This window comes from Luteibacter jiangsuensis, from assembly GCF_030812295.1.
GTDB lineage: Bacteria > Pseudomonadota > Gammaproteobacteria > Xanthomonadales > Rhodanobacteraceae > Luteibacter > Luteibacter jiangsuensis_A.
The window spans coordinates 57,672-283,839 of sequence record NZ_JAUSSK010000004.1 but is presented as its reverse complement, the minus strand read 5'-3'; the positions used below and the strand labels follow the sequence as shown (position 1 = coordinate 283,839).

The 226,168-nt window shown below is 65.8% G+C and carries 204 protein-coding genes, 2 tRNA genes, 1 other RNA gene and 1 riboswitch (1 of these 208 running past the window's edge); of the genes, 122 read left to right on the top strand and 85 right to left on the bottom strand.

Translation table 11 applies throughout. From position 1 onward, the window contains the following. The first annotated feature begins 33 nt into the window (after positions 1-33). The 3 genes from J2T07_RS15120 to J2T07_RS15110 all read left to right on the top strand — a co-directional run bounded on the left by J2T07_RS15120 (position 34) and on the right by J2T07_RS15110 (position 3,267). Complete coding sequence (locus J2T07_RS15120; RefSeq protein WP_306850939.1) at positions 34-1,581, top strand: xylose ABC transporter ATP-binding protein; 1,548 nt, start codon at positions 34-36, stop codon at positions 1,579-1,581. A 39-nt stretch (positions 1,582-1,620) separates the two neighbouring features. Beyond that, positions 1,621-2,766, top strand: a complete 1,146-nt coding sequence (locus tag J2T07_RS15115; RefSeq protein WP_306850938.1) for a sugar ABC transporter permease — start codon at positions 1,621-1,623, stop codon at positions 2,764-2,766. 126 nt (positions 2,767-2,892) lie between these two features. Beyond that, complete coding sequence (locus J2T07_RS15110) at positions 2,893-3,267, top strand: TIGR03067 domain-containing protein (RefSeq protein WP_306850937.1); 375 nt, start codon at positions 2,893-2,895, stop codon at positions 3,265-3,267. Between the two features lie 224 nt (positions 3,268-3,491). On the opposite strand, the gene metK is transcribed toward J2T07_RS15110, so the two are convergent. The 3 genes from metK to J2T07_RS15095 all read right to left on the bottom strand — a co-directional run bounded on the left by metK (position 3,492) and on the right by J2T07_RS15095 (position 8,628). Beyond that, positions 3,492-4,712 carry a methionine adenosyltransferase gene (gene metK / locus J2T07_RS15105; RefSeq protein WP_306850936.1) on the bottom strand — a complete coding sequence of 407 codons (1,221 nt, stop codon included), beginning with the start codon at positions 4,710-4,712 and terminating at the stop codon, positions 3,492-3,494. Positions 4,713-4,860: 148 nt separating this feature from the next. After that, positions 4,861-7,152, bottom strand: a complete 2,292-nt coding sequence (gene metE / locus J2T07_RS15100) for a 5-methyltetrahydropteroyltriglutamate--homocysteine S-methyltransferase (protein ID WP_306850935.1) — start codon at positions 7,150-7,152, stop codon at positions 4,861-4,863. 193 nt (positions 7,153-7,345) lie between these two features. Next, positions 7,346-7,561, bottom strand: a riboswitch (cobalamin riboswitch). A gap of 86 nt (positions 7,562-7,647) precedes the next feature. Continuing rightward, positions 7,648-8,628 (bottom strand): aldo/keto reductase, encoded by a 981-nt coding sequence (locus tag J2T07_RS15095; protein ID WP_306850934.1) that lies wholly within the window; start codon positions 8,626-8,628, stop codon positions 7,648-7,650. Positions 8,629-9,224: 596 nt separating this feature from the next. Here J2T07_RS15095 and fusA point away from each other — a divergent pair. From fusA to J2T07_RS15075, 4 genes are all read left to right on the top strand, one after another. Continuing rightward, positions 9,225-11,297, top strand: a complete 2,073-nt coding sequence (gene fusA, locus J2T07_RS15090; protein WP_306850933.1) for an elongation factor G — start codon at positions 9,225-9,227, stop codon at positions 11,295-11,297. Positions 11,298-11,369: 72 nt separating this feature from the next. Beyond that, positions 11,370-12,560, top strand: a complete 1,191-nt coding sequence (locus J2T07_RS15085; protein WP_306850932.1) for a molybdopterin molybdotransferase MoeA — start codon at positions 11,370-11,372, stop codon at positions 12,558-12,560. Continuing rightward, on the top strand, positions 12,530-13,090 hold the full coding sequence (gene mobA / locus J2T07_RS15080; protein WP_306850931.1) for a molybdenum cofactor guanylyltransferase: 561 nt from the start codon (positions 12,530-12,532) through the stop codon (positions 13,088-13,090). Before J2T07_RS15085 ends, mobA begins: the two co-directional genes overlap by 31 nt. Further along, the gene (locus J2T07_RS15075) at positions 13,087-13,425 is read left to right on the top strand and encodes a hypothetical protein (protein WP_306850930.1); all 339 of its coding nucleotides are present in this window, start codon (positions 13,087-13,089) and stop codon (positions 13,423-13,425) included. Before mobA ends, J2T07_RS15075 begins: the two co-directional genes overlap by 4 nt. 2 nt (positions 13,426-13,427) lie before the next feature. Here the strand turns inward: J2T07_RS15075 and fdhD are convergent, their stop codons facing one another. After that, positions 13,428-14,318: a formate dehydrogenase accessory sulfurtransferase FdhD gene (gene fdhD / locus J2T07_RS15070; protein WP_306850929.1), complete on the bottom strand. Its 891-nt coding sequence runs from the start codon at positions 14,316-14,318 to the stop codon at positions 13,428-13,430. Beyond that, positions 14,308-16,644: an FdhF/YdeP family oxidoreductase gene (locus tag J2T07_RS15065; RefSeq protein WP_306850928.1), complete on the bottom strand. Its 2,337-nt coding sequence runs from the start codon at positions 16,642-16,644 to the stop codon at positions 14,308-14,310. Before J2T07_RS15065 ends, fdhD begins: the two co-directional genes overlap by 11 nt. A gap of 216 nt (positions 16,645-16,860) precedes the next feature. On the opposite strand from J2T07_RS15065, the gene J2T07_RS15060 reads away from it, so the two are divergent. The 7 genes from J2T07_RS15060 to J2T07_RS15030 all read left to right on the top strand — a co-directional run bounded on the left by J2T07_RS15060 (position 16,861) and on the right by J2T07_RS15030 (position 24,044). Further along, on the top strand, positions 16,861-18,222 hold the full coding sequence (locus tag J2T07_RS15060; protein WP_306850927.1) for a carbohydrate porin: 1,362 nt from the start codon (positions 16,861-16,863) through the stop codon (positions 18,220-18,222). A gap of 64 nt (positions 18,223-18,286) precedes the next feature. Continuing rightward, positions 18,287-19,195: a LysR substrate-binding domain-containing protein gene (locus J2T07_RS15055; protein ID WP_306850926.1), complete on the top strand. Its 909-nt coding sequence runs from the start codon at positions 18,287-18,289 to the stop codon at positions 19,193-19,195. A 141-nt stretch (positions 19,196-19,336) separates the two neighbouring features. Then, positions 19,337-20,419, top strand: coding sequence for a 4-oxalomesaconate tautomerase (locus J2T07_RS15050; RefSeq protein ID WP_306850925.1), 1,083 nt, complete (start codon positions 19,337-19,339; stop codon positions 20,417-20,419). Between the two features lie 23 nt (positions 20,420-20,442). Next, a complete protein-coding gene (locus J2T07_RS15045; protein ID WP_306850924.1) occupies positions 20,443-21,165 on the top strand; it encodes a PIG-L deacetylase family protein in 723 nt (240 codons plus the stop codon). Then, entirely contained in the window at positions 21,162-21,854 is a 693-nt protein-coding gene (locus tag J2T07_RS15040; RefSeq protein WP_306850923.1) for a 4-carboxy-4-hydroxy-2-oxoadipate aldolase/oxaloacetate decarboxylase, read from the top strand. The genes J2T07_RS15045 and J2T07_RS15040 overlap by 4 nt, the downstream gene beginning before the upstream one ends. 4 nt (positions 21,855-21,858) lie before the next feature. Next, on the top strand, positions 21,859-22,728 hold the full coding sequence (locus J2T07_RS15035; protein WP_306850922.1) for an amidohydrolase family protein: 870 nt from the start codon (positions 21,859-21,861) through the stop codon (positions 22,726-22,728). A 23-nt stretch (positions 22,729-22,751) separates the two neighbouring features. Further along, positions 22,752-24,044, top strand: coding sequence for a dicarboxylate/amino acid:cation symporter (locus J2T07_RS15030; RefSeq protein ID WP_306850921.1), 1,293 nt, complete (start codon positions 22,752-22,754; stop codon positions 24,042-24,044). A 120-nt stretch (positions 24,045-24,164) separates the two neighbouring features. Here J2T07_RS15030 and dusB read toward each other — a convergent pair whose 3' ends face one another. Then, positions 24,165-25,151 (bottom strand): tRNA dihydrouridine synthase DusB, encoded by a 987-nt coding sequence (gene dusB, locus J2T07_RS15025; RefSeq protein WP_306850920.1) that lies wholly within the window; start codon positions 25,149-25,151, stop codon positions 24,165-24,167. Between the two features lie 23 nt (positions 25,152-25,174). Beyond that, complete coding sequence (locus J2T07_RS15020) at positions 25,175-26,227, bottom strand: permease (protein WP_306850919.1); 1,053 nt, start codon at positions 26,225-26,227, stop codon at positions 25,175-25,177. Positions 26,228-26,412: 185 nt separating this feature from the next. Between J2T07_RS15020 and selD the strand changes: the two genes are divergently transcribed. Beyond that, on the top strand, positions 26,413-27,453 hold the full coding sequence (selD, locus tag J2T07_RS15015) for a selenide, water dikinase SelD (RefSeq protein WP_306850918.1): 1,041 nt from the start codon (positions 26,413-26,415) through the stop codon (positions 27,451-27,453). A 13-nt stretch (positions 27,454-27,466) separates the two neighbouring features. On the opposite strand, the gene J2T07_RS15010 is transcribed toward selD, so the two are convergent. The 4 genes from J2T07_RS15010 to J2T07_RS14995 all read right to left on the bottom strand — a co-directional run bounded on the left by J2T07_RS15010 (position 27,467) and on the right by J2T07_RS14995 (position 31,521). After that, positions 27,467-27,562: transfer RNA gene (locus J2T07_RS15010), tRNA-Sec, on the bottom strand. An 11-nt stretch (positions 27,563-27,573) separates the two neighbouring features. After that, positions 27,574-29,508 carry a selenocysteine-specific translation elongation factor gene (selB, locus tag J2T07_RS15005; RefSeq protein WP_306850917.1) on the bottom strand — a complete coding sequence of 645 codons (1,935 nt, stop codon included), beginning with the start codon at positions 29,506-29,508 and terminating at the stop codon, positions 27,574-27,576. Then, positions 29,505-30,911: an L-seryl-tRNA(Sec) selenium transferase gene (gene selA / locus J2T07_RS15000; RefSeq protein WP_306850916.1), complete on the bottom strand. Its 1,407-nt coding sequence runs from the start codon at positions 30,909-30,911 to the stop codon at positions 29,505-29,507. Before selA ends, selB begins: the two co-directional genes overlap by 4 nt. Positions 30,912-30,972: 61 nt before the next feature. Then, a complete protein-coding gene (locus J2T07_RS14995; protein ID WP_306850915.1) occupies positions 30,973-31,521 on the bottom strand; it encodes a hypothetical protein in 549 nt (182 codons plus the stop codon). 399 nt (positions 31,522-31,920) lie between these two features. Between J2T07_RS14995 and J2T07_RS14990 the strand changes: the two genes are divergently transcribed. From J2T07_RS14990 to J2T07_RS14980, 3 genes are read left to right on the top strand one after another with little or no spacing between them, the layout of a single operon-like run. Beyond that, positions 31,921-32,571 (top strand): hypothetical protein, encoded by a 651-nt coding sequence (locus J2T07_RS14990; RefSeq protein WP_306850914.1) that lies wholly within the window; start codon positions 31,921-31,923, stop codon positions 32,569-32,571. A 19-nt stretch (positions 32,572-32,590) separates the two neighbouring features. Continuing rightward, positions 32,591-34,264 carry a T6SS phospholipase effector Tle1-like catalytic domain-containing protein gene (locus J2T07_RS14985; RefSeq protein WP_306850913.1) on the top strand — a complete coding sequence of 558 codons (1,674 nt, stop codon included), beginning with the start codon at positions 32,591-32,593 and terminating at the stop codon, positions 34,262-34,264. A gap of 17 nt (positions 34,265-34,281) precedes the next feature. Continuing rightward, positions 34,282-34,785 carry a hypothetical protein gene (locus tag J2T07_RS14980; RefSeq protein WP_306850912.1) on the top strand — a complete coding sequence of 168 codons (504 nt, stop codon included), beginning with the start codon at positions 34,282-34,284 and terminating at the stop codon, positions 34,783-34,785. A 46-nt stretch (positions 34,786-34,831) separates the two neighbouring features. On the opposite strand, the gene fdhE is transcribed toward J2T07_RS14980, so the two are convergent. The 12 genes from fdhE to J2T07_RS14920 all read right to left on the bottom strand — a co-directional run bounded on the left by fdhE (position 34,832) and on the right by J2T07_RS14920 (position 47,240). Next, positions 34,832-35,776, bottom strand: coding sequence for a formate dehydrogenase accessory protein FdhE (fdhE, locus tag J2T07_RS14975; protein WP_306850911.1), 945 nt, complete (start codon positions 35,774-35,776; stop codon positions 34,832-34,834). Then, entirely contained in the window at positions 35,773-36,432 is a 660-nt protein-coding gene (locus J2T07_RS14970) for a formate dehydrogenase subunit gamma (protein ID WP_306850910.1), read from the bottom strand. The genes fdhE and J2T07_RS14970 overlap by 4 nt, the downstream gene beginning before the upstream one ends. Beyond that, positions 36,429-37,355 carry a formate dehydrogenase subunit beta gene (fdxH, locus tag J2T07_RS14965; RefSeq protein WP_306850909.1) on the bottom strand — a complete coding sequence of 309 codons (927 nt, stop codon included), beginning with the start codon at positions 37,353-37,355 and terminating at the stop codon, positions 36,429-36,431. The genes J2T07_RS14970 and fdxH overlap by 4 nt, the downstream gene beginning before the upstream one ends. Positions 37,356-37,365: 10 nt before the next feature. Further along, a complete protein-coding gene (gene fdnG / locus J2T07_RS14960; protein ID WP_306850908.1) occupies positions 37,366-40,440 on the bottom strand; it encodes a formate dehydrogenase-N subunit alpha in 3,075 nt (1,024 codons plus the stop codon). Between the two features lie 160 nt (positions 40,441-40,600). Further along, the gene (gene folE2 / locus J2T07_RS14955) at positions 40,601-41,518 is read right to left on the bottom strand and encodes a GTP cyclohydrolase FolE2 (RefSeq protein WP_430539366.1); all 918 of its coding nucleotides are present in this window, start codon (positions 41,516-41,518) and stop codon (positions 40,601-40,603) included. Between the two features lie 14 nt (positions 41,519-41,532). Then, positions 41,533-42,837: a S8 family serine peptidase gene (locus tag J2T07_RS14950; protein WP_306850907.1), complete on the bottom strand. Its 1,305-nt coding sequence runs from the start codon at positions 42,835-42,837 to the stop codon at positions 41,533-41,535. Then, positions 42,834-43,487 (bottom strand): anti-sigma factor family protein, encoded by a 654-nt coding sequence (locus J2T07_RS14945; RefSeq protein ID WP_306850906.1) that lies wholly within the window; start codon positions 43,485-43,487, stop codon positions 42,834-42,836. The genes J2T07_RS14950 and J2T07_RS14945 overlap by 4 nt, the downstream gene beginning before the upstream one ends. After that, complete coding sequence (locus tag J2T07_RS14940; RefSeq protein ID WP_306850905.1) at positions 43,484-44,068, bottom strand: RNA polymerase sigma factor; 585 nt, start codon at positions 44,066-44,068, stop codon at positions 43,484-43,486. Before J2T07_RS14940 ends, J2T07_RS14945 begins: the two co-directional genes overlap by 4 nt. Positions 44,069-44,138: 70 nt before the next feature. Further along, positions 44,139-44,876, bottom strand: coding sequence for a hypothetical protein (locus J2T07_RS14935; protein ID WP_306850904.1), 738 nt, complete (start codon positions 44,874-44,876; stop codon positions 44,139-44,141). Positions 44,877-44,891: 15 nt separating this feature from the next. Next, entirely contained in the window at positions 44,892-45,248 is a 357-nt protein-coding gene (locus tag J2T07_RS14930; protein WP_430539370.1) for a c-type cytochrome, read from the bottom strand. A 61-nt stretch (positions 45,249-45,309) separates the two neighbouring features. Beyond that, entirely contained in the window at positions 45,310-46,632 is a 1,323-nt protein-coding gene (locus tag J2T07_RS14925; protein WP_306850903.1) for a cytochrome C, read from the bottom strand. A 56-nt stretch (positions 46,633-46,688) separates the two neighbouring features. Next, positions 46,689-47,240 carry a cytochrome b gene (locus J2T07_RS14920; protein WP_306850902.1) on the bottom strand — a complete coding sequence of 184 codons (552 nt, stop codon included), beginning with the start codon at positions 47,238-47,240 and terminating at the stop codon, positions 46,689-46,691. 140 nt (positions 47,241-47,380) lie between these two features. Between J2T07_RS14920 and J2T07_RS14915 the strand changes: the two genes are divergently transcribed. From J2T07_RS14915 to J2T07_RS14860, 12 genes are all read left to right on the top strand, one after another. Further along, positions 47,381-47,809: a sugar 3,4-ketoisomerase gene (locus J2T07_RS14915; protein ID WP_306850901.1), complete on the top strand. Its 429-nt coding sequence runs from the start codon at positions 47,381-47,383 to the stop codon at positions 47,807-47,809. Next, positions 47,803-48,933, top strand: a complete 1,131-nt coding sequence (locus J2T07_RS14910) for a DegT/DnrJ/EryC1/StrS family aminotransferase (protein ID WP_306850900.1) — start codon at positions 47,803-47,805, stop codon at positions 48,931-48,933. The genes J2T07_RS14915 and J2T07_RS14910 overlap by 7 nt, the downstream gene beginning before the upstream one ends. Then, on the top strand, positions 48,930-50,189 hold the full coding sequence (locus J2T07_RS14905; RefSeq protein ID WP_306850899.1) for an O-antigen translocase: 1,260 nt from the start codon (positions 48,930-48,932) through the stop codon (positions 50,187-50,189). The genes J2T07_RS14910 and J2T07_RS14905 overlap by 4 nt, the downstream gene beginning before the upstream one ends. A 23-nt stretch (positions 50,190-50,212) precedes the next feature. After that, complete coding sequence (locus J2T07_RS14900) at positions 50,213-51,127, top strand: glycosyltransferase (protein ID WP_306851244.1); 915 nt, start codon at positions 50,213-50,215, stop codon at positions 51,125-51,127. Further along, the gene (locus J2T07_RS14895) at positions 51,124-52,293 is read left to right on the top strand and encodes a hypothetical protein (RefSeq protein WP_306850898.1); all 1,170 of its coding nucleotides are present in this window, start codon (positions 51,124-51,126) and stop codon (positions 52,291-52,293) included. Before J2T07_RS14900 ends, J2T07_RS14895 begins: the two co-directional genes overlap by 4 nt. Continuing rightward, positions 52,266-53,108 (top strand): hypothetical protein, encoded by an 843-nt coding sequence (locus tag J2T07_RS14890; RefSeq protein ID WP_306850897.1) that lies wholly within the window; start codon positions 52,266-52,268, stop codon positions 53,106-53,108. Before J2T07_RS14895 ends, J2T07_RS14890 begins: the two co-directional genes overlap by 28 nt. Before the next feature lie 79 nt (positions 53,109-53,187). Then, positions 53,188-54,018: a class I SAM-dependent methyltransferase gene (locus tag J2T07_RS14885; RefSeq protein WP_306851242.1), complete on the top strand. Its 831-nt coding sequence runs from the start codon at positions 53,188-53,190 to the stop codon at positions 54,016-54,018. Beyond that, positions 54,019-55,224: an amidohydrolase family protein gene (locus J2T07_RS14880; RefSeq protein ID WP_306850896.1), complete on the top strand. Its 1,206-nt coding sequence runs from the start codon at positions 54,019-54,021 to the stop codon at positions 55,222-55,224. Next, positions 55,221-55,919 (top strand): class I SAM-dependent methyltransferase, encoded by a 699-nt coding sequence (locus tag J2T07_RS14875; RefSeq protein WP_306850895.1) that lies wholly within the window; start codon positions 55,221-55,223, stop codon positions 55,917-55,919. Before J2T07_RS14880 ends, J2T07_RS14875 begins: the two co-directional genes overlap by 4 nt. Before the next feature lie 19 nt (positions 55,920-55,938). Further along, on the top strand, positions 55,939-57,450 hold the full coding sequence (locus J2T07_RS14870; protein ID WP_306850894.1) for a B12-binding domain-containing radical SAM protein: 1,512 nt from the start codon (positions 55,939-55,941) through the stop codon (positions 57,448-57,450). A gap of 13 nt (positions 57,451-57,463) precedes the next feature. Continuing rightward, complete coding sequence (locus J2T07_RS14865) at positions 57,464-58,597, top strand: glycosyltransferase family 4 protein (protein ID WP_306850893.1); 1,134 nt, start codon at positions 57,464-57,466, stop codon at positions 58,595-58,597. Then, positions 58,594-59,700, top strand: coding sequence for a glycosyltransferase family 4 protein (locus tag J2T07_RS14860; RefSeq protein WP_306850892.1), 1,107 nt, complete (start codon positions 58,594-58,596; stop codon positions 59,698-59,700). The genes J2T07_RS14865 and J2T07_RS14860 overlap by 4 nt, the downstream gene beginning before the upstream one ends. A 27-nt stretch (positions 59,701-59,727) precedes the next feature. Here the strand turns inward: J2T07_RS14860 and J2T07_RS14855 are convergent, their stop codons facing one another. After that, complete coding sequence (locus tag J2T07_RS14855; RefSeq protein WP_306850891.1) at positions 59,728-60,939, bottom strand: nucleotidyltransferase family protein; 1,212 nt, start codon at positions 60,937-60,939, stop codon at positions 59,728-59,730. 7 nt (positions 60,940-60,946) lie between these two features. Then, the gene (locus tag J2T07_RS14850; RefSeq protein WP_306850890.1) at positions 60,947-62,419 is read right to left on the bottom strand and encodes a B12-binding domain-containing radical SAM protein; all 1,473 of its coding nucleotides are present in this window, start codon (positions 62,417-62,419) and stop codon (positions 60,947-60,949) included. Positions 62,420-62,596: 177 nt separating this feature from the next. Here J2T07_RS14850 and J2T07_RS14845 point away from each other — a divergent pair, with 177 nt between their 5' ends. The 8 genes from J2T07_RS14845 (at position 62,597) to J2T07_RS14810 (ending at position 73,246) form a co-directional block, all read left to right on the top strand. Further along, complete coding sequence (locus J2T07_RS14845) at positions 62,597-63,640, top strand: serine kinase (RefSeq protein ID WP_306850889.1); 1,044 nt, start codon at positions 62,597-62,599, stop codon at positions 63,638-63,640. Positions 63,641-63,642: 2 nt separating this feature from the next. Then, positions 63,643-65,349 (top strand): ATP-binding cassette domain-containing protein, encoded by a 1,707-nt coding sequence (locus J2T07_RS14840; protein WP_306850888.1) that lies wholly within the window; start codon positions 63,643-63,645, stop codon positions 65,347-65,349. Between the two features lie 356 nt (positions 65,350-65,705). Continuing rightward, a complete protein-coding gene (locus J2T07_RS14835; protein WP_306850887.1) occupies positions 65,706-66,884 on the top strand; it encodes a GGDEF domain-containing protein in 1,179 nt (392 codons plus the stop codon). 98 nt (positions 66,885-66,982) lie between these two features. Then, positions 66,983-69,583 carry a glycoside hydrolase family 31 protein gene (locus J2T07_RS14830; RefSeq protein WP_306850886.1) on the top strand — a complete coding sequence of 867 codons (2,601 nt, stop codon included), beginning with the start codon at positions 66,983-66,985 and terminating at the stop codon, positions 69,581-69,583. 3 nt (positions 69,584-69,586) lie between these two features. Continuing rightward, a complete protein-coding gene (osmF, locus tag J2T07_RS14825; protein ID WP_306850885.1) occupies positions 69,587-70,489 on the top strand; it encodes a glycine betaine ABC transporter substrate-binding protein OsmF in 903 nt (300 codons plus the stop codon). Continuing rightward, positions 70,486-71,619, top strand: a complete 1,134-nt coding sequence (locus J2T07_RS14820; protein WP_306850884.1) for an ABC transporter permease — start codon at positions 70,486-70,488, stop codon at positions 71,617-71,619. The genes osmF and J2T07_RS14820 overlap by 4 nt, the downstream gene beginning before the upstream one ends. Beyond that, a complete protein-coding gene (locus J2T07_RS14815) occupies positions 71,616-72,542 on the top strand; it encodes an ABC transporter ATP-binding protein (RefSeq protein ID WP_306850883.1) in 927 nt (308 codons plus the stop codon). The genes J2T07_RS14820 and J2T07_RS14815 overlap by 4 nt, the downstream gene beginning before the upstream one ends. Then, positions 72,539-73,246 (top strand): ABC transporter permease, encoded by a 708-nt coding sequence (locus J2T07_RS14810; RefSeq protein ID WP_306850882.1) that lies wholly within the window; start codon positions 72,539-72,541, stop codon positions 73,244-73,246. Before J2T07_RS14815 ends, J2T07_RS14810 begins: the two co-directional genes overlap by 4 nt. A gap of 4 nt (positions 73,247-73,250) precedes the next feature. On the opposite strand, the gene J2T07_RS14805 is transcribed toward J2T07_RS14810, so the two are convergent. Continuing rightward, positions 73,251-75,305 carry a M13 family metallopeptidase gene (locus J2T07_RS14805; protein ID WP_306850881.1) on the bottom strand — a complete coding sequence of 685 codons (2,055 nt, stop codon included), beginning with the start codon at positions 75,303-75,305 and terminating at the stop codon, positions 73,251-73,253. Between the two features lie 224 nt (positions 75,306-75,529). On the opposite strand from J2T07_RS14805, the gene J2T07_RS14800 reads away from it, so the two are divergent. From J2T07_RS14800 to J2T07_RS14790, 3 genes are all read left to right on the top strand, one after another. After that, positions 75,530-76,306, top strand: coding sequence for a TenA family transcriptional regulator (locus J2T07_RS14800; RefSeq protein WP_306850880.1), 777 nt, complete (start codon positions 75,530-75,532; stop codon positions 76,304-76,306). A gap of 60 nt (positions 76,307-76,366) precedes the next feature. Then, the gene (locus J2T07_RS14795) at positions 76,367-79,105 is read left to right on the top strand and encodes a putative bifunctional diguanylate cyclase/phosphodiesterase (protein WP_306850879.1); all 2,739 of its coding nucleotides are present in this window, start codon (positions 76,367-76,369) and stop codon (positions 79,103-79,105) included. Positions 79,106-79,215: 110 nt separating this feature from the next. Continuing rightward, the gene (locus tag J2T07_RS14790; protein ID WP_306850878.1) at positions 79,216-79,890 is read left to right on the top strand and encodes an HAD family hydrolase; all 675 of its coding nucleotides are present in this window, start codon (positions 79,216-79,218) and stop codon (positions 79,888-79,890) included. Between the two features lie 105 nt (positions 79,891-79,995). Here the strand turns inward: J2T07_RS14790 and J2T07_RS14785 are convergent, their stop codons facing one another. The 3 genes from J2T07_RS14785 to rsmI form a co-directional block, all read right to left on the bottom strand. Next, positions 79,996-80,364 (bottom strand): YraN family protein, encoded by a 369-nt coding sequence (locus J2T07_RS14785; RefSeq protein WP_306850877.1) that lies wholly within the window; start codon positions 80,362-80,364, stop codon positions 79,996-79,998. Positions 80,365-80,392: 28 nt separating this feature from the next. Beyond that, positions 80,393-82,192, bottom strand: a complete 1,800-nt coding sequence (locus tag J2T07_RS14780; RefSeq protein WP_306850876.1) for a penicillin-binding protein activator — start codon at positions 82,190-82,192, stop codon at positions 80,393-80,395. 154 nt (positions 82,193-82,346) lie between these two features. After that, complete coding sequence (gene rsmI, locus J2T07_RS14775; protein ID WP_306850875.1) at positions 82,347-83,174, bottom strand: 16S rRNA (cytidine(1402)-2'-O)-methyltransferase; 828 nt, start codon at positions 83,172-83,174, stop codon at positions 82,347-82,349. Between the two features lie 67 nt (positions 83,175-83,241). On the opposite strand from rsmI, the gene rnpB reads away from it, so the two are divergent. The 16 genes from rnpB (at position 83,242) to lpxC (ending at position 100,779) form a co-directional block, all read left to right on the top strand. Then, positions 83,242-83,608: RNase P RNA component class A (rnpB, locus tag J2T07_RS14770), an RNA gene on the top strand. Between the two features lie 481 nt (positions 83,609-84,089). Then, positions 84,090-84,536, top strand: coding sequence for a division/cell wall cluster transcriptional repressor MraZ (gene mraZ / locus J2T07_RS14765; RefSeq protein WP_306851241.1), 447 nt, complete (start codon positions 84,090-84,092; stop codon positions 84,534-84,536). Between the two features lie 51 nt (positions 84,537-84,587). Then, on the top strand, positions 84,588-85,511 hold the full coding sequence (gene rsmH / locus J2T07_RS14760; RefSeq protein ID WP_306850874.1) for a 16S rRNA (cytosine(1402)-N(4))-methyltransferase RsmH: 924 nt from the start codon (positions 84,588-84,590) through the stop codon (positions 85,509-85,511). After that, positions 85,508-85,780: a cell division protein FtsL gene (gene ftsL / locus J2T07_RS14755; protein WP_306850873.1), complete on the top strand. Its 273-nt coding sequence runs from the start codon at positions 85,508-85,510 to the stop codon at positions 85,778-85,780. Before rsmH ends, ftsL begins: the two co-directional genes overlap by 4 nt. Continuing rightward, positions 85,777-87,585 carry a peptidoglycan D,D-transpeptidase FtsI family protein gene (locus J2T07_RS14750; protein WP_306850872.1) on the top strand — a complete coding sequence of 603 codons (1,809 nt, stop codon included), beginning with the start codon at positions 85,777-85,779 and terminating at the stop codon, positions 87,583-87,585. The genes ftsL and J2T07_RS14750 overlap by 4 nt, the downstream gene beginning before the upstream one ends. 2 nt (positions 87,586-87,587) lie before the next feature. Beyond that, the gene (locus J2T07_RS14745) at positions 87,588-89,075 is read left to right on the top strand and encodes a UDP-N-acetylmuramoyl-L-alanyl-D-glutamate--2,6-diaminopimelate ligase (RefSeq protein WP_306851238.1); all 1,488 of its coding nucleotides are present in this window, start codon (positions 87,588-87,590) and stop codon (positions 89,073-89,075) included. Then, positions 89,072-90,436, top strand: coding sequence for a UDP-N-acetylmuramoyl-tripeptide--D-alanyl-D-alanine ligase (locus J2T07_RS14740; protein WP_306850871.1), 1,365 nt, complete (start codon positions 89,072-89,074; stop codon positions 90,434-90,436). Before J2T07_RS14745 ends, J2T07_RS14740 begins: the two co-directional genes overlap by 4 nt. After that, positions 90,426-91,508, top strand: coding sequence for a phospho-N-acetylmuramoyl-pentapeptide-transferase (gene mraY, locus J2T07_RS14735; protein WP_306850870.1), 1,083 nt, complete (start codon positions 90,426-90,428; stop codon positions 91,506-91,508). The genes J2T07_RS14740 and mraY overlap by 11 nt, the downstream gene beginning before the upstream one ends. A gap of 7 nt (positions 91,509-91,515) precedes the next feature. Further along, on the top strand, positions 91,516-92,739 hold the full coding sequence (ftsW, locus tag J2T07_RS14730) for a putative lipid II flippase FtsW (RefSeq protein ID WP_306850869.1): 1,224 nt from the start codon (positions 91,516-91,518) through the stop codon (positions 92,737-92,739). Next, positions 92,736-93,830 carry an undecaprenyldiphospho-muramoylpentapeptide beta-N-acetylglucosaminyltransferase gene (gene murG / locus J2T07_RS14725; RefSeq protein WP_306850868.1) on the top strand — a complete coding sequence of 365 codons (1,095 nt, stop codon included), beginning with the start codon at positions 92,736-92,738 and terminating at the stop codon, positions 93,828-93,830. The genes ftsW and murG overlap by 4 nt, the downstream gene beginning before the upstream one ends. Further along, positions 93,827-95,266 carry a UDP-N-acetylmuramate--L-alanine ligase gene (gene murC / locus J2T07_RS14720; RefSeq protein WP_306850867.1) on the top strand — a complete coding sequence of 480 codons (1,440 nt, stop codon included), beginning with the start codon at positions 93,827-93,829 and terminating at the stop codon, positions 95,264-95,266. Before murG ends, murC begins: the two co-directional genes overlap by 4 nt. Beyond that, positions 95,266-96,240, top strand: a complete 975-nt coding sequence (locus J2T07_RS14715; RefSeq protein WP_306850866.1) for a D-alanine--D-alanine ligase — start codon at positions 95,266-95,268, stop codon at positions 96,238-96,240. Before murC ends, J2T07_RS14715 begins: the two co-directional genes overlap by 1 nt. Beyond that, positions 96,237-96,977 carry a cell division protein FtsQ/DivIB gene (locus J2T07_RS14710; protein WP_306850865.1) on the top strand — a complete coding sequence of 247 codons (741 nt, stop codon included), beginning with the start codon at positions 96,237-96,239 and terminating at the stop codon, positions 96,975-96,977. Before J2T07_RS14715 ends, J2T07_RS14710 begins: the two co-directional genes overlap by 4 nt. A 7-nt stretch (positions 96,978-96,984) precedes the next feature. Then, the gene (gene ftsA, locus J2T07_RS14705; RefSeq protein ID WP_306850864.1) at positions 96,985-98,220 is read left to right on the top strand and encodes a cell division protein FtsA; all 1,236 of its coding nucleotides are present in this window, start codon (positions 96,985-96,987) and stop codon (positions 98,218-98,220) included. A 135-nt stretch (positions 98,221-98,355) separates the two neighbouring features. Further along, on the top strand, positions 98,356-99,540 hold the full coding sequence (gene ftsZ / locus J2T07_RS14700) for a cell division protein FtsZ (RefSeq protein WP_306850863.1): 1,185 nt from the start codon (positions 98,356-98,358) through the stop codon (positions 99,538-99,540). A gap of 327 nt (positions 99,541-99,867) precedes the next feature. Further along, positions 99,868-100,779 (top strand): UDP-3-O-acyl-N-acetylglucosamine deacetylase, encoded by a 912-nt coding sequence (gene lpxC, locus J2T07_RS14695; protein WP_306850862.1) that lies wholly within the window; start codon positions 99,868-99,870, stop codon positions 100,777-100,779. 398 nt (positions 100,780-101,177) lie between these two features. Here lpxC and J2T07_RS14690 read toward each other — a convergent pair whose 3' ends face one another. Next, positions 101,178-101,636, bottom strand: coding sequence for a DUF721 domain-containing protein (locus J2T07_RS14690; protein ID WP_306850861.1), 459 nt, complete (start codon positions 101,634-101,636; stop codon positions 101,178-101,180). Between the two features lie 31 nt (positions 101,637-101,667). Between J2T07_RS14690 and J2T07_RS14685 the strand changes: the two genes are divergently transcribed. Both J2T07_RS14685 and secA read left to right on the top strand, forming a co-directional pair. After that, on the top strand, positions 101,668-102,606 hold the full coding sequence (locus tag J2T07_RS14685; protein WP_306850860.1) for a M23 family metallopeptidase: 939 nt from the start codon (positions 101,668-101,670) through the stop codon (positions 102,604-102,606). 130 nt (positions 102,607-102,736) lie between these two features. Further along, entirely contained in the window at positions 102,737-105,451 is a 2,715-nt protein-coding gene (secA, locus tag J2T07_RS14680; protein WP_306850859.1) for a preprotein translocase subunit SecA, read from the top strand. A gap of 192 nt (positions 105,452-105,643) precedes the next feature. Here the strand turns inward: secA and J2T07_RS14675 are convergent, their stop codons facing one another. The 7 genes from J2T07_RS14675 to J2T07_RS14645 all read right to left on the bottom strand — a co-directional run bounded on the left by J2T07_RS14675 (position 105,644) and on the right by J2T07_RS14645 (position 113,389). Then, a complete protein-coding gene (locus J2T07_RS14675) occupies positions 105,644-106,495 on the bottom strand; it encodes a symmetrical bis(5'-nucleosyl)-tetraphosphatase (RefSeq protein ID WP_306850858.1) in 852 nt (283 codons plus the stop codon). Positions 106,496-106,552: 57 nt separating this feature from the next. Beyond that, a complete protein-coding gene (gene apaG, locus J2T07_RS14670; protein WP_306850857.1) occupies positions 106,553-106,936 on the bottom strand; it encodes a Co2+/Mg2+ efflux protein ApaG in 384 nt (127 codons plus the stop codon). 53 nt (positions 106,937-106,989) lie between these two features. Continuing rightward, positions 106,990-107,769 carry a 16S rRNA (adenine(1518)-N(6)/adenine(1519)-N(6))-dimethyltransferase RsmA gene (rsmA, locus tag J2T07_RS14665; RefSeq protein WP_306850856.1) on the bottom strand — a complete coding sequence of 260 codons (780 nt, stop codon included), beginning with the start codon at positions 107,767-107,769 and terminating at the stop codon, positions 106,990-106,992. Further along, entirely contained in the window at positions 107,766-108,761 is a 996-nt protein-coding gene (pdxA, locus tag J2T07_RS14660; protein ID WP_306850855.1) for a 4-hydroxythreonine-4-phosphate dehydrogenase PdxA, read from the bottom strand. Before pdxA ends, rsmA begins: the two co-directional genes overlap by 4 nt. A gap of 7 nt (positions 108,762-108,768) precedes the next feature. Next, complete coding sequence (locus tag J2T07_RS14655; protein ID WP_306850854.1) at positions 108,769-110,136, bottom strand: peptidylprolyl isomerase; 1,368 nt, start codon at positions 110,134-110,136, stop codon at positions 108,769-108,771. Positions 110,137-110,167: 31 nt separating this feature from the next. Further along, positions 110,168-112,684, bottom strand: coding sequence for an LPS-assembly protein LptD (locus J2T07_RS14650; RefSeq protein WP_306850853.1), 2,517 nt, complete (start codon positions 112,682-112,684; stop codon positions 110,168-110,170). 144 nt (positions 112,685-112,828) lie between these two features. Continuing rightward, a complete protein-coding gene (locus tag J2T07_RS14645; protein ID WP_306850852.1) occupies positions 112,829-113,389 on the bottom strand; it encodes a cob(I)yrinic acid a,c-diamide adenosyltransferase in 561 nt (186 codons plus the stop codon). 84 nt (positions 113,390-113,473) lie between these two features. Here J2T07_RS14645 and ubiH point away from each other — a divergent pair, with 84 nt between their 5' ends. The 3 genes from ubiH (at position 113,474) to J2T07_RS14630 (ending at position 116,753) form a co-directional block, all read left to right on the top strand. Continuing rightward, positions 113,474-114,682, top strand: coding sequence for a 2-octaprenyl-6-methoxyphenyl hydroxylase (gene ubiH / locus J2T07_RS14640; protein WP_306850851.1), 1,209 nt, complete (start codon positions 113,474-113,476; stop codon positions 114,680-114,682). Then, a complete protein-coding gene (locus J2T07_RS14635) occupies positions 114,679-115,896 on the top strand; it encodes an FAD-dependent oxidoreductase (RefSeq protein ID WP_306850850.1) in 1,218 nt (405 codons plus the stop codon). The genes ubiH and J2T07_RS14635 overlap by 4 nt, the downstream gene beginning before the upstream one ends. A 71-nt stretch (positions 115,897-115,967) precedes the next feature. Continuing rightward, positions 115,968-116,753 (top strand): dienelactone hydrolase family protein, encoded by a 786-nt coding sequence (locus J2T07_RS14630; protein ID WP_306850849.1) that lies wholly within the window; start codon positions 115,968-115,970, stop codon positions 116,751-116,753. On the opposite strand, the gene J2T07_RS14625 is transcribed toward J2T07_RS14630, so the two are convergent. Continuing rightward, the gene (locus tag J2T07_RS14625; RefSeq protein ID WP_306850848.1) at positions 116,750-117,748 is read right to left on the bottom strand and encodes a polyprenyl synthetase family protein; all 999 of its coding nucleotides are present in this window, start codon (positions 117,746-117,748) and stop codon (positions 116,750-116,752) included. The two genes, J2T07_RS14630 and J2T07_RS14625, sit on opposite strands and share 4 nt — an antisense overlap. A 291-nt stretch (positions 117,749-118,039) precedes the next feature. Between J2T07_RS14625 and J2T07_RS14620 the strand changes: the two genes are divergently transcribed. The 5 genes from J2T07_RS14620 to ssb all read left to right on the top strand — a co-directional run bounded on the left by J2T07_RS14620 (position 118,040) and on the right by ssb (position 123,083). Next, entirely contained in the window at positions 118,040-118,594 is a 555-nt protein-coding gene (locus tag J2T07_RS14620; RefSeq protein WP_306850847.1) for a fimbrial protein, read from the top strand. Between the two features lie 75 nt (positions 118,595-118,669). After that, the gene (locus tag J2T07_RS14615; protein ID WP_306850846.1) at positions 118,670-119,410 is read left to right on the top strand and encodes a fimbrial biogenesis chaperone; all 741 of its coding nucleotides are present in this window, start codon (positions 118,670-118,672) and stop codon (positions 119,408-119,410) included. A gap of 15 nt (positions 119,411-119,425) precedes the next feature. Continuing rightward, entirely contained in the window at positions 119,426-121,843 is a 2,418-nt protein-coding gene (locus J2T07_RS14610; protein WP_306850845.1) for a fimbria/pilus outer membrane usher protein, read from the top strand. Then, a complete protein-coding gene (locus J2T07_RS14605; RefSeq protein WP_306850844.1) occupies positions 121,840-122,358 on the top strand; it encodes a fimbrial protein in 519 nt (172 codons plus the stop codon). The genes J2T07_RS14610 and J2T07_RS14605 overlap by 4 nt, the downstream gene beginning before the upstream one ends. Before the next feature lie 155 nt (positions 122,359-122,513). Then, positions 122,514-123,083: a single-stranded DNA-binding protein gene (gene ssb, locus J2T07_RS14600; RefSeq protein WP_306850843.1), complete on the top strand. Its 570-nt coding sequence runs from the start codon at positions 122,514-122,516 to the stop codon at positions 123,081-123,083. A gap of 139 nt (positions 123,084-123,222) precedes the next feature. Here ssb and J2T07_RS14595 read toward each other — a convergent pair whose 3' ends face one another. Next, the gene (locus tag J2T07_RS14595; protein WP_306850842.1) at positions 123,223-124,782 is read right to left on the bottom strand and encodes an N-acetylmuramoyl-L-alanine amidase; all 1,560 of its coding nucleotides are present in this window, start codon (positions 124,780-124,782) and stop codon (positions 123,223-123,225) included. 307 nt (positions 124,783-125,089) lie between these two features. On the opposite strand from J2T07_RS14595, the gene J2T07_RS14590 reads away from it, so the two are divergent. Then, positions 125,090-125,872, top strand: a complete 783-nt coding sequence (locus tag J2T07_RS14590) for an alpha/beta hydrolase (RefSeq protein ID WP_306850841.1) — start codon at positions 125,090-125,092, stop codon at positions 125,870-125,872. A 15-nt stretch (positions 125,873-125,887) separates the two neighbouring features. Here J2T07_RS14590 and J2T07_RS14585 read toward each other — a convergent pair whose 3' ends face one another. Next, the gene (locus J2T07_RS14585) at positions 125,888-126,349 is read right to left on the bottom strand and encodes a PA2169 family four-helix-bundle protein (protein WP_306850840.1); all 462 of its coding nucleotides are present in this window, start codon (positions 126,347-126,349) and stop codon (positions 125,888-125,890) included. A gap of 170 nt (positions 126,350-126,519) precedes the next feature. On the opposite strand from J2T07_RS14585, the gene J2T07_RS14580 reads away from it, so the two are divergent. After that, positions 126,520-127,332, top strand: a complete 813-nt coding sequence (locus tag J2T07_RS14580; RefSeq protein WP_306850839.1) for an SDR family NAD(P)-dependent oxidoreductase — start codon at positions 126,520-126,522, stop codon at positions 127,330-127,332. 101 nt (positions 127,333-127,433) lie between these two features. Next, positions 127,434-129,773 (top strand): S9 family peptidase, encoded by a 2,340-nt coding sequence (locus J2T07_RS14575; RefSeq protein ID WP_306850838.1) that lies wholly within the window; start codon positions 127,434-127,436, stop codon positions 129,771-129,773. A 109-nt stretch (positions 129,774-129,882) separates the two neighbouring features. Here J2T07_RS14575 and msrB read toward each other — a convergent pair whose 3' ends face one another. From msrB to J2T07_RS14555, 4 genes are all read right to left on the bottom strand, one after another. After that, positions 129,883-130,470, bottom strand: coding sequence for a peptide-methionine (R)-S-oxide reductase MsrB (gene msrB, locus J2T07_RS14570; protein ID WP_306850837.1), 588 nt, complete (start codon positions 130,468-130,470; stop codon positions 129,883-129,885). Between the two features lie 85 nt (positions 130,471-130,555). After that, on the bottom strand, positions 130,556-130,903 hold the full coding sequence (locus J2T07_RS14565) for a glycine zipper 2TM domain-containing protein (RefSeq protein ID WP_306850836.1): 348 nt from the start codon (positions 130,901-130,903) through the stop codon (positions 130,556-130,558). After that, positions 130,900-131,847, bottom strand: a complete 948-nt coding sequence (locus tag J2T07_RS14560) for a YihY/virulence factor BrkB family protein (protein WP_306850835.1) — start codon at positions 131,845-131,847, stop codon at positions 130,900-130,902. The genes J2T07_RS14565 and J2T07_RS14560 overlap by 4 nt, the downstream gene beginning before the upstream one ends. A 92-nt stretch (positions 131,848-131,939) precedes the next feature. Further along, complete coding sequence (locus J2T07_RS14555) at positions 131,940-132,644, bottom strand: HAD family hydrolase (RefSeq protein ID WP_306850834.1); 705 nt, start codon at positions 132,642-132,644, stop codon at positions 131,940-131,942. Between the two features lie 167 nt (positions 132,645-132,811). Between J2T07_RS14555 and J2T07_RS14550 the strand changes: the two genes are divergently transcribed. Further along, a complete protein-coding gene (locus tag J2T07_RS14550) occupies positions 132,812-133,003 on the top strand; it encodes a CPXCG motif-containing cysteine-rich protein (protein ID WP_306850833.1) in 192 nt (63 codons plus the stop codon). A gap of 165 nt (positions 133,004-133,168) precedes the next feature. Here the strand turns inward: J2T07_RS14550 and J2T07_RS14545 are convergent, their stop codons facing one another. From J2T07_RS14545 to J2T07_RS14505, 9 genes are all read right to left on the bottom strand, one after another. Continuing rightward, positions 133,169-134,509 (bottom strand): carbohydrate porin, encoded by a 1,341-nt coding sequence (locus J2T07_RS14545; protein WP_306850832.1) that lies wholly within the window; start codon positions 134,507-134,509, stop codon positions 133,169-133,171. Positions 134,510-134,626: 117 nt separating this feature from the next. Continuing rightward, positions 134,627-136,150, bottom strand: a complete 1,524-nt coding sequence (locus J2T07_RS14540; protein ID WP_306850831.1) for a CoA-acylating methylmalonate-semialdehyde dehydrogenase — start codon at positions 136,148-136,150, stop codon at positions 134,627-134,629. A gap of 26 nt (positions 136,151-136,176) precedes the next feature. Then, entirely contained in the window at positions 136,177-136,974 is a 798-nt protein-coding gene (iolB, locus tag J2T07_RS14535) for a 5-deoxy-glucuronate isomerase (protein ID WP_306850830.1), read from the bottom strand. After that, positions 136,971-137,879 (bottom strand): myo-inosose-2 dehydratase, encoded by a 909-nt coding sequence (gene iolE / locus J2T07_RS14530; protein WP_306850829.1) that lies wholly within the window; start codon positions 137,877-137,879, stop codon positions 136,971-136,973. The genes iolB and iolE overlap by 4 nt, the downstream gene beginning before the upstream one ends. Further along, positions 137,876-139,759 carry a 3D-(3,5/4)-trihydroxycyclohexane-1,2-dione acylhydrolase (decyclizing) gene (iolD, locus tag J2T07_RS14525; protein WP_306850828.1) on the bottom strand — a complete coding sequence of 628 codons (1,884 nt, stop codon included), beginning with the start codon at positions 139,757-139,759 and terminating at the stop codon, positions 137,876-137,878. The genes iolE and iolD overlap by 4 nt, the downstream gene beginning before the upstream one ends. Further along, positions 139,756-141,723, bottom strand: coding sequence for a bifunctional 5-dehydro-2-deoxygluconokinase/5-dehydro-2-deoxyphosphogluconate aldolase (locus J2T07_RS14520; protein WP_306850827.1), 1,968 nt, complete (start codon positions 141,721-141,723; stop codon positions 139,756-139,758). The genes iolD and J2T07_RS14520 overlap by 4 nt, the downstream gene beginning before the upstream one ends. A 12-nt stretch (positions 141,724-141,735) precedes the next feature. Then, complete coding sequence (locus tag J2T07_RS14515) at positions 141,736-142,524, bottom strand: ATP-binding cassette domain-containing protein (RefSeq protein WP_306850826.1); 789 nt, start codon at positions 142,522-142,524, stop codon at positions 141,736-141,738. Between the two features lie 11 nt (positions 142,525-142,535). Continuing rightward, positions 142,536-143,696, bottom strand: coding sequence for an ABC transporter permease (locus J2T07_RS14510; RefSeq protein WP_306850825.1), 1,161 nt, complete (start codon positions 143,694-143,696; stop codon positions 142,536-142,538). 19 nt (positions 143,697-143,715) lie between these two features. Next, positions 143,716-144,759, bottom strand: coding sequence for a sugar ABC transporter substrate-binding protein (locus J2T07_RS14505; RefSeq protein WP_306850824.1), 1,044 nt, complete (start codon positions 144,757-144,759; stop codon positions 143,716-143,718). A gap of 202 nt (positions 144,760-144,961) precedes the next feature. On the opposite strand from J2T07_RS14505, the gene J2T07_RS14500 reads away from it, so the two are divergent. The 5 genes from J2T07_RS14500 (at position 144,962) to J2T07_RS14480 (ending at position 149,677) form a co-directional block, all read left to right on the top strand. Beyond that, the gene (locus tag J2T07_RS14500) at positions 144,962-145,828 is read left to right on the top strand and encodes a MurR/RpiR family transcriptional regulator (protein ID WP_306850823.1); all 867 of its coding nucleotides are present in this window, start codon (positions 144,962-144,964) and stop codon (positions 145,826-145,828) included. Beyond that, complete coding sequence (iolG, locus tag J2T07_RS14495) at positions 145,821-146,813, top strand: inositol 2-dehydrogenase (RefSeq protein WP_306850822.1); 993 nt, start codon at positions 145,821-145,823, stop codon at positions 146,811-146,813. Before J2T07_RS14500 ends, iolG begins: the two co-directional genes overlap by 8 nt. Positions 146,814-146,815: 2 nt before the next feature. Beyond that, the gene (locus J2T07_RS14490) at positions 146,816-147,832 is read left to right on the top strand and encodes a Gfo/Idh/MocA family oxidoreductase (RefSeq protein ID WP_306850821.1); all 1,017 of its coding nucleotides are present in this window, start codon (positions 146,816-146,818) and stop codon (positions 147,830-147,832) included. Between the two features lie 189 nt (positions 147,833-148,021). Continuing rightward, positions 148,022-149,254, top strand: coding sequence for an MFS transporter (locus J2T07_RS14485; RefSeq protein ID WP_306850820.1), 1,233 nt, complete (start codon positions 148,022-148,024; stop codon positions 149,252-149,254). A 30-nt stretch (positions 149,255-149,284) separates the two neighbouring features. Beyond that, positions 149,285-149,677 (top strand): hypothetical protein, encoded by a 393-nt coding sequence (locus J2T07_RS14480; RefSeq protein ID WP_306850819.1) that lies wholly within the window; start codon positions 149,285-149,287, stop codon positions 149,675-149,677. 121 nt (positions 149,678-149,798) lie between these two features. Here the strand turns inward: J2T07_RS14480 and J2T07_RS14475 are convergent, their stop codons facing one another. Then, positions 149,799-150,560 carry a prolyl oligopeptidase family serine peptidase gene (locus tag J2T07_RS14475; protein ID WP_306850818.1) on the bottom strand — a complete coding sequence of 254 codons (762 nt, stop codon included), beginning with the start codon at positions 150,558-150,560 and terminating at the stop codon, positions 149,799-149,801. A 92-nt stretch (positions 150,561-150,652) separates the two neighbouring features. Next, positions 150,653-152,074, bottom strand: coding sequence for a cardiolipin synthase (cls, locus tag J2T07_RS14470; RefSeq protein WP_306850817.1), 1,422 nt, complete (start codon positions 152,072-152,074; stop codon positions 150,653-150,655). Between the two features lie 116 nt (positions 152,075-152,190). Here cls and J2T07_RS14465 point away from each other — a divergent pair, with 116 nt between their 5' ends. Next, positions 152,191-153,375, top strand: coding sequence for an MFS transporter (locus J2T07_RS14465; RefSeq protein ID WP_306850816.1), 1,185 nt, complete (start codon positions 152,191-152,193; stop codon positions 153,373-153,375). Between the two features lie 10 nt (positions 153,376-153,385). On the opposite strand, the gene J2T07_RS14460 is transcribed toward J2T07_RS14465, so the two are convergent. Beyond that, a complete protein-coding gene (locus tag J2T07_RS14460; RefSeq protein ID WP_306850815.1) occupies positions 153,386-154,780 on the bottom strand; it encodes an FAD/NAD(P)-binding protein in 1,395 nt (464 codons plus the stop codon). A gap of 46 nt (positions 154,781-154,826) precedes the next feature. Beyond that, entirely contained in the window at positions 154,827-155,405 is a 579-nt protein-coding gene (locus J2T07_RS14455; protein ID WP_306850814.1) for a cysteine dioxygenase, read from the bottom strand. 163 nt (positions 155,406-155,568) lie between these two features. Here J2T07_RS14455 and J2T07_RS14450 point away from each other — a divergent pair, with 163 nt between their 5' ends. Beyond that, complete coding sequence (locus J2T07_RS14450) at positions 155,569-155,853, top strand: hypothetical protein (RefSeq protein WP_306850813.1); 285 nt, start codon at positions 155,569-155,571, stop codon at positions 155,851-155,853. Positions 155,854-155,859: 6 nt separating this feature from the next. Here J2T07_RS14450 and J2T07_RS14445 read toward each other — a convergent pair whose 3' ends face one another. Both J2T07_RS14445 and J2T07_RS14440 read right to left on the bottom strand, forming a co-directional pair. Continuing rightward, positions 155,860-156,495 (bottom strand): energy transducer TonB, encoded by a 636-nt coding sequence (locus J2T07_RS14445; RefSeq protein ID WP_306850812.1) that lies wholly within the window; start codon positions 156,493-156,495, stop codon positions 155,860-155,862. Between the two features lie 167 nt (positions 156,496-156,662). Next, the gene (locus tag J2T07_RS14440) at positions 156,663-157,490 is read right to left on the bottom strand and encodes a universal stress protein (RefSeq protein WP_306850811.1); all 828 of its coding nucleotides are present in this window, start codon (positions 157,488-157,490) and stop codon (positions 156,663-156,665) included. A gap of 108 nt (positions 157,491-157,598) precedes the next feature. Here J2T07_RS14440 and trhA point away from each other — a divergent pair, with 108 nt between their 5' ends. After that, positions 157,599-158,267: a PAQR family membrane homeostasis protein TrhA gene (trhA, locus tag J2T07_RS14435; RefSeq protein ID WP_306850810.1), complete on the top strand. Its 669-nt coding sequence runs from the start codon at positions 157,599-157,601 to the stop codon at positions 158,265-158,267. Between the two features lie 112 nt (positions 158,268-158,379). Here trhA and J2T07_RS14430 read toward each other — a convergent pair whose 3' ends face one another. The 3 genes from J2T07_RS14430 to J2T07_RS14420 form a co-directional block, all read right to left on the bottom strand. Continuing rightward, entirely contained in the window at positions 158,380-160,155 is a 1,776-nt protein-coding gene (locus J2T07_RS14430; protein ID WP_306850809.1) for a DUF885 domain-containing protein, read from the bottom strand. Between the two features lie 72 nt (positions 160,156-160,227). After that, positions 160,228-160,710: a DUF456 domain-containing protein gene (locus J2T07_RS14425; RefSeq protein ID WP_306850808.1), complete on the bottom strand. Its 483-nt coding sequence runs from the start codon at positions 160,708-160,710 to the stop codon at positions 160,228-160,230. Beyond that, the gene (locus tag J2T07_RS14420; RefSeq protein WP_306850807.1) at positions 160,710-161,480 is read right to left on the bottom strand and encodes a DUF3298 and DUF4163 domain-containing protein; all 771 of its coding nucleotides are present in this window, start codon (positions 161,478-161,480) and stop codon (positions 160,710-160,712) included. The genes J2T07_RS14425 and J2T07_RS14420 overlap by 1 nt, the downstream gene beginning before the upstream one ends. Before the next feature lie 93 nt (positions 161,481-161,573). Here J2T07_RS14420 and J2T07_RS14415 point away from each other — a divergent pair, with 93 nt between their 5' ends. Further along, positions 161,574-162,224, top strand: a complete 651-nt coding sequence (locus J2T07_RS14415) for a serine/threonine protein kinase (RefSeq protein WP_306851236.1) — start codon at positions 161,574-161,576, stop codon at positions 162,222-162,224. A gap of 15 nt (positions 162,225-162,239) precedes the next feature. Here the strand turns inward: J2T07_RS14415 and J2T07_RS14410 are convergent, their stop codons facing one another. Further along, complete coding sequence (locus J2T07_RS14410) at positions 162,240-163,016, bottom strand: ferredoxin--NADP reductase (protein WP_306850806.1); 777 nt, start codon at positions 163,014-163,016, stop codon at positions 162,240-162,242. A gap of 232 nt (positions 163,017-163,248) precedes the next feature. On the opposite strand from J2T07_RS14410, the gene J2T07_RS14405 reads away from it, so the two are divergent. After that, entirely contained in the window at positions 163,249-163,644 is a 396-nt protein-coding gene (locus J2T07_RS14405) for a hypothetical protein (protein ID WP_306850805.1), read from the top strand. A 93-nt stretch (positions 163,645-163,737) separates the two neighbouring features. Here the strand turns inward: J2T07_RS14405 and J2T07_RS14400 are convergent, their stop codons facing one another. Next, positions 163,738-166,770 (bottom strand): TonB-dependent receptor plug domain-containing protein, encoded by a 3,033-nt coding sequence (locus J2T07_RS14400; RefSeq protein ID WP_306850804.1) that lies wholly within the window; start codon positions 166,768-166,770, stop codon positions 163,738-163,740. A 491-nt stretch (positions 166,771-167,261) separates the two neighbouring features. On the opposite strand from J2T07_RS14400, the gene xth reads away from it, so the two are divergent. The 4 genes from xth to J2T07_RS14380 all read left to right on the top strand — a co-directional run bounded on the left by xth (position 167,262) and on the right by J2T07_RS14380 (position 174,301). Then, positions 167,262-168,089, top strand: coding sequence for an exodeoxyribonuclease III (gene xth, locus J2T07_RS14395; RefSeq protein WP_306850803.1), 828 nt, complete (start codon positions 167,262-167,264; stop codon positions 168,087-168,089). Between the two features lie 105 nt (positions 168,090-168,194). Beyond that, positions 168,195-170,363: a hybrid sensor histidine kinase/response regulator gene (locus J2T07_RS14390; protein WP_306850802.1), complete on the top strand. Its 2,169-nt coding sequence runs from the start codon at positions 168,195-168,197 to the stop codon at positions 170,361-170,363. Then, on the top strand, positions 170,360-171,217 hold the full coding sequence (locus J2T07_RS14385) for an alpha/beta hydrolase (RefSeq protein ID WP_306850801.1): 858 nt from the start codon (positions 170,360-170,362) through the stop codon (positions 171,215-171,217). Before J2T07_RS14390 ends, J2T07_RS14385 begins: the two co-directional genes overlap by 4 nt. 48 nt (positions 171,218-171,265) lie before the next feature. Further along, entirely contained in the window at positions 171,266-174,301 is a 3,036-nt protein-coding gene (locus J2T07_RS14380) for a sensor histidine kinase (protein WP_306850800.1), read from the top strand. Here the strand turns inward: J2T07_RS14380 and J2T07_RS14375 are convergent. After that, positions 174,298-176,100 carry a glycoside hydrolase family 97 protein gene (locus tag J2T07_RS14375; protein ID WP_306850799.1) on the bottom strand — a complete coding sequence of 601 codons (1,803 nt, stop codon included), beginning with the start codon at positions 176,098-176,100 and terminating at the stop codon, positions 174,298-174,300. The genes J2T07_RS14380 and J2T07_RS14375 overlap by 4 nt on opposite strands. A 118-nt stretch (positions 176,101-176,218) precedes the next feature. Between J2T07_RS14375 and J2T07_RS14370 the strand changes: the two genes are divergently transcribed. After that, positions 176,219-177,058 (top strand): methyltransferase domain-containing protein, encoded by an 840-nt coding sequence (locus J2T07_RS14370; protein WP_306850798.1) that lies wholly within the window; start codon positions 176,219-176,221, stop codon positions 177,056-177,058. Here the strand turns inward: J2T07_RS14370 and J2T07_RS14365 are convergent. Beyond that, positions 177,038-177,949, bottom strand: coding sequence for a hypothetical protein (locus J2T07_RS14365; RefSeq protein ID WP_306850797.1), 912 nt, complete (start codon positions 177,947-177,949; stop codon positions 177,038-177,040). The two genes, J2T07_RS14370 and J2T07_RS14365, sit on opposite strands and share 21 nt — an antisense overlap. A gap of 132 nt (positions 177,950-178,081) precedes the next feature. Between J2T07_RS14365 and J2T07_RS14360 the strand changes: the two genes are divergently transcribed. From J2T07_RS14360 to J2T07_RS14350, 3 genes are read left to right on the top strand one after another with little or no spacing between them, the layout of a single operon-like run. Further along, positions 178,082-178,915, top strand: a complete 834-nt coding sequence (locus J2T07_RS14360; RefSeq protein WP_306850796.1) for a DUF2167 domain-containing protein — start codon at positions 178,082-178,084, stop codon at positions 178,913-178,915. Positions 178,916-178,923: 8 nt separating this feature from the next. Next, on the top strand, positions 178,924-179,637 hold the full coding sequence (locus J2T07_RS14355; RefSeq protein ID WP_306850795.1) for a hypothetical protein: 714 nt from the start codon (positions 178,924-178,926) through the stop codon (positions 179,635-179,637). Then, positions 179,634-179,969, top strand: a complete 336-nt coding sequence (locus tag J2T07_RS14350; protein ID WP_306850794.1) for a J domain-containing protein — start codon at positions 179,634-179,636, stop codon at positions 179,967-179,969. Before J2T07_RS14355 ends, J2T07_RS14350 begins: the two co-directional genes overlap by 4 nt. A gap of 22 nt (positions 179,970-179,991) precedes the next feature. Here the strand turns inward: J2T07_RS14350 and J2T07_RS14345 are convergent, their stop codons facing one another. Further along, positions 179,992-180,480 carry a hypothetical protein gene (locus tag J2T07_RS14345; RefSeq protein ID WP_306850793.1) on the bottom strand — a complete coding sequence of 163 codons (489 nt, stop codon included), beginning with the start codon at positions 180,478-180,480 and terminating at the stop codon, positions 179,992-179,994. 99 nt (positions 180,481-180,579) lie between these two features. After that, positions 180,580-181,407: a plasmid replication/partition related protein gene (locus J2T07_RS14340; RefSeq protein WP_306850792.1), complete on the bottom strand. Its 828-nt coding sequence runs from the start codon at positions 181,405-181,407 to the stop codon at positions 180,580-180,582. A 174-nt stretch (positions 181,408-181,581) separates the two neighbouring features. Between J2T07_RS14340 and J2T07_RS14335 the strand changes: the two genes are divergently transcribed. Beyond that, positions 181,582-182,745, top strand: coding sequence for a threonine aldolase family protein (locus J2T07_RS14335; protein WP_306850791.1), 1,164 nt, complete (start codon positions 181,582-181,584; stop codon positions 182,743-182,745). A 17-nt stretch (positions 182,746-182,762) separates the two neighbouring features. Here the strand turns inward: J2T07_RS14335 and J2T07_RS14330 are convergent, their stop codons facing one another. Together J2T07_RS14330 and J2T07_RS14325 are read right to left on the bottom strand one after the other, a co-directional pair. Continuing rightward, complete coding sequence (locus tag J2T07_RS14330; RefSeq protein WP_306850790.1) at positions 182,763-183,665, bottom strand: SDR family oxidoreductase; 903 nt, start codon at positions 183,663-183,665, stop codon at positions 182,763-182,765. A gap of 37 nt (positions 183,666-183,702) precedes the next feature. After that, positions 183,703-184,440: an SDR family oxidoreductase gene (locus J2T07_RS14325; RefSeq protein WP_306850789.1), complete on the bottom strand. Its 738-nt coding sequence runs from the start codon at positions 184,438-184,440 to the stop codon at positions 183,703-183,705. A 127-nt stretch (positions 184,441-184,567) separates the two neighbouring features. On the opposite strand from J2T07_RS14325, the gene J2T07_RS14320 reads away from it, so the two are divergent. The 5 genes from J2T07_RS14320 to J2T07_RS14300 all read left to right on the top strand — a co-directional run bounded on the left by J2T07_RS14320 (position 184,568) and on the right by J2T07_RS14300 (position 188,458). Beyond that, the gene (locus J2T07_RS14320) at positions 184,568-185,461 is read left to right on the top strand and encodes a LysR family transcriptional regulator (RefSeq protein ID WP_306850788.1); all 894 of its coding nucleotides are present in this window, start codon (positions 184,568-184,570) and stop codon (positions 185,459-185,461) included. Between the two features lie 34 nt (positions 185,462-185,495). Next, the gene (locus J2T07_RS14315; RefSeq protein ID WP_306850787.1) at positions 185,496-185,909 is read left to right on the top strand and encodes a DUF1801 domain-containing protein; all 414 of its coding nucleotides are present in this window, start codon (positions 185,496-185,498) and stop codon (positions 185,907-185,909) included. A 20-nt stretch (positions 185,910-185,929) separates the two neighbouring features. Further along, positions 185,930-186,238, top strand: coding sequence for a helix-turn-helix domain-containing protein (locus tag J2T07_RS14310; protein WP_306850786.1), 309 nt, complete (start codon positions 185,930-185,932; stop codon positions 186,236-186,238). Beyond that, positions 186,235-187,563, top strand: coding sequence for a type II toxin-antitoxin system HipA family toxin (locus J2T07_RS14305; RefSeq protein WP_306850785.1), 1,329 nt, complete (start codon positions 186,235-186,237; stop codon positions 187,561-187,563). Before J2T07_RS14310 ends, J2T07_RS14305 begins: the two co-directional genes overlap by 4 nt. A gap of 130 nt (positions 187,564-187,693) precedes the next feature. Next, a complete protein-coding gene (locus J2T07_RS14300; RefSeq protein WP_306850784.1) occupies positions 187,694-188,458 on the top strand; it encodes a hypothetical protein in 765 nt (254 codons plus the stop codon). A 254-nt stretch (positions 188,459-188,712) separates the two neighbouring features. Here the strand turns inward: J2T07_RS14300 and J2T07_RS14295 are convergent, their stop codons facing one another. Further along, a complete protein-coding gene (locus J2T07_RS14295; RefSeq protein ID WP_306850783.1) occupies positions 188,713-189,924 on the bottom strand; it encodes a serine hydrolase domain-containing protein in 1,212 nt (403 codons plus the stop codon). A gap of 125 nt (positions 189,925-190,049) precedes the next feature. On the opposite strand from J2T07_RS14295, the gene J2T07_RS14290 reads away from it, so the two are divergent. The 6 genes from J2T07_RS14290 (at position 190,050) to J2T07_RS14265 (ending at position 194,959) form a co-directional block, all read left to right on the top strand. Beyond that, entirely contained in the window at positions 190,050-190,598 is a 549-nt protein-coding gene (locus J2T07_RS14290; RefSeq protein ID WP_306850782.1) for a hypothetical protein, read from the top strand. 268 nt (positions 190,599-190,866) lie between these two features. Further along, positions 190,867-191,847, top strand: a complete 981-nt coding sequence (gene dusA, locus J2T07_RS14285) for a tRNA dihydrouridine(20/20a) synthase DusA (RefSeq protein WP_306850781.1) — start codon at positions 190,867-190,869, stop codon at positions 191,845-191,847. 33 nt (positions 191,848-191,880) lie between these two features. Beyond that, the gene (locus J2T07_RS14280; RefSeq protein WP_306850780.1) at positions 191,881-192,387 is read left to right on the top strand and encodes a GNAT family N-acetyltransferase; all 507 of its coding nucleotides are present in this window, start codon (positions 191,881-191,883) and stop codon (positions 192,385-192,387) included. Between the two features lie 151 nt (positions 192,388-192,538). Further along, positions 192,539-192,826 (top strand): PepSY domain-containing protein, encoded by a 288-nt coding sequence (locus J2T07_RS14275; protein ID WP_306850779.1) that lies wholly within the window; start codon positions 192,539-192,541, stop codon positions 192,824-192,826. Continuing rightward, a complete protein-coding gene (locus J2T07_RS14270; protein ID WP_072321955.1) occupies positions 192,826-193,518 on the top strand; it encodes a response regulator transcription factor in 693 nt (230 codons plus the stop codon). The genes J2T07_RS14275 and J2T07_RS14270 overlap by 1 nt, the downstream gene beginning before the upstream one ends. A gap of 55 nt (positions 193,519-193,573) precedes the next feature. Continuing rightward, positions 193,574-194,959 (top strand): ATP-binding protein, encoded by a 1,386-nt coding sequence (locus tag J2T07_RS14265; protein WP_306850778.1) that lies wholly within the window; start codon positions 193,574-193,576, stop codon positions 194,957-194,959. Positions 194,960-195,025: 66 nt separating this feature from the next. Here the strand turns inward: J2T07_RS14265 and J2T07_RS14260 are convergent, their stop codons facing one another. After that, complete coding sequence (locus tag J2T07_RS14260; RefSeq protein WP_306850777.1) at positions 195,026-195,790, bottom strand: zinc-dependent peptidase; 765 nt, start codon at positions 195,788-195,790, stop codon at positions 195,026-195,028. A gap of 19 nt (positions 195,791-195,809) precedes the next feature. Continuing rightward, a complete protein-coding gene (locus J2T07_RS14255; RefSeq protein WP_306850776.1) occupies positions 195,810-196,148 on the bottom strand; it encodes a hypothetical protein in 339 nt (112 codons plus the stop codon). A gap of 200 nt (positions 196,149-196,348) precedes the next feature. Here J2T07_RS14255 and J2T07_RS14250 point away from each other — a divergent pair, with 200 nt between their 5' ends. From J2T07_RS14250 to J2T07_RS14235, 4 genes are all read left to right on the top strand, one after another. After that, positions 196,349-197,329: a biotin--[acetyl-CoA-carboxylase] ligase gene (locus tag J2T07_RS14250; RefSeq protein WP_306850775.1), complete on the top strand. Its 981-nt coding sequence runs from the start codon at positions 196,349-196,351 to the stop codon at positions 197,327-197,329. Next, on the top strand, positions 197,326-198,084 hold the full coding sequence (locus tag J2T07_RS14245; RefSeq protein ID WP_306850774.1) for a type III pantothenate kinase: 759 nt from the start codon (positions 197,326-197,328) through the stop codon (positions 198,082-198,084). Before J2T07_RS14250 ends, J2T07_RS14245 begins: the two co-directional genes overlap by 4 nt. A gap of 66 nt (positions 198,085-198,150) precedes the next feature. Then, positions 198,151-198,957, top strand: coding sequence for an SPOR domain-containing protein (locus tag J2T07_RS14240; RefSeq protein ID WP_306850773.1), 807 nt, complete (start codon positions 198,151-198,153; stop codon positions 198,955-198,957). A gap of 16 nt (positions 198,958-198,973) precedes the next feature. Then, positions 198,974-199,049: transfer RNA gene (locus tag J2T07_RS14235), tRNA-Thr, on the top strand. Positions 199,050-199,064: 15 nt separating this feature from the next. Here the strand turns inward: J2T07_RS14235 and J2T07_RS14230 are convergent. Continuing rightward, positions 199,065-199,436, bottom strand: a complete 372-nt coding sequence (locus J2T07_RS14230; protein ID WP_306850772.1) for a class I SAM-dependent methyltransferase — start codon at positions 199,434-199,436, stop codon at positions 199,065-199,067. Between the two features lie 470 nt (positions 199,437-199,906). Here J2T07_RS14230 and J2T07_RS14225 point away from each other — a divergent pair, with 470 nt between their 5' ends. Together J2T07_RS14225 and J2T07_RS14220 are read left to right on the top strand one after the other, a co-directional pair. Next, positions 199,907-200,242, top strand: coding sequence for a hypothetical protein (locus tag J2T07_RS14225; RefSeq protein ID WP_306850771.1), 336 nt, complete (start codon positions 199,907-199,909; stop codon positions 200,240-200,242). A 110-nt stretch (positions 200,243-200,352) separates the two neighbouring features. Next, positions 200,353-201,189, top strand: coding sequence for an AraC family transcriptional regulator (locus J2T07_RS14220; RefSeq protein WP_306850770.1), 837 nt, complete (start codon positions 200,353-200,355; stop codon positions 201,187-201,189). A 5-nt stretch (positions 201,190-201,194) separates the two neighbouring features. Here J2T07_RS14220 and J2T07_RS14215 read toward each other — a convergent pair whose 3' ends face one another. Next, positions 201,195-201,431, bottom strand: a complete 237-nt coding sequence (locus J2T07_RS14215) for a hypothetical protein (RefSeq protein WP_306850769.1) — start codon at positions 201,429-201,431, stop codon at positions 201,195-201,197. 235 nt (positions 201,432-201,666) lie between these two features. Between J2T07_RS14215 and J2T07_RS14210 the strand changes: the two genes are divergently transcribed. Beyond that, positions 201,667-203,112 (top strand): serine hydrolase domain-containing protein, encoded by a 1,446-nt coding sequence (locus tag J2T07_RS14210; RefSeq protein WP_306850768.1) that lies wholly within the window; start codon positions 201,667-201,669, stop codon positions 203,110-203,112. On the opposite strand, the gene J2T07_RS14205 is transcribed toward J2T07_RS14210, so the two are convergent. After that, the gene (locus J2T07_RS14205) at positions 203,109-204,005 is read right to left on the bottom strand and encodes a LysR family transcriptional regulator (RefSeq protein ID WP_306850767.1); all 897 of its coding nucleotides are present in this window, start codon (positions 204,003-204,005) and stop codon (positions 203,109-203,111) included. The two genes, J2T07_RS14210 and J2T07_RS14205, sit on opposite strands and share 4 nt — an antisense overlap. A gap of 97 nt (positions 204,006-204,102) precedes the next feature. Between J2T07_RS14205 and J2T07_RS14200 the strand changes: the two genes are divergently transcribed. The 4 genes from J2T07_RS14200 (at position 204,103) to J2T07_RS14185 (ending at position 207,303) form a co-directional block, all read left to right on the top strand. Continuing rightward, positions 204,103-204,492, top strand: a complete 390-nt coding sequence (locus J2T07_RS14200; protein ID WP_306850766.1) for a rhodanese-like domain-containing protein — start codon at positions 204,103-204,105, stop codon at positions 204,490-204,492. A 10-nt stretch (positions 204,493-204,502) separates the two neighbouring features. Continuing rightward, on the top strand, positions 204,503-205,423 hold the full coding sequence (gene rocF / locus J2T07_RS14195) for an arginase (RefSeq protein WP_306850765.1): 921 nt from the start codon (positions 204,503-204,505) through the stop codon (positions 205,421-205,423). Positions 205,424-205,556: 133 nt separating this feature from the next. After that, positions 205,557-206,972, top strand: a complete 1,416-nt coding sequence (locus J2T07_RS14190) for a tryptophan--tRNA ligase (RefSeq protein ID WP_306850764.1) — start codon at positions 205,557-205,559, stop codon at positions 206,970-206,972. Positions 206,973-206,976: 4 nt separating this feature from the next. Then, complete coding sequence (locus J2T07_RS14185) at positions 206,977-207,303, top strand: hypothetical protein (RefSeq protein ID WP_306850763.1); 327 nt, start codon at positions 206,977-206,979, stop codon at positions 207,301-207,303. Between the two features lie 44 nt (positions 207,304-207,347). Here the strand turns inward: J2T07_RS14185 and J2T07_RS14180 are convergent, their stop codons facing one another. From J2T07_RS14180 to pdhA, 4 genes are all read right to left on the bottom strand, one after another. Further along, on the bottom strand, positions 207,348-207,812 hold the full coding sequence (locus J2T07_RS14180; protein ID WP_306850762.1) for a DUF1456 family protein: 465 nt from the start codon (positions 207,810-207,812) through the stop codon (positions 207,348-207,350). Between the two features lie 204 nt (positions 207,813-208,016). Beyond that, positions 208,017-209,402, bottom strand: coding sequence for a dihydrolipoamide acetyltransferase family protein (locus J2T07_RS14175; protein WP_306850761.1), 1,386 nt, complete (start codon positions 209,400-209,402; stop codon positions 208,017-208,019). 13 nt (positions 209,403-209,415) lie between these two features. After that, on the bottom strand, positions 209,416-210,396 hold the full coding sequence (locus J2T07_RS14170; protein WP_306850760.1) for an alpha-ketoacid dehydrogenase subunit beta: 981 nt from the start codon (positions 210,394-210,396) through the stop codon (positions 209,416-209,418). A 13-nt stretch (positions 210,397-210,409) separates the two neighbouring features. Next, a complete protein-coding gene (pdhA, locus tag J2T07_RS14165; protein ID WP_306850759.1) occupies positions 210,410-211,489 on the bottom strand; it encodes a pyruvate dehydrogenase (acetyl-transferring) E1 component subunit alpha in 1,080 nt (359 codons plus the stop codon). Between the two features lie 228 nt (positions 211,490-211,717). On the opposite strand from pdhA, the gene J2T07_RS14160 reads away from it, so the two are divergent. Beyond that, positions 211,718-212,566, top strand: coding sequence for a tryptophan 2,3-dioxygenase (locus J2T07_RS14160; protein ID WP_306850758.1), 849 nt, complete (start codon positions 211,718-211,720; stop codon positions 212,564-212,566). Between the two features lie 71 nt (positions 212,567-212,637). Further along, positions 212,638-214,143 carry a peptide MFS transporter gene (locus tag J2T07_RS14155; protein WP_306850757.1) on the top strand — a complete coding sequence of 502 codons (1,506 nt, stop codon included), beginning with the start codon at positions 212,638-212,640 and terminating at the stop codon, positions 214,141-214,143. 85 nt (positions 214,144-214,228) lie between these two features. Here the strand turns inward: J2T07_RS14155 and J2T07_RS14150 are convergent, their stop codons facing one another. Then, positions 214,229-214,678, bottom strand: a complete 450-nt coding sequence (locus J2T07_RS14150) for a MarR family winged helix-turn-helix transcriptional regulator (protein ID WP_306850756.1) — start codon at positions 214,676-214,678, stop codon at positions 214,229-214,231. Positions 214,679-214,767: 89 nt separating this feature from the next. Here J2T07_RS14150 and hppD point away from each other — a divergent pair, with 89 nt between their 5' ends. From hppD to J2T07_RS14135, 3 genes are read left to right on the top strand one after another with little or no spacing between them, the layout of a single operon-like run. Continuing rightward, complete coding sequence (hppD, locus tag J2T07_RS14145; protein WP_306850755.1) at positions 214,768-215,856, top strand: 4-hydroxyphenylpyruvate dioxygenase; 1,089 nt, start codon at positions 214,768-214,770, stop codon at positions 215,854-215,856. 36 nt (positions 215,857-215,892) lie between these two features. Beyond that, positions 215,893-217,203 carry a homogentisate 1,2-dioxygenase gene (gene hmgA, locus J2T07_RS14140; protein ID WP_306850754.1) on the top strand — a complete coding sequence of 437 codons (1,311 nt, stop codon included), beginning with the start codon at positions 215,893-215,895 and terminating at the stop codon, positions 217,201-217,203. Between the two features lie 15 nt (positions 217,204-217,218). Then, entirely contained in the window at positions 217,219-218,199 is a 981-nt protein-coding gene (locus J2T07_RS14135) for a fumarylacetoacetate hydrolase family protein (RefSeq protein WP_306850753.1), read from the top strand. On the opposite strand, the gene J2T07_RS14130 is transcribed toward J2T07_RS14135, so the two are convergent. Together J2T07_RS14130 and gap are read right to left on the bottom strand one after the other, a co-directional pair. Continuing rightward, the gene (locus J2T07_RS14130) at positions 218,189-218,728 is read right to left on the bottom strand and encodes a hypothetical protein (RefSeq protein WP_306850752.1); all 540 of its coding nucleotides are present in this window, start codon (positions 218,726-218,728) and stop codon (positions 218,189-218,191) included. The two genes, J2T07_RS14135 and J2T07_RS14130, sit on opposite strands and share 11 nt — an antisense overlap. An 80-nt stretch (positions 218,729-218,808) precedes the next feature. Then, on the bottom strand, positions 218,809-219,825 hold the full coding sequence (gene gap, locus J2T07_RS14125; RefSeq protein ID WP_306850751.1) for a type I glyceraldehyde-3-phosphate dehydrogenase: 1,017 nt from the start codon (positions 219,823-219,825) through the stop codon (positions 218,809-218,811). A gap of 173 nt (positions 219,826-219,998) precedes the next feature. Between gap and J2T07_RS14120 the strand changes: the two genes are divergently transcribed. The 4 genes from J2T07_RS14120 to J2T07_RS14105 all read left to right on the top strand — a co-directional run bounded on the left by J2T07_RS14120 (position 219,999) and on the right by J2T07_RS14105 (position 224,158). Next, positions 219,999-220,823, top strand: coding sequence for a S1/P1 nuclease (locus J2T07_RS14120; protein WP_306850750.1), 825 nt, complete (start codon positions 219,999-220,001; stop codon positions 220,821-220,823). A gap of 34 nt (positions 220,824-220,857) precedes the next feature. Beyond that, positions 220,858-222,327 (top strand): pyruvate kinase, encoded by a 1,470-nt coding sequence (gene pyk, locus J2T07_RS14115; protein WP_306850749.1) that lies wholly within the window; start codon positions 220,858-220,860, stop codon positions 222,325-222,327. A gap of 255 nt (positions 222,328-222,582) precedes the next feature. Then, positions 222,583-223,026 (top strand): energy transducer TonB, encoded by a 444-nt coding sequence (locus tag J2T07_RS14110; protein WP_306850748.1) that lies wholly within the window; start codon positions 222,583-222,585, stop codon positions 223,024-223,026. A 106-nt stretch (positions 223,027-223,132) separates the two neighbouring features. Continuing rightward, a complete protein-coding gene (locus J2T07_RS14105) occupies positions 223,133-224,158 on the top strand; it encodes a class I fructose-bisphosphate aldolase (RefSeq protein WP_306850747.1) in 1,026 nt (341 codons plus the stop codon). A gap of 81 nt (positions 224,159-224,239) precedes the next feature. Here the strand turns inward: J2T07_RS14105 and J2T07_RS14100 are convergent, their stop codons facing one another. Next, complete coding sequence (locus J2T07_RS14100) at positions 224,240-224,824, bottom strand: porin family protein (RefSeq protein WP_306850746.1); 585 nt, start codon at positions 224,822-224,824, stop codon at positions 224,240-224,242. 215 nt (positions 224,825-225,039) lie between these two features. Continuing rightward, positions 225,040-225,771: an outer membrane protein gene (locus J2T07_RS14095; RefSeq protein WP_306850745.1), complete on the bottom strand. Its 732-nt coding sequence runs from the start codon at positions 225,769-225,771 to the stop codon at positions 225,040-225,042. A 226-nt stretch (positions 225,772-225,997) separates the two neighbouring features. Here J2T07_RS14095 and tkt point away from each other — a divergent pair, with 226 nt between their 5' ends. Then, positions 225,998-226,168, top strand: the 5' portion of a protein-coding gene (gene tkt, locus J2T07_RS14090; RefSeq protein WP_306850744.1) for a transketolase. Its footprint extends 1,842 nt past the window's final position; the window shows 171 of its 2,013 coding nt (coding positions 1-171); the start codon lies at positions 225,998-226,000; the stop codon falls past the right edge of the window.

The following is a 226,168-nucleotide window of genomic DNA, read 5'->3' as shown; positions in this document are numbered from 1 at the left end:
GGTGCGGGGCATCGTCCAGCGAAAGGAGTACCGGTGAGCGAATACCTGTTCGAGATGCGCCAGATCGTCAAGGAGTTTTCCGGCGTGCGCGCGCTCAATGGCATCGACCTGGCCGTGCGGCCCGGTGAGTGCGTTGGGCTTTGCGGCGAAAATGGCGCAGGCAAGTCCACCCTCATGAAAGTCCTGTCCGGCGTGTACCCGTACGGCACGTGGGAAGGCGAGATCCTGTTCGACGGCAAGCCGCTGAAGGCGTACTCGGTACGCGACAGCGAGGATGCCGGCATCGTGATCATCCACCAGGAGCTGATGCTGGTACCGCAGCTCTCCGTCGCCGAGAACATCTTCCTCGGCAACGAGGTCCGCAAGTTCGGCGGTGTGATGGACTACGACACCATGTATGCCAAGGCCGAGGCGTTGCTCGCCCGCCTGAAGCTCAAGGACGTGAACGTGGCGGCTCCCGTGATGAACTATGGCGGCGGCTACCAGCAGTTGTTCGAGATCGCCAAGGCGCTGGCGAAGAACGCCCGCCTGCTGATCCTCGACGAACCGTCTTCCTCGCTGACCTCGTCCGAGACCGACACCTTGTTGTCGATCATCGAAGACCTCAAGCGTGACGGCGTGGCCTGCGTCTACATCTCGCACAAGCTCGAGGAAGTGGCGCGGGTATGCGACACGGTCACCGTCATCCGTGACGGCAAGCACATCGTCACCAAGCCGATGAGCGAGATGACCACCCATTCGATCATCACCGCCATGGTCGGCCGCGACATCGAAAACCTGTTCCCGAAGGTCGAGCACGACATCGGCGAGGTCATCTTCGAGGCGAGGCATGTCACCTGCTGGGATGTCGCCAATCCGAATCGCAAGCGCGTCGACGATGTGTCGTTCCAGATCCGCCGCGGCGAGATCCTCGGCGTCGCCGGACTCGTCGGTGCCGGCCGCACCGAGCTGGTATCGGCGATCTTCGGTGCGTACCCGGGGCGCTACGAGGCGGAGCTGCTGCTGGAGGGCAAGCCGATCAAGGTCAAGTCGCCCGAACAGGCGATCAAGGCCGGGCTGTCGCTGGTACCCGAGGATCGCAAGCGGCAGGGCATCGTTCCCTTGCTGGGCGTGGGCGACAACATCACGCTGGCGACGCTTTCGCACTACGCCCGCGCAGGCCAGATCGATCGACAGGCCGAGCTGCGGACCGTGGAAGCCGAGATCAAGCGCCTGCGCGTGAAGACGGCGAGCCCCGAGCTGGCCATCGTCGGCCTGTCCGGCGGCAACCAGCAGAAAGCGGTGCTGACCAAGATGCTGCTGCCCAAGCCGAAGGTGCTGATCCTCGACGAGCCCACCCGTGGCGTCGACGTCGGCTCCAAGTACGACATCTACAAACTGATGTTCGAACTCGCCGCCAAGGGCGTGGCCATCATCATGGTCTCCTCGGAGATGCCCGAAGTGCTCGGGGTCAGCGATCGTGTCCTCGTCGTTGGCGAGGGTAAGCTACGCGGCGATTTCCAGAACGTCGACCTTACCCAGGAGCAGGTGCTCGCCGCGGCGATCTCGCATGCCGCCGAAGAGCCCGCGCACGCGGCCTGATCCTCCGAAAACCATTCACGCGTTACCAGGGAAGCCTTCATGCAGGCCCAGAAAGTCCAGCAACTGTTCGTACGCTACAAGATCCTCGCCCTGCTCATCGCGGTGGCGATCATCTGGGTGTTCTTCCACCTGAAGACCGACTCGGCCTTCATCACGCCGGGCAACCTGTCCAACCTGTTCCGGCAGATGGCGATCACCGGCATGCTCGCCTGCGGCATGGTGTTCATCATCATCGCCGGTGAGATCGACCTTTCCATCGGCTCGCAACTCGGCTTGCTCGGTGGCGTGGTGGCGATCCTCACGGTGAACCAGGGCTGGGGCACGTGGCCGGCGATTTTCGCCGTGCTCGCGCTCGGCCTCGTCATCGGTGCCTTCAACGGTTTCGTCGTCACCAAGATGCGGGTGCCATCGTTCATCGTGGGCCTGGGCGGCATGCTGGCCTTCCGTGGCATCGTGCTCTACATCACGGGTAGCTCGACGATCGCTCCCGCGCCGGACGACCTCATCGCGCTGGGCCAGGGTTTCGTCCCGGTGGCACTGTCGCGCTGGATCGGAGCCCTCATCTTCCTCGCCATGGTCGCCTTGACGGTGCGCCGCCGTCTTCGCCGCGGCAAGCTCGGTCTGCAGCAAGGCGCCTTGTGGATCGATATTGCCCGCCTGGTGGCCATCGGTGTGTTCATCTTCGGCTTCGTACGCATCCTCAACGACGCCAACGGCATCCCCATCCCGGTGATGATCCTTCTCGGCCTGCTCGCCGTGTTCACCTACGTGTCGACGCAGACCGTCTTCGGTCGGCACATCTACGCCGTCGGCGGCAACATGGAAGCCACCCGCCTGTCCGGCGTGAACGTGGCGCGGGTGAAGCTGGTGGTGTTCGCCCTGATGGGCCTGATGTGCGCCTTCGCCGGCATCATCACCGTGGCCCGCACCGGCTCGGGCTCGCCCTCCGCCGGTACCGGCGGCGAACTGGATGCCATCTCGGCCTGTTTCATCGGCGGCACGTCCATGCGCGGCGGCTCGGGCACCGTCTACGGCGCGCTGATCGGTGCCCTGGTGATGGCCAGCCTCGACAGCGGCATGCAGCTGATGGACGTCGACAATTCATGGCAGATGATCATCAAGGGCGTGATCCTGGCCCTGGCCGTCTGGGTGGATGTCCTCTCCGGTTCCAACCGCAACGGCTGATCCAAGGTATCGCCGCTGAAGCGGCTCCCACACAGGAGGGCGAGGTTGCTTGTCGCCCGTTGTGGGAGCCGGCTTTGCCGGCGATGGGTGCTCGCGATAGAGTTCAAACGAACGGAAAGGAAGATCATGGACGACCTGCAAATGCTCCAGGGCGCGTGGAGACAGGTCCGCTTCGAAGAGAACGGCGTCATCGAACCGCCCGATATCCACGGCGGCACCGGCACCATTACCACCATCGACGGAGACCGCTTTGCGGTCAGGTCGCCCACTGGCGAACTCCTCCTTGCCGGTCGTTTTATCCTCGATCCGATGGCGCACCCGAAATCGATCACCTGGATCGACAGCATGGGCGATGACGCGGGGAAGTTGCTCCCTGCCACGTACAAGCTGAGCAATGACGAATTCATCTTCATCGCATCGGACGAGGACATGCCCCGTTCGCCTGTATTTGTCACCTCGCCTGGGCTGACCCTCCGCGGCTTCGTCAGGCACCGCGCGTAGAGTCTCCCCTGTGCACATCTCCAGCAGCCAGCGGGGTGCAATGCCTGGTGGGAGCCGACCCTGTCGGCGATGGGTGCTTGCCGAACCCTGCTCGCTGCCGCGGAATCGCCGACAGGGTCGGTTCCCACCAAAGGTCGGCTCCCACAAAGGCGGACTCACTGGGGTGGCTTCACAAAAGAAAACGGGCGCCGTGGCGCCCGTTTTCATGCGTTACGAAAGCCCGCTTACTTGCGGCGGGCGACCGTCGCGCCGAGTCCGGCGGCATCGCGCAGGACGTCGGCCTTGTCGGTCTTCTCCCAGGAGAACGCCGTGAACGTGTTGCCGTTCTTGTCGGTGATCTCGTAGGGCTTGCGGCCGAAGTGACCGTTCGACGCAGTCGGCTGGTACATCGGGTGGACCAGGTCGAGCATCTTGATGATGCCGTATGGACGCAGGTCGAAGTGCTTGCGGATCAGCTTCTCGATCTTCTCGTCGGGAATCTTGCCGGTGCCGAAGGTGGTCACCGAGATCGAGGTCGGCTCGGCCACGCCGATGGCGTAGCTGACCTGGATCTCGCAACGGTCGGCGAGGCCGGCGGCGACGATGTTCTTGGCGACGTAGCGAGCCGCATAGGCGGCCGAACGGTCGACCTTGGACGGATCCTTGCCCGAGAACGCGCCACCGCCGTGACGGGCCCAGCCGCCGTAGGTGTCGACGATGATCTTGCGGCCGGTCAGGCCGCAGTCGCCCACCGGGCCACCGATGACGAACTTGCCGGTCGGGTTGATGTGGAACTTGGTGCCCTTGTGCAGGAGCTTCGCCGGCAGCACGGGCTTCAGGATCAGCTCGCGCACGCCTTCGATCAGATCCTTCTGCTTCACGTCCGGATCGTGCTGGGTCGACAGCACGACGGCGTCGATGGCGACGGCTTCGCCGTTCTCGTAGCGCAGGGTGACCTGGCTCTTGGCATCCGGGCGCAGCCACGGCAACGGCGAGTTCTTCTTCTTGCGGACCTTGGTCTGCTGCTCGACGAGGCGGTGGGCGTAGTGGATCGCCGCCGGCATGTATTCGCTGGTTTCGTTCGTGGCGTAGCCGAACATCAGGCCCTGGTCGCCCGCGCCCTGTTCTTCCGGCTTCTTGCGGTCGACGCCCTGGTTGATGTCCGGGGACTGCTTGCCGATCAGGTTCAGCACGCCGCAGGTCTCGCCGTCGAACCCGACTTCGGAGCTGTCGTAGCCGATGTCGAGGATGACCTTGCGGGTCAGCGCCTCGAGGTCGATCCACGCGCTGGTGGTGATCTCGCCCGCGACGATGGCGACGCCGGTCTTCACCAGCGTCTCGCAGGCCACGCGAGCGCGCGGGTCCTGGGCCAGGATGGCGTCCAGAACGGCGTCGGAGATCTGGTCGGCGATTTTGTCCGGATGGCCTTCGGAGACCGACTCGGAGGTGAAGAGGTAGTTGCTCATCGCGGGGATATATCCTTCTTTACGGATAAAGAGATAAAGGGCGCGCCATGATACACGCCTCCGGGCCGGTTTGCAGGGGGAAGGGTAGCGCCCGGGAGTGACGATTGCATGGATGTTCAGCAGGGCGCGCCCACCGGCCCGCGGTGGGTCAGGCCGCCGCCCCCAGCCGCTGGCGCGCCGCCTTCGCCACCGCGACCATGGCCGTCAGCGCCGCGGCGACCTCGGGCCAGTCACGGGTCTTCAGACCGCAATCGGGGTTCACCCAGAGCTGGTCGGGACGCAATACCTGCAACGCGCGGGCAAGCAGGCTGGCCATCTCGCCCTCGGCGGGAACGCGGGGGGAGTGGATGTCGTAGACCCCGGGGCCGATGCCGTTCGGGTACCGGAACCGTGCGAAGGCATCGAGCAACGCCATCCGCGAGCGGCTGGTTTCGATGGAAATCACGTCGGCATCCATGGCCGCGACCGCCTCGATGATGTCGTTGAACTCCGAATAGCACATGTGGGTATGCACCTGGGTCGCGTCACTGACGCCACCGGCGGTGATGCGGAACGCCTCCACCGCCCACGCGAGATAGCCGTTCCACTCGGCACGACGCAGCGGCAGGCCTTCGCGCAAGGCGGGTTCGTCGATCTGCACGATGCCGATACCCGCTCTTTCGAGATCGCGCACCTCGTCGCGCAAGGCGAGCGCGATCTGCCGGCAGACGTCCGCACGGGGCAGGTCGTCGCGCACGAACGACCATTGCAGCATCGTCACCGGACCGGTGAGCATGCCCTTCATCGGCTTTTTCGTCAGCGATTGCGCGAACGCGGACCAGGCCACGGTCATCGGCGCGGGCCGTGCCACGTCGCCGTAGACGATCGGTGGCTTCACGCAGCGGGAGCCGTAGCTCTGCACCCAGCCGAACGACGTAAAGGCGTAGCCGTCGAGCTGTTCGCCGAAATACTCGACCATGTCGTTGCGTTCGGGCTCGCCATGGACGAGCACGTCGATACCGGCTTCTTCCTGGAACGCCACGGCGCGCCGTACTTCATCGCGCACGACGGCGGTATACGCCTCGTCGTCCAGCTTGCCCGCGCGATGCGCGGCGCGGGCGACGCGGAGGGTCGCCGTCTGCGGGAACGAACCGATGGTCGTCGTCGGCAGGTCGGGCAAGCCGAACCGTTCACGCTGTACGGCCGCGCGGAACGGGTACGCCGAGCGGCGGCGGCCGAACTGCGCCGTAAGCTGGCGAACGCGTTTGCGTACCTCGTCACGCACGACCCCGGGAGCGGCCTGTCGTCCGGCAACCAGCACGCGCTGGCGCGCGAGCGCCTCGCGGGCGTCTTCGTCGCCCTGGGCGGCGTCGGCGTAGCGGCGTAGTTCGGCGATTTTCTGCCGGGCGAACGACAACCACGTCGCGAGATTTCCCGGCAGGCGCATTTCGTCGCCTGCGTCCAAGGGCACGTGCAACAAGGAGCAGGATGTCGACAGCCACAAGCGCCCGTCGCCAAGGCGATCACGTAGCTTCCGCACGCGAGGGAGGATGGCCGAAGGATCGCTCAGCCAGATGTTGCGTCCATCGAGAACACCTGCCGAGAGGACGCGGCCTGCCGGCAGCGCGTCGAGCACGGCGTCGAGTTGCTCCGGCGCACGCGCGAGGTCGACGTGCAGGCCGGCGATGGGAAGCGACATGGCAAGCTCGAGATTGCCGTCGAGTGAACCGAAGTAGGTCGCGACCAGCACCCGTACCCGCGACCGCGTGGCGATCCACGCATAGGCAAGGCGAAAGGCTTCGCGCGTCGCATCGTCGAGATCGAGCGCCAACACGGGCTCGTCCACCTGCACCCACTCGGCGCCCGCGTCGGCAAGGGCATCGAGCACGCCGCCCCAGGCGGGAAGAAGTGCATCGAGCCGTGCCAGCGGGTCGCTGCCATCGACCGCCTTGGCGAGGCACAGGAAGGTGATCGGGCCGAGCAACACCGGACGTGCGACGTATCCCGCCGCGACCGCTTCGCGGTATTCGCGCACGACCTTGTCGGGCCGGGCGGCGAACGTCTGGCCCGCCGATACCTCGGGGACGATGTAGTGGTAGTTGGTGTCGAACCACTTGGTCATTTCCAGCGCGGGCAGGTCGATGTGATCGTCCTGCCTGCCGCGTGCCATGGCGAAGTAGCCGGCCAGCGGATCGACCTCGTAAAGCGGTCGGTAGCGTTCGGGAATGGCGTCCACCATGACCGCGGCATCGAGCACGTGGTCGTAGAGCGAAAAATCATTCACCGTAACGCTGTCGGCACCCGCGTCCCGGGCGAGCGCCCAGTGCCGCGAGCGCAATTCACGGGCGATATCGAGCAGTTCTTCGGTGCCGATGTTCCCCTTCCAATGACCTTCGAGCGCGCGCTTCAACTCGCGGCGGCGGCCGATACGGGGAAAGCCGGGGTAGGTGACGTGTGGCATGAGTGTTCCTCTTCGCAAGAAAGAGGAGGGAAGGGCGGCGCGTCGCATGACACGGACGTCGCCGGGGTGAATCCCTTGGGCGATGCCTGGGTCATGAGGGTTTGCCGTCGACCTTCGCCCCCGCGGGCGAACCGGGCCGCCTCGGGAGGAGGAGACGGCCCAGGCCGGACGGAACGACGCACCCATGACGGTGCGTTCGCTCCGGCTGGCGGCAGGTCTTCGGGCTCGTGGATGTGACGCCAGGACGTCTCCTCCCCCGTCGCTTCCCGGATCGCCATCGATCCAGTGCCTGTGACGGGTTCGTCTCCACATACCGCTGCGGGGCAGCGCCGGATTCCCACCGGCTTCCCTCTTAGCTTTATCTTCCTATTCGAATAGAAAGATAAAGACCGCTAACGAGCGGGAAGTTAGCCCTCTGGACGTCCAAAGTCAATGCGAAGGAGGGGGCGCCTGCTCAGCCATCGCCCGAGGTGCCCGTGCGGGAGCCGCGGATGTCTACTCGAAGCCTGCGATGGGATGAGGGCCGTAAGCGGCTTCGAGCATCGCCGTCTCCTCCGGGCTCAACACGAGATCGATCGCCGCCACGGCGTCATCGAGATGATGCGGCTTCGATGCTCCCACGATCGGCGCGGTGACGCCCTTGCGGTGGGCCACCCAGGACAAGGCCACCTGCGCACGCGGTACGCCGCGCCCTTCGGCGACTTTTTTCACCGCGGCGACGATCGCCTTGTCCGACTCGACGGTCGCGTTGTATAGCGTGCTACCGAAGACGTCGCTCTCCTGGCGGGTGCTGGTTTCGTCCCAGTCGCGCGTGAGGCGGCCGCGTGCCAGTGGGCTCCATGGGATGACCGCGATGTCCTGGTCGATGCAGAACGGAATCATCTCGCGCTCTTCCTCCCGCTGCAGCAGGTTGTAGTGGTCCTGCATGCTCACGAATTCGGTCCAGCCATGGAGGCGCGAGGTATAGACCATCTTCGCGAACTGCCATGCATACATCGACGACGCGCCGAGGTAGCGCACCTTTCCCGCCTTCACCAGGTCGTGCAGCGCTTCGAGCGTCTCTTCGATCGGCGTGGTGTGATCCGCGCGATGAATCTGCAGCAGGTCGATGTAGTCGGTGCCCAGGCGCTGAAGGCTGTCGTCGACGGAATGGAAGATGGCCTTGCGCGAAAGACCGCCGCCATTGGGGCCTTTGCGCCAATGGAAGTAGGTCTTCGTGGCGATCACGACTTCGTCGCGTCTCGCGAAATCCTTCAGCGCACGCCCGACGATTTCCTCGGAGGTGCCGTCGGAATACGCATTCGCGGTATCGAAGAAATTGATCCCGAGATCGAGCGCCTTGCGAATGAAGGGGCGGCTTTGTTCCTCGTCGAGCGTCCAGGCGTGGTTGCCGCGACCGGGCACGCCGTAGGTCATGCAGCCAAGGACCAGGGGAGAGATGTCCAGGCCGGTACGGCCGAGTTTGACGTAGCGCATGGGGGACTCCGAGGCACGTATGGATGGGGGCGATATCCGGACCGGGATACACCTGTCACCACATACTGTAAATCTCGGGAGCGTTCGTCGATCATGACAATCGCGTCATGTGACATGCGGGCGCCACCGACACGGTATCGAAGACATCTATGCCCCCTCCCCTTGAAACCGGCCCAGGCGTCCCTAACTAGGAGCCCAACGCGAAGACGGCGCACCTTGCCGGTCAGCCGGCCCGGGCGTAGCATTCGCCTCCTGTCACGAGAGCCAAGCCATGTTCCGCTGCAAGCACGATTTGATGCACGTCCCACCGATCGCCCCATGGGCGCGTCGCGGGTGCGCGCGTTCCATGCTTGGCGGAGCTTCGTCGTAAGACGGCGCGCCGGTTGCCAGGAACATCGAAAGCACCCGCAAGGGTGCTTTTTTTTGTCCCGAATTTTCCTTGCGAACCCACCTTTGGAGCAGCGTGCCATGAAGAACTGCCGCGACCCCCGATCCTGACCGTCCCGCTCAGCCAGGGGCGGCGGTAAACGGATCGGGGAGTGCCTCGCTCGAGACGCATCCGAGCCCCTGGCGATCCCCATCAGGAACCGTTAGCCATGAGTACCACCCGCGAAACCCAGATCCCCGTCGGCCGTTGGCGCAACCTCGGCATCATCGCGCACGTCGACGCGGGCAAGACCACGCTCACCGAACGCCTGCTCTACAAGACCGGCACGATCCACCGTACCGGTGAGGTGCACGACGGCGCCACCACCACCGACCATATGGAACTCGAACGTGAGCGTGGCATCACGATCGGCGCCGCCGCCGTGCGCGCGAACTGGACGCCGGAAGGCGGCCAGCCGCATCGCCTGACCCTGATCGACACGCCGGGGCACATCGACTTCGCGATCGAGGTCGAGCGCTCCCTGCGCGTGCTCGACGGTGCCGTCACCGTGTTCTCCGGCGTGGCCGGCGTGCAGCCGCAATCCGAAACCGTCTGGCACCAGGCGCGCCGGCATGGCGTGCCGTTGATGGCGTTCGTCAACAAGATGGACCGCCCGGGAGCGGACTTCGACGCGGTGGTCGGGCAGATGCGCGACAAGCTCGGTGCGAACCCGTGGGTGGTGGCGCGCCCGATCGTCGAAGGCGAACACATGACGGGTCTCGTCGACCTCGTGGCGGAACGCACCTGGCGTTTCGACGAGGCCGGCACGCCTACGGTCCAGCCGTGGACGGACGGCGAGCGCGCGACGCATGCGGATGCGCGTGCCGAACTCGTGGCCGCCGTGGCCGATCGTGACGATACGCTGGCCGAACTCTGGCTCGCCGAACAGCCGATCGACGCGGCGGCGCTCACGGCGGCGCTTCGACGCGGCACGCTCGCGGGTGCCGGCTCGCCGGTACTGCCGGGCTCGGCGTTCCGCAACGTCGGCATCGAGCCGCTGCTGGATGCGCTCGTCGCGTACCTGCCGTCGCCGCTGGATCGTCCTGCCGTGGTCGGGCATACCGATGATGGCGACGTGACGGTCGCGCCCGATGCGGACGCGCCGTTGGCGGCGCTCGTCTTCAAGGTCGTCAACCAGGCGCACGGTCCGCTGGCCTTCATCCGCGTGTACTCGGGCCGGTTGAGCGTCGGTGACGCCGTGTGGCGCAGTGGTACCGATCGCGTACAGCGCATCGGCCGGCTTGCCGTCGTGCGTGCCGAAGACACCGAGGCGGTGGATGCCGCCGAGGCGGGAGACATCGTCGCCATCGCGGGCTGGAAAGACGTGGCCACGGGCGAGACCTTGTCCGATACGCACCGCCGCGTGCGGCTGGAGACCATCCAGGCGCAGCCGGCCGTGCTGTCGTGGCGGCTGTCGCCCGAGCGTTCGGCCGACCTGCTCAAGCTGGGCAACGGTCTCGCCCGCCTCGCGCAGGAGGACCCGTCGTTCCGCGTCGGCACCGATCCGGACACCGGCGAAACCCTGGTCTGGGGCATGGGCGAACTTCACCTGGAAGTGATGGTGGAGCGCCTGCGTCGCGAATGGGGTGTGCAGGTGCGCACGGGTTCGCCGCGCGTGGCTTACCAGGAGACCCCGGCGGCCGCGTCCGGTGCCGTGGAGGGCAAGCTCGCCAAGCAGACCGGCGGCAGCGGCCAGTTCGCGCGCGTGGTGCTGTCGGTCACCCCGACCGGCGAGGAGACCAACCGGTTCGAGGACCGCACCACGGGCGGCGTCATTCCCAAGCAGTTCCAGGCGGCGGTGGAGAAAGGCGTCGCCTCGGCGCTGGTGGAAGGGCCGCGTGGCTATCCGGTGGTGGGCGCGGCGGTCGCCGTGCTGGACGGACAGGCCCATGCCGTGGACTCGAACGAGGCCGCCTTCCATCGCGCGGCTCAGATCGCGGTGAAATCGGCGCTGGAAGCCACGGGCACGGTGCTGCTGGAGCCGGTGATGCGCGTGTCGGTGAGCGCGCCGGGTTCGGCGGTGGGCGATGTGTTGGGCGACCTGCAACGCCGCGGCGGGCAGATCGTCAACCTCGTCGACCGCCAGGAACGCACCGAGATCGACGCCGACGTGCCCCTGGCGCAGCTCGACGGCTACAGTACCGCCTTGCGTTCGCTGAGCCAGGGGCGGGCGTCGGCCACGGTGGCGTTCCATGCCTACCGGCCGGCGGCGATGCAGGAACAGTCGCGCCGTTCGGCGTGACATGAAGCGAGGGCGGCCGGATGGCCGCCCTCGTTCCTACACGGCCGCCTGTTGGCGGGTTACGCTTCACCCATGATTTCCTATCCCGAAGCGCTGGCACTCCTGCTTGCTGAAGTCCGGCCGCTCGATGTGGAGCAGGTCGCCCTCGGCGCCGCCAGGCTGCGGTTCCTCGCCGCCGACATGGCCAGTCCGCTGGCGCTGCCCTCGTTCGACAACGCGGCGATGGATGGCTATGCCGTTCGTGCCGAAGGCGACGCCATCCCTGCCGGAACCGTTCGTGCCGTGGCCGCGATGCATGCGGCCGGCGACACGATCGACACGTATCCGGAAGCCGAAGCCTGCGAGATCGCCACCGGTGCGCGCATGCCGGTGGGCTTCGACACCGTCGTCCCCGTGGAACGCTGCGAACGGCGGGGAGGGGAGGTCCGTTTCCTTGCCGATGAGCGCCGGGGGCAGAATGTGCGCCACGCCGGTACGGACATCGGCGAAGGAGCACTGGCGCTCGCACGAGGACGGCGCATCGATGCCGCGGCGATCATGTTGCTCGCGGCGCTGGGTATCGATCGCGTCGACGCCGTGCGCCAGCCGCGCGTGGCGGTGATCGCGACCGGTAGCGAACTCAACCCCACCGGTCCCTTGCCACCGGGAGGCATCCACGACTCCAATGGACCGTTCCTCGCCGCGAGCCTCGCGTCCTGGGGTGTCGAGCCGGCGGGGCGTGCGCGGGTGCCGGACGTGGGCGATGCGTTCCATGTCGCGGTACGCGACGCACGGGACGCCGGTGCGGACCTCATCGTCACCACGGGCGCCGTGTCCGCGGGACGCTTCGATTTCGTGCCTTCGGCACTGGCTTCGCTCGGTGCGCGGGAACTCTTTCACAAGGTCGCGATCCGGCCGGGCAAGCCGTTGCTTGCCGCGCGTTTCGATGGTGGCCCGCTGGTACTCGCCTTGCCCGGCAATCCGATCGCGGTCGCGGTGGGCTATCGTTTCTTCGTCGCTCCCGTTCTGCGCGCCATGGCGGGTCTTCCCGCCGAGCGCCCCACGCGCGTGACACTGGCGACGCCATTCACCGGACGCGAAGGCATGCGGCATTTCGCGTTGGGACGCGTCGGGAACGATGCGCAAGGAAGGCAGGTCGCGCATCTCGCGGACGCCCAGGCGGCGTATCGCATCCTTCCCTATACGCAGGCGAACACCTGGCTGACCACTGGCGCCGACGGCGATGCCGAGGCGTGGCCGATCGATCCGGCGGACGCCACGTGATCGTCGGACTCGTCCTCGCCGGCGGCCGGTCGTCCCGCATGGGTGAAGACAAGGCGCTCATGCGCATCGGCGGCCACACGTTGCTCGAACGCAGCCTCGCGGTATTGCGTGCCGCGGGTGCGGAACGGGTGGCGATCAGCGGCGCACGCGCGGGCGGGATTCCCGACCGCTGGCCAGAGGCCGGTCCCGTCGGCGGCATCGCGAGCGCGGCCGGCGGACTTCCGGATGGCGAGTGGCTGGTGATTCCCGTGGACATGCCGCGGTTGCACGAGGACGTGCTCCGGCCATTGCTTGCCACCTCCTCGCCGGCGGCGGTCAGTTGGCAGGGCCACCCGTTGCCGATGCGCCTGACGATGAACGCGGCCACGCGCGAGGTGCTCGCCGGTGTCATGGCGCTCGCCGGACGCGAACGGTCGGTCTTCGCCTTGCAGGAGCGGCTCGGTACGACGAGACTGCCGCTCGATGGCATCGATCCACGATACCTGTTGAACTGCAACACCCCCCAGGAATGGCGAGAGGTCAACGCATGAGAGTGCAGCTGGAAGACGACACCGTCCGCGTCCGCATCGACGAGGATGAACTGGGTGAGTTGCTCGACGACATCGCCCTGTTGGGCTCGACGGCATTCGGCAAGGCATTCACCATGCGCTACTCGATCGACGCCACCGATGGGCCCGTATGCACGCTTTCCGGCAATGCCCACGAATGGCGCATGGGCGTGCCACGCATGGCGCTGCGCGACCTGCTGTCGCGCCTGCCGAGCAAGGATGGCCTGGTCTTCGACATCCCTGGCTACGACACGGTGGCTACCACCGTGCGCTTCGATGTGGACGTGAAGGACAGCCTGCGCCGGCGCAAGGGCTGAACTCAGGCGATGCGTTCCGGGCGGCTGTAGATGTTGAAGCGGCCGGGGCGGGCGAAGCCCAGCAAGGTCAGGCCGCAGTCCTCGGCCAGGTGCACGGCGAGCGCCGTGGGCGCGGAGATCGCCACCACGAGGGTCATGCCGGCGACAGCGGCCTTGGTCACCATTTCGTAGCTGGCGCGGCTGGTGATCACGAGGAAACCGTCGCGCGGATCGCTGCCGTCGACGAGCATCGCGCCAATCAGTTTGTCGAGCGCGTTGTGCCGGCCGACGTCCTCGCGCACTTTCACGATCGTGCCATCCGGCGTGGCCCAGGCGGCGGCGTGCACGGAGCCGGTGAAGGCGTTGATGGGTTGCATGCCACGTAGCGATTCGAGGGCGCGCTCGATCGCATCGGAACCGACGACCGGACCCGCCGCCACTGGCGGTGGGTGGCGGACGACATCCTCGAGTTCACGGCTGCCGCAGATGCCGCAGCCGCTGCGGCCGGGAAGTTGCCGGGCCATCGGGGCCGAATCGCCGACAGGGTCGGCTCCCACCAGACAGCCGGCATCGCCGATGGGGTCGGTGGGCACCGGCCTGGGAGCGGACCCCGTCCGCGATATCCCGGAGGCCGTGCGCACATCCACCGTGATGCCCTCCAACACCTCGCGTACATCGATATCGACGATCTCCAGCACGGTCTCCACCTTGCCTTCCGTCAACGCGAAACCCCGCGCGAAATCATCGAGGTCGTCCGGCGTCGCCATCATCACCGCGAACGGCGAGCCATCGAAATGCATCGCCACCGGAACCTCTTCCGCGAGCCGGTCGTCGTCGGCCACGTGCAGGCCACGGTCGACTCGCGTCACCGGCCGCGTGGCGCAACCGCTAGGGTGGCGGCGCTCAGGCGGCATGTTCGGCCTTCGGCCGTGCCGGGGCGGCGGTGCGCACGGTCGAGGCTTCGATGTTTACCGGCACCGATTTATAGGCCGGGGTACCCGAGCGGCGGTCGTGGCTTTCCAGCGCGATGAGCGCGTTGCCCTCGGGGTAGTACATCGCGACCGACCCCTCGGCGATGTCGTAGGCGACGGCGACGAAGCCACGCACCGCGCGCTCCTTGCCGTCGGCGACATTGGCGCCGGTGGCGAAGATGTCGATGCGGTCGCCATGCTTTAGGCCGCGTGCGGAGAGATCGTTGGCGTGCATGAAGACGACGTCGCGCCGTCCGCTGACGCCACGGTAACGGTCGTTGAGGCCGTAGATCGTCGTGTTGTACTGGTCGTGCGAACGGAGGGTGGTCAGCATGAGGCCACCCGTTTCCAACGGTGGATCTTCGTCGAGGCCAGGCGCGACGAGGAAGCGGGCGCGCCTGTCGGGCGTCGCCCATTCACGCTCGCTCGCCGCCACCGGCAGGCGAAATCCGCCGGGCACGTTCACACGCCTGTTGAAGTCGCGGAAGATCGGAAAGACCTTCTCGATGTCGTCGCGGATGAGGTTGTAGTCACCCACGAGCCGGTCCCAGTCCACGCGCGTGGCAGGCAGGGTGGCCTTGGCGATGCCGCCGATGATCCACGGCTCGGAGCGTAGATGCTCCGACGCCGGGGTGAGCGTACCGGCCGAGGCATGCACCATCGACATCGAATCCTCCACGGTCACCGATTGCGGGCCGGTGGCCTGCACGTCCAGTTCGGTCCTGCCCAGACAGGGCAGGATGAACGATTCCTTCGCCAGGATGAGGTGCGACCGGTTGAGTTTCGTGGCGATATGCACCGCGAGGTCCAGCTTCGCCATCGCCTCGAAGGTCTCCGTCGTGTCCGGCATCGCCACGGCGAGGTTGCCACCGAGGGCGACCAAGGCCCGGGAGCGGCCTTCGCGGATCGCGATGACGGCGGCGACGGCGTCGTGTCCATGCGCCGCGGGTGGTTCGAAACCGTAGGTGGCGCGGATGCCGTCGTTCAGCGCGTCGGTGGGCTTCTCGGTGATGCCCACCGTGCGGTCGCCCTGCACGTTGCTATGGCCGCGCAGCGGGCAGATTCCCGCGCCGCGGCGGCCGATGTTGCCGCGCAGGAGCAACAGGTTGGCGATCTGCTGCACGTTCTCGGTGCCGTGCACGTGCTGGGTGATACCCATGCCGTAGCAGACGATGACGTTCTTCGCCTTGGCGTAGATGTCGGCCGCGTCCTCGACCTGCGCGCGGGTGAGTCCCGAGGCACGCTCGATCGCCGCCCAGGAAGTGTTCGCGACATCCTCCACGAGTGCCTCGAAACCGCTCGTGTGGGCCTCGATGAACGCATGGTCGATAACGCGGGGCATGCCAGCCGCGACGGCGCGTTCGTCGGCCGTGAGCACGGCCTTCATCATGCCCTTCAGCACGGCGACATCGCCGCCGATCTTCAGCTTGTAATAGGTGGACGCGATGCGCGTGGACTTGCCGGTGAGCATTTCCACCGGATGCTGGGGTGACGTGAACCGTTCCAGGCCTCGCTCGGGCAGGGGATTGAGCACCACGATGGGCACGCCGCGCAGCGAAGCCTCGCGCAAGGTCGAAAGCATGCGCGGGTGGTTGGTGCCGGGGTTGTGGCCGATGCAGAAGATCGCGTCGCAGTGTTCGAAATCCTCGAGCACCACCGTACCCTTGCCGACGCCGATCGACTGCGGCAGGCCTACGCTGGTGGCCTCGTGGCACATGTTCGAGCAGTCGGGGAAATTGTTCGTGCCGAACTCGCGGACGAACAGCTGGTACAGGAAAGCGGCTTCGTTGGAGGCGCGGCCCGAGGTGTAGAACTCGGCCATGTCCGGGTCCGGCAGCGCACGCAGCGCCGTACCGATACGGCGGAACGCCTCTTCCCACGCGATCGGGCGGTAGGTGTCGCTCGTGCGGTCGTACGCCATGGGATAGGTGATCCGCCCCAGCCCCTCGAGCGTGTAGTCGGACAGGTTCCACAGGTCGGCAACCGTGTTCTTCGCGAAGAACTCCGGCCGGACCCGCTTGGCGGTGGCCTCCCAGGACACCGCCTTCGCGCCGTTCTCGCAGAACTCGAACGAGGAGGTTTCCTTAGGGTCCGGCCAGGCGCAGCCCGGACAGTCGAAGCCTTGCGGCTGGTTCACCTTGTGCAGGGCGATGGACTCGCGGGCGATGGCCATCTGTCCGCTCAGTGCGCGGGCCACGGCACCGAGCGCGCCCCAACCGCCGGCGGGGCCATCGTAGTCGTCGACACCGGGGATAGTGTTTTCACTCATGGACGCATCATTCTACGCCGCACCAAAAGGAGCAATAAAACCAAGGTACGGGGCGATCCCGTCTCTTGTTGCGATGCACAATAGTCATGACGTAACGCAAGTCATGCATCTTTCGCATACCTGATAGTTTCGTCATCGCGTTGTTCCATGCCCCGCCCTGCGGCGAGGATCGCCCCGCACCGTCGCCATTCGACGGGATCGGGGGTTCCAAAGCACATGATGTTCCGTCGCTTCGCCATGGCCGCACTCGTCGCACTCGCCGTCCTAGCCGCATCGGCCGCGGCCGCACAGGCCGCGCCGGATGCGCAACAGCCGCGCCAGGCCACGCCGGCCCAACCGCAGGACAGCAAGGGGCCGGTCGACCGCCTGCGCGAGGAGGGTGTCTCGCTGCGTTTCGTATGGGCTAACGACTGGGCGGCCAGCGTGCGTGGCGGCGAACGCCTGGGCGCGACGAACGGTGGCGGCGCCGTCGGCGGCGCCGACCTGGACATGGGCAAGCTCGCAGGCATCGACGGCGGCAAGATGCATATCACTTTCGCCCGCTACTACGGCCATAGCGTCGCCGCGGACGACATCGGCGTGATCCAGAAGATCCAGGGCTACTGGTATCCGAAGCGCCAATGGGAGCTTGCCCAGTTGAGTTGGGAGCAACAGTTCACCGACAGTCATGTCAACGTGCTGGCCGGCCGCCTCAACGCCACCTGGCAATTCGCCCGCTCGACGTACGGCTGCCGTTTCGTCAGCGCACCGGATTGCCCCTACCAGCTCACCAACACGTCCGGCGGTTTCAGCGGCTTTCCCTACGTGAACTGGGGCGCGCGTGTGAAGTACCAGCCCGATGCGCGCTATGTGTCGATCGGCGCGTTCGAGATCAATCCGGACCGGCGCAACAACAATGGCCTGAACTGGGGCCTCAACAACGCCACCGGCGTGATGATTCCCGTCGAGGTGGGCTATGAGACCAGCTTCGCGAACGATCCTTATCCGAAGCACCTGAAGATCGGCGGCTGGTATAACTCCGCCCCGTTCACCGATCCCGAACTCAACACGCGCGGTCTCCATCGCGGCCTCGTCGGCGGTACCGCGCGCAGCTACGACGGTGGCCGCTACGGTCTCTATGTACTGGCCGACAAGGTGGTGTGGAAACCGGACGCCAACTCGAACACGCGTAACCTCGCCGTCTTCGGCTCGGTCACCGGCCCGCTCGACAATGCCGAGAACTACACGCTGCAATCCACCTTCGGCGCGCTCTGGACAGGCTTGTCCGCCGCGCGGCCGAACGACTCCCTCGGCTTCCAGGCCACCCTGTTCCGTTTCAGCCGGAAGGCCACGGGGTTCGAAGACGACCTCATCCACAAGAACAGCGGCACCAACGACCATTTCGACCGCAACGAATGGATGACCGAACTCAACTACAGCTACAAGCTCTTCCCCGTGGTCAGCCTGGTGCCCAACCTGCAATACATCGTGCACCCGGACATCCTCGGCAACACGGTGGGTGTGAAGCGGGTTCCGGCCAACGCGATCGTGATCGGGCTGCGGGTGATGGTGAACATGGGCGGCCCCGGTAGCCAATGAGGCGGGGGCGCCGGCATTGGGCACATAATCGGGACATCCTGGCCGGCTGGCGCGTGATCTTCCCGTGGACCTGAAACACCTGCAAAGCTTCATCCGCATCGTCGAGTTCGGCAGCCTCACGCGCGCCGCGGCAACGCTCGATGTCTCCCAATCGTTGCTCAGCCGGCAGGTGCGCCAGCTGGAAATGGAGTTGGGCACCCACCTGCTCGAACGCAATGGTCGCGGCGTGGTTGCTACCGACGCGGGCCGCGAGCTGGTCGAACATGGCCGTGGCATCCTGCGCCAGGTCGAAGTCGCACGCATGCAGTTGGGCCAGGCGCGTGGGGTCTACGCCGGCAAGCTGGCAATCGGCCTCCCGCCCAGCGTGGGAGGCTTGCTCACGGTGGATCTGGTGATGCGCTTCCGCGAGCGCTTTCCAGCCGCGCAGATCAGCGTGGCGGAAGCCCTGAGCGCCAGCCTGCTCGAATGGCTGCAGCTGGGCCGGCTCGATTGCGCGCTGCTGTACAACCCGTCGGTCAACGCGAACATGCGTTTTCGCCACGTGCACACCGAAGAGCTCTACCTCATCGGGAGCGCGAAGGACGGCCGCGAGTTGCCCGACAGCGTTCCCTTGGCCACTCTCGGCAAATATCCGCTCATCATTCCCTCGCCGCTGCACTCCGTGCGCCAGCTGATCGAGGCCGACACCGCACGATATGGCGTGTCGCTGGACATCCGCCTGGAGATCGATTCCGTACGCTCGCTGCTGGATCTCGTCGAGCGCGGCGTGGGCTACGGCATCCTCTCGCGCAATGCCGTCCTGGCCCGCCGCGGTCCACACGGGTTGCGGGCGGTCCCGATCGTCATGCCGAACATCGTGACGCGCCTCGTCGTGGCGACACCCACGCAGCGGCCCATGAGCGCCATCACCGAGCAGGCGCTGATCCTCGTGGATGAACTGATCGCGGAAGGCAAGCTGGACCCGCGGGACTGAATGATGATGCATTGCATCAATTGCATGATGTGCAGCTAGCTATGCCGATCGTGCATAACAGATAGGCGCGGCATCGCGTTGTTCGCTTGTCGCGGCAGGACGACCATCGTGCCGGTTGTTTCAGACGATGGGCGGCATACCATGGCACACGAGATTCCCTGCTGGTACATGCGCGGCGGCACGTCCAAGGGACCTTTCTTCCTGGCTCGTGACCTGCCCGGTGACATCGCGACCCGCGACGCGGTCATCCTCGCGGCCATGGGTTCGCCGGACGAGCGCCAGATCGACGGCCTCGGCGGTGCCCGGCCGCTCACGAGCAAGACCGGCATCCTCTCGGTGCCGGCCGACGGTGCCGCCGACCTCGATTTCCTGTTCGGCCAGGTCGGCATCGCCGAAGCCACGGTGGATACCACGCCCAACTGCGGCAACATGCTCGCGGCGGCCCTGCCGGCGGCGATCGAAGCCGGCCTGCTCGCCGGCGACCGCGGCACCACCACGCGCCGCGTGCGTACGATCAACACCGGCGTGATCGCCGAAATCACCATCGACACGCCGACGGGCCTGCCCGATTACGACGGCGACGCGCGCATCGACGGCGTGCCGCGCACGGCCGCCCCAGTGCGTTGCCGTTTCCTCGATACGGAAGGTTCGCTCACGGGCAGCCTTCTGCCCACCGGCAACGTGCGTGACACGATCGATGGTGTCGAAATGACCCTCATCGACAACGGCATGCCGGTGATGGTCATCGCCGCCGCCGCGCTGGGTGTGCGCGGCGACGAGCGCCCGGAGGAGCTGGATGCCAACGTGGAGCTCAAGGCGCGCATCGAGTCGTTGCGCCTCAAGGCCGCGCCGCTCATGAACCTCGGTGACGTGTCCAGGAAGCCGGTACCGAAGATCACGCTCGTGTCGCCGCCGCGCGCCGGCGGTGCCATCGGTACGCGTACCTTCATCCCCCACGATTGCCACACGTCGATCGGCGTCCTGGGTGCCGTCACCGTCGCCACGGCGGCCGTGCTTCCCGGCTCCGTCGCCTACGACGTCGCGACGCCGGGGCAGGGCGACGTCCGCACGCTTTCCATCGAACACCCCACCGGCGAATTCAGCGTGGAGATCGGGCTGGAGGGCACACGCGTCGTCCGCGCGGCCTTGCTGCGCACGGCCCGGTTGCTGATGCGCGGCAGCGTTCCCGTTTCTCCCTCGATCTGGCGCGGCCCCACCGCCTGATCCTTCCCCCTGGAGCACTCAAGATGTCCGAACCCAAAACCGCGCTCGTCGTGAGCGCCCACTCCGCCGACTTCGTCTGGCGCGCCGGCGGTGCCATCGCGCTGCATGCGGCGCAGGGCTGGCGGGTGCATATCGTCTGCCTCTCGTTCGGCGAACGCGGCGAATCCGCCAAGCTGTGGCGTCAGCCCGGCATGACGATGGAGAAGGTGAAGACCGACCGCCGGGCCGAGGCCCAGGAGGCCGCGGACATCCTCGGTGCCAGTGTCGAGTTCCTCGACATCGGCGATTACCCCATGCGGGTCGACCTGGACGTGGTCTTCCACCTGGCCAAGGTCTACCGCGAGTTGCGCCCTTCCTTCGTGCTCAGCCATTCGCTGAAAGACCCTTACAACTTCGACCATCCGCTGGCGACCCACCTGGCCCAGGAAGCGCGCGTGGTGGCACAGGCGCATGGCCATGAGCCGGACGTGCCCGTGATAGGCGCGCCGCCGGTCTACCTGTTCGAACCGCACCAGCCGGAGCAGTGCGAGTGGAAACCCGAACTGTTCCTCGACATCACGCCGGTGTGGGAGAAGAAGCGCGCGGCGTTCGAGACCATGCGAGCGCAGGAGCACCTGTGGGAGTACTACACCCGTGTCGGCCTGCAACGCGGTGCACAGGCCACGCGCAACTCCGACTTCAGGATCACCTATGCCGAGGCATTCCAGCGCGTGTTCCCGCATGTGACCCAGGGCATGCTCGCATGATCGGCGTGGTCGTCCGCAACCGCCCATCCATTACGGCCGACCAGGCCCGGTCGCTCGCCGCCATGGGTGTCGCCACGGTGCACGAGGCGCAGGGCCGCACGGGCCTGTTCCTGCCGCCGATCGCGCCCATCCAGCGCGACGCGTCGATCGCGGGGTCGGCGGTCACCGTGCTGGCGCAGCCGGGCGACAACTGGATGCTCCACGTCGCGGTGGAGCAATGCCGTCCCGGCGATATCCTGGTCGTGGCCTGCACGACGGAGAATACCGACGGCATGTTCGGCGACCTGCTCGCCACGTCACTGATGTCACGCGGCGTCGCTGGCCTCGTTATCGACGCCGGCGTGCGCGACAGCGCGGAACTGCGCCGCATGGGCTTTGCCGTATGGGCGCGCGCGGTGCATGCACGCGGTACGGTCAAGGCCACGCTCGGCTCGGTGAACGTGCCGGTGGTGATCGGCGGACAGTACGTGAAACCGGGCGACGCGATCGTCGCCGACGACGATGGCGTGGTGGTGGTGCCGCATGCCACCGTGGAGAGCGCCATCGCCGCAGCGCGCAAGCGCGTGCTCAACGAAGAGGCCAAGCGCGCGCGGCTGGCCGCGGGCGAGCTTGGCCTCGATATCTACGACATGCGCCCGAAGCTGGCCGAAGCAGGCCTGCGTTATGTCGACGACCTTCCCAACGAGTGACCCGATGAAGTCCTGCCTTCCCCCCGACCCGAATCCGACGAAGCCGTTGCAGGCGATGCCCGCGCTTTCCTGCGACGCGCACTGCCACGTGTTCGGCCCCGCGGACACGTTTCCCTACGCGCCGGACCGCAGCTACACGCCGCCGGACGCACCTTATGAACACCTCGTGGGCCTGCACGATTTCCTCGGCTTCGAGCGCGGCGTGATCGTCCAGGCCAGCTGCCACGGCACCGACAACACCGCCATGCTCGACGCCATCGCGCGCGGCAACGGGCGCTATCGTGGGGTGGCCATCGTCGACGACGGCATCGACGAGGCCGGCCTGGAGGAACTTGATCGTGGCGGTGTGCGCGCCGTGCGTTTCAACTTCGTCCAGCACCTGGGCGGCCGGCCCGACATGGACGTGTTCTGGCGCGTGCTCGACCGCGTGGCCGAGATGGGCTGGCACGTGGTGTTGCACCTCGACGCCAACGACATCGTCGAGCTCCAGGATGTATTGGCGAAGATCCGCGTGCCGTTCGTCATCGACCACATGGGGCGCGTGCAGGCAGCCCAGGGCCTGGGGCAGGAACCATTCCGCCTGTTGGTAGCGCTCATGCGCGACAATCCGCTTGCCTGGGTGAAGGTCTGCGGGGCGGAGCGTGTCTCGGTCGGCAAGCGGCCGTTCGACGACGCCATCCCGTTCGCGCGCACCCTGATCGAGACGGCGCCGGACCGCGTGCTATGGGGTACGGACTTTCCACACCCGAATATCTCCAGGGACATGCCCAATGACGGTGGGCTGGTCGACCTGATGTTCCGTTTCTGTCCCGACGAGGACCTGCGCAAGCGACTCCTCGTCGACAACCCGGCGCGTCTGTACGACTTCGCCTGATCGACCCACGATACGAGAAACCCATGTCCGATATCGCCACCACTGTTTCCTCGTCGCAGAAGCCGCACAAGCCCTTCTACCGGCAGCTGTATATCCAGGTCCTGGTGGCGGTGATCCTGGGCGTGATCCTGGGCTACCTGTCGCCGAAATACGCCGAAGCGATGAAGCCGCTGGGCGATGGCTTCATCGCCCTGATCAAGATGGTGATTGGGCCGATCATCTTCTGCACCGTGGTGACGGGTATCGCCGGCATGCGCGACATGCGCAAGGTCGGCCGGGTCGGTGGCAAGGCGCTTCTCTACTTCGAGCTGATCTCCACGATCGCGCTGCTCTTCGGCCTCGTCGCGGGGCACGTCTTTCATCCCGGCACCGGTTTCAACGTGGACCCGGCCACGCTGAAGGCGGGCGAGGTCGGCAACCTCGTTGCCCAGGGCCACAACATCGAGTCCATCGGCTTCCTGCTCTCGATCATCCCCAGCACCTTCGTCAGTGCCTTCGCCAAGGGCGACGTGCTATCGATCCTATTGATCTCGGTGCTGTTCGGTTGCGCGCTCGCGGCGGTCGGTGAGCGTGGCAAGCCCGTCTACGACGTGATCGAGGCAGGCGCGCAAGTGTTCTTCAAGATCGTGCACTACATCACCGCGGTATCGTCCATCGGTGCGTTCGGCGCGATGGCCTTCACCATCGGAAAATACGGCGTGGTGTCGCTGGTGCCGCTGATGGAACTGATCGGCAGTTTCTACCTCGTCTGCGTCGTCTTCGTCGTGGTGATCCTCGGTATCGTCGCGCGCATCGCCGGCTTCAGCATCCTTCGTTTCTGCGCCTACATAAGGGAGGAACTGTTGATCGTGCTCGGCACCAGTTCATCGGAGGTCGTGCTGGCGCCGCTGATGCGCAAGATGGAAGAGCTCGGTTGCCCGAAGGAGACCGTCGGGCTGGTGGTGCCCACCGGCTACTCGTTCAACCTGGATGGCACCAACATCTACCTGACCATGGCGATCCTGTTCATCGCCCAGGCGTTGAACATCGACCTCACCATCGAGCAGCAGATCACCGTGGCCATCGTGGGCATGCTCACGTCCAAGGGCGCCAGTGGCGTGGCCGGAGCGGCACTGGTCATGCTCGCATCGACGTTGAGCGTCGTGCCGGTGGTTCCGGTGGCGGGCATGGTCCTGATCCTGGGCATCCACCGTTTTCTCGGCACCGGCCTGGCGATGACCAACCTGGTCGGCAATGGCGTGGCGGCGATCGTGGTGTGTGCGTGGGAGAAGGAGCTGGACCGGACGAAGATGGCGGCGGTGTTGAAGGCCGCCTGAGCCCTGGTGCGAGCCGACCTGGTGGGAGCCGACCCTGTCGGCGATCCCGCGGCGGCGGGCCAGGTCGTGGCAAGACCCAATCGCCGACAAGGTCGGCTCCCGCCGGGGCAACGACTGCCCTTAGGCGGCGAGCGACACGCCGGCTTCCAGGGTGTCGAAGTACTCGCGCGTCAGGCGCAGTTGGGTGGCGGCGTCTTCCGCCTGGTTGACGACATGGCGGAAGGCGGCGTTTTCCGGACGGTCCTTGGCGTACCAGCCCAGGTGCTTGCGCGCGATGCGCACGCCCATCCGCTCGCCATAGAACGCGTAGAGATGTTCCAGGTGGCCGACGAGGATGTCGCGCACCTCGCCGGGCGTCGGCTCGGGCAGGAAGCCGCCGGTGTCGAGATGGTGCGCGATCTCGCGGAAGATCCACGGGCGCCCTTGCGCGCCACGGCCGATCATCACGGCGTCCGCGCCGGTGATGCGCAGCACCTCGCGCGCCTTCACCGGGTCGACGATGTCGCCGTTGGCGAAGACGGGGATCGATACGCTTGCCTTCACGGCGGCGATAGTGGCGTATTCGGCGTCGCCCTCGTATTTGTCCGCGCGCGTGCGGCCGTGCACGGCCAGCGCGGCGATGCCGGCGTCCTCGGCGATGCGGGCGATGTTCAGCGCGTTGCGGTGTTCGCGGTCCCAGCCGGTGCGGATCTTCAGCGTGACCGGTACATCCACCGCCTTCACCACGGCCTGCACGATGCGCGCGACCAGCGGTTCGTCCTGGAGCAGCGCGGAGCCCGACCAGACGTTGCAGACCTTCTTCGCCGGGCAGCCCATGTTGATGTCGACGATTTGCGCACCGTTATCGGCGTTGTACTTCGCCGCCTCGGCCAACATGCCGGGGTCGTAGCCCGCGATCTGCACGCTCACCGGCTCCGGTTCGCCCTCGTGATCCATCCGGCGCAGTGACTTGGTCGTGTTCCACAGGCGCGGATCGGCGGTGGTCATTTCAGACACGGCCAAGCCAGCCCCCAGGCGTTTGCACAGGAGGCGAAAGGGTTTGTCGGTCACGCCGGCCATGGGCGCGAGCACCACGGCCGGTGCGATGGTATAGGGACCGATGCGCATGGCATTGATTTTACACGATTCGCTCAATGCATCCCGAGCATGACCGCCAGCACGCCGGCGAGAATGCCGAAGCCGACCACCGCCACGGCGACCGTTGCCAGCAAGCGCACGGGTAGGGACCGGCCCAGCATCGCCAGCGAGGGCAGGCTCACCGGGGGGAGGGTCATCAGCAGGGCGGCGGCCGGGCCGCCTCCCATGCCCAGCGCCAACATGGCCTGCACGATGGGAACCTCGCCCGCGGTGGGAATCACGAACAGCATCCCGGCCACGGCGAAAGCGGCGATCCAGAACCAGTGCTCGCCGATGTCCGGTCCGATGTGGGGGAACATCCATGCGCGCGCCGCACCCAGCAGCAGGACGATCACGAGGTATTCCGGGATGAGCCGCAGCGTCATGCCGGTGAAGATCCGCGCCCAACGCCTGCCGACCTCGACCAGGGACTGCGGCTCGGCCTCGGCGATCGGCGCGACGGCCGCCGAGGACGGTTCCAGGCCGGACATGCGGTTGGCGAGATAGCCGAGCCCGAAGACCATCGGCACGCCCAGCACCATGCGTAGCGCGGTCCAGTGCCAGCCGAGGACGAAGCCGGTAAAGACCAGGGTTGCCGGATTCAGCATCGTATTGCCCAGCCAGAACGCGATAGAGGCGCCCGGCGAGGCCTGGTGCTTGCGCAGGCCCACCACCACCGGTGCCGCGCAGCAGGTGCACATCATGCCCGGCACGCCCAGCAGGCCACCCGCGAGGGTGCTGCGGAAGCCACGTTTACCCAGCGTGCGCCGCACCCAGTTCACCGGCAGCAGCGCCTGGACACCCGACCCCAGCAGCAAGCCCAGCACCATCGCCTTCCAGATGGCCTTGCCGTAGGCCAGCGCATAGTCCAGCGCGGCATTCCAGGAAGGCGCCGGTGCGCTGGCCTGGTCGCCCATGAGGATCGAATGGCCGATGGAATGCTGATCCGCGGCCATGAATGCGCGCCCGTAGTACGGGTACCACTTCACATAGAACAGGCCGGCCACGGCCAGCAAGAGCAATACCGACCAGCGCATGGTGCGCGCTTTCTGCAAAGCGACGTTCATAGACCCCTCCGAACAGGATGTGACATGACGGCCCTACAGGGCACGACGTTGCCGGCCGGGAGCCGCAGGCCCGATGCGCTGCGGAGGGGCAAGACTTTCGCTTGAAGATACTTCAAGCTCCGGTGGCTTCGCTATGCTCTACGTGACTTCACGTTTGCACCAACGGGACTTTCGCAGGATCCGCCATGACCTCCGTCCGATTGACCGAACTCGCCCACGGTGGCGGCTGCGGCTGCAAGCTCGCGCCATCCGTGCTTCGACAATTGCTGGCCGACAAGCCGTCGGCGATGCCGTTCGCGCAACTGCTGGTCGGCACCGAGTCCAGCGACGATGCCGCGGTGTGGCAAGTGGACGAACGCACCTGCGTGATCGCCACCACCGATTTCTTCATGCCGGTGGTCGACGATCCCTACGATTTCGGCCGCATCGCCGCGGCCAATGCGCTCTCCGACGTGTATGCGATGGGTGGCAAGCCGATCATGGCGCTGGCCATCCTCGGCATGCCCTTGGACAAGCTGGACATCGACACCGTGCGCGCCATCCTCGCGGGCGGCGAATCCATCTGCGCCGAAGCGGGTATCCCTGTCGCGGGCGGTCATTCGATCGACTCGGCCGAGCCGATCTACGGCCTCGCGGCGATCGGGTTGTGCACGCCCGCCAACGTACGCCGCAACACGGGCGCGCAAGCGGGCGACGTGCTGATCCTGACCAAGGGCATCGGCGTCGGCATCTATTCGGCGGCGTTCAAGAAGCAGGCGCTGCCGGAAGACGCCTATGCGGAGATGCTCGCATCCACCACGCTGCTCAATCGCGTCGGTCATGAGCTGGCGCAGGACGGCGACGTGCATGCGATCACCGACGTCACCGGCTTCGGCCTGCTGGGACACGCGCTGGAACTGGCGCGAGGGAGTGGCCTGCGGGTCCGGATCGACGGAGACCACGTCCCCTTCCTCGACCAGGCCGAGCGACTCGCCCAGGCTGGTTTCGTCACCGGCGCATCGAAGCGGAACTGGAGCAGCTACGGCGATGGCGTCGTTCTGCCCGCCGGCCTGCCGGACTGGCGCCGTGCCTTGCTGACCGACCCGCAGACGTCCGGCGGGTTGCTGGTGGCATGCAAGGCGGAGCGGGCCCAGGCGATCCTGGCGAGGATCGAGGCGGCGGGCTATCCCCGCGCGCGCATCGTCGGCACGGCGATGGCAGGCGTGCCGGGTGTCGATGTGGTCTGAAAAGGCGCCAGGATGGCGGAAGAGCATGGGAGTCGAACCCACCCGAGGCAGTCTGGCTGCCTCACCCGGATTTGAAGTCCGGACGTCCCACCGGGAACGATGCTCTTCCATGGATGTCTGTCACGCCGGCGCCGATCCGAACAGGTCGAGGTAACGCGCCTGTATCCGGCGCAGCGTGCCGTGATTTAGCGTAACACCCTGGCGGTCGAAGAACTCGAGGATCTGGATCGCCACCTTCCGCCCGTTGTCGAGTCGATCGCGAAACTGCGCCGCGGTGAAGCGGCCGTCCGCGGCGTGCGACGCGACGTCGGCGGCGATCAGCAGCATCTCATGCACGGTCGCACGCAGGAAGAAATGGTCGTGCGCCACTTCGTCGACGAGTCCGACGCGCGCCGCGGATTTCATCAGCTGGCGGACCTCCGCCTCCGGGCGTCCGACCACCGCGGCGATGTCGCGCACTCGCGGAGGCCGGAAGCGGACCTCGCCGCCAAGCAAGGGCTCGACCGCCCGCCATGCGGCCACGCGGTCCGGACTCAGCTGCAGGGTGTGCGAGGCCAGGCGTACGAACGCGCCGTCGCGAACCACGCGTCGGGCGACGTCCTCGTGTTGCAGGGCCAATGCGAACGCGGCGGGCGACAGCCGCGGGCGCAAGGCCAGCCGCAGTTTTTCCCGGCCCATGCCCTGCACATCCGGATTGGCTGCATGGAAGGTCTCCAGGCGTTCGACCAGGGCGTCGGCGAAGCCTTGCCAGTGCGCCCGGTCGATCGCCACGCGCTCGTCACCTGTGTCGAGCACCAGCGGCGCGAGCGCGGTGACCGTGTCGTCCAGCACGGCCGCTGCCAGGGCGCGATCGCGCGCGAACGCGAGCACGTCCCACGTGAATGGCGGCGCATCGAGCAGCGCCGCGAGCGCCTTCCTTGGATCGTCGATCGCCAGCGCGGCGCGTTGTGCCTGTCGCTCGGGCGTCCGGCGCTGTCGCGACGGCGCACGGAGGTCGAGGAAACGGCCGCCGCCGATGGTTCGCCGCGCGGATACATCGCGCAGCACGAAGCGGTCGAGCGCCGCCGCGGCGATCGGCTGGCTCAACACCAGCTGCACATCGGCCGTCCGTCCCGGAAGCAACTGCTCGCCTTCCAACGGCACGACGCGTACGCCGACGTCGGCCGCGCCGTGATGCAACCGGGCAGGGAACCAGGCACCGACGGGCTTGGGCTCGCTGGCCAGGATATGCAGGCTCGCATCGATGCGATCGGTCGGCGCGTGCAGAAGAGGATCGACGAGCATGTCGCCGCGCTGGATCGCGTCCTTGGCGATGCCATCGCCAGCGAGGTTCAGGGCGCAGCGGTCGCCTGCGCGGCCCGTCTCCACCTGGCGGTTCTGCGCATGCAGCGAACGCACGCGCGCGGTCAGTCCCGAGGGGCTGAGCATGACCTGGTCCTTTACCTGCACGGTGCCGGACAACACGGTGCCGGTCACCACCACGCCGATGCCGGGCAGGGTGAACACCCGGTCCACCGCGAGCCGGAAACGTCCGTCCGCACGGCGTTCACCGAGCGCACGCGCCTCCACGGCGAGCCGGTCGCGCAGCGCGTCGACGCCCGTGCCCGTCGTCGAGGATACCGGCAGGATGTCCGCCTTTTCGAGCATCGTGCCTGCGGTCGCCTCGCGGATCTGCGCGGTCACCTCCGCCAGCCGTTCCGGCGGCACCAGGTCGGATTTGGTCAGCGCGACCATTCCGCGCCCGATGCGCAGCAGGTCGAGGATCGCCAGGTGTTCCAGCGTCTGCGGCATGACGCCATCGTCGGCCGCCACCACCAGCAGGGCGATGTCGATGCCGCTCGCACCCGCGGCCATGGTGTGCACGAAGCGTTCATGGCCTGGCACGTCGACGAAACCGAGGGTGAAACCCTCGTCCAGCGGCAGGTAGGCGAAGCCCAGGTCGATGGTGATGCCGCGTGCCTTTTCTTCCTTCAGGCGATCACCGTCGACACCCGTCAAGGCCCTGACCAGGGACGTCTTGCCGTGGTCGATATGCCCGGCCGTGCCGATGATCATGGCGTGCGGGCGAGGTGGGCGAGGGTGGCCAGGAAGGCGTCTTCGTCGGCGTCGGCGAGGCAGCGCAGATCCAGCTGCAGCGCGCCATCGCCGACACGGCCCACGACGGGGCGTGGCAATGCGCGGAGTGCGGCCGCCAGGTGTTCCAGGGTGCGCTGGCTGCCGAGCGGGCGGATCGACAGCGCGGCGCTGGCGAGCGTATCCAGCGGCAGCGCGCCGGAACCTATCTGGCTATGGCAATCCCCGACATCGACGAGGAAGCCGTCGCCGATCCGCTCCGCGACCGCCGCTCGCAGACGGCGTGCCTGTGCCTCGATGTCCGCATGGGAGCGGGACAGGAAGCGCAGGGTCGGCAGCCGTTCGGCGAGACGGTCGGGATCGCGATACAGGTTCAGCGTGGCTTCGATGGCGGCAAGCCGGATCTTGTCCACGCGCAAGGCGCGTTTCAGCGGATTGCGATTGATGCAGGCGATCAGGTCGCGGTCGCCGACGATGAATCCCGCCTGCGGCCCCCCCAGCAGCTTGTCGCCGGAGAACGTGACAAGCCGCGCGCCCTCGGCCACCGCTTCGCGCACCGTCGGTTCCCTGGCGAGACCATGGCGGGAGAGATCGACGAGGCTGCCCGAGCCCAGGTCGTTGAGCAGCGGCACGCCGGCCTCGTCGGCGATCGCCGCCAACTCGCGTGCCCCGACCTCGGCGGTGAAGCCCTGGATGCGATAGTTCGAGGTATGCACCTTCAGAACGAGCCCGCTGCGCTCGTTGAGCGCGTCGCGGTAGTCCGCCGGGTGGGTGCGGTTGGTGGTGCCCACCTCGATCATCTTCGCGCCGGCACGCGCCATGATGTCGGGCATGCGGAACGCGCCACCGATTTCGATCAGCTCGCCGCGCGACACCACCGCCTCGCGGCCGAGGGCGAACGTGTTCAGACAGAGCAAGACGGCCGCGGCGTTGTTGTTGACCACGGTGGCATCTTCCGCGCCGGTCAATTCGCAGAGCAGGGAGCGCAGGTGATTGTCGCGCTCGCCACGTACGCCGCTGGCGAGGTCGTACTCCAGCGCCACCGCGTGGCGCATCGCTTCCACCGCCGCCTCGACCGCGGCTTCGGCAAGTACCGCGCGGCCGAGGTTGGTGTGCAGCACGGTGCCGGTGAGATTGAACAGCGGGCGCAGGCCCGGCATCCTCGCTTCGAGCAGGCCGCGCGCCCGCTGCGCGATGTCAGTCGCGCTGGGTGCCTCCATGGGAGAAAGGCGAAGGGCATCCCGTGCATCGTCGATGACCTGACGGATGGCCTCGGTGGTGGCGGCGCGTCCATGGCGCTCCAACAACGAGGCCACCTCCGCGGTCGCCAGCACGGCGGCTACCGCAGGCAGGTTTCGCAGCGAGGTTGCGTCAGGCCCGGACATGCCTCGTATGCTGAGGTGCCGCCCGTGCGCGGTCAAGAAAAACCACCCGCTTGCCCCAAGATCATGGCGGCACCGGCCCCGGTAAGTAGATGGTCGTTTCGTTGGATTCGACGTACTTGAGCGTATTTCTCTTGAAGTCTTGGAATTCCTTGTCGGTCACGACAAACCGATCGGGTTCGCGATCCAACGACAAAGTGAACTTCACCGAGAAGGCGCCGCCCGCTCCGTAGTCGTATTCGGGGGTGAGGTCTACTTCCTTTTCAATGCTTTCCCCGCTTTGCAGGATGATGAAATAGCCGGAGAGAAGTCGTCCGATGTTGACGGAACGGCCGATGTATCGGGAGACCTCGCCCGCGCCGTTCTTTACTTCGTACTGGGATTTCGGAAGGCGTCCACCGGACATGACGAATGGAGTGTCCCATTTCATGATGGCGACTGGTTCGTCCCCCACGTTGTGCAAGGTCAGTTTCACGATGGCCGAGCGTCGGCTATCCGAGGCATAAGGCGTCTCCAGTTTCGCTGTCAGGCGTTGCTCGGCCAAGGTGACAGGGCTTGTCGCTAATGCTCCCACGCTCCAGCCGAGCAAAACCAACACACGTTTCCACTTCATGCTCTATCCCTATCTTGATCGTTCCCCGGAGCGTCGACACGCACCCGTCACCTTTTGGGCGACCGCCGAAACTACGCCGAGGAATGAGGCGAACACATGGAAGGATTCTGAGAAAGTCGACGTCTTCCGTTCTCCGTGACCGGTGTCACATCCGTCGAGTGGTTTATCCACGGGCTGCTTGGACGTCGCGTCGAATGGGCTGCTCCCGTGTTCGCGGCGAAGCTGGGCGCCCGGACGGTGGTTGATTCGGGAGGAAAAAGATCGGAGTGAGAATGTTCTCACTAAATATGAATAGATTCAGATACTTATTTGCTAATGCATGGAGTGGTCGATAGACTCTGCGGATCGCGAATGCATGTCGGCGACACGACTGGTTCTGCGAGCAGGTGAAGGACGCGCATGGGTGACATGCAAGGAGCGGCGATGAAATGGACTCGATTGAGCGCGTGGTTAAGCCTGGGCCTGGCGGCCTGTGCCCAGCCCACGGCCGCACCGTCGTTGCAAAAGGAGATTGCCGTGACGGAGACGGAGCGGGACGAAGCGGCGATTCGCGCGGAGATGAACTACCGGCCCGTGAAGTGGCCGTTGAAGTTCAAGCGGCACAATTTCGGCGCTCGCTGCTATGACACGCTGTACTGCAGCATCTGGTACGGCGGCATGGAGAGTGGTGACGAACGTCCGTCGGTTCCGTCGTCGACCTATGGCATTGACTATCTCGACAACTGGAATGGAGGTATGTCGTTCGACAACTTTCCGCCACCGGCCGAAGTGACTTGGCGCTCCAGGGATGGGTTGACGCATAAGACCGATATCGATGTCGCGGCGATTTTCCGGGATGAGTTGATGCTGCACAACGTTCCACGCGAGGAAATTAGTGACGTGCCGGACGGCAGGCTACGCACGAACCCCTCCATCCTGTTGGAAGTCAACGACCGCACTATCCGAATCTACATGCGCGCTCGCATTCCGACCAAGCGCCTGCAGATTCCAGGTAACCCGTATAGCGACGTCCGCTACGACCTGATCCTGGTCAAGACCTATAACTACTGAACACAGGGAGTGTCGGCCCATGGGGCAACTTGTTTCCGGCGGCGCATCGCGTCCCGCTACTTCGCAGGATATGGAACTGTACGAACGGATGCGCCAGCAGCTGGCGCACCAGCCAGTCCCCATGATGCAGCATCGCCAGGACCCGCATGAGTACCTGTTCATCGCACTGTTCGATGGGACCGGGCAGGACGTTGACGACCCTGCACAGTTGCCGACCAATGTCGGTGTTCTTTCCAAGCGTGCAAATTTGCTGGAAAGGGACCGAGCCAACAATATCGGGACACACTATGTTCCTGGCATAGGGACCCAGAAGAATCCGATGGCACGACTGGCCGACGGCGCTTTGGCTTATACCTGGGACGACCGTATCAAGGAGATGTATCACGCCTTGGCGGAACAGGCGTATCAGTGGCAGGAAGAAGACCCGCAGGCGAAAATTCGCCTGGTCGGAGTTGGCTATAGCCGAGGCGCCGTCCTGGTCCCTGGGCTCGCCCGCCTGGTGGACCGGTACGGAATAGCAGACCCTGAACATATGCGTTTCGGCCGCGATGCCGACGGCAACCTCACGGTAAGAGCTTCCCGTACGCTGATTCCCCCCGGCCAAGTCGCCCAAGCCGTCGGCCTGTTCGACCCCGTGGCGACCAACATGCCACGCAACTACGACGCGCGCCTGCCGAAATCGGTACTGTCGGGTTTCTCGCAGATCGCCCGCGATGAACGACGCGAACTGTTTCCGCACCAGACCATCCTCGATCCGGACTGGTCCGACGACGGGCGCTTCCTCAGCGTGCCGGTGCCGGGCGGGCATTCCAACGTCGGCGGTGGCAATCGTGAGGCTGGCCTCGAATCCATGGCCTTCAACGGCATGGCCGACTATCTCAATGCTTTGACCGATCGACCGCTGTTCGAACATCGCCCGGTGCCCGACGACCCGTCCCAATACACGATCTTCCAGGCCAGAGGGGCGACGGCCGCTTTCGGCCTACGCATGGACGATGACGGGCAGCGCAATTTTCGGGATGAACTGGCGAACTGCAAGATCGTCGACCTCTGCCACGATGCGGATCCCATCGATGTGTCGTTGGCCCGGCAGTTCCCATGGCACGAGGTGACACCGGCAATTGCCGAGCCGACACCGGCCTTGCCCGGACGGAAATCGCCTTCGGACCTCATCCTCGACGACTATCTCGCCGCCCTCAGAGCGGGCGACGAGCAAGGCATGAGCGCGGCAGCTTCCGCGATGGCTAAATCCGACTATGGCCGGCAACGCGTCGACGAAGCCGAACAATGGGAGTTGGAGATGCTCCAACGCATTCCAGGTCGCGACAATCCGTTGTTCGAACAGGCGTTACACCATCTGGAACGGCTTGGGCCGGACGACGCGGGGTATTGGAACCGAACCGAAATGGAACAAATGGCAGGCAGCATCTCCTACGAGGCGCAGCATCGGCGCATGCCCGCCATCGATGAACTGTATCCCGTCCGTGGTGGGGAAGGGCTCGCCGCCATATGGAAGCATCCGAGCAACACCGTCCTCGACAGCTTCGTCATCGTGGACAAGATGCAGGCGATGGCACAGCCGTTGGAGCAGAGCCTGCAAGGCCTTGCCGAGGAAGCGCAACGACAGGAACAGATGAGTCAGATCCAGGCGTTGCAACGCGATCAGCAACAAAGCATCGGCATGTCACGCTGATTTCAGGGAGAGAAACATTGAACTACGAACACACGACGGACGCGCTCAAGGCCATGCTGGTGATATCGGGTCGCCTGGAGGAGTGGAGCAGCAAGCTGCACAAGCAATCGGAAGACACGCAGGCTGCGATTCGGGCCACCCGGGAACGCGAGGAGGCGCGCTTCATGCAAGACATCCTGGCCATGCACGAAGGGCAGCAACGGCGTATCGAGGCGGCACTGCGGCCAAGAATCGTCCGGGCATGGCAGATGGTCGCTGCGTTGGCCGGCCTGGGTATCCTGCTCTTCACCGGCTTCCTGCTTCTGTTGAACCGCGCCAACACCCGATTGAAAGCCGCCGAGATTCGAGCCGGTGCCGCCGAGATTCGCGCTGATGTGCAGGAAGCGCTTCGCCATGTGGATATCGTCTCCTGCGGCGGGCGACCCTGCATTCGCATCGACCGGCGGACGCCGATATGGAAGAGCGGAAATGCCGAATACGCCGTCGTCGACGGAGGAAGCGCAGCCGGTAAAAAACGATGAACGCCGGGCGCATCGAATCGCCAGCGCGGCCCGGCATCGGTCGGAATTATCGATCTCCGTCCTCGCCGGACAGCAGCAATGGGTTCGGCGCATGCCGCGCGAAGCCGGCCTCGGCGACCAACAGGTCCAGCCCCAGCGATGCGAGGTCGTCCGCGAACGGGTCGGACTGCATGTCGTGCACCTGGAAGAACAGCTTGGAATACGTGTGGCAGTCGGCGCAGGTCTCCGCCTTGACCAGGCCGCTGTCGCCTTCGATGGATTGCAGGGAAAGATGGCGCGTGCCGCCGCAGGTGATGCATACGGCGCGCACATGGTTCCACGCGGTGGAGCACATCGAGCAGTACAGGTAGCGCGTGCCGGGCGTGGTGCCGCTTGCCGTGATCACGCCAGCCACCGGCGGTGAACCGCAGCACGGGCAAAGGCCGCGTTCTTCGAGAAGGCGAAGTTCGTCGACGTTCAAGCGCGCGGCGGAACAGGTGAAATACACCTGCAAGGCCGCCGCGACGAAGACAGCGGCGCCCGCGTCGGCGGTGGTCACGCGGCCGCGCAGGAAGTTGTCGGCCAGCCGGTCCAGTGTGGCGTCGTCGCCGCGTCGCAACGCTTCCATGGCGTCGAGGGCGGGAGGTGGTAAACCTGCGACGTCGATGCGATCGAGCAGCAGCATCAACCCATCGCGCCATGAAGCGTCACGCCGATGGCCGTCCGCGGCCAATGGCGGCAATCGCGCTTCCGTCGCCAGGGCCACGGCATCGGCTCCCAGCGTGCCTGCGGGGCCGAGCGTCGTCGCGACGGCATGCTGCGCGCGTGCCAGTCCCGCCATGAAACGCAGCCATGCTTCCATCGGATGGCCGGCCGCCAGGTCGTCCAGCCGCTTCGCGGTCGCCGCGAAGCGGCGCGATGGATCGGCGAGCAGGATCGGGTCGGGAGCCTTCACGCCGGCGTGGGAGGGTCCGCTCCACTTGGCGTTCGGTGGTGCCTCGGCTTGCTTCACGGATGCTTCCTGGGGGTGGTCTTGTCACGCTGGCCCGAGGCCAGGTCCCAAAACCACTTGCGATGGTGATGCCAGGCCCAACCCGGGGTCACGTAGCCCTGGGTCATGCTGCGCACCGAGTTGCGAATCCAGATGGCCGCATAGACGTGGGCCACCCAGACGAGGATGGCCGCGATGGCCGCCAGGCTATGGATGAGCACGGCCACGCGTTGCACCCCGATCGAGGTGGCTTCGCCGAAATAGACTTCCCAGATCAGCAGTCCGGTGAGGAACAGCACCGGGATCAGCAGCGTCATCGCCCAGAACACGGCCTTCTGGCCGCTATTGTTGCGGCCGATGGGTGGCACGTGTTCGTCGTCGTTGGTGACGACCTGGACGATCGCCTTCGACCAGGCGATGTCCTCGCGTGCCGGAAGGTTCACGCGCCAGAACTGGATGATCATGCCGATCCAGCTGAGCATGAAGAAGACGCCGAACCACGGGTGTGCCGCACGCGCCCATTGACCGCCGCCGAACAGGCCGGACAGGAAGAACAGCATCGGATGGAACATGGACAAACCGGACAGGAGCAGCAGGACGAAGAGTCCGGCGTTGATCCAGTGGTTGATCCGGTTCGCCGTGGTGTAGCGGGTGATCGCGTACTTCGGGCGGGTCATGACTTCTCCTCCGGGTCCGGTTCGCGCTCTCCACGCAGGGCACGCGCGGCCTCTTCCTCGTCCTCTTCCGTGATTTCGTTCGGGCCCACGGTGATCCAGTGGAAGAAACCGGCGATGGCGGCGAAGGCGATGCCCGCCACGGCCAGCGGCTTGATGATGCCCTTCCACGCCTCGACCACGGGGCTGATGCGCGGCTTGTCGGGCAGGCCGGAATAAAGCGACGGCTTGTCCGCATGGTGCAGCACGTACATCACGTGCGTGCCGCCGACCTCCTTCGGATCGTACAGGCCGGCATTCTCGAAGCCACGCGATTTCAGGTCCTCGATGCGTTCACCGGCCCAGTGGGTCATGTCGCTCTTGGAACCGAACATGATGGCGCCGGTGGGGCAGGCCTTGACGCAGGCAGGTTCGAGCCCGACCGATACGCGGTCGGAACACAGGGTGCACTTGTACGACTTGTGGTCTTTCTTGCTGATCCGGGGAACGTCGAACGGGCAGCCCTTCACGCAGTAGCCGCAGCCGATGCACTTGTCGCTGATGAAGTCGACGATGCCGTTGGCGTACTGCACGATCGCGCCGGGTGCCGGGCACGCCTTCAGGCAGCCCGGGTCCTCGCAGTGCATGCAGCCATCCTTGCGGATCAGCCATTCGAGGTTGCCCTGTTCGTTCTCGTACTCGGCGAACTTCATCAGGGTCCATACGCTCGGCCCCAGGTCCATGGGGTTCTCGTAGGAGCCTTCGAAGTGCCCGATCTCCGGACGCAGGTCGTTCCACTCCATGCAGGCCGATTGGCAGGCCTTGCAGCCGATGCAGCGGCTGACGTCGATGAGCTTGGCGACCTGGTCCTCGTGGCTGCGCGCCACGGGGGGCGTCATCGTCGAGGCCGAGCGCCGGACATAGTCTTGGGATTGCAGGTCTGACATGTCGTTGGCCTCAGGCTGCGACCGGTGCGCTGGTCTTTTCCACGTTCACCAGGAACGCCTTGAACTCCGGCGTCTGCGTATTGGCGTCGCCGACGGACGGCGTCAGCGTGTTCGCGCCATAGCCCTTCCTGGCCTGGCCGGTGAAGCCCCAGTGCAGCGGCACGCCGATCACGTGGGCCGGCTTGCCATCCACGATGAGCGGCTTGATCCGCTTGGTCACATAGGCCTTGCACACCACTTCGCCACGCTTGGACGACACCTTCACCCAGCCGCCTTGCTCGATGCCCTTCTCCTTCGCCAGGACCTCGCCGATCTCGACGAATTCCTCCGGCTGGAGGATCGCGTTGATCAGCGCGTGCTTGGTCCAGAAATGGAAATGTTCGGTGAGACGGTACGTGGTCGCCACGTACGGGAAGTCCTTGGCGTTTCCGAAGGCGGAGCGATCGTCGGCGAAGACTCGGGCCACTGGGTTGGCGTTGACCTTCGGATGCAGCACGTTCTCCACGGGCGATTCCATCGGCTCGTAGTGCTCCGGGAACGGGCCTTCCGCCATCAGGTTGCGGGCGAACAGTCGGCCCATGCCTTCGGCGTTCATGATGAAGGGACCGACACCGTCGGAGGGCTTCACGGTCGGGCCGTAGTCGGGCACGTCGATGCCGACCCAGCGCGTGCCGTTCCATTCGATCACCGGCTTCTTCGGGTTCCAGGCCTTGCCTTCGAGGTTCGCGCTGGCGCGGTTGTACAGGATGCGCCGGTTGGCCGGCCACGCCCACGCCCAGTTCGGAGCGATGCCTTGCTCGCGTGGATCGGTCGCGTCGCGGCGGGCCATCTGGTTGCCCTTTTCGGTGAACGAACCGGTGAAGATCCAGCAGCCCGCCGCGGTGGTGCCGTCGTCGCGCAGTTGGGCGAAGGCGTCCAGCAACGTGCCTGCCTTGGTCGTCACGCCCGTGGCCGGGTCGGTGATGTCGACCAGCGCGCGGCCGTTCATGTCCTTGGCCAGTTCCTCCGGGTCCGGGGCGACCGGATCGGTGTACTTCCAGCTGACGTTGAGGATCGGATCGGGGAAGGCGCCGCCTTCCTTGCGATACAACTCGCGTAGGCGATGGAAGATGCCGCTCATGATCCAGATGTCGGACATGGCTTCGCCCGGCGCCTCGGCGGCCTTCCAGTGCCATTGCAGCCAGCGCGCCGAATTGACCAGCGAGCCGTTTTCCTCGGCGAAGCAGGTGGTCGGCAACTGGAATACCTCGGTCTGGATCTCCGCGGGCTTGGCCGGATTCTGCGGACCGAAGTCCTGCCAGAAGCGGGAGGTCTCCGTGTCCAGCGGGTCCATGGTGACGAGGAACTTGAGCTTGCTGAGGCCGCGGCGGATCTTGCCGCGGTCGGGGAAGGCCTGCAGCGGATTGAAACCCTGGCAGATATAGCCGTTCATCTGCCCGGCGTTCATCATCTCGAACGCCCTGATGATGTCGTACAGGGGTACGTCGAGCTTGGGCAACCAGTCGTAGGCCCAGTTGTTTTCCTGCGTCGCGGCGTCGCCATACAAGGACTTCTGAAGGCTGACCACGAACTTGCGGTAGTTCTGCCAGTAGCTGGTCTGGCCGGGACGCAAGGGCTTGAACAGCTTCGTCGACATGTATTCGTCGAAGCTGGTTTCCTTGTCGTTGGGCAGGGTCAGGTAGCCGGGCATCTGGTTGGACAGCAGGCCGACGTCGGTCAGTCCCTGGATGTTGGAATGCCCGCGCAGCGCGTTCATGCCGCCGCCGGCCACGCCGATGTTGCCCAGCAGCAGCTGGATCATCGCCATCGCGCGGATGTTCTGCGCGCCCACCGTGTGCTGCGTCCAGCCCAGCGCGAACAGGCTGGTCATGGCCTTGTCCGGTGCGGCGGTGCTCGCGAACAACTCGCAGATGTGCAGGAACTTGTCCTGCGGCGTGCCCGTGATGCGCGAGACCATTTCCGGCGTGTAGCGTGCCACGTGCCGCTTGAGCAGGTTGATCACGCAGCGCGGGTCCTGCCAGCTGTCGTCCGATTTGGCGAAACCCTGCTCGTCCAGTTCGTAGTCCCAGCTCGACTTGTCGTAGCTATGGGTTTCGCTGTTGTAGCCGCTGAACAGGCCGTCCTGGAAGTCGAAGCCTTCCTTCACGATCAGGCCGGCGTTGGTGTACGCGCGTACGTACTCGTGCTGGATGGCGTCCTTTTCCAGCAGATAGCGCATCACGCCACTCAGGAACGCGATGTCCGTGCCCGGCCGGATGGGGGCGTAGTAATCGGCCACGGAGGCCGTGCGGGTAAAGCGCGGATCGACCACGACGAGCTTGGCGCCGTTCTCGATCTTCGCCTCGATCACCCACTTGAACCCGCAGGGGTGCGCTTCGGCGGCATTGCCGCCCATCACCAGGACGACGTTGGCGTTCCTGATGTCCTGCCAGGTGTTGGTCATCGCACCGCGACCGAATGATGGGGCCAGACTGGCCACCGTCGGTCCGTGTCAGACGCGCGCCTGGTTGTCGAACACCACCATGCCGAGGGAACGGGCGACCTTCCACGTGAGGAAGGCGGTCTCGCTGGACGAGGCCGAGGCCGCCAGCATGCCGGTGCTGGTCCAGCGGTTGACCGTGGTGCCGGCCGCGTTCGTGGCGATGAAGTGCTTGTCGCGATCTTCCTTCATCAGCCTGGCAATGCGATCCAGGGCGAAATCCCAGGAGACGTCCTTGAACTCGGTGCCTCCCGGTTCGCGATAGCGTGGCGTCTTCAGGCGGGTGGGCGCATGCACGATATCGAGCAGGGCCGAGCCCTTCGGGCACAGGGTGCCGCGGTTCACCGGATGGTCCGGATCGCCCTCGATATGGATGATGTTCGACAGGGCGTTCTTCGCCCGGTCGCCCATGCTGTAGATGAGGATTCCGCAGGCGACAGAGCAATACGTACAGGTATTGCGTGTTTCAGTCGCATGGGTGAGCTTGAAGGGGCGGACGGCCGCGGCTTGCGCCACGCCCGATCCCCCGAAGCCGAGCATGCCCATGCTGGACGCTGCCAGGCCCAGGCCCGTGAACTTGATGAACTCGCGGCGGGTGAGTGCCATCGCTTGAGCTCCCTAGGAACTTGGCTAGACATACCGCCTTGTCCAGGCGGGGACGCGGCCCTGGGATCGTCATGGAATGACGGGACCGGCCGCTCATTCAGGAAGGTACATGAAGTTCCCCTTCGGGTCGATGACGTTTTTGCACGTTTCCACCGCCACGTTAGGTACTCGTGAAAGCCACGGCGTCATGCGCATGCAGGCTCTCCTGGTGTTCCAGCCGGACCTGGAAGCCGGCCAGGCCCGCGTCGCCGTCGAGCACCCGCTGTATCCGTCGCGCCGCGTCCTCGCAGAACATGAGGTTGCCGCCGTTGGCCAGTGCGAAAGCCTGCTCGTCCTCGCGCTTGACCGCGGTCTGCGCGGGCGTGCCGAGGGCCCCTTCGACCGCGTCGAGCAGGCCGATGAGGTTCGGCGTGGCGCCTGCGGCGTAGCGCACTTGCAGGCGTGCCACGCTGCGCTGCGCATGGGGGGTGGCGACGATGCCCTGCTCGCTGCCCAGCCATGCCAGCACGGCGGCGCGATCCAGCGGCGCATCGGCCGCGAAGTCGGTGGCGAACCGCTCCTGGATCAGTTGCCGCGCCAGGGCGGCGGACGCCGGGCAGGTGGACGAATAGGTCACTTCCGTCGTCAGGCCGAGATGGAATCCCCGCGCATCCCGCGTGGCCTCGATCGCCACGGGATACGCGCGCCAGCCGCTGTTGTCGCTGCGCAACGCACGCCGGCGCACGAGGTGCTGGAAGCGGATGTCCACGCGCGCGCGATCCGCCAACCCGGCATGGGAATCGAGGAAGGCCCGCAGCATGGCGTCGAGCGTTCCCGCGTCGAGCGTTCGCGAGCCGAGGTACTCGTCCACCATCAGGTAGAGCCGCGACATGTGGATGCCGCGCACGTCCGGCCGCGCCAGGTTGACGAAGGCGCCGATCTTCGCCGCCGCGACCTGCGGCGCGCCGTCACCGGCATCGAACCTGATCGGGGCGTCGATGCCGTCCATGCCCACCCATTCGAGCGGGGCGCCGAAACGCGGAGCGGTCTGCGTGGCGACATCGGGCATCGCGCCCGTCGTGTCCGAAAGGATCTTCATGGGGCGTTGCCGGATCAGTGGTTGGTTGGGGGTTCGCTCGTTCGCAACGCGGCGACCGCCGAGGCGGCGTTCACCTCGAGCATGCCGTTGGTGACGGTGCTCGTGCGCAGGAGGATGTCCCGGGCGGTACGTGCGTCGAGCCGTGGCGCGAGGGACAGCAGGAGCGCGACGATCCCGCTGACGTGTGCCGTGGCCATCGATGAGCCCGAGGTGAAGTCGTATCCACCGCCTGGTTGGGTGGTGAGGATATCGTTGCCCGGGGCGCTGACGATGCCGGGTGGCGCGGGCGTGGTGGCGCTGGATCGCACCACGATCACGCCGGGCGCGTTGTCGGGGAAGCCTCCGGTGGTGCCGTCGGGTGGCAGCGCCGCGACCACGATGCGCCCCTGGCCCACGAGCTGCGCCAGCAACTTGCCGAGCAGTGGATCGGCGGGACCGCCCAGGCTGAGGTTGACGATGCGTGCGTCGGTATCGTTGACGGCGGCGAGGGCCTTGGCCAGCGTGAACGAGTTGCAGCGCGCGGCGTGCTGGCCGGGTGGATACCAGCAGGCCTTGTAGATGCTCAGTCGCGACTTCGGCGCGATGCCCACCATGCCCTGGCGGTTGTCGCCCACTGCGGCGATCACGCCCGCCACCTCGGTGCCATGGCGATCGTGGTTGAAAGCGGAGGTGTCGTTGTCGACGGCGTCGCCGCTGTCGTGGATATGGCCTTGCAGGTCGGGATGCGACATGTCGACACCGGTGTCGACGATCGCCACGTGCACGCCCTGGCCCTGCGTCGTGGTATGCGCCACGGCGGCGTGCGTTTCCACGAAGCCGCGCTGCAGGTCGGTATAGGGGTCGTTGTATTTCTTCCCGTCTGGCGGGGCGTCCGAGTAGACGGAATAGTCCTGTAACGCCTGCGCCAGCTGCACGCGGCCGTCGCTGGCCAGCTGTGCGACCAGGGCATCGCGGTTGGCCCCCGGTGGTGGCTTCAGCACCACGCAGTACGCGCCCAGCGCCTTGATCGGCCAGCCGGCGACCTCGCGCATGCCGTAGGCGCGCTTGATGTCGGACAGTACCGAAACGGCGCGCTGCCCGGCGCCGTAGCTCGCCGAGGGCGCATAGCCAAGCAGGTTGGAACCGGCATGCGTGGAGGCCGGTTCCAGCGGATTGGCCACGACCAGCACGATGTCGCGTTCGCTATCCATCGAGGCGACGCCGCCGGCCGGTGCCGATGCGGCGCCCGCATCGCTTGTCCGCGCCAGGTCCGGTCGCACCGGTGCGCAGGCGGCGAGGGTGGAGAGCAGCGTCGCCAGGACGAGGGAAGCCTGCTTCATGGGGTATCGGTGACGGGTTCCGCGAAACGGATGCCCGGATCGGCACGCAGGCCTTGCAGGATCTGCGGCGCCGGCGTGTTGCCGTCAGCGGACACCAGCGTGTACGCACCCACGTCGTTCGGGCCACCGACCACGCGCAAGTGGTACTGGCGCAGCAGCGCGTTCCATTCGGCCACTTTCAGTGTCGCCACGGGTACCACATGGAGCGAACCGGGCGCGGCGGGCGCGGATTCCTGGCTCAGCGTGCGGTACACCGGCGCGGCGGCATGGCCGGCGCCTTCGCCGCCGAGCTTGATCCCCAGCACGCCGATTCCGACGGCCTGGACCAGTACCGCGGCGACCAGCGCGCGCGTCAACCAGCTGGACGATGCCGTGCGGCGCGACGTGGCGGCCTGCTGCGGGTCCGCTTCATCGATGCGTGCCAGCAGGCGGGCGAGCCCCGCTTCCGCGTCGACATCCAGCTCGGGCGACAGCGCCAACGCGGCGCGCAGCCGTTCCTGCTGCGCGAATTCCTCGCGGCAGGCCTGGCACTCGGCCAGGTGCATGTTCAGCCAGGCGCCCTGCACGGGCGACGCGTCACCCTGGAGCACCCAGGGCATCGCTTCCCAGGCGCGCGGGCAATCCCGGCCGATATCCTTCTGGAAAGTCATGGCACGATCTCCCTGTTGATGGTTCGCTCGCCGGCAAGCCCCGGGAGCACGTTGCGCAGTTTCACCCGCGCATGGAAAAGCCGTGCTTTCACGGTGCCCACCGGGCATTGCATGATCGTCGCGACATCGTCGAGCGTGTGGCCGATGCCGTAGACCAGTTCGATCACCACGCGCTGGTCCGCCGAGAGACGATCCAGGCCCTTGCCGAGCCAGTCGCGCATTTCGCGGTCGTCTCCGGGATCGTGCGAGGGCGTGCGGTCTTCCGGCACGCTGTCCTCGTCCACGGGCTCGCTACCGTGCTGGCGTAGCGCTTTCAGGCCGCAGCGATAGGCGATGCCCATGATCCAGGTGGATACGCGGGAATCGCCCTGGAACGTGGCCGCCTTCTGCCAGGCGATCCAGAAGCAGTCGTTGATCGCTTCCTCGATGACGTCCGTGCGCCGGGTCAGGCGTGAAAGGAAGCGGACGAGCCGCCCGTGGTATCCGCGGTACATGACCGCCAGCGCGGCGCGATCGCCGGCCGACATGCGCTGTAGCAGCATGCGGTCGGTGGCGTCGGCGTCGAGTTCGGCTTCGCTCATGGGCTCGGGAGGCATTCGGAGGGGACTCATGAGTACCGGGGTGGGCCCGAAAGGTTGCGCCGGCTACCTTTCAGAAGGCCCACGACACCGTCGCAACCCAGGGTGAGACATCCGGCTGGAAGCCGAGCTTGTCGCGGTTGCTCATGATGTGGGCCAGGTCGACCCGCCATGGGCCCTCGTTCCAGGTCAGGCCCAGGTGGCCATAGTAGTAGTGGTTCCTCCGGTCGTAGTCGCTCCCGCGTGGCGGAATCAATTCCTGCGCCACGCCCGCGCTGGCCGTGACGGCGAGTTGCCGGGCCAGCGGCCAGCGCAGGCCCAGGTCGGCCGCGCCGCGGGGGCGTTGCCCGCCGTAGTCGTTCATGTGCGCCGCCGACACGTTGAACGTGAGCACGTCGCGATAGATCCATCCCACCCCGAGTTCCATGCGGCCGTAGGTGCGCGCCTGGCCGTGGCGGGGATAGTGGTAGTAGAGAAGGTTCGACTGCATCTGCCAGTCGCCGGATAGCGTCCACGAACGCGCCACCTGGGCGAGGGTCTCCACGATACGTCGGGGCGTGCGCAGCTGCGCGCTCGCCGAAGCGCCGACGGACCAGCCATCCGGGAGGGACCAGGTGCCCGCGCCCTGGAGGATGGGACCGGGTGGCGTGATGGCCACGCCGCGATCGACCAGTTGCGAGCCGAGCGCCACCACGCCGCTCCATGCCTGCGACTGCGCCTGCACGGGCGCCACCGCTCCCGCCGCGACGAGCATCCAGATCGCCCCGACGCGATATCGGGACCGGGCGTGCGAGGAACGGTGCTCCAGCATCGGCTGGGTTTCGCCTCAGTGGAGGGTGTCGAGGTAGGAGATGAGGTCGTCCAGTTGCTTGGCGTCGGTGAGGCCGTCGTATTTCATCTTGGTGCCCGGGTTGGCGATCTTCGCAGGTTGCGAAAGATACGTATGCAACTGTTGGGGCGTCCATGTCCACGGGCTTTGCTTCAACGCATCGGAATACTCATAGTCGGTCACACTTCCCGCCTTGCGGCCGACGATACCGAACAGGCTGGGTCCTTTCTTGTTGCGCCCTTCCTTCACCGCATGGCATTCGGCGCATTCGGATTTGAAAACGTCGGCACCGGCCTTGGCGTCGCCGGCGCGGACGGGCGATGCCAGAGCCCAGCCACCGGCGAGCAGGGCCATGGCGGCGAGGCGAAGGGTTTGTCGCACGATCGGGTTCAACACGCGGTCACTCCTGAGAGGGTTAGAAGGCGAGGCTGGCCGTCACGAAGAATGCGTTCAGGTCTCCCGCATTGGTCGGACGGGCTCCCGGCGGGGCGAAGAAGATGTCGTCGCCCCTGCCATTGAAGCGGGTGAAGCGGAACCAGTTGGCGGCCAGTTTCAGGTTGGCGATGGAGGTATACGAGTCGTCCCTGCCAAAGGGGGTCCAGAACACGGTCAGCACGTTGCTGGTGGTGTCGGGACTGCCCGAGGGCCCGTAGCGCGCCACGTCGTTCGAGCCGGTGCTCTTCATGTGGCTGACGGATAGACCGTAGCTTTGTTTGAACGTGTACGTGACGCTCGCGGTCTGGTCGTGCACGTTGCCGTGGTCGCGCGCCTGCACGCCGCCGATCACCGGCGCGCTGCCGTAGTCGCGCCGTTCGAGGATGTTCACGTAGGCCACCTGGACGATGTGCTCGCGGTTTCCCAGGTACTGGTAGGTCAGGTCGTAACCGAGGTCGGTGAGGTCGTCGCTCGGCCCGGAACGGGGCAACTGGCGTTTCGTCGTCAGGCCGACCACGCCGGCGGAGAAGAACTGCCGCTTCATATCCTTCATATAGGCAAGGCGAAAATAGCCCGTGTCGCTCAGCCGCCCGGGATCGCCGGCCACGTTGTAGCCGAGGCGGTCCTGCTGGGAGGTCGGCAAGGCGCGGTAGGTGCCCAGTTCGCCATACCAGTTCGAATCGTAGAGGCCGTACACGCTGGCGCCGATAACGCGGTTGGCGAGCGAATTGGGACTGGAAGGATTGAGCAAGGTGCCGGTGACGCCGGAGGGCCCCAGGTTCGAGAACGACGGCAGCGCGCCGATCGGATCATTGAAACCGGGGCTGTTGTTGACGCTCACGCCGAGCAGCGCGTCCTTGCCATGGACCTTCAGGTCCTTGGCGACGAAACGCAGGTCGACGTTGCTGAGCCGGGGGTTGTAGGTGTTGTGGCCCGTATGGTCGGCTTCGATCTTCACGTAGCCGCCGACCTGGTCGGTGAGCCGTCCCGCCAGGTACAGGTCCCCTTCGCTGAGTTGCGTGCTGCTGTCGCCGCGTGCCGGCGCGGAATGGCTTTCGATCAACTGCATCGACAGCGGAATCTTGTGGCCCTTGCCGTCCGTATCGGTGTAGCCGTTGAGCTTGAAGCGCATGCCGTAGGGTGTGAGCGCGGGACCGTAGGAACCCGCGTGGCAGTCCGCGCAGGACGCACCCGTCTGCCTCGCGTAGGCGGGGATCGCGTGTGCCGCGGTGCTGCCCAGGAGCAGCAGGAGCGTGGCGAGCGCGGCGCGGAGGATGTGTCGTCGGTGCGATATCGGCAACATGGCGGGTTCCTTCTTCCTTTGTCGATCGGTGGCAACGGTAAAGCGGCCGCCGCCCATCAGCGGCGGCGGCCCGGGAGCATCATTCGGAGGGTGTGGTCGCGCAGCACGAAGTGGTGCCACAGCGCCGCGGCGAGGTGCAGCGTGACCAGCGCGAGCAGGGCCCATGCGGCATCCACGTGCAACGACTGCAGCGTGTCCGCCAGATCCTCGTCTTCACCGATAAGGGCGGGCAGGGTGAGGCCGAAGAAGTGGACGGGCATACCCGCGGCGCTCGACATGGCCCAGCCGAGCAGAGGCAGGGCGAGCAACAAAGCATAGAGCGCGACATGCGTGAGCCCCGCGAGCACGCGGACGAGCCGCGAATGGTCGCCGCCGGGTGGCAGCTTGCCGTAGTGGATGCGCAAGGCCACGCGCACGGCGAAGAGCAGCAAGACCAGCAGGCCGGCGTGGCGGTGTCCTTCGAGCAGCCATTGGCGCAAGGCCCGTCCGTCGAGCTCGTCGCGTAGCAGGATCAGCGTCGCTGCCACGCACACGCATACGACGGTCAGCCAGTGCAGTGCCACCAGCTTCCGTGGTCGCGTCGGTGCCGCGTCGTCGTTGCCCGCCATCGTGCCCCATCCATCCTCGTGTTCCGCTTGAGTGCCGACAAGGCGAAGGAAGGTTGTACCGGGGCGGGGACGCAACCTTCGATGACGCCACCGGCACTCAATCCCGACTCTTGCCGCCACCGCCACAGCCGGGCCATCGCATGGACATCCAACCGATTTCCCTGACCTCGCACGGCGACAGCCGGGGAATGCTCGTCGCGCTGGAGCAGGAGAGGAACGTGCCTTTTCCCATCCGCCGCGTTTACTACCTTTTCGCCACCACGCCGGACGTGCATCGCGGCCGCCACGCACACCGGCGGCTGAACCAGCTGGCGATCGCCGTGCGGGGCCGTGTCACCTTCCTTCTCGACGACGGTGGCGGCCCGGTGGAGGTCGTGCTCGACGATCCCACCAAGGGACTCCTGCTGGGCGCGATGGTCTGGCGCGACCTCTACGATTTCAGTGACGACTGCGTCCTGATGGTCCTCGCCGACCAGCACTACGATCCCGACGACTACATCACCGATTACGACGATTTCCTGCGCGAGGCCCGTGGTGGCAAGCGGGTGGAAGGGGTGGCGGGATGGTGAGTGTCGCTCCGCCGCGCGTGCCCTTCCTGGATATCGGCGAGGTGAACGCGCCGTACGCCGACGAACTCAAGGCGGCGGCCATCCGGGTCATCGACTCGGGCTGGTACGTGCTGGGCGAAGAGTTGGTCGCCTTCGAGTGCGAGTTCGCCCGCTATTGCGGTGTGTCGCATACGATCGGGGTCGGCAACGGCCTCGATGCGCTGTCGCTGATCCTGCGCGCCTACCTGGACCGTGGGGTGCTCGTCGAGGGCGACGAAGTCATCGTGCCCGCCAACACCTTCATCGCCAGTTTCCTCGCCGTCACGGTGAACCGGTTGATCCCCGTCCCCGTCGAGCCGGACGAAGCGTCGTTCAACCTCGATCCCGCCCGCGTCGAGGAGGCCGTCGGTCCACGCACGCGCGCCATCATGGCGGTGCATCTTTACGGTCGCCTCGCCGACATGACGGCGCTCGCGGAGATCGCCCGGCGCCGTGGATTGCTGCTGATCGAAGACGCGGCGCAGGCGCATGGCGCCTCCTGGCATGGCCGCAAGGCCGGCTCGCTAGGCCACGCGGCCGCTTTCAGTTTCTACCCCGGCAAGAACCTGGGCGCGCTGGGCGACGGCGGAGCCGTCGTCACGGACGACGACGAACTGGCGGCGGACATCCGCGCCCTGCGCAACTACGGCTCGGCGGAGAAGTACCGGCATGACAGGCTCGGGGCCAACTCGCGTCTGGATGAAATGCAGGCGGCCATGCTGCGCGTGAAGCTGTCCCACCTCGATGCGGACAACGCGCGACGTCGCGTGGTGGCCGAGGCATACCGCGACCGGATACGTCACCCGGAAATCCATCTTCCCGCGGCCGGTGCGCCCGGAGCGCACGTATGGCACCTGTTCGTCGTGCGCAGCGCGCGCCGTCAAGCTCTGCGCGAGCACCTCGCCGCATACGGTATCCACGCACAGGTGCATTATCCCGTCCCGCCGCACCGGCAACCGGCCTATGCCTCGCTACAGGCATGGCGCCTGCCGCTAACCGAGCGCATCCACGCCGAGGTGTTGAGCCTGCCTATCGCCGCGACGCTGCGCGAGGAGCAGATCGAGTGCGTGGTCGAGGCATGCATGTCGTTCGCGGACGGTCCATGAACTTCATCCGCTCGGGATTCTATGCGGCCCTCGGCACGGGCGCCCGGCTTCTCGCCGCGCTGGTGGTGGTGAAACTGGTGGCCTCGTCCGCCGGTCCGGAAGGCGTCGGCCGGCTCGGCCAGTTCATGAGCCTCATGTCCGTGCTGGCCGTGTTCGCTGGCGGGGGCATCAGCTCGGGCGTGGTGAAGTACGTCGCCGAGTACCGCGATGACAGCGCCCGCCTTTCGCGCCTGCTCGCCGCCGCGCTCTGGTACGCGTTGCTCGCTTCCTGCGTCATCGGCGCCGGCACCTTGGTGCTCAGCAGGCAGATCGCGACCTGGCTCATGGGCGATGCCGGGTATGCCAGCCTGGTCCGCGTGCTCGCCGTCGCCCAGCTGGGCATTGCGGTCGTCAACTACATGCTCGCGGTGATCAACGGGTTCATGGACGTGCGGCGGCTCGCGCTCATCCAGGTCACCGGCTCGATCCTGGCGATGCTCGCCGCACTGTGGTTGTCACGCTGGCTGCATCTCTACGGCGCCTTGCTCGCGCTGGTGCTGGGGCAGTCCCTGTGGCTGCTCGTGGCCTTTCCCGCCTGCTGGAGAAGTCCTTACTTCCGTCGCGGGATGCTGCGTATGCGTTTCGACAGGGAGATGACGGGGCGCCTTGCCACGTTCTCCACGATGACGCTGACCTCGGCACTGGTACCGCCCCTGGCCAACATCGCGGTCCGCGACCACCTTGCCCAGCGCTTCGGCTGGGAGCAGGTGGGCTATTGGCAGGCGGTGAGCAGGGTATCCGATGCCTACCTGCTGTTCCTGGTCACCGCGATCACGATCCACTACCTGCCGAAACTGGCTTCGACAAAGGACAAGGCGTCGCTGCTCGCGGAGTTCCGCCAAGCCTACCGGACCTTGTTGCCGACGGTCGCGGCGATCGCGGCGATGGTCTACCTCTTGCGTGAACCGATCACGCGCCTGCTTTTCAGCGTCGATTTCACGGCGGGAGCGAACGACCTCTACGCCCCCCAACTCCTGGGTGACGTCTTCAAGATCGCGTCCTTCATCCTCGCCTACCTGATGCTGGCGAAGTCGATGACCCGACTTTTCATCGTTTCCGAGATCGTCTTCGCCGCGACGTACTTCCTGCTGGTCTGCGCCTTCACCTCCGCCTTCGGCGTGATTGGCGCGATGTACGCCTTCGCCACCAACTATGCCCTCTACCTCGCCTTCAACGTCGTGGTGGTGCGGCGCTACCTGGGAGGGCTCCGGCCGTGACCGTCAAACCGAGTCCCGCATCGATGCCGCTCGTGTCGGTGCTCATACCCGCGTTCAACCACGAGGACTTCGTCCAGCGTTGCCTGGACAGCGTGCTCGACGACCCTTACCCGGCCAAGGAGATCGTCATCATCGACGATGGATCCACGGACCGTACGGCGGAACGCATCGAGGCATGGCTGGCGACCCATGGCGCGGCCATGGCGGTGGAATACGTGAGCCGGGAGAACAAGGGCATCGCGGCCACGTTGAACGAACTGGCGGCTCGCGCGCGCGGCGAGTACCTGCGCATCGGGGCCAGCGACGATTACCTGCTGCCCGGTGGTTCCGACGTCCTGGTCCGCTATCTCATCGAACACCCGCACAAGGGTGCGGCGATCGGAGACTGCATCGTCGTGGACCGTCACGGCGCGAAGATCCTCGACAGCGGGATGTCCGATCTCCACCACGCGAACAAACGCCAGTACTTTTCCGATGATGGCATCCGCCGCGCCGTGATCAGTCACTGGGCGATCGGCGGCCCGGTCACGATGCTGCGCAAGAGCGCACTGGAGACCGTGGCCCGCTGGACCGAGGGTCTGCGTATCGACGATTGGGACCTGTTCCTGCGCCTCGCGGCGAGGGATGCCATCGGCTTCGTTGACGAGAAAGTCTGTGCCTATCGGCTGCATGGCGCGAACTTCAGCAAGACTCGCCATACCGCCACGCGTATCGTCAATCTCACGGAAGCGAGGCAGGTGGCCTTGCGCCGCTTGTGTATGTTCGACGAGCCCGACCGCACCCTGCTTCGCGCCGAGGCGTTCCGCATCGGCGCCAAGATCGCCTTCCTGCAGGGGCGCTCGTGGCTGGTCGCGCTACAGATGATGGCTTATCTGTCATTGCTGTTGCTGTCGCGCATACGTCCCGTGCCGCAGCGTCGTCGGGTTGGCGAAACATGAAGGGGCTCTTGCGTCTGCCGTCGGCCTACCTTTGCCTGCCGCTCCTGCTCGCTTGCGGGATCACCCCGCTGACGTACGACCTGCCTGCCGGCTATGGCCAGGGCATCCTTCTGCTGGTGCTCGCGGCGGCGGCCATCCTGGCGTTCGACGTCGCCGCGGGCATCCGGCTACCGTCGCCCCCCCAGTTTCGTGAGCGGCGGTACGCCGGTACCCGTGAGGCCTTCGTGGCCCTGGCGTTCGCGGCGGTGGTGGTGCTGTTCTGCGTGTTCGACCTCGCGCTCTTCCCCATACCGTTGATCGACGATCCGTCCTCGTACGCGACGATGGAGCCAGGGCGGGAACACCTGCGGCATATCTCCGACATGTGCTGGACCTTGCCCGTCATCGGGTTGTTGTGCACGCGCCACGCGGGGTTGCGCTACGCACTCGTGGCGGTGGGACTGGTGTTTCCCGTCCTCGTCATCGATCGCAACCGCATCTTCGCGGCCTTGTTCTCGATCGCTTTCGTGACGGTCTTTCGCCGCGATGGCACGAAGCCGTTGCCCTGGAAGGCCATCGCCATGCTCGGTCTGCTCGGATGCGTTGTCTTTTCGGTGCTGGGCGCCCTTCGCTCGGGGTCGCTGGATAACGTGACCTTGCCTTTCAGCGACCTCTACAAGGCGGCCCCTCAGGGCATCAAGTGGCTGCTTCTCTATATCAGCGCGGGTCCTTACAACTTCGGCGCGATGCTGGCCAAGCACTATGTGAACCTGGATTTCCTGGTGCACCAGCTGGTGCCGGGCAGCGGTCCCTTGCTGACCGCGGATACCGACATTCCCCTGGACGCGGCGAACATCAACGTGGGCACCGAATACCTTCCGTTCCTGCTTGCCTGGGGCGCGGCAGGGGCCTTGCTCTCGATCGCGGCGGCGTATGGCGTCCTGCTCTGGTGCGTGCGCCGGTTGCGCCCGAACGTGCCGCTCTTCGGTTTGCTGATGTTCCTGCGTATCGCATACGTCGCGGTCATGTCGCCTTTCGCGCCCCAGATCTTTATCTGGATGAACGCCGCGTTCCTCGGTATTTGCCTGCTGCTTCAGTTGCTGGCCGCGCTGCTGCCGAACCGAAGCCCATCCCCTTACCCTTCCTCCGAGTCCCCCGCATGGAACGAGCCGACGAAATCTACCTGATCGACATGTGGCGCATCGTCGTCCTCGAATGGCGCTGGTTCGCCGGCACGGCGGCCATCGTACTCATGCTCACCTTCGCCTACCTGCATGCATCGCGCAGTCAATGGGAGGCGACCACATGGATACAGCTGGGCCAGATGGGCTTCGCGCCGGCTGGGCAGGATCCCAAGATCGAACCGTTTCAACGCACGCTGGAGCGCCTGGAAACCGTTGCTTTCCAGAACGACGTGCTCAAGAGCGTCGGCGTTCCCGTCGACGCTCCCGAGGCCAGACTCTATCGCCGCAGCCTCAAGCTGGAACCACTGCCGTACGCGAACATGATCAAGATCCACGTGCGGGCCTATTCGGAACGGGACGCCAGCCAGCTGGCGTCGGCGACTGTTTCGGTGCTCCAGGCCATTCACGAGCGGATCGGCGCGCGGCCCCTGGAACTGGCGCACGATCGTCTTATGGAGGTCGAAGGCAACCTGAAGCAGGCCAGGATGGACCAGGAGCGGCTGTCGCGCGAAGCCAACAGCGGAAAGGGTGACGAAGCACGGCTGGCCAGCGTGCTGCTCGCCAGCGCGAACGACGAGGTTCGCGCGCTCGAACAGGCGCGCAGTGACCTGGTCGCGCGGCTCGCGGGTAACTACACCTCCGCCACGTCGATGCCCTGGCCGATCGATGCCCCCGAAGGCAGGGTCTTCCCGAACGCGCTGCTGACCTGGGGCATGGGCGTGCTGGCGGCGGCCTTCCTCGCCTCGCTGGCGGCGGTGGCGCGTCAGGCCTTGCGCCGGCGTCATGCACGTGGTGCGACCACGGCGCGCACGGCCTGAGTCAACCAAAGTGCCGTGAGGCGGCACACATGGACATCACACCATGGGTTCGGAGATCGACATGACTGGCCACGCACGGATGGAACGATTGCCGTCCCCGGGAGGCCTCGGCGAGGCGCAACTGCGGGACACGCAAAAGGCGTTCGACAGCGTCGCGGCCGATTACGACGGCCCGCGCGGCAACAACGAGCTCATCCAGCGCATGCGTGGCACGATGTGGAAGACCATCGGCGACGTGTTGCCGAGTGGATCGCGGCTGCTCGACCTCGGTTGCGGCACCGGCCTGGACGCCGTCGAGCTGGCGCGACATGGGTACGAGGTGGTCGCCAGCGACTGGTCGCCGGCGATGGTGGAGCGCACGCGGATGCGCGCCACCGAGGAAGCGGTGGGATCGAAAGTGAGCGCCGTGCATCTCGGCGTGCAGCAGCTTCATCAGTTGGGTGGCCGCTTCGATGGCGTCTACTCGAACTTCGGGCCGCTGAACTGCGCTCCCGACCTGCGTGCGGTGGCGAACGAGTGCGCGCGCCTCGTGCGCCCCGGCGGCAGCCTCGTGTTTTCCGTGATGGGCCGTGTCTGCCCGTGGGAGGTGGGCCACTACGCCGTACGCCGGCGTTTTGGCCGGGCCGGCATACGCTTCGCACGTGGAGCGCAGTCGGTGGGCATGAACGGGCACACCATCTGGACGTACTACTACATGCCGCGCGAGTTCTATGCCGCGTTCGAGCAACACTTCGAACTGGCTGGCTATCGTGCCTTGAGCCTGTTCCTGCCACCGCCTTACATGGTCGACCGCTATCGCCGCCGGCCCGCTTGGTATGAGCGCCTGGGCCGCATGGACGACCGTCTTGGCGGGCTGCGATGGCTGCGCGACATGGGCGATCACTTCCTGATCGTCATGCACCGGCGCTGAGTGTTGGACGCCACGCTTTCCGGTGCCAGCCTGGTCACCACGACCGGCGCCGTGCGCAAGCCCGTGCACCTGGCCGGTGGCCGCATCGTATCGCGTGCCGGCAAGGCCGCGTTCCCGGTGGACCTGCGCGATCACCTGGTCTTTCCCGGCTTGATCAACGCCCATGACCATCTGCAGGTGAACGGCGTGCCTCCGCTTCCCGCCCGCGCACCGTTCCCGAACAGCTACGCGTGGATCGAAGCGTTCCAGCAGCATTTCACCGATCCGTCGGTGGTCGCCGCCCTGGCCATACCCAAGGCGCGGCGGCTGCGCCATGGCGCGCTCAAGAACCTGCTCGCCGGTGTCACCTGCGTCGCACACCACGATCCGTGGCATCCCGCGCTCGACGCGCCGGATTTTCCCGTGGCGCTGCTGCGCGATTACGGTTGGAGCTACACGCTGGACGGACCGGCCTACGGGCCACCCGTGCAGGCGAGTTTCGCCGCCACGCCATCGTCCCGCCCGTGGATCATCCATCTCGCCGAGGGCACCGATGCGGTGGCCGCCGCCGAACTCACGCGGCTGGACCGGCTCGGCTGCCTGGCCGCGAACAGTGTCCTGGTGCACGGCGTGGGCCTGGGAGAACGGGACATCGACCGGGTGATCGCCGTGGGCGCGGCCGTGGTGTGGTGCCCGGGTAGCAACCGGCGCCTGCTTGGCCGTTCCCTCGATCCCCGGCGGTTGCACGCGGAGGGTCGCCTCGCGATCGGTAGCGACTCGCGCCTCAGCGGCGCGCGCGACTTGCTCGAGGAATGGCGGGAGGAGGTTCGGCGAGGCGAGCTGGACAGCCGTGCGTTACTCGCGTTGGCGACCATCGATGCCGCGCGTGTCCTTCGCCTCGCCGGTCGCGGCGGACTCGAACCCGGATGCAAGGGCGACGTGGTGATCGTCGCGGATCGTGGCGGTGACGAGGTGAATAGCCTTGTCGGCCAAAGCCGCGCCGTACTCCGCGCCGTGATACGCGATGGGTTGCCCCGCCTTGCCGACCTCGACTTCGCCGACTGGTTCGCCGCCGCAGGCATCGAGACCGTGGCGGTGACGCTCGATGGGAAGGCGAAGTTGCTCGCCCGTGAACTCGCCGATGCTTGCGTGCTCGCGCTCGAACCGGGGTTGGAAGCGACGACACCGGCGGCGCACGAGCGGCGGCAGGCAGGGGCCTCCCGATGAAAACCACTCCCATCCTCGAACCCGCCGCCGCGTACGCACTCTGGGCCGACAGTTACCCTGCCTACGCGCACAATCCGGTGATGCTTGCCGAGGAGCGCGCGATGCTTGGCTTGTTGCCAAGCGACCTGCACGGCCAATCGGTGGTCGATGCGGGCTGCGGCAGCGGCCGCTACGTGCGCCATGCGGTCGAACGCGGCGCGGCCCGCGTGCGCGGGATCGACCTGTCGCCGGAGATGCTGGAGCGTGCCGCCGCCGCGCTCGCCGACACCGCCACGTGCACCCGTATCGAACTGGGGCAGGGCGATCTGGAGTCGTTGCCGCTGCCTCCGGGCGAGGCCGACATCACGCTATGTGGCCTGGTGATCGGGCACCTCCGGCGGCTTGAGCCGGCGCTTGCGGAACTGCGCCGGGTGACCCGTCCCGGAGGCCTGATCCTCTGCAGCGACGTGCATCCCACCGGCCACGCGCTGGGCTGGCTGCGCGACTTCAAATACGGTGGACAGCGCTATGCGGCGCGCCATACCCCGCACCTCTACAGCCATTGGCACGCGGCCTGCTCGCGCCTCGGCCTGCTCATCGAGCATGTGCTCGAGCCCATGCTCGATACCACGGACATCCCCGGGGGCGCGCACTTCGACCGCGTGGCCCTCGACGTGCCCGTCGCGCTGGTATTCCAGCTGCGCCGCCCCTCCTGAATCCTTGCGACCCGCCTCCATGACCCACGCCCCGAACACCCTGCTGGTCAACCCGACGATCACCTCGCGCGGTAGCGCCCGTTTTCCTCTCTCACTGCTTCACCTGGCCGCGGCACTGGACCGCACGGGCACGAGCCGGATCGTGGATGGCAACATCGACCGCGACGTCGTCGGCGCGACCTTGCGCGCGATCGAAACAGAACGCTTCGATGCCGTCGGCATCAGTGTCATGGGTGGCCCACAGATGGCACCGTCCATCGCCGTGTCGAAGGCGATCCGCGAGCGCTTCCCCCACATGCCCATCGTGTGGGGCGGCTATTTCCCCACCCTTTACACCGATACCGCGCTTTCCGCGCCCTACGTGGATTACGCCATTCGCGGGCAAGGCGAGGAAAGCCTGCCCGAACTGATGGCCGCGCTCGGCCGGCCCGACCGCGATGTTTCGCGCATCGGCGGGCTGTCCTGGAAGCACGACGGCGATGTCGTGCACAACCCCGGCCGCCGCTTCTCGCTCGGCGACAGCGGCATCGTGTTGCCGTACGGCAAGCTGGGCGATCCGCGCCGTTACCTGGCGCCCACCTTCCTCGGCCGGCGCACGGCCGCACATCAGGCCGCGATCGGTTGCCGTTTCCGCTGCACGTTCTGTGGCGTGGCCGCGATGTTCGGCGGCACGACGGCCTTGCCCGCCGCGGTCCGCCTGGAGCGCGACCTGAGCTATCTCAAGCACGGGCTCGGCGCCGATTCGATCCAGTTCTTCGACCACAACTTCTTCGATCGCGAAGAGGACATGGTGCCGCTGCTGGAAGTGATGGCGAAGCTGGAGCTTCCCTGGTGGTGCTACGCGCGTTCCGACGCCTTGCTCAACCTCTCGGAAAGCTCGTGGAAGCTGGTGCGCAAGAGCCGGCTGCGCATGGCCTATATCGGCGCGGAGTCCCCCAGTGGCGCGATGCTGAAGGAAATCCGCAAGGGCACGCGGCCCGACCAGACCCTGGAGGTTGCGGAACTGTGCCGCCGCCATGGCGTGATTCCCGAACTCTCGTTCATGGTCGCCCCGCCGCAGAACACCGAGGAAGAGACCTTGCACACCTTCGAGTTCATCCGCGAACTGAAGAAGATCAATCCGCAATCGGAAATCATCGTCTACATCTACACGCCGCTGCCGGAAGGCAGCAAGCACGAGAAGGATCGTGGCAAGCGCGCTTCCGCGCCCCTGCTCGACCTGGATGGCGAGCCGGTGATCTTTCCGGCGACGCCGGAGGAATGGACGCAGAAGCGGTGGGTCGACTATGCCTGCCACGCGGACGCGCCGTGGCTGTCGGACGACCTGCGCCGGTATATCCAGGACTTCGTCACGGTGCTGCGCTGCCGCTTCCCCACGGTGCAGGACCTGCGCTCGCCGCCCTGGGCAAAGCGCGGCCTGAGTGCGATGGCGTCATGGCGCTATCGCGGGCGGAAATACGACAAGCCGTGGGAACTGAATCTCGCCAACCGGCTGGTGCGGCTGCGCCTGCCGCAGGTATCCGGCCTCTGAGCAGGCGGATCGCATGCGCGCCGTATTGATCAACTTCGTCGCCGCGCCCGCGGAACTCGACGCCGACGCGATCTTCGATCTATGGCCTTCGCTGGCCGATATCTCCGAAGCTATCGCCAGCGGGGGCACGCGGGTGACCGCGGTCCAGATGGCGGGTTTCAGCCAGCACGTGGTGCGTCGCGGCATCGACTACCACTTCATCGATAGCCGCGACATGCGCGGCGCCGGCGACCTGGGCAGATGCGCGGCGCGTCTCGCCGGCGAGGCCGGCGCGGATGTCGTGCACGTGCACGGCCTTGCTTTCGCGCGACACGCCGCGGTGCTGACGCGATGTCTTCCCGGCGTGCCGGTGGTCCTGCAGGATCACGCGAATGGCCTGCCGTCGCGATGGCGGCACATGCCCTGGCGGCGATGGTATGGCGCGGCGGCGGGCATCGTCTTCACCGCGCTCGAACAGGCCGAACCGTTCACGCGGCGGCGTTTGTTCGGCAGGCATACGCGGTTGATCGCGATTCCCGAAAGCAGCAGCCGCTTCATGCCGGGCGATCGTGATGCCGCGCGTGCGGCCACCGGTTTGCGCGGCGACCCCTGCGTGCTCTCCGTCGGACACCTGACCGCGGGAAAGGATCCGTTGACGATGCTCGACGGCATCGCCAAGGCCAGCGAGCGGTTGCCTGGCCTGCAACTATGGTGCGCGTATGGCACGGCGCCGTTGTTGCCCTGTGTGCGCCGCAGAATCGATGGCGATGCGCGTCTCGCTGGACGCGTCCACTTGCTGGGAGCCGTACCTCATGCCGACATCGAGCGCCTCATGCACGCGGCCGACTTCTTCGTCTCGGCGAGCCTCGCCGAAGGATCGGGCTACGCCTTGTTGGAGGCGATGGCCTGCGGTCTCCGTCCGGTGGTGACGGACATTCCGTCGTTCCGCGCGATCACGGGCGCCGGGCGCATCGGCAAGCTGTGGTCGCGTGGCGACGCGACGGCGCTGGCCGGGGCTCTCGTCGCGGCGGCATCGGACGTCGCGGCATCGGGCATCGCGCGGGACGAGGTGCGCGACCATTTCGACGCGTCCTTGTCGTTCGCCGCGCTGGGCCGTCAGTGGGCCGAGGCGTACCGCCAACTGGTGGACGGAAGGAAGGCCGCATGAAGATCGCACTGGTGCTTCCCGGCGGTGTGGACCGGGGAGGCGAACAGCGGGTGATCCCCGTGTTCCTCGCCCTGATCGAACGCCTCGCGAGAGCGCACCAGGTGCACGTGTTCGTGCTGCACCAGGAGTCGGAAGCCGGAACCTGGTCATTGCGCGGCGCGACGATCCACAACATAGGCGAAGGCCGCACCGTATGGCGTGGCATCGCGGCGATTCGCGCCGAACATCGGCGTGCGCCTTTCGACGTCGTCCAGTCGATCTTCTCCGGGCACTGTGGCCTGATCGGCGTGGTGGCGGCGACATCGCTGCGGCTTCCCGTTTTCGTGCATATCGCTGGGGGCGAGCTGGTCGCCCTGCATGCTATCGGCTACGGCGGAAGGCGAAAGTGGCGGGGCCGGCTGCGCGAGGCGGTGACCCTGCGCATGGCGAAGGCGGTGACCGCCGCGAGCATGCCGATCGTCGATGCGTTGCACGCGTTGGGCGTCCCGGCCACACGGGTGCCCCTGGGTGTCGATGTGGACGCTTGGACGCCGCTCCCGCCACGGCCGCGCGGCGATCGGCTGCCGAAACTGATCCATGTAGCCAGCCTCAACCGCGTGAAGGACCAGGCGACCTTGCTGCGTGCATTGGCGATCCTGGCCAACGCGGGCGTCGACTTCGACATGCGCATCGTCGGCGTGGATACGCTCGGCGGTGAAATGCAGGAACTCGCGCGTTGCCTGGGCATCGAGCGGCGGGTCACCTTCCTCGGGTTTCGCACGCAGGCGGAGTTGCGGCCGCTGGTGGCTTCGTCCGACCTGCTGGTGATGTCGTCGTTGCACGAGGCGGGACCTTTGGTCCTTCTGGAAGCCGCCGTGGCGGGCGTGCCGACGGTGGGTACGGCCGTGGGCCACATCGCCGAATGGGCCAACGTAGCGGCATTGGCGGTGCCGGTGGGCGATGCGAACGCGCTTGCCGACGCGATGGCTCGCGTGCTGGACGACGATGCCCTGCGCATGCGACTCGCGGGCGAAGCGCAGCGCCGCGCGCTGGCGGAAGACGCCGACCACACGGCGGTGATCTTCGAGGACATGTACCGCACGTCACGGCCGTCGCTTCCATGAAGGCGGAAGCGGCGGCCCGTCGATGCTTCAACCCGCCACGACGGCATCCAGCGCCTTGCGCACCACGTACATCGTGTCCATGCGCGGTATCGGGCGGGTGAGCCAGGCCAGGAGGCGGCGCCGATGGCCGAGGCTCACCCAGCTCTGATCCTGGAGCCAGACCTGGGTCCGGATCATGTCTGCACGCTCCTTCACGCTTTCCTCGGTGGGCCGGAGCCGGTTCTTCAGGCACCGGGCCGCTTCGTTTATCGAACGCGACCATTCGACACCGGGAAGGGCGTGCAGCCATAGGTTGGAGCAGGAGACGTGGGTCAGTGTCTGCCGGCGCGCAACCATGCGCAGCACGAGCGGGCCATCGCGACGGAGCCGCTTGAGCACGGTCCTGGGCACGGCGTCGCGGTAATAGCGCGCGACGAGTTCGAGTGGTGGCAGTGCCCACCAGGGACGCTCGCCGGACCAAAGCACCTCCCAGTCGTCCGGCCGCATGCGCGTGGCGAGCAGCGCGATGTCGTTGAGGTGAAGCAGGCGCAGGCTGCGCCCACACATGTTGCCCGCGGCGTGCAGCAACAAATGGCCCATCAACGCGCCGGGTGACGGATAGGGTTGGATGCCGGGACGAGCATCGTGCGGACGGACACTGGACGTGATGTCCACCGTGTCGAGCGGCAGCCGTTCGTGGATGCGCGTATGCAGTTCGATGTTGATCGGCGTGTCGCGATGCTCGCCAAGCCCCGCGACCGCATCGCCCGCCGACGGCTTGAACACGCGGTGCTTCCACTGCGCGAACGATTCCTCGTAACCGATGGCGACGAGCATGCCGGCCGTAGCGTCCGCATCGGCCTCGTCCACGAGGAGATCCACGTCCGCCATCGGCCGATCGCCTGGGGCGTACAAGCCCAGCGCATGCAACGCGGCACCCTTCAGGGCGATCATCGGCAAGCCGGCGTCACGGGCTTCCGCGTCGATACGGCGCAACAGGGTGGCGATCCGCTCGTGGCGCTGGATGACATGCTGGCGCTGGTCGACGAGGAAGCGCCGCCACGAAGGCCGTTGCCAGGTGGAGAAACGGCAAAGCAGCGGCGAAACGCCGTGGGCGACAGCGGCGGCCGACGCGAGCCGCCATTCGAGGTCGGTCCAGTCGGGCATCGCGGTGCCGGGTTGGGCGAGGGCGAGTTCGGCCGCCAACGTCTCCGTGGTTCGGCGCAGACCGTGCTTGACGAGCTTCAGTGGCGGCAACATGGCGTGCTCATGCGAGAGGAAGGGCGACGCCTTGCAACGTCACGGGGGAAGGAAGCGTGGGTGTTTCCGTGCGGTGCGCCCGCTCGCTCGCGACCAGGGCGTTCCAGCGCGTGCGCAAGGATGCCTTGGCCTGCGGGGGCGCCACGCCCTGTTGCAGCGTCACCTGGTCGTGCAGCAGGTTACGGAACTGGCGATAGAAGTCTGAATCGTAGGCGCCGCGGAACATCATCGCCAGGTCGGCGCTATCGTCCCAGTGCGTCTTGGCGCCGAGTTGTGCCTTCACTTCCTCGAAGAACTTCGTGCCAGGCAACGGGTAGGACACGCTCACGCCGATGTCGTCGGGAGCCGCCAGTTCCACCAGTTGGCGCGTCGCCAGCAGGTCGTCGAGTTGTTCGCCCAGGTAGCCGAGCTGGATGAAGAAGCCAACGCGGATGCCGTGCGCGCCAAGGCGTCGCCGGGAGGCGACGAGGTCGGGCACCTTGGTGCCCTTGGTCATGCGGTCGAGCACGTGCTGGCTGCCGCTCTCGGCACCTATCCATGCTTCCGCGCAACCGGCTTTCGCCAACGCGGCGCACATGCGTTCACTGGCGAGGTCGGCGCGCGTCTGGATGGTGAACGGGATCGAGCCGTCGCTGGCATCGAGGTGGGCGGCGAACTCGCTCACCCAGTCCACGTGGAAACCGAAGATATCGTCGGCCATCCAGACATGGTCCGGTGCGAAGGTCCGCTTCAGGAAGGTCATCTCGGCGGCGACTTCCTCCGCCGGGCGCTGGTTGTAGTGATTGCCCCATATCGGTTTCGCGCACCAGTTGCAGCGGAACGGACAGCCTCGTGACGCCGCCATGTTGAGACTGAAATAGCCATGCCGGTCTTGCCAGAAGGCACGGTACCGTTCGATGTCGAGCAGGTCCCATGCCGGCTGCCCGGCGACGCGTGGATCGGGGGGCGCGGCGCCGATGCGGGTGATCAGCGTCGTGCCTTCGGCGATCGTGGCCACGCCGGGAAGGCCTTCCGTCCACGCCGCGCCATCGATGCCGGGTTGTCGCTCGAGGCGATCGACCAGGGCCATCAGCGCGCCGATGCCTTCGCCGATCAGCACGGCATCCGCGCCGGCGTCGAGGAAGGGCTCCGGATGATCGGAGGCATCGGAGCCGGCCACGATCACCCGGGCGCCGTTCGCGCGCGCTTCGGCGATCATCCGGCAGGCCGCGTCACGCATGCGGCCCAGGCACATCTTGGTGAGGAAATTGAAATTGTCCTCGTAGAAGACCACCAGGTCGGGTCGGACCCGTTCGAACGCCGCCGCGTAGTCTTCCACGCCATCGGCCAGCATCGAGTCGAACAGCGTCACGTCGTGTCGCATCCGGCGCAGCAACGCGGCGATGTGGATCGTCGCCAGGGGGGGATAGGGCTTGCCACGTTCCCATTGCTTGCTGTCGTAGCGCAGGAAGTAGGAATGGCCTACCTGGATCTTCAACATCGGTGAGGGGCCTCGGACTGGACCAGGGGAGCGCGGCACCGGCGCCGCTGCGATGGGCGTAGGTGCCCTCCGATGCGGGCGAGGTTGCGTCGATGCCGCGCCGTGCGTCGACAACCTTCCCAAGCCGCCGCCGCACTCACCGCCTCAACCGTTCCAGGCCGGGAAGATCGACAGGCGATGACGTTTTCGACCGATGTCCATGCACAGGGTGAAGCCGCCGCCGATCCCTTCGGAGAACGGGTACGCCCCACTATCTCTGTCCGCCGCCAGATACTCGGCGGGCGTTTCCGTTTCGAGAGCGACAGCGCCGACCTGCTCGACCTGGTGGACGCGGCGTATGCGGGTTTGCCGGAGCATCGCTTCTCGACGGTGGCACCGGAATTCCGCATCGAATTGCGCCTGCTGCCGCGCGAGGCCGCCGCCACTCGCACCACGCCGCCCCCCGTACGCACCCAGGCCGGTGCGGGCCTGCTCTGCGGCATGATGGACGAGGCGAACTACGTGGTGCTGGTTCCCGCGCATCACCGCGGCCTCGTCGTCGTCTCGCAGGACATGCTGGCGCATCCGTACCACGTGCGGTACGAGTTGATCGAGTTCGCCGTCTTCATGCTAGCCGCGCGCGGCCTTGGCCTGGTCCCCTTGCATGGAGCGTGCATCGGGCACGAGGGGCGTGGTGTCCTCCTGCTTGGCGCGAGTGGAGCGGGCAAGTCCACGCTTGCCTTGCATGGGTTGCTCGATGGCATGGATTTCCTCGCCGAGGACGGCGTCTTCGTGCAGCCGGACAACCTGTTGGCGACCGGTGTGGCGAACTACCTGCACGTGAAGGAGGATGTGCTGCGTTTCCTCGACGACAACGTCACACGTGCATGGATCGAGGGATCTCCCGTTATCCACCGGCGCAGTGGTGTGGCGAAGTTCGAGGCGGATTTGCGTGAGGGCGCCGGCCGTCCGCCACCGGCGCCGTTGCGGTTGGCAGGCGCCGTCGTCGTCAGCGCGGAGACGGCGCCCGATTCGTCCCGCTTGCTGCGTCGCCTGCCGTGGGAGCAGGTGCCCGCGTTGCTTGCCGTCGACCAACCGTACGCGGCGGGACAGCCAGGTTGGGACCGTTTCGTCCATCGTCTCGGCGGGCTCGGCGTGTACGAGCTTCGTCGAGGAAGGCATCCGCAAGACGCCATCGCCGCGCTGCGTGCCTTGCTCGCCGCCGGCGTCATAGGGCGCTGACGGTGCGCGGGGCCTCACGCCGCCGGACGATGCCCTTGCGCGCGTTGCTGCTTTCATTGCCGCGTGGCGATCGTCTCGCGACAGGTGTGTACGTGGCGCTTTCGCTGGCATCCGCCTGCGCCGGCACCTTTGCGACGGTGCTCCTGGTGGCCCTGGTACAACCGCTGCACCCCTTGCCACTGCCGGCGCTGCATGCCCTTGGTGATGGCACGGACGCGACAGCGGGCGCCTTCGCCCTGGTGACGGCGGTCTTCGCCCTGTTGCGCTGGCGTGCGTCGCGACTGGGTGCCCATCTCTTGGGACACTATGGGATGGTCCTGCGTCGCCGGGTGCAGGCACGGCTCGTCGATGCCTCATTGCCCGCGTTGGCCAATGCGACGTCCGCGGAGATCGCGAACGTGCTCACTTACAACACGGAGGCCCTCGTACAGGGATTGAGCGCGACGCAGCAGTTGTTCGTCACGGGCGCGACCGCCGCGGCGAGTCTCGTCGTCGCCTGCTGGGTCTCGCCGGTGCCGGTGCTCGCCATGCCCTTGCTGGCGGTGCTCGGCGTGCTGGGCTCGCGCGGGTTTGGCCGCGAACAGTCGGAGGTGAGCCGGGCCTACGTGGCGGACATGACGAAGCTGTTCCGGCACAGCGAGGATTTTCCGCGCCGCTTGCGCCACGTCCGGTCCTATGGACGCGAAGCCGCTGAGAGGGCGAATTATGGCGACGTGGCCTCGCGCCTGTACCGGGGCTATGCACGGCAACTGGAGCTGATCGCCTCCGGGCGGCTACTGCTGGAGCTGGCCGCCGCCCTGGGAATCGCCCTGGTGTTCGCGCTGGCGCATCGCTGGCAGGGGATCGACGGGGCGTCGTTGATGGCCGTCTGCCTGCTGCTCGGACGCCTGTTGCCCTACCTCGTCGCCACGCGGCAAAGTTTCCAGCAATTGCGTTCGGCGGCACCCGCCCTTGAACTCTGGCAGCACTACATGGAACTGGCGACGGTGCCGGAGACGGCCGCGCCGTCCCGGACCGCGGCGGTGGCGGGCTGCACGCTGCGCATCCAGCGCTTGCGCGTGAGTCCTCCAGCGGGTGGCCTCGACGTGCATGACCTGGCACTCGTGCCGGGCGAACTGACCCTGGTCTCCGGCGACTCGGGCATCGGCAAGAGTTGCCTGGTCGACGTGCTGGCGGGGATGGCGTGCCCGGACGTCTTCGTCGCGTGGGCGGGACACGAGCCCCTCGACTTCGAGGCGTACCGCCAGCGTGTCTCGAAGGGCGCTTACGTGAGCCAGAGCGTGCGCCCCTGGCAGGGCACGGTGCGCGAGTGCCTGCTCTGGGCGGCACCGGCGGCCGGCGAACCCGCACTGCATGAGGCGCTGGTCGACGTGGGCCTCGAGCGCCGCCTCGCCGGTACCGGCCTGGACACTTCGTTGGCCGACGCGTCGAGCCGCCTTTCCGGCGGTGAACTGCAACGCCTCCTGCTCGCCCAGGTGATCCTCCGCCAGCCTGTCCTGGCGGTGCTCGACGAGGCGACCAGCGCGCTGGACGCGGCATCGGAGATGGCCGTGCTGACGGCGATGAAGCGGCGGCTGCCGCACACCGTCATGGTGGTGGTCTCGCACCGCGCCGGCGTCGCGGCGTTGGCCGAGCAGTGCCTCGTCATCGGCCCCGATCGCGACAGGGCCGCTTCGCCCGTGCGGTCCGCGGGCCGGGCGAGGGCGTGACGCGGGTCCACCGCGCGACAGGCCCTGCCGTTCGGTCTATTGTTCCGTCACGTTCCGCGGCATAACGTCGGAGCCGACACAGGGGGGACAGGCCGATGCGTACCACCGTCAGATACATCGCTGTTGTCGCGGGGCTGGCCGTCTCGCTGGCAAGCGGTTCCGTGGCGGGACCGGGCCGGCCATCATTCGACGACATGGCTTCCACGCACCGCGGCTATCCATGGAACACCGATCCCTGTGGATTGCACCGGCCGATCGTGGGTCTTTGCCGCATGCTGCGTCCGGTTCGAGGGTAAGAGAACGCGCTTCCCCGCGACGGTTCGGCGTACGATGCCCCGCAGGGCCACGAACGATCGGTGGGTAGTTGCTTGGAGCAGGATGTCTGGGAGCGCAAGTACCATCTTGCGCTGGAGCGGATGGAGCGTGACGAGCGCGAGTTCCACGCGTTGGGGGAAGGGCTGCGCCGGTTGGCCTTGCGCCTCGCCGGGCTCGCCCGGGGGCGCGACGCCGAGCTGGACCGGCTCCTCGACCGGCTGGCCGCCGAACTCCGTCACGTTCCTTCACTTGGGGCGCTCGAACCGTTGCTCGAGGCCTTGGCGAAGGCCATCACCACGTCGGACGACCACTCGCCGGCAGGCGGGGACCCGGACGCGGCCAGCATCGACGGATTGCGTGCCGACATCGCGCGCCTGCAGGAGTTGCTGGCGGCGGTAAGCCTGCGCCTCGGCGACATGACCCGTTACCTCGCCGTCGAACTCGAACGGACGGGCGTCGGCGATCGCGAGGGCCGCGCGCTCGACGCCAGCGTTCGCGAGGAGATGCGCGCGCTGGGCGAGACGACGCTCGCCGCGGCGGACCTTGGCAGCCTGCAAGCCGAGGTCGCCGCGCGTCTCTCCCTCATCGACCGCCATTTTCGCGAATACCGCGAACGTGAGGATGCGCGCCTCGCCGCGTATCGCGATCGTGCCGAGCGCATGCGCGACCGGGTGGAGGAGTTGGAAAACCAGGCGACCTCTCTGCAGGACTCGCTGCGCCGCGAACACGAGCTGGCCCTGACCGACGGGTTGACGAGCCTGCCGAACCGCCTGGCCTACGAGCGGCGCATGGCGGAGGTGGAGCGCGAGGTCCGCGAACGGGGCGCCGCCGCCTGCCTCGGCGCCTTCGATATCGATCATTTCAAGGGCATCAACGACACCTACGGCCACGGCGCAGGCGATGCGGTGTTGCGGATCGTGGGGCAGACCCTGGCGCGCGAACTGGAAGGACGCGCGTTCGTCGCCCGCTATGGAGGCGAGGAGTTCGTCGTGGTCTTCGCCGGGATGGGCACGGACGAGGCGTGGGAACTCTCGCTCGCTTTATGCGCCACGGTGGAGAAGCTGGCGTTCCACGCCAGTTCCAAGCCGGTGACGGTCACCATGTCCGGCGGGATCACCCGCTTCGGCATCGACGATACCTCGGCGGTGGCCTTCGACCGCGCCGACCGCGCGTTGTACGCGGCGAAGCGGGCGGGCCGGAACCGCTGCGTCCTGCTCTAGTCGCGCGGGAGCGGCCATCAAGCGCATCCGTTCACCGGCGGGATGCGGCAACGCGTCATAATGGTCCACCTCCGGTTCGCAAAGGGGTGACGCCACCCATGGAAGCCACGACAGACAGCCGCCCTTCCGCGGGGGCCGCCGCCCGGCCCGAGGCTATCGTCGAGCGGGGCGATATCCGCTTCACGGTGCTGACACCGCGGCTCGTCCGCCTGGAATGGAACGCCGAGGGGCGCTTTCGCGATGGGCGTACCCAAGTGGTCGTGCATCGTGCACTCGACGTGCCGCCGTTCGGGCTGGCCGAGGACGATCGATTCATCGAGATCGACACAGGCATGTTGCGGCTGCGCTACGAGAAGGGAACCGGCCGCTTCGCCGCCGGCAACCTCGCGATCCTGGTTCGTCGCGAGGATGGCCCGGTCACCTGGAACCCGGGCGATGCCCAGAAGGCCAACCTCGGTGGAACCTACCGCACGCTCGACCGCTACGACGGCGATACCTGGCAGGATGGCAGCACCCTGCCGCTGGAGGACGGACTGATCGCACGCGATGGCTGGCATGTCGTCGACGACACCCAGGGATTCGGCCTCGACGACGACGGCTGGGTGGAGGAACGTCCGGCGGGCGATCGCCAGGACCTGTACTTCTTCGGGTACGGCCGCGATTACCGCGCCGCGCTCGCGGATTTCGCGGCGATCGCCGGTCCGCAACCGATCCCGCCGCGTTTCGTCTTCGGCTACTGGTGGTCGCGCTATTGGAACTATTCCGACGAAGAACTACGCGCGCTCGGCGCGCGTTTCGAGAAGGAACGCATCCCGCTCGACGTGCTCGTGCTGGACATGGACTGGCACACCACGCCCGGTCTTTCGCTGCGTGCCGGATACGAGCAGAAAGATATCTTCGGCGAGGCATCGGGCTGGACGGGCTACACCTTCAACCGCAGCCTGTTCCCCGAGCCCGGGGCCTTCATGCGCTGGGCCCACGGCCAGAACCTGCGCGTGACGCTCAACCTGCACCCCGCGTCGGGCGTCATGCCGCACGAGGAAAACTACGAAGCGATGGCAAAGGCATTGTCGTGGGATACCTCCACGCACGCGCCCATTCCGTTCGAAGGTACCTCGCCGCGGTACGTGCGCGCCTTGTTCGACACGATCCTGAAGCCGCTGGAAGCGCAAGGCGTGGATTTCTGGTGGCTGGACTGGCAACAGTGGCCCGAATCGAAGGCACACCCCGGCTTGTCGAACACCTGGTGGCTCAACCATGTGTTCTTCACCGAGATGCAGCGCGATGGCGATCGCCGCGGTCTTATCTATCATCGCTGGGGTGGCCTCGGTAACCACCGTTACCCGATCGGGTTCTCCGGTGACAGCGTCATCTCCTGGACGTCGCTCGCCTACCAGCCCCATTTCACGGCGATGGCGTCCAACGTGCTCTATGGATACTGGAGCCACGATATCGGTGGGCACACTTTCCACAAGCACATACCGCGGCCGGAGCGGCACCTCGACCCGGAACTCTATGCACGCTGGATGCAATTGGGGGTGTTCAGCCCCGTCCTGCGCACGCATTCGGCGAAGGAAGCGAGCCTGCACAAGGAGCCCTGGCATTTCGGACCGCCCTACGGCGATGCGATCTTCGCGGCGATACGCCTGCGCTATCAGCTCGCCCCGTATATCTACGCCGCCGCACGACAGGCCTACGACACCGGTGTGTCGATCGTCCAGCCCATGTACTACCCGTGGCCGGAGCACGACGAAGCCTACTCGCACCCTGCCCAGTACATGTTCGGCAACGACATCCTCGTGGCACCCGTGACCACGCCGAGCGGCGCCGCCGCCGCCGCACCGTTCCCCGTCTGGCTCCCGCCGGGCAAGTGGTATAGCCGCGATGGCGCCGAAGCCTTCGACGGAGGCGGGATGGTGGAACGCTCGTACACGCTGGAGGAAATCCCGATCTTCGTGCGTCCGGGCAGCGTCATCCCGCTTTACCCGGAAGGCATGCGCGATCTTGCCAGCGTTCCCGATACGCTGATCCTGCAGGTCTTTCCCGGTGCCCAGGGTGCCACCGAACTCTACGACGACGATGGCGCGAGCCAGGGTTACCAGCGCGGCGAGTTCGCCCGCACCCGCGTGCGCAACCGGCATGGCGATCGTGCGCACCGGGTGCATATCGATCGCATGGAAGGGCAGTACGAGGGCCGTCCGGCGAAACGTGCCTACGTGGTCGAGTTCCTCGACGCCGGCATCCCCGAGAGTGTCGAGGTCAATGGCGAGGCGCTGCCTTACAGCGCGGAGCCGAAGCCGCGCTCCTGGTCGTTCGATGCGGCGTGGCTGTGCATCCGGGTCGACCTGGGCCCCGTGTCCGTGGACGAGGCGCAGGACGTCGTGGCTCGCTTCGTACCGGAACATGCCGCGCCGAAGGGGCTGCTGCACCGCATGCGCCGTGCCGCCGACGCGGTGCGGTACCTCAAGCAGGTGTGGGGCGATATCTCCGCCTTGCCCGACGATGTCGACCTCGCCGGCCAGGCGGCCCGTGTGTTGGCCTATGCGGTGGACGAAGGCGATGACGAGGGCAGGGCGGAGCGCTTCTCGGCGGCCGTGCGTGCTTTCGAAAAGCGCTACGCCGGGCTGGCCGCCAGCGTCGATGCCACGCCGATAGACGATGCCTTCAAGCGCGCCTTCGCCGACCGGTTGGGACGCTGACCCTTGCGCCGCCTTCTGGCCGTGCTCCTGGCCTTGCTCGCCTGCGCAGCGAACGCGCAGGCGCCGTTGCGGGTCGGCTCCAAGGCCGACAACGAAGGTGCGCTGCTTGGCCAGATCGTGTTGCAGGTGCTGCGCCACGAGGGCATCCCCGCGGTGGACCATACGCAGCTAGGACCGACGTCGATCGTCCGCCGCGCCTTGCTCAACGGCGACCTGGATGTCTATCCCGAGTACACCGGCAATGCCGCGTTCTTTTTCCACCGCGAGGATGACCCGGCCTTTCGCGAAGCGGCCAAGGCGTACGCGTTGGCCGCTTCGCTCGACCGCACCATGAACAAGCTGGTCTGGCTGGCGCCCGCGCCGGCCGACAACCATTGGGCCATCGGTGTCCGCGGCGATGTCGCCGGGCGCGAACGGCTGCGCACGCTGGAAGATTTTGCGCGATGGGTGAACGGCGGCGGCGACGTGCTGCTCGCCGGTTCCGCGGAGTTCGTCGAAAGCGAGGCGGCGCTGCCTGCGTTCCAGGCGGCGTATGGTTTCAAACTGCGTGGCAGCCAGTTGCTGGTACTTGCCGGCGGGGATACCTCGGCGACGATCAAGGCCGCGGCGGAAGGTACGTCTGACGTGAACGCGAGCATGGTCTATTCCACCGACGGCGCGATCGCGGTGACGGGATTGGTGGTGCTGGAGGATCCGAAGCACGTGGAAATGGTCTACCAGCCTGCGCCCGTCGTGCGCGAGGACGCGCTGAGGCGTTATCCCGCGATGCGGCCCGCGCTGGAGGCCGCGTTCCGGCCACTGACCGTCGACGTGCTGCGCAAGCTCAATGCGCGCACGCAGATCGACGGCGAGGATGCCGCGACGGTGGCGGCGGATTACCTGCGTTCCCATGGACTGCTGAAATGAAGCGTCCCGAGCCGCTCGCCGCGTTGCCGGTTCTGGTGCTTTCCACGATCGGTCTTCTGGCGGCGTTCGCGGCGTTCCTTCATGTCGCGCCGAACCGGTTGCTCGCCGGGCAGGCGTTCAACCCGCATCCATGGTTGTGGATCGGCGCATGGTCCACGGTGATGGCCTGCGCCGTGTTCAAGGTTCCGCGACATCGCTTCGTCGCGGCCTCCATCGCCTGGCTCGCCGTGGTGGGCCTGCCGTTGCTCGCCGGACTCGACGCGCAGCGGATCCTCGTCCATGCCGCCCCGTCGACCCGCGTTCAACTCGGTGCCGGCTTCTGGCTCATGTGGCTCGCCGCCGCCCTCCTGCTGCTCGACCGCCTGCGCGGCCAGCGCGTCGGCGTGCAGGTAGCCGCATGGCTTGCGGCGCTGGCGCTCATCGCGGTCCAGGGCGTCATCGGCTTGCTCGACGGGCTTGCCCTGTTGCGCGAATGGCATGCCCAGCGCGCGCCTTTCGCCGAGGCTTTGGCCGGTCACCTGCGTCTCAGCGCGATTACCCTGGTACTGGCCTTGCTGGCCGGTGCGCCGTTGGGATGGTGGGTCTGGCGCAGGCGGCGGAGCGAAGGCGTGCTCGTCGGCGTGCTCTCCTTCCTGCAGACCGTGCCGTCGCTCGCGCTGTTCGCGCTGTTGATCGGACCGTTCGCATGGCTGGCGCGCGCGTGGCCCGCGCTCGGTTCGCTGGGTTTCGGCGGTACGGGCGCGGCGCCGGCGGTATTCGCCTTGCTGCTGTATGCCTTGCTGCCCGTGGTGCGCTACACCGCTGCCGGGCTGGACGCCGTGCCCGCCGACGCCCGCGAGGCGGCCCGTGGACTCGGCATGAGCCGTGCGCAGTTGCTCGTTCGCGTGCAACTGCCGCTTGGCTGGCCGGTGTTGCTCGCCGGCCTGCGTGTCGTCGCCGTGCAGACGATCGGCCTTGCCGCCGTCGCCGCCTTGATCGGTGCGGGAGGACTCGGCCGCTTCGTCTTCCTCGGCATAGGGCAGGGGGCCACCGACATGGTGCTGCTGGGTACGCTCGCCATCCTCGTCCTGGCCCTGGCCGTGGATCTCGTCTTCCAGGGCCTGCTCGCCCTCACGGAGCGTCACGCATGATCGAGTTCGAGCACGTTTGCAAGCGCTTCGGCGGCCATGTGGTGATCGACGATCTCTCCCTGCGCATCGACGATGGCGAATTCTTCGTCCTTGTCGGGCCGTCTGGCTCGGGCAAGTCGACGCTGTTGCGCACGGTGAATCGGCTGGTCCACGTCGACGCGGGTACGGTTCGCGTCGATGGCGAGGATGTCGCGACGCGCGATGTGGAAACACTGCGTCGCGGCATCGGTTATGCCATCCAGTCGGTCGGCCTGTTTCCCCACCGCACCGTGGCCGAGAACATCGCGACGGTGCCGCGTCTCCTGCATTGGTCCGGGGACGCGATCCGTGCGCGGGTGGCCGAATTGATCGAACTGCTCCGGCTGGACGAGCCGGGTATCGCCGATCGTTATCCACACACCTTGTCGGGTGGCCAACAGCAGCGCGTGGGCGTGGCGCGTGCACTTGCCGCGCGTCCGCGCATCGTGCTGATGGACGAGCCGTTCGGCGCGCTGGACCCGCTGACGCGTGAGTCCTTGCAGGGCAGCCTCAAGGCGATCCAGCGCGAAACGGGTACCACGATCCTGTTCGTCACCCATGACATGGACGAGGCCTTCGGCCTTGGCGACCGGGTGGGCCTCATGCTGGACGGAAAGCTGATCCAGGTCGGCGCGCCGCTTGCTTTCCTTCGCCATCCGGCCGACGAGCGCGTGCGGGACTTCGTCGGCGGTACGCGTGCGCGTTTGCGCGAACTGGCGGTACGCACCGTGCGCGACAGCATGCGTGGCGGTGAACAAGCGGAGGGCGAGCCGGTCGATGCGGCGGCATCGTTGCAGGACGCATTGGGTGCCATGCTGGCGCAGGGTCGCGACCGCCTGCCCGTGCGCGAGGGCGGTGAGCATGTCGGCGCGATCCTGCTGACCGATCTCGTGTCGCGCGCATGAAGCTGGCCATCACCTTCGCCGTGCTCGTCCTGCTCTTGCTGGCGCTGCCGCATGCGGGGCCCCTGTTCCACGCATGGCAGCCGTCGCTGCCGCATCCGCTGTACACGCGAACATCCTTCCTCGCGCTGACCCTCGCCCACCTCTCGCTCGTGCTGGCCGCGACCCTTGCCGCGGTCGCCATCGGCCTGTCGCTCGGTATCCTCGCCACGCGCCCGGCCAGCCGCTCGCTGCTGCCGACGGTTCGCGCGGTGGCGGTGATCGGTCAGACGTTCCCGCCGGTGGCCGTGCTGGCGATCGCCGTACCGCTGCTCGGCTTCGGTGCCGCGCCGACTCTGTTCGCCCTGGTGCTGTATGGCGTATTGCCGGTGCTGGGGCAGGCCGTGGCGGGCCTGGACCAAGTTCCGGCGGCGGCATTGCACGCGGCCGATGGCATGGGCTACGGCCGCTGGCGTCGCCTGCTCGACGTGGAGTTGCCGCTGGCGGCGGGACCGATCATGGCGGGCATTCGTCTTTCGGCCATCGTCAGTGTCGGCACGGCGACGATCGGTTCCGCGGTCGGCGCCACGACGCTCGGTTCACCGATCGTCGAGGGGCTGGTTGGCAACAATCCCGCCTACGTGGTGCAGGGGGCCTTGCTGGTGGGCGTGCTGGCGTTGACGGTGGATGCGGCGCTCGCGGCGGTGGAGCGCCGGGTGCGCCGCTGATGGGTCACCAGATCCTCACCCGCTGCTTCGGATCCAGGTAGAGCTTCTGGCCGGGCTTCGGCTGGAAGGCGTCATACCAGGGATCGAGGTTGCGCACCGTCTGCGCGCGGAATTCACCCGGCGCATGGCCGTCGCCGATGACCTGCTGGCGCAACGCCGCGTCGCGGGTCTTGGTGCGCCAGGACTGCGCGAAGGCGAGGAAGAAGCGCTGGTCGCCGGTCAGGCCGTCGATCACCGGCGCGGGCTTGCCACCAAGGCTCTCCTTGTACGCGGCGTAGGCGATCGCCAGGCCGGACACGTCCGCGATGTTTTCGCCCAGGGTCTGCTGGCCGTTGATGTGCAGGCCCGGCAGCGGCTCGTACTGGTTGAACTGCTCGACCAGGCGCTGTCCGGCTTCCTTGAAGTGCTTCTCGTCGGCGGCGGTCCACCAGTTGGCGAGCCGGCCCTGGGCATCGAACTCCGCACCGGTGTTGTCGAAGCTGTGGCTGATCTCGTGCCCGATCACCGCGCCGATGGACCCGTAGTTGGACGCCGCATCGGCCTTCGGATCGAAGAAGGGCGCCTCGAGGATCGCGGCAGGGAAGTTCAGCGCGTTCTGCAGCGGCAGGTTCACAGCGTTGACGGTCTGCGGCGTCATCCACCATTCGTCGCGGTCCACCGGCTTGCCCAGCTTGGCGACCTGGTGATGGTACTCGGCGAGTTCGGCGCGGGCATGGTTGCCGAGCGCGTCGTCGGGACGGACTTCCAGCTTCGCGTAGTCGCGCCAGGTGTCGGGATAGCCGACGCCGACCTTGATGGTGGCGATCTTGGCCTTGGCCTTCTGTTTCGTGGCGGCGGACATCCACTCGATCGTGTCGACGCGTGCGTCGAACGCCTTCAGGATGTTCTTCACCATGTCCTGCACTTCCGCACGCGAGGATGCCGGGAAGTACTCCTTCACGTAGATCTGGCCCACGGCATCGCCGAGGTCGGTGTTCACGCGGCTGACGCCGCGCTTCCAGCGGTCGCGCTGCTTCGGCGTCCCGGACAGCGTCTTCCCGTAGAAACCGAAGGCGAGGTCGTCGTAGGTCTTCGGTAGCAGTCCCGATGCATTCTCGTTGATGGTGTGGAAGCGCAACCAGGCCTTCCATGTATCCAGTGGCTCGCTTGCGACCAGGGCGGCGAACTTCGTCACGGTGGCCGGTTGCCAGACGATGAAGGTGGGCTGGTCGTCGAGGCCCGCGGCCTTGAACCATGCGTTCCAGTCGATGCCGGGCGCCTTGCTCGCGAAGCTCGTGCGCGGCCACGGGTTGTTCGCCTTGTGGATGTCTTCGCTCTCGACGATGGAGAGCTGGGCCTGGGCGATCTTCGTTTCCAGGCCGACGATGGCCTTCGCCTTGCCCGCGGCGTCGGAAGTGCCCGCCTGGGCGAGCAGGGCCTGGACGTACGCTGCGTATTTCTCGCGCGTCTCGACCATGTCCTTGTCGTTCTTCAGGTAGTAATCGCGGTTGGGCATGCCCAGGCCGCCCTGCAACAGGTAAGGCATGTTCTTCGAGGGGTCTTCGAGGCCCTGGGCGACGAACAGGCCTAGCAGGTGTTCGGTGTCGAGGTTGGTCGCATTGATCGGATCGACATCGGCGCGGAGCTGCGCGCCGAGCGCCGCGGAGAGCTCGGTCTTGTCCTTGATCGCGTCGATCCGGGCCAGGGCCGGTTCGAGCGGCTTGAGGCCCGCCTTCTCGATGGCCGCCTCGTCCATATAGGCCTTGTAGTAGTCGGCGATGAGACGCTCGTTGCTGCCCGCGGCCGCCTTGCCGTCGCCGGCGGCCTTGATCAGGTCGGCATTGCGCTTCTCGGCCTTCTGGAACACCTCCAGGAAAACGCCGGTGCTGGCCCGGTCGGCCGGGATGACCACGGTCTTCTTCCAGTTGCCATTGGCGTATCCGTCGAAGTCGTCGCCGGGCTGCACCGAGCGGTCGATGCCCTTGAGATCGATGCCCGAGGGCTGGCCGGCGGCGAGCGCGCCGGTGGAAGCGAGGCCGCAGGCGATCGAGGCGGCGAGGATCCGGTGGATGGTGGCCATGGAAGGGTCCTTGCTGGTGGGGCGCCCACCATAGTCCTCGCCGTGGCACTTGTGTCCATGACCGATGGACTAGGCGCAAGGCCAACTCCAGCCCCCCACAAAGCAGCCGGGGGGATGTGCCCTAATGATCGTCCGGCTTCGCAACGAGGCCGGTATCGGGGCGGGCCGCGGGTCGCCCGGGCCCGCCCGACCTTCATTGGCAGCAGATCTTTAGGGAGATCTATATGAACGCACGTTTCGAACTGACCGGCTCGCAGACCGAGATCGCCAGCTATCCGCTCTGGGCACAGGACATGGTGTCGTCCTGCGAGGACGCCCGGCGGGGGATAGTCAGCCATGAGATGTGGACGGCCATGTGCGCCGCCACCCTCGACCCGCAGACCACCCGTAACTTCATGGTCGGCGTCTGGCCGGTGATCGAGCGCTTCCCGGGCTACATGTCGCACAGCCTGTTGAAGACCCGTTATGGCCGCAGCCCTGGCGACGACCTCGCCCGGCGCTGGCTGGTCCGCAACATCCGGGTGGAGCAGAACCACGCCGAGTACTGGCTGAACTGGGCCGAGAGCGCGGGGGTGCCGCGTGAGGACGTACTGGGAGCCGAGCCGCCGAAGGGCTCCCAGGCCCTGGCCGACTGGTGCGAGGAGGTGTCCCGTAACGACTCGCTGGCCGCGGGCATCGCCGCGACCAACTACGCCGTCGAGGGGGCGACCGGTGATTGGTCGCAGCTCGTCTACGAAAGCAAGGCTTATGCCGAAAGCTTGCCGATTTCCGGCCGTAAAGCCGGGCTTCGCTGGCTTCAGCTTCACGCCGCCTATGACGATACTCATCCGTGGGAGGCGCTGGAAATCGTCTGCACGCTGCTGGGAAGCAACCCCCCTGTGGACCAGGTCGAGCACATTAGAGAGTGTGTTCGCCGTAGTTATGTCTGCATGAGCATCACGCTGGACCGTTGCTTGGACGCTGTCGGCTCGATCCGCAAGTGGAACGAGGCGGCGGCGTAACTCGCAAGTTGGGCGTCATGTGGAGCACTATCATGTCCGGTTGAGGAACAAGGGGATCCGATGCGCCGCCTCGAGGCCAGTCACCAGCAGCTTCTGTCCAGGCGTCTCAGGCCGCTGGCCTATGCCTTGGTGGCGGTCGTCGGCCTCATCCTCACCCTGACGTGGGTCGCGCTCCAGACCCAGGTGACCCTCGCCGGTTTCCTCAACGGCGAGAGTCTCTGGTCCAAGGCGCAGAAGCAGTCGGTCATCGACCTGGACGCCTATGCGGCCCATGGTCGCCCGGCCGACCTGGCCGGGTTCCGGCGGAATTACGCCGTGCTCATGTCCGATCGCTGGGCGCGCGATGCGATCGCCAGCGGCGACTTCTCCCACGCGGACGTCAACGACGCCTTCGCCAGGGGCGGGGTGATCCCCGAAGCCATCCCCGGAATGGTCTTTATTTTCCAGTATTTCGACGGCATGCCTTACGTGCGTGAGGCTGTGTCGGAGTGGCGCTCCGTGGACGGCAGCCTCGCCGACCTCGAGGACACCGCCGACCGCCTCGAGAAGGGCTACGGTGCCGGTACGTTGCAGGCATCCGACATTGTCCTGGAGCGGTCGCGGATCGCCAAGCTGAACGATTACATCGAACCCCGAGCCAAGGCCTTCTCCCTGTACATCGCCAACGGTGCGTCGTGGCTGGGCCGTGTGCTCTTCTTCACGGTGCTCGGCGTCGCGGCACTGGCCTCGTCGCTTTGGTTGCGCATGGCCGGGCGGATCCTGGCTGGGATTCGCGGTACGGAGGAGCGTTACAGCCTCCTCTTCGATAGCGCGGCGGACGCTATTTTCATGGTCGACGAGGAAACCGGGCGCATCCTCGACGCCAACCGCCGCGCCGCGTCGTGGCTGGGCTGCTCGCGCGAAGAACTGAGCGGGATGGAGCTTGCCGCCTTGTTCGTGGACGGTTCTCCGCATACCGGCGTGGGCAGCCTGCGCAATCCCGATGGCAGCTTGCGGCCCGTGGAGACGCAGAGCAGCCTCGTGGTCTGGGGTGCCCGACAGGTCTCGCAGGCCATCGTGCGCGACATTTCGGACCGCGTGGCCATGGAACAGGAGCGCAAGATCGCTTCCGAGGCGCTGGCCAGCATCGCGGAAGGCGTGATCATCGCGGACGCCGACCGCAGGGTGACCACCGCCAACGCGGCGCATACGAAGCTCACCGGGTTTCCGGTGCAGGCGCTGCGCCGTACCCGCTTCGACATCACGCGGACGCTTCCGGATGGCCGTCCGTTGCCACAGTCGTTGTGGGATGACATCGCGGCGGGCGACAACTGGGTGGGCGAAGTGGAAAGCCGCCGCGCGGACGGCAGCACCTATCCGGAACTGATGAGCATCAGCACCATCCGGGACCGCGACGGGCGCCCGCAGCACTACGTGGCGGTGGTGTCGGACATCACCGCGCGCAAGGCCGATCGGCAGCGCCTGCAACACCTGGCCACGCACGATCCGCTCACCGGGCTGGTCACCCGCTCGGAATTCGAGCGCCGTTGCGCCGAGGCGATCACCCGTGCCGCGCACGAGCGCGGCGCGGTGGCGGTGTTGTTCGTCGATCTCGATGCTTTCAAGGTGGTGAACGACAGCTACAGCCACGCCACGGGCGACGCCCTGCTGATGCGCGTGGCCGAGCGTATCCGCGCCCAGCTCTCGCCACACGACGTGGCGGGCCGCATCGGTGGCGATGAATTCACCGTACTGCTCGCCGACCTGCGCTCGCGCGAGGAAGCGCTGGTGGTGGCGGAGACGATGCTCGCCGCACTGGCGCGTCCCTTCGACCTGGGCGACTACGAACTCTATGTCAGCGCCAGCATCGGTATCGCGGGTTATCCGCTCGATGGCAACGACGCGGTCACCCTGATCGCCAACGCCGACGCCGCCATGTATGTGGCCAAGACCGAAGAGCGCAACGCGCTGCGTTTCTATACGCCGAAGATGCACGCGGACGCGCGGCGCCGCCTCAAGCTCGCCTCGGAACTGCGCCAGGCGCTGATTCGCAACGAGTTCTATCTCGTTTACCAGCCCAGCATCGAGATGAAGAGCGGGCGCATCGTGGCCGTCGAGGCCCTGATCCGCTGGCGTCACCCGGAACGCGGCAACGTCGCGCCGGACGAGTTCATCCCGATCGCGGAAAGCCTTGGCCTGATCCGGCAGATCGACCAGTGGGTACTCGAAACGGCCTGCCGCCAGTTGCTGCAGTGGGACGAGGCGCGCCTGCCGCCGTTGCGCATGGCGGTCAACGTATCGGCGGGCTCGTTCGGCCACCCGGATTTCCTGCAAGGCGTCTGCCAGGCATTGCAGGAGATCGGCATCCCGCCGAAGCGCCTGCTCGTCGAACTGACCGAAAGCGCCATCCTGCGCCTGGGTGAGGATACCGAGCGCGCCATGCTCGCCTTGCACAATCTTGGCGTCGCCGTGGCCATCGACGATTTCGGCACCGGCTACTCGTCCCTGGCCTATCTGAAGCTGCCGGCGGTGGCCTACCTCAAGATCGACCGCTCCTTTGTCACCGGGTTGCCGATGAACGCGAACGACGTCGCGATCACCGAAGCGATGGTGGCGATCGCGCGCAGCCTCGATCTGCACACGATCGCCGAAGGCATCGAGACCGAAGGCCAGCACGAATTCCTGCTCCGCGCCGGCTGCCAGGAAGGGCAGGGTTTCCTGTATTCCCGTCCGCTGCCGCCGGACGAGATCGAGCGCTTGCTGGCGCCGAGGACCACGGGCAGCAAGCGTCTGTCGCTGGTTCCGCCCAAGCGCGCCTAGCGCGACGCGCCCGCGCTGCGAAGGCAGGCCGTGCCAAGAAGGGCTCGCCTCTTCGAATCAGAATGTCCAACCCCATATATGCGGTCACGTACCCGCGCCAAGGATCCATCGTGTCCACCCACGACCCCATCGTTTTCCTGTTCGACGTCGACAACACCCTGATCGACAACGATCGTTTCAGTGCGGACCTCCGCGCCCGGCTGGAGCGCGATTTCGGCGCCGAAGGCCGCGCCCGCTACGAAGCCATCGACAAGGACATCCGCAGCCAGGTCGGTTACGCCGACTACCTCGGCGCGTTGCAGCGCCTGCGCGGACAGGCCAGCAGCCCCGAGTTCATGGCCATGTCGTTCTTCCTGCTCGATTACCCCTTCGAGGAACGCCGCTTTCCCGGCGTGCCGGAGGCCATCCAGCATCTGCGCACCATCGGCCGGCCGGTGATCATGTCCGACGGCGACACCGTGTTCCAGCCGCGAAAAATTCGCCGCGCGGGCCTGTGGGATGCGTTCCAGGGGGACGTGCTGATCTACGTGCACAAGGAAGACATGCTCGACGACATGCGCCGGCGTTATCCGGCGGACCACTACGTGATGGTGGACGACAAGCCGCGCATCCTCGTGGCGTTGAAGAAGCTGCTTGGCGACAAGGTCACCACGGTGTTCGTGAAACAGGGCCACTACGCGGCTGCCGCGGGCAAGGAACTGGAAGAGACGCCGCCGGATATCACGATCGACACGGTGGCGGAGCTGGCGACGATGCGCCGCGAGGATTTCCTGGCGGCGGCCTGATCGGCCGCTATCGCCGACAGGGTCGGCCCCCCATTGGCTCCGAGCCAAGCCGTGGAGTTGCCTCTGCGGCGCCCCCTTCGGGTGGGAGCCGACCCTGTCGGCGATTCACGCATCGAAAGCGCCCCGCACCCACTCCATGCGATCGCCCTCGAAGGCCAACACGTCGAACCGGCAAGGACGGCGCGCGTCGCGCGGATGCCACGCGATCCACAGGTGGGCAGCACTCACCAGCTTGCGCCGCTTGGCTGCCGTCACCGATCCCAGTGCGCCACCGAAGGCACCATTGCACCGGTAGCGCACCTCGACGAACACCACGGTTTCACCGTCGCGCATCACGAGGTCGATCTCGCCATGCCGGCAGAGGAAGTTGGCGCGGACGAGGCGCAATCCTCGTTCTTCGAGAAATGACCGGGCCGCGCCTTCGAAACGGTCGCCGGTGGCGCGGCGCGGGGTGGTCTTCTTGGTTTCCGTCACGCGAACTCCCTGTTCGCGCCGGCGGGAATCAGCCCCCGCCGCTTTCGACGTCGGGAGCCGTGGCCGGCGCTTCGAGTTCGAGGCTACCCGCGACGGGGCGTGCCACGCCGTCGGCGAAGCGCGCCCAGATGAGTACGCGGCGCACGCGGCCGAATTCGTCCGCGACCAACTGGCCGGTCGCGCCGGGCAGGTAGCTGCCCGGATGGCCGCGCATCCAGTCGATGTAGGGCACCAGGCCCCATGCGTCCATGCCGAAGGCGAACAACCGTGCCGTCACGCCCTTGGTCGCCGGCAGCGCGTTGTTGAGGTCGGTGCGACGCGGCAGGCCCGGCTGCGCGTCGAACAACCAGGGCGCGTCGCAGAATTCCACGCCTTCGAGGTCGCGGTCCGCGGTCGCGTCGTCGCCACCCGCGTAGACGTGCGACGTGGCGAAGACCGGCAGCGTGTTCTTCGCCAGACGCAGCTGGGGCAGCAGGAGACGTGCCTGCTGCGGTTTCATGCTGATGAAGACGCCGCTGGTGGCGGGGTCCTGGCCCACCGGCTCGGAGAGTTGCGAGGCGAAGTCGATGCTCGCCGAATCGAGCGTGACCTGGCTGGCCAGCGTGCCGCCGCGCGCTTGCCATTCGGCCTTGAACGCGTTGCCCGCACGGCGGGCGAAATCGTCGGTGGATACGATCACCGTGGCCGTGCGCATGCCCCGGTCGGCCATGTGGTCGGCCACCTGCGCACCCTCGGTTTCCGGGAGCAAGCCGAACTCGTTGGCGCCCGCGGGCGGCAGGTTCTTGTTGTCGTTGGGGTAGTTCAACGTGAGCATCGGCGCGGGCAGGGCGCCCTTGGCGAAGATCGCCGACACGCCGTCGCGGTTGAGTGGGCCGACGATGAAGCGGGCGCCTTCGGCCACGGCTTTGTCGTAAGCGGCGACCGCGTGCTGGGCGTCGTTACCGGAATCGTAGACGGCCACTTCCGGGCGCTGCGCGTCGTTGTGGGCCGCCTCGATGTAGTTGGTGAAGAACCCGTCGCGGATGGCGGCGCCGGCGCCGGCCAGCGGGCCGGACAGGGGCAGCAGCAGCGCGACCTTGGTCGGCACCTTGTATCCCTCGCGGACGCCCTTGTCGCCGGTGACCGTGCCGACGGCCTGGTCGAGCACCGCGGGCGAGCGGCTCACGCTGCCCAGTTGGGCCTGGGCTTCCGTTACCCAGGGTTTCATTGGATCGTTCGCCGGAAGGGCGCCACCGCGTTCGGCCAGTGCTTGCGCACCGAGGCCCGTGAGCTGGGCGAGGATTTCCTTGCGGTTCTGCTCGCGGTCGATGCCGCGCAACTGGCCGTCCAGTTCGATCCGGGTCTGCGCGGCGCTCCACGGATCGCCGGCGGCGGCCTGGGCGCGGGCGCGCAGTTCGGCGAGGCGCTGGTCGATCTGCGGCGATACGCGCGACGACGGCTTTCCGGTGAGGGAGAGCGCGGTCTTCGCGTCGTTGTTCTTCAGGGCGACTTCGGCGCGCAACGCGTCGAGGCGTAAGGCATCCTCGCCTTCGAGGCGGGAACGGCGGGTGTCGGCGACGATGGGAGCCGCGCGGTCCAGGGCTCCTTCCTGCCGGTAAGACTCTGCCGCGAGCAGCTTGTAGTAATCGCGATGGTCGCTGTCCTGCGCGGCCAGGGCGAGGTATGCCTGCGCGGCCTGGTCGAACTGGCCCTTGATGTAGAGCGCCTGCGCCGCCTGGGTGGCCTCACCCGAAGGTGCGGCACCGTGCTGGACCCCGCCCTGGGTCACGCAGCCGGCGAGGCCGGCGGAAAGCAGGAGGACGAGGGTGGTGGCGCGGATCGATCGCATCGCAACGGATTCCTTGACTGCACGAAGACGCCCTCCGGCGCCGAAACGACCGGATCATAGCCCATCGCTTCGCGAGGCCGCTGTGAGCCGGCCCTTGCTTGCGCCGATCCGGGCCGCTGGAAGCCGACCCTGTCGGCGATGGTCCGGCTGACGATCACGCCCCGTAAAGCGCCTTGCGCGGGGCGCCGGTGATCGCGGCAGCCAGTTTCGCCGCCTTCGCAGGCGGCAGTTCGTCCTTGAGGATCGCGAATACGCGAAGTCCCTCGGCCAGCCGTTCGTCCTCACTGGCTTCACGGCCGGCAACCATCACGACGAACTCCCCGCGCTGCTGGTTCGGATCGGCGGCCACGCGGTCGACCAGGTCGGCAAGCGGGCCGTCGAGCACGGTTTCGAACATCTTGGTGAGTTCGCGCGCGACGACCGCCTCGCGACCGGGGCCGAAGACGTCGCGCATGTCCTGTAGCGATTCGAGGATGCGGTGCGAGGATTCGTAGAAAATCATGGTGCGCGTTTCGCCAGCCAACTCGCTCAGCCGCGCACGGCGGGCTCCGGACTTGGCGGCGAGGAAGCCTTCGAAGACGAAGCGGTCGCTGGGCAGTCCTGCGACGGAAAGCGCCGCGACGACCGCGCTCGGCCCCGGAACCGGACTGACCTTCAGCCCCGCCGCCCGGGCGGCGCGGACGAACCGGAAGCCGGGGTCGCTGATCAGTGGCGTGCCCGCATCCGAGACCAGGGCGATGTCGTCGCCGCCGCGCATGCGCTCGACGAGGCCGTCTACCGCCGTGCGCTCGTTGTGGTCATGCAGCGCGACCAGGGGGGTGTCGATGCCCAGGTGCTGGAGCAACGGGCGCGTGTGCCGCGTGTCCTCCGCCGCGATGACCTTCACCCGGCGCAGCGTTTCGATGGCGCGGGCGCCGATGTCGTCGCGATGGCCGATCGGCGTGGCGACGACATGAAGCGTGCCGGGGCGTGGTGGGGACATCGGGGGATCCGCTGGATGGGCGGATCATTCTACGTGGAGGCGCCGCTTCTGCCGTATCATTGGAGATGGAGTCGGCCGGACAGTCGCGTCGCGCCTTCGGGCGTATCGAGGAAAGTCCGGGCTCCATAGGGCAGGGTGCCAGGTAACTCCTGGGCAGCGTGAGCTGACGGCCAGTGCAACAGAGAGCAGACCGCCGATGGCCCCGCAAGGGGATCAGGTAAGGGTGAAAGGGTGCGGTAAGAGCGCACCGCGTGCGGGGCTAACGCCGCACGGCACGGTAAACCCCACCCGGAGCAAGACCAAATAAGGGAACCATGACGCGGCCCGCGTCGTTCCCGGGTAGGTTGCTGGAGCCTGGCGGTGACGCCAGGCCGAGAAGAATGACTGTCACGTCGCAAGACGCACAGAACCCGGCTTACAGGCCGACTCCTTTTTCTTCCAGGCACCGCGGCGCCGTCCTTGCAGACGGCGCCGCGGTGTTTCCAGGGATAGACGCGGCTTATGGAACCCCCGTTTAACTGTGGGAGCCGCCACTAACGGTGGGAGCCGACCTTGTCGGCGATCCCGCGGCAGCGGGCCAGGTTGTGGCAAGCACCCATCGCCGACAGGGTCGGCTACCACCAGGGCGGCCCTACCACGGTGGCAGCCACCGCTGGGAAGCCATCGTGGATGAACGTGGAGTTCAGTCGCGGTCGGTTTTGCGTCCTTTGGCGGCGACGGGAACAGCGAGGTCTGTCACAAAAAACCTCACCGATTCAACCACCTTCCGCCCCTTCCTCAGAAACGGCTGGAAATTGGCATGAACGTGAGCTTTCTCCTTGATTCACAAGAAAAAATTCCTTGACAGTCTCAGGACCCGAGACTATCGTGGGCTCCAGTGTCAAATCGTGGGATTTGGTGGGGCGGCCAACGAAGATGTTTCAAGGCGAGACAGCCATCACGGTCGACGACAAGGGTCGTCTGACGATTCCGATGTCGTATCGGGATCTGGTGGCCGACGCCTGCGCGAATCGTCTGGTCGTTACCTACAACCCGTTCGAGACCGGCTGCCTCTGGATCTTTCCGTACGCGGAGTGGGAGCAGGTGCGTGACCAGGTCAATGCGCTGCCCAGCGTGAAGGCCGTCCACCGGGCGTTGCAGATGAAGCTGGTGGGTGCCGCGGCCATCGTCGAGCCCGACGGAGCCGCCCGCATCCTCCTTCCTTCCAGTCAACGGTCGGCGGCAGGCATAGAAAAAAAAGCCGTGCTGCTCGGCATGGGCAAGAAGTTCGAGCTTTGGAGCGAACAAGCCCACCTCGCGAAGATCCGCCAGACGATCGGCGAGGACGACATCAGCGACGACATGGCGGAGTTGCGGTTGTGACGACGAACTAACTTTCGAGGTTTTTTGGTGGAACGGGAGCGGGATGTGGCAATGGCGGGGCGCGATGTGCACATCCCTGTGATGCTCGACGAAGTGCTGGAGGGACTCGCCTTGCGCGAGAACGGGCGTTATCTGGACGGGACTTTCGGCCGCGGCGGTCACGCCCGGGCGATCCTCGCCCGTCTCTCCGACGCCGGCAGGCTCTTCCTCATGGATCGCGATCCGGCCGCCATCGCCGTGGCCGAAGCCGGTCTCGCCACCGATCCTCGTGTGTCCTTGCGCCACGACAACTTCGCCACGATGGGTGACTGGTCCGCCCTGGAAGGCGGTCTCGACGGCATCCTCCTCGACCTGGGCGTGTCTTCGCCGCAACTCGACGACGCCAGCCGCGGTTTCAGCTTCATGGCCGACGCACCGCTGGATATGCGCATGGACACCACGCGTGGCGTCAGCGCGGCGGAGTTTCTCGCCGACGCCGACGAGGCCGAGATCGCCCAGGTCCTGTGGACCTTCGGTGAGGAACGCTTCAGCCGCCGCATCGCCAAGGCGATCGTCGAGCGCCGTGCCAGCGCCCCCATCACACGTACCGGTGAACTTGCCGAACTGGTCGCGCGCTGCGTCGGCCGCCGCGAGCCCGGCAAGAATCCCGCCACGCGGACGTTCCAGGCGCTGCGTATCCGCGTGAACGCCGAACTCGAATCCGTCGAGCGTGGCCTCGAGGCCGCGCTCGAACTGCTCAACGTGGGCGGCCGCCTCGCCGTTATCAGTTTCCACTCGTTGGAAGACCGTACGGTGAAGCAGTTCATCCGTGGCCACGAGGGGCGTGTGCAGGGCAGCCGTCGCGGCCCGCCGGTCGCGGCGAAGACGGCCCGCCTGAAGCCCGTCGGCAAGGCCATCTTCCCCTCGGACGCCGAAGTGTCCGCGAACCCGCGTTCGCGCTCCGCCGTGCTACGCATCGCGGAGAAACTCGCATGAAGGCCTTCGGCGCCGCCTGCCTCTCGATCCTGCTGCTGGCGGTCATCGCCAGCGCGATCGGCGTGGTATGGACGCGCCATGAGAGCCGCGTGCTGTTCGTCGAGCTCTCGCGGCTGCAAAGCCAGAAGGACGACCTCGGCGTCGAATACGGCCGTCTCGAACTGGAACAGGCGACCTACGCCGAACCCAGCCGCATCGATGCTGACGCCCGCGGCAAGCTCGGCATGTTCACGCCGAAACCGCAGGACATCCAGTTGGTGCGTCGATGAAGGCCCGTTATGGCAGGCCCGTCGTGCCGAGCCGCCGCCGCGGCCAGGGCCCGAGCCCGCGCAAGCGAATGACGGTCATCGTCGCGCTGCTCTGCGTGGCCGTCTCGGGCCTGGTGGTGCGCGCATTCGACCTGCAGGTGGTACGCAAGCAGTTCTACCAGGACCAGGGCGATGCCCGATTCCTGCGAGAGATGCCTATCGCGGTGTCGCGCGGCACCATCTTCGATCGCAATGGCGAACCCCTGGCGGTATCCACGCCCGTGGCTTCGATCTGGGCGAATCCGCCGGAAGTCCTCGAGAACGAGGACCGCATCCCGGAGTTGGCCAAGGCGCTGCATGTCGACGCCGACGACCTGAAGCAGAAGATCGTGCAGCGGGCGGACAAGGAGTTCATGTACATCGCGCGCCAGCTGCGTCCGGAGGATGCGCAGGCGATCGTGGACCTGAAAATCCCGGGCATCGCCTCGCAGCGCGAATACCGCCGTTACTATCCGTCGGGCGCGGTGAACAGCCATATCCTCGGCTTCACCAACATCGACGACCACGGCCAGGAAGGCCTGGAACTGGCGTTCGACGAGTGGTTGGCCGGAAAACCGGGTGCGAAGCGCGTCATCCGCGACCGCATGGGCCACGTCGTCGAGGACGTGGAACTGGTGCGCGAGCCGCAGCCCGGCCGCGACCTCACCTTGTCGATCGATCGTCGCATCCAGTACCTCGCCTATAGCGCATTGAAAGATGCGCTCGAGAAGAACAAGGCCGAGTCCGGCTCCATCGTCGTGATGGACGTGCACACGGGCGAAGTGCTCGGCATGGCCAACCTGCCTTCGTTCAATCCGAACGCGGTGCGCGGCAGCACGCCGTCGGAACGGCGCAACCGCGCCGTCACGGACGTGGTCGAGCCGGGTTCGACGATGAAGGCCTTCACCATGGCCGCGGCGCTCACCAGCGGCAAGTACACGCCGACCGCGCCGCTGATCGAGACCTCGCCCGGCACCTGGATGATGGGCGGCCATCCGGTGCGCGACACGCACAACTGGGGCACGCTGACGCCCACGGGCGTGATCACGAAGTCGTCCAACGTCGGCGCGGCCAAGATCGCGATGACGCTGGACACCGATTTCCTCTACGGCGTCTATAAGTCATTCGGGCTCGGCAACAGCACCGGCAGCGGTTTCCCCGGCGAAGCGGCGGGTTACCTGCCAGTGGGTCGTACCTGGAAGCCGATCGAGAAGTCGCGCCTGGCCTACGGCTACAACCTCAATGTCACCCCGTTGCAACTGGCCACGGGCTATGCGGCCATCGCCAATGGCGGTGCGCTGCGTTCGCCGAGCTTCATCAAGGGCGCGGACAACCCGCCGAACCAGATCGTCACGCCCGACGTGGCGCACAACCTCGTGCGCATGCTCGAGACGGTGATGGCACCGGGCGGCACCGGTTACGGTTTCGCCTCCGTCGCCAACTACAGCGTCGCGGGCAAGACCGGCACCTCGCACAAGAATTCCGCGGGCGGCTACTACGCCAACAACTACATTTCGCTGTTCGTCGGCATGATCCCGGCGAGCGCGCCGCGCCTGGTGACCGTCGTCGTCATCAACGATCCGAAGGGCGGGCACTACTACGGTGGTTCCGTGGCCGGTCCGGCCTTTGCCCAGGTGATGGAAGGCGCCGTGCGCCTGCTCGACATCCCGCCGGACAACGTCGGTCGCTGGTACGCGGGCGGCCCGAGCCAGGGTGGGCTGATCGGCACCACCAACGCGCAACCGCCGCAGGCGGACGAAAGCGCCGCCGAAGAGGTGGTGCCGTGACCATGCGCCTCACCGACTTGCTCGACGGCTTCGCCGACGCTTCCAGCGCCGGCGACATCGACGTTTCAGGCCTCGCGCTGGATTCCCGCGAGATCGTCCGCGGCAACGCCTTCGTCGCGTTGCGCGGGACGAAAGGCCATGGCATCGAGTTCGCAGCCAGGGCGGTCGGGCAGGGTGCGGTGGCGATTCTCGCCGAGCCTCCGTTCGACGCCACGGACGCGGGTGTCCCGGTCATTACCGTCGATAAGCTGCGCGAGAAGGCTGGCCCCATCGCCGCGCGCTACTACGGCGATCCGTCCCGCGCGCTCGATGTCATCGGCGTGACGGGCACCAACGGCAAGACCTCCACCGTCCAGCTGATCGCACAGGCGCTGGCATTCCTCGGCCGCAAGCCGGCCACGATCGGTACACTGGGCGCGGGCCTGCACGGCGCGATCGCCGAGGGTGAGCGAACCACGCCGGACGCGATCCGCATGCAGGCGCTTCTCGGCGAGTTCCGCGATGCCGGCGCCACGCACGTCGCGATGGAAGTGTCCTCGCACGCACTGGAGCAGGGCCGCGTGAACGCCATCGCTTTCGACGTGGCCGTGTTCACCAACCTCACCCGCGACCATCTCGACTACCACGGCACGATGGAAGCGTACGGCGCGGCGAAGGCCAAGCTGTTCGCTTTCGAAGGGCTGCGCAGCGCGGTCATCAACGTGGATGACCCGTTCGGCGCGAAACTGGCCAAGGGCCTTGGCGAAGGCATCGCCAAGCTGCGGGTCTCGATGGCGGGTGACAGCACGGAAAAGGACGCCGAGATCCGCGCGGACATCATCGTCACCTCGGCGAAGGGCCTGTCGTTCAACCTCAATACCCCGTGGGGCATGCGCACCGTGCGCAGCGCGTTGCTCGGGCGCTTCAACGTCGCCAACCTGCTTTCGGTCGCCGCCGTGCTGGGCGCGCTGGGCGAGCCCTTCGACCGCATCCACGCGGCGCTCGAGGCGCTGCAGCCGGTGAACGGCCGGATGAGCCGCCTCGGCGGCGACGGCCGCAAGCCGCTGGTCGTGGTGGATTACTCGCATACGCCCGACGCGTTGAAGCAGGCGCTGCTCGCCCTTCGCTCGCACACGAAGGGCAAGCTGATCTGCGTGTTCGGCGCCGGTGGCGATCGCGACCAGGGCAAGCGGCCGATCATGGCGGGCATCGCCGAACGGCTCGCCGACGTGGTGATCGTGACCGACGACAATCCGCGCAGCGAGGACGGTCACGCCATCGTGGCGCAGATCGTGGCCGGCTTCGTCCATCCCGACACGGTCATGGTCGAGCGCGACCGCGCACAGGCCATCGCCCTGGCACTGGCTGACGCGAAGGCCGACGACGTCGTGCTGATCGCCGGCAAGGGTCACGAAACCTATCAGGAAGGTCCGGAGGGCAAGCGTCCCTTCGACGACCTGGCCGTCGCCCGCGAGGCGATGGAGACGAGCAAGAAGGGAGTCCGCGCATGATGCGCCTGTCCGCCGTCGCCCTCTGGACCCGCGGCCGCCTGCAAGGCGCCGATGCCGAGGTCAGCGGCTTTTCCATCGATACCCGTACCCTCCGGCCGGGCGACCTGTTCGTGGCCTTGCCGGGCGAGCGCGTCGACGGGCACGACTTCGTCACCGCGGCGGCGGAGCGCGGTGCCGTCGCCGCGCTGGTCACGCGTCCGGTCGACGCGCCGATTCCGCAGGTGATCGTCGACGACACCCAGGCCGCGTTGGGCGACCTGGCCAGCGCCGTACGCGCGCAGCGCGACGTGCGCGTGGTCGGCATCACCGGTTCCAACGGCAAGACCACGGTGAAGACGCTCACCGCGTCGATCCTGTCGCGCCATGGCCGCACCCATGTCAACGCCGGCAACTTCAACAACGAGATCGGCATGCCGCTGACCTTGCTGGCGATGCCGGAAGACACCCGCTACGCGGTGCTGGAAATGGGTGCCGGCAAGCCGGGCGACATCGATTACCTCGCCGCCATCGCGCGGCCCGATATCGGCCTCGTCAATTCCATCGCGCCCGCGCATCTTGAGCGCATGGGCACGATCGAAGGCGTCGCCGAAACCAAGGGCGCGCTATACCGGTCACTGCCCGCCGACGGGGTCGCCATCGTCAATGCGGACGACGAGCGCTTCGCCGGCTTCTTCGCCAACCTGGCCGGATCGCGCACCATCCTGCGTTATGCGCTGGACCACCGCGCGGACATCGGCGCGGACATCGTCGAAGAGCGCATCGACGGCACGCACTTCGTGCTGTCGACGCCGCATGGCGATGGCGATGTGCATCTTCCGTTGCCGGGTCGCCATAACGTGGCGAACGCGCTTGCCGCAGCGGCCATCGCCACGGCGCTTGGCGTGCCGGTGGACGTCATAGTGGAAGGCCTGGAGCAGGTTCCACACGTACCCGGGCGCCTCGAACTCGAACCGATGCCCGGTGGCTGGACCCTGATCGACGACAGCTACAACGCGAATCCCGGTTCGGCGGCCGCGGCGATCGACACGCTGGCCCTGGCGCGCGGCGAACGCTGGCTGATCCTCGGCGACATGGCCGAACTGGGGCCGGATGCGTTGAACCTGCACGCCGGGGTCGGTCGACTCGCGCATGCCCGCGGCATCGAACGCCTGCTCGCCACGGGGGCCAGGAGCGTGGCGGCGGTAGAGGCCTTCGGTCCGGGGGCGCAGCATTTCGCGACGCAGGAGGCACTGATCGAGGCCGCCTGCGCGCAGATCCACGAGGGGGTGACCTGCCTCGTGAAGGGGTCGCGTTCCTCCGGCATGGACCGGGTCGCGGCGGCAATGAAGAAATACGCTGAAGGAGCATCCCATGCTGCTTGAACTGGCGGAATGGATGGCTCGGCACTTCACGTCGCTGCATCTGTTCCAGTACATCACCTTCCGCGCGATCATGGCCGCGCTCACGGCGCTGGCTGTCTCGCTGCTGCTCGGGCCTGCGCTCATCCGCAAGCTCGCCGCGCTGAAGGCGGGTCAGGTCGTGCGCAGCGACGGTCCGCAAACCCATCTGGCCAAGGCAGGCACGCCGACCATGGGTGGCCTGCTCATCCTGTTCGCGGTCGGCATCGCCACGCTGCTGTGGGCCGACCTCGGCAACCGCTACGTGTGGGTGGTGCTGGCGGTGACCCTGTTGTTCGGTGCGATCGGTTTCTACGACGACTACCGCAAGCTGGTGCTCAAGGACAGCCGTGGCCTCGCCAGCCGCTGGAAGTATTTCTGGCAGTCGGTGTTCGGTCTCGGCGCCGCGGTATTCCTCTACCAGACCCACCAGCTTCCGGCCGAGACCGCGCTCTACGTGCCCTTGTTCAAGCAGGTCGCCATCCCGCTCGGCGTGTTCTTCGTGGTGGTCGGCTATTTCATCATCGTCGGCTTCTCCAACGCGGTGAACCTCACCGATGGACTGGACGGCCTGGCGATCATGCCTAGTGTCCTGGTGTCCGGCGCGCTGGGGATCTTCGCCTACCTCGCCGGCAACAAGCTGTTTTCCGAGTATCTCGGCATTCCGGCGATTCCCGGGGCCGGCGAACTGGCGATCTTCTGCAGCGCGCTGGCCGGTGCCGGGCTCGGCTTCCTCTGGTTCAACACGTATCCGGCGCAGGTATTCATGGGCGATGTGGGCGCGCTGGCGATCGGTGCCGCGCTCGGCTGCGTCGCGCTCATCGTCCGCCAGGAGATCGTGCTGCTGGTGATGGGTGGCGTGTTCGTGCTGGAAACCGCTTCGGTGATGCTCCAGGTCGGCAGCTTCAAGCTGCGTGGCAAGCGCATCTTCCGCATGGCGCCGATCCACCATCACTTCGAACTGAAGGGCTGGCCGGAGCCACGGGTCATCGTTCGTTTCTGGATCATCAGCGTGGTGCTGGTGCTCATCGGTCTTGCAACCTTGAAGGTGCGCTGAGAAAAGCATGTTCGGCTTCGGTAACAAGCAGGCGAAACGCCGTCAGGGCCCGCGGGGGAGCTTCGACCTCCCGTTGCTCGTGGCCGCGCTCGCCTTGGCCGCCCTGGGCGTGGTGATGGTCACCTCCAGCTCGATCGCCGTGGCCGATGGCTCGCACCAGGGTGCGTTCTATTACCTGAAGCGCCACCTCGTCTTCCTGTTCCTCGGCGGCTGCCTCGCCGCGGCGGCGATGCGTACGGAACTGAAGACGCTGGAGAAGCACAGCTTCCTGCTCCTGCTGGTGGGCATCATCATGCTGCTGATGGTGTTCCTGCCGGTGTTCGGCATGCGCATCAACGGTGCGCGGCGCTGGGTGAACCTGCTGGTCACCAGTTTCCAGCCGGTCGAGGCAGTGAAGCTGATCCTCGTCGCCTATCTGTCGAGCTACCTCGTGCGCCATCGCGAAGGCGTGGAGTACGAACTGTTCGGCGTGGTGAAGCCGGTGGGCGTCGCCGGTTTCATCGTGTTGTTGCTGCTTGCCCAGCCCGACTTTGGTTCGGCGGCGCTGGTGGTGGCCACCACCGTCGGCATGGTCTGGCTGGCCGGTGCGCGCATGCGCAACCTCTTGGTGCTCGCCACGCCGCTGGTGCCCGCCCTGATCTATGCGGCCACGGCCGAGGACTACCGCATCAAGCGCCTCACGTCCTTCCTCGATCCATGGAAAGACCCGTTCAATGACGGGTTCCAGCTGACCCAGGCGCTGATCGCCGTGGGTCGCGGCGAATGGACGGGCGTGGGCCTGGGGTCGAGCGTGCAGAAGCTGTTCTACCTGCCCGAGGCGCATACCGACTTCATCCTCGCGGTGCTGGCGGAGGAACTTGGCCTGGCCGGGATCATGGTGGTCATCCTGCTCTACATCGTGCTGGTCGGCCGCGGTCTCTACATGGGACTCAAGGGCGTCGAGCTCGGTCATCGCTTCTCCGGCTACGTGGCCTACGGCATCTCGCTGATGATCGGCTTCCAGGCGATGGTGTCGATCGGCGTGAATCTGGGCGTGCTTCCGACCAAGGGCCTCACCTTGCCGCTGATCAGTTCGGGCGGCTCGTCCGTTCTGATGACCTGCGCGATGGTCGGCGTGCTGCTGCGCGCCACCTTCGAGATCAACCGCGCCGAAGACGCGCGCCAGACAGCAGTGCGCCTCCCCGCGAACGCCGTGCCCGATTCCGCCGCGGCGGCAGGAGGCATGGCATGAACGCCCCCGTGCTGATCATGGCCGGCGGTACCGGTGGCCACATCTTCCCCGGCCTTGCCGTCGCCGACGAATTGCGTTCGCTCGGGGTTCCGGTGGCCTGGCTCGGTGCCGAGGGCGGCATGGAGACGCGCGTGGTTCCCGCGCATGGCCTGGACCTGCATACCGTCGCGGTCGGCGGGCTGCGTGGCAAGGGCTTGAAGACACGTGTCCTCGCGCCGCTGATGCTCGCCCGTGCGTTGTTCGCCTCGCTGAAGCTTCTGCGCAAGCTGCGCCCGCGCTGCGTCCTCTCGATGGGCGGGTATGTGGCCGGACCGGCCGGCGTCGCCGCGCGGATCGCGGGGATTCCGCTGGTCGTGCACGAACAGAACGCCGTCGCCGGATTCACCAACCGCAAGCTCGCCTCGTTCGCCAGGAAGGTCCTCACGGGTTTCCCGAACGTGTTGCCGAACGGCGAGTGGGTGGGCAATCCGGTGCGCGCGCGGATCGCGGCGCTGCCGCCGCCGAGCGAGCGCATGGCTGGCCGCACGGGGCGCGTGCGGATGCTCGTGCTGGGCGGGAGCCTCGGCGCGCGCACGCTCAACCTGGTGATCCCCAAGGCGCTCGCGCACATGCGTGGCAACGCCAGCCTCGACAACGCCGAACCGGAAGTGGTCCACCAGACCGGTGAGCGTGGCCTCGACGAAGCGCGCGACGCGTACACCGAGGCTGGCGTGGCCGCCACCATCGTGCCCTTCATCGAAGACATGGCCGGCGCCTACGAGTGGGCCGATATCGTGGTCTGCCGCGCCGGCGCGCTGACCGTGGCCGAACTCTGCGCCGTGGGTATCGAAGCCTTGCTGGTGCCGTTCCCGCATGCCGTGGACGACCATCAGACGGCGAATGCGCGAGCCATGGTCGACGTGGGCGGTGCGCGGCTGGTGCCCGACGCCACGCTGAACCTGCCCGGCGCCCACGAGGCGCTCGCCGTACTCCTGTTCGACATGATGCTGGATCGCCAGAAGATCCTTTCCGCCGCCAATGCGTCCCGCACGCTGGCCAAGCCCGACGCAGCAGCAACGATTGCCCGTCATTGCATGGAGGTTTCCGCATGACGCCCAGTCGCTTGCGTGCCCACGAAGATTTCATGACCTCGTTCCGCCGTGTCCACTTCATCGGCGTGGGCGGCGTCGGCATGAGCGGCATCGCCGAGGTGCTGTGCAATCTCGGTTACAGCGTGTCCGGTTCCGACCGCGCGCACTCGCCGACCACGGAGCGTCTTGCCAAGCTGGGCGTCGAGGTGCACATCGGCCACGAAGCCTCGAACGTGGACGGCGCCGATGTGATCGTCACCTCCAGCGCGATCCGCCAGGACAACGCGGAACTCGTCGCCGCCCGGGCCGCGCGCATCCCGGTCGTGCCCCGTGCGGAAATGCTCGGCGAACTGATGCGCTTCCGCCGCGGCATCGCCATCGCCGGCACGCATGGCAAGACCACCACCACGAGCCTCGTGGCGAGCGTGCTCGCCGAGGCCGATTACGATCCCACCTTCGTCATCGGCGGGCAGCTCAATGCCGCTGGCGCGAACGCACGCCTGGGCACGGGACAGTACCTCGTGGCCGAGGCCGACGAGTCCGACGGCTCGTTCCTGATGCTTTCCCCGGTGATCGCGGTCGTGACCAACATCGACGCCGACCACCTCGAGAACTACAACGGCGATTTCGGCCAGGTGAAGAAGGCCTTCGGCGATTTCCTCCACCGCCTGCCGTTCTACGGCATGGCCGTGCTGTGCATCGACGACGAGGAAACCGCGAAGCTGGCCGAGGACACCTCGCGCCGTGTGCTCACCTACGGTATCGACAAGCCGGGTGCGGACGTGACGGCGAGCAACGTCCGCCAGGTGGGCTTCGAGATGCACTTCGACCTGCACCTGCCCGGCATGGCCGGCACGCTACCGGTGACGTTGAACCTGCCGGGCCGGCACAACGTGCAGAACGCGCTTGCCGCCGCGGCGGTGGGCTGGCAGCTGGGCGTGGACGCGGAAGCGATCGCGCATGCGTTTGCCCGTTTCGAAGGCGTTGGCCGCCGCTTCCACCGTCGTGGCGAGATCGCGCTGGATTCCGGCAGTGCGCTCCTCGTGGACGACTATGGCCACCATCCGCGCGAGCTGGCCGCCGTGTTCGCCGCCGCACGTGGCGGCTGGCCGGATCGTCGTCTCGTGGTGGCCTTCCAGCCGCATCGCTACAGCCGCACGCGCGACCTCCTGGATGATTTCGCCAAGGTGCTGGCCGAAGTGGACGTGCTCGTGCTGACCGAGGTGTACCCGGCTGGCGAGTCTCCCATTCCCGGCGCGGATGGACGCGCCCTTGCCCGGGCGATCCGTGCGCGTGGAAAGACCGACCCTGTGCTGGTCGACCATCCGCGCGACCTGCGCGACACGCTGCCCGCCCTGGTGCGGGACGGCGATCTGATCATGCTGCTTGGCGCCGGCGACATCGGCGCGGCGGCCATCGAGCTGGCCAATGCCGGCAACCTGAGGACTCGTAAGTGATGAGCAGTACCCGCTTCCCCAGCACTGTCACCGATGCCGCCGGATTCGGCCGCGTCGCCGTCGTGATGGGCGGCAACTCGGCCGAGCGCGAGGTTTCGCTCGACTCCGGTCGCGGCGTGCTCGAAGCCCTGCGTTCCAGTGGCGTGGACGCCCATCCGATCGACGGTATTCCCGCGCTGCTCGACGCCGTACGCGCGGGCCATTTCGCGCGCGTGTTCAACATTCTGCATGGTGCCGGGGGCGAGAACGGGGAGCTGCAGGGTGCCCTGCAGTCGCTCGGGGTGCCTTACACGGGTTCGGGCGTGCTGGGCTCGGCGCTGTCGCTGGACAAGGTGCGGGCCAAGCAGGTGTGGATCGCCCTCGGCCTGCCGACGCCGAAGTTCAAGGCGTTGCCGCGTGGTGCCGACGTGCACGCCGCCGCACGCGAGATCGGTTTCCCGCTGATCGTGAAGCCGGCGTGGGAAGGTTCCAGCGTCGGTGTGACGCGCGTGTTCGATGAATCCGGCCTCGACGCCGCCGTTGAACTGGCGCGCCGGTATCCGGGCGACATGCTGATGGAGACGCTCATCGAGGGCGACGCGAACGAAGGTGGCGAGTTCACCGTCGGCATCCTCGGCCGCGAAGTGCTGCCGACGATCAAGATCGTGCCCAAGGGCGAGTACTACGACTACAACGCCAAGTACATCGCCGAGGACACGCAGTACATCGTGCCGGGTCTGTCCGGCGCCGAGGAGGAAGCCATGCGCGCCCTCGCGCTGCAGGCATTCGACGCGCTCGACTGCGTGGGCTGGGGGCGCGTCGACGTGATGCGCGACCGTCACGGCAAGAACTGGCTCCTCGAAGTGAATACCGCGCCGGGCATGACCTCGCATTCGCTCGTGCCCAAGGCCGCGGCCGCCGCGGGCCTGGACTATGCCGCCCTGTGCTGGCGGATCCTCGAGACCTCGATGCAACGGGAGGGCGCGAAGGCATGAAGGGAGCCGCCGCCACGCGGATCGTCGCCTGGGGTATCGCCATCACGCTGGTGGTGTTGCCCGTGGTCGGCGTGATGCAGGGTTGGTTCGCCGCCGGCCGTTGGCCGGTGACGCAGCTCAAGGTCGAGGCGGAGTTCGCGCACGTCAGCGCGGAGCAGATCCGCAGCGCCGTGCTGCCGCGACTGGGCAAGGGATTCTTCGCCACGGACCTCGAGGACGTGCGCCATGCGATCGGCGCGCTGCCCTGGGTGGAGTCCGTGGAGGTGCGCAAGCGCTGGCCTGATACGTTGCTGGTCCGCATCTACGAGCGCCAGCCATTCGCCCGCTGGAACGAGGACCGCCTGATCAGTCGTCAGGGCCTCGTCTTCGACGCGCCGGGTGCCGACCAGATGGGTGACCTCCCGCGCTTGCGCGGCCCCGATTCGCGCCTGGCGGAAGTGGTGAGTTTCTATGCGCAGGCGCGCAAGTCCTTCGAAGGACGCACCGGCCTGTCCATCGTGGGAGTCAGCCTGAGCGAACGTGGCAGCTGGAGCGTCACCACCGACAGCGGCGCCGAGATCGTGATCGGCGATCGCGAGCAAGCCGACCGCCGCCTCGCGCGCTTCCTCGATGTCTACCCGCAACTCGTTGCCGGCCGGCAAGGCGGTTTCGCCTATGCCGACCTGCGTTACACCAACGGATTCGCCATCCGGTGGCCGCAACCGGAAACCACGGCCGCACCCAAGGTCGGAAGCTGAGCTAACCATGAGAAACAAGAACGACAAACAGCTCGTCGTCGGCCTCGACATCGGAACCTCGAAGGTGGTCGCGATCGTGGGCGAGTACGAGCCGGGCGAACCGATCGAGGTGATCGGCATCGGCACGCACGTCTCGCGCGGCATGAAGCGTGGATCGGTGGTCGACATCGAGTCCACCGTGCATTCCATCCAGCGCGCCGTGGAGGAAGCCGAATTGATGGCGGGTTGCGATATCCGCTCGGTGTACGCCTCTATCTCGGGTAGCCACCTGGAAACACGCAACTCGCACGGCACCGCGGCCATCCGTGACCGAGAGGTGATGTCGGCCGATCTCGAGCAGGTGCTGGAAGCCGCCAGCGCGGTAGCCATCCCGGCGGACCGCAAGGTCCTCTACAAGGAATCGCAGGAATATCGCATCGACGGCCAGGATGGTATCCGCCACCCGGTCGGCATGAGTGGCGTGCGCCTGGAAGCCAGCGTGCACCTCGTGACCGGCGCGGCGAGCGCGGTGCAGAACATCTCCAAGTGCATCCAGCGATGCGGCCTGTCCGTCGATGAACTCGTTCCGGCCGCTGTCGCCAGCGCCAAGGCGGTGCTTACCGAGGACGAACTGGAACTGGGCGTCTGCCTCGTCGACATCGGCGCGGGCACCACCGATATCGCCATCTACACGCAGGGCGCGATCCGCTACACCAAGTCGTTGCCGGTGGGTGGCGACCAGGTCACCAACGACATCGCCTACGGTGTCCACACGCCGACGGCCCACGCGGAAGAGATCAAGATCAAGTACGCCTGTGCGCTTGCCCAGCTCGCGCACGCGGAAGAAACCATCCAGGTGCCCAGCGTAGGCGATCGTCCGCCGCGCCGTCTCGCCCGGCAGGCGCTCGCGCAGTCGGTGCAGGCGCGCTACGAGGAGATCTTCGAGATGGTGCAGGACGAACTGCGCCGCTCGGGCTACGAAAGCCTCGTCGCGGCGGGCATCGTGCTGACCGGCGGCGCCTCGCGCATGGAAGGTGCGCTGGAACTGGCCGAAGAGATCTTCCACAAGATGGTCCGCATCGGGGTCCCGCAGCATGTCTCGGGCCTGGGCGACGTCGTTTCCAGCGAACTCCATTCGACCGGCGTGGGCCTGCTTCTGCATGGCTCGCGGTCGAGCGGTGGTTCGCGTCACGCGAGTTCGGCTGCCGGCAATGTCGGCAGTGTGGTCGAGAAGTTCCGAAGCTGGTTCACCAAGAACTTCTGAGTTCGTTTCACCGGATCGTCGGTGCCCGATGGAAGGGGGGTGCCGGGGCACGAGGAAGGCCCGCAACCCGCGGCCGACAGGAGTCGGACGCGGGACATAAACCAAAAAAACTAAAAGTTCTGCGGAGGACGGGAAATGTTCGAACTGATCGAAAAACTGGCACCGAATGCGGTCATCAAGGTCATCGGCGTGGGCGGTGGCGGCGGCAACGCCGTGGCCCACATGGTGAATTCCAACATCGAAGGCGTCGAGTTCGTCGTCGCCAACACCGACGCGCAGGCGATGAAGAGCTGCGCCTCGCGCACGCACCTCCAGCTTGGTGGCAATGTCACCAAGGGCCTGGGTGCCGGCGCGAATCCGGAAGTCGGCCGTCAGGCCGCGCTGGAAGATCGTGAGCGCATCGAGGAAATGCTCGAAGGTGCCGACATGGTCTTCATCACCGCCGGCATGGGCGGTGGTACGGGTACCGGCGCGGCGCCGGTCGTGGCGCAGCTGGCGAAAGAGAAGGGCATCCTGACGGTCGCGGTCGTGACCAAGCCGTTCCCCTTCGAAGGCCGTCGTCGCATGCAGGTGGCCCTCAAGGGTATCGAGGACCTCTCCCAGCACGTCGACTCGCTGATCACCGTGCCGAACGAGAAACTGCTCTCGGTGCTGGGCCGGGAAGTGACCTTGCTCAATGCTTTCAAGGCAGCCAACGACGTGCTCCAAGGCGCGGTCCAGGGCATCGCCGACCTGATCACGGCCCCGGGCCTGATCAACGTCGACTTCGCCGACGTCCGCACCGTCATGAGCGAGATGGGCATGGCGATGATGGGCTCGGGCACCGCCCGTGGCGACGATCGCGCCCAGGCCGCCGCGGAGGCGGCGATCAACAACCCGCTGCTCGAGGACGTGAACCTCGCCGGTGCCTGCGGCATCCTGGTCAACGTGACCGCCGGACCGAACCTCACCATGCGCGAGTTCGACGAGATCGGCCGGGTGATCCACGATTTCGCCTCGGAAGACGCGACCGTCGTGATCGGTACGTCGCTCGATCCGGAAATGCAGGACGACGTTCGCGTGACGGTTGTCGCCACGGGCCTGAACCGCGGCGTCACCGCCAAGCAGCCGATCCGCCAGCCGGTCCAGCAGCAGGTGGAAATGCGCCAACGTCCGCGTCCGGTCGTGCTGCGCACGGGTACCGGCAACGAGGTGGTCGACTACGCCCAGGCCGACGCGATGCCGTCGGTCCGGTCGGAACCCGCCCAGCCGCAGAAGAACGCGGAACCGGCCATCGATTACCTGGATATCCCGGCGTTCCTGCGCCGCCAGGCCGACTGACCGGCACTCACCGCTGAAGGCACGTTAAGGAAAACGTGAGGCCGACCCGGCATGATGCCGGGCCGCCCGGTGCCCCGCCGCCATCCCGTTCCGGGTGGCGGGGCACCGCCGTGCCTCGACAGGAAAACCTGCAAGTGATATCAATCATTTGCAAGTCGTTGAATGAGCGCCAATTCAGTCGCAAGCCAGATGAGAATGGGTCTCGGATCTTGCTGAAGGAACGGTGAAGCAATGCTGGACTGTACCGTCCGGTTTGTTTATTCCGAGGTTAAGACTGTGTTAGCATGTTCGCCACTTTAGGCTGCTGCCAACAAGGTTCGACCCAACATGATCAAGCAGCGCACGCTCAAGAACATCATTCGTGCCACGGGCGTCGGCCTCCATACCGGCGACAAGGTGTACATGACGCTTCGTCCCGCGGCGCCGAACACGGGCATCGTGTTCCGCCGTACCGATCTCAATCCGCCGGTCGAATTGCATTCGCGCCCGGAGAACGTCGGTGACACGCGTCTTTCCACCACCCTGATCAATGGCGACGTTCGCGTGTCGACCGTGGAGCACCTGCTCTCGGCGATGGCCGGTCTCGGTATCGATAACGCCTACGTCGACCTCTCGGCGCCTGAAGTGCCGATCATGGACGGCAGCGCCGGTCCGTTCGTGTTCCTGATCCAGTCCGCCGGCATCGAGGAACAGGATGCGGCCAAGCGCTTCATCCGCATCAAGAAGCCGGTGATCGTGCAGGACGGTGACAAGTGGGCCAAGCTCGAGCCGTTCGACGGCTTCAAGGTCGGCTTCTCCGTCGAATTCGATCACCCGCTGTTCAACAAGCGCAATTCGCAGGCCGAGATGGACTTCTCGACGACGTCGTTCGTCAAGGAAGTCAGCCGTGCCCGCACGTTCGGCTTCATGCGCGACATCGAAATGCTCCGTGAGCGCAATCTCACGCTTGGTGGCTCGATGGACAACGCCGTGGTGCTCGACGACTACCGCGTGCTCAACGAAGACGGCCTCCGTTATGACAACGAGTTCGTCAAGCACAAGATCCTCGACGCCATCGGCGACATCTACATGCTGGGCCACAGCCTGATTGGCGCGTACTCCGCGCACAAGTCGGGCCACGAGCTCAACAACAAGCTGCTCCGCAGCCTGATGGCCGATGTCACGGCATGGGAAGAAGTCAGCTTCAAGGATCCGGCCAAGGCGCCGATCTCCTACGCCCATCCCGCCCAGGCGGTGTAAGGCGTCGCCCCTCGGGGCGAACAAGACGCCCTTCGGGCTATCCGTTTCTCGTTGGTGGGGCTCGGGGTTTGTGGGAGCCAAGGTTGTGAAACCCGGCTTGTGGCACCCAAAGTTTCTGGAACCGCGTCTGTGCGGAGCCGGCTTTGTCGGCCATGGGCGCTTGCCGTGACCTGCCCCGCTGCCGCGCGGGGTCGCCGACAAGGTCGGCTCCCACCAGGGCCCGTAACGCCCGTAACGCACGCCTCCAGGAAACCATGAGACCACGCGTGATCCACGTCACGTCAGTGAAATTTACGTGCAATTTAGGCATTCCGGCGCTTCATGCGTGCTATAAAGTTCGCCGCCCTCGCCGGTCCGTGGCTGCTTACGGATCCGCGAAGGTGAATGCAAGCATAGGATTATTCTGAGTTTTCGGCCTTGGAGGCCAATTCAAGGAACAGATCCCGCAACGTGGGGTCGGAGAGTGACGCCGCGGCGCTCCGAAGATGTCGGGCCGCCGAGGTGGAAAGCGGTTTGTGCCGGTCGGGGATCACCTCCACGGGCGGCAGGGGGGCCACTTTCACGGCAACCGAGTGGGCCTTCGCGCCGATGGCGCGAGCGGCTTCGAGGATTTGCGCCTGGTAAAGGCGTACCCGCGAAGCCCAGGCCGACGAGGGCGCAAGGAAGACGAGCCTGCCATCGCGCAGGTCCGCGAAGCGGACCTGGTCACGCAATGGCGAGGGCAGCGTCGCGCGCAGCTGGCGGTCCAGTTGGTCGAGTTCGCGGGCTCGTTGGGCCAGCGACGCGACAGGCCCGAACTCCGTGATGGACGTCAGTCCACGCGTGGAGCGGCGGGGCGGCTGGGATGGCGGTGGCATGGGCCGGCTTTAACTATTCGATATGGAACGTATGCAGATCATACTCGTGTCTCGTGGCCTGAAAGGGCCGAAAACGCTCGACCTGACTTGTCGGCGCCTGCGCTGCAAGTTCGCACTGATGGCCATCGCCGGTTTCGTAGGTATCGCCTGTGTCGGCGCGGCGGTGGCACTCGCGGTGGCGAGTCCGAAGGAGCGCGCGCTCGGCGATATCGGCAGCCTGGCACAGCGCGTCGGTGACCAGGACGCACGGGTCGCGGAGATCAAGCGGGACGCCCAGCGCGATCTGGACGCGCTGGCCGTCAAACTGGGCCAGCTCCAGGCTCAATCCGTTCGTCTCAATGCTCTCGGAGAACGCCTCACCCAGGTCGGCAAGCTCGATGACGGCGAATTCAACTTCGACGAGGAGCCGGGCCAGGGCGGCCCGGAACTCACCACCGGTGCCGATGTGCCGGCGTACGCCTTGCCGGCGTCGCTCGACAAGAGCATCGACCAGCTTTCCGGCCAGTTCGACACCCAGCAAGCCCAGCTCGAAGCGCTGCGCGACATGCTGATGGACCGTACGATCGAATCGAGTCTTCGGCCTACCGGCATGCCGGTGAATGGCTATATCTCCTCGTATTTCGGAGGGCGGCCGGACCCTTTCAGTGGTCACGCCGCCCGCCACACGGGCATCGACATCGCCGCGCCGACAGGTACGCCCGTGACGGCGGTCGCCGAAGGGATGGTCACGTTCGCCGGTCAGCGCAGCGGCTATGGCGACGTAGTCGAAATCGACCACGGCAATGGCTACATGACCCGGTACGCTCATAACAGCCTCATCCTGGTGCACCCCGGGCAGCGCGTCCGGATCGGCGATGCCATCGCGAAAGCCGGGTCCACGGGGCGCTCCACCGGGTCGCACGTCCATTTCGAGGTCTGGTACCACGACCGCGTGGTAAACCCGCTGGCCTACGTCCGCAGCCATCGCTGACAAGGCTTGAATCCGGCCCGGCCCGCCGCCACCCCGAGGAAAGCCGGGGACGCCCGTAGTATGATCGTCCCTTCGTGCCGCCCGGCCATGGCCGGGCGGCAGCCCTTTTCGCTTCAGATCCGGATGATCGATGTTCAATCGTGCCCTGACGAGTATTTTCGGCAGCCGTAACGAGCGTGTCCTGCGCGACCTCTCCAAGACGGTCAAGCGCATCAACGCCCTCGAGCCGGAGTACGAAAAGCTTTCCGACGACGCCCTCCGTGGGAAGACCGAGGAATTCCGCCAGCGCCTCGCCGCCGGTGAGACCCTCGACAAACTGCTGCCCGAAGCCTTCGCGGTCACCCGCGAGGGGGCCAAGCGCGTCCTCGGCATGCGCCATTACGACGTGCAGCTGATCGGCGGCATGGTCCTGCACGGTGGCCGGATCGCGGAAATGCGCACCGGTGAAGGCAAGACCCTCGTCGGCACCTTGCCTGTGTACCTCAACGCCCTGGAAGGCAAGGGCGTACACGTGGTCACCGTGAACGACTATCTGGCCCGCCGTGACTCGGCGCAGATGGGCAAGCTCTACAACTTCCTCGGCCTCAGCGTCGGCGTCGTGTATCCGGGCATGGACCACGCCGACAAGCGTAGTGCCTACCAGGCCGACATCACCTACGGCACCAACAACGAGTTCGGTTTCGACTACCTGCGCGACAACATGGCGCTCAGCAAGGAACAGCGCAACCAGCGCGGCCTGCACTACGCCATCGTCGACGAAGTGGATTCGATCCTGATCGACGAGGCTCGCACGCCCCTGATCATCTCCGGTCCCGCGGAGGATTCCCCGCAGCTGTATATCGCGGTGAACAAGATCGTGCCGGGCCTGACGCGTCAGGAAAAGGAAGACGGCCCGGGCGACTATTTCGTCGACGAGAAGCAGAAGCAAGTGCACATGTCCGAAGAGGGCATGGAACACGCCGAGCAACTGCTGCGCGAGGCGGGTGTCATCGATCCCGATAGCGGGCTGTACGACTCGAAGAATCTCGCCGTCGTCCATCATATGAACGCGGCGCTGCGCGCCAACGCCATCTACCAGCGCGACGTCGACTACATCGTCCGCGATGGCGAAGTCATCATCGTCGACGAGTTCACCGGCCGTACGCTGGCGGGCCGTCGCTGGTCGGACGGCCTGCACCAGGCGGTGGAAGCGAAGGAGGGCGTGCCCATCCAGCGCGAGAACCAGACCCTGGCGACGGTCACGTTCCAGAACCTGTTCCGCATGTACAAGAAGCTGGCCGGCATGACCGGTACGGCCGATACGGAAGCGTACGAGTTCCAGACCGTCTATGGCCTGGAAGTCGTCGTGATCCCGACGCACAAGCCGATGATCCGCGTGGACAACCCGGATTCCGTGTTCCTCGGACAGGAAGCGAAGTACAAGGCGGTCATCGCCGACATCAAGGCGTGCCACGAACGCGGCCAGCCGGTGCTCGTGGGTACCGCTTCCATCGATGTCTCGGAACTGGTGTCGGGTCTGCTCAAGAAGGAGCGCATCCCGCACGAGGTGCTCAACGCGAAGCAGCACGAGCGCGAAGCGCACATCGTGGCCCAGGCGGGCGCTCCCGGCGCGGTGACCATCGCGACGAACATGGCCGGCCGCGGTACGGATATCGTGCTCGGCGGCAGCCTCGAGGCGGCACTCGCCACCTTGCCTGAAACGGCATCGGATGCGGAGCGCCAGAAGGTTCGAGACGACTGGAAGAAGCGCCATGAACAGGTCCTCACCGCGGGCGGCCTGCACATCATCGGCACCGAGCGTCACGAATCCCGCCGTATCGACAACCAGCTGCGTGGCCGTTCGGGCCGCCAGGGCGACCCGGGTTCCTCGCGTTTCTACCTGTCGCTGCAGGACAACCTGATGCGCATCTTCGGCGGCGAGCGCATCGGCCGCTGGATGCAGATGTTCGGCATGAAGGAAGACGAGGCGCTGGAAGATCGCCTGATCACGCGCCAGATCGAGAAGGTGCAGCGCAAGGTCGAGCAGCACAACTTCGACATCCGCAAGAACCTCCTCGAGTTCGACGACGTTGCGAACGACCAGCGCAAGGTCATCTACGCGCAGCGCGACGAACTGCTGGAGACCGACGATATCTCCGACATGATCGGTGACATCCGCCAGGACGTCGTCGTCGGTTTGGTACGCAAGTACGTACCCGCGGACAGCATCGACGACCAGTGGGACATCGCCGCCCTCGATCGCGAACTGGCTAGCGACCTGAATCTGCGCCTCGACCTCGTTCAGTGGGTCGAGGCGCAGAAAGACATCGACGCCGACGGCATCCTCGACCATGTGCGCGAGGCGGTGGACGGCATGTTCGCCGAGAAGGAGGCCCAGGTCGGTGCGGAAACCATGCGCTCGCTCGAAAAGCACGTGATGCTCTCGGTAGTCGACAACGCATGGAAGGAACACCTCGCCAGCATGGATTACCTGCGCCAGGGCATCTACCTGCGCGGCTATGCGCAGAAGCAGCCGAAGCAGGAGTTCAAGCGCGAGTCGTTCGAATTGTTCGCCGAGATGCTCGATCGCATCAAGCTCGAAGTCGTGCAGATGCTCGCGCGCATCCGCATCCGCAGTGAGGAAGAAGTGCTCGCGATGGAAGCGGAACAGCAACGCGCTGCCGAGACACAGCGCCTGCAGTTCCAGCATGCCGACGCACAGGCCATGGGCCAGGGCGGCGGCAACGCGGAGTCCGAGCCGGCGATGGCGCCCATCTTGAACGACGGCCCCAAGGTCGGCCGCAACGACCCCTGTCCCTGTGGGTCGGGCAAGAAGTACAAGCACTGCCACGGCCAGTTGAGCTGATACGAAAGAACAGGACTGCGTCGAACTTGTATCGCAGCCATGAAGGCGCTCCTCATCCGAGGAGCGCCTTTTTTCTGGCTCTCCGCTGGACCTTCGGGTACTGCGGCTCGGCTCCCCCTGCCCCGACGCATAAACAACCGCGATGGCGAAGCCGAGCCTTGATATCCGGACCTCCACATCGGGCGAAAAGCGTCAGTCGCCGCCGCCCTTGGGTTTCTGCCGATACGGTTCCGCATCGACGGTGACGTAGACCGGCTCGGGCACGTCGATGCGCATGGCGGTGAGTTGGCCGCCCCACACGCAACCCGTGTCGATCGCATAGACGCCCAGGCCCGCGAAGCGTCCCAGCGCGGACCAGTGCCCGCAGACGATCTTCGTCTCGCGGCGACGCATCCCCGGTACTTCGAACCATGGGTACATGCCGGGCTTCTGTGTGCCGGGAATGCCCTTGCCTTCGAAATCGATGCGGCCGTTGACGTCGCAATAGCGCATGCGCGTGAGCGTGTTGATCGTGGCGCGGTGGCGCTCGACGCCCTGCAGCCGATTGTTCCAGCCGGGAGGACGATTGCCGAAGAGGTTCTTGAGCAAACGCTGATGACGGGGGCCGCCGAGTTCGCGTTCCACTTCCAGCGCGGCCCGCTGGGCCTGGCGCAAGGTCCAGATCGGTGCCAGGCCGGCATGGACCATCGTCCAGCCGAGTTCTTCATCGTTATGCAGCAGCTTTTGCATGCGCAGCCATTCGAGAAGCACCGGCGCGTCATCCGCGAACAGCACTTCACGCAGCTCGGGGTTCACCCGCGCCTGCGCATCTTCGCGACGTTGGCCGATCGCCAGCAACGAGAGGTCGTGGTTGCCGAGCGTGATGACCGCCTGGTCGCGCAGCGAGTGGATCAGGCGCAACGTGGCCAACGACTCGCCGCCTCGATTCACCAGGTCGCCGCAGAACCACAGCCGGTCGTTGGCCGGGTCGAAGCGAAGCTTCTCCAGCAGGCGCTGGAGTTCGGGGTAGCAACCCTGGACGTCGCCGATCGCGTAGACGGCCATCAGTACTGGTGCTCCGTGATGCCGTTCCCGGCGTGCGCACTATCCATGGGTTCGATCCTAGTGGAGCGTGCGCGGGATCGAAAGCACGAATGCCGGGATGGGTGCATCGAAATGCGTTCCATCGTCGGCGACCATGCGATAGCTGCCTTCCATGGTACCGACCGCGGTTTCGAGCACGGCGCCCGAGGTGTACTCGAAGGTGTCGCCTGGCCGCATCCACGGTTGCTCGCCGACGACGCCGTCGCCGCGTACTTCTTCGACCTTGCCGTTCGCATCGGTGATCAGCCAGTGCCGCGTGAGCAACTGAGCGCCAGTGTCGCCGACGTTGCGCAGCGTGATCGTATAGGCGAACACGTAGCGGTTGTCGGTCGGTTGCGATTGGTCGGGAACGAAGCGGGACGCGACCTCCACGTCGATCGTGTAAGGGGATTTGGAATTCATGCCGCGATTGTCAGGGACGGGGAGGGGGTGGGCAAGTGAGTCCGCAGCAGGCTTCACATGGCATTCGCGAGTTTCACGAAGTCCCCGGGGGCCAAGGTCTCCGCACGTGCACGCGGATCGATCCCGAGTTCACGAATGGTCGCCTCGTCGACCAGGCCCTTCAGCGTGTTCGTGAGCGTCTTCCTGCGCATCGCGAAGGCGGCCTTCACGACCGTGTGAATTTTCGCCGGATCGCCCTTGGGCAGCTGATCCGGGGCCAGGGGTACCAGGCGGACCACGGCGGAATCCACCTTGGGTGGCGGCCGGAAGGCTCCCGGGGGCACCGTGAAGAGCGGCGTCACCTTGCAGGCGAGCTGGAGCATCACGCTCAACCGGCCGTAGACCTTGCTGCCAGGCTCGGCGGCCATGCGATCCACGACCTCCTTCTGGAGCATGAAATGCATGTCCTGGATCGCCGCCGAATGCTCTACACAGTGGAAGAGGATGGGGCTGGAAATGTAATAGGGCAGGTTGCCCGCGATACGCAGCCGCTCGGCGCCGAGTTCCCGGGCGAGTTGGCTGAAATCGACCTTGAGCACATCCGAATGGACGATCTTCAACTCGCCGATCGCCGCTGCTCGCGCCTGCAGGCCCGGAATCAGGTCGGTATCCAGTTCGATGGCCGTCATCTTTCGGGCCACGGCGAGCAGGGGCAGGGTCATCGCGCCTTCGCCGGGGCCGATCTCGACGACGGTGTCGCCATCCTTCGGCGCGATGGAGGCGACGATGCGTTCGATATAACGCTTGTCGTGCAGGAAGTGCTGTCCGAAGCTTTTCTTGGGGCGTGCGTTCATGGGTGGCCCCGGTGGCGGGCGAGATCGATGGCGAGGCGCGTGGCGGCGAACAGGCTGGCTGGATCCGCCTGGCCCGTACCGGCAAGGTCGAGCGCCGTACCGTGGTCGACCGACGTGCGTATGAAGGGCAGGCCCAGGGTCACGTTCACGGTTCGATCGAACGCCTCGCTCTTGAGCACGGGCAAGGCCTGGTCGTGATACATGGCCAGCACCGCGTCGTAGCGTTCACGCATGGCGGGGACGAAGGCGGTGTCGGCCGGGAGCGGTCCGATCAGGTCCATGCCTTCGCCACGGAGGCGCTCCAGCAAGGGGATGATCGAGTCGATCTCCTCGCGGCCCATGTGACCCCCTTCACCCGCATGCGGGTTCAGGCCGAGCACCGCGATGCGTGGATGGGCCAGGCCGAAAAGCGAAGTCAATGCTCCGGCGACGATGCGCAACGTGCGCTCTATCAAGGCCGGCGTGACGGCCGCGGGGACCGCGGACAGTGGCAGGTGCGTCGTGGCCAGGGTTACCCGCAGTTCCGGACTGGCGAGCATCATCACGACTTCGGCACCCGTGCGCTCGGCGAAGAACTCCGTGTGGCCGCTGAAGGCGACGCCACCCTCATTGATGCTCGATTTCTGTACGGGGCCGGTAACCACGGCGTCGAAATCGCCGGTCATGCAGCCGTCCGCGGCCACGCGCAGAAGGTCGAGCACATGCTGCGCATTGCGTGGATCCGGACGGCCGAAATGGACATCGGCCCCAAGCGGCACGTGGTGAACCCGGACACGGCCAGCGGGACGCGAGGCGATGCGTGTTCCATCGTCGTCGATGATGTCGAGGTCGAGCCCGCAGAGGATAGCCGCGCGGCGAAGCAGGTCGCGATCCGTGATCGCGACGAGGTCGGCAGGGAGTTCGGTGGCCGCGAGGCGAGCGAGCAGCTCGGGTCCCACCCCGGCGGGCTCACCGGCGGTAACGGCGAGCCGTGGCAGGGTGGTGGTAGTCATCGGAGCATTACGGCGTGTTCGAGACCTGCTTTTCGTCGGGATCCTTCAGTTCCGGCACACGGATATCGACGAACGAGGTCGAGCGCAGTTCGCGCAAGTAGTTCTCGTAGGCCTCGTCCGCCTTGCGGTTACCGATGGCCTGACGGGCCTGGTCACGCTGGAGCTGGTCGGTGAGATCGCTCTGGCGGGTGCCGAGACGCTGCAGCACGATCCAGCCCGCATCGGTCTGGATCGGGTGCGACACCTCGCCGTCCTTCAGCTGATCGACCTGGGCGGCGATGGCCTGACCCCAGGCGTCCTTCACGAACCAGCCCATGTCGCCGCCATTGTTCGCCGTGGTGTTGTCCTTGGACTCGTCCTTGGCGACCTTGGCGAAGTCTTCCTTCTTGTCGACGACGCGGGTGTAGATGTCCTGCGCCTTCTTCTCCGCCTGCTCCGGAGTCACGATCTCGGAAGGCTTGATGAGGATCTGGCGTGCGTGGTACTCGGTGACGATCTGCCGGCCCGGCTGGCGGGTTTCCACCAGCTTGAGGATATGGAAGCCGGTCGGGCCGCGCAGGGCCGCCGTGTTCTCGCCAGCCTTCAGCGACGACACGGCATCGGCGAACGCCGGCGGGACTTCGTCGAGGCGCCGCCAACCGAGATCGCCGCCATCGAGGGCGTCGGGAGCATCGGAGTAGCGAATGGCCGCGGCGTTGAAATCCATACCGCCCTGGATCGCCTTGATCGCTTCCTCGGCCTTCGCCTGGGCCTGGGCGATGTCGCTGGCGCCGCCGCCGGCCGGGGTGCTGATCTGGATGTGCGCGAGGTGGACCTCGCCGGCCTTGTAGGTCGGGCTGGCGAGCAGGTTGTTCACTTCGGCGTCGGTGACCGTGACCTGGTCGCGGACGATGCTTTCGTGCAGCTTCTGCGCGACGATCTGGTCGGACAGCTGCTGGCGGAAGGCGGCATAGCTGTAGCCGTCCTGCTCGACCGCCGCGCGCAGCTGGTCGAGACTCATCTTGTTCTGCTGGGCCACGTTGGCGGCGGCCTGGTCCACGTCCTGGTCGGACACGCGGATGCCCTGGTCGTTGGCGCGCTGGACCTGCAACTTCATGAGGACCAGGCGGTCGAGCACCTGACGGGCGAGGACGTCCTTGGGCGGCAACTGGGCCGGATTCGATGCGTACTGCCGCACGATGGCGTTGATCGCCTCGTCGAGCTCGCTCTGCAGGATGACGTCTTCTTCCACGACCGCGACGATGCGGTCGAGCGACCCATTGCCGACGCTCGCGCCCTGTGACGGCTGGGTCGAAGGCAGCAACTGGGCCTGGGCGGAAGGCACGGCCACGAGCAGGGAAGTGGCGAGCAGGGAGTACGCGAGGATCTGCTTCATCGAATAGGGAGCCCGGGGCGCCTGCCCCATGTTATTGATAGCCAAGGATAGCACGCCGCAGGTACTGGCCCGATTGCGGGTTGAGCGAGCCAATGCCCTTGAATTCCACCTCGAACATGATCGCGTTGGCCGTGGAACGGGTGTAGTCGTGTACGTAGTGGCGGCCGAGTATGCGGATGGCTACGCAGCAGCTGTCGTATTCGACGCCCGCGGCCGCCTCGAGCGTCCGGTGCGAGAACGTGAAGGTATTGAACGTGCCGACGCCGGTGACGGTGGTGGGCAGGATGTCGCGACGTGCGTACACCCACCGAGCCAGCGCGCGCCAACGATCGGACACGGGAAAGACCACCGATGTGTCGAATTGTTCCATCACGTTGCGACGGTACCGGTACGAGAAGTTGAGGATGCCGTCGCCCTTGATCCGACGCTGCAACTGGATCGTCGCCAGGTCCGTGTCACGGCCCTGCTGGAAGGCCTGGCCATCCTCGTTCAGGTACGGGCTCGGCTTCTTGTTCGGGTTCCACTGGTAGGAACTGTTCAGGCGCCACTTGTCGTTGAACTGGATGCCGAGCTGGGCGATGTAGTCCGACCGGCTGAAGTCGGTCGGCAGGACACCGGGCATCTGCACTTTCTGGTCGCTGAAGTACTTGATCTGGCCGATGCTGGCCGATAGCCGCTCCACGCCGCTGTCGTCGAGCAGGCGGGTGGTCAAGGCCGCAGTCAGGTTGTTCGCGTCCATCTGGCGGTCGGCGCCGGAGAAGCGGTTGGTGGTGAACAACTGCCAGAAGTCGAACGACATCTCGTTGGTGTCGAACGTGGGCAGGTTGGTCTGGTTACGGTATGGCACGTACAGGTAGTACAGGCGCGGCTCGAGCGTCTGCGTGTAGGTGTTGCCGAACAGGCTGGTCTGCTTGTCGAAGATCAGGCCGGCATCCACGCTGCCGATGGGCAAGGAGCGCGACGGGCTTTGTTCGGCATAGTTGAAGTGCTGGTAGTCCGAATCGAGGCGGTAGGCCGTGTAGCGGTACTCGACGCGTGGCCGGACGAACCACGAGGCGCCGGAGAAGTCGGCGGAGAGGAAAGGAGCGATGTCCAGGCGGTTGCCGTCGACCTGGCCGGGGAAGCCCGGCGAGATCGGTGCCGGATCGCTCTTGCGGAATGCCACCGCCTCGGTGTCGATGCCGGCATCGAGCCAGCTGTTGAGCGGCGCGTCCAGGTTGAACGTGGCACGCGGCCAGCGGCGGTACGGCTCGACGTAGTTGGGCAGGCCCGCGTCGACGTTCTGGTAGTCGTCCGCGCCGATCGCGGCACTCCAGTACTTGCCACCCGTAGTGACGTAGGCGCTGGAAGAAAGCAGCCCCGTCGCCGACGAATAAAGATCGTTGCTGAAATCGCGGAAATACTGGTTGTCCGATGCCCGGTTGATGTTCGCCGAGAAGTTCCAGCCCTTCGCGATCGTCGTCGAGTTGGCGATCTGCAGCAGCCAGCGCTGGGTCGAGCCATCACGGTCGCTGGTATTGCTGATGTCGTCGTCCGGGCCCTTGTCGTGCGGCATGTACTGGAAGTCGAACGTGCCGTTGGACCGCGGCAGCAGGTAGCGGAATTCCCCACCCAGCATGGCGCCGCGATCGGAGTAGTACCCCGGGGTGATCGTCGCGTCGTAGTTCGGCGCGAGGTTCAGGTAGTAGGGCAGGTTGAGGAAGGTGCCCGAATGGCTCGACGACCCGAACGTCGGGTAGAGGAAGCCGCTCTTGCGCCGGTCGTCCAGCGGGAACGTGAAGTAGGGCAGGTACATGAACGGCACGTTCTTGTAGCGCATGGTCGCGCTGCGCGCCGTGCCGACGCCCGTCTCCTTGTTCAGGTTCATCGTCTTCGCGCGGAACTCCCACTGGTGGTTGCCCACGTCGCAGGTGGAGTAGGTGGCGAGGGTGAAGCGGCCGTGCTGCGGATCCATCACCTTCGCGTGGTCGGCCACGCCATTGCCACGCGATTGCAGGAGCTGGTAGCGGACATGGTCCGCGTCGCCCTGGTTGGGCGTGGTCGTGCCGGTCATCCGGTCGGCTGAAACCAGCATGCCCGCTTCCTGGTAGCGGACATTGCCGCGAGCGTCGTAGGCCGTGGAATCGGAGTTGTAGGTGACGTCGTCGGCACGCATCACCTGGTCGGCGCGCTCCAGGCGCACGCCGCCGGTCATGTGGTAGAGGTTCGGCTCGGGGCTCTCCACCTTGATGCCACCGATGTCACCGTCGAGGCCCGAGTGGATGTCGGTGACCGCCGTGTCACGCAGCGTGCTGTCCTTGGTGATGCCCGGCTCGTAGAAATCGAGCATCGCATTGGGGCGGCAGAGGACGTAGCTGACGGGCCTCGGCGGGCAGACGAACGAACCCAGGGCGCAGGTTTCCGCGGGCGCCGGCGTGTTCGCGCGGCTGTCCCCTTGGGTCGCGGCGGCCGTCTGGGCCGACGCGTCCCAGGCGGCGCCTGACACGATGAGGGCGACGGCGGTCGCCAGCAGGCGGCGTTTAGGCAGGATGCTGATGCGTGACGTCACAGGCTCGGTCTTGTCCGTTCGAAAGGCCGCCAACTTAGCAGAATCGCCAACCCCACCGCACGATGGCACGTCGCCCATGAGCATGATCCCTCGAAGGATGCGGCGGCGATCGCCGCACCGGCTGGACGAGCTTACACCGCCGGATCAGCTGCGCGGACGGCGCTCGTGCTGCCAGAGCACCTCGCCGTGGCCGCTGCGGCGGGCCAGGACGCGGGCGATGACGAAGAGCAAGTCTGAAAGCCGGTTCAGATAGCGCTGCGCTTCCGGACGCACCTCCTCGACCCGGCCGAGGGCGACCACCTCGCGCTCGGCCCGGCGGCAGACCGTGCGGGCCAGGTGACAGGTGGAGGCCGCCATGCCGCCACCGGGCAGGATGAAGTCCTTGAGCGCGGGAAGGTCGGCGTTGAAGGCATCGAGCACCGTCTCGAGCCGGTCGATGTCCCGTGCCTGGACCATCGCCATGCCCGGAATGCACAGTTCGCCGCCCAGGTCGAACAGCTCGTGTTGTATCTGGACCAGGGCCTCGCGGATGTCGTCGTCCACGCCATCGGAGGCCATGACCATGCCGATCGTGCTGTTGAGTTCGTCCACGGTGCCATAGGCGCCGACGCGGAGGGAATCCTTGCCGGTGCGGCTGCCATCACCCAGGCCGGTGCTGCCGTCGTCGCCGGTGCGTGTATAGATCTTCGAGAGTCGGTTGCCCATCCACGCATTCTATCGGGGCTCATCGCCACTGCGGCAGGGGGCCGCAGCATCGGCGCCTTCACGCGGCGAGGGTATGATCCGCGGATGAGCCCGTCCGAACCCATCCTCATCGTCGGCGGCGGCCTGGTCGGCGCCAGCCTCGCCATCGCGCTCGATACCGCCGGCCGCCCCGCCGTCCTTGTCGAAGCATCCGCGCCGCGCGTGGGCGAGCAGCCCAGCTACGACGAGCGCAATCTCGCCCTTGCCCGTGCGACCGTGAATGGCCTGGAGGCCATTGGCGTGTGGGACCTGGCCCGGCACCGGGCCACGCCGATCACGCATATCCATACGAGCCGAGCCGGCGACTTCGGCAGCGTTCGAATGGACGCTGCCGCCGAGGGCGTCGACGCCCTCGGTTGGACCTTGCCGGCACGGGAACTGGGCGCGGCCTTGCTCCAGCGGCTGGAAACCTGCCGCCACCTGACCCGCCTGGCGCCCGCACGGGTCGAGGCCATCGAGCCGGTCGAGGGTGGGTGGGCGGTCACCATCGCAGCGAATGGGGAGCGGCGTCGCCTGACGACACCGCTGTTGGTCGGGGCGGATGGCACGGCGTCCGGTGTGCGCGCGCGGTTGGGCATCGGTACCCGCGAGCACGACTACGGGCAGGCCCTGTTCGTCAGCACGATGACGCCAGGACGGGACCCCGCGGGCCGCGCGTTCGAGCGTTTTACCGATCAGGGGCCCGTCGCGGTCCTGCCGCTCGCCGAACGGCGCATCGGCGTGGTTCTGACCGTCCCCGCCGGGCGGGCCGACGAAGTGGCGGCCATGGAGGATGAAGCCTTCCTGGCCCTCGCCCAAGAGCGCTTCGGTTGGCGTCTCGGGCGCCTGGGGCGCCCGGGCAAGCGCGTGCCCTATCCGATTCGCCGGGTCGCCGCGGAATCGCTGACGGCGCCCCACGCCGTGCTGGTCGGCAATGCAGCGCAGACGGTGCATCCCATCGGGGCACAAGGATTCAACCTCGGCCTGCGCGATGCGCTGACCCTTGCCGAACTGGTGGTGGCCGCCGACGATCCGGGCGCCGCCACCCTGCTTGACGAATATGTACGCCGGCGCACGCCCGATCGCGAGGGGACGATGGCGATGAGCCACGGTCTCGTACGCCTGGCATGCCTGGACCAGCCCTTGCTGGGGCCGCTGCGTTCGCTTGCCATGCTTGCGCTCGATCGGGTGCCGCCGCTGCGCCATGCGCTGAGCCGGCGCGGCATGGGGTTCCGCGCGAACGCACCTTTCGCCGTGCGGGAGAAGACGCCGTGAGCGATACCCGGGCTAACGGCGCGCCTTCGCGCCGGCGCAGCGGTGGTCTCCTCGACGTGGCCGTGGTGGGTGGTGGCATGGTCGGCGCGGCGGCGGCGCTGGCCTTGGCTCGCGCCGGTTTCTCGGTGGCGCTGGTCGATGCACGTGAACCCGCTCCCTGGGCCGCCGCGGATGAAGTGGACCTGCGCGTGGTGGGGCTCGCCCCGTCGTCCATCGGCCTGCTCGATGCGCTGGGGGTATGGACATCCATCCAGGTTGCGCGAGCGTCGGCCTACGAGCGCATGGTCGTATGGGATGCGGAGAACGGCGCCACGATCCGTTTCGACGCCGCCGACGAAGGGCGTGATGTGCTTGGCTACATCGTGGAGAACGGGCTCGTGCAGGCGTCGCTCTGGCACGCGTTGGAAGACGCCGGTGTGCGCCGTATCGTTCCCGCCGAGGTGGTCGCGTATGCGGCGCGCGAAGATCGGGCCCAACTGGACCTGGCCGATGGGCAGGTCGTTGGCGCCCGCTTGGTCGTCGCGGCGGATGGCGCGGATTCGCCGTTGCGCGCGATGGTGGGTATCGGCACGCATGGACGCGACTATGCCCAGCGTGCCGTGGTGGCGCATGTCGAGACGGCGCGTCCACATGAGCGGACGGCGTGGCAGCGGTTCCTGCCGACGGGCCCGCTGGCGCTCTTGCCGCTCGCCGATGGGCGAAGCTCCATCGTCTGGTCGCTGCCGGATGCCGATGCGGCGCATGTGCTGGCGCTCGATGACGCCGGCTTCCGCGATGCCCTCGGCGTGGCCAGCGACTTCCGCCTGGGGCCCATCGGCGCGGTCGGTCGCCGCGCCGCCTTTCCCCTGCGTCTGAAGCTCGCCGATCGCTATGAAGCCGACCGGCTGGTCCTTCTCGGCGATGCCGCCCATGCGGTCCATCCGCTGGCGGGGCAGGGCGTCAACCTGGGCCTGCGCGACGTGGCCGAACTTCGCGATACCCTGGTCGAGGCACGCGAAGCGGGCCGCGATATCGCCGCCGCGCACGTGCTGCGCCGTTATGCACGCCGCCGCCGCAGCGCGGACGGGCTCGATGCCTGGTCGTTCGACGCCCTGGAACGCGTCTATGGATGGAAGGCCACCCCGCTGGTCGCCATGCGAGGCGCGGGGGTCCGCCTGCTCGATGCTTTCGGGCCACTGAAACGAAAGCTGGCCAGGCACGCGGCAGGGCTCTGAGGGAGGCTGCCACATTCCCTCGCCGGGGGAGGACGCCTATGCTTGGCGAACCTTCCATGGGAGCCACGCCGATGCGCCGTTCGCTGCTTGCCTTGTCCTTGCTGGTCTTCGGTCACGTGGGTGCCGCCTCCGCGGCGATGGTCGCCAAGCCGGTGCAATGGACCGACCAGGGGGTGACCTATAAGAGTTTCCTCGTGTATGACGATGCCGTCGCGACCAAGCGGCCGGGCCTGCTCATGGTGCCCAACTGGTTCGGCGTGAACGACATGGCGGTGGCCAAGGCGAAGGAGATCGCGGGCAAGGACTACGTGATCCTGTTGACCGACATGTATGGCGGTGGCACGCGGCCGGCATCGGAAGCCGAGGCGCTGGCCGCCGTGAAGCCGCTCTACGCCGATCGCAAGGTGATGCGGCTTCGCGTATCGCGGGCATTCGAAGAGTTGAAGGCGCAGGCGAAGCACGCACCCATCGATCCGGCCAGGCTCGCCGCGATCGGCTTCTGTTTCGGTGGCTCGGCCGTGCTCGACCTGGCCCGTGCCGGTGCGGACGTCGCCGCGGTGGTCAGCTTCCACGGCCTCCTCTCGACCGACGATCCGAAGCTCGCGTCGAACATCCGCGCGAAAGTGCTGGCGCTCAATGGTGCCGACGATGCCAACGTCCCCGCCGAGCAGCGCGCCGCGTTCGAGGCGGAGATGCGTGACGCGAAGGTGGACTGGGCCTCCGAGGACTTCGGCGGCGCGGTGCACTGCTTCACCGAGAAGGAAGCGACAGCCGCGACGGGCAACTGCCGTTACGACGCGAAAGTCGCCGGCCGTGCGTACGCCGCCATGCGGTCCTGGCTGAGCGGGGCTTTCTAGAACCGCCTTTCGACCGAGTAGTCGGCCAGTGCCGAGAGCGCGTCCCGGTAACCGGACGCGGGCAGCTCGGCGAGCGCCTCGCGCGCCGCCGTGGCGTGAGCCACCGCTTTCTCGTGCGTGCGCTCGATCGCGCCGGAGTCGCGTATGGCGGCGACGATGCGATCCAGCGAATCGAGCCCGCCATGCTCGATCGCGTGACGCAGCGATTTCAGCTGGTCGGCGTCCGCCACCTGCATCGCGTAGATCAACGGCAGGGTGGGCTTGCCTTCGGCAAGATCGTCTCCGATGTTCTTGCCGAGCGTCTCCGCATCGGACACGTAGTCGAGCAGGTCGTCGGCGATCTGGAAGGCGTAGCCGAGTTCCATGCCATAACGGCGCAGCGCGGCGACCTGCGTTTCCGGCAAGCCGCCCAGTACGCCGCCGAGTTCGGTGGCCGCCGCGAAGAGCACGGCCGTCTTCCTTTCGATCACGGCGAGATACGCGTTTTCGTCGACATCGGCGTTGCCGATGTTCAGCAGTTGCAGCACCTCGCCTTCGGCGATGGTGTTGGTGGTGTCGGCGAGGATGCGCATGATCCGCATGTCGTCCAGTTCCACCATCAGCTGGAACGAGCGCGAGTAGAGGAAGTCGCCCACCAGCACACTGGCGGCGTTGCCCCAGAGCGCATTCGCCGTCTTGCGCCCGCGACGCATGTCGGACTCGTCGACCACGTCGTCGTGCAGCAGGGTGGAGGTATGGATGAATTCGACGATCGCCGCCAGCTTGGCGTGCTGCTGCCCGTGATAGCCCGCGGCGCGCGCCGCCAGCACGTGGAGCATCGGGCGAAGGCGCTTGCCACCACCGGCGATGATGTGATCCGCGATGCGGTTGATCAGGACGACATCCGACGAGAGCCGGTGGCGGATCAGTGCATCGACCTCCTTCATGTCTTCCGCCGCCAGGGCGCGGACGCCAGCGAAATCGAGGGGGGTGGAACGAGCGGCGATGGATGACATGGACCAGGGTCGTGTGCGGCAGGTGGATCACATTATAGGGGCAGCCCGGCCCATTCCGCGTCCACGGCCCGGGGCACCCTCATTCCGGGTCGGAGAGGGCATGCATCGTCCTTCACCTGCACGGGCTGCGGTTGAGCGCTCACGACCACCATCGGGCGGGTCCGCGGAATGCCGCTGAAACGGCATTTTTTCAGAATTTACGTATCGCTACGGGGGGGTGGGATACGCAGACTTTCTGTGCGCGCCGGCGGTCTCAGCGCCGGCACGCCATCCCTTTTCCAGGAAGCCGCCATGTACAGAAAACGTAGCGCCATCGCCTTGCTCGCCACGGTCCTCATCGTTTCCGCCCCTCGTTCCCGAGCAGCGAACGACGGCATCATCGACATCACCGGCCGCATCGTCGCCACCACGTGCCAGGTGGAGGGAAAACCTCCTGGTGGCGGCGCGGCGACGAAGGCCGTGGCCCTGGGCAGCATCAGCGCGGGTGCGCTGGCCAACCTGGGCGATACGGCCGGGGACCGTGGTTTCGTCATCCGTATTGGCGGCAACGAGGAATGCGCCAACGACATCACCGCGAAGATCCGTTTCGATCCCGCCAGCCCCGCGCTGGATCGCACCACGGGCCGTCTCAATGTCGACCCTGGCGACACCGCGGCCACGAACGTGCAGATCCAGATGGCGAACCAGGACGGGACGCCCATCAACATGTACACCGAGGACTCCCAGGGCGTGAAGGTCACGGACCACGTCGCCGAAATCGGTCTGATCGCACGCTACTACAGTATGGGCGGTGTCAAGGGCGGTACGGCCGCCTCCAGGGTCGGCTTCCAGGTTGTTTACGACTAAAAGCAACCCGTGCAGTGGTTGCCGGCCGGGCCGTCGTGCCCGGTCGGCTCATGGAAGCCAGACGAAGGATTCCCCATGTTTCGAACGAGGCCGACGATCTTGACCATCGTCCTGGCACTGTGTGGCATGTCGGCGGCGAATGCAGCCGTCGTCATCGGCGGTACACGAGTGGTCTTCCCCGCACAGGCCCGCGACGTATCGCTGCGCCTGGAGAACAAGGGCGGCGACCCGGCGCTGGTCCAGGTTTGGGTCGACGACGGCGACGAGCGCTCCACGCCCACGAATGCGCAGGCACCGTTCGCCATCACGCCGCCCGTATTCCGGATCGATCCCGGCAACGGTCATGCCTTGCGCATCGTGCACGTGGGCGACGACATGCCCCCCGATAAGGAAGTTCTCTACTGGCTCAACGTATTGGAAATCCCACCCAAGGCGTCGGACGTGGAAGGCAAGAACGTGCTGCAACTCGCGTTCCGCCATCGCTTGAAGCTCTTCCATCGGCCGAAGGGCCTTCCGTCGTCACCGGACCGCGCGCCGGCGACCTTGCAGTGGTCGATCGAGCATGGTGCGGACGGGTCATCGCTAAAGGTCGTGAATCCTTCGCCCTATCACGTCTCCTTCAATGCAGTCGACTTGCATGTGGGCAAGGAGAGCGATTCGACCGTGCCGTTGGGTGGTGGGATGGTGGCTCCAGGCGCGTCGCTCGGGTTTCCGCTGGCGAAGGACAAGGCCGGCTTCGATACCGCCAAGGTCGCTTTCGTGACCATCAACGATTTCGGAGCCACTGTCAGTGGTTCCGCGGTGGTGGTCCGGTGAGCAGGGAGTGTGCGCATGCCGGTTGTCGTCAACGGGCGATGCCGTGAGGGTTTGTCGTCACGCTTCGTGGTCTCGTGGAGCCTCGCTTTCGCCGGATGCCTTGCCGTGGGATGTGCTGCCCATGCGCAAGAAACGCCCGAGGTGGAATTCGATGCGGCATTCCTTCCCGTGGAAGAGCGTTCGACACTCGACCTGTCGCGTTACTCACGCGGCAATCCCGTGCTTCCGGGGAGCTACGAAGTGGACATATGGATGAACGGCGAATGGCAGGTACGCAAGAATGTCCGGTTCGAGTCGAAGACGGGTCGTGCGGACGCCACGCCATGTATCGCGCATGACGAACTCTTGTCATTCGGCCTCTCTTCGGACGTACCGGCCATGCCTTCGGATGACCCTTGTCGATCGATCGGCGAGCGCATCGATGCCGCTACGTCGCGTCTCGATATCGGCGAGCAGCGCCTTTACATCGAAGTGCCGCAGGCGGCGATGACGCGCCGTGCCAGTGCAGCGGTTCCGCCCGCTCAATGGGATCAGGGTATCGACGCAGGACTGCTTGCATGGCGTACGAACGTTCGCCACGCGTCTTCCGCGAATCGCCGCCGTACCTCGGCTTTCGTAGGCGCCGACGCCGGCTTGAACCTCGGTGCCTGGCGCGTGCGCCATGCCGGTGCATGGTCGGGGCGGCGCTACCGTGGCCGATACGGATTCGTGGAACGGCAGTTGGGAGCGTGGCGATCGCAGCTGCGCATGGGTGACATCGCGCCAGCCGACGATCTGTTCACACCTTTGCGACTGCGCGGGCTCAGTGTCGCCAGCGACGCACGCATGTCCGTCGACGCATCGGCCGGCTATACGCCGCGGGTAGCGGGAACGGCAGCCAGCCATGCGACGGTCAGGGTGACGCAGAACGGCATGCTGCTGCGCGAGCTGACTGTTCCGCCGGGAGCCTTCGTGATCGACGATTTCCACGCTGCGGGGCGTGGCGGCGACATCGAGGTGGACGTCCTTGAAAGCGATGGCGTCCACCGGACCTTCCGCATACCTTTTTTCCCCGTGCCCGAACTTCTGGGCGAAGGGCATACGGGCTACGCGTTCAGTGCCGGTCAGGCTCTGCTGGGTCGTGGACGTGCCGTGGCGCTGTTCCAGGCGAGTTGGCGGCATGGATTTCCACACGACACCACGATGTATACCGGCTGGCGTCAATGGCCCGGCCAGACGTCGGTAGTGTTGGGCGCGGCGGTCGATACCCTGGCGGGGGCCCTCGCCATGGATATCACCCATTCCGCATTCCAGAATGGCCAGGATGGAAGGTTGTGGCGCCTGCGCCACGGCAAACAATGGCGTGACGGGACGCTGGTCTCGCTCAGCGTGGCGCATGGGCGGGAAACGTCTTTGCCCATGCCGCCCAATGCCAGGAGCCGCCTTGCATCGATGCGCCGGACCGACCTGGTCGCGCAGCGGGATCTCGGCAACGAGCACGGTTCACTGAGCATGAGCATCAGTCACGTCTCGCGAAAGCGTGACGGAGGTACGACAGTCGACCACGCGATGTCGTGGACTCGCGGTTGGCGGCACGCCACGATGGATATCTCCCTGCGCAGATCACGTCACGATACGACGGGACAATGGACACTCTCCGTGCCACTCGGTACGCCAGCGTCTTCGACGAACTTGCATGCATCGCTGCTCGGCGAGCATTCGGGTGGCGCTCGTATCGGCGTTAGCGGAAGCGTGGGTGACGACGGGACGATGCTGTACGGCGCGGCGCTGGCCGGGCACCGTCACGAAGGGCAGCGGCTCGACGCATCCTTGACCAAGGTGCTGCCGATGGGGGAGGTATCCGCGAGCATCGAGCGCACCGATACCGCGCGGGGAGGCTCCCTTTCGGCAGCGGGAGGCGTCGTGTTCCATGCAGGCGGCATCTCGTTCGCGCAACGCCTCGGAGAGGCGACCGCCCTGGTTCGGGCTCGGGGAGCACGGGGAGCCCGTGTGGGAGCTGGCCCGGGCATTCGTATCGACCGCAGCGGACATGCCGTCGTTTCCCACCTCACCCCCTTCCGCTGGAACAGCGTCGATCTCGACCCTTCGGGCCTGTCGCTGGACGTTGCCCTGGCTTCTACCCATCGGCGCGTGGCACCGACATCGGGTGCCGTGGTCCTCGTTCCATTCGCGACGGATGTGGCTACCACCTTCCTTGTGACCGCGGCTTTTGCCGATGGGACTCCCCTGCCATTTGCGGCCGAAGTGGTCGATGGCGCGGGTCGTTCCGTGGGTGTTATCGGCCAGGCGGGCCGTGTTTTCCTACGCGGGACGGACGCTGGCGACCACTGGACGGTGCGCTGGGAGGGAACCGGGGACGGGTGCGACCTGCAGTTGCTTACCACGACGAAAACCGCCGCCGGCGATGTCCGGCACATTGGAGTATGCAAATGAACAAGACCAGGATGCTCGCCCGGGAATGCCTTTTGACGGCCACGGCCCTCGCCATGAGCACGGCTGCCGTCGTCCACGCCGACGATCGCCTCGATTTCGAGGTGCAGGGGGCGGTGACCCCTTCCTGTGGTCTCGCGCTCAGCCGTGTCCGGATCGACCTGGACACGGTGGCTGCCTCCGAGTTGGGTGCCGTGGGCGACGGCAGCCGTTGGCGTGGGACCAGCTTCACGGGGGTGGACTGCGTAGGCGCGACCAAGGCCAGCGTCACGATGCGTGCCGCGGCCCACCCGGCCGATCCTCGTTATATCGCCCCCGTGGGCGGAGCCCAGGGGGTGGCCATCGAGATGCGTACAGCGGACGGCCAGCCCCTGCCGCCTGATGGCTCCTCGCCCGTGGAATTCAGCTGGGCGGGAGGTATTCCGGCGCTTGCCTTCCAGGCCCGCTATGTACGCGTGGGCCCGCTCAAAGCCGGGGACGCCGTTGCCACGGCCCTGGTCCAGATCCAGTGGGAGTGAGCTCCGGCCCTACGGCGTGCACCGGGCTCCGCCGTCACCTGCGGTTTGCCCTCCGCGCGCCCTTCGACCAAACTAACCGGTCCGACCCTGCAAGCCCCCGCCTCCGTGCTGGCTCGCTATCATGGGCGGGAAAGACACGCATACGAGGGAAATCCATGGCACGCGGCATCAACAAGGTCATCATCGTCGGCAATCTCGGCGCGGATCCGGAAACCCGTTACACCGGTAGCGGCACGGCGATCACGTCCTTGCGCATCGCCACGTCCGAAGCCTGGACGGACAAACAGTCCGGCGAGAAGCAAGAGCGCACCGAATGGCACCGGGTGAAACTCTTCGGCAAGCTCGCGGAAATCGCGGGCGAATACCTGAAGAAGGGTCGCCAGGTCTACATCGAAGGCTCGCTGCGCACCGACAAGTACACCGACAAGGATGGCGTCGAACGCTATTCGACCGACATCATCGCCAACGAGATGCAGATGCTCGGTGGCCAGGGCGGCGGTGAAGGCGGCGGTTTTGCCGGTGGTCAGGGCGGCACTCGCCCGCAGCAGCAATCCCGCGGCAATTTCGGCGGCGGCGCGGGTGGCGGCGGTGGACAGCAACGCGGCAACTTCGGTGGTGGTGCGCGTGGTGGCGACGATTATGGCCAGCCGCGAGGTGGCAACGCCCCGCAGCGTTCGGCTCCGCCGGCCAACGAAGGTTTCGACGACGACGATATTCCGTTCTAGATTCCACCTGCGATCGATTTGTAACGGTTGCAATTGTAAGCCCCTGTTTATGTAGGGGCTTTTTGCATGTTCTAACCTTGAAGACTGGTGCAAATGCTTCCGCCGCTTTATGGATGCGGCATTGTCTCAACCGCCATGCTTAGCCTTTAGGCTTACACGTCATAGCAACGGGCGTTTTTGCCTTGACGCCATCTGCATCAGTAAAGAAGGCATCCCACTTGGTGGTGAAGGATTGGTCTTTCATTGCCATGCAGTCATAGCGAATGGTCAATGGCGCAGCCGAGTCCTCGAACTTGCCATATCGTGGGGTGCAAGTAATGTCGGGCGAACACTCCGTGACAATCATCGCGTACTTAACGGGAAACCTTGGAGCTCCACTGAACACCACGTCTATTTTCACTGGTGTCTCCGAGACTAGACTCACTTCAGGGTGGGTGACAGTAAACTCTTCGCATCCTCGACCTTCGCGAAACATGCGGTACCCCTTCTCAAGTCCCCGCATCGTGAGATCGCGGAAAACGTAGTTTCCGATTGCTGCGGCGTCCTCTTTGTTAGTGTGAAAGCCGATCTCTGCAACGATGCTTGGTCGCGTCGCATAAGTGTTCTCGCCATATCGGCCCATGCTGGGCATGGACCCAACAGGAAAGTCTTCAAAAGAAGGGTTGGATTGCAAGCTCTCTTTGATGTAGCACAGCGCTGTGGTCGCAAGGCGCTCGTCCGCCTGCCTTCCTTTCGTATAAAAGACGCGAATGCCCCTTGTTTCGGGCGAAGTATCCGCGTTGGTATGAAGATGAATGGCGGCATCCACCCCGAGATGATTCGCGTACAACGGGCGACTCCTGATGTCTTGGTTGTACTCTTCCATGTCACCGCCCTCACCGGGCTTGCTATTCCATATTTCAGGGGCATCCGGAAGCATGTCTTTGAGGAAGTAACGACTCGCCATGTCAGCCCACGGTTTGTCGCTTTCAGCACGCCGTTCTCTCGACAGAGAGCGAGCCCGGAAGACCTCCGCACCGCTGCGGGAACTTAAATAGGTATTCAATGAGGCGGCAAATGCCGGTGTCGCGAAATCTTCGATGATTCCATTTATCAATGATCTCTGCGTGGTCCAGCCGTACTTTTTATGGAAATAGTACCCATGACCGCCTGAGACAAATACGCGGCTGTTTCCGGCATTAGCTCGATGAAATAGCGCGTCTTGTTGCGACATATCCGCTTGTTCTTTGAGCCCCCTTTCGTAGGGGAAGTAGTCGAGAATGTCCCTTCCTTCGAAGGTGAAGTCCACGCTGCGAAGTGGACCGATTTTTTCCATGTAAGCATATACATTGTTAGCCAGTGCGTGGATGTGATCTTCGAAATTACCGCCGTAGTACGTAGGTACGTAGCCTTTTCCAAGCTCAACTACAAGCTCATCACCGGAATCATTGAAGGAAACCTTGCTCACCACGATAACGGGTGCCTGCCCTGGTATGCGTTCCTGCGCGTCGACCTGAGCCTGCAGTAATCCCCGCAAGATCGGCTCCAGGGAGGCGCGATGATTGGCGGTAAGCTGGGTCGAATCCTCGGCAGGCCCGGCATCTGTCAGTGTTTCATTCCCCGGTTGTGCCGCGAGGGAACGCTCGATGGGCAAAATGATTGCAGCACCGCAAAGGATGGTTGCATATAATGCTTGCATTATCGTGGTCGTGTTTTTCATTTTTATATCTCCGGCGAATGAATCGATCTGGTCGCATCGATCGAACGATGCGCGGCAATCGTCCGTTCTTCCGAAGATTCGCTACAGTCACCGACGCTCTCAGTAATCTGTCAGGACATGGAGATTTACATTCGAGTCATCGCTGTCGGCGTGTGCGCTGCCAACCCAAATACCCATAAGAAATCATAGGTTTTTGTCTTTCGGCGCAAGGTTCGCCAATACCGCCACGCCGATAGAGCCAAAATCGGCATCACCGGGCGGGCTGCGCTTGCTCTCTCTGGATTTCCTTCCCCAAGGCCTTATCCCGATGAACAGCAAGAAAGGCGCGACCCTGCTCCTCTCCGCCGCGATCCTCTTCGGAGGCGTGCTGGCCGGCGGTTCCGCCATCGCGGCAACTCCCGTGCGAAACGTCGTCCTGGTTCACGGCGCGTGGGCGAACGGCAGTGGCTGGAAGCCGGTCTACGACATCCTGGTGAAGAACGGCTATCACGTGTCGGTCGCCGAGCACCCCCTGACTTCGTTCGCCGATGACGTGACCGCCGTCAAGCGTATCGTCGACATGCAGGACGGCCCGACCATCCTCGTGGGACATAGCTATGGCGGCGCGATCATCACCGATGTAGGCAACGATCCGAAGGTGGTGGGCTTGGTCTATATCGCCGCGCACGCGCTCGACCAAGGGGAGACCGAGGTGGCCAACGGCAAGCGCTTCCCCAGCGCCACCAGCAAGACCAAGGACATCAAGAAAACAGCGGACGGTTTCCTTTATCTCGATCCCGCGAAATACCCCGCCGACTTCGCCGCCGACCTTCCGCTGCAGCAGGCCACCTTCGAGGCGAACGCCCAGGGTTTCACGGCGGCATCGGTGTTCGACACGCCGGCCGGTCATCCCGCCTGGAAGGACAAGCCGAGTTGGTACGCCGTGGCGACGGCCGACAAGATCATCAACCCGGACCTGGAGCGCATGTACGCCAAGCGTGCGAAGAGCCACACGATCGAGGTGGAGGGCGCGAGCCACTCGGTCTATCAGTCGCGCCCGAAAGAGGTGGCGGCGCTGATCGAGCAGGCCGCCACCCAAGCCACTCCGTGACGGAGTGGCTCTGGATCAGTGCGTCGAACCGTGCAGGGCGTGCTTGAGGTCGCGCATCTGGTCGTGCCCGCTCTTCACCGTGGCGTAGGCTTCGTTGATCAGTGAGCGTGTGCCTGCGGTCACGTCGTTGTCTTCCAAGGCATGCTCGTACTTCGCCTTGATGTGGTCTTCGCCACGCTCGACCTCGTCGACGATGGCGGTGTCATCCCTGGAACTCATCTTCGCGCGCAGTTCCACGAACATGCGGTGCGCCTTGGCCAGCACGGAACCGTCGTCCTCCGGCTTGCCGCCGAGCGAACTGACCTGCTGCTGCAAGCGATGCGCCAGCTGGCGGCGCTCGGCCGCGCGTTGCTGGAACGAGGCGGCATAGCGGGTATTTCCGGCATCTTTCGCCGCTTCGCCATAGCCTTCGGCGCTGTCGATGGTGGTTTCGATCAGGGTGTTGAGAACCTTGATGTCGTGGTCGGTGCTTGTCATGGTCGTGGACTCCTCGTGATCGGAAGGATCGTTCGTGGGGAACACGAGCTTCGCGGCCCGGGGGTGCACGAAAGCGTGAAAGCCACGTCGCGCCGGTGACGACGGCCTCCTTTCGTTCATGCTTCGCCGGTGCATACTCCTGCTCACACAGGTTGCACGGGAGAGCATCCATGACATCCAATCGTCGCGCCCTGGTCACGGGTGCATCGGCAGGGATCGGCGAGGCTTTCGCCCGCGAACTCGCGCGCCGCGGCCATGACCTCGTGCTGACGGCACGCCGGGCCGACCGCCTCGAAGCGCTGGCCAAGGAACTGCGTGAACGCCATGCCATCGAGGCCATCGTCGCGCCGCTGGATCTCGCCCGGCGGGACGGCCCGGAGGCGCTGGTGGCGGCGCTCGACGCCCAGGGCTTGTCGATCGATGTGCTGGTGAACAACGCCGGTTACGGCGTCACCGGCTATTTCGACGAGCAGCCGTGGCCGACGCATGCGGCGTTCATCCAGGTATTGATGACGGCCCCCACCGAATTGGCATACCGCTTGTTGCCGGGCATGAAGGCGCGTGGCTATGGCCGGATCGTCAACGTCGCCTCGCTCGCCGGCCACGTGCCCGGTTCCGCCGGACACACGCTGTATGCGGCGTCGAAGGCCTACCTGATCAAGTTCTCGCAGTCGCTGGCGCTGGAAGGCAAGGGCACGGGCGTGCACACGACCGCGGTTTGTCCTGGCTTCACCTATTCCGAATTCCACGATGTCACCGGTTCCAGGGAATTGGTTTCGAAGATGCCCGGCTTCATGTGGATGGATGCGCAGACTGTCGCCAGGCAAGGGCTGGACGCGGTGGAGGCGGGCAAGGCCGTGTACGTGAACGGCGGGGTGAACAGGGTCATCAAGGGCCTGTTCAAGCTGATGCCGGACGGCCTCGCCCTGAAGATGGTGGAGCGCCAGGGCCGGCGTTTCCGGGCCGGGCCGCACAACGCGTAGCCCACCCATGACCTCTGGCATAGGCCCCGTGGGCCGCCGGGGGCTAGCCTCGTCCGGTTTGCGGCGCTTTCCGCGCCGCCCTGCCGTCACGGGGACCACCGATGTCGATCACACGCAACGCGGCGCTTTCCGGCGCCGTCCTCCTCGGCCTGATCGGGGCCTCCGCCTCGGCGCAGACCGTCACCACGGACGATTACCGGCGCGCGGACTCGTTCCTCGCCAACAACACCATGCCGCTGGTGGACCACTCGGTCCAGCGCGTGACCTGGATCGACGATGGCCACTTCTGGTATCGCGACCACGACAAGGATGGCGACCAGTTCATGAAGGTGGACGCCGCCACCGGCGAGGCCACGCGCGCATTCGATCGCGACAAGGTGGCCGCGGCCCTCTCCGCCGCGACCGGCAAGAAGGTCGACGCGGCAAAGCTGCCCGTCACCGGCTTCGTCGTCCGCCCGGACGATGGCCTGGACATCACTTCGCATGGCAAGCGGTACGTTTGTGACAAGGCTGTCGGCAAGTGCGAACTCGCCGCGGTGAAGAAGGACGCGAACGGCAAGGCCTACGGCGACGAGCCCGGCCTGAAGTCGCCGGACGGCAAGTCCGAGGCCTTCATCCGCGACTGGAACCTCTGGGTGCGGGATATCGCTACGGGTACGGAAACACAGCTGACCACCGATGGCGTCAAGGACTACGGCTACGCCACCGACAACGCGGGTTGGAAGCACACCGACGAGGCCATCCTCGTCTGGTCTCCTGACTCGAAGAAGATCGCCACCTTCCAGCAGGACCAGCGCAAGACCGGCGAAATGACCCTGGTCGGCGTCAACGTCGGGCACCCCAAGGTCGATACCTGGAAGTATCCGTTGCCGGGCGACAAGGACGTGACGATGATCGAGCGCGTCGTGATCGACGTGCCGACGAAGAAGGTCGTCCGCTTCAAGATGCCGCCCGACCAGCACCGCTCGACGATCTGCGACGACGTCTCGTGCAGTCCGGGTGTGTGGGACGACGTGCGTTGGGCTGCCGATGGCAAGAGCGTCGCCTTCGTATCCACCGCGCGCGACCATACGCATGAATGGTTCCGCGTGGCCAACCCGGAAACCGGTGACGTCCGTACCGTGTTCGACGAAAAGGCGAAGACCTATTTCGAAGGCGGCAACGACATGGCCAACTGGCAGTACGTGCCAGAGACAGACCAGGTGATCTGGTTCTCCGAGCGGAGCAACTGGGGCCACCTGTACATGTACAGCCTCAAGACCGGCAAGCTCGAGCAGCAGATCACCAAGGGCGACTGGAACGTCACCCAGGTGCTGCATGTCGACCCGAAGACGAAGACGATCTGGTTCCGTGGCGTCGGTCGCGAGAAGGGCGTCGACCCGTATTACCAGCAGTTCTACAAGGTCGGTTTCGACGGCAAGGGTTTGACCCTTCTCACGCCCGAGAACGCCGATCACAGCGTGTCGATGTCGAAGGACGGCACGTACTTCTTCGATTCGTATTCGACGATCGACACGCCGCCGGTCGCGGTGGTGCGCCGCTCCGATACCGGGGCCACGGTGAAGGAGATCGCCCGCGCCGACATTTCGCGCCTCAAGGCCAAGGGTTGGGTGCCGCCCACCGCGTTCACGGTGAAGGCGCGCGACGGCAAGACCGACCTCTACGGCCAGATGTTCAAGCCGACGAATTTCGATCCGTCGAAGAAGTATCCGCTCGTGGTCTACATCTACCCGGGTCCGCAGACCGGTTCGGTGCGCACGCGCAGCTTCATTCCCTCGCACGGTGACAACCAGGCGTTGGCCGAATTGGGCTTCGTCGTGGTGGCCGTGGATGGCATGGGTACGCCGTGGCGCTCGAAGGCCTTCCACGACGCCTACTTCAAGAACATCGGCGACAATACGCTGCCCGACCAGGTCGCGGCGGTGAAGCAGTTGGTGCAGAAGTACTCCTGGCTCGACGGCGATCGCGTCGGTATCTGGGGTCATTCCGGCGGCGGCAACGCCACCGCTACCGCCATGTTCCGCTACGCCGACGTGTTCAAGGTCGGCATCTCGGAATCGGGCAATCACGACAACCGCAACTACGAAGACGATTGGGCCGAGAAGTGGCAGGGCCTGCTGGTCACCGACAAGGACGGCAAGTCGAACTACGACGACCAGGCTAACCAGAAGTGGGCATCGGGCCTGAAGGGCCATCTGATGCTCGCCCACGGCACGTCCGATGACAACGTGCCGCCCTACGAGACCCTGCTGGTGGTGGAAGCGCTGATCAAGGCCAACAAGGACTTCGACCTCGTCATGATTCCCAACGCCCACCATGGCTATGGCGCAGCCACGCAGTACATGACGCGCCGACGCTGGGATTACTTCGTGCGCTACCTCAAGGGCGAAACGCCTCCGAAGGAATTCGAGCTGACACCGATGGCGCCCCCGGGCGGTTGAGCCGAAAACCCCGCCTAAATGGCGGGGTTTTTTGTACGGTCTCCCCGGAAGGCGCAGTTCCCACCAGGCAGGCTGTGGGAGCCGCTTCAGCGGCGATTACCGCCCCCGGCTAGGCCGCGTAAGCGACGAAGCGCATCGCCGCCGCGTTCATGCAATAGCGTAGCCCGGTCGGATCGGGACCATCGTCGAACACGTGACCCAGGTGCGCATCGCACCGCGCGCAGTTCACGGCGGTCCGCTCCTCGATCAAGCTGCGATCGGTCTTCCCGGTGATGTTCCGCTTCGAGATCGGCTGGTAGAAGCTCGGCCAACCGGTACCGGAATCGAACTTGGTCGCCGAGTCGTAGAGGGCCGTGTCGCAACAGATGCACCGATATATGCCGTTGTCGTGGCGATCCCAGCCATCGCCGGTGTAGGCCGGCTCGGTGCCATCGTGGCGTGTGACGTAATAGGACTTGCTGCTCAGCTTCGCCTTCCACTGCTCGTCAGTGAGGACGATGCGGGGTTCGACGCAGGTCCCCAGCGGCTTCTTGTCGTTGGCGAAACAGTCCAGCGTCACATTGCCGCCCTTGGGGGCAGGCGCGTCGGCCGCCATCGCCGGGCGTGTGGCGCGCAGGACGAAAGGCAGGGAAATCGACGCGGCCGCCGTGGCGGCCAGCACGCCGAGGAAACGACGACGATCGGGATCGGTACGCATACAACCTCCGGAAGCGGGAAAGGGCGCCAGGGCGCCCTTTCCATGAGACCGGCGCCACCGCCGTCCGCTTACACCCCCGCGACGCTCAGTCGTCCACCCAGCGGCAACGGCGCTCCGTGGTGTACGAGGCATTCTTGTCCTGGTGGCTCTTCTGGATACGGTTACCGGCGTAGCCGCCGCCCACCGCGCCAGCCACCGTGGCCAGGGTCTTGCCCTTGCCGCCGCCGACCTGGTTGCCGATGAGGCCACCTGCCACGGCGCCAACGCCCGTGCCGATCAGGCGGTTATCGTCCTTGGAGTTGATCTGCTTCACCCGGACGTTCTCGCAGACCTGGTGCTGGCTCCGCCGGGCCTGGGCCTGGGCAGGCGGCGTGGAAACGGCGGCCGTGCCGGCGATGGCGATCGCGGCGACGGCGAGCAGGTGGGTCTTCATGTCAGGTCCTCCTTCTCGGTGGCCCTCAGGGATACCGCCGGCTTCGTGACGGAGGGGTCAATCCGGGGCGTTTGAGGCGCCCGCGTCGACATCGCATATGGCCGCGGTTTAATCGGCGTGCCGCGCTCCTCGGCCACGGCTTCCGTCAGTTCGGCGCCCAGCAGCAGGATCAGGGCCGAGTAGTAGACCCAGACCAGCAGGACGACGACGCCGCCCGCGGGGCCATAAGGGCCCCCCACGTTGCTGCGGTCCAGGTAGATGGCGATGGCGAACTTGCCCACGGCGAAGAGCAGGGCGGTCAGCGTCGCGCCGATCATCGCGTCACGCCATTCGATGACCGCGTCCGGCAACACCTTGTAGATCGCACCGAAGATCAAGACGAACACGGCCAGAGAGATCGCGATCTCCAGGATTTGCCAGCCGGTGGTCCCACCGCGCACGAACACGGCGATCAGCGCGCTGGCGGAAAACGAGATCACCAGCAGGAAGGCCAGCGAGAGCAGCAGGCCCAATGCATGCATGCGCGCCCGCAGCCAGCCGAGGATGGCACCCCTGGTCGATCCGGGGCGGGGCTGGAGGCTCCAGACCCGGTTCAGCGCGCCCTGCAATTGCGCAAAGACCGCCGAAGCGCCGGCCAGGGTGACGCCCAGGCCGATCACGCCCGCCATGCTGCCGACGCTGGGACGCTGCCTGGCGTTGTCGATCACCAGCCGGACCGCGTCCGAGGCTCGTGGGCCGACCAGCCCGTTGAGGCTGTCGATCAACTGCGCCTGCCATTCCGGCCGCAGCGAGGCCACGATCCAGAGCAGGAGGACCAGCAGTGGAGCGAACGACAGCGCCGAGTAGAAGGCCAGCGCCGCGGCACGGGTCATCAGTTCATCGTCACTGAAACCTCTCGCCGTGGTCCGGACCACGCGCCAGGCCAGGTGCAACCTCGAATGCATGCCGCTACCTCCGTCTCGCCCGGGTGCAAGCTTCGTGGGGGCCGTGCGAAAGAAACGTGGACCGCGGGCGTCGTGACCGCGGTCCCATGCCATCACGCCCCCTGCATCTGCTCGATCGCAGCCGCGATACCGCTGGCGTCGGCCACTTCGATCACTCGCTCGGTCATGGCGAACTCCGTCACCAGTTCGTGGGCCCAGGTGCTGTGATAAGGCATGTATACACCCCATCCTCCAAGCTCGACCACGGGGACGATGTCCGACTTCAATGAGTTGCCCACCATGGCGAACCGGTCCGGTCCCACCTCGAATTCGCCGAACAACCGGGCATACGCCGCCGGGTCCTTTTCCGAAACGATTTCGATGCGATGGAAGATGTCCGCGAGTCCGCTGCGGGCGACCTTGTATTCCTGGTGGAACAGGTCGCCCTTGGTGATCAGGACGACGCGGTGCTTCGCCGCCACGGCTTCCACGGCGTCGCGGATGCCGGGCAGGAGCTCCACGGGATGGGAAAGCACGTCCTTGCCCAGGCGCACGATGCGGTGGATGTCGCGTGCCTCGATACGGCCATCGGTCAGTTCGATCGCCGATTCGATCATCGACAGCGCCATGCCCTTCGCGCCGTAGCCGAACAGGGCGATATTGCCGCGCTCGGTGGCCAGCAGGGCATCGCGGAGGCCCTTGGCGGTGAGGTCCACGTAGCGGCTGAGGATGGCTTCGAACGCCTCCTGGGCCTGGTCGTAGAACTCCTGGCTGCGCCAGAGGGTGTCGTCGCCGTCGAAGCCGACAAGATCGATCATGGGTACAAGTCTCGTTTGCCGCAGCGGGATAGGATACAGCGAACCGAATCGCCGACGGGGTCGGGCCCCATCAGGGCATCGGCCCATCGAAGGCTCAATCCAGGGTTGGCTTGCATCGGCTTTGGTGGGAGCCGACCCTGTCGGCGATGCCAACGGAGCGAGAGACCATGTTCAATTTCACCGACATCGCCTGCCCCTATTGTGGGGAGACCATCGAAGTCGCCGTCGATACCTCGGCAGGCAGTCAGACGTATATCGAGGATTGCCAGGTGTGCTGCCGCCCCATCGTGATGCGGTTGGTGGTGGATGAAGGCGACGAGACCTTTGAACTCCATGCGTCGGCGGAAAATGACGGGTGAGGGAATCGTCGCTGAAGCGGCTCCCACATGAACCCCGTAATCGTCCATGGCCCGCTGGGCTTTATGTGGGAGCCGCTTCAGCGGCGATAGCGGGAAACGAAGAAGGCCCGGGTTTCCCCGGGCCTCCACATTTCCAGCAAACGCCTTGCCAGGATGAGCGCGTCGTTAGAACGCCACGCTCGTCTTCAGGCCCAGCACGAATGCATCGTCGTTCTGCTTGCTGCCGCCCGGATCCTTGATGTACTGAAGGTTCGGACGGATCGCGATCGAGGGAATCGGCGACCAGCTGTAGAACACTTCGGCCACCTTCTCGTAGCCGTCGTTGATGATGCCTTCCTGGCCCGGATGCGTCGCGTTGAACAGGCGCTGGTTCTTCGCGGCGTAACCGTTGGCGTGCGAACCACCGAGCGCCGCGCCGACGAAGTCGTTCGGGCGATCGAAGATGCCCTTGTACTCCACGCCGAGTGCGATCTGGTTGTTCGTCGCGGAGGTGGCATGATCCGCCGACGTGACATTCAGGAACACGGTGGCGCCCTTGCCCCCGGCCTCGCCGGTCACCTGCTGCTGGAACGTGATCCACGCACCCTTGCGAGAATCGTGCTGCAGCGGATCGCCGCCGGCGACCGCGAGCGGCTGGCGATCTTCGTTCAGGTATAGGTCGTCGCCCTTGGAGGTGTTGTACCAGACGCCCGCGCGGTACGAGCCCGGCAGGCCGTTCACCATCGGCTTCCAACCGAACTCCAGCGGAATGAGCGCGCCGGTGGTGCCGCTTGGGAAGTTCGGCTTCAGGCCGTTGTGGCGCTGGTACGAATCGTCGACGTACTTCGGATTCATCTGGTACGCGGCGATCTGCACGAAGGTGTTCTTCGTGGTGTCCAGCTTCAGCACCGTGGCCCACTGGCTGGTCGGCCAGTTGACCCAGTAGTCGCCGACGATGTTACCCGGCTGCGCGCCGCAGAAGGTCAGGTTCTGGAAGTCGCACGAGAACTGGTTGATGTCCTCGCCAACCGGCAGGCGGCCGAGCTTCCAGGTCAGGCGGTCGTTGAAGAACTTCTGTTCCAGCGAAAACACGGTCAGGTGCCAGGTCTGGCCGCGTCCGTACACTTCCTGGATCAGCTGGTTGTTGCCGATGTTCGCGTCGGCACCGATGTTGCGGCCGTTGCGATCGGTGATGACGATCTTGAACGTGGCCCCGGTCCAGCCCCACAGCTTCTGCAGGTCGAACGCGCTGCCGAACTTCCACTGGTCGGTATAGCGGGTGATGTTGCGATCGCCGCCGGAATAGTTGTGCGCGGCTTCGAAACCGTAACCGAAGTCGAACGAGATGCCCTTGTCTTCGAGACGCGTGCGTTCACCGCCCCAATCGCCGAACAGGTATTTGCTGCTCGCCATGGGGCTGGGGTCGGACCTCATCGAATCATCTTGCGCATGTGCCGTGGTGGCACCGAACGCGAGGCACGCGAGCACCAGCCCGGCAAGGGGACGCTTTTTGAATTGATTGCGCATGTACCCTTCTCCCTGAATAAAAATTATGCTTTTTCGTACTTGGCTTTTGATTATCTAAGTTGCAACGCACAATGCTCCCCGTGCGTTCAACCGCCGCATCATAGTGTTTTTGTCGTACTAATGGGTGGGCATCGCAAATTCGGCGCCAGCGCTTTCATCGTGGTTCAGCCAACGCTGTGTAACGGCCTTCTGTCTTGTGTAAAAGCGCACGGATTCCGGGCCGTGAGCGTGGTGGTCTCCCATCAGGCTCTTCTTCCATCCACCGAAACTATGGAAGGCCATCGGTACCGGAATGGGAACGTTGATGCCGATCATCCCCACCTGGACACGGTGCGCGAATTCCCGAGCCACGTGTCCATCACGCGTGAAGATCGCGGTACCGTTGCCGAATTCATGTTCGTCCACGAGCTTCAACGCGCCGGCGAAATCGGGAACGCGTACCACGCACAGAACGGGCCCGAATATCTCTTCCTTGTAGATGCGCATGGACGGCGTCACGCGATCGAACAATGTGCCGCCGACGAAGAATCCTTGCTCGCAACCGGCAACCTGGTAGCCGCGCCCGTCGACGACCAACTCGGCACCCGACGCCACGCCATCGTCGATGTAGCCGGTGATGCGGTCGCGGTGAACGCCGGTGACGACGGGGCCCATCTCCACCTTTTCATCCATGCCGTTGCCGATGCGCAGCGCCCGCACGCGCGGCGCGAGCTTCGCGACCAGCGCATCGGCCGTCGCTTCGCCGACCGCGACGGCGACGGAGATCGCCATGCAGCGCTCGCCCGCCGCGCCATAGCCGGCTCCCATCAAGGCATCGGCGGTCTTGTCCAGGTCGGCGTCGGGCATGACGATCATATGGTTCTTCGCACCACCCAATGCTTGTACGCGCTTGCCCGTCGCGCAACCGCGCGCATAAATGTATTCCGCGATCGGGGTGGAGCCGACGAAGCTCACCGCGCGAACGAGATCATGATCCAGCAGCGCGTCCACCGCGGTCTTGTCGCCGTGTACCACGTTGAACACGCCGTCGGGCAAGCCGGCTTCCTTGAGCAGCTTCGCCAGCTCGACGGCGAGCGACGGATCGCGTTCGGACGGCTTGAGAACGAAGGTGTTTCCGCAGGCCACCGCCATGGGGAACATCCACATCGGGACCATCGCGGGAAAATTGAAGGGCGTGATGCCGGCGCAGACACCAAGGGCCTGGCGCATCGTCCACGCATCGATGCCATTGGCGATCTGCTCGGTGTATTCACCCTTGAGCAACTCGGGTATGCCGCACGCGTACTCCACCACCTCGAGGCCGCGCACCAGTTCGCCCTTGGCATCGGACAGCACCTTGCCATGCTCGGCGACGATCACGCGGGCGAGCCGGTCCATGTCGCGTTCGATCATCTCCTTGAAGCGGAACATCACGCGGGCGCGCTTGAGCGGCGGTGTCTGCGACCAGGCGGGGAAAGCGGCGTGCGCGGCGCGCACGGCGGTGTCGACATCGGCGACGGAAGCGAGATCCACCTCGGCGGCGGGAACGCCACGTGCCGGATCGTAGACGGGCGCGAAGCCAGCGGGCGTACCTGCATAGGGCTTGCCGGCGATGTAGTGGCCGATGCGGGGAAGGACGTTGCTGGAAGGCTGGGCGGACATGTCTTGGTTACTCCGATCGCGGCGTTTCAACGCGCGATCATCCATTCGTGGGCGGGATCGTTGCGGAAGTGCCATTCACGGCGTGGGCCGGCCATCACGTTGAGGTAGTAGCCCCTGTAGCCGTGTGGCATCACCACGGGGTGGTACCCGCGCGGCACCATGACCACGTCGTGGTCGCCCACGGCCATCGATTCGTCGATGTCGCGGGTGTCGGTGTAGACGCGCTGGAAGGCGAATCCCTGCGGTGGATCGATGCGGTGGTAGTAGGTTTCCTCGAGGACGCTTTCTTCCGGCAGCGCGTCGGTGTCGTGCTTGTGTGGCGGATAGCTCGACGAGTGACCGGCGGGCGTGAGCACTTCGACGACCAGCAGCGATTCGGCGGGCTCGGTCTCGGGCAGGATGTCGCACACATACCGCGTGTTCGATCCGGTGCCGCGGACCGAGCGCTTCATCGACTCCGGTGTGAGCAGGCGCGCGTCCAGCCGTCCCGAGGCGGGTGCCGAGGCGATGGCGAGTTCGGCATCGGTTCTCGCGCTGACACTGAAGACCGATGACGGCGGGGCATACACGGCATGCGGCGAGCGATCCTCGAAGACGCTCGCACGGCCGCCGAGGCGTTCCCATGCATGCGCTCCGACACGGACGTCGACAGTCCCGGCCAGCACGACGAGACACCCTTCGCGATCGGATGGCAGCGCGATCTCCGTGCGTTGTCCCGCGGCGAGGCGGCGTGCTTCGAAGCCGACGTGCTTCCAGTGCGCGGTCTGTGGCGTCACCTTGACGATGGCCTCGCCCGTGGGCATGGCCTTGACGAGCAGGCTCATGCGACCTCCTTCACCGGTTCCCGGTCGAGCAATCCGCGCAGGGTGTCGTATCCCTTCTTCGCGAAGGCGTAGCTGGGAGCCACCGCCGGATCTTGTTCGGCCTCGACGACCAGCCAGCCTCTGTAGCCATGCTCCTTCAGCTTGCCCACGATCGCGGCGAAATCGATCACGCCATCACCCGGAACGGTGAACGCCCCGTTGAGCACGGATTCGAGGAAGGTCCATTGACGGTTGCGCGCGAGACGAACGATGCCAGGCCGCACGTCCTTGCAATGGACGTGGCAGATGCGGGCGATATGCCGCACCAGCACGGCCACCGGATCGCCGCCGCCGAAGTAGGTGTGGCCGCTGTCGAACAACAGCCCCACGTCCTCCCCGGTATGCGCCATGAGCTGATCGATGTCGTCGGGCGACTCGACATACGCACCCATGTGATGGTGATAAGCCAGGCGAACGCCTTGAGAGAGCGTGAAACGGGCGAACTCCGTCACCTTCTCACCATAGCGTTTCCAGTCGTCCTCGCCGCGGAAGCGCGGACGCTTGTACAACGGCACCGGCTCGCCCTGGATGGCATGGGCCACCTCGCCATAGACCATGACCTTGCAACCGTTCTCGGCGAGCAGGCGAAGGTGCTTGGCGACGGCGGCCGATTCCTCTTTCGCGGTGCGTTCGCCCAGCCGGCCCGAATACCAGCCCGAGACGACGTCGAGGCCGTAGCCCGCCATCAGCTCGCGCAGTGCCGCCGGTTCCTTGGGGAACTTGTTGCCGAGTTCGAAGCCCTCGTAGCCGATGGCCTTGCCTTCCGTGAGCGCGGTGGACAACGGTATCTCCCCGCCGAGCGATGGCAGGTCGTCGTTGCTCCAGGAGATCGGATTGATGCCGATGCGGATGGGATCGTTCTTCATGCTGGCGTGATCCTGGCCTTGCGGCCCACGATGGCGGTCTCGTAGCCCGCACGCGCTTCGCGCACGGCATCCCGCGTGGAAACTTCCGGCACCGCTACGTCCCACCACACACCGCCCTCGTCGGTCGTGCGTGTGTGGTCGGTGTCGATGCTGATGAGATAGGTGCGGTCGGCGGCGCGTGCGCGCTCCATCGCGGCCTCCAGTCCGGCGATATCGCCCACATGCTCGGCGATCGCACCGAGACTGCGGGCGTGGGCCGCGAAGTCGACGCTGGGCGCGCCGTGGCGGCCCTGCACGCAGTTCTCGAACATGTTGTTGAACGGTGCACCGCCCGTCGCTTGCTGCAGCCGGTTGATGCAACCGTAGCCGCGATTGTCCAGCAGCACGATGATGAGCTTCGCGTCGAGCATCACGGATGTCGCGATTTCCGAATTCATCATGAGGTAGCTGCCGTCGCCCACCATCACGATGACCTCGCGGTTGGGGTAGGCCAACTTCACGCCCAGGCCACCGGCGATCTCGTAGCCCATGCACGAATAGCCGTATTCCATGTGGTAGCCGCCGGGCGTTTCAGTACGCCAGAGCTTTTCCAGTTCGGCGGGCAGGGTGCCGGCAGCGCAGACCACGATGTCGTCCATGGCGGAGCGCGACGACGAACGCTGCACGGCACCGATCACTTCGCCGTCGTACGGCAGGCGCCCCGCCGGCGGCTCACGCTGCCCGGTGATACGCGAGACGATGTCCACCCATTCCCTGGCCGCTTCGCGGGCGCGTGTCGTCCAGTCCTCGGGTGCCGCCCAATCCTCGAGCCCGAAGCTGATGTCGTCGAGCACCTGTGCCGCATCGCCGATCGCCTCCAGTCCATCGCCCTTGAGTGCGTCGAAGCTGTTCACGTTCACCGAAAGAATCGGCACGTGGCGGAACAGGGCGTTCGATCCCGTGGTGAAATCCTGCAACCGCGTTCCCACGGCGATGATCAGGTCCGCCTCGCGGAGCAAGGCGTTCGCGGCGGTCGATCCGCTGACCCCGGCCGGACCGAGGTGCAACGGGTGGTTCCACGGCAACGCGCCTTTGCCCGCCTGTGTCTCGCAGACCGGAACGCCATGCTTGTCCGCGAAATTGAGCAGCGCCGGCGTGGCCTTGGCGTAGAGGGCGCCACCGCCGGCGATGATCACCGGGCGCTCGGCGACCTCGATCGCGTCGAGCGCGGCCATCAGCTCGTCGTCGGTGGGTTGCGGGGCGCGGAAGACGATCTCACGCGGCTCGAAGAACGACAGCGGGTAGTCGTAGGCTTCCGCTTGCACGTCCTGGGGCAGGGCGAGCGTGACCGGTCCGCACAGCGCGGGATCGGTCAACACGCGGATGGCGCGGGGGAGGGCGGTCAGCAATTGCTCCGGCCGGACGATGCGGTCGAAGTAACGCGACACGGGCCGGAAGCAGTCGTTGACCGAGACCGTGCCGTCGGAGAAATCCTCGAGCTGTTGCAACACCGGGTCCGGCTCGCGCGAGACGAAGATGTCGCCGGGCAGCAAGAGTACCGGCAGACGGTTCACATGGGCCAACGCGGCGGCCGTGACGAGATTGGTCGCGCCCGGGCCGATCGACGTGGTGACGGCCATCATGCGCCGGCGCATGTTCGCCTTGGCATAGGCGATGGCGGCATGCGCCATCGCCTGTTCGTTGTGCGCGCGGAGCGTCGGCAATTCGTTGCGCACGCCATACAGCGCTTCACCCATGCCGGCCACGTTGCCGTGGCCGAAAATGGCGAACACGCCGCTGAACAGCGGCACGGACTCTTCCTGGTCGGCATCGCGCCCGCGCAGCGCCGAGAGATAACGGACCAGCGCCTGCGCGCAGGTGAGGCGGATCGTCTCGCTCATGCGGCGGCGCCTTCCTTCAGCGTTTCGGGACTGCGCCGGCCTTCACGCCACAAGGCGATCATGCGTTCGAAGGCGGCGCGGGCCTGGGCGACGAGGGCGGCATCGTCGATGGTCCCGGCGAGCCACGCCTTCGCCGGTTCCGCGAAAATCGTTCGGCCCACGGCGAAGCCCCGGCAGGTGGCGCTTTCGACAGCGTCGGCGAAGCCCGCCGCAAGGGCCTCCGCCGGTGCGTTGAGGCCGAGTAGCAGCACGCCGCGGCACTGCGGGTCACGCTCGTGGATCAGGGCGTCGATCGCGGCCCACGCCTCGCGACGCGGCGGGCAGAGCTTCCACCATTCGGGCTTGATGCCAAGGTTGTAGATGCGCTTCAGCGAACGCAGCACGAGTTCGTCGCGCTCTTCCTGGCTTCTGCATCCCGGCGGGATCACTTCCAGGAGCAACTCGTGGCCACTGATTTTCGCCGCGTCGTACAGCGTGCGGAGCTGCGTTTCCTGCTCCACCCGATCCATGGGATTCGCATCCGGATCGAAGGCGACCAGGCACTTGATGACGTGCTCGCGCGGCCAGGCGACCAGTTGGCTGCCTATGGAGCGGCCGCGTTCCAGTTCCAGCGGGTTCGAACCGGAGACCTCGACGGGCCGGCCGATCCACCACCCACGGCCCGTCGCGGCATTGAGCGCGTCCTGTCCATAGCGGTCGTCGGCCAGCAGGCCGACGTGGCCCTGGAGCTTCCCGGCCCGTTCCGTGGCGGCCACGGCTTCCACCAGCAATTCCTTGAGACGCGGTATGCGTGCCTCGTCGCCACCGACCTGCCTGGCCAGTTCGAAGAACGGCGTGCGGTGGTCGAAGGCGAACACGTAGAGTTCGTCCCACGCCTTCCGCGGCACGGCCGTGCGATGAAGGTGGGACAGCTCGGCGTCGAGGTCCGGCCGGCGGATGCCACCTTCACGCTGGAGAAAGGCGTCGAGTTCCGCGCGTCCGGGCATGGCCGGTGCGCAACCATGGCGTGACACCACGATCGCACCGCAGGCATTGGCGAAGGCGCACGACCGTTCGATCGACTCGTCACGCAGCCAGCCGGCAAGGAAGCCGGAGAGGAAGGCATCGCCGGCGCCGAGCACGTTGAGCACGTCCACCTGGCTGCCGCGATAGGTGGGAGCCTCGTCGATGGCCGCGGGGATCGCACCTTCGATCACGGAGCAACCCAGTGGACCGCGCTTGACCACGAGGGTGGCCGCGCTGATGCCACGCACGGCACGCAGCGCGGCGAGCAGGTCTTCGCTGCCACCGGCGATGTGGAATTCCTCCTCGGTGCCGACGATCACGTCGAAGCCGGGGAGGATGGCTTGCAGGTGGCCGGTGACATGGTCGGCGGCGACGAAACGCGTTTCGCCTTCACCCCGGCCGGTGAGGCCCCACAGCACGGGGCGATAGTCGATATCGAGCACGGTGCGCACGTCGTGCTTGCGGGCCAGCTCGATGGCGCGCGTGCTGGCGGCGTGGACGCCGGGTTCGGAGAAATGCGTTCCCGTGATGGCAAGGGCGCGGCAGGAGGCGATGAAGGACTCGTCGATATCCCCGGTTGCCAACGCCATGTCCGCACAGTTCTCGCGGTAGAACAAAAGGGGGAAGGTTTCGCGATCCTTGATGCCGAGGATCGCCAGGGCGGTCAGGCGATCGGAGTCGATCCGGACCTGGCTGACGTCGCAACCTTCGGCCTCGAGCGTCCCGGTCAGGAAACGGCCCATGTGGTCGTCACCCACGCGGGAGAGCATGGCCGAGCGCAGGCCCAGCCGCGCGGTGCCGAAGGCCACGTTGGCCGACGAGCCGCCAAGGTACTTGGCGAAGCTGGTCACGTCTTCCAGGCGGGCACCGATCTGCTGGGCGTAGAGATCCACCGCGAGCCGGCCGAGGCAGGCGACATCGATGGGGCGGGAGGAAGAGCGGGGCAGGGGATTACGCATAGGGGTTCCGTATCAGGCCGCGCGGCCTTCCAGTTCATCGACCAGGCTCTGGATCTCGGTGCCGCCGGCCATCATGTCGAGTACCTCTTCCTTCGTGATGTCGCGCTTGGCGAAAGTGCCCATGGACTGGCCGCGGTTGAGCAGCGTGAAGCTGTCCGCGATGGGGTAGGCGTGGTGCACGTTATGGGTGATGAAGATCACCGAGATACCACGCTCGCGCGCGTTGTGGATCAGCTTGAGCACGTTGCAGGACTGCTTCACGCCAAGGGCGGCGGTAGGCTCGTCCAGGATCAGCACCTTCGCGCCGAAGTGGATCGCGCGGGCGATCGCCAGGCATTGCCGTTCGCCGCCCGACATCGTGCCCACCGGTTGGCTCGCGTCGCGGACGCGGATGCCCATCTCGGCGAGTTTGTCGCGAGCGGTCTCGTTGGCGTAGTTCATGTCGATGACCGGGATGACGCCGAACATCTTGCGGCGCGGCTCGCGGCCGGCGAAGAAATTGCGTGCCACGCTCATCAACGGGACCAGCGCGAGGTCCTGGTAAACCGTGGCGATGCCGCGATCGAGCGCTTCGCGCGGCGAGTTGAAGCGGACTTGCTCGCCATCGACGCGGTACGCGCCGGAGCTGGGCTGGTGCACGCCAGCAAGGGTCTTGATCAGGGTGGACTTGCCCGCGCCGTTGTCTCCGAGCAGGCAGTGCACCTCGCCACGTTTCAGGCGCAGCGTGACGCCCTGGAGGGCGATCACCGTGCCGAAATACTTGCTGACGTCGTCGAGCTCGAGGATGTAGTCGTCGGCCATGTTGGTGCTCCTCACTTCGTCGCCGCGGCGCGGCTACGGATGTAGTGGTTGAACAGGACCGCCAGCAGCAGCATGCCGCCCAGGAATACGCGGTACCAGTCGGAATCGATATTGGTGTACGAGATACCGATCTGCACGACGCCGAAAATCAGCGCGCCGAAGCAGGCGCCGATCACCGACCCGAAGCCGCCGGTGAGCAGCGTTCCGCCGATGACCACGGCGATGATCGCCTCGAACTCCTTTTGCAGGCCGCGATCCGCCGCGGCGGAGCCGACGTCGGCTACCTGCAGCACGCCGAACAGGCAGGCGCAGAAGGCGGTGAGGACGAACAGCGAGATCTTCACCCGGCGCACGGGGACGCCGACATTCTTCGCGGCGTTCGCATCGCCGCCGACCGTGTAGATCCAGTTACCGAAGCGCGTACGGGCCAGCACGAAGCCGGCGGCGACCGCCATCACGATCCACCAGACCAGCACCTTGGGCAGGCCGGCCACGACCGGGTCGCCGCTGGGCAGCTTCTCGATCAGGTTCATTCCGGCGAGCGCGCTGAACAGCCAGTGCAGGGTGGTGCCCTGGAACAAGGCGGAAACGACGGGGTCCTCGGTGAACTTGTCACCGATGCCGCTGACGATCGTGCTGTTGGCGAAGCCGGTGGAAAGGACCAGGGTCAGGCCGCGCAGGATGAACATGAAGGCAAGGGTGACGATGAACGACGGCAATTTCGTGCGAACCACGAGGTAGCCGTTCAAGGCACCGAGCGCCATGGAGCCGACGAACGCGAAGATCACCGATGCCCAGAGCGGCCAGCCGAGATACATGGGTGGGATGGCCACCATGACGCCGGCGAATCCGATCATCGAACCCATCGACAGGTCGAATTCGCCGGCGATCATCAGCAGGCAGGCGCCCACGGCGATGATGCCGAGGTAGCCCGCCACCTGCGCCCAGTTGATCACGCCATCGAGCGCGAACATGCCCGAGCCGCCGGCGAAGATGCCGAAGAAGACGAAGACGAGCACGGTGCCCGCGATCGACCCGAGCTCGGGCCTGTCGAGGAGGACACGCCACGGAGATATCTTCCGCACGCGTTCGTCCGTGGATGCCGCTTCTTCCGGCGCTTTCGCGCGGTTGCTATGGATCATGTTCGTAACGCTCTCGTTGATGGCGCTCATGGACTTCTGCTCCTGCCGGTCAGCGGTACTGGCCGGCGTACTTCTCGACGGTGGCGACGTTGTCCTTGGTGACGAAGGCCGGTCCGGAGCTGACGCCGGTGGCGGTATAGACGGGTTTCAGGTCGTACTGTTTCAGGCGCGCCTGGAACTTCGGGTTGGCCTTCAGTGCGGCGATGATCTTGGCCGGGTCCTTGGTGTTCTGCTCGTGCGCGATCACCAGCGCGGCGATGCCCATGTAGCCTTGCAGGTAGGGCTGCTGGTCGATGGCGTACTGGATCGTGCCGGACTTGATCCCGTTGATGATGGCGGGCGAAAGGTCGAACGTGCCGAAGTTGATCTTGCCCACCAGGTGCATGTCCTGGACCACCTTGATCGCCGGCTCCGCCGCATTGGGCCCCAGGGCCAGGATGGCCTGCGTCTTCGGGTTGCTGCGCAGGTAAGCGCTGAGCTTGCTGGCGACCACCGTCGGGTCCATGCCCGTGTCGATCATCGAGGTCTTGCGCCAGTCCTTCAGGCCGATGGCGTCGGCGAAGCCCTGGCAGCGCTCGAACGAGGCATTGTTGGTGGCGTAGTGGTTCACGCAGACGAAGCTGGTGACGCCGGCCGCCTTGGCCCGTTCGCCGGCGGCCTTGCCCGCATCGTATTCACCCTGGCCCACATGCATGATGGCGCCGAGCTTCTTGCTCTCCTCGGGCGTGCCGGAGTTGATGGTGACGATGGGAATGCCCTTGGCGGTGACCTTGGCGGCCGGGGCCTTCAGCACCGCGTAGCTGGCGATGTCGAAGGACACGCCCTTGTAGTTCCGGGCGGCCGCGGATTCGAGCTGGCGGGCCATCTCGCTCAGGTCGCCGTTGCCGGACCCGCGGTAGTCGACGTCGACACCGAAGTCCTCGCCCGCCTGCTTGATCGAGTTCTTGATGGTGTTCCACCAGGAATCCGAGTCGGCGGCGTGGGTGACGAGAACGTAACGATCGCCGGGAGCCGCCTGCGAGGCGGGGGCGGCAAGGCCAAGGCCGAGGGCTAGGGCTGCCGCCAACGAGGCGTGGAACAGTTTGGATCGCATAGTGCCTCCACAGGTGACCGGTTTTGCGGTCGGATGGATGGATATCGAAGTGCGATGCGGCCTCGCGGCCGCTGTTTTGCCGAAAGCGGGTCGAGCATGGACCCCCCGTTCCATGGTTGCAATTTGCATTGCAGCAAAAAAATAAATGGAAAATACGTTCCATCGCGTGCTTCAATGCGGCCGGTCCCCGATGGAGCCGTCCATGGCCAAACGCAGCGAAGCCGATGCCCTCATGCAGCGCATCGCGGATGAATTCGAAGCCCTGCCACGCCAGCTGCAGGGGGTCGCCCGTTACCTTGAGGAACATCGCAGTTCGATCATGGTCCAGCGTGTCGGCGAGATAGCCGAAGGTTGCGGCGTGCATGCTTCCGCGGTGGTTCGATTCGCACAGCGCTTCGGTTATTCCGGATTCTCCGAAATGCAGGCGGTGTTCCGCGATGCGTGGACGGCGCAGTCCGCGCCCTCGCGCAGCTACCAGCAGCGAATCCGCAGCGTCATCAAGGGCCGTGCCGGAGGCATGCCCGCCGTCGAGATCGCATCGCGCTTCATCGACGCAAGCCGGGCAGGGCTCGACGAGCTCGCCGAGGAACTGGACGAAGCACGCTTCCAGAAGGCGGTGGATATGCTCGCCGCGGCGGAAAACATCTATGTGATCGGCGTGCGGCGTTCGTTCGCCATCGCCACCTACATCGCCTATGCGTTGCAGCACACGCAGAAGCGCGTGCACCTGGTGAGTGGCCTCGGCGGCATGTTCCGCGAACAGTTGCGCAGCATCGGCAAGGGCGACGCGCTCATCGCCATCAGTTTTCCACCGTTCGGCAAGGAAACCCTCTACGCCATGCGGGTGGCCCAACAACATCGCGCGGGCGTGCTCGGCATCACCGAGAGCGACCTGGGACCGCTGGCGCGCCATTCGGACGTGCTGCTCAAGGTGAAGGAAGGCAGCGCGTTCGCCTTCCGTGGACTCACCAGCACCATGTGCCTGTGCCAGGCGCTGTTCGTCGCGCTGGCCTACAAGCTCGAACTCACAGTCGAAGAAACCATTCCCCGAGGAGAATACGATGATTGAAGTTGCCGTTTTCGGTGCCGGTCGCATCGGCAAGATCCATGCGGGCAACGTCGCCCGCCACCCGGAGGCACGCCTGCGCTACGTGGTGGACGTGCACGCGCCCTCGGCACAGGAACTTGCGGAAAAGCATGGCGCGAAGGTCGCCAGCGTGGATGAGGCATTGAACGATCCCGCCGTTGGTGCCGTGGTCATCGGGTCGAGCACCGATACCCATGCCGATCTCATCCACCGCGCCGCCGCCGCCGGCAAGGCGATCTTCTGCGAGAAGCCGGTGGACCTCGACGTCGAGCGCGCCCGTTCGTGCCAGGCCGTCGTGGAAAAGGCCGGCGTCGTCTGCATGATCGCTTTCCAGCGACGTTTCGATCCTACCTTTTCGTCCCTGAAGAAGCGTCTCGACGAGGGCGAGGTAGGAACGCCGGAGCTGCTGATCGTCACCAGCCGCGATCCCGGCGCGCCGCCGGTCAGCTATATCAAGAGCTCGGGCGGCATCTTCAAGGACATGCTCATCCACGACTTCGATATCTTCCGCTGGATCCTCGCCGACGAAGCCGTCAGCGTGCATGCCACCGGTAGCTGCCTGACCGATCCAGCGATCCAGGCAGCCGGCGACATCGACACCACCGCCGTCACCATTCGTACGAAGAGCGGCAAGCTCTGCCAGATCAATACGTCGCGCCGCGCGGCCTATGGCTATGACCAACGCTTCGAGGTGCTCGGCAGCAAGGGCATGCTGCAGGCGGGCAACGTCGCGCCGACCCAGGTCGTGTCGCATACGTCGAAGAACATCGCCCATGACCTCCCGGAGCACTTCTTCCTGGAGCGCTACCGCGAAGCGTACGCCGCCGAGATCGCCCATTTCTTCGACGCGCTGGCCGGTGGCACGCCCGTGCGCACGACCATCGCCGATGGCATCAAGGCATTGGAGCTGGCCGAGGCCGCCGCGCATTCGTGGCGCGAAGGCAAGGTCGTCGAGGTGAGTATCTGACCATGGATAAGCTCCGCATCGGCCTGGCCGGGCTCGGCCGGCTCGGCCAACGCTACGCCGAAAATCTCGCCCGCGCGGTCCCGCGCGCCGAACTCGCCGCCGTATGCAGTCCGGTGGATGCCGAGCGAACCTGGGCGAGCGACACGCTCGGCGTCGGCACCATCCATGATTCCTACGACGAGATGCTCGCCGACCCGTCACTGGATGCGGTATTCCTGGTTACGCCGACCTCGCTGCATGCGGCGCAGATCGAACAGGCACTGGACGCCGGCAAGCACGTATTCTGCGAGAAGCCGCTCTCGCTCGACCTGGAGGATTGCCGTCGCACTGCCGCGCACGCTGCGAACGCTGGCAAGCGAGCCATGGTCGGCTTCGTCCGCCGCTTCGACGAGAGTTATCGCCACGCCTTCATGCATATCGAGGGCGGCGGCATCGGCCGGCCGTTCCTGGTCTACTCACAGACGACGGACCTTGCCGATCCGAGCGGCGCGTTCCTGAAGTTCGCGCCGACCAGCGGTGGCATCTTCCTCGACTGCAGCGTGCACGACATCGATCTCGCCCGCTGGCTGCTGGGCCGGCCGAAGGCGACCAAGGTCTATTCCACGGGCACGGTGGCGATGTATCCGCCGCTCGAGGGCATGGGCGATGTCGACAACGGTATCGCCATCGTCGAGTTCGAGGGTGGCCGCATGGCGATGTTCTACGCCTCACGCACGCAGGCTCATGGGCACGACACGCACACCGACGTCACCGGCACCGCCGGCAGGGTCAGTATCGGACGCAACCCGCGCGCTGACCGCGTGGAGATCGCCGATGCGAACGGCGTGCGCAATTCGGTCGTTCCCTCGTTTTACGAACGGTTCGCGCCGGCGTTCGTGACCCAGGCGAAACACTTCGTCGATGCGGTGCTCGACGACATGCCTTTCGAGCTGACCATGGACGACGCGGTGGAAGCGACGCGCATCGCGGTCGCGTTGCGCGAATCGCTGCAAAGCCGCCAGCCAGTCGAGCTGGGCTGATCCTCCCCTGGTGGGAGCCGACCCTGTCGGCGATGGGTGCTTGCCTCATCCTTGCCCGCTGCCGCGGGATCGCCGACAGGGTCGTCTCCCACCAGACTGCGGTTTCTCCAGGCTGCGGTTTCTCCTTTCAAATGGGCACATGGCGAGCCATGACGCACTGCAACAACGGCGCGCTATAATCGCCCGGCCATGTCTCTTCCATCCCTCGTTCCCCATCGCGGACGGCGCTTCGCCGTCACGGCGCGGATTCTTTCCGCGGTCGTCTTTTCCTTTGTCTGTTACCTGTGCATCGGCATTCCGCTCGCCGTCCTGCCCGGATTCGCACACCTGGACCTGGGCTATTCGACGATCGTCGCCGGGCTGGCGGTCAGCGCGCAGTATCTTGCGACGCTGCTGAGCCGCCCGCACGCCGGGCGCATGGCCGATGCGATGGGACCGAAGCGGACCGTGGTCGCCGGCCTCATCGTCCTGGCCATCTCCGGGCTGTTCCTCGCGCTGGCGGCGCTGGTGCCGAAGATACCCGCGCTTTCGCTGGCGCTGATCCTTCTCAGCCGTCTCGGTCTCGGGTTCGCCGAGAGCTGGGTGAGCACCGGATCGATCACCTGGGGCATCGGCGGTATCGGCGGCGAGCACACCGCGCGAGTGATTTCCTGGAATGGCATCGCCACCTACGGCGGCATCGCGCTGGGCGCACCCCTGGGCGTAACGTTGGCGCGAGACCACGGCTTCATCTCGCTGGGTATTCTGACCTTCGCACTGGCCCTCGTCGCCTTGCCGTTGGCGCTGGCGAAGGCCCGCGTGGCGCCGAGCCATGGCGAGCGCCTGCCGTTCAAGAGCGTTCTTTCGCGTGTCATGCCCTATGGCGCGGGTCTGGCGCTGGCATCCATAGGTTTCGGCTCACTCTCGACCTTCGTGGCGCTCTACTACGCCAGCCGTGGTTGGGCCGATGCCGCGCTGTCGTTGTCGATCTTCGGCGGATGCTTCATCGGCATCCGGCTGGTCTTCGGCAACGCCATCGACCGGTTCGGCGGCTACCGCGTGGCGATCGCTTCGTTGTTCGTCGAATGCCTCGGCCTGCTCCTGCTCTGGCAGGGGACGACGCCGCACGCGGCCCTCGCCGGGGCCGCACTCACGGGCGCAGGTTTCGCCCTGGTGTTTCCGGCGCTCGGCGTCGAGGCGGTCGGCCGGGTCAGTACGCACAATCGCGGTGCCGCCTTGGGCGCGTACTCCGTCTTCCTCGATGTGGCTCTGGGATTGACCGGCCCTGTCGGCGGCTGGGTCGCAGGCCTTTACGACTACCCCGCGATCTTCCTGCTGGCGGGTTTCGCCGCGCTGGCGGCGATGTTCCTGGCCACCTCCCTTTACCTGCGTTTCGGCCGCGATAGGAATGTACGCGATAACCAGGTGGACGCCCGGGCATAATGCACTTCCGGTTCCCTTCGAGTTCTTCGCATGCCATACGATCGCAGTTGGACGGGCTTCGGCATCGTCGGTGCCCTGGAAACGGGCGCCATCGCGCTGGTCGTCGGCATCGTCGTCTTCGGCTTGCTGCACGCCTTCGGCAAGGGCAATGGCTGGAGCGACGGGAAGCGGCTTGCCATCGCCTACGTGTTCGCCGTGGTACTGGGCGCCGGACAGGACCTGTGGGACCTCTTCTACTTCAACATGGCGCCGCTGCAATCGCTCACCTTGTTGAAGCTGAAACTCGCCGCCGTGCATGATCCCGATGCCATCGGGCTGCGCGTCTTCTTCGAGTTCGTCGGCGCCTTGGTGGGGGTATGCATCGGCTGGCTGGTATTTGCTGGCGGGCTGAAGAAGCTGTCCGCCAGCATGCGCAGTTCCTGATGCACCAAAAATGGAACCGATGCTGGTGGGAGCCGACCTTGTCGGCGATCCCGCGGCAGCGGGCCAGGTTATGGCAAGCACCCATCGCCGACAGGGTCGGCTCCCACCTTGGAGTGGTTCCCTACCGGGTGTGGCTGAACATCCAATCCCACAGCTCCGGCGTCGCATAAGCCTTTTCCCATGAGCCGTGGTTCACGCCGGGGAATTCGCTGTACTTCACCTCCGCCCCGCGCTTGACCAGCGCCGCGTTCATCTTGCGCGACTGCTCGGTGGGCACGACGTTGTCGTCGCCGCCATGGAAGATCCACACCGGCAGCTTGCCGATCTTCTCCGCCACCCAGGTGAAGGGATCGTCGCTCTTTGGTACGCCGTGCACGTAGAGCGCCCGTTCGTCGCTCAAGGCGCTGACGCCGCCACAGATGATGGCGGCCGCGGCGAACGTGCCGGGATGATCCACGGCAAGCTGCCAGGAGCCGTAGCCGCCCATGGAGAGACCGGTGAGGTAGAGGCGCTTACGGTCACCATGAAACTCTTTCACGCTTTTCTCCAGCGCAGCCATGGCCATATCGCCATCGGCACGGTCGGTCCATTCCGTGTCGTCGGGCGCCTGGGGAATCACTACCACGGCCGGGAAATCCATGTGCTGCTTCAGCCAGGGTGGCAGGCCTTGCGACATCTGTTTCCGGTTGTCGACGCCCCGCTCGCCGCTGCCATGAAGGAACAGCACCACGGCCGGATGCCCCTTGATGTCCGCGGGCACGAATACCTGGTAGCGGTAGGTCTTGCCGTGGACATCGACGGAGCGCTCGACGAAGCGCGCCGGGGCGGCGAAACCGGCCGTGCTGACCATGGCGGCGGTGAGGAAGGCGAGGGTGCGAAGCATCGTGGCGGTTCCCTGGGGACAGGTAGCCGAGTCAAGCGGAGTAACGGACGTATCGCAAGTCCATCGCCCACGAAAGTTCTTGAAAGACCGGCCTAAAGGATCGGATCGAACAGGCGGGCGACATGCAGCGCCACGCGGCGGAAGTACGACAGGCGCCGGTAGTCGTTCGGATTCACCTCCTCGCTGTTGGCGAAGTCCGTCACGAGCATGGCTTCCACCTCGGCGGCGAAAGCCTCGTCCACGTTCAGCGCGGCGATCTCGAAGTTCAGCCGGAAGCTGCGGTTGTCCAGGTTCATGCTGCCGACCACCGCGGTGTCGTCGTCGATGAGCATCACCTTCTGGTGCACGAAGCCCGGCTGGTAACGGAACATGCGGACGCCCGCCAGGGTCGCCTCGTGCGCATAGAGCGTGGAGGCCATGAATACCGTGCGATGGTCGGGCCGGCATGGAATGAGGATGCGCACGTCCACGCCCCGGAAGACGGCGAGACGCAAGGCGCCGAACACGGCCTGGTCAGGCACGAAATACGGTGTGGTGATCCATACGCGTTTTCTTGCGGCATGGATGGCTTGCGTGAAGAACAGAGAGCAACTCTCCTGGCGGTCGGCCGGGCCGGTGGCGACGATGAGGCTCGCCGCGCGGCCGCATCGCTCCGGTGGGGGCGACGATGGCGGACGCTCGCCGGTGACCCAATACCAGTCCTCGGCGAACACGCGTTGCAGGTCGGCCACCGCGGGACCCTCGATCCCCATGTGCGTGTCGCGCCAGGGCGATAGTGGCGGCTTCGCGCCGAGGTATTCGTCACCCGCATTGAGGCCACCGACGAAGCCACGAACACCGTCCACAACGAGCACCTTGCGGTGGTTGCGAAAATTCAGTTGGAAACGATTCCGCCAGCGCCGCGTAGCGAAGCGGTGCACGTGCACGCCGCCAGCGCGCAAGCGCTCCACGTAGCTATCGGGAAGGGCATGGCTGCCGATGCTGTCGTACAGCACGCATATCTCCACGCCTGCCGCCGCACGATCCAGCAGCGCTTCGCTCAGCCGGCGGCCCAGCACGTCGTCATGGATGATGAAGAACTGCAGGAGCACGTAGCGCTCCGCGCGGGCGATGGCGGCGAACATGGAGGCAAAAGCCGCCTCGCCGTCGACATGCAGGAACAGCGCGTTGCCGCCGTGCATGGAGCTATTCAACATCCGTCCGATGGCGTCGTAGCGGGTGTCGCCGACGGGCGCGGCTTGCGGCAGCACGCCAGGCCGCGCGGGATGCGCGGCTTCCTCGTGGAGCATGAAGAAGCGCGCCTGGCGTTGCCGGTGCAGGTCCACGTAGCCGCCGAAGTGGCTCGCGCCCAGGAACAGGTATGGCACCAGGGTGACGTAGGGCAGGAGCACCAGTCCCAGCACCCATGCGAAGGCACCTTGTGCCGTCCGGGTATGCATCACCGCGTGCGTGGCGGCGAACACGCCGGCAACGTGCAAGCAGAGCGCCGCGATGGCGATCAGGGTGGCGATCATGCGCGGGCGGTCTCCACTATCAAGTTTTTGGCAACAGTGTTTGGCGCCAGGAGGTGTATTTGCATAAGGGTCGGGGCGGGAAAATGCACGTTATCGCTTTCCATCGAGCCTATCCTATGAACGTCCCTTCGTCCCGTCTGCCCTTGCTGGCCTTGGCCGTGGCGGCCTTCGCGATCGGCACCACCGAATTCGTGATCATGGGCCTGCTGCCGGAAGTGGCCGCCGACCTTCGGGTAAGCATCCCCTCGGCCGGCATGCTCGTTTCAGGCTATGCCCTGGGCGTGGCGGTGGGTGCGCCCCTGCTCGCGGCACTGACCGCCAGACTGGAGCGCAAGCGCGCGCTCCTCCTGCTGATGGGCCTGTTCATTCTCGGCAACCTGTTGTGCGCCATCGCGCCGAATTACGAAGTGCTGATGGTGGCCCGCGTCGTGGCGGCCTTTTGCCACGGCTCTTTCTTCGGCATCGGCGCCATCGTCGCGGCCCATCTGGTGCCTGCCAACCAGCGTGCCCGCGCCATCGCGCTGATGTTCGCGGGCCTGACCCTGGCCAACGTGCTGGGCGTTCCGTTCGGCACCTTCCTTGGCCAATGGGCGGGCTGGCGGGCCACGTTCTGGGCTGTCACCGGATTGGGCGTGATCGCGTCGCTGGCGGTTGCCCGCTTCGTTCCCGCGCTGCCCCACCTGAAGGCGCCGCACATGGGGCGGGAACTGCGTGTGCTGCGTGAGCCGCAAGTGCTGCTGGCACTGGGCATGACGGTGCTTGGCTTCGGCGGCGTCTTCACCGTGTTCACCTATATCGCACCGATCCTGCAGGAGCAGTCCCACATCGACCCGCACTGGACCGGTGCCGTGCTGGTGCTGTTCGGCCTCGGCACCACGATCGGCAACATCCTGGGCGGCCGCCTCGCCGACTGGAAGCTGATGCCTTCGCTGATGGGGATCCTGGTGGCGCTGACCTTGCTGCTGGTGCTGTTCGCCTGGACGATGCATTCGACCGTGGCCGCCGTCGTCACCGTCTTCGTCTGGGGCATCGCGGCCTTCGCCACCGTCGCCCCGTTGCAGTCGCGCGTGGTGCACGTGGCGGGCGACGCACCCAACCTCGCCTCGACGCTCAACATCGCCGCGTTCAATCTCGGCAATGCGGGCGGTGCATGGCTGGGCGGTGCCGTGCTGGCCGCGGGCTATGCCATGCCGGTGGTGAGCCTTGCCGGTGCCGCGGTCACGGTGGCGGGCTTGCTGGCCACGATGGCCAGCGTCGCGCTCGAACGGCGCGCCGGTGCCCTTGCCACCGGATGCGCCTGACGTTCCAAGATCACCTCGTGGCGACGCGCTGTACCTTCTCGGCCAACAGCATGTTGGCGAGGCTCTGGGCCTGCTTGCGGATCTCGGGAATCGCCGTGGATTCCCAGAGCGCGCCGCGCAGGAGACTGCCGATCGCGAAGAGGTTCCGGCGCGGCTTGCCTTCGCCGTCGAGCAGGTGGCCATCCGGCAGGGCCGCGAAGCCCAGCCCGAGCGGGTCGGGCGTGACCAGGTCACCGAGCACCAACTGGCGCACCAGCCGGTGGTCGGTGCGCTGTGTATCGGTATTGAGGCCCACGGTCTGGATGACGATGTCGTAGGAATCGGTGGTCTCGCCTCCGCCCGGCAACCGATGCACGACCGCGAGCGAGCCGTCCTCCGACAGTCGCACCGAGCGCATCCGCCCACGGCTTCGGGTGAGACGGCCGTCGGATTCCAGATTCGCGATCGTCGCGGCCACTTGCGGCGGCATGCGGTGACGTGCCCGCTCCCAGGCCCAGCGGGCATGACGGAGGAAGCGCGCCCGTTCCGCTTGCGGCAGGTCGTGCCAAAGCGATTGCGTATGCGGCCGCATGCCGTCGATGACCGTGCGCCAGTCTTCGGCACCCGCCGTGGCCTCACGGAGCCGGCGCAGCCAGACGCGGATGTTGACGTCGTCGCGCATGGACTCGATCAGTTCGCCGCCATCGTCGTTGGGGGCGGACGCCGCCGCGAGGTGTGGCTCGGGCAGCTTGCCATGGCGCGAGAGGGCGTCGAAATGCGCGTTCGGCCAGCGTGCGGAGAGTTCCAGCAACACGTCGACAGCGGTAAGGCCCAGGCCGATGATCAGGACGCGAAGCGGACGCTCGTGACTCTCGGCGGATGCCAGGAAGGGCCACGGATCGGTGATGTAGCGGCCACTGGCGATCGCGGCGTCTTCCACGCCCGGCAAAGGGCGCGGAGGCAGCGAACCGATGGCGAGCACGGCGGCTTCGGCCTGCGTTTCGCCATCCCCATAGCCGATGGTGACGCCCTCGGCCGAGGGCACCACGGATTCCGCGGCGAACGGCAACACGTTCACGTCGTGGCCGAACGAACCCGCGTTCTTCACGGCGTCCTCGACACGCGACTGCAGGAAATCGCCGTACATCCGGCGCGGCAGGAAATCCGCCCCCTTCACCGAAGGGTCCAGGGCCTGGGCGTACTCGAGGAAACCGCCGGGCTTGCTGACGAACATGCCCATCGAGGCGGCGCGCACGTTGAGCAGGTGCCGTTCCGACGGCGTGCCATAGGCGACACCGCGGCCGGCCATCGGGCCGCCCGTGTACCAGTCGAGATGAAGCGGGCGCTGCGTGCGCCGCTCCAGTAATTCGCTCACCAGCGTCGCCGCTGCAGCGCCACCGCCAATGATGGCGACTTTATGAAACATGTGTTGGTCCTTCGCCCGATGGCTGGGGTGGAGGGCCGTGAGACCGTCAGGCCGTCAGGCGTCCCGCGATGATCGATTGCCTCGGCCGTGCGATCCAGTGTCCGGAGGGACCGGGCTGCTCGTACGCGAGGTACTGTGCCAGATCGCCACCGTACACGTGAAGCGTGAGCGCCGTGTCGTGCCGCGACAAATTGCGGCAGCGGTGCGTGTGGCTTTCCGTGGCGTCGAACCAGGTGGCGTCGCCTGGGCCGAGCCAGGTGCGGCCGCTGCTGCGCAATGAGTGGTCGACGTCGTCCTTGATGAAGGATTCGACTTCGAGCGCCCCGGCGATGGTGGCCTCCAGGCCCCACAGACCGCCATGGTCGTGCACCGGCGTGGCGTAGCCCGGAGGCCAGGCCAGGACCAGCATGCTGACCGGTGGACGTGTGCGCTCGGCGAGTATCCAGCGTTCGAAGCCACGCCGGCGCTCGCGCAAGGGACCCAGCATGGTGGCGAGGTCGGTGCTGCGGCCGTGCAGGGCGCTTCCGATCTCCCGCCCCATCGAGGCGAGGTCCGGATGCTCGGCATCCGAGAGGTCGAAAGCGATGTCCCGCAAGGTCCTGATGATGGAAGAACGCCTACCCATGGAAGGGTCGCCCCGCTAGATCAACTGGCGGGGAGTGGAGCATGTGGGCCGTTAAACCGTCGTAACCTCCGTCTTTCAAGCCTCCCTTAAACTCTTTTCCCGCAGGCCGCATCGAAGCCCTGACCGCCCCGTGGGCGGCCACCTGTCCTCGGAGAGCAACGCCATGATCGTCCTCACCTCGCTCGTCGTCCTTGCCGTCGCCTTCTGGCTGGTCTTCGCTTTCGTCGGGATCGTCCTGAAGGTGATTTTCGGCATCATCGGTGGCGTGTTCAGCATCGTCGGCGGCATTCTCGGCGCCGTGATCGGCGGCGTGGTGATGCTGGCCATGGCCCCTGTGGTCGCGTTGGCCTTGCTGCCCGTCCTTCTGCCGGTGGCCCTGCTGGCCCTGATCGTATGGGCGATCGCCCGGGCCACGCGCAAGCCGGACGTCGTGGTGATGCCCCGCTGAGCAACCCTAGATATCGCGCAGGTCGAAGGTCACCGGGATTCGCGCCCAGGCGCGGACCGGCTGACCGTTCGCCTGTGCCGGCTGGAAGCGCCAGCGGGCCAGGACCTGATCGCGTGCCGCGTTGTCGAGTACGGGATGGCCGCTGCTGCTCTCCACGATGACTTCGGCGGGCTTTCCCGTTTCATCCACCAGTACGCGCAGCGTCACGGTTCCCTGCATGTGGGCGGCCTTCGCCACGCGGGGATAGGCGGGCGCCGGTGCCGACACGTAGGCCAGGGTGGCCTCCACCGTGGCGGAGGGCGTGGTGGGCGGGGCCACAGGTGCGCTGCCGTCGTCGGTCGGGACGGCTTGTACTGCAGGCGGCGGCACCTGCACCGGCCGGACGGCGTGACGTGGTTCCATCCGCTTCACGGGCAAGGGCTTCAGGTCGATCGGCGGCGGGGGAACGACCTTCGGTTCCGCGGGATGATCGATAAGACGAATCGACGGCGCCGGCAAGGGCGCGAACGATATCGTCGCTACCATCGGCCGCATCACGGCGATCAGCGCGGCGGCATTGAGGGCGATCGCTGCACTCATGGCCACGATACGGACGGTATCCGGATGCACTCCGGCGGGGAATGGGGGACGAGCGAACGACATGAGCCACCTCCTGCAACGTGGGGGAAGGTGATGCGCGGTCGGGAACACGGCCGGTGGGGACCGGCGGGGATCGTGTTCAGGTCCGGTGTCAGGTTAGGCTGGCTTCGAAAGCATTTGCAATAGGGCCGTCCGGACGGCCATTCCGTCAGCGGTGACCGGTATACCGGCTAGTGCGCGACGAGCATCGGCACGTCCGATTGCATGAAAAGGAAGCGGGTGGTTCCACCAAGCACCATCTCGGATAGTCGCGAGCGGCCCCAGGCTCCCATGACGATGAGGTCGGCATGTTCCGCGTGGGCGATGTCCAGCAAGGCGGGCCCGGGAGCGGCAAGTGCCGCCTCGTCGAGCCGCCGCACCTCCGCCTTCACCCCATGCGTTTCCAGCCAGCCGCAGATATCGGTATCGGGCAGGGCGCATGTGCCCACGTCTTCATCGCGGCTGCCGTCGATGACGGTCACCCTCGTTGCCTTGCGTAGCAGCGGAAGTGAAGAGCGTACGGCCAGCGCGGACTCCCGGCTGCCACTCCATGCCACGAGCACATGCTCGCCAAGGGTCGCGACCGGCGATGCTTCCGGCACCACGAGGACGCCGCGGCTGGATGCGAAGACGGTTCGCGAGACGACGCCGAAGCCTACCGGCGCGTCGCCGCGCATCGTGGACGAGCGCTCCATGACGATGAGGTCGTACCCCGCCGAGGCATGCGCGAGCAGGGTGACCGTATCCCCATTGCCGACACGCCAGTTGCCGTGGAGGTGGTGCGAGGCGAGCAGGGCGGCCCAGTCTCCGGCCACCGCCCGTGCGTCCGTCGACCGTTGACGCACGGCGTCCAGTTGCATGGGCACGGCCTCGGGCACGGTGAACGCCGCCGCCGGGAGGTCCACCACGTGCAGGGCATCCAGGCGGGCACCGAGCCGCGAGGCCATGGCCAGCGCGGCGCGCAAGCCCGCGCCCTGAGGGGGTAGCCGGCCGATGTGCACGAGCAGTTCGTGGGTCATGGCCCATGGAACAACGGGGAGCGTGCTGCGGTCAATGACCGCTGCGCCTCTACCGGGGTGTCGCATGGGTTACCCTCGACCGGCACAGACCACATCAGCGGAACATCCATGGTTATCGACAGCGCACAACCCCGCTATCCCTATGCCGAGGAAGTGGCCAGCAGCGTGATCCACGGCATCGGGCTTGTCTTGAGCATCGCGGGCCTCGCCGTGCTGGTGGCTTTTTCCGCCATGTATGGCGGCGCGCGCGCGGTGGTGGCGAGTTCGGTATTCGGCACCACCCTTATCCTGCTCTACACCGCGTCGACGCTCTATCACTCGATTCCGGGCGACATGGCCAAGCGCGTCCTGCGCACGCTCGACCACATCGCTATCTTCTTGCTCATCGCCGGCACCTATACGCCGTTCACCTTGCTCGCCCTGCCGGGTGCGTGGGGATGGGGCTTGTTCGGCACGATCTGGGCCCTGGCGATCATTGGTAGCGCGGCGGAGCTCGGACTGCTGAAGCGGTATCGGAAGGCGGCGGTGGTGATGTACGTCGCTATGGGCTGGGTGGCGGTGGTGGCGATCGAGCCGTTGCGTGACAACGTACAGGCGGGTGGACTACTACTGCTGTTCGGCGGTGGCCTTGCCTATACCGCCGGCGTACCGTTCTACATGGCGCGGAAGCTGCCGTATCACCACGCCATCTGGCATTTCTTCGTGCTCGCCGGCAGCGTCCTGCATTACCTGGCGGTGTTGTTCTATGTGATTCCCGGTGCGCCGTCGCAGGGTTGATCGCCACGTACGTGTGGAAACTGCTTTCCGCGCGAGGGCTACTTCAGGTTTGTGTGGGAGCCGACCTTGTCGGCGATGCTTGCCGGACCGGCTCCCACACAGGCTCGAAGGTTTAGCTCTTCTTCGCCTTCTTCTCCTGCTCCGGAATGAAGCGCGTGCGCACGGCTTCGGCCAGCAGGTCCGGTGGCAACAGGCCCTGGGCGATCAGGAAATCGTTGAACGCCTTGCGGTCGAAGCGATCGCCAAGCTTGGTCTGCGTTTCCGCGCGCAACTGCAGGATGCGCGTGTAACCATAGAAATACGCGGTGGCCTGGCCCGGTGAGTTGAGCGTGTAGCGATCGAGTTCCTGCCGCGCCATGGGCTCGGACAATCCCACGTCGTGCACCAGGATCTCGTGCGCCCGGTCGCGATCGATCATGCCCAGGTTGAGCATCGGGTCGAGGAAGGCGCGCGCCGCGCGCAACAGACGGAACTGCAACGCGATGAATTGTCCGGCGGGTGGCTCGTACGGCACCATTTCCGCTTCGGCGTAAAGAGCCCAGCCTTCCACGTTCACGCTGTTGAAGGCGAACAGGCTACGGGTCAACGACACGCCTTGCTCGACCATCGCCGCGAATTGCAGTTCATGGCCGGGGCGGCCTTCGTGCGCGGTCAGCGTCCATGCCGCGGCTTCGAAGGTGAAGTCGTCGTACATCTGCGTCTTGTCGCCGTCGGCCGGCGGATTGCCCGTGGTGAGCACGAAGGTGCCGCGTTGACCGGTGTTGCCGACGAAGGGCGGCGGGTCCATATGCGGCGCCGGGGTACGCGCGTTCTCGGCTTCGGAAGCGAGGCGCATGGCCATCTGGCGCTTCGGCAGTTCGACGATGCGCTGCTGGCGGATGGTCTCTTCGATCTTGCCGATGACGTCGTGATACGTCGGCTCGACCTTGTCCTTTGCCAGCTGCTTCTTCTTCAACGCCTTGAGCACATCGCGGTAATCGCCGTTGGGCAGGCCTTCCGCCTTCGCGACGACGGGCGCGAGCATCTGCAGCGCGTAGGTCGTTTCCATGAACTCCAGCTGCGCGCGGTCGATGAGGTCGTGTGGCGAGATATCGAGGCCGACCTGTTCGAGGTTATAGGCGTACAGCGGCTCCGGAAGGCGGAAGTCGGTGCGCGCATGCGGAAGCACGACCTTTTTCACCCAGGCGTTGTAATCCTTCAATTGCTGGTCGAGCTTTGCCATCGCCTCGTCGGAGCCGGCGATCTTCTTCTCGGCGAACAGCTTGCGGATGCCGTCGACATACCGTTGCGTATTGCCTAGCTTCTGCTCGACGTCGGCCTTCACGGGGCCTAGCAGGGCCTTGTCACCCAGTTTTTCCGTGGTGCGGGCGCGTGCCTGGTCGACCAGGGCCGTGCAGCCGGCCGTCATGCCGACGTAGCACTTCAGGCGTCCGAGAGCGGCCTTGTTCTGTTCCGGCGTGCTTTCAGCGTTGAGCAAGGAGAACTCACCACTGAAAACGATCTGCCCGGCATCGAACCATGGCAGGAGGTACTTGTCGTTGAGATCGATGCCCTTGATGTTGCCGTCGATCTGCTTGAGCAGAATCTGAAGATCCTGCTTCACATTGGGGTCCTTCTCCTCGGCGAGGCGCTTGCTCACTTTGCCGCGCACGTCGACCAGTGCGGCGCGCTGGCGCTGGTCGACATCGGGGCCGAGGTCCACCGTTTTCTCGTCGAATCCCTTCAGGCCGATGTCGGTGGCGGATTCGGGACTGAAGCGGGCGGTGACGTCGAGCAGTGCCTGTGCATCCGCGTTGCTGCGGGCGATCCAGGCGGGTTGTGCCGTTTCCGCGTGCAGGCCGCCGATGGCGAAAGTCACGGCAGTGGCGAGGATGAGTCGTCGGAACATGCGTATCTCCCCAGTGAAGTCCGGCGAGACTAGCTTCTGCGGACGGCGCGCGCCAATGTGCCTGATGGCCGATCAGCTGAAGAGCAGTGCGAGCCCGGCCATGCCGATCATGAGGAAGGAGATCACCACCTTGGCAAGGATGCCCACCAGCATGCCGATCCAGGTGCCGATGCCCACGTGGGCCGAGCGGAGGATGCTGGTCCCCGACCATAACTCGCCGATCACCGCACCGGCGAAGGGGCCGATCAACAGGCCGGGGATGCCGAAGAACATACCCGCCGTGGTCCCGATGCCCGCGCCCCACAAGGCGCGCGGGCTGGCGCCGATCCGTTTCGCGCCGAGCGACGCCGAGACGAAATCGAGCGCGACGCCGACCGCGCCGACGATGCCGATCGCCACCAGCCAACCCCAACCGAGGTGGCGGTATTCGTCCACGGCGGCCGCCAGCCAGATGCCGCCGAAAATCATGGGGATGCCAGGCAGCACCGGCAGAATCGCGCCTGCCACGCCACCCACGATCAACGCGGCGGCAAGCAGGTAAAGGGCGGCCTCCATCAACGGAAGGCCTCTCGGTACTCCGGCTTCAGGTAGGCCGAAAATGACTCGCTAGGCACATCGACGGCCTGGGGCCCGGCGGCGTAGGAAGCCACCTGGTAAGGCGGAAAGATGAAGGTGAGGCCATGCACCTTGTCGTCCGGCCCGGTGAGCAGACTGAACACCCGGAAGTGGTCCTTGCCCGGCGCCGTGCCTTCATCGATTTGCGCGCTGTCGGAGGCGAGCGGCTCGTCCTGGTCGTCCAGTGCCGTGAGCAATTGCCGGCGCGCTTCGGCCGCGAAGGCACTCTCGGCGGCATGCGGATCGTCGAAAAGGTCGTTTATTCCCACGACCCGCTGGTCGTCGAGGTCATAGGTGAAACTGTCGACGATGGGCGCGGGATGGGCGCCACCGGTGAAGGCCGAGCCATCGACCTGCACGTTGATGAAACGGTCGGTGCGGGCGGCCACGGCGATGTCCAGGTTCAGGTCCCACGGCAGTTCGCGCGCGCGGGCCGTGGCGCCGGGTGCATCGAGGCTGGCGAGGAAAGACTCTTTTTGCCGCTCCACATAGCGGTCGATGGCGCCACGCAGCGGTGCCGCCTTGGGCGGCAAGTCCGGGAGCTTGAGTTCCATCGTATACAGGCCCTCCCTTCCGGATTGGGTATCCTTGGCCACGTCCGTCTTTGCGGGCGGTGGCGTATCCCCATCGTTCGTCCGGTCGGCGCCGTCACGGCAGGCCACGAGCCCGGCCGTGGCGAAGACCAGCGACAGGATGTGTCGCACCAGCATGTTGCGTCTCTCCCTGCGAGGATCGCATCTTACCGTAGCTCCCCTTTAGCGGAGAGCGCGTCAACGAACCGAAGGACCAGCGTGCATACCGCGATGACGGAGTCCGTCACCCTGCTCAAGGCCGACGAGCTTGGCCGCATCGAACGCGTGGAGCGCGATGGCGTGTTGCTGATCCGTCGTGACATCGGCGCCGCCCGCTGGTGGGCCCGCTGGTTCGCCCGCCGCGCCGCCGCTCGCGAGGCGCGTGCATTGGCCCGGCTGGATGGCATCGACGGCGTGCCACGCCTGCTCGCGTGGGACGGCCGCGTGCTGGAGCGCAGCTACATGGCGGGCCAGCCGATGCAGCTGGGCAAGCCGCTCGGTGCGGCGTATTACCGCGATGCGTTGCGCCTGCTTGCCGTGCTGCACCGGCGCGGCATCGTCCATAACGACCTGGCCAAGGAGCCGAACTGGCTCGTCCGCGAGGACGGTTCACCGGGCCTGGTGGATTTCCAGATCGCCTGGACCCGGGGCCGGCGCGGCGCGCTGTTCCGCCTGCTGGCCCGCGAAGACCTGCGCCACTTGCTCAAGCACAAGCGCACCTATGCGGCGGAGCGTCTTTCGGCGCGGCAGCGCGCGATACTCGCTCGCCCGGCGGCGCATTCGCGGCTGTGGCGCGCCACCGGGAAGCGCCTGTACAAGCTGATCGCGCGGCGGATCTTCGGTTATTGGGATAACGAAGGGCAGGGCCGCATTCGCCGTTGAGGGTGCCTCGCGCCCTTATTTCTCGACGAACGCCCGCTCGATCACGTAGTCGCCCGGCTCGCGCGTGCGCGGCGACGCCTGGAAGCCCTCGCCGTCCAGCAGGACGCAGATGTCCTCGAGCATCGACGGACTGCCACAGAGCATCACGCGATCCTCCGCGTGATTCAGCTGGGGCAGGCCGGTGGTGCGCGCCAGTTCCCCGTCGGCGATGGCGTCCGTGATGCGGCCACGATTGCGGAATTCCTCGCGGGTCACCGTGGGGTAGTAGACGAGCTTCTCGCGCACCAGGTCGCCCAGGTACTCGTGGTTCGGCAGCTCGTTCTCGATGTAGCCGGAGTAGGCGAGATCGTCCACGTGGCGGACGCCGTGGGCCAGCACCACCTTGTCGAAGCGCTCGTAGGTTTCCGGGTCGCGGATGATCGAGAGGAAGGGGGCCAGGCCGGTGCCGGTGCCCAGCAGGTACAGCCGCTTGCCCGGTTTGAGGTCGTTGAGGACCAGGGTGCCGGTGGGCTTGCGGCTGACGATGATGGGATCGCCGGGCTTGAGGTGCTGAAGCCGGGACGTGAGCGGGCCGTTCTGTACCTTGATGCTGAAGAACTCCAGGTGCTCTTCGTAGTGCGCGCTCGCGATCGAGTAGGCGCGCATCAAGGGCCGCCCGTCGACCTCCAGCCCGATCATCACGAAGTGCCCGCTCTCGAACCGGAACCCTGGATCGCGGGTGGTACGGAAACTGAAAAGACTGTCATTCCAGTGGTGCACGTCGATGACGTGCTCGGTCGCCAGTGCCACCATGGTTGCTTGAACCTCGAAAAACGAAAGGGACGGGCCATCGCGCCGTGCGCGTAGCCTGGGGATCGGCTGGGGAAGCGGTCCCGTGGACCGCGCTGCCTCGCGCATGGCGTCGCACCCGCGTAGGTGCGCGCCCATGGAGCGTAAGTTTAAATCAAACCGGCGGGGTCCGCCCTGCGGGCGCCTGAACGCGCCCTGGTCTAAGATGCGGGGCCGTCCAGCAGGAGAACACCCGGTGCCCAAACCCGACTATGTCGCGGGCCAGTCCTGGACCTACCGCACCCGCCCCGGCGAGGAGGCGTCGCGCGTGGCGATTCGCCACATCGACCATGAGCCGGAAGACGGCGAGGTTTTCCACGTCTCGATCCTGGACGTGAAGCTGCGCAACCACCGGTTGCCGGGAGGCATGCAGCGGGCCATGAACCACGCCGCCGTATCCCGGGCCACGCTCGATGCGAGCCTGCTCGCGTTGGCAGGCGAGGCCGATGCGGACGAAAGCTGGCGCGATGGATACGCCGTCTGGCGCCAGGCTTACGACAACGGTGACGCGGGCATCTTCGAGATCCCGGTGAGCGAGATCCTCGGTTACATCGAAATGGTGGTCGCGGCCTCGGGCGAGGCTCGACAATAAAAAAAAGGGCGCCCGGTCTACGGAAACCGGCAGGGGAGAGTCCGGTTTCCGTAGAGGGGCGCAAGTGTCACACAGGGATCTGGGTTTCTTCGCTTAGAAGTCGTAGGTCACCGCGAGGCGGCCGTAGCGCGGATCCTGGGTGTAGAGCGGTACGCGATAGATCGTGTTGAGCGTGTTCGCCGGACCTTCGCTGGCCGGGTAACGGAACGTCGCCCGCTGCTGGTTCAGCACATTGAAGACGTTGGCCGAGAAGGCAAGCTTCTGGCCACCCCAGGATGGACGATAGGTCACGCCGAGATCGAGCTGGAATGTCCAGGGCAGGCGGCCATGGCTACCCGGGGGCGAGGGCTGTCCATTACACCAGCGGTACGAACTGCCGTAAGACACCGGATCGGTGTGGTTCGGGCCGTAGTAGCCGGTACAGACTTCGGGGGCTCCGGAAATGGCCTGCAGGTTGCCCGACAGCTGCCATTCCGGCAGGAACTGCCAGTAACCGTACGCTTTGACGACGTGCGTGTGGTCGTTGCCCTGCGGACCGTTCGAATACTCCATGACGTACTTGTTGTCCCAGTCGACGCTGCCGGCCGCGCCGCTCTGGCGGGTGTCGGTGCGTGCCTGGCCCTCGGTATTGCCGTAGCTGCGCGAGAACACGTAGTCGAGCTTGCCGTACCACACGCCGTCGAAGCTGTGCTCGATGAATGTCTCGAGGCTGTAGTAGCGACGCTTCAGCGCGGGGAAACCGATTTCCTTGCGGCTGAGCGGTACTTCGAACGCGTTGCCGTTCGGGTCGAGCAGTGTGAAGGTGTTGGACGCGCCGCCATTGACCAGGTAGCAACTGTTGGTCGAGCCGACGGTGTATCCAAGTGCCTCCGCCTTGTCGGTCACGAGCGCGACGTCGCAGAAGTCGTCGATGGCGCTGCGCAGGATGCGCTGGGTGGCCTTGGCACCGTACACCCAGTGATCGCCGAAGGACTTGTCGAAGCCGAGGATGAATTCATCCTGGTGCTCCGCCTTCAGGTTCTTGCCGGCGACGGTGCGCGGGTCGGGCGGTATGCCATACGAATTGTTTGCCGATACGGGGGCGCTGATCTGGGTGAGCCCCGTGGGCGCGCCAGTCGAATCGATGCCCGAATACGTGTAGTACTGCTGGGTGGAGGTATACCCGGCAGCCGCGCCCGTGGCAGGGTTGAGTGGCAGGCCCAGGTAATAGCGGCCGGCATTGGCGAATACCTTGAACGAACCGTCGCCGTTGACGTCCCACGATGCGCCCAGGCGTGGCGCCCACTGCGGCTTGGTCTGTGTGATGAATTCCTGGCCGAACTGGTTGTAATCGGTGAACTGGTCGTTGCGCAGGCCGATGGAGAGCAGCCAGGTATCGCTTACCTGCCATTTGTCCTCGATGTACTGCGCTTTCTGGTCCGACCGGACATTGACCAGGTTGTCCACGACGTTACGGCTGACGTAATAGCCGTCCGCGCCGTTCGCGAAGCCGGCGGTGCCGGGAACGAAGTTGATGCCGGGCGCATCCGAGATCGGCTGCGTCGGATCGTCTTGCTGTCCGTAGTTCCAGGTGTAGCCTGGGCCGGGGCTGTGCGTGCCGAATTCCACGGCCTTCGACTTCACGTTGTCGATACCCACGGAAATCGTGTGGTCGCCCAGCGTGTAGGCGACGTCGAAGCGGAAATTGGTAGCCTTGTTGCCACGGCCTGGCGCGCTGATATCGTCGACCTGGTTGTTGCGAATCGCGGAGCCGCCGTTGAGCGCCGGATTCTGATTCTGCGAACTGTCGACGCGCACCAGGGTGGGATCATAGTTGCCCGGCTGGTCGTAGTTCTTCGTGTTCATCTTGCCGTACATGGCGCTCACCGTCAGGTTGTCGGTGATGTAGCTCGTGTACTTGGCCACCCACAGGTCGCCACCGGTCTTGGTGTCGTCCACTGGACCGATGGTGCTGGTGCGGTTGAGGTTGACATAATCGTAGTTGTAACGCGTGCCCGAACCTTCGCGCTTGTCGCCCGCACTGGTCAGCTCGAGGATGTTGCTGTCGTTGATGTTCCAGTCGAGCTTGGCGTACCAGCGAGGCGACTTATAGTCGTTGGTCGATGAAGGCGTGTTGCTGCCGACGGAGTTGACGTTACGTTGGCCCTGTTTCTCGAATTCGCCCGCCACGAAGAAGAACAGCTTGTCCTTGATCAGCGGGCCGCCGGCGTACGCACTGACCGTGGTGGTCCAGCGATCGTTCTGGCTCTTCGGCTGGTAAAGATTTCCCGCTGGGGCCGATGAGGGTACGCGTGCGTAGTGCAGGTCGTCGTTGCTGGCGCGCGCCCAGGCGGGCTCCCAGAGAAGCTGGGCACCGAAATGCCACTCATTGGTGCCGCGTTTACCGACCTGGCTGATCACGCCGCCATCGGAGCGGCCATACTGTGCGCTATAGCCGCCGGTGTACACCTCTTGCTGGTCGATCGCACCGTAGGGGAGTTGCAGGCCGCCGACGGCGTTGAGTGGGTCGGTGGTGTTGAAACCGTTGATGTAATACGCGTTCTCGTTGGCTGCGGCACCGCCGAAGCTGGCGACGGAGCGGCCGGTATCGCTGGTGAAGCCGCCACCATTGTTGACCACGCCGGGCGCCAGCCGGGCGATTGCTTCGGCCGTGCGGCCCAGCGGCAGCTTTGCAAGTTGCTCCGAGGTGATGACGGTGCGCGAGTCCACCGAAGTGACGTCGATGTTGGGTAATGCGGTACCGGTGACGGTCACGCCCTGGAGACTGGTGGCATCGCTGGCGTTGCCTGCCGTCGCCGGAGGAGCGTTGAAGGAAACGTCCGTGCTGGCGCCGACACGCAGGGCTACGTCTTTCCGGGTATCGATGGTGGTGCCGTCGCGAACGAGGCTCACGGCGTAGGTACCCAGGGGCAACTGCGCGATGGAATAGCGGCCACGCTCGTCCACTGGCACTTCGCGGCGGAAGCCGGTGCCACTTTCGATCACGATGGTTTCGTTGCCACCCGCCGGAACGGAGCCGTTGATGGCGCCGGTGGTGGACTGCGCGTAAACGCTCGAAACGCCACCCAGGCAGGTACATACCGCCAGTGCGAGTGCGCTCCTGCGAGAGAGAAACTGCTTCTTCATGCCTTCCCCGAAAAATGATGCCCCAGAAAAAGACGGCAGCACGGGACCGCGGCGCCGGGCCCCCGCCCGGCGCTGAGATATGGAGTCTCGAAGACCCCTCCCGCGCTCCATCGCTGTGCTCCCCATTTGCCTCGATCCAAATGGGTCAAGCCGACGGTTTACAGCACGTCGGCTGCGTTGTCCAGCGGCCGAAAGACACACCGGGATAGCCGTCCAGCCGTCCAAACGCGTTGTCGCGTCGCAGCAGAAAATGATGTAACCATGGGGATTTGTGGAGTTTTATGCGTTCGAAAGAGCTTGCCGGAAACGTGCCTGCACGGTGTCGGCGGGCGCCGTAAAAATTTACGCGGCGGCCCCTTGGGGAGTCCCTACCTGTACCGGATGGGGGTCGTGGGTTTGGATCGAGGCAAATCTCGTGCCAAGTTCTTGCGGTCGTCCATCCCGGCCGGCCATCACCCGTCATCCACCCGACCTGACCGACATTCCGCCGAATGAAGATCGCGACCTACAACGTCAACGGCATTCGCTCCCGTCTCCCCAACCTGATCGAGTGGCTAGAGCGGGAATCGCCCGATATCGCCTGCCTCCAGGAACTGAAGGCGGTGGACACGGGATTTCCGATCGGGGCGATCAACGATGCGGGGTACGGCGCGCTCTGGGCCGGCCAGGCCTCATGGAATGGAGTGGCCGTCCTGGCGAAGGGAGTGGACCCGGTGGAAAGCCGCCGGGGGCTGCCCGGCGATGAAAAGGACACGCAGAGCCGTTACCTGGAGGCGGCGGCGCACGGCGTCCTGGTCGGCTGTCTCTATCTGCCCAATGGAAACCCGTGGCCAGGCCCGAAGTTCGAATACAAGCTGGCGTGGTTCGAGCGCTTCATCCGGCATGCCAAGGGGTTGCTCGACAGCGGACACCCGGTGGTGCTGGCGGGCGATTACAACGTGGTGCCCACCGACGAGGACATCTACGACCCGAAGGGGTGGCGCCGCGACGCCCTGCTACAGCCGGAGAGTCGTGAGGCATACGCCCGGCTGCTGGCCCAGGGATGGACGGACGCATTGCGCACCATTCACCCCGAGGAGCGCATCTACACGTTCTGGGACTACTTCCGGCAGCATTGGCCCCGCAACCGGGGGCTTCGTATCGACCACCTGCTGCTGTCGCCGGATCTGGCCAAGCGGCTGGCCGATGCCAATGTCGATCGCTGGGTCCGGGATCAGCCCAAGGCCAGCGATCACGCCCCGGTGTGGGTCGAACTGGGGAAACCGGCCCGGAAGCGTGCACCAGCGAAGAAGACAGCGACCGCCCGGAAGCCCGCGTAGCGCGGCTGGAAACGTTTTCACGAAAGTGAATCCCCACGCCGCACTTGCCAGCGGCGACAGAGTTCATAGACTAGGCGGCTATTGGGGGAGGTGGACCAATCGAGCATGAAGATCGATGGCGGTAGCGGCAAGCGCGCCGAACCGGTGATGCTCAGTGAGGTCGCCGAGCGGTTGCGTAACCCGCGTATCGATCGCATCGTGGCGAGCTTCCGTGAGTACCACGTCTCGCTGATGCGTACGGTGGTTCTCGGATTCGTCGTCATCTGGTCCGCCGCATGGCTCCAGGGCCCCGTGCCGATGGCGATCGAGGCCCACCGCGTGGTTCCCGTCGCGGCCGCCCTGTTCGTGCTCAGTGCCTTCTGGATGCTTGGCCTCCGGGCGGGTTCGTTGCGCCAGAACGTGGCGATCGATGCCGTCGGCGGTGTCACCAACTTCGTCATGGTTGCCGTCTTGCTCAAGTCGGCGTTCATGTTGCTCATCACGCTGACCCCGGTGTTGCCCTTCCTCTCCGTGGCATTGGGCGTGCGTTACAGCCGCAGGGCCTTCGTCGCCAGCGTCGCCGCGTCGGTGGCTATCCTGGCCGTGGTGGCGCCGGATGGTTTCTGGATTGCCCGTCCGGCCTATGCGTTATATGCCCTGGCGCTGGTGATCGTGCTCCCGATGACGCTCTACCGCATGATGGATGCGTTGCGCGAGGTGTCGGCGGAAGCGATCGCCTCGCGCGAGGCACAGCACCGCTTCATCTCGATGATGAGCCACGAGATGCGCACGCCGCTGGGTACGGTGATACATGCCGCTTCGCTGCTCGACACCTCGGCCATGAACGACGACCAGCGCCGCCTGGTGGCCCTGCTTTCCACCAACGCCAATGCCTTGCTGCATCGGGTGAACGCCGTGCTGGACGTCGCGTCCTTCGCCGGCGGCAGTTTCAACCTTCGTCACCAGGCCTTCGCTTTCGACGAGGTGCTGGCGACGGTGGGGGCCGTTTGCCGTCCCTACGCGGCCGAGAAGCGGATCGCCTTCAGCCTGTCGCGCGATGCCTCGGTCGAAGGCGTGTTCGCGGGCGACCCTGGGCGCATCGAGCAGGTGCTGTCCAACCTCGCCTCCAATGCACTGAAGTTCACGCCGCCGGGAGGCTCGGTCGACGTGCGCGTGGAACTGCTGGAAAGCGTGGCGGGCCGCGATCCGACCATCGTCTGCACCGTGACCGATACAGGCATCGGTATCGCCGATAGCGACAAGCAGCGGATCTTCGATCCTTTCCACCAACTGAGTGCAGGCGAAAGCCGGCGCCAGGAGGGGGTCGGGCTGGGCCTCTACATCGTGCGCAACGTCTCCGAGCAGATGCAGGGCAGCCTCGACGTGGGCGACAACCCCATGGGCGGCTCGGTTTTCAGCTGGCGCTTCACCTTGCCTCGGGCGGCCGCCGGGGCGCGCAGCGTGGCCGACACGCCGCTGGTGGACCTGCTCGACGACCACAGGGTGAGGGTCGCTCCACTGCGCTGCCTGGTGGTGGACGACAACGCCGCCAATCGCGAGATCGTGGGACGCATCCTGGAGCGCGCCGGTCACCAGCCCGTGTTCGGTGCCAGCGGCGACGAGGCCCTGTCGCGCCTGGCCAGCGAAGGCGTCGACCTGATCTTCATGGATCTGCATATGCCCGGCAGTTCCGGCTGGGACGTGCTTGGCCGCATCGAAGTTGCCCGGCGCACAGGCAGCGTGCCGCCCATCGTGATGCTCAGCGCGGATTCCAGCCATGACGCCGTGCGCATCGCCTTCAGGGCGGGCGCGCGGGCCTACCTGACGAAACCGATCGCGGCGCAACGCCTGCTCGATGTGATCGAAGCCGTCGCGGAGGAGCGCGAGCTCGCGCATGCCGTGCGGCATTGGCAGCCGGTGATCGATTCACCGGCGGATGGGCGGGGTAACATCGGTACCCCTCTGGATGAGATGCGCGCGCTCAGCAGCCAGGACGAGTTCGCCAACTTCGTCGATCTCTGCGCCCATACCACCGGCCACCACCTGGATGCGCTTCGCGCCGCGATCGCCTCGCACGACATCGCCGCGGCGTCCGAGGCGGTCCATGCCTTGCGTAACGTGCTGGGCAACCTGGGTGTACCCGGCGCCAGCCGCGTATGCGACGACATCGCCGTGATCGTCGATGCCGGCGGCGACATGCGTGCGGCCTCCGCCGAGGTCGATGCGCTGGGCCGGTCGGTACGGCGCTTCGTGGAAATCCAGCGGCAGCAGGCGGGCGTGGCGGCCGACGCGTGAGGACACTGGATGAGCTCGCCAGCGACATCGATCAAAGGGAGCGCCAAGTAGCGGATATCAAGGCCGACAACGAGGCGCGTATCGTGTTTGGCGCAGGCGTGCCGCATGATCGTCAGCCGCTGTCGGTCGTCTACCTGCACGGCTTCACCGCCAGCCAGGCGGAGGGTGCGCCGGCACATCGTACGATCGCCCGGGCCTGCGCGGCCCACCTCTTCCTCAATCGCCTGACCGGACATGGCTCGGACGAACCCGGGGCCATGGCCGGTGCTTCGCCAGAGCGATGGCGCGCGGACGCTGATGCGGCGCTGGAGATCGGCCTGCGCCTGGGCGAAAAAATAGTACTCGTCTGCACGTCGATGGGTGCGTCGCTCGCCCTCGATCTGGCAGTGCGCCGCCCGGACGCCATCGCGGCCGTGGTGGCCTGGTCCCCCGGTATCCGCGTACACGATCCCGAGCAGTTGCGCGCGGCGCTCTTGCTGCAAGGTGCCGTGGTGCCGCCGGGGGAGAGGTCGCCGTTCCAGCGGCGCTACTGGTCGTCGATGGTCCATTCCGATGGCTACCGCGCCATCGCGCGGCTCTTTATCGAGTGGATGCGACCGGAGCGCCTGGGCACCATCGTTTGCCCTGTGTTCTTCGGCATGTGGGACGGCGGCGAGGGCGACCGCGATACGCTCACGTCGGTGGCGGCGATGCGCGAGGCGTTCGCGTGGCTCGGGACTGCGCCATCGCGTCGCCGGCTGGTCGCCTACGATCATGCCGCGCACGTGCTCGCCTCACCCGAGCGCTCTCCCGCGGCCGCACGGGTACTTGCTGATTCGGTAGCGTTCCTGCATGACGTGGGCGTCGCGCGCTGACGGATCGCCGACGCGCTATCTTTGCCTGTTCCGAGGGAGGTCGACCCTGTGCGTTTCCAACGCGCGATCGCTGCGTGGATGTCGGTCTGGCTGGTGGTTGCCGGCTGGCTGGCGTTCGCCTGCGACACCCTGGCGGCAGATAGCCGGGATCGCGACATCGGCCAGTTCTACCACACGGCATGGACGATACGCGAAGGCGCCCCGGGCCAGGTCACGGCGTTGGCGCAGACGCGCGACGGTTACCTCTGGTTGGGCACGCAAACCGGCCTCTATCGTTTCGATGGCGTGCGTTTCGAACGCTACCACCCACGCGAGGGTGGAGACTTCCTGGCGTCCAGCGTGGCCTCGCTTTATGCGCCGCCATCCGGCGGCTTGTGGGTCGGGTTCCGTTATGGCGTGGCGAGTTTCATCGACGGGGACCACGCCATGCATTACGCGGCGTCGTCCGGACTACCCACGGGAACGCTTTATGCCATCGGCGGTACCCCCGACGGCAACATCTGGGCGGCGACCTTCAATGGTCTCGTCCGCCTCGATCATGGGCGCTGGATATCGGTGGGCCCTTCGATGGGCTTGCCGGGCATGCGCGCCCGCAACCTGTTCGTGGATCGCGAAGGCCGCCTCTGGGTGGCGACCGAAGATGCACTGGCCTGGTTGCCGCGTGGTGGTCACCGTTTCGAAGTGGCGACACGCGAGGTCGGCCGGGTGAACCGGATCGCCGAGGCCGCCGACGGTTCGATCTGGGTGGCCGAGGCTGATGGCGGGGTGCGTCCGGCGTGGACGGGCGAGGCCGATCCCGCCGAAGCCGGTCCCGTACTGCGATTGTCGTCGGCGGGCTTGCTATTCGACCGGGACGGCGCCTTGTGGATGCCGACCTTGGGCGATGGCATCCGCCGCGTACCCCGGGTGCGCGATCTTCCGCGCCGCGTGATCGGTGCGGAAAGTGCCGAGGCGCAGCGTTTCGTGGAGCGCGACGGGCTCAGTTCCGATTACGCCAGCAGCGTGATCCAGGATCGCGAAGGGAATATCTGGGTGGGGGGCAGCCGGGGACTCGACCGTTTTCGGGTGAGCCGCCTGCTGCCGGCGATGCTTCCCTCCGGTGCCACGGATTTCGCCATGGTAGCGGCGAAGAATCATGGCGTCTGGGTTGGCACCAAGAGCCGGCCACTCAGCCGGGTCGACGCGAACGGCATCGAACCCATCGCACTGACCGAGGCGATCACCGCCGCCAGCCGTGATGCCGACGGCATCTGGCTCGGCGGTCCTGGAGGCCTCTGGCGCCTGCATGACGGCAAGCCCGAACCGTTCGCTCCGTTGCCCTACCCGGATTACTCGGGGGTGCAGGCGGTGGTGGGCGATGGCAAGGGTGGTGCCTGGGTGTCGGTCAACCGGCCCGGCATCTTCCACTTCACCGAAGGTGGCTGGGAGCACGATCCCCTGCCGGCCGTTCCCATCGACTCGGCTCCGCTGGTCTTGATGAACGACCGCCGTGCGCGGCTGTGGATGGGCTTCGCCCGCAACAACATCCTCGTGCGCTCGCAAGGCGGGGACGTCGTGATCGGATCGGGCGAAGGATTGGCGGTGGGCAATGTCACGGCGCTGCTGGAAGACGGCGAGGCCGTATGGGTCGGTGGCGAACTCGGCATCGGCGTCGTCATCGCCGGCCGGGCGCGGATGATCGCGATGGCGGGCGATCCGCTGCGCGGTGTCTCCGGCCTGGTCCGCGATCATCGTGGCGACTTCTGGGCCAACGCGGCACAGGGCGTTGTCCGGATAGCCACGGCTGACATGGCGCGTGCATTGGAAGAGCCGGACTACCGGCCCCCGGGCACCTTGTTCGATTCCCTCGACGGCTTGCCGGGCACACCCGCGCAATTCAGGCCGTTACCCACCGCGGTCGTGGCGGACGATGGCCGGCTATGGTTCGCCACCACGAGCGGCATTGTCTCCATCGATCCCGCGCACGTGCCCCGCAACCCCTTGGCACCACCGGTGTCCATTCGTTCCTTTTCCACGGATGTCGGCACGTGGCCCGCAGGCCCTCGTATCGATCTGCCCGCGTATACCGAGCGGCTGCGGATCGCGTTCACGGCCACGAGCCTGAGCGTGCCCGAACGTGTGCGCTTCCGTTATCGCATGGAAGGCCTCGACACGCGCTGGCGCGATGCGGGAAACGATCGCGAGGCCGTCTATACCGACCCGCCGCCCGGCCACTATGTGTTCCGCGTCACCGCGGCGAACGAAGATGGCGTGGTCAACGAGGAAGGCGCGTCGATCGAGGTCAACGTGGCGCGTGCGTTCTACCAGATGCCGTGGTTCTTCCTGCTATGTCTGCTCGCGGTCGTGCTTCTTGCCTGGCTGGCCTTCTTCCTGCGCCTGCGCAGCATGGCCTCGCAACTGCGCGCGCGCTTGCAGGAGCGGCATGCGGAACGCGAACGCATCGCCAGGGAATTGCATGACACCTTGTTGCAGAGCATCCAGGGATTGACCATGCGCTTCCAGGCCATCGCCAACCGCGTGCCGCCGGAAGAGCCGCTGCGCGGTGAGATGGAACGCGCCTTGGATCGCGCCGACGAAGCGCTGGTGGAAGCGCGAGACCGCGTGCGCGACCTGCGCGCCCACGCCGGGGAGTCGGCGCGCCTGGATGTCGCGTTGCGGGCCCTGTCTTCGGCGTATGCAGCGGAACACACGGTACCTGTGGTCGTAACCACCTACGGGGACCTGCGCGGCCTGGATGACCTGGTTCGTGACGAGCTATATGGCATCGCCCGTGAAGCCGTGCACAACGCCCTCACCCATGCGCAGGGGAACCGCGTCGACGTGGAGCTTCGGGTCGAAGACGCCGAACTGCTCCTTTCGGTACGCGACGACGGCCGCGGCATCGACGAAGCGGTGCTCCGTGACGGCCGCGAGGGCCACTGGGGTCTGCGCGGCATTCGCGAGCGCGCCGCCACCATCGATGCGCTCGTCTCGATCGCTTCGCGCCTGGACGGCGGGACGGATGTGTGCGTACGGTTGCCCGTTGCGCGAGCGTTCCCGCACCGTGCGGGGTGGCTGCGCCGGTTACGGGATACGTTGCGCTAGCGGTAACAACCGCTCGCGAACTGTCCCTTGGCCAGCGGACACAGGATCGCGGCGAAACCTCCGTTCACGGATACCTCGAACGAAAGCGCGCCATCGGCCGTGATGTTTTGTGCCGAGCGGACCACGTCGCCCCTGCCCACGCCGTCACGAACGATATCGGCGTGCCACGGCCCGACGCCCAGGGATGCCAGTGGCACGCTGAGCCGGCGCGCGGGCCCGGCCGAGATCGCGCCGATGAACCAGCGGTCGCCGCTGCGGCGGGCGAAGATCGCGTCCCGTCCAGGCGTGCCGCCGAGTAGCTTCGTCTCGTCCCACGCGGTGGGGACCTGGTCGAGGAAGGCGAGCGCTTGCGGCCGGCGCTCGTAAGCTTCCGGCATGTCGGCCAGGTGCGTCCAGCCCGACTCGAAGACGATCGGCAACGCCAACTCGTGCGCGATCGAGGCTTCCTTCCGGCCCGCATCGAATGCCACCGGCGTGTAGTCCATGGAACCGACGACATTGCGTGTGTACGGCTGGATGGTGTTTCCAGCCGCGGGCGGATCGTTCTCCGCGCCGCGCACGCCTTCCATGGTCATCAGGTGCGGCCACGTACGAGCGAGGCCATGGGGAATCGTCGCGCCGTGGAAGTTCACCATGAGGTGCAGTTTCGCCGTATCGGCGAGGGTGTCGTCGTACCAGCGATAACGCGCCTGCGAGTCGGATTCCATGAAGTCGATCTTCACTCCCTTCACGCCCCAGCCCTTCACCCGCGCGAGTTCGGCCATGCGCTTGGCGGGTGTGTCGAGTTTCGACCAGTGGAACCAGAGCAGGATGTCGACATGCTTCGCGTTCGCATAGCGGACCAGGCCCGGCACCCAGCTCTCGTTCCAGCCTTCGTCGACCAGCACATAGGGGATGCGGTTGCGTGCGGCGAAGTCCACATAGGCTTTCTGCCGTTCGGCGTTCGAGGGGCTGTCGTGTTCGCTCAGCCACGACCAGGCGACCTTGCCCGGGCGAATCCAAGAGGTATCGGCGAAGCGCGCCGGATCGGCGAGGTCGTCGACCAGGGTGGACTCCGTGACGGTGGCAAGGTCGCCGGCGATCACCGTGCGCCACGGTGTGACACCGGTGCTTTCCACGCGGGCGTCGGCGAGGGTCAATGCATACGTGCCGCTGTTCGCCGCGTGCGTAAGGCGGCTGCCGTCGTAGCGGCCGTCGGCGTTGGCTTCGGTGACCAGCACGTAGTTGTCGCCGACCTGGAACAGCGACGGGTAGCCGTAATCGCCCGGTGCGGCACTTCCCGCGCTGGTTTCGATACGTTCTTTCTCGTACTGCGGGTTATAGGGAAGCAACCACGCTCTCGCAGCCGGCGGCACGGCGAACGCGGTGGCCTCGCCGGTCACCGTCGCCTGCGCCGTTCCTGGCAATTCGTAGCGGAATGCCACGCCGTCGTTGGCGACGCGCACGACGACATCGAGCTTCTGCCCCTTGCCGTTCTGCAAGGCGTATCGGGTTTCGGAAAGATTGGCATGGCGATCCAGGCGCTTGCCGACGGTCATGCGATAGCGCTCGGTGAGCTGCCGCTGCGTGGTACCGACGAGTCGAAGGCCATGGGTAAGATCCGCCTCCATGGTGCGGAGGCCGAGGGTCTCGTCCACGAGGGCGAGGCCGTGCGGATCGGTGATGGTGAGCACCGGCTGCCCGCCGTCGCGAAATACCAGCGTCGCCAGCGGAGGGGTCGCCAAGGCGGGCAGACAGAAGCACGCGACGAGCATGGCGGCGATACGGCGGGGGACGAACGAACGGCGTACGAGCTTCATCCGGCGGTTCCTGTCGGCTGCGGGAGGCATATGCATGACGGTCCACCGCCGAGGATTCCACACGGCACCCCCGTACTCAAGGCATCCTTGGGCAAACTGTGAGGAGACACACCGTTCCATGGAATCGCTAGCCTCCACCGTCGTGCTGCTCGAACAGGAGCAGGCGTGGCGTGACCCCGCCGCCTTCCTGTGGCGCGCCGAAGCCGCCGACCGTCTCGACCTGCTCCTTATCGGCGCGCACGATCCCGCGTGGCGGGAGCGCGCGGCGCGGCTCCTCGATGCCATGGAAACGCTCGACGCGGAAGGTTTCTCTTCGATCCGGGATGCCATCCGTCGCGGCGAAGGACGCGCCGCGTTGACGGCATGGCTCGATGTCGGCTTTCCGACGGGACAGCACTACGACGTGCTGGACCATATCGTCGCGGGCGTGCTTTCGCTGGAGGAACCCGCGGTGCCATGCGTGTTGCCGGCGGAGATGGTTTTCTATCAACCGAGCCCCGCAAGGCACATCATCGATGGCGTAGCGCGTGCCGGCATCACGGCCGGCGATATCGTGCTGGATCTCGGAGCGGGCATGGGACACGTGCCGATCCTGGTGGCGATCCTCACGGGAGCGCGCACGCTCGGCGTGGAACGCGAGCCCGCCTACGTCGATCGGGCGGTCGAGGCGGTAGCCCGCCTGGGCCTGGCCGGCGTGCACATGCGCGTCGGCGACGCGCGTGACGCCGACCTGTCGGAGGCGAACGTCTTCTACCTGTTCACGCCCTTCGTCGGCAGCGTGCTGCGCGATGTCGTGGCCAACATCGAGCGCGAAGCACGGCGGCGACCGATCCGCGTGATCACACTCGGTCCCTGTTCGCGCACCTTTGCACGGATGCCATGGCTCCGCAGCGATGACCCGGATCCCCAGGCGGCGGAACGCATCGTGGTGTTCCGTTCAACGCTTGGCGAGCGGTAACCTGCTTATCAGCTTTGCGCGGAAGACGCCCGCGAGTTGGTGGAATCCCGCCTCGGTGGGGTGCATCTCGTCGTTCCACTGTGCGTCGTCGGTCAATTGCCCGCGCAGGTCCGCGTAGTCGAACATGCCGCCGAAAGCCGCGTTGCGCTTCACCGGCTCGAGTACGCGCTGGACGAAACCGTCGATCAGGTGGCGGGTGAACTCGCGCCATGCATCGATGCCGCCCTCGATCACGGTCTCGATGTTCGGTCCGATCCACGGGCCGGCAGACTTTTTCAGCAAGGCGGCGGCGCCCAGGTTGCGCAAGCCGAGTTCAGCCGCGCTGCCGATGCGCCGCGGATAGTCGTATGTGTGCGCGATGATCGGCACATCGGGCCGTGCTTCATGGAATGTCTTGACGAAGAACGCGTAAGCCTCGCGTACCTCTTCGTAACGGCCGGTCGCGACGATGGCATCGAACGCCTGGCTGGCGCTCAGGCCACGCCGCCCGGCCAGGGCATCGTGCAGCCATGTGTCGACGAAGTCGTTGCCGCCGGCGCTCAGCAGCACGGCATCGAACCGATAACGGGTGAACCAGCCGACGAGATCGTCGACGTTGTCCTCGGTGAACATCGAGCGACCGGGATGGGCGGCTTGCGGAGCCGCCTGATCGCCGCTGCGTTCCACCCGGAAGAAGAGGCCGCCCTTGCCGAACTGCGGCACGCCCCGCGCCTCGTCTTCGGGGGCGGGAGACACGATCCAGTCGAGCAGGTTCATCGCCAGTGGCGTGGAAAACCAGGAGTCGCCTTCGCAGAGGATCACGGGGGTGTGTTCGAGCGCGTGCTGGCCCTTGAGACCCATGTACATGGCACGGAACTGGCCACGCTGGGACAGGGCGGAGGATTGCGGCATGGCGTGTCCTCGTTCGATGGGCCTGCCGATCCTACACCCGGCCATCGGGGGAGGCTTGCCTTGACGATGTTTTTCCCCGGTCCCAAACTCGCCCGGTCGCGGCAGGGGGTTGCGACCCACCAGGGGAAAACCATGAAGGGTTTGGCAAGGAAGTGGGCGACCTTCGTCGCCTTGTCGCTGTTCGTATCCATGTCGAATGCGTCGGCGCTTTCGGATCTGCCATGGCAGTTCGGACCGGCCAAGGTGCAGGTGGGTCCGCAAGCCACGATCGAGGTGCCGGATGGCTATGCCTTCCTCGATCCGGAAGGCACGAAGCGGCTCAACGTGCTGATGGAGAATCCGCCGGACGAGACCGACACGTACACGCTCGCGCCGACCGACATGCGTTGGACCGCCTTCTTCGACTACGACGACATCGGCTACGTCAAGGACGATGAGAAGCTGGACCCCGACGACATCCTGAAGTCCGTCAAGGAAGGTACCGAGGAAAGCAACAAGGAACGTCGCTCGCGCGGCTGGGACACGCTCACCCTCGTCGGCTGGAAGAACCCGCCGCAGTACGACACGCAGTTCAAGTCGTTGGCCTGGTCGTTCCTGGCGCGCAACGACAAGTCGCAAACGGAAGTGGTGAATTATAACGCGCGCATCCTCGGCCGAAGTGGCGTCATGAACGTGGTACTGGTGTCGGACCCGGAATCGCTCGATGCGTCGGTTGCGGATTTCAAGGGTGCGCTGGATGGCTTCGCGTTCGCGCCGGGCCAGACCTATACCGATTTCCATGCGGGCGATCGCGTGGCGGAGTACGGCCTTGCCGCGCTGATCACCGGAGGCGTGGCCGCGGTGGCGGCCAAGAAGGGGTTCTTCGCCGTGATAGCCACGTTCTTCGCCGCGGCCTGGAAGTTCATTCTCATCGGCCTCGCCGCCGTCGGCGGCGCGATCAAGCGCCTGTTCGGGCGCAAGGCGTAGACGCCGGGATGTTGCCGCATGCGTGGTGGTTGCTGGCCGGCGTCGTGGGGATGTATCTCTACGACGCCGTGCTGCTCATCTACCACAACGATGTGGTGTTCTTCGAACGGAGGGACGGTGACTGGTCGTTCTCCGTCGGTTCGGACTTCGAGCTGGCGGGGCGGCATGTCTATATACCTCCATTACTCGCACCCGGCCGGCCCATGTTGCGCCTGCGCTGGTCGTCCCGCCTCGCCCCGCTCGACATCGCCTCGCCGCATGGTTTGCGCGCGTGGCGATCCGGCGTGGGCGCCACGGTGCTTCCTGTGATGCTCGTGGCCTTGCTGTTCGCCGCGATGCCCGCCGTCTTGTTCACGTCGGTATGGGTGCTCCTGGGCTGGATGGTCGCGTTATATGTCGCCATCGTCCTGGCCGTGCTGCGAACCTGGCGGATGCGCAAGCTCACCGGACTCGGCGGCAGGACCTTCGCTTCGTTGGCCTCCGATGCCTTGCTCTGCGCGCCCTACGCGCTGAACATCGTGCGGAAACAGGGACTGCATGCCGCGGAGCGCTTCGACCTGGTGGCCGCGGCCCATGCCTTGCTCGACAGCGACGAGCGTGCGCGCCTGGCGGCGGCCATCCACGCGAGGCTGCATCGGCAGATGGATCTCGAAGACCCCGGCAGCGAGCGGCACTCGCAATTGCAGACCTACCTCCTACAGATCGAAGGTGCCCTGGCATGAGCACGCTCGAATTCGTCGTCATCGGCGCCTGCCTTGCGATCGGCTACAAGTACACGTCCGCGTTGCTGGGCAAGCGCGACGAGCCCACCCCGGACGACCGTCCCCCGGACATCACGCCTTTCTTCGAGCGACCGCTGCCATGGCACGAGGTGCTGGGCGTGCTTCCGGAGGCGACGCATGCAGAGATCGTGGCCGCCTACCGCACGCGCATGAGCCAGTACCACCCGGACAAGGTGGCCAACATGGGAGAGGACATCCGCGCGCTGGCCGAACGCCGCGCGAAGGAGATCAACGCGGCCTACGCGGAGGCATGCGCCGCCCGGCCCGCCTGAGCGGGCCGACCCAGGAAAGGGATCAGCGGATGCGGCCGCCGCCGAAGTGTCCGGTGCCGCCGCCCACGGAAATGCTGACCCCTCCGGTGGGATGTTCGCAGCTGCCGAAGGCCTGGCTGAGGCTCACCGTGCCTGCCTGATAGTTGCCGCTGCCGCCGTGGCTGGCGCTGACCACGCCCGTGCTGACGCTGCCATGTACCTGGGGTTTGTTGTAGGTCGCATCGTCGCAGCGGGGACCTGCGTCTTCCACGTCGGCGCCGGCCATGCGGCCGCTGGTGTCGCCGTAGTAGGTGCCGGGCGGGTCCTTCGGCCGGGATGGCGTCACGGCGACGCTTTCGCCGCTCTTCGTCACCGCCGTTCCGGCCGCGCCTTGGGTGGTGGCCGGGGGCGCGGTGCTGCTGGAGGAGGCCGGCACGTAGTCCGCCGGCAGCCTGAGGTTGAGCGGTTTTTCCTGCGCCACGGCGGCCGTGGCAAGCAGGGAAAGGGCGGTGAGGGCGAGGATCGGTTTCATGGGACGCTCCGGGTTAGGCCATGGAACGCTTCAGGGCGCGTCCGGTGTACCGGCCTTGGAACACCGGTGTGCCACCGGAGTTCCCGGCCTTTCGCCACCTTACTCCGCCGGCGCCTCGTCGGCGTCCTCGGGCACGCTTTCGCCAAGGCGGGCGCGCAGGCTGTCGATCTCGCGGCGAAGGTTGCGGTTCTCGGCTTCGAGTTCGGCGACTTGCTCGCGCAAGGCCTTCACCTCGTCGGTCGGCTTTTCACGCGGCTTGCGCTTCGACTCCCTGACGCGCTTGGCCGCTTCCTTCAGTTCCGCGTCGCCGGCGGTGGCCGCGGCACGCTGTTCTTCCTCGGGCAGGCTGGCAACCGCCGCCGCGGCGCTGATCGACAAGGTTCCGGATTTCACCGCGGCGACCACCTCCGGAGCGGCCTCCTTGCGGATCTTTTCGATCATCCCTACCTGGTTGCTGCTGATCCGGGCTTCGCGCGCGATGTCCTTGCGGGTCTCGGCGGGAGGGGTCTTGGCCGGCTTCCCCTGTGCCGGCTGTGCGCCGGCGGCATCGAAGGGCAGGTCGGACGCGGTGTCGGCACCCTCGGCCGCGGCCATGCGGGCACGCCGCTCGGCGAGGATCTCGCGCTTGCGCAGGGCCAGCACCCCGCGCTGGAAATCCGAGACGCTGCGCCGTCCCAGGTGCTGCTCGATCATCCACAAGTGCACGTCGTCCAGGGACTGGAAACGCTCGTTCTGCACGGTGGTGAAGGGGATGTCGTGCTTGCGGCAGATGCCGTACCGGTTGTGCCCGTCGACCAGCGTGTCGCCCCATAGCACCAGCGCGTCGCGGCAGCCCTCGGTGAGCAGGCTGCGCTCCAGCGCCTCGTACTCGTCGGGGGTCAGCGGGTCGATGTAGGCCTTGAGGTCTTCGTTGACGACGATATGCATGATGCGGCTACAGGCGGACGCGACGGCGGGGGCGGCATTCTAGTGCCTGCGACGGAACCGTGCAGGAATCCGGCCTCCGCCCCGCCAGGGACCCATGACGGACGGCCATTGGCGGCCACGAAAGGACATGCGAGTCTTGGCCGGCATAGGGGTGTCGCTCACGGGAGGGATCGGATGGTCAGTCGTCGCGAGTTCATGCAGGCCGCGCCGTTGGGCGCGCTTTCCCTGGCAGGCCTGGGCCTGGCCTGGCCGGCGGCACACGCCGCCGCCAAGACGCCACGTTCGGTGCAGGACATCCCCGTTGAAAAGATGGTCTCCCTGGCCGGCGACAACGTGCCGAGGAAACCGGCGCAATACCCCGCTCAACTGGCCGAGATACTCAAGGAAACCAGCGATGTGGGCGATTCCTACCTCGCGGAAGGCGCCGTGGGACGCCTGGAGGCGCAGTTCGCGAAGCTGCTGGGCAAGGAAGACGCGGCTTTCATGCCGACCGGCACCATGGCCAATCAGATCGCCATCCGGCTCCTGAGCGGCGACCGTTCGCGTGTGCTGCTGCAGAAGGAAAGCCACGTCTATCGTGACGAGGCGGACGCGGTCGCCGTGATGAACGCGATCAACCCCGTACCGGTCGATGGCGGGGCTTCGGACGGCCTTTACGATGCCGTGGCCGCGGCCTTCGCGCAAAGCGCCGAGAAGCCTTACCCGGTCGAGATCGGTGCGGTCTCGGTCGAGAGCCCCGTGCGGCGGCTGGATGGCGCGGCGGTGTCGCAGGAAACGGTGTCGAAGCTCGGGGCGCTCGCACGAAGCAAGGGCGCGGGCATGCACCTGGATGGCGCGCGCCTGTTATTGATGTATGGCAACAAGGACTTCGACCTCCAGCGGTATTGCGCGCCGTTCGATTCGGTCTATGTGTCGCTTTACAAGTACCTGGGCGCGCCGTTCGGCGCCGTGCTGGCGGGCGACAAGGCCTTCGTCGCGAAAGCGCGCCTGGCGCGCCACGTGTTCGGCGGCACGATCTACCACGGCTGGATAGCCGCGGCGATCGCATCGAAGACCTTGGTGGGTTTCGATCAGCGATTCACACGCGTGCATGCCGAGGCGGAGAGGTTGCTCGGCCTGCTTGGCGCCATGCCGGGTATCGCGGTGCAGCGCGTGCCGAACGGCAGCAACATCGCCTTCCTCGAGCTCGACGAGCGGATGGCCACGGGATTGCGGGAACGCCTGTTGGAGCAGGACATCGTCGTCGGCTCCGTCCATGAAGGAAGATTGCAGCTGACCTTCAACGAAACGATCCTGCGCAAGCCCGTGGCGGCTATCGCGGCTGCCTTTTCGCCTTAAGCCCGCGGATGACGGATTCAAGCCAGTATGGCTGGCTTGAGCAGGTCGGACAGGCCCACGCGGTGCAGCATCTCCGCGCGGAGGCGATCGAGTACCGCGAAGCCCACGTTCGCGCCGTCCTGCGTCGGGTCGTAGTGGAAGCGGAACGGACGGCTTCCGAAGGGCATGTCCACGATGTCGACGATGCCCTTCGCGACGCCGCCGACATCGGCGTCGTCCGGAACGATCTCGGCGAAGGCCTTTTGCACCTGTTCGCCAAAGCCCTTGTAGGGGCCGGCTTCGTAGTCGGCGAGACGGGCTTCGTCGGCGGGACGCCCCGAATGGGCGAAGTGGTTGGTGCCCTTGGTGAAGGCACCCGGCACGACGATCGAGGTCTCGATGCCCCAGCGCGAAAGTTCGCGGGCATATTGCACCGCCAGCGCATCCATCGCGGCCTTCGCGGCGAAATAGGGCGACAGGTAAGGCGGTGTGCCGCCGGCCGAACTGCTGCTGGAAACCCAAACCAGGAGGCCTTGCTTCGCCGCGCGCATGTGCGGAAGCGCGGCGCGGTTGACCCGCTGCGTCCCCAGCACGTTGACGTCGTACTGCTGGGCGAACTGTTCGGGCGTGAAGGCTTCGGCGGGACCGAACATCATGTGGCCAGCGTTGTGGACAAGGACATCGATGCGCCCGCTCTCCTCGATGATGACCTCGATGGCGGCTTCGGCCGAGGCGTCCGATTGCACGTCGAGTTCGAGTGCGCGCAGGTCGACGTTTTCGGAGGCCGATAGCTGGGCCATCTCGGCCGCGTTTCCAGCATTGCGCCCGGCCACGTCGCGCATCGACGCGTACACGGTGTGGCCGGCGCGGGCGAGTGCTACGGCGGTGATGCGGCCGAAGCCGCTGGAGGCGCCGGTGATCAGGATGACTTTCTTGCTCATGACGGAATGTCCTGGATGGGATGTCGTTCGAAGGGGATCAGATGACGCCGCCGTTGGCGCGCAGCACCTGGCCGTTGATCCATGCACCGTCTGGGCCGGCGAGGAACGCCACCGCGCTGGCGATGTCTTCCGGTTGGCCGAGGCGTTCCAGCGGCGAGAGCTTCGCCAACTGGTCGATGACGGCCTGCGGCTTGCCGTCGAGGAAGAGCGCGGTGGCCGTGGGACCGGGAGCCACGGCGTTCACCGTGATGTTGCGGCCGCGCAGTTCCTTGGAGAGGACGTGGGTCATGGCTTCCACGCCAGCCTTGGTGGCCGCGTAGACGGCATAGTTGGGTTGGTAGAGGCCGACGACGCTGGAAGACAGGTTGATGATGCGGCCGCCTTCGCGCAGTCGCTTCGCCGCTTCGCGCAGCATGTTGAAGCTGCCCTTGAGGTTGATGGCGACGTGGCTGTCGAACAACGCGTCTTGCGTGTCGGCGATGCTTGCGAGCTTCATGATGCCGGCGTTGTTGACGATGACGTCCACGCCACCGAAGGCCGCCTGGGCGGCATCGAACATCCGGGCCACGGCGGCACCGTCGCTCACATCGGCCTGTGCGGGAATGGCTCGGCCGCCGGCGGCCTCGATCTTCGCCACCAGTCGCTCGGCCTCCGCCACATGACCGGCGTAATTGACGACGACGGTGAAGCCGTCGGCGGCGAGCCGGCTGGCGATGGCGGCACCGATGCCGCGCGAAGCACCCGTCACGATGGCAACCTTGTTCGTCTCGTTCATGATTTCGTCTCCAGAAGGGCAACCCGTGGTGGGCGGCGTGGGACGAACTATCCGCGCTTGAGTCGAGCAAATAATCCAGCTAGTTTTGGCAACACAGTTCTGTAATCACGAACAATTAGGGCGCCGAATGGATCGACTCGAAGCCATGCGGCTATTCACCCGGGTAGTCGACCGCCGGAGCTTCACCCAGGCCGCCAACGACCTGGAAATTCCTCGCTCGACGGCCACCCAGGTCATCAAGCAACTGGAAGACCGGCTGGGCGTGAAGCTGTTGCAGAGGACCACGCGGACGGTTCGCCCGACCCTCGACGGTGAGGCGTATTACCGCCGCTGCCTGGCGATCCTCGACGACATCGAAGACGCGGAAGGTGCCTTCAGTGGGGCGGTGCCCAAGGGCATGTTGAGGATCGAGGTGCAGGGCACCCTGGCCCGTCACTTCCTCATGCCCAGCCTTCCGCGTTTCTTCGCCGCGTACCCGCAGATCGAGATCGCCATGAGCGAGAGCGACCGCTGGGTCGACGTCATCCGCGAGGGCTGCGATTGCGTGCTGCGCTATGGCGCCTTGCCGGATAGCGACCTGATCGCGAGGCCCGTCACGTCGCTCGAGCGGATCACATGTGCCGCGACCAGCTATCTGGAGAAGTACGGCGCGCCGACGAGCCTGGACGACCTGGCGAATCATCGGGCCGTGTGCCTCCGCTCCATCACCACGGGTGCGCTGAGACCTTTCGAGTTCGTCGAGGCGGGGCAGGTCACCAAGGTGGACATGGCGGTGCCGTTATCCGTCACGGGGACGGAGAGTTTCCTGGAAGCGGTGCGGCTCGGCTTCGGCCTCGCACAGATGCCGTTGTTCCACATCGAGCGGGACCTTGCCGAAGGGCGTTTGCAGCGGGTGCTTGCGCCGTATGCGCTGCCGCCGGGACCGGTGTCCATCCTGTATCCGAGGGCTCGCCAGTTGAGTCCGCGCGTGCGGGTGTTCATCGATTGGGTGATCCAGCAGTTCAGCCCCGTGGGACGATAGACTTCGACGCGGGCCATTGATGGGGAGGCGTGGCATGAAGGCTAAAGACATGTCGGGAAACGAATCGGCGTCCAGGCTGATCGACGAACGAATCGCGAGCCTCGCCGACTGGCGCGGCGAGACATTGGCGAGGATGCGCATGCTCATCCATGAGGCCGACCCGGAGGTCGTCGAAACCTGGAAGTGGATGGGCACGCCGGTATGGGAGCACGGCGGCATCATCTGCACCGGCGAGACGTACAAGGCGAAGGTGAAGCTGACCTTCGCCAAGGGCGCGTCGTTGAAAGACCCCTCGGAGCTGTTCAATTCGAGCCTGGACGGGAACGTGAGGCGTGCCATCGACATCGGCGAGGGCGAGGAGGTCGACGCGGATGCGTTCAAGGCACTCGTCCGCGCCGCTATTGCGCTCAATGCGTCCAGGGGAAAGGCGGCCAAGCGGGCAAAGTAAGATCGACAGTTGTTTTTTTGATGTATTTGTCAAATAATCGAGCAACTTCCACATATTTTGACAAATACATCAAAATGCAAACCCTCACTGAGCTAGGTGAAGCGGTAGCCGCCAAGCGGAAGTCTCTCGATCTGAAGCAGGGCGACGTGGCTGCGCGAGCGGGTCTAACCCAAGAGGCTTTGTCTCGTTTCGAGCGCGGCAAGACAGCGGAATTTGGCTCCCGAAAACTGCTGGCGGTGCTCGCCGTCCTGGGGATGGAATTGCAATTCGTCGACATGGGGACATCGGGTTCTCTGGATGAACTCCGTCGCGAGCGCGGTGGCTCATGAACCTCTCGGTCTATGTGTCGGGCCGCGAGGTCGCCACGTTGGAGTCCATCGGCGACTTCAGGAGTTCGATGACCTATCGTGACGGTGTGCTACCGAACGACCTGGTCTCGTTGACGATGCGAGTTCGTCGAGATCCGTATCTCTGGGACGACGTGCTCCACCCCATCTTCCAGATGAATCTGCCGGAGGGATACCTGCTGCAAGTGTTGCAGGAGCAGTTCGGTCCACATATCGGTGCCAGTCCCATGGCACTCCTTTCAGTGATCGGCCGTAACATGATCGGCCGGATTCAAGTAGCGGCGCCCGGAGTCGATCTGAGGGATCCGCCTAAGCCGGTGGATGTCGCCGCCTTGCTTCAAGGCGACAATTCCGAGGAGGCCTTCGCCGACTTGGTGCGTCAACACGCCACTAGCGGCGTATCTGGCGTCGTTCCGAAGTTCCTGGATACGGACGTCGAGGTAGCAGCCGCGAACGCTCACACGAGAGCCACGCTGTTCACCCACCGACATATCGTCAAGGGTTCGTCCCGGCTCCTGCCGTTCGTTACCCTCAACGAACATCTATGCATGCAGGTCGTGGCGAAAGTGATGCCTGCGGCCAGGACCGACATCTCGCGTGACGGACAGGTGCTGATCGTCCATCGCTTCGACGTGGACGGGAACGGTATCCCGAACCTGGGCATGGAGGACTTCTGCGCGTTGTTGGGGCTACGTCCAGCCGCTAAATACGAGACGACGTGGGAACGTATAGCGAAGGCCGTGCGCGACCACGTACCGGTTATAAATCGAGCGGAAGTGTTTCGGCAGATGGCCACCATGTTGCTTCTGACCTTCGCGCTCAGGAATGCCGATTGCCACGCGAAAAACGTGGCCTTGCTTTATACCGGCCTCGAAGACGTCCATCTGGCGCCGGCTTACGACATGATCACAACCGCGGCATACGTGGACTACAGGAACAACCCACCGGCCATCGCGTTCCGTGGCAGGAAGACCTGGGCGCCTGGTAAACAGCTTCAGCAGTTCATCACCGTAACCTTTGGCGTTTCGGCCAAGGACCAGAAGACCATCATCGACCGAATCGGAGATGCGTTGATCGAGGTCGGGCCCCACGTGCGTGCGGCGATGCAAGAGCACCCTGGGTTCAACGATATCGGCAAACGCATGTTGTTGGCTTGGCAGGAAGGCATTACCAGCCTGCGAGACAAGCGAGTCTACGCGATGGGTAAGGCGGAATTAGGAGAGGCCTTTCGTGGCTTAGCTGACCCCGAGCCGGCCAAGCCGGAGAAGGTCGTAATTGGCCGATCGGGCCTTCTCGCGAAAAGGTGAGGTAGGGCGCGGCGTTTTTTCTCGATGACCTGTCGAAATCCGGTACGTCCGTTCGACGATAGGTGAAGGCAGCCAATCGGCGCCTCTCACGGGCTGTGGCTGAACCAGCCCCATCGTCAGGAGGAATCCCATGCACAAGGCTAAGCGGACGATCGGCATCATGAGTTTTGCGTTGCTTGCGATGTTCGGTATGTCGCAACGAGCACTGGCGCAGGGTACGCAAAAGGCCGCCGGTGCGGCGCCTTATCCAAAGATGGCGCCGGTCGACCAATACCTCATGGCGAACCGGGACGATGAAATCGCGTTGGCGCGAAGCGCGGCTCCTGTATCCATTTCCCATGGCGCAACGGTCCTGGTTCTGGGACGGAAGGGCTACGAAACGGCGGTCGAGGGCAAGAACGGCTTCGTCTGCGTGGTGGGCAGGAGTTGGACGGGGCCGTTCGACTGGCCGGAATTCTGGAACCCGAAGATAAGGGCCGCCGATTGCCTGAATCCCCAAGCTGCCCGGGCGATCGTGCCGATCTTCCATCTGCGCGCCAGGCTGGCGATGGCCGGCCGGTCGAAGGAGGAGATGCTGTCGGCTGTCAAGGCCGCGTATGAAAAGAAGCAACTGCCGGAACTCGAATGCGGCGCCATGGATTTCATGATGTCGAAATCGTCGTATCTGACCGACGAAGGCGAGCACAACATGCCTCACCTCATGTTCGACACCCTGGTCAAGGACGGCAAGGATTGGGGTGCCGGTGCGGAGGGCTCGCCTGTCATGTCCAGCCCTTACTGGTTCATGGCCCCGAACCCGCAGGAGCAGGCGAAGGGGCTGCCGCCCATCCTGGTATTTTTGGTCGGAGTGGGAACGTGGTCCGATGGGACGCCGGCGGATATGCATGGTCACTGATGCCGGGCACCTATGAGGTCTCACGGTTAGAACAGCACGTGCATGGGGCGGTTGGCCCCCATGATGGACTGGACCAGCGAAGGCATGTAAGCCTTATAAAGCAGCGGGTTAGGGTTTTCGATCTCCCTCGTGTTGCACCATCGTTGCCCCCGGGGGGGGCGGCCTCGGAGCGGCCGCGCTTGCTGCGTTCAGGGCAGCTCGACAAGCTCGGAGTGTCCGCTTCCGACCCGAAGCGGACACTGCCATCTCTTGAATCAGGGATCGCTTTTAACCTCGGCAGCATGCATCGTTTCAGCCAGGTTTTTCAATGCGCCCTCAGTACCCTCGCAAGCATCATTCGCCAGGAGCACATAGCCCTCGTGCTGCTTCGGATAAAGCACCACTTGGCTCGACATGCCAAGGCTGCCGCCGCCGTGCCAGATCAGCGGCTGCCGCTGGTCTCCTCCCAGGTTCCAGGCCATCGCCTCGCCGTCGCTCCCGCTGCCCGTCAAAGCCTGATGCGACAAACGGACGACGGGATTGCTCTCGTCCAATTGCCAGCGCACGTACTTCGCCATGTCTGCGGTGGATGCATAGAGTCCCCATGCTGCGCCTGCATTTTCTGGAGGGCGCGGCGTGACGCGGCCATAGCGGTCATAGCCGTTGACGATGCGCGCCAGTTCGTCGCCCTTCAAGGTAAAGCCCGTTGAGGTCATGCCCAGTGGCTGGAAGATGTATTGGCGCATCAGCGCATCCATCGGCTCGCCGAGTACGTGTTCCAGGCCGAGTCCGATCACCAGATAGCCGGCGTTGGAATAGGCCTGCTTGTCGCCCGGCGCACTGCGAAGATGGATGTCGTGCAGCGCGGCCAGAAATTGTTTGCGACCGAATCCCTGATTGAGCGCGAAAAGGCGAGCATTGAAATCAGGCGATTCCTTGTCCGCAAAAAGTGCATCCGAGTCGGGAATATCCCGAGGCATGCCGGAGTAATGGGTAAGCAGCGTACGCAAGGTGATCGGCTGGCCGTTCCAAGCGAGGTTGCGGTAATCACCCGGCAGGTCGCTGCGGAAATCCCCATCGAGCGTCATGCGGCCATCTACAACCGCGCGTGCTGCCAGAGACGCGGTAAAGGTCTTGGTGACCGACGCCAGCTCATAGATGGTCAGCGGCGTCGGCCGCTCGACCTTGTCGCGCGATGTGCTGCCATAGTTGTAGAAGTAGGTATGGTCCGCATCCACCACTGCGATGGAGATGCCGACGTGACAACTGTTGCGCAGATACTCGCTGACGGCCTTGTCCGCAACGATATCGCGCGCCGTGCGATGTGCATGGTCGCCTGCGGTTGCAGAACTTGCGATACCGAAGGAAATTGCGGCGATCAAGCCCGACAACGCCAGCGAACCAAACAACCCCCGTCCGCTTGGCAGTGCGGACCTTTCCTGCTGCGCTATTTCTGGAAGCACGACCTTTCCCTTGATGAGCCGCATTCTTGGTGATATCAGACAATGAGTGATCATATCGAATACTCAAACCAACATGGCGGCCAGGGTTAGACACGCAAAGCACAACGCAGGCGGCAAAGAAGCTATTGAGCATCAGGGTTTCGAGTGTTATGGCGGCTGTCCGTTCGATGGTGGAGGCTTTCGAGATAGGTAGTGCAAAGCCGATGCCAACAGCGGCAACGCCGTATATCTCCGCTACCGACCCGGAGCGGACCCACGCACCAACGAGATATTTAGCGAAAAGGGAGGGGGTTGTGCTTTATCGGCGAACGGCGATTTTTTCGTCCTTGGTACTTCTAGCGATGTTAGTTCCAGGCGTCGTGTTAGCCGCGATGCTTGGCTGGAAGCCTTTGCTCTTCGGCCATAATCCGGAGCAGGCCGGGGCTAACTTTCGCTTGATCGAGCTCGTGCTCACAGGCCTAGCGTCCAGCCTTGTTTACGTTTGGTTTCTGTGGCCCGTGACGAAAAGGCTTGTCGTCCACACCTTGATTGTCTTTCTTGTCGTGGAAGCGATCCAATCATTGGCTGGCCTAGTATTTGGCGATTCGGTGGCGGATGCGTTCGTATGGCAGGCATTCCTCGTCGACGCACTTTATGCCGCCATCGGACTGTCCTTAGTTAGTGGATCGCGATTTGTGAATGGAATGAAGGTAGCGTAGCCAATAGTCGACAGCGGGTCGGAAGGGGATATTTTCGTTCGATGCCAAGTTCGTTCGATGCCAAAGGCCGGCCGTCTTCCTTTGGCTGTTCTGGGTCAGTGTTGGAATTGGCACCAGCTTGAGTGCGACGGCGTTGTATTTGTCGATAGTTCAGCACCGAGAAGGGACTCGTCCACCGGACAACGGAGCCTGAAAAGCCCGCGGTGGGCGATCCCCGCAATCACCGGCAACGCTTCGCGCTCCGGGGCACGCATGTAGAATGGGCCTCATGCACGCTATCAATCGAAATGACTCCCAGCTATCGATTGCACCCATGATGGACTGGACGGACCGCCACTGCCGGTACTTCCACCGTCTGCTCTCGCCGCACGCCCGCCTCTATACCGAAATGGTCACCAGCGCCGCGCTGGTGCGGGGTAATCAACTGCGGCTGCTCGAGCATAGCCACGAAGAACATCCGGTGGCCCTGCAGCTGGGCGGCAGCGATCCCGTGGAACTGGCCAAGGCCGCCGTGATGGGTGCACAGGCGGGCTACGACGAGATCAACCTCAACGTGGGCTGCCCGTCGGATCGGGTGCAGTCCGGAAAGTTCGGCGCCTGCCTGATGCGCGAGCCCGGCCTCGTCGGTGAATGCGTCCGGGCGATGGCCGACGTGGTCGACGTGCCGGTGACGGTGAAATGCCGCATCGGTGTGGACGACCAGGACGAATACGCCGACCTGCAACGCTTCACCACGACGATGATCGAGGCGGGCGTGCGGATCCTCGTGGTCCATGCCCGCAAGGCCTGGCTCGATGGCCTCAGCCCCAAGGAGAACCGGGAGATCCCGCCGCTGGACTACGGGCGGGTGTACCGGTTGAAGCGAGAATTTCCGGAACTGACGATCGTCATCAACGGTGGCATCACGACGGTGGATGCCGTGCGCGAGCACCTGGCTCACGTCGACGGCGTGATGCTTGGCCGCGCCGCGTATCACGACCCCTTCGTCCTGGCGAAGCTGGAAGCCGATCTCTATGGCACGCCCTTGCCAGAGCGGTCGGACATCCTGGAACGGATGCGTATCTATATCGATGCCGAACTGGCTCGCGGCACGCAGTTGAAGCACATCACCCGGCACATTCTCGGGCTGTACCAGGGCGAGCCCGGCGCGCGCGCCTTCCGCCGCCAACTGTCCGAAGGCGCCCATCTGCCCGGGGCCGACTGGCGCCTGATCGAAACCGCGTTGGCCGCCTTCCGGCAGGTCGCCTGATACTCCCGACACCTTTCCTGAGGTCCGCACCGCATGATCGTCACCGAGCGTCTGATCCTTACCCCGAGCGCCGTCTCCGATTTCGACGACTGCCATGCGATGAGGACGGACCCGGAGGTGATGCACTTCATCGGTGGCAGCGCGCCGGGGGAAGACACCTGGATTCGGCTGCTCCGTAACGTGGGCCACTGGACTTCCTTCGGTTACGGGCTCTTTACCTTGCGCGAAAAAGACGGCGGCCGGTTCGTGGGGGAGGCGGGCCTGGCCCATTTCCGCCGTGGCCTGGGCGACCGGTTCGACCCGTTCCCGGAGGGCGCCTGGGCGCTGGCTCGGTCGGCGCATGGCAAAGGCTATGGCACCGAGGCCCTCCTGGCCGTGCACGACTGGTTCTTCGAGCGCCGCGAGGCGGGCCGGACGGTCTGTCTCATCGATCCGGCGAACCTGGCGTCGGTGCGGCTGGGCGAACGCCTCGGCTACCGGGCGTTCGACCAGACCGACTACAAGGGCAAGACGCAGACAATGTTCGAGCGCAGCCCGTAGCCGATGTCCGGCTCGAAGGGGGATCGGCGGCTGATCGAAGTGGGCCATGGCGCCCCCGGCGGCGGACCGCCTAAGTTTCGTTCAGCTTCGGGCTGGGCGGCGCTGGGCATGATCGGTCGACTAGCCAGACCCCGGTCGCCCCGCGCCAGACATGAAAATCACGTTTCTTCCGCTAATTTTCGCCGCGCTCTGCCTTGCCTTGCCTGCCATCGCCCTGGCTGACCAGTCGTTGACGTTGGAGCAGGCGGTAAGCAAGGTGCAGAAGGATACCGGGGGAAAGGTGCTGTCGGCGGATACGCGGCTGGTGGAGCGCGGCCGGATTACCGAATACCGGGTCAAGGTGCTTACCCTGGACGGACACGTCAAGGTGGTGCCCGTCCGTACCGAAACCGCCAAGCCCCTGGATGCGAACGCCGGGGATAACAAGGAGAAACATTGATGCGAATCCTGCTGGTAGAGGACGAGGCCCCGCTGCGCGAGACACTCGCCGCGCGCCTCAAGCGCGACGGTTTCGCCGTCGACGCGGCACAGGACGGCGAAGAGGGCTTGTACCTCGGTCGCGAAGTGCCGTTCGATCTCGCCATCATCGACCTGGGCCTGCCCAAGTTGTCGGGCATGGACCTGGTGAAGGCCCTGCGTGAACACGGCCAGCGTTATCCGATCCTCATCCTTACCGCCCGCGGCAGCTGGCAGGACAAGGTCGAGGGCCTCAAGTACGGCGCCGACGACTACCTCGTGAAACCCTTCCACGTCGAGGAACTGCTGGCGCGCATCAACGCGTTGGTACGCCGTGCCAGCGGTTGGTCGAAGCCGGTGCTGGCCTGCGGTCCGATCAAGCTCGACACCACGGCGCAGACGGTGACGGTCGAAGGCCGTCAGGTCGACCTGACCAGCTACGAGTACAAGGTGCTGGAATACCTGATGCTGCACGCGGGCGAGCTGGTCTCCAAGGCCGACCTCACCGAGCACATCTACCAGCAGGACTTCGACCGCGATTCCAACGTGCTTGAAGTCTTCATCGGCCGCCTACGTCGCAAGCTCGATCCGGAAAGCGCCCTGAAGCCGATCGAGACCGTCCGTGGCCGGGGCTACCGCTTCGCCATCCCGCGCAACGAAGCGGACGAAGACTGATCGCCCGCGGGTGGCACGGGCAAGATGCCGCGCCACCCGCAGGTAAGCTCGAAGCATGGACACCGCTTCCCCGACCAAACGCCGGCCCCTCTCGCTGGCCGCGCGTGCGGCCCTGGCGACCGGTTTCGCGCTGGCCGCTTTCCTTGGCCTGACCGGCCTCGCCCAGAACAAGGCCAACTACGCTTCCGAGTTGTCGGCCATGCACGACCGGCTGCACAACTACGCCATCGCGTACATCACCGGCACGGATATCACCCGTGCGGGCAAGGTCACCACGCCCGACAGCCAACCCAATCCGGACTTCTCCCGGCCCGGTTCGGGCCTCTACGCGATCATCGTCGGCAACGATGGTTTTCGATGGGAGTCGTCGTCCGCGCTGGGACGCGATTTCGATTTCGTGCGCATGCTATCGCCCGGCGAGACCGCCTTCGAGCCGGTGGAGACGCGCAGCGGCAAGCTCTATGTCTTCAGTTACGGTGTCTCGCTGGACAGCACGGACAAACGCAGCGTGCCGCTGACCTTCGCGATCGCCCAGACGGAAGACCAGTTCGAACGTCAGGTGGCGACGTACCGGCGCACGCAGTTCCTGTGGCTGGCGATGCTCGGCATGATGCTCATGCTGTTGCAGCTTTTCCTGTTGCGCTGGAGCCTGTTGCCGCTGCGCCGCGTGTCCAGCGATCTTGCCCACATCGAACGTGGTACGCGAGATCACCTCGATGGACCGTATCCCGTGGAATTGACGGTGCTTACCCGGCGCCTCAACGCGTTCATCGATAGTGAACGCGAACAGCGCTCGCGTTACCGCGACACCCTGGCCGATCTCGCGCATAGCTTGAAGACGCCGCTGGCGGTGGTGCGCTCGCAGCTGGAGAGTGGCGGTGACGCCGACACCCTGCGCGGCGACATCCTCGACCAGGTGCGAAAGATGGACGAGATCGTGGCGTACCAGCTTTCCCGTGCGGCCACGTCGGGCCGGCGCACCATCGCCTCGGTGGAGCCGATCGCCGGGCATGCCGAAGATCTCGTGCAGAGCCTCGAAAAGGTCTATGCGGCGAAGAACGTGCTTTGCGAGTTCGAGCTGGAAGAGGGAGTGTCCTTCCCGGGTGAGCAGGGCGACCTGCTCGAACTCATGGGTAACCTCGTGGAGAACGCGTTCAAGTGGGCATCGCATCGCGTGCTGCTCACGGCGCGGTCCGTCGGCAAGGTGCGTGGCCGCAGTGGCCTCGAACTGGTCGTCGAAGATGACGGCCCCGGTATTCCCGACGAGAAGATCGAGAAGATCCTCCAGCGTGGCGTACGCGGTGACGAACGCGTGCAAGGCCATGGCATCGGCCTGTCCATCGTGCAGGACATCGTGAAGGCCTATCAGGGCGAACTGCATGTCGATCGCTCTGAGGAACTTGGTGGAGCCCGGTTCAGCGTGAAGCTTCCGCCGCCTTGATGGTTTGAGGCGATATCGCCGCTGGAGCGGCTCCCACAAGGACGACGGAGTCTTGTGGTGTGTTGATCAGGTGGAGGGGGAGGGGCCGTAGAAGGCGTCGAGCAAGCGCGCCACGTCGGGCTCGGCTTCGCGCAGCAGGGCCGGTTGCGAGAAATGCAGTTCGCTGGTCACGGCGAAGTATTCTTCCGGCGCCTCGGCGGCGTACGGATCGATCGCTGTCCTTCTGCCTCGCTCCACCGCCTTGGACAGGCGGTCGTAACCACGCTGCATCGTCTGGATCCACTGCCGCCGGTTCATCGATGACGGTAGCGGGGGCACGCCGTTGGCCGGGCCCGCGAGCATGTCGAGCTTATGCGCCATCTCGTGGATCACCACGTTGAAGCCGTCCCATGGCGCTTCCAGGTCGAGCGCCACGTCGGCGAGTGACAGGATCATCGGTCCCCGTTCCCATGCTTCGCCGATCAAGGTGTCGTCGCTGTCGGTGACCACGCCGGTGGGGGCGTCACGATGGCTGCGCCGTACGTTGAACTCGCCGGGATAGACCAGGACGTTGGTCCAGCCCTTGAAGGCCTTCGGGCCGTGCGGAAGCGCGGGCAGGCTGGCCTGCATGGCGATCGCCAGGCGCCAGAAATCGTCCAGGGGTGCATCGCCCATGGCGTGGAAGCGCTTGCTGTGCAGGAAGATCGCCGCCAACTGGCGCAGGTAATGCGCACGCGGAGGATCGAGGGCGTTCGCGAGCGGCACACGCTGGACGGCCTGCCGCCATGCCGCATCGTCGATCGGTGGGACGGGCGCGCGGAAACGCGCGATCAGCGATTGGAAGAAGCCCAAGGTGATCGGCCGGAACGAATCAGAACATCGACCCGGGGAGCAGCGACTGCCAGCTCGGCGAGGAAGAGCGCATGGGCAGGCCATCGTCGTGCACGCCGTCGCCGGCGTCGACCGGAGGGGGCATCGGCGTCGGGCTGGCGCTCCGCCGTGGCGCGGTCACCGGGCGCGACGAATCCATATCGCCACCACCGCCATCGCGGCTACCACCCTGCGGCGATCGCGAGCTGCCTTCGAACGACGACGAGGAAGTGCTGCCCATGGAGAGCAGACCACTGGTCGGGTCGATGTCGGAAGCGGCGGCGGTGCCGGCGGCACCGACGAGGCACAGACATCCGAAGATGTACGTTCTGGCGTTCATCGGTAAACCCTGAGGCCCCTCGGGACGAAAAGGGGGACGCCCGATCCTCGCAGAAAATTCACGAGGGTGCCAGTGCTGGAGGTCGTTGGACGCCGCTCCTGGCTCCAAGCGGGCGAAAAGGGTGCCACTGCCCTAGAATCGTCCGATGTCCCGGCTTTCCCCACCCTCGACAGCGGCCTCCTGACGGCCCGACGGCAGCCATGCTCGCACGCGATCTCCTCGAAGCCCTTGCCGGCGGCGATGCCGTGTCCGGTGCCGTCCTGGCCAAGAAGGCCGGGGTGACGCGTGCCGCCGTCTGGAAACAGATCGAGGCCTTGCGTCTCAAGGGCGTGCCCGTGGAGGCCAAGGTCGGAGGCGGTTACCGGCTGCCGTGGCCGACCGAACTGCTGGACGGCCAGCGTATCCGGGCGGCATTGCCGCCCGCGATCTCGGCCGGCGTCGGCATGCTCGAGGTGCACTGGGAGATCGATTCCACGTCCAGCGAGCTGGCCCGGCGCATCCCCGTACTCGACGATCTGGCCTTCGTGATATCCGAAAGCCAGTCCGCGGGGCGTGGCCGCCGCGGGCGGCCCTGGCTTTCGCCGCCCGGCATGAACCTGTACCTGTCGGTGCTCAAGCGGTTCGACGCTGGCTTCGCGTCGTTGTCGGGCCTATCGCTCGCCGTGGGCGTGATGCTGATCCGCGCCATGGGCGAGGTCGGCATCCGTACACCCGGTCTGAAATGGCCCAACGACGTGCTGGCGGGCAACGCCAAGCTGGCGGGGATCCTGGTGGAACTGTCCGGCGAATACTCGGGTCCGTGCGCAGCGGTGATCGGCGTGGGCGTCAACATCCGCTTGCCGGACGACCTGCACGAACGCGCTGGCCAGCCGATCACCGACCTCGCCTCGGTCACCGGTGGCGAACCGCCCGGCCGCAACCGCTTCGCGAGTGCCCTCGTGGCCGAACTCACCGAGGGACTGCGGACGTTCGAGCGCCACGGCTTCGCCGCGTTCGCCGACGAATACGTGGCGAACGACCTCTTGCGTGGCGAATCCCTGCGCATCATCGATCCGCGCGGCGAATACATCGCCGTGGGCGAAGGCGTCGACGAACGCGGTGCCTTGCGCGTACGCCGCGCCGATGGAGAACTCGTCACCGTGGATAGTGCCGAAGTTTCGGTGCGCCGGAGCGCCACATGATCCTGCTGCTGGACCTGGGCAATACCCGTCTGAAGTTCGCCTTGCTGGATGGCAGTGAATTCACTCACCGGGGTGCGTTCGGTTGGGATGCCGATATCGCGCATGAACTGGCCACGCTCTGGGCGTCGTGGCCGATGCCCGAACGCGTCGTCGGCGCATCCGTGGTCGATTCCGCGCGCGAGACGGCGGTGGCCGTGGCGGCCGACAAGGCCTTCGGTCGCACGCCCGTGTGGGTGCGTACGCCGGCCGAGGCTTGCGGTGTCACGAATGCCTACGCCGAACCGCATCGGCTCGGTGTCGACCGCTTCCTGGCGATGGTGGACGCTCTCGCGGCAGGCCGTGCGCCTTGCGTGCTGGCCAGCGTCGGTACCGCGCTCACGCTGGATGCGCTGGACGGGGAAGGGAGACATCTCGGCGGATGGATCGCCCCGGGTCCGCTGTTGATGCAGCAGTCGGTGCTCGGCGCCACGGTCCAGGTACGGCCGGGTCATGCCGGTGCCGTGCGCGACCTCGCCGACAACACCGCCGATGGCCTCGCTTCCGGTTGCTGGCAGGCGTGCGCGGCGCTCGTCGACCGCTTCGTCGGACGATCGGCGCCACTTCTTGGCGGAAGCCCGACGGTGACGCTGGGCGGCGGCGATGCCGATGTACTGGCGCCCTTGCTGGAGCGAGAGGTCGTCCTGGTGCCGGATGCGGTGCTGCGCGGACTCGCCGTGTGGGCGAAGACGCATGCCCGCGCGGACAATATCGCCTAGAATCCCGACGCCGCCGGTTCTTACAGGGGAACGCGCGCAGGCCCTCACTGGAAGCCCAAGGCCACCATGCTGCTGCGTTTGCTGTTCGTCTTGCTGATCGCCCTCAACATCGCGGTGGCCGCGTGGCTGCTGCTGGGCGATTCGGCGACGCACGCTGTCGATCCGACGGATGGCGGCGTGCCGAAGCTGAAGCTCCTCGCCGAATTGCCGGCTCCACCGGGGAGTGGCGCCCCGCCGGTGGCATCCGCATCCGTGGCAGCGCCCGCATCCGTCGCGGCCTTGCCGAAGACGGCGTCCACCACGGCCCCGGCCACGTCGTCGCCCGCCATCCCGCCTGCGAAGCCCGGAACCAAGGCCGTGGCAGGGGACACGCTTCTCGCACCCACCGAGACCGCGCCGACCAGCCCCCGACGCAGCTACCGCTGCCTGGCCCTGGGGCCATTCGCCAACCAGGTGGACCTGCGCGCGGCACGCACCGCCATCGCGTCACGCACCGTGCGCAGCCGCCAGCGCCAGGAGCAGACCAGCGAGTCGCACGGCTGGCGGGTCTTCCTGCCCGCGTTGGCTACGCGCGAACAGGCGCTCGCCCAGGCCCGTCGCCTGGATGCGAAGGGCATCAAGGATTATTTCGTGGTCACCGCCCAGGGCGACCTGCAGAACTCGGTCGCGCTCGGCCTGTTCCACGACCCCGCCAACGCCCGCAAGCGTCGCGACGAGGTGGTCGCCGCCGGCTTCCCGGCGCGCATGAGCGAGCGCACCGAGACCACGCCCGTCTGGTGGCTCGACGTGGTCATCCCCGACGAGGCCGGCACCGACATCCGCCGGAGCATCCGCACCCCCGGCATCACGGCTAGAACCACCGGGTGCTTCTGATAAACTCTGCGACTTCGCCGGCATAGCTCAGTTGGTAGAGCAACCGCCTTGTAAGCGGTAGGTCCCCAGTTCGAATCCGGGTGTCGGCACCAGAAACTCAGCCAAAACTAGCCTGCAGATGGCTTGATGGCATCGAAGTAGTTATTTTCGCCCTCATCCAGACGACAGCCAATGAGGCGTAATCCTGATGCTTCCAGGAGCCGCGCGTACTCTTGCTGACCAAGCGAGCGTGACGGCTGGCCCGTCTGCATATCCCTCCATTCGCAGGCTTCGCGAGGCGCGCTGAACAGAAATCGCCCGCCCGGCTCCAGGGCGTTCGCGACCCGACGAAGAACGTCCTGTTGGTCGTCCGCGGAGAGAAGAAACAGCAGGCCGACAGAAACAGCCCCGGCAAAGGTCCGGTGAAAGAACGCGCTGTCCTGCGCGGCCTCGCAGGCGGTTTGCGTTGCAGGAACCAGTCGCCTGAACGCGGCTATCAATATCGGCGATGGCGTCCCAGCCTTCGGAACGGTCGATGTTCATGCGGGGGCCCCCCAGAGGTGGGCATCGTCCCGGCGGTTGCCGGGTTATTTCTGGACGCTATGAATGACGGCGTTCACCGCGATCGTTGCCGCGCACGGACCCGCGTTCCCACCGCTGGACGAGCAGTGTGCGGTTGGCGTAACGGGGCCGACAGAACGCTCGTCGGACCAGTGAGGCTGTGTGCTGGCGCAGCCAGAAAGAGCGGCGCAGGCGAGACTAAGCAGGCAGAGGAGGCGCATGGCGGGTGTCCGGTCGGTTCGCGCGCATTTTGCGCCGCGACGGCCTTGTTGTCTGTAGGAGATCGCCTACAGTCCTGCCTTCACCTTGCGCCCCATACCGGCCGAGCTAGTTGCAAGGGTGACTATTCCCCCTCAAAGTCCGTCCCCGGGGACGCTCGACCGAGCCAGTCATACCGGGGGACCAGGACATGAAGAGCCTTGCGCACACAGACCTCACGACCTTCTATGGCTCGGCGAGCGAGATCTACGATCACTTGAAAAGGGAGCAGGAAAGGGACGTCTTCCTGCATCGGGTGGCGTATACGGCCTTCGTGGGCATGACGATCATCGCGGCCATCGCTTTCTCGACAGGCTGGGCGATCGCGCCGTGGCTGACCGTCGTGGCGGTGTTCTGTTTCGAAAGAACGTTGTGGTGGGGCCGCGAGGTCAGTTGCAGGAACCAAACCATGCACGTCCTGACCTTCAGGCGTCTGCCTGTCGAGGACCTGTCCCCGATGAATGTGGCCGCGCGGCATTCCGCTTGAGTGAGCGTGTGCGTTCGTAGAGACCTCGGGCACCGAAAGCGCAAGATCGGGAACGCATTGCCGCGGCCCGCTACGTACGATGGCTCCACGATGCCCAATGGGAGCTTTTCATGACTGATCTGGCGCAAGAACGTTGGTTCGAGAGAATGGCTGCCGCGGCGGCGCTGTTGACCGGACGGCTGGATGTGCCTCCTTCGCTGGAGGAACTGGCCGCCGCCGCCCATGTGTCGCCGTTCCATTTCCATCGCATCTGGCGTGGACTGACGGGCGAGGCCGTCGGGGCGACCATTGCGAGGCTTCGCATAGAGGCCTCGCAACAGAAGCTTCGCGCCGCTGGGGGATCGGTGACCAGCGTTGCGATGGAAACAGGGTTCGCGACACCGCAGGCGTTCGCACGGGCGTTCCGTCGGTTGACGGGGACAACGCCTTCGAACTTCGCACGCGGCGAGCCGGTCAGTGCGCGCTCGCTGCCTGATTCGGACGTCCGAATCGTCTTGCGTGAACCCGTTGAAATCGTCGTCCTGCGGCGGGTCGGCGCCGACTATGTCGCCATGAACAAGGCATACGGACAGCTGTGGGCATGGGCGGAGAGTGAGGGCCTGCTGGAAAACCTGCAAGGCATCTATGGCGTAGCGGTCGACGATGCCGCCAGCGTCACCGAAGGTGAATCGCGCTATGAGGCCTGCCTCGCGCTGCACGCGGATGCCCCGCCACCCTTCTTGAATTCGACGCTCCGAGGTGGGAGGTACGCCAGCCTGACTCACCAAGGCTCCTACGATGGATTGCCGGCTGCCGAAGCCTGGCTGATGGGGCACTGGTTGGCCGGTTCGAGTTACGAGCCCGCGGACGCGCCACTCGTTCATCATTTCCTCAACGATCCGGATGCGACGCCCGAAGCAGAGTGGCTTACCGAGGTGCTGCTTCCTTTGAGGGACGAGACGCATTGACGGGATCAGGCACCGCCTTCCCGCTCGCGCGGGAACTGCCGGTCGAGCACAACCGACAGCGTGCGGTGGTCGATCGGGCCGTGTGCGATGCGTTGTTCGAGCAGCGTGGCGGCCAGTTCGCGTTCTTCTTCCGTGCAGGCGTAACCGTTGGCCCGAAGATAGAACACGACGAACATCTGCACCCGCCAGGGCAGGCGGGTGAAGGGGTGGATTCCTTGTCTGAGGTCCGAGGGAGCGATCACGCGGCAGGTCCTTGCGATGCGTGGAGGACAGCAATGGGCGTGCCAAAGCCGGAGGGCCGCCGCGCGGCGGGGCCGGTTGCCATGCGCCGGCTTTGCAGGACGTCCGCGGACACGAGAGCGCGGACAGGTCGGACATCGCTGAAGCAACGTCCGACCCTTGGGCCGGGCTAAACCTTTCCTCCGGTTTGCACATCTATCCTGTTCGTGCGCACCGCATGTCGACGGGGAAGGGAACGTGGGATTTGCATCGGCGGGGCTCAAGGCAACGGTAAGCGTCGCGCTACTCGGAATGCTTATCGGTTGCGCGGCGCCCGGCGCGCGCGACGACTCCCGCCGGCAGACCGTGGAACACAGCCTCACGCCCCGGGTGGAAATCGCCGGCCAGCCGGCCATGCAGTGGAACGTCTACGAGCGGATGCGGCGTTATCGCGTCCCGACCATGGCGGTGGCGGTTATCGAAGGCGGACGCGTGGTCTGGTCCGCCACCTATGGGATCGATGGAAGCGCTCGCCTTCCAGCGGCGAACGAGCGCTTCCAGGCGGCCTCGCTGAGCAAAGGGGTGACGGGAGGCCTCGCCGCCATCCTGGCCGCGCGCCGGGTGATCGACCTGGACGCTCCCGTGGACCGCTGCCTGGCACCTCTGAGCCTGCCACGCGGAAAGCAGGACGCGGAGCATCCGGTGACGCTGCGTAACCTCCTGCAGCATACGTCCGGTGCGACGGTCAACGGCTTCGACGGTTACGCGCCGGGCGAGCCGGTGCCGACGCCGGAGCAGGTCGTGCGGGGCGAAACGCCGGCGAAGTCGCCTGCCGTCGTCATCGCCACGGCGCCAGGAAGCGCGTATGCCTATTCGGGCGGTGGGTACACCGTGGCCCAGATCGCCATGAGCCATTGCGCGGGTGCCTCGTTCGCCGACCTGATGCAGCGCGAGGTGCTCATGCCCGCCGGTATGCGCCGGAGCAGCTTCGCTCAACCGTTGCCGGCATCGATACCTCACGCTGTAGGCCATGCCGCGGACGGCGAGCCGGTTCCCGGCGGGGCGAATACCTACCCCGAACTCGCCGCCGCGGGGCTATGGACCACGCCGGATGACCTCGCGCGCTGGCTGATCGGGGTACGCGATGCGGAGGAGGGGCGGCCTTCCTTCATGCCCACCGACGCGGCGAGAACCATGCTCGCGCCGGGCATGAACAAGTACGGCCTGGGAGTATTCGTCAGCGGCGACGGCGAACATCGTCGTTTCATGCATTCCGGCGGCAACCTCGGCTTCAAGAGCAGCTACGTCATGTTCCTGGCCAGTGGAAACGGCGTGGTCGTCTTGACCGATGGCGATAACGGGTCCTACCTGGGTGGCGAGTTCATCAAGGCCGTCGCTGCGGCCTATGGTTGGCCCGACTACGCACCGCGGGTCGCGACACGTGCCACGCTCGACGAAAAGACGATGGCCCGATACATGGGGCACTACCGGTTCGAGGATGCCGACTCGCGGGGAAACCGCGATCTGTCTCTGTTTCGCGGGGGCGCACGGTGGTTCCTGGATCTGCCGGACATCGGACGAACCGAATTGGTGCCGACGTCCGCCTTGGCATTCGTCGCGCCCGAGACGGGCTACACCGTGACGGTCGACGACGATGGGGGCTTGCGTGTGGGATCGCGCGTGGCGCGGAAGACCCAGGACTAGCCGAGCAACTCGCCCAGCCGCACACGCAAGAAGTCCCTGAGCCGCTGTACCGCCGGGGTGAGCTGCGATCGGTGCGCGCTGACCAGGTTCAGCGGCGCACGTTCGCCGATGCCCGGCATCAGGTCGACGAGCCGTCCTGCGGCGAGATCGGCGACCACGTCGATGTGCGACTTATAGACGATGCCGTGGCCGGCCAGACCCCATCGGCGGGTGACCTCCGCGTCGTCGCTGATACGGTTTCCGGCGACCTTTACCGCGTGTGGCCCGCGTGGCAGGTCGAAGACCCAGCGGTCGTGTATCTGCTCGCCCCAGACGAAGCACAGGCAGTTGTGCTCGCGCAGGTCGTCGGGTTGCCTGGGTGCGCCGTGGCGCGCGATGTAGTCCGGCGAAGCGCACAGGACACGGCGGTTGTCGGGCACCAATGACTGCGCGACCAGTCCGGAATCGTCGAGCGTGCCATAGCGAATGGCGGCGTCGATCGGGTGGCGGCGAAGGTCGGCGGCGCGGTCGCTGATCCGCAACTGAAGGGAAACGGCAGGGTGATTGGCCTGGAAGGCGTCGAGCCAGGGCAGCAGCACGTTGCGGCCGAGGTCGGAGGGCACGGAGAGGCGAAGCGGTCCCGCGATCTCGCCGCGCGCTTCGGCCAGGGCCTGGGCGCCACCGGCAAGGGACTGGAGCATCGCGCGGGCGTGTGGCAGATAGCGTTCGCCGTCGTCCGAGAGCCGCATACTGCGCGTCGAGCGCACGAACAACCGCGTGCCGAGCTCCCGCTCCAGTCGCTGGACGGCGTTGCTGGCCATGGCCGGCGTGCTGTCGAGCAGGCGGGCGGCCGCCGAAAAGCTGCCGGCATCGGCGGTATGCACGAAGATCTGCACATCGTCCAATCGAATCATCGCGGCGCTTCGCTTGAGGTGTGCGCCTATGGTGCCCTCTTTTTTATCCTGACGCGCTGCAACGTGGCTGTTGCAAGGTCCGGTGTAAACTTGCGGGATGACCAGTCTCCGCGTGTCGTTGCTTGCCGTTTTCCTGCTTCCGGCCGCCGGCTGGGCGCAAGACCTGTCCCGGGATGCGCTCGCCGCACGGATGGCGGCGCACGAAACCCCGCTGCTTCTCGATGTGCGTACCCCCGCGGAATACCGCGAAGGGCATCTGGCGGGTGCGCTGAACGTGCCCGTCGACGAAGTCGCCGCGCGCCACGGCGTGCTGGGCATCCCGCACGACCGCGAACTGGTCGTCTACTGCAAGACCGGCAAGCGCGCCGCGCGCGCCCGCGAAACCCTGCAATCCCTGGGATACACGCACGTGGAACTGCTCGATGGCAGTGCGAATGCCTGGCGTGCCGAAGGGCGTCCGCTTGTCCAGGAACATCCCTCTCCCTGAGTCTTTCGTCATGAGTCCAACCACCCGTTCGGTCGCCCTGATCGGCGTCCCCACCGATATCGGTGCCGGTCACCGTGGCAGCTCCATGGGCCCGGAGGCCTTGCGCGTCGCCCGCCTCGGCGAGCGGCTGGCAAAGCGCGGCATGCATGTCGTGGACCGCGGCAACCTCTCCGGACCACTCAATCCCTGGTTGCCGCCGACGGACGGTTATCGCCACCTCGAGGCGGTCGTCGCCTGGAACACCGCGGTGCACGAGGCCATCTACACCGAGTTGAACGCCGGCCACCTGCCCGTGATGCTGGGCGGCGACCATTGTCTGGCCATCGGCTCGATCTCGGCCGTGTCGCGGCATTGCCGTGAGAACGGCAAGAAGCTCCGGGTGTTGTGGCTCGACGCGCATGCGGATTTCAACACCAGCCAGATCACGCCGTCCGGCAACATCCATGGCATGCCGGTGGCGTGCCTGTGCGGTTACGGCCCCGATGCGCTCACACACATCGGTGGGACGGTGCCGGCGACCACGCCCGGTGTGTTCCGCCAGATCGGCATCCGCTCCGTGGACGAGGGCGAGAAACGCTTCGTCCACGAGGTGGGCATCGATATCTACGACATGCGCTACATCGACGAGATCGGCATCAAGGCCGCCATGGAAGAGGCGCTGGCGGGGGTGGACGAAGACACGCACCTGCACGTCAGCTTCGACGTGGACTTCCTTGACCCATCGATCGCGCCGGGGGTCGGCACGACCGTGCGCGGCGGGCCGAATTATCGCGAGGCTCAGCTGTGCATGGAGATGATCGCGGATACCGGCCGGGTCGGGTCGCTGGATATCGTGGAGTTGAACCCTGCGTTCGACAAGCGCAACCAGACGGCGAAGCTGGCGGTGGACCTGGTGGAATCGTTGTTTGGGAAGTCGACGTTGATGCGCTGAGGCAGGTCGAATCGCCGACAGGGTCGGCGATTCGCGTGGAGCGCGGCAACCTGCCGCACAGCCGGGTCGCCCCGGGACCGTCACGCGGGCTACACTCGAGCGGTTACCGTCCGTCCAGGCCCCCAGGTTCCCCATGCATACCCGCGTCCTCACCGGCATCACCACCACCGGCACGCCGCACCTCGGCAACTACGTCGGCGCCATCCGGCCGGCCATCCTGGCCAGCCGCGATCCCGAGGTGGACGCGTTCTACTTCATGGCCGATTACCACGCCCTGATCAAGAGCGACGATCCGGATCGCGTCGAGGCTTCGCGGTTGAAGATCACCGCGACCTTCCTGGCTGCCGGGCTCGACCCGAACGTCGCCACGTTCTACCGGCAGTCGGACATTCCCGAAGTGCCCGAGCTCATGTGGCTGCTCACCTGCGTGACATCCAAGGGCCTGCTCAACCGCGCCCATGCCTACAAGGCGGCGGTGGACCGCAACATCGAAGCCCAGGAAGACGCCGACGCCGGCGTCACCGCGGGCCTCTACATGTACCCCGTACTGATGGCCGCCGACATCCTCGCCTTCAATGCGAACAAGGTGCCGGTGGGGCGCGACCAGATCCAGCATATCGAGATGGCCCGCGATATCGCCCAGCGTTTCAACCATACCTACGGACGCGAGTTCTTCGTGATGCCCGAGGCTTTGATCGAGGAACAGGTGGCGACACTGCCCGGGCTCGACGGCCGCAAGATGTCCAAGAGCTACGACAACACCATTCCTTTGTTCGAAGGCGGCCCCAAGGGCCTGCGCGAGGCGATCATGAAGATCGTCACCGACTCGCGTGCGCCGGGCGAACCCAAGGACACCGAAGACTCCGCCCTTTTCACCATCTTCCAGGCTTTCGCATCGCCCGCGGAAACGACGGCGTTCGCCGATGCCCTGCACAACGGTATCGGTTGGGGAGAGGCGAAGCAGGTGCTGTTCGAGCGGATCGAGGCCGAGGTGGCACCGATGCGTGAACGCTACGACGCGCTGATGGCGCGCCCGGACGACATGGAAGACATCCTTCTTGCCGGCGCGGCGAAGGCACGCGCGATCGCAGCGCCGCTGCTGGAGACGCTGCGCGATGCGGTGGGCCTGCGCAGTGCGCGGCACAAGCTGAAGTCCCCCGAGGAACCGGCAAGCGTACCGGTCGAACAGAAATCGAAGCCGCCTCGTTTCGCCAGCTTCCGCGATACCGATGGCAGCTTCCGCTTCCGCCTCTTCGCCGCGGACGGTGAAGAACTGCTGCTGTCGGCGTCGTTCTCCGATCCGAAGGCGGCGGGATCGCTGCGCCAGGCTCTTTCCACGATGGGTGGCGCAACCGCCACCATCGAGTCGCAGGGCGATCACGTCGCCTTGCTGGTCGACGGCAAGGTCGTGGCCAATGGTGCGTCTTACCCCGACGAAGTGGCACGCGCCGCGGGCGTGCTGCGTCTACGCACGGCATTGGACGCGTTGGCCGCCGCGACAGCCGAAGAGGCGGCAGCCAAGGCGAACGCCGCCCGGCAAGGAGCCTGACCGCATGCGCTACCTCGCGATCATGCTTCTCGCGCCGTGGCTGGTCGTGCTGGGTTGGGCGTATTGGGCCTATCCGAAGTCGCTGCTGACGAACATGACCCGGCGTGGTTTCGATGTACTGGCGCTGCTGGCCGCGACCGTCGCGGCGATCCAGGCCGCCGTGTTGGCTTTCGATGCCGTCGAGCTGCCCGCGGCGGACCAGTTCGGGCCCAAGAGCGGGGCAATTTGGCAGCAGGTGGTGCCAGCGCTGTATGGGTACGGCGCGTTCGTGGCCGTGCTGGTGGTGGCGCTGGTTATTCGCCAGATGGTCTGGAAGAGGCGCGCTCCGTAGGGATCACCGACAGGGTCGGCTCCCGACGAGCTGCCGAGCGACGCTTATTGCCCGCGCAGGCGAGCCGTCAGGCCCTTTAGGAAATTGCGCAGGAACTGGTCGCCGCAAAGGCGGAAGTTGGTGTGCTTCGGCTGGCGGAAGAGGGCGTTGATTTCGCCCCGGGACACGCGGAACCCGGCATCGGTCATGATGGAGAGGATGTCGTCTTCCTTGAGTTCGAAGGCGACGCGCAGCTTCTTCAACACCACGTTGTTGTTGACGCGATTCTCGACGGGGCGCGGCCGTTGGTTCTCGTCACGCCCGCGGCGGTGGATGATGAGACCGTCGAGGAAGTGCGCCAACGCGGTGTCGGGCATCTCCGCGAAGCCGGGCTCGTCTTCCTTGCGCAGCCAGGGTTCGACCTGTTCACGGGTGGCGGGAAATCCGCTGAGCTTCATGATCTCGACGACGTGGACGTCGCCGAGGTCGAGCATGTAGCGGATGCTGCGGAGGGTGTCGTTGTTGAGCATGGGGCCAAGGGTACCATCGCGGTAGTCGCCATCGCCGCTTAAGCGGCTCCCACACAAGTGCATGAGGTGTGGGAGCGTCCTACGGGAAGCGGACCTGGTGGGAGCGGACCCCGTCCGCGATTCCTGCGGAGCGGTCTCCCCGAATCGCGGACAGGGCCCGCTCCCATCAGGCTGTTCCCACCAGGCTTTTGCCGGGCGAACGGGTTAGTTGGGCAGTCCCAGGTCGTCGATCATGGCCTTCAAGAAGCGCGCGGCTTCCCCGCCCGTGGCGGCACGATGGTCGAAGGTGAGCGACAGCGGCATGCGGCGATGTACCTCGATGCCACCCATCACGGCGACCACGTCGTGGCTGAGCTTGCCGGCGCCGACGATCGCGACGGTCGGCGGCACGACCACCGGGGTGGCGTAGCGGCCGGCGAACATGCCGAAGTTCGACAGGCTGATCGTATAGCCGGAAAGCTCCGAGGCCGGAATGCTGCGGTCTTCCACGGAGCTGCGCAGGCGCTTGATCGCGGCGCGGATGCCGGCGCCATCGAGCACGTCGGCGTTGCGCAGGGCGGGCACGAACAGGCCGTCCTCGGTGTCCACGGCGATGCCGATGTCCACGTGCGGATGCACGGTGCGGCTGAGGTTCTTGCCATCGAACCAGGCGTTGAGCGCAGGCACGGTCTTGCATGCCACCACGATGGCGCGGATGAGGCGCGCCGTGATGTCCTGCTTGCCGATCCAGGCGTGCAGGTCGGCATCGTCGACGATGGTGGTCGGGACGACGTTGGCATGTGCTTCGGCCATCACGCGGGCCATGTTGCGGCGGACACCCTTCAACTGTTCCGGCTGGCCGATCGCGTCCTTGCCCGGAGGCGCGGTGCGGACGGCCTTGCCGGCGAGCGACACGGCGGTGCGCTGCTGCGGTGCCGGGCCCGGCTCGGGCAGGCTGGGAGCGAGGTGCTGGGCGGCGGCCGAGCGGGTGGGTGCGGCACCCAGCGCGGCGCTGCCATTGGCGGCGGCGTTCTTCACGTCGCTCATGGTGATCACGCCGCCGGCGCCCGTGGGCTGCACGCGGGTGAGGTCGACCTTCAGCTTCTTCGCGGCGGCGCGCACGGCCGGCACGGCCTTGACGCCACCGGCGCTGCTCACCTGTTCGGTGTGCACGGCGTTGCCGCTGACCATGGCGCCGACGACGGTGCCTTCGTCTTCGCGATCGCCGCCGTTGCCGGAATCGATTTCGCCGCCGTCATCGGAAGCGATGACCTTGGAGGCGTCGTCCGGGGCGGGACTGCCCACGCCCTTCTTGGGGCCGTGATGATGGCCGGTGGATTCGGCCTCGGCACGCTGCCGCGCGTTCGGGTCGATCTCGAAGTCGGCCAGCGAAGCACCCGTCTCGATGATATCGCCCGGTGCGCCATGCAGCTTCTTCACGGTGCCGGAGTACGGCGAAGGCACGTCGACGACGGCCTTGGCGGTTTCCATCGACACCAACGGGGCGTCGAGCTTGATCGTGTCGCCTTCCTTGACGTGCCATTCCACGACGGTCGCGTCGGGAAGGCCTTCGCCGAGGTCCGGCAGGAAAAAGGTCTTGATATCGGCCATTTCTATCGGTTCCTCAGGAGGCGGCCAGCGTACGCTGGGCGGCTTCGACGATGCGTTCCACGCTGGGCAGGTACTTCATTTCCAGGCGGAACAGCGGGATGTGGGTATCGAAACCGGTGACGCGTTCCACCGGTGCGAGCAGGCTGTAGAGGCATTCCTCGGCCAGGCGGGCGGCGATCTCCGCGCCGAAACCGGCGGTCCTCGGAGCCTCGTGCACGATCACGCAGCGGCCGGTCTTGGTCACCGATTCGGCGATGGTGTCGAAGTCGAGCGGGGTGAGCGTGGCGACGTCGATCACCTCGGCGCTGATGCCCTTCTGCGCCAGTTCGTCGGCGGCCTCGAGGCATTCCTTCACCTGCGCGCCCCAGGTCACCAGGGTCACGTCGGTGCCGTCACGCAGCACGAAGCAGACGTCGAGCGGCAGCGCCTCGCCGTCGTCGGGCACTTCTTCCTTGTACTGGCGGTAGATGCGCTTGGGCTCGAAGAAGATCACCGGGTCCGGATCGCGGATGGCGGCGAGCAGCAGGCCATAAGCGCGGGCCGGCGACGATGGCATCACCACGCGCAGGCCCGGGATGTTCGTGAACAGGTGTTCGTTGGCTTCCGAGTGATGCTCCGGCGCACGGATGCCGCCACCCCAGGGGGCGCGCCATACAGCCGGCACGGTCATGCGGCCGCGGGTGCGGTTGCGCATGCGCGCCGCGTGGCAGGCGATGTGTTCCATCATCGGATAGATGAAGCCCTCGAACTGGGCTTCGGCCACCGGCTTCATGCCCTGTGCGGCCAGGCCGACGGTGAGGCCGGCGATGGTGCCTTCGTCCAGCGGCGTGTCGATGACGCGCATTTCGCCGAACTGTTCCTGCAGGCCCTGCGTGGCGCGGAACACGCCACCGTTGACGCCGACGTCCTCGCCGAGCACCACGACGCTGTCGTCGTTGCGCATCTCATAGGCGAGCGCCTGGGTCACCGCTTCGATAAGAGTGATTTGTGCCATGGGAAGGAATTCCTTACGACTTGCGATCGAGGGAAGCGACGAGCTCGCGCTGTGCTTCGAGGTCGGCCGGGAGCTCGGCGTACAGGTAGTCGAACATCGCCGTGGCCGGCTGGTTCTTCGTTTCCAGGTACGCGTTCACCTCGTTGTCCATCCAGTCGTCGCACTCGGCCTTCCAGGCCTCTTCCTTCGCGTCGTCCCACATGCCTTTGCCTTCGAGCCATTTGCGCAGGCGAGGCACGGGATCGCGTTCCCAGGCGTCCTTCACTTCCTGCTCGCCGCGGTAGCGGCGGGCGTCGTCGGCGGTGGTGTGGTCGCCCAGGCGGTAGGTGACCGCCTCGATCACCGAGGCACCCTGGCCGGAGCGGGCACGTTCCAGCGCGATCTCCATGGCCGCGCGCACGGCGATGATGTCGTTGCCGTCGACCTGGATGCACGGCAGGCCGGCGGCGATGCCCTTCTGCGCGAGCGTGCCGGCGCCGGTCTGGATGCGACGGGGCACCGAGATCGCCCACTGGTTGTTCACGATCACGGCCACCAGCGGCAGCTGTTGCGCGCCAGCGACATTGATGGCGCCGTAGAAATCGCCCTTGGACGAGCCGCCGTCACCGATGGTGCAGACCGCGACTCGCGGTTCCTTGCGAATCTTGAAGGCGAGCGCCGAGCCGGCGGCATGCAGGCATTGCGTGCCGATGGGAACGCACCAGGCGAAATCGTGGGCGGGGGCATCGGCATAGTCGTTGCCGCGCTCGTCGCCGCCCCAATAGGTGTAGACCTCGCGCGGCTTCACGCCGCGATACAGCTGGGCGCCGTACTCGCGATAGGAAACCGCCAGCGAGTCCTCGCGGCGCATCGCGCTGCCGATGCCGACGTGGGCGGCTTCGTGGCCGAGGCACGATGCATAGGTGCCGAGTTTACCGGTGCGCTGCAGCGCGATCGACTTGGCGTCGAACACGCGGGTGGACACCATGAGCTTGTAGAGCTCGACCATGTGGTCGAGATCCTTGGTGAATGCGGGGAGTTCCTTACCGGTTTCCTTGCCGTCCTGGTCAAGGTATTGCAGGTATTCGATTTCGAACTTGGCGGCGATGGACACGACTCGCTCCCAGGGGAAGGTTAGAAACGACACGCACGAGTGGGGAAGCGGCCAAGCCCATCCAGCGGGGCGCGACACGGCTTTTGGGTTCTTGCGAGCCGGACTAGATATCAGGGGTATTATGGCGCGGCAAGGCACGGCGCAGCATGGATTTCCCCGCCAGAGGCCACGAATGGCGTCATGGCGCGGGTTTGGCGGCTGTCAACCCCTCATTGTGAATTCGTCCCCATGGCCAATCCCAGGCGCGACCTCGAACCCGGAATCCGCACCGATCTCGGCGGGAGCCTTACCTATTCGGAATACCTGAAGCTCGATCAGGTGCTCTCCGCCCAGCATCCGCGCAGCCAGCCGGCGCATCACGACGAGATGCTGTTCATCGTGCAGCACCAGACTTCGGAGTTGTGGCTGAAACTGATGATCCACGAGCTGGACGCCGCGCTCGAACGCCTGCGCGCCGACGACGTGGACGGCACGCTGAAGATCCTCGCGCGGGTCAAGCAGATTCAACGCCAGCTCTACGAACAGTGGGGAGTGCTGGAGACACTGACACCGGCGGAATACCTGCAGTTCCGCGACGTGCTCGGGCCCTCGTCGGGCTTCCAGTCGCTGCAATACCGCATGGTGGAGTTCCTGCTCGGCAACAAGCACGCCGACATGCTGCGCGTGTTCGAGCACGATCCCCTGGCCCACGAACGCCTGCGCAAGGTGTTCGAGGCTCCCGGCCTCTACGACGAATTCCTGCGCTACCTGGCACGGCGCGGCCACCCGGTGCCTGTGGAACTGCTGCAGCGCGACCTCACCCAGCCCTGGCGAAGCCAGCCCGCCCTGCTGCCCGTGTTCAAGCGGATCTACGAGGACACGGCCCACCACTGGCCTGAGTACCATCTCAGCGAGGAACTGGTGGATATCGAGGAATCCTTCCAGCTCTGGCGGTTCCGCCACATGAAGACCGTGGAGCGCATCATCGGCTTCCGCCCCGGTACCGGCGGTTCCTCCGGCGTGGCGTTCCTGCGCAAGGCGCTGGAGCAGAGTTTCTTCCCCGAATTGATCGAAGTGCGCACGATCCTGGGGACCTGAAAATCCGGCGGATTTGACGCATGGGGCCGGGCCAGCTAAACACCCTGCACGAATCTTCCACAGGGAAAGCCATGACACCGACCGCCCCAGCCGCCGCCCGGCCCGTGCCCGACTACCCGCAGACCCTGGGTCACCCGCGTCCCCTGTGGATGCTGTTCATGACCGAATTCTGGGAGCGCTTCGCCTTCTACGGCATGCGCTGGGCCCTCACCCTGTACATCGTCGCCCAGTTTTTCAACGGCGATCCGGCAGGGCAGGGCTATGCCAGCCGGACCTATGGCGCCTACCTCGCGCTGGTCTACGCCTCGGCGATCTTCGGCGGGTGGGTGGCCGACCGCATCCTCGGCTACCAGCGCTCCATCCTGGTGGGCGCGGCGGTGATGGGCACGGGCCTGTTCATGGTGATGGTTCCGAACCAGCAGGTGTTCCTCGCCGGCCTGGCCACGGTGATCGTGGGCAATGGCCTGTTCAAGCCGAACATCTCCTCGCTGGTCGGACAGATCTATCCGGTCGGCGACGATCGCCGCGATCGTGGCTTCACGATCTTTTATATGGGCATCAACCTTGGCGGGTTCCTCGCTCCCCTCGTCACGGGCTGGCTCGCTTCCGTGCTGACGGACACGCCGCTGCAGGACAACTACAAGGCCGTGTTCGCCGCCACCGGCGTGGGCATGGTGATCTGCTTCATCTGGTTCCTCGTCGGCAAGCACCAGCTCAAGGGCGTGGGCGTTCCGCCGCCGGAGCGCCATGAAGGGAAGAACCTGGTCGCGGTGATCGTGGGCATCCTCGTCGCCATCCCGCTCGTCTACCTGCTGATGGCCAAGGCGGGCGCGATCTTCATCGCATGGTTGCTCGGCGTGCTCTTCATCGGCGTCGCCGTGATGCTGGTGGTCGAGGCGGTTCGCCACGACCGCATCCAGATCCATCGCGTGATCGCGATGCTGTTGCTGTTTACCTTCAACGTGCTGTTCTGGATGTTCTTCGAGCAAGCGGGCAGTTCGTTCAACTTCCTCGCCCAGAACATCGTCGACCGACAGATGTTCGGCTGGGAGTTCCCCACCGGATGGTTCCAGTCGGTGAACTCGGCGGCGATCCTGGTCTTCGCGCCGATCGTCGCGCTGGCCTGGGGCTGGTCGGCGCGCCTGCGCAAGGAACCGTCGATCCCGCGCAAGTTCGGCCTGGGCCTCATCTTCAACGCGCTGGGCTTCCTGGTGCTGATGTATGCGTTGAAGAGCCTGGTCGGCGGCAATGGCCTGATTCCGTTCTGGCCGCTGGCGGCATGCTACGTGCTGCAGACCATCGGCGAGCTTTGCCTTTCGCCGATCGGCCTGTCGATGGTGACCAAGCTGGCGCCGATTCGCGTGGTCGGCCTGGCCATGGGCGGCTGGTTCCTCTCCACCGCCATCGGCAACAACCTGTCGGGCCTGCTGGCGGGGCATATCAGCGGCGAGACGGGCATGACCGTGACTTCGGCGTTGTCCGGTTTCAGCTTCAGCTTCGAACTGCTGATTGGCGCGGGGATCGTGTTGTTCCTGATCGCGCCACTGATCAACCGGCTCATGCACGGGGTGAAGTGAAGCATCGCCGACAGGGTCGGCTCCCACCTCGGCTTCGTCGGCTTGACGGGCTTGGTGGGAGCCGACCCTGTCGGCGATAGGCGCCTCAGGGCGCCAGCAACTTATCCAGTATCCGGTTGAGCTGCACCCGCTCGCCCTCATCCAGCTTCGCCAGCAGGTCCCGCTCGTGGGCCCTGGCCATGGGCGCGACCTCGTCGTGGATGGCCCAGCCCGCCTCGGAAAGCTTCAGCACCGAACGGCGCTTGTCGCCGCCGTGGGTGCTCCGGTCGACCCGGCCAGCCTCGACCAGCCGCGCCACGGCTCGGCTCACCGCCACCTTGTCCATCGCCGTGCGTTCGGCGACCTCGCGAGCCGAGAGCTCCGCGAAGCGGCCCAGGACCGCCATCACGCGCCATTCCGTCATGCTGAGTTCGAATCGGTCCTGGTATTCCGCCGCGATGGACTGGCTCACCGTATTCGACAGGATCGATAGCCGGTAAGGCAGGAAGCGCTCCAGTTCCAACGGGGCATGTGCTGGGACGGTCTCGAATGTCATGCTGCGCTGGTCCTTGCAAATGGTTACAAGTGAAACTATAACGTGGCGGTATACGGCGCAAGCCGTGCCCGTCGCAGGAGTATCGCCCAATGAGCGCCCAGCCCAACACCGGTATGGAAGTCACCACCTTCGAAAACCCGCAGGGTGTCGATGGCTTCGAGTTCGTGGAATTCGCAGCACCGGATCCGGCGTTGCTGCACGCCTTGTTTCCCCGGCTCGGCTTCATGCCGGTCGCGAAGCACAAGACGAAGAAGATCACCCTCTATCGCCAGGGCGACTGCAATTTCCTCGTGAATGAGGAGCCGGGCTCCTTCGCCGCGGATTTCGTCGCCAAGCACGGCCCGTCCGCCTGCGGATTCGCCATTCGTTTCAACCGTCCCGCCACCGACGTGCAGGCCACGGCGCTGTCCAACGGCGCCACGAAGATCGGCTTCAAGCCGGAGACGCTGGCCCTGCAGGTGCCGACCATCGAAGGCATCGGTGGTGCAGCCCTGTACCTGGTGGACACTTATGGCGCCAAGGGCGAGGTGTACGACGCCGAGTTCGAGTGGCTGCCGGGTGTCGATCGGCATCCGAAGGGTTTCGGTCTCACCTTCATCGACCACCTGACGCACAACCTCCATTTCGGCAACATGGAGAAGTGGTCGGAGTACTACGAGCGCCTGTTCAACTTCCGCGAGATCCGCTACTTCGACATCAAGGGCGCGAAGACCGGCCTGGTGTCGAAGGCGATGACGGCGCCGGACGGCCTCGTGCGCATTCCGCTGAACGAGTCCTCGGACGAGAAGTCGCAGATCAACGAATACCTGCGTGAGTACAATGGCGAAGGCATCCAGCACATCGCCCTGTTCACCGACAACATCTACGAGTCGGTCGAGGCGATGCGTGCGCAGGACGTGGCCTTCCTCGACACGCCCGAGACGTACTACGAAGTGATCGACGTGCGCGTGCCGGACCATGGCGAGGACGTGGCGCGCTTGCAAGAGAACAAGCTGCTGATCGACGCCGACGACGAGACCAAGAAGAAGTTGCTGCTGCAGATCTTCACCCAGAACACCATCGGGCCGATCTTCTTCGAGATCATCCAGCGCAAGGGCAACGAAGGCTTCGGCAATGGTAATTTCAAGGCACTGTTCGAGTCGATCGAGCGCGACCAGATGCGCCGCGGCGTGCTCTGACGCCGGGCCGGCCGTCATCGCCTAAGGACCACCACGATGAGCCACACCGACGATATCCGCGGCTACCAGACCGGCTTCGGCAACGAGTTCGCCACCGAAGCGGTAGACGGTGTATTGCCTTCGGGGCAGAACTCGCCGCAGCGCGTGGCCATGGGGCTCTACGCCGAACAGCTTTCGGGTAGCGCCTTTACCGCGCCCCGGCATCGCAACCGGCGCAGCTGGTTGTACCGCATCCGCCCGGCGGCACAGCACTCCCCGTTCACGGAACAGGGGCATGCGACCTTCCACAACCGCTTCGACGAAGCACCGGCCACGCCGAACCAGCTGCGCTGGGATCCGCTGCCCATGCCGACCCAGCCCACCGATTTTCTCGATGGCCTGATCACGATGGGTGGCAATGGCGGCGCGGCGGAGCAGGCCGGCATCGGCATCCATCTTTATGGCGCCAACCGGTCCATGGAGGCGCGCTACTTCTACGATGCGGATGGCGAACTGTTGATCGTGCCGCAGCAGGGCAGGTTGCGTATTCGCACGGAGCTCGGCGTGCTCGACGTGGAGCCGCTGGAGATCGCGGTAGTGCCGCGCGGCGTTCGCTTTCTCGTTGAACTGCCCGAGGGCGAAGCGCGTGGCTACGTGGCGGAGAATTTCGGCACGCCGCTGCATTTGCCGGACCTGGGGCCGATCGGCGCGAATGGTCTGGCCCACCCGCGCGACTTCCTTACGCCCGTGGCGGCCTACGAGGATATCGACGGCGATTTCGAACTCCTCGCCAAGTTCCAGGGGACCTTGTGGGCGGCCTCCATCGGCCACTCGCCCCTGGACGTGGTCGCCTGGCACGGCAACTACGCCCCTTACAAGTACGACCTGCGGCGTTTCAATACGATCGGCTCGATCGCGGTGGACCACCCGGACCCTTCGATCTTCACGGTGCTCACCTCGTCCAGCGACACGCCGGGCGTGGCGAACATGGACTTCGTGATCTTCCCGCCGCGCTGGCTGGTGGCCGAACACACATTCCGGCCGCCGTATTTCCACCGTAACGTGGCCAGCGAGTTCATGGGATTGATCGATGGCGCGTACGACGCCAAGGCCGGCGGTTTTGTGCCAGGTGGCGCGAGCCTGCACAATTGCATGAGCGGGCACGGCCCCGATGCGGCAAGCTTCGAGAAAGCCTCGGCCGCCGACATCTCGCGTCCTGACCATATCGTTGGCACCATGGCCTTCATGTTCGAAACGCGCAAGGTCATCCGCCCCAGCCGGCAAGCCCTCGAGTCGACGGCGCTGCAGGGCGATTACTACGAATGCTGGCGCGGATTGAAGAAGCACTTCGATCCCTCGGCCACCTGATCTGTAAGGAAAAGCATGAAACTCGCTTCGCTGAAGGAAGGCGGCCGCGACGGCACGCTCGTGGTGGTCGATCGGTCTCTCACCCGTGGGGTAAAGGCCGCGGGCATCGCACCGACGCTGCAAGCGGCGCTGGACGAGTGGCACGCGATGGCGCCCCGCCTCAATGCACTTTCGGAAGCGTTGAACGCCGGCGAGGCGGAGGGCGCGTTCGATCTGGACATGGCGACGCTTGCCGCGCCCTTGCCGCGTGCCTATGAATTCGTCGATGGCAGCGCCTACTTGCCACACGTGGAGCGCGTGCGCAAGGCGCGTGGCGCCGAGGTGCCGGAGTCGTTCTATACCGATCCGCTGATGTACCAGGCGACGAGTGCCGGATTCCTCGGCCCGCGTGACCCGGTGGTCGTATCGAGCGAAGCATTCGGTATCGATCTCGAAGCGGAAGTGCTGGTGGTGACCGACGATGTGCCGATGGGTGTGACCCCGGCGCAGGCCGCGGGGCATATCCAGCTCGTCGGCCTGGTCAACGACGTGTCGCTGCGCGGGCTGATTCCCGCCGAGTTGGCGAAGGGTTTCGGCTTCCTCCAGTCGAAGCCGCGTTCGGCGCTGTCGCCGGTGTTCGTCACGCCCGACGAATTGGGCGAGGCGTGGCGGAACGAGAAGCTGCACCTGCCGATGCGCACGTGGATCAATGGCGCGTGGTTCGGTGAAGCCGAGTGCGGCGTGGACATGCAGTTCGATTTCGCCCAGCTCGTGGCGCATGTGGCGAAGACGCGCCCCCTGACCGCCGGCACGCTGGTAGGCTCGGGAACGATCGCCAACCAGGATACGTCCAAGGGCGCGTCCTGCCTTGCCGAGCAGCGCACCGTTGAAACCCTGCGTGACGGCAAGGCGAGCACGCCCTTCCTTTCGTTCGGCGACACGGTGCGAATCGACGTCACCGACAACGACGGGGCTTCCATCTTCGGATCGATCGAACAGGCGATCGTCAAGGCGTAGGAGCCTCCATCGCTTCGCGTATGGCCGCCACCTTCAAGAGCACGTCCGCCTCCAGCCGGGTGTCCTGCGATATCCGAGCCTCGATCGTGCGATTCAAGTGCGCCAGTGGCGGCAGCGGGAGCCCGTGCATCACGTACTCGACACGGGTCCAAAGCGCGGCTTCATAGAGGTGCCCGTCGGACAGCTCCAGTTCCGCGAGCTGGTGCATCGCGTGACGGCGTCCCCGGTTTGCCGCCGCGGTGAGCATATGACGTGCCCGGGACATGTCGCGCATCAGTACGTTCCCCTTTCGTGATGGCCCTTGGTAGTAGAGCGTTCCCGCCAGTTCCTGGCTTGCCGCATTGCCTGCGAGTGCGGAGCAGAGGAGGCGGTCGGCGAGGCGCCTGCGTCGGTCGATGGCCACCGACGGGGTCAACAAGCCCTCGTCCACGATGTCCGCCGTCGAGGGCCGTGTTGCGGTGCAATCGGTCGCGGCGACTGGCAGCGTGAACCACAACAGGCAGCCGGCCAGGATGAATCCTTGGGACATCGGTCATTCTCCGTGCAAAAAAAAGGGGCCCGCATCGCTGCGGGCCCCCCGTGGCCGTACCTATTCGATTGTGGCGGCGCTTATTTCGCGGCCATCAAGGCCGTGGCCATGTCGAGCATGCGGTTCGAGAAGCCCCACTCGTTGTCGTACCACGAGAGAACCTTGACCAGGGTGCCTTCCATGACGCGCGTCTGCGTCGCGTCGTAGATCGACGAGTGTGGATTGTGGTTGAAGTCGATCGAGACCAGCGGCTGCGTATTGACCGAGAGGATGCCCTTCAGCGAACCGTTCGCGGCTTCGCTGATGGCGGCGTCGATCTCTTCCTTGGTCGTGGCGCGCGCGGCGGTGAAGGTGAGGTCGACCACCGACACGTTGATCGTCGGCACGCGCATGGCGAAGCCGTCGAGCTTGCCGTTGAGTTCCGGCAGCACCAGGCCCACCGCGGCGGCGGCGCCGGTCTTGGTCGGGATCTGGCTGTGCGTGGCGCTACGGGCGCGGCGCAGGTCCGAATGGTAGACGTCGGTGAGCACCTGGTCGTTGGTGTAGGCGTGGATGGTGGTCATCAGGCCGTGCACGATGCCGATCTTCTCGTGCAGGACCTTGGCCAGCGGCGCCAGGCAGTTGGTGGTGCACGATGCGTTGGAGATGACCTGATGTTGCGAGGTCAGCTTGTCGTGGTTCACGCCGAAGACGAAGGTGCCGTCCACGTCCTTGTCGCCCGGGGCGGAGATGATGACCTTCTTCGCGCCGCCGGCGATGTGCGCGCCGGCCTTGGCCTTGGAGGTGAAGAAGCCGGTCGATTCCATCACCACGTCGACCTCGTGCTCGCCCCAGGGCAGCTTCGACGGATCGCGCTCGGCGAATACCTTGATGCGGTCGCCGTTGACGATCAGGTCGCCGCCGTCGACCGACACCTCGCCCGGGAAGCGACCATGGGCCGTGTCGTATTGGGTGAGGTGGGCATTGGTCTCGGCGTTGCCGAGGTCGTTGACGGCGACGATCTGGATGTCCTGGCCGTTCTTCTTCGCTTCGTAGAGCGAGCGCAGGATGTTGCGACCGATGCGACCGTAACCGTTGATGGCGACCTTGATGGTCATGTGCAGCCTCCGGGATGGGATGTGCTAACGAAGTAGGGGCGGGTGGTGTAAACCTCCATGGTAACGGAAGCCCCCCGGACCCTGCTTGCTGCATTGCCGCGATTTGTCATCCGGGTCTCAGTCCGGCTGTGGCACACTTGGCCGTTCGCCCGCCCGGAAACGTTTGCTGGTCCATGAAAGCCCTCCATAAGCGCCGCACCATCGCCGCCCTGCTGGCCCTCGCCATTCCCGCCTTCGCCGCCACCGTGCAGGCCTGGGGCGACATCGGCCACCGTATCGTCGCCGAACTGGCCTGGCGCCAGCTCGACCCCTCGGCCCGCGCCGAGGTGACCCGGCTGTTGAAGGCGGATGGGTCCGATTCCCTGCCCGATATCGCCAGCTGGCCCGACCATCTGCGCGACATGCCCGGCAAGGAAGACCTGGGCAAGGCCACCGGTCCCCTGCACTACGTGAATTTCCGCGACGGGAAGTGCCATTACGTGCCGCCACGCGACTGCGCCGACGGCCGTTGCGTCATCGGCGGGCTGGAGAAATACGTGGCCATCCTCGGCGACCGGCACAAGTCCAACGCGGAACGCGCCGAGGCGCTGAAATTCGTGGTCCACTTCGTCGGCGACGTGCACCAGCCGTTGCACGCGGGCAACCGTGACGACAAGGGCGGCAACGAGTACCAGGTGCAGTTCGATGGCAAGGGTACGAACCTGCACCGCGTGTGGGACTCGCAGATGCTCTACACCCGTGACCTCAAGTGGCAGGCCTACGCGGACCGTCTGGCCGCCGAAGGACCCGTGAAGCTGCCGCGCCCGATCGCGCCGTTCGACAATCCGTACGCGCAATGGGCGGAGGAGTCCTGCTCGATCGTCGCCACTCCGGGTTTTTATCCCGACGGCCACCGCATCGACGACGCCTACGTGGCGACGAACCTGCCTATCGCCGAGACACGCTTGCGCGAAGCGGCCAGACGCCTCGCCGACCTGCTCAACAAGACGCTGGACTGATCCGCGCCCCGCATTCAAGACAAGGTAATCCTCCATGACCGAAATTCAGGTACGCCGCACCAAGATCGTCGCCACCCTCGGCCCCGCCACCGATGCGCCGGGCATGCTCGAGAAAATCCTCGAGGAGGGCGTGGATATCGTCCGCCTGAACCTTTCGCATGGCCAGCCGGACGATCACCGGGCCCGTGCCGCGGCGGTACGCGCCGCAGCCGACAAGGTCGGCCGCGAGGTCGGCATCCTGGCCGACCTGCAGGGTCCCAAGATCCGCATCGAGAAGTTCGCGGGTGGCCCCGTCGACCTGATGACCGGCGACAGCTTCGTACTCGACTGCCGTCCCGACGCGCCTCCGGGTAACCAGGCCCGTGTCGGCGTGAGCTACTACGACCTGCCCAAGGACGTGGTCGCCGGCGACATCCTTTTGCTCGACGACGGCCTGGTCGCGCTCGCGGTCGTGGAAGTGGTGGGTAGCGAGATCCGCTGCCGGGTCGCGATCGGTGGCCGCTTGTCCGACCGCAAGGGCCTGAATCGCCAGGGTGGTGGCTTGTCGGTCGCGGCACTGTCGGACAAGGACCGTAACGACATCAAGCTCGCCGCCGAGATGGGCGCCGACTTCCTGGCCGTGTCCTTCGTCCGTTCCGCGGAAGACCTGCACGAGGCACGCCGACTGCTGCGCGAGGCTGGCGGTGACGCGGCTATCGTCTCGAAGATCGAGCGCGCGGATGCCATCCCGGTACTGGGCGAGATCATCGACGCCTCCGACGTCGTCATGGTCGCCCGCGGCGATCTCGGCGTGGAGATCGGCGACGCCGAGCTTCCGGGCCTGCAGAAAAAGATCATCCGCGAGTCCGTGCAACGCAACCGCTCGGTCATCACCGCGACGCAGATGCTGCAATCGATGGTCACGGCGCCGATCCCGACCCGCGCCGAAGTGCTCGACGTGGCCAATGCCGTGATCGACGGTACCGACGCCGTGATGCTCTCGCAGGAGAGCGCGGCCGGCGCCCATCCGGACAAGGCCGTGGCCGCGATGCGCCGCATCTGCCTCGGTGCCGAGCGCCAGTTCGAGCCGCGCGACGACCTGCGCCCGGACACGCACTCGATCGACCGTTCCGACCAGGCCATCGCCCTCGCGGCGATGCTGCTGGCGGCCCAGGTCGGCGTTCGCGCGATCGTCGCGCTGACCGAATCCGGCGCTACCGCGCAGTGGCTGTCGCGCTATCGTTTCGCCGTGCCCATTTACGCCATGTCGCCGTCCGGCATGGCCCGTCGCCGCATGCTGGTGTTGCGCGACGTACAGCCGGTGGACTTCGAGCAGAGCAACCTCGACCCCGCGCACACCGCCCGTGCCGCGCTCCAGCACCTGTTCGCACTGGGCAAGCTGACCAAGGGCGATCGCGTGATCCTCACCCACGGCGACCATATCGGCCGGGGCGGTGGCACCAACACGCTGAAGTTGCTGGTGATCGGCGAAGACGGCATCGCGGACAGCCTGCGCGACCTGTAACAGGCGCCTCCGGCACCTGTCGCGGACAGGGTCCGCTCCCACCAGGCATTGGCTACCGGGGCTTGCCGGTACTCCAAGCACCGGCCTGGTGGGAGCAGTCCCGGCAGCCGGCTGGGTGGGAGCGGACTCTGTCCGCGATTCCCGGTCGCGGCGTCCACTCACCGGCGCGGATCTCCCGCCCACCGCACGATTTCACACGCATCGCATCCCCCGGCGGGAGTAAACTCGATGCCCTGGCAAATCCACGAGGGCGTCATGATCCGAATCAGCTTCCGCACCGGCGCCATCGCCGCCGTCCTCCTCCTCGTCGCCGGCACCGCCGCGGCGCAGACCTTACGCCGCGTCTCTCCGGAGCGCCTCACCGGCTACTGGTTCCTCACCAACAAGACCATCGACGCCGATGTGCCCAACACGGGCAAGAACCTCAACCAGCCTGGCTGCGTCGCTGTCACCTACATGATCGGCTCCGATGGCAAGACGCGAAATCCCACGATCGCGAAGGTCGTCCCGGAAGGCGACCTGGGCCAGGTCGGCGTCAGCATCGTGAAGCAGCTGGTCTACGTGAAGGGCACGCAGAACGGCACCGCCGAGCCTGTGCAGACCTATTACGTCGCCGGTTTCAACCTGCCCGACGACCCGGCCCGCAAGGCTTCCATCCTGAGCCAGTGCAAACTGCCCGGCTACGACCAGACCAGTTGATCGCGCCGCACAACGGCGTCCACGGGGTATTCCCATATACTCCGCCGGTTTTTTGCATCCGCCCCCCAGGCTTCGCGGGGCATACCACTACTTCCACGGAGTTGTCATGAGCATCGAAAACCTCGAACAGGTCGCGCAGGCGATGGTTGCCACCGGCAAGGGCATCATCGCCGTCGACGAATCGACCGGGACGATCAAGAAGCGCTTCGACGCGGCGGGTGTCGAGAACACCGAGGAAAACCGGCGCGCCTATCGCGAGCTTCTGCTGACCACGCCCAACCTCGGTGAGCACATCTCCGGGGCGATCCTGTTCGACGAGACGATCCGGCAGAAGACCAAGGATGGCGTGCCGCTCGTCGAGGCCATGAAGAAGGCCGGTATCATCCCTGGCATCAAGGTGGACAAGGGCCCGGTGCCGCTCGCGGGCTTCCCCGGCGACATGATCACCGAGGGCCTCGATGGCTTGCGTGACCGCCTCAAGGAATACGCCCAGCTAGGTGCCCAGTTCGCCAAGTGGCGTGCGGTGATCAACATCACCGAGGACAATCCCAGCTCCACCGCCATCGAAGCCAACATGCACGCGCTGGCCCGCTACGCCGCGTTGTGCCAGGAAGCCGGGCTGGTGCCGATGGTCGAGCCGGAAATCGTCATGGACGGCCCGGAGAGCACGCACGACCTCGACGTCAGCTACGAGGTGCACGAGGCGGTCCTGCGCAGCCTGTTCAATGCGCTGTACGAGCAGAACGTGATGCTCGAGGGCACCATCCTGAAGGTCAGCATGGTGATCCCGGGCAAGCACGCGCCCAAGGATGCGCAAGCTACGCCGGAAGAAGTCGCCGATGCCACCATCCGTGTCCTGAAAACCACCGTGCCGGCCACCCTGCCGGGTATCGTCTTCCTCTCCGGTGGCCAGACCGACGCCCAGGCCACCGAACACCTGAACATCATCAACCAGATGGGTCCGCACCCCTGGCCGGTGAGCTTTTCCTACGGCCGCGCGCTCGTGGCCGAGGCGCTGAATGTCTGGTCGAAGGACCAGCAAAGCAACGTCAAGAAGGCCCAGGACGTGGTCTACGCGCGTGCGAAGGAAAACGGCGACGCCGCACTTGGTCGTTGGAAGAAGGGCGGCTGATAGCCCCCCCAGCTCCGCCCAGAAAAAACCCGGCGCCGCGAGGCGCCGGGTTTTTTTGTTTCGACCGAGGCCGAAGCTGGCTTAGAAGCGATATTCCGCCGAGACCGAGGTCATGTTGGTCGACAGGTCCAGGCCATCCTTCTTCGCATCGTAGTGGTCGTAGTTGATGCCCAGGCTCCAGTTCGGCGTGAAGTCGTAGCCCACACCCACGCCGGCATACCAGCTGGTCTTGTCGAGATCGCGGCGGGTGACGTCGTCGTTGCTGACGCCGTGGCCCTTCCAGCCATAGATACCGGCACGGCCGCTGATGTACCACTTCGGATCGACGTTGAAGTGGCCGTTCACGCCCGCGGTCCAACCATGCAGTTCCGACTTGCGGCGGTCGACGACGCGGTCGCCGTTGAAGAAGTTCTTCGCGTTGATGTTGCCGAGATCGTTATAGCCGGCCTCGACACCCAGTGCGGCCCACGGGGTCACGGTCCAGCGATAACCACCGTTGAGTGCGTAGCCGGTGTCGTGACCGTCGTAGCGGTCCTTGTCTACCGATGTGCGACCGACATTGCCGTTGATGAACCAACCGCCGGCGCCATTGGCGTCCTGCGCGAAAGCGGGAGCCGCGGCCATGCCGGCGGCGACCAGGGCGAGGGCGATAAGGGTCTTCTTCATGGTGGATCTCTCCTGCTTCTTGTTCTTGTCGCGGCGCGGCCATGGGGGAATGCCGTATGCGCAGCGGCGCACGAGCGGGGATGCCGTGCGTAGAACGTTAGATGTGGCGTCCTCGCATAGATTCAATACCGCTTAGTGCAGTATTAAGAAACGATTAAGCCGCGACGGGGGTGGCGTCGCGGCTCGGTCGTTGAAGGACCGTTGTCGCGCGAAACTTAGAAGCGATATTCGCCGGCGAGCGACACAATGCCGGTGGAACGCTTCAGGCCCCGGGAGACTTCGCCCGTGGTGTTGTTGCGGACCTTGCCGGCGTCGGCATGGAAGTAGTCATAGCTGACACCCACGCCGAAATGCTCGTTGACGTCCCAGCCGGTGCCGAGACCGGCATACCAGCTGCCGCGATCCGGATGGCCGCCACTGGAGAAGCCGAGATCCTGACCCACGCTGTTGTTGTAGTTCTGGTTGTTGTCGTTCGCACGGAAGTAACCGCCGTGCGCGCTGATGTACCACTGCGGCACCAGGTTGATCTTGCCGTTGACACCGACCATCCAGCCGCGCAGCGCGTTGCGCGTGCCCTTCTGGTCCACGTCCTGGCCCGACTCGAAGACGTTCTTCACACGATAGTTGCCGAGGTCCGTGTAGCCCGCCTCGACACCGAGGCCCAGGTCCGGACCGACCTTCCAGCGGTAGCCACCGAGCAGGCCGTAGCCCGTGCGACGGTCTTTTTCGCCGTGAAGGAAGTTGAATCCGCCGGTGTCGCTGCCGAAGCCACCGGTGTCGCTGCCGTTGGTGCGGCCGACATTGGCGCCGATGAACCAGTTGCCGCTACCCACGGCCTGGCTGGGCTGGTAATTGCCAGACACAGCGGGGTTGCTGTCCTGGGCGAAGGCCGGAATGGCCGCGAACGAGACGCAAGAAACCGCAAGGGCAAGAGCTGCCTTTTTCATGGAGATGTTCCTCTTCTTTTCGGGGCGGCCACCGTCCGGTTGGGGGATGGGGGAGGTCGATGGCCGTGAACGATTAGAACCCTCCGTACCTGAAGAGATTCAAAAATCGGTGTCAAAAGATTAAGGCGGGGTTAACTTGTGCGTTGCGACACGAACGTCCACGACAAGCAGGAACCAATGCGCGACAATCGGGGTTTTTCCGACGCCTGTTAACTGGAGAACGCCGATGACGACACGCCGCGAACGCGCAAACGCGATCCGCGCACTGGCCATGGATGGTGTCGAAGCCGCCAAGTCCGGGCACCCGGGCATGCCGATGGGCATGGCCGACATCGCCGAAGTGGTGTGGGGTGACTTCCTCCACCATAACCCGACCAATCCGCATTGGCCCAACCGC

What these genes read in the sequence shown, in the direction of transcription:
- selB (WP_306850917.1), bottom strand. Translation starts at nt 29,508, where the DNA reads ATGATCATCGGCACGGCCGGGCATATCGACCACGGCAAGACGTCCCTG.
- J2T07_RS14455 (WP_306850814.1), bottom strand. Translation starts at nt 155,405, where the DNA reads ATGGGTAGGCGTTCTTCCATCATCAGGACCTTGCGGGACATCGCTTTC.
- iolB (WP_306850830.1), bottom strand. Translation starts at nt 136,974, where the DNA reads ATGAGCCTGCTCGTCAAGGCCATGCCCACGGGCGAGGCCATCGTCAAG.
- J2T07_RS14265 (WP_306850778.1), top strand. Translation starts at nt 193,574, where the DNA reads ATGGACACCGCTTCCCCGACCAAACGCCGGCCCCTCTCGCTGGCCGCG.
- fusA (WP_306850933.1), top strand. Translation starts at nt 9,225, where the DNA reads ATGAGTACCACCCGCGAAACCCAGATCCCCGTCGGCCGTTGGCGCAAC.
- J2T07_RS14515 (WP_306850826.1), bottom strand. Translation starts at nt 142,524, where the DNA reads ATGGCCGACGACTACATCCTCGAGCTCGACGACGTCAGCAAGTATTTC.
- J2T07_RS14445 (WP_306850812.1), bottom strand. Translation starts at nt 156,495, where the DNA reads ATGTCGTTCGCTCGTCCCCCATTCCCCGCCGGAGTGCATCCGGATACC.
- J2T07_RS14340 (WP_306850792.1), bottom strand. Translation starts at nt 181,407, where the DNA reads ATGCATATCGTCGTCAACGAAGACCTCAAGGCCTACATCGACCCGCTG.
- J2T07_RS14370 (WP_306850798.1), top strand. Translation starts at nt 176,219, where the DNA reads ATGGAATCGCTAGCCTCCACCGTCGTGCTGCTCGAACAGGAGCAGGCG.
- J2T07_RS14220 (WP_306850770.1), top strand. Translation starts at nt 200,353, where the DNA reads ATGACTGATCTGGCGCAAGAACGTTGGTTCGAGAGAATGGCTGCCGCG.
- J2T07_RS14810 (WP_306850882.1), top strand. Translation starts at nt 72,539, where the DNA reads ATGAAGCTGGCCATCACCTTCGCCGTGCTCGTCCTGCTCTTGCTGGCG.
- J2T07_RS14180 (WP_306850762.1), bottom strand. Translation starts at nt 207,812, where the DNA reads ATGCTCAACAACGACACCCTCCGCAGCATCCGCTACATGCTCGACCTC.
- J2T07_RS14205 (WP_306850767.1), bottom strand. Translation starts at nt 204,005, where the DNA reads ATGATTCGATTGGACGATGTGCAGATCTTCGTGCATACCGCCGATGCC.
- fdhD (WP_306850929.1), bottom strand. Translation starts at nt 14,318, where the DNA reads ATGCCGCCTGAGCGCCGCCACCCTAGCGGTTGCGCCACGCGGCCGGTG.
- J2T07_RS14155 (WP_306850757.1), top strand. Translation starts at nt 212,638, where the DNA reads ATGACACCGACCGCCCCAGCCGCCGCCCGGCCCGTGCCCGACTACCCG.
- J2T07_RS14225 (WP_306850771.1), top strand. Translation starts at nt 199,907, where the DNA reads ATGAAGAGCCTTGCGCACACAGACCTCACGACCTTCTATGGCTCGGCG.
- rsmI (WP_306850875.1), bottom strand. Translation starts at nt 83,174, where the DNA reads ATGTCCCCACCACGCCCCGGCACGCTTCATGTCGTCGCCACGCCGATC.
- J2T07_RS14540 (WP_306850831.1), bottom strand. Translation starts at nt 136,150, where the DNA reads ATGTCCGCCCAGCCTTCCAGCAACGTCCTTCCCCGCATCGGCCACTAC.
- J2T07_RS14335 (WP_306850791.1), top strand. Translation starts at nt 181,582, where the DNA reads ATGGTCAGTCGTCGCGAGTTCATGCAGGCCGCGCCGTTGGGCGCGCTT.
- secA (WP_306850859.1), top strand. Translation starts at nt 102,737, where the DNA reads ATGTTCAATCGTGCCCTGACGAGTATTTTCGGCAGCCGTAACGAGCGT.
- J2T07_RS14150 (WP_306850756.1), bottom strand. Translation starts at nt 214,678, where the DNA reads ATGACATTCGAGACCGTCCCAGCACATGCCCCGTTGGAACTGGAGCGC.
- J2T07_RS14130 (WP_306850752.1), bottom strand. Translation starts at nt 218,728, where the DNA reads ATGTCCCAAGGATTCATCCTGGCCGGCTGCCTGTTGTGGTTCACGCTG.
- selD (WP_306850918.1), top strand. Translation starts at nt 26,413, where the DNA reads ATGACCTCCGTCCGATTGACCGAACTCGCCCACGGTGGCGGCTGCGGC.
- J2T07_RS14465 (WP_306850816.1), top strand. Translation starts at nt 152,191, where the DNA reads ATGAACGTCCCTTCGTCCCGTCTGCCCTTGCTGGCCTTGGCCGTGGCG.
- J2T07_RS14415 (WP_306851236.1), top strand. Translation starts at nt 161,574, where the DNA reads ATGACGGAGTCCGTCACCCTGCTCAAGGCCGACGAGCTTGGCCGCATC.
- J2T07_RS14245 (WP_306850774.1), top strand. Translation starts at nt 197,326, where the DNA reads ATGATCCTGCTGCTGGACCTGGGCAATACCCGTCTGAAGTTCGCCTTG.
- J2T07_RS14625 (WP_306850848.1), bottom strand. Translation starts at nt 117,748, where the DNA reads ATGTCATCCATCGCCGCTCGTTCCACCCCCCTCGATTTCGCTGGCGTC.
- J2T07_RS14630 (WP_306850849.1), top strand. Translation starts at nt 115,968, where the DNA reads ATGCGCCGTTCGCTGCTTGCCTTGTCCTTGCTGGTCTTCGGTCACGTG.
- J2T07_RS14620 (WP_306850847.1), top strand. Translation starts at nt 118,040, where the DNA reads ATGTACAGAAAACGTAGCGCCATCGCCTTGCTCGCCACGGTCCTCATC.
- J2T07_RS14560 (WP_306850835.1), bottom strand. Translation starts at nt 131,847, where the DNA reads ATGCATTCGAGGTTGCACCTGGCCTGGCGCGTGGTCCGGACCACGGCG.
- J2T07_RS14675 (WP_306850858.1), bottom strand. Translation starts at nt 106,495, where the DNA reads ATGGCCGTCTACGCGATCGGCGACGTCCAGGGTTGCTACCCCGAACTC.
- J2T07_RS14990 (WP_306850914.1), top strand. Translation starts at nt 31,921, where the DNA reads ATGGGTGACATGCAAGGAGCGGCGATGAAATGGACTCGATTGAGCGCG.
- trhA (WP_306850810.1), top strand. Translation starts at nt 157,599, where the DNA reads ATGGTTATCGACAGCGCACAACCCCGCTATCCCTATGCCGAGGAAGTG.
- J2T07_RS14315 (WP_306850787.1), top strand. Translation starts at nt 185,496, where the DNA reads ATGAAGGCTAAAGACATGTCGGGAAACGAATCGGCGTCCAGGCTGATC.
- J2T07_RS14925 (WP_306850903.1), bottom strand. Translation starts at nt 46,632, where the DNA reads ATGTTGCCGATATCGCACCGACGACACATCCTCCGCGCCGCGCTCGCC.
- J2T07_RS14275 (WP_306850779.1), top strand. Translation starts at nt 192,539, where the DNA reads ATGAAAATCACGTTTCTTCCGCTAATTTTCGCCGCGCTCTGCCTTGCC.
- cls (WP_306850817.1), bottom strand. Translation starts at nt 152,074, where the DNA reads ATGATCGCCACCCTGATCGCCATCGCGGCGCTCTGCTTGCACGTTGCC.
- J2T07_RS14325 (WP_306850789.1), bottom strand. Translation starts at nt 184,440, where the DNA reads ATGAACGAGACGAACAAGGTTGCCATCGTGACGGGTGCTTCGCGCGGC.
- J2T07_RS14655 (WP_306850854.1), bottom strand. Translation starts at nt 110,136, where the DNA reads ATGAAGCAGATCCTCGCGTACTCCCTGCTCGCCACTTCCCTGCTCGTG.
- mraY (WP_306850870.1), top strand. Translation starts at nt 90,426, where the DNA reads ATGCTGCTTGAACTGGCGGAATGGATGGCTCGGCACTTCACGTCGCTG.
- J2T07_RS14605 (WP_306850844.1), top strand. Translation starts at nt 121,840, where the DNA reads ATGAACAAGACCAGGATGCTCGCCCGGGAATGCCTTTTGACGGCCACG.
- fdxH (WP_306850909.1), bottom strand. Translation starts at nt 37,355, where the DNA reads ATGTCAGACCTGCAATCCCAAGACTATGTCCGGCGCTCGGCCTCGACG.
- J2T07_RS15065 (WP_306850928.1), bottom strand. Translation starts at nt 16,644, where the DNA reads ATGAGTGAAAACACTATCCCCGGTGTCGACGACTACGATGGCCCCGCC.
- J2T07_RS14550 (WP_306850833.1), top strand. Translation starts at nt 132,812, where the DNA reads ATGTTCAATTTCACCGACATCGCCTGCCCCTATTGTGGGGAGACCATC.
- ftsW (WP_306850869.1), top strand. Translation starts at nt 91,516, where the DNA reads ATGTTCGGCTTCGGTAACAAGCAGGCGAAACGCCGTCAGGGCCCGCGG.
- J2T07_RS14420 (WP_306850807.1), bottom strand. Translation starts at nt 161,480, where the DNA reads ATGCTGGTGCGACACATCCTGTCGCTGGTCTTCGCCACGGCCGGGCTC.
- J2T07_RS15045 (WP_306850924.1), top strand. Translation starts at nt 20,443, where the DNA reads ATGTCCGAACCCAAAACCGCGCTCGTCGTGAGCGCCCACTCCGCCGAC.
- J2T07_RS14305 (WP_306850785.1), top strand. Translation starts at nt 186,235, where the DNA reads ATGAACCTCTCGGTCTATGTGTCGGGCCGCGAGGTCGCCACGTTGGAG.
- J2T07_RS14290 (WP_306850782.1), top strand. Translation starts at nt 190,050, where the DNA reads ATGGCGGCTGTCCGTTCGATGGTGGAGGCTTTCGAGATAGGTAGTGCA.
- J2T07_RS14745 (WP_306851238.1), top strand. Translation starts at nt 87,588, where the DNA reads ATGCGCCTCACCGACTTGCTCGACGGCTTCGCCGACGCTTCCAGCGCC.
- J2T07_RS14240 (WP_306850773.1), top strand. Translation starts at nt 198,151, where the DNA reads ATGCTGCTGCGTTTGCTGTTCGTCTTGCTGATCGCCCTCAACATCGCG.
- J2T07_RS14095 (WP_306850745.1), bottom strand. Translation starts at nt 225,771, where the DNA reads ATGAAAAAGGCAGCTCTTGCCCTTGCGGTTTCTTGCGTCTCGTTCGCG.
- J2T07_RS14855 (WP_306850891.1), bottom strand. Translation starts at nt 60,939, where the DNA reads ATGTTGCCGCCACTGAAGCTCGTCAAGCACGGTCTGCGCCGAACCACG.
- J2T07_RS15020 (WP_306850919.1), bottom strand. Translation starts at nt 26,227, where the DNA reads ATGAACGTCGCTTTGCAGAAAGCGCGCACCATGCGCTGGTCGGTATTG.
- J2T07_RS14615 (WP_306850846.1), top strand. Translation starts at nt 118,670, where the DNA reads ATGTTTCGAACGAGGCCGACGATCTTGACCATCGTCCTGGCACTGTGT.
- J2T07_RS14310 (WP_306850786.1), top strand. Translation starts at nt 185,930, where the DNA reads ATGTATTTGTCAAATAATCGAGCAACTTCCACATATTTTGACAAATAC.
- J2T07_RS14830 (WP_306850886.1), top strand. Translation starts at nt 66,983, where the DNA reads ATGGAAGCCACGACAGACAGCCGCCCTTCCGCGGGGGCCGCCGCCCGG.
- J2T07_RS14890 (WP_306850897.1), top strand. Translation starts at nt 52,266, where the DNA reads ATGGAACGAGCCGACGAAATCTACCTGATCGACATGTGGCGCATCGTC.
- J2T07_RS14690 (WP_306850861.1), bottom strand. Translation starts at nt 101,636, where the DNA reads ATGCCACCGCCATCCCAGCCGCCCCGCCGCTCCACGCGTGGACTGACG.
- metK (WP_306850936.1), bottom strand. Translation starts at nt 4,712, where the DNA reads ATGAGCAACTACCTCTTCACCTCCGAGTCGGTCTCCGAAGGCCATCCG.
- J2T07_RS14565 (WP_306850836.1), bottom strand. Translation starts at nt 130,903, where the DNA reads ATGAAGACCCACCTGCTCGCCGTCGCCGCGATCGCCATCGCCGGCACG.
- xth (WP_306850803.1), top strand. Translation starts at nt 167,262, where the DNA reads ATGAAGATCGCGACCTACAACGTCAACGGCATTCGCTCCCGTCTCCCC.
- J2T07_RS14845 (WP_306850889.1), top strand. Translation starts at nt 62,597, where the DNA reads ATGACGTTTTCGACCGATGTCCATGCACAGGGTGAAGCCGCCGCCGAT.
- J2T07_RS14390 (WP_306850802.1), top strand. Translation starts at nt 168,195, where the DNA reads ATGAAGATCGATGGCGGTAGCGGCAAGCGCGCCGAACCGGTGATGCTC.
- J2T07_RS14575 (WP_306850838.1), top strand. Translation starts at nt 127,434, where the DNA reads ATGTCGATCACACGCAACGCGGCGCTTTCCGGCGCCGTCCTCCTCGGC.
- J2T07_RS14500 (WP_306850823.1), top strand. Translation starts at nt 144,962, where the DNA reads ATGGCCAAACGCAGCGAAGCCGATGCCCTCATGCAGCGCATCGCGGAT.
- J2T07_RS14490 (WP_306850821.1), top strand. Translation starts at nt 146,816, where the DNA reads ATGGATAAGCTCCGCATCGGCCTGGCCGGGCTCGGCCGGCTCGGCCAA.
- gap (WP_306850751.1), bottom strand. Translation starts at nt 219,825, where the DNA reads ATGACCATCAAGGTCGCCATCAACGGTTACGGTCGCATCGGTCGCAAC.
- dusA (WP_306850781.1), top strand. Translation starts at nt 190,867, where the DNA reads ATGCACGCTATCAATCGAAATGACTCCCAGCTATCGATTGCACCCATG.
- J2T07_RS14200 (WP_306850766.1), top strand. Translation starts at nt 204,103, where the DNA reads ATGACCAGTCTCCGCGTGTCGTTGCTTGCCGTTTTCCTGCTTCCGGCC.
- folE2 (WP_430539366.1), bottom strand. Translation starts at nt 41,518, where the DNA reads ATGAAGATCCTTTCGGACACGACGGGCGCGATGCCCGATGTCGCCACG.
- ftsZ (WP_306850863.1), top strand. Translation starts at nt 98,356, where the DNA reads ATGTTCGAACTGATCGAAAAACTGGCACCGAATGCGGTCATCAAGGTC.
- J2T07_RS15030 (WP_306850921.1), top strand. Translation starts at nt 22,752, where the DNA reads ATGTCCGATATCGCCACCACTGTTTCCTCGTCGCAGAAGCCGCACAAG.
- J2T07_RS14270 (WP_072321955.1), top strand. Translation starts at nt 192,826, where the DNA reads ATGCGAATCCTGCTGGTAGAGGACGAGGCCCCGCTGCGCGAGACACTC.
- J2T07_RS14580 (WP_306850839.1), top strand. Translation starts at nt 126,520, where the DNA reads ATGACATCCAATCGTCGCGCCCTGGTCACGGGTGCATCGGCAGGGATC.
- J2T07_RS14105 (WP_306850747.1), top strand. Translation starts at nt 223,133, where the DNA reads ATGAGCATCGAAAACCTCGAACAGGTCGCGCAGGCGATGGTTGCCACC.
- J2T07_RS14100 (WP_306850746.1), bottom strand. Translation starts at nt 224,824, where the DNA reads ATGAAGAAGACCCTTATCGCCCTCGCCCTGGTCGCCGCCGGCATGGCC.
- J2T07_RS14255 (WP_306850776.1), bottom strand. Translation starts at nt 196,148, where the DNA reads ATGAACGCCAGAACGTACATCTTCGGATGTCTGTGCCTCGTCGGTGCC.
- J2T07_RS14815 (WP_306850883.1), top strand. Translation starts at nt 71,616, where the DNA reads ATGATCGAGTTCGAGCACGTTTGCAAGCGCTTCGGCGGCCATGTGGTG.
- J2T07_RS14375 (WP_306850799.1), bottom strand. Translation starts at nt 176,100, where the DNA reads ATGAAGCTCGTACGCCGTTCGTTCGTCCCCCGCCGTATCGCCGCCATG.
- metE (WP_306850935.1), bottom strand. Translation starts at nt 7,152, where the DNA reads ATGCCACACGTCACCTACCCCGGCTTTCCCCGTATCGGCCGCCGCCGC.
- J2T07_RS14400 (WP_306850804.1), bottom strand. Translation starts at nt 166,770, where the DNA reads ATGAAGAAGCAGTTTCTCTCTCGCAGGAGCGCACTCGCACTGGCGGTA.
- ftsA (WP_306850864.1), top strand. Translation starts at nt 96,985, where the DNA reads ATGAGAAACAAGAACGACAAACAGCTCGTCGTCGGCCTCGACATCGGA.
- J2T07_RS14175 (WP_306850761.1), bottom strand. Translation starts at nt 209,402, where the DNA reads ATGGCCGATATCAAGACCTTTTTCCTGCCGGACCTCGGCGAAGGCCTT.
- J2T07_RS14950 (WP_306850907.1), bottom strand. Translation starts at nt 42,837, where the DNA reads ATGAAGCAGGCTTCCCTCGTCCTGGCGACGCTGCTCTCCACCCTCGCC.
- J2T07_RS14905 (WP_306850899.1), top strand. Translation starts at nt 48,930, where the DNA reads ATGAACTTCATCCGCTCGGGATTCTATGCGGCCCTCGGCACGGGCGCC.
- J2T07_RS14985 (WP_306850913.1), top strand. Translation starts at nt 32,591, where the DNA reads ATGGGGCAACTTGTTTCCGGCGGCGCATCGCGTCCCGCTACTTCGCAG.
- J2T07_RS14585 (WP_306850840.1), bottom strand. Translation starts at nt 126,349, where the DNA reads ATGACAAGCACCGACCACGACATCAAGGTTCTCAACACCCTGATCGAA.
- J2T07_RS14185 (WP_306850763.1), top strand. Translation starts at nt 206,977, where the DNA reads ATGCGCTACCTCGCGATCATGCTTCTCGCGCCGTGGCTGGTCGTGCTG.
- J2T07_RS14160 (WP_306850758.1), top strand. Translation starts at nt 211,718, where the DNA reads ATGGCCAATCCCAGGCGCGACCTCGAACCCGGAATCCGCACCGATCTC.
- J2T07_RS14920 (WP_306850902.1), bottom strand. Translation starts at nt 47,240, where the DNA reads ATGGCGGGCAACGACGACGCGGCACCGACGCGACCACGGAAGCTGGTG.
- J2T07_RS14555 (WP_306850834.1), bottom strand. Translation starts at nt 132,644, where the DNA reads ATGATCGATCTTGTCGGCTTCGACGGCGACGACACCCTCTGGCGCAGC.
- J2T07_RS14910 (WP_306850900.1), top strand. Translation starts at nt 47,803, where the DNA reads ATGGTGAGTGTCGCTCCGCCGCGCGTGCCCTTCCTGGATATCGGCGAG.
- J2T07_RS14365 (WP_306850797.1), bottom strand. Translation starts at nt 177,949, where the DNA reads ATGCCGCAATCCTCCGCCCTGTCCCAGCGTGGCCAGTTCCGTGCCATG.
- J2T07_RS14460 (WP_306850815.1), bottom strand. Translation starts at nt 154,780, where the DNA reads ATGTTTCATAAAGTCGCCATCATTGGCGGTGGCGCTGCAGCGGCGACG.
- J2T07_RS14610 (WP_306850845.1), top strand. Translation starts at nt 119,426, where the DNA reads ATGCCGGTTGTCGTCAACGGGCGATGCCGTGAGGGTTTGTCGTCACGC.
- J2T07_RS14450 (WP_306850813.1), top strand. Translation starts at nt 155,569, where the DNA reads ATGATCGTCCTCACCTCGCTCGTCGTCCTTGCCGTCGCCTTCTGGCTG.
- J2T07_RS14780 (WP_306850876.1), bottom strand. Translation starts at nt 82,192, where the DNA reads ATGCGATCGATCCGCGCCACCACCCTCGTCCTCCTGCTTTCCGCCGGC.
- J2T07_RS14795 (WP_306850879.1), top strand. Translation starts at nt 76,367, where the DNA reads ATGCGCCGCCTCGAGGCCAGTCACCAGCAGCTTCTGTCCAGGCGTCTC.
- J2T07_RS14800 (WP_306850880.1), top strand. Translation starts at nt 75,530, where the DNA reads ATGAACGCACGTTTCGAACTGACCGGCTCGCAGACCGAGATCGCCAGC.
- J2T07_RS14685 (WP_306850860.1), top strand. Translation starts at nt 101,668, where the DNA reads ATGCAGATCATACTCGTGTCTCGTGGCCTGAAAGGGCCGAAAACGCTC.
- dusB (WP_306850920.1), bottom strand. Translation starts at nt 25,151, where the DNA reads ATGCGCATCGGTCCCTATACCATCGCACCGGCCGTGGTGCTCGCGCCC.
- hppD (WP_306850755.1), top strand. Translation starts at nt 214,768, where the DNA reads ATGAGCGCCCAGCCCAACACCGGTATGGAAGTCACCACCTTCGAAAAC.
- J2T07_RS14820 (WP_306850884.1), top strand. Translation starts at nt 70,486, where the DNA reads ATGAAGCGTCCCGAGCCGCTCGCCGCGTTGCCGGTTCTGGTGCTTTCC.
- murG (WP_306850868.1), top strand. Translation starts at nt 92,736, where the DNA reads ATGAACGCCCCCGTGCTGATCATGGCCGGCGGTACCGGTGGCCACATC.
- J2T07_RS14750 (WP_306850872.1), top strand. Translation starts at nt 85,777, where the DNA reads ATGAAGGCCCGTTATGGCAGGCCCGTCGTGCCGAGCCGCCGCCGCGGC.
- J2T07_RS14475 (WP_306850818.1), bottom strand. Translation starts at nt 150,560, where the DNA reads ATGCTTCGCACCCTCGCCTTCCTCACCGCCGCCATGGTCAGCACGGCC.
- iolD (WP_306850828.1), bottom strand. Translation starts at nt 139,759, where the DNA reads ATGAGCGAGACGATCCGCCTCACCTGCGCGCAGGCGCTGGTCCGTTAT.
- J2T07_RS14320 (WP_306850788.1), top strand. Translation starts at nt 184,568, where the DNA reads ATGGATCGACTCGAAGCCATGCGGCTATTCACCCGGGTAGTCGACCGC.
- J2T07_RS14940 (WP_306850905.1), bottom strand. Translation starts at nt 44,068, where the DNA reads ATGAGCGAAGCCGAACTCGACGCCGACGCCACCGACCGCATGCTGCTA.
- J2T07_RS14300 (WP_306850784.1), top strand. Translation starts at nt 187,694, where the DNA reads ATGCACAAGGCTAAGCGGACGATCGGCATCATGAGTTTTGCGTTGCTT.
- rsmH (WP_306850874.1), top strand. Translation starts at nt 84,588, where the DNA reads ATGGCGGGGCGCGATGTGCACATCCCTGTGATGCTCGACGAAGTGCTG.
- ubiH (WP_306850851.1), top strand. Translation starts at nt 113,474, where the DNA reads ATGAGCCCGTCCGAACCCATCCTCATCGTCGGCGGCGGCCTGGTCGGC.
- hmgA (WP_306850754.1), top strand. Translation starts at nt 215,893, where the DNA reads ATGAGCCACACCGACGATATCCGCGGCTACCAGACCGGCTTCGGCAAC.
- J2T07_RS14935 (WP_306850904.1), bottom strand. Translation starts at nt 44,876, where the DNA reads ATGCTGGAGCACCGTTCCTCGCACGCCCGGTCCCGATATCGCGTCGGG.
- J2T07_RS15050 (WP_306850925.1), top strand. Translation starts at nt 19,337, where the DNA reads ATGGCACACGAGATTCCCTGCTGGTACATGCGCGGCGGCACGTCCAAG.
- rocF (WP_306850765.1), top strand. Translation starts at nt 204,503, where the DNA reads ATGAGTCCAACCACCCGTTCGGTCGCCCTGATCGGCGTCCCCACCGAT.
- J2T07_RS15115 (WP_306850938.1), top strand. Translation starts at nt 1,621, where the DNA reads ATGCAGGCCCAGAAAGTCCAGCAACTGTTCGTACGCTACAAGATCCTC.
- J2T07_RS14360 (WP_306850796.1), top strand. Translation starts at nt 178,082, where the DNA reads ATGAAGGGTTTGGCAAGGAAGTGGGCGACCTTCGTCGCCTTGTCGCTG.
- msrB (WP_306850837.1), bottom strand. Translation starts at nt 130,470, where the DNA reads ATGCGTACCGATCCCGATCGTCGTCGTTTCCTCGGCGTGCTGGCCGCC.
- J2T07_RS14280 (WP_306850780.1), top strand. Translation starts at nt 191,881, where the DNA reads ATGATCGTCACCGAGCGTCTGATCCTTACCCCGAGCGCCGTCTCCGAT.
- iolG (WP_306850822.1), top strand. Translation starts at nt 145,821, where the DNA reads ATGATTGAAGTTGCCGTTTTCGGTGCCGGTCGCATCGGCAAGATCCAT.
- pyk (WP_306850749.1), top strand. Translation starts at nt 220,858, where the DNA reads ATGACCGAAATTCAGGTACGCCGCACCAAGATCGTCGCCACCCTCGGC.
- J2T07_RS14870 (WP_306850894.1), top strand. Translation starts at nt 55,939, where the DNA reads ATGACCCACGCCCCGAACACCCTGCTGGTCAACCCGACGATCACCTCG.
- J2T07_RS14915 (WP_306850901.1), top strand. Translation starts at nt 47,381, where the DNA reads ATGGACATCCAACCGATTTCCCTGACCTCGCACGGCGACAGCCGGGGA.
- J2T07_RS14330 (WP_306850790.1), bottom strand. Translation starts at nt 183,665, where the DNA reads ATGAGCAAGAAAGTCATCCTGATCACCGGCGCCTCCAGCGGCTTCGGC.
- mraZ (WP_306851241.1), top strand. Translation starts at nt 84,090, where the DNA reads ATGTTTCAAGGCGAGACAGCCATCACGGTCGACGACAAGGGTCGTCTG.
- J2T07_RS14410 (WP_306850806.1), bottom strand. Translation starts at nt 163,016, where the DNA reads ATGGTGGCACTGGCGACCGAGCACGTCATCGACGTGCACCACTGGAAT.
- J2T07_RS14120 (WP_306850750.1), top strand. Translation starts at nt 219,999, where the DNA reads ATGAAAGCCCTCCATAAGCGCCGCACCATCGCCGCCCTGCTGGCCCTC.
- J2T07_RS14645 (WP_306850852.1), bottom strand. Translation starts at nt 113,389, where the DNA reads ATGGGCAACCGACTCTCGAAGATCTATACACGCACCGGCGACGACGGC.
- J2T07_RS14860 (WP_306850892.1), top strand. Translation starts at nt 58,594, where the DNA reads ATGAAGATCGCACTGGTGCTTCCCGGCGGTGTGGACCGGGGAGGCGAA.
- J2T07_RS14740 (WP_306850871.1), top strand. Translation starts at nt 89,072, where the DNA reads ATGATGCGCCTGTCCGCCGTCGCCCTCTGGACCCGCGGCCGCCTGCAA.
- ssb (WP_306850843.1), top strand. Translation starts at nt 122,514, where the DNA reads ATGGCACGCGGCATCAACAAGGTCATCATCGTCGGCAATCTCGGCGCG.
- J2T07_RS14170 (WP_306850760.1), bottom strand. Translation starts at nt 210,396, where the DNA reads ATGGCACAAATCACTCTTATCGAAGCGGTGACCCAGGCGCTCGCCTAT.
- J2T07_RS14425 (WP_306850808.1), bottom strand. Translation starts at nt 160,710, where the DNA reads ATGGAGGCCGCCCTTTACCTGCTTGCCGCCGCGTTGATCGTGGGTGGC.
- J2T07_RS15060 (WP_306850927.1), top strand. Translation starts at nt 16,861, where the DNA reads ATGATGTTCCGTCGCTTCGCCATGGCCGCACTCGTCGCACTCGCCGTC.
- J2T07_RS14510 (WP_306850825.1), bottom strand. Translation starts at nt 143,696, where the DNA reads ATGAGCGCCATCAACGAGAGCGTTACGAACATGATCCATAGCAACCGC.
- J2T07_RS14505 (WP_306850824.1), bottom strand. Translation starts at nt 144,759, where the DNA reads ATGCGATCCAAACTGTTCCACGCCTCGTTGGCGGCAGCCCTAGCCCTC.
- pdxA (WP_306850855.1), bottom strand. Translation starts at nt 108,761, where the DNA reads ATGACTACCACCACCCTGCCACGGCTCGCCGTTACCGCCGGTGAGCCC.
- apaG (WP_306850857.1), bottom strand. Translation starts at nt 106,936, where the DNA reads ATGAATTCCAAATCCCCTTACACGATCGACGTGGAGGTCGCGTCCCGC.
- ftsL (WP_306850873.1), top strand. Translation starts at nt 85,508, where the DNA reads ATGAAGGCCTTCGGCGCCGCCTGCCTCTCGATCCTGCTGCTGGCGGTC.
- J2T07_RS15110 (WP_306850937.1), top strand. Translation starts at nt 2,893, where the DNA reads ATGGACGACCTGCAAATGCTCCAGGGCGCGTGGAGACAGGTCCGCTTC.
- J2T07_RS15040 (WP_306850923.1), top strand. Translation starts at nt 21,162, where the DNA reads ATGATCGGCGTGGTCGTCCGCAACCGCCCATCCATTACGGCCGACCAG.
- J2T07_RS14430 (WP_306850809.1), bottom strand. Translation starts at nt 160,155, where the DNA reads ATGTTCCGACGACTCATCCTCGCCACTGCCGTGACTTTCGCCATCGGC.
- J2T07_RS14865 (WP_306850893.1), top strand. Translation starts at nt 57,464, where the DNA reads ATGCGCGCCGTATTGATCAACTTCGTCGCCGCGCCCGCGGAACTCGAC.
- J2T07_RS14715 (WP_306850866.1), top strand. Translation starts at nt 95,266, where the DNA reads ATGAGCAGTACCCGCTTCCCCAGCACTGTCACCGATGCCGCCGGATTC.
- J2T07_RS14995 (WP_306850915.1), bottom strand. Translation starts at nt 31,521, where the DNA reads ATGAAGTGGAAACGTGTGTTGGTTTTGCTCGGCTGGAGCGTGGGAGCA.
- J2T07_RS14345 (WP_306850793.1), bottom strand. Translation starts at nt 180,480, where the DNA reads ATGAAACCGATCCTCGCCCTCACCGCCCTTTCCCTGCTTGCCACGGCC.
- J2T07_RS14350 (WP_306850794.1), top strand. Translation starts at nt 179,634, where the DNA reads ATGAGCACGCTCGAATTCGTCGTCATCGGCGCCTGCCTTGCGATCGGC.
- J2T07_RS14250 (WP_306850775.1), top strand. Translation starts at nt 196,349, where the DNA reads ATGCTCGCACGCGATCTCCTCGAAGCCCTTGCCGGCGGCGATGCCGTG.
- murC (WP_306850867.1), top strand. Translation starts at nt 93,827, where the DNA reads ATGACGCCCAGTCGCTTGCGTGCCCACGAAGATTTCATGACCTCGTTC.
- J2T07_RS15075 (WP_306850930.1), top strand. Translation starts at nt 13,087, where the DNA reads ATGAGAGTGCAGCTGGAAGACGACACCGTCCGCGTCCGCATCGACGAG.
- J2T07_RS14900 (WP_306851244.1), top strand. Translation starts at nt 50,213, where the DNA reads ATGCCGCTCGTGTCGGTGCTCATACCCGCGTTCAACCACGAGGACTTC.
- J2T07_RS14970 (WP_306850910.1), bottom strand. Translation starts at nt 36,432, where the DNA reads ATGACCCGCCCGAAGTACGCGATCACCCGCTACACCACGGCGAACCGG.
- selA (WP_306850916.1), bottom strand. Translation starts at nt 30,911, where the DNA reads ATGTCCGGGCCTGACGCAACCTCGCTGCGAAACCTGCCTGCGGTAGCC.
- J2T07_RS14885 (WP_306851242.1), top strand. Translation starts at nt 53,188, where the DNA reads ATGGAACGATTGCCGTCCCCGGGAGGCCTCGGCGAGGCGCAACTGCGG.
- rsmA (WP_306850856.1), bottom strand. Translation starts at nt 107,769, where the DNA reads ATGAACGCACGCCCCAAGAAAAGCTTCGGACAGCACTTCCTGCACGAC.
- J2T07_RS14945 (WP_306850906.1), bottom strand. Translation starts at nt 43,487, where the DNA reads ATGACTTTCCAGAAGGATATCGGCCGGGATTGCCCGCGCGCCTGGGAA.
- J2T07_RS14440 (WP_306850811.1), bottom strand. Translation starts at nt 157,490, where the DNA reads ATGACCCACGAACTGCTCGTGCACATCGGCCGGCTACCCCCTCAGGGC.
- J2T07_RS14190 (WP_306850764.1), top strand. Translation starts at nt 205,557, where the DNA reads ATGCATACCCGCGTCCTCACCGGCATCACCACCACCGGCACGCCGCAC.
- J2T07_RS14595 (WP_306850842.1), bottom strand. Translation starts at nt 124,782, where the DNA reads ATGAAAAACACGACCACGATAATGCAAGCATTATATGCAACCATCCTT.
- J2T07_RS14710 (WP_306850865.1), top strand. Translation starts at nt 96,237, where the DNA reads ATGAAGGGAGCCGCCGCCACGCGGATCGTCGCCTGGGGTATCGCCATC.
- J2T07_RS14135 (WP_306850753.1), top strand. Translation starts at nt 217,219, where the DNA reads ATGAAACTCGCTTCGCTGAAGGAAGGCGGCCGCGACGGCACGCTCGTG.
- J2T07_RS14485 (WP_306850820.1), top strand. Translation starts at nt 148,022, where the DNA reads ATGTCTCTTCCATCCCTCGTTCCCCATCGCGGACGGCGCTTCGCCGTC.
- J2T07_RS15095 (WP_306850934.1), bottom strand. Translation starts at nt 8,628, where the DNA reads ATGCGCTACGTCAAACTCGGCCGTACCGGCCTGGACATCTCTCCCCTG.
- J2T07_RS14355 (WP_306850795.1), top strand. Translation starts at nt 178,924, where the DNA reads ATGTTGCCGCATGCGTGGTGGTTGCTGGCCGGCGTCGTGGGGATGTAT.
- J2T07_RS15035 (WP_306850922.1), top strand. Translation starts at nt 21,859, where the DNA reads ATGAAGTCCTGCCTTCCCCCCGACCCGAATCCGACGAAGCCGTTGCAG.
- J2T07_RS14805 (WP_306850881.1), bottom strand. Translation starts at nt 75,305, where the DNA reads ATGGCCACCATCCACCGGATCCTCGCCGCCTCGATCGCCTGCGGCCTC.
- J2T07_RS14295 (WP_306850783.1), bottom strand. Translation starts at nt 189,924, where the DNA reads ATGCGGCTCATCAAGGGAAAGGTCGTGCTTCCAGAAATAGCGCAGCAG.
- J2T07_RS14520 (WP_306850827.1), bottom strand. Translation starts at nt 141,723, where the DNA reads ATGCGTAATCCCCTGCCCCGCTCTTCCTCCCGCCCCATCGATGTCGCC.
- J2T07_RS14480 (WP_306850819.1), top strand. Translation starts at nt 149,285, where the DNA reads ATGCCATACGATCGCAGTTGGACGGGCTTCGGCATCGTCGGTGCCCTG.
- J2T07_RS14545 (WP_306850832.1), bottom strand. Translation starts at nt 134,509, where the DNA reads ATGCGCAATCAATTCAAAAAGCGTCCCCTTGCCGGGCTGGTGCTCGCG.
- J2T07_RS14895 (WP_306850898.1), top strand. Translation starts at nt 51,124, where the DNA reads ATGAAGGGGCTCTTGCGTCTGCCGTCGGCCTACCTTTGCCTGCCGCTC.
- J2T07_RS15085 (WP_306850932.1), top strand. Translation starts at nt 11,370, where the DNA reads ATGATTTCCTATCCCGAAGCGCTGGCACTCCTGCTTGCTGAAGTCCGG.
- J2T07_RS14850 (WP_306850890.1), bottom strand. Translation starts at nt 62,419, where the DNA reads ATGTTGAAGATCCAGGTAGGCCATTCCTACTTCCTGCGCTACGACAGC.
- J2T07_RS14930 (WP_430539370.1), bottom strand. Translation starts at nt 45,248, where the DNA reads ATGGCCCTGCTCGCCGGTGGCTGGGCTCTGGCATCGCCCGTCCGCGCC.
- J2T07_RS14875 (WP_306850895.1), top strand. Translation starts at nt 55,221, where the DNA reads ATGAAAACCACTCCCATCCTCGAACCCGCCGCCGCGTACGCACTCTGG.
- lpxC (WP_306850862.1), top strand. Translation starts at nt 99,868, where the DNA reads ATGATCAAGCAGCGCACGCTCAAGAACATCATTCGTGCCACGGGCGTC.
- J2T07_RS14590 (WP_306850841.1), top strand. Translation starts at nt 125,090, where the DNA reads ATGAACAGCAAGAAAGGCGCGACCCTGCTCCTCTCCGCCGCGATCCTC.
- iolE (WP_306850829.1), bottom strand. Translation starts at nt 137,879, where the DNA reads ATGAAGAACGATCCCATCCGCATCGGCATCAATCCGATCTCCTGGAGC.
- J2T07_RS14110 (WP_306850748.1), top strand. Translation starts at nt 222,583, where the DNA reads ATGATCCGAATCAGCTTCCGCACCGGCGCCATCGCCGCCGTCCTCCTC.